The organism is Pseudomonas sp. PB105, assembly GCF_009764655.1.
GTDB classification, from domain to species: Bacteria; Pseudomonadota; Gammaproteobacteria; order Pseudomonadales; family Pseudomonadaceae; genus Aquipseudomonas; species Aquipseudomonas cyclaminis.
In genome coordinates this window covers 1-188,025 of sequence record NZ_RWIO01000044.1, presented here as the reverse complement: position 1 = coordinate 188,025, position 188,025 = coordinate 1, and the positions used below count along the sequence as shown (strand labels likewise).

Annotated in this window: 188 protein-coding genes, 1 tRNA gene and 4 pseudogenes; 97 read left to right on the top strand and 96 right to left on the bottom strand. The window is 61.0% G+C overall.

Translation table 11 applies throughout. The features are described from left to right. The 4 genes and pseudogenes from EJD88_RS12395 to EJD88_RS12380 form a co-directional block, all read left to right on the top strand. Positions 1-1,601: pseudogene (locus tag EJD88_RS12395) on the top strand (hypothetical protein); the annotation flags it as partial. Positions 1,602-1,612: 11 nt separating this feature from the next. Further along, on the top strand, positions 1,613-2,548 hold the full coding sequence (locus EJD88_RS12390; protein WP_158878079.1) for a hypothetical protein: 936 nt from the start codon (positions 1,613-1,615) through the stop codon (positions 2,546-2,548). Between the two features lie 229 nt (positions 2,549-2,777). Further along, complete coding sequence (locus EJD88_RS12385) at positions 2,778-4,142, top strand: MFS transporter (RefSeq protein ID WP_112195914.1); 1,365 nt, start codon at positions 2,778-2,780, stop codon at positions 4,140-4,142. Positions 4,143-4,212: 70 nt separating this feature from the next. Continuing rightward, positions 4,213-5,334, top strand: a complete 1,122-nt coding sequence (locus tag EJD88_RS12380) for an MFS transporter (protein ID WP_158878078.1) — start codon at positions 4,213-4,215, stop codon at positions 5,332-5,334. A 1-nt stretch (position 5,335) separates the two neighbouring features. Here the strand turns inward: EJD88_RS12380 and EJD88_RS12375 are convergent, their stop codons facing one another. Beyond that, on the bottom strand, positions 5,336-5,857 hold the full coding sequence (locus EJD88_RS12375; RefSeq protein WP_158878077.1) for a DUF3087 domain-containing protein: 522 nt from the start codon (positions 5,855-5,857) through the stop codon (positions 5,336-5,338). A 133-nt stretch (positions 5,858-5,990) separates the two neighbouring features. Between EJD88_RS12375 and EJD88_RS12370 the strand changes: the two genes are divergently transcribed. Both EJD88_RS12370 and EJD88_RS12365 read left to right on the top strand, forming a co-directional pair. Then, the gene (locus tag EJD88_RS12370; RefSeq protein WP_032889724.1) at positions 5,991-6,170 is read left to right on the top strand and encodes a hypothetical protein; all 180 of its coding nucleotides are present in this window, start codon (positions 5,991-5,993) and stop codon (positions 6,168-6,170) included. Positions 6,171-6,182: 12 nt separating this feature from the next. After that, positions 6,183-6,383, top strand: coding sequence for a DUF6021 family protein (locus EJD88_RS12365; protein ID WP_099587026.1), 201 nt, complete (start codon positions 6,183-6,185; stop codon positions 6,381-6,383). Between the two features lie 45 nt (positions 6,384-6,428). Here the strand turns inward: EJD88_RS12365 and EJD88_RS12360 are convergent, their stop codons facing one another. Continuing rightward, positions 6,429-6,665: a DUF6555 family protein gene (locus EJD88_RS12360; protein ID WP_099587025.1), complete on the bottom strand. Its 237-nt coding sequence runs from the start codon at positions 6,663-6,665 to the stop codon at positions 6,429-6,431. Positions 6,666-6,785: 120 nt separating this feature from the next. Between EJD88_RS12360 and EJD88_RS12355 the strand changes: the two genes are divergently transcribed. Continuing rightward, positions 6,786-7,625 carry an arylamine N-acetyltransferase gene (locus EJD88_RS12355; protein ID WP_158878076.1) on the top strand — a complete coding sequence of 280 codons (840 nt, stop codon included), beginning with the start codon at positions 6,786-6,788 and terminating at the stop codon, positions 7,623-7,625. Between the two features lie 123 nt (positions 7,626-7,748). Next, positions 7,749-8,501: an outer membrane beta-barrel protein gene (locus tag EJD88_RS12350; RefSeq protein ID WP_158878075.1), complete on the top strand. Its 753-nt coding sequence runs from the start codon at positions 7,749-7,751 to the stop codon at positions 8,499-8,501. A 64-nt stretch (positions 8,502-8,565) separates the two neighbouring features. Here EJD88_RS12350 and EJD88_RS12345 read toward each other — a convergent pair whose 3' ends face one another. The 23 genes from EJD88_RS12345 to EJD88_RS12235 all read right to left on the bottom strand — a co-directional run bounded on the left by EJD88_RS12345 (position 8,566) and on the right by EJD88_RS12235 (position 33,192). Next, positions 8,566-8,880, bottom strand: coding sequence for a DNA-binding transcriptional regulator (locus EJD88_RS12345; protein ID WP_099587022.1), 315 nt, complete (start codon positions 8,878-8,880; stop codon positions 8,566-8,568). Next, on the bottom strand, positions 8,870-9,220 hold the full coding sequence (locus EJD88_RS12340) for a toxin (RefSeq protein ID WP_112196970.1): 351 nt from the start codon (positions 9,218-9,220) through the stop codon (positions 8,870-8,872). The genes EJD88_RS12345 and EJD88_RS12340 overlap by 11 nt, the downstream gene beginning before the upstream one ends. A 238-nt stretch (positions 9,221-9,458) precedes the next feature. After that, complete coding sequence (gene nuoN / locus EJD88_RS12335; RefSeq protein ID WP_099587021.1) at positions 9,459-10,922, bottom strand: NADH-quinone oxidoreductase subunit NuoN; 1,464 nt, start codon at positions 10,920-10,922, stop codon at positions 9,459-9,461. Between the two features lie 7 nt (positions 10,923-10,929). After that, a complete protein-coding gene (gene nuoM / locus EJD88_RS12330) occupies positions 10,930-12,462 on the bottom strand; it encodes an NADH-quinone oxidoreductase subunit M (RefSeq protein ID WP_003232072.1) in 1,533 nt (510 codons plus the stop codon). Between the two features lie 64 nt (positions 12,463-12,526). Continuing rightward, on the bottom strand, positions 12,527-14,380 hold the full coding sequence (nuoL, locus tag EJD88_RS12325) for an NADH-quinone oxidoreductase subunit L (RefSeq protein ID WP_158878074.1): 1,854 nt from the start codon (positions 14,378-14,380) through the stop codon (positions 12,527-12,529). Next, positions 14,377-14,685, bottom strand: a complete 309-nt coding sequence (nuoK, locus tag EJD88_RS12320; protein WP_003174727.1) for an NADH-quinone oxidoreductase subunit NuoK — start codon at positions 14,683-14,685, stop codon at positions 14,377-14,379. Before nuoK ends, nuoL begins: the two co-directional genes overlap by 4 nt. A gap of 2 nt (positions 14,686-14,687) precedes the next feature. Then, a complete protein-coding gene (nuoJ, locus tag EJD88_RS12315) occupies positions 14,688-15,191 on the bottom strand; it encodes an NADH-quinone oxidoreductase subunit J (protein WP_003174726.1) in 504 nt (167 codons plus the stop codon). Between the two features lie 9 nt (positions 15,192-15,200). After that, a complete protein-coding gene (gene nuoI, locus EJD88_RS12310; RefSeq protein ID WP_003174725.1) occupies positions 15,201-15,749 on the bottom strand; it encodes an NADH-quinone oxidoreductase subunit NuoI in 549 nt (182 codons plus the stop codon). A gap of 11 nt (positions 15,750-15,760) precedes the next feature. Continuing rightward, on the bottom strand, positions 15,761-16,768 hold the full coding sequence (nuoH, locus tag EJD88_RS12305; protein ID WP_017137518.1) for an NADH-quinone oxidoreductase subunit NuoH: 1,008 nt from the start codon (positions 16,766-16,768) through the stop codon (positions 15,761-15,763). Then, positions 16,765-19,479, bottom strand: a complete 2,715-nt coding sequence (gene nuoG, locus EJD88_RS12300) for an NADH-quinone oxidoreductase subunit NuoG (RefSeq protein WP_158878073.1) — start codon at positions 19,477-19,479, stop codon at positions 16,765-16,767. Before nuoG ends, nuoH begins: the two co-directional genes overlap by 4 nt. Before the next feature lie 135 nt (positions 19,480-19,614). Next, positions 19,615-20,970 (bottom strand): NADH-quinone oxidoreductase subunit NuoF, encoded by a 1,356-nt coding sequence (nuoF, locus tag EJD88_RS12295; protein WP_003174722.1) that lies wholly within the window; start codon positions 20,968-20,970, stop codon positions 19,615-19,617. After that, positions 20,967-21,464 (bottom strand): NADH-quinone oxidoreductase subunit NuoE, encoded by a 498-nt coding sequence (gene nuoE / locus EJD88_RS12290; protein WP_099587017.1) that lies wholly within the window; start codon positions 21,462-21,464, stop codon positions 20,967-20,969. The genes nuoF and nuoE overlap by 4 nt, the downstream gene beginning before the upstream one ends. A 2-nt stretch (positions 21,465-21,466) precedes the next feature. Beyond that, positions 21,467-23,251, bottom strand: coding sequence for an NADH-quinone oxidoreductase subunit C/D (gene nuoC / locus EJD88_RS12285; protein WP_099587016.1), 1,785 nt, complete (start codon positions 23,249-23,251; stop codon positions 21,467-21,469). A 71-nt stretch (positions 23,252-23,322) separates the two neighbouring features. Beyond that, positions 23,323-23,997, bottom strand: a complete 675-nt coding sequence (locus EJD88_RS12280; protein ID WP_012724951.1) for an NADH-quinone oxidoreductase subunit B family protein — start codon at positions 23,995-23,997, stop codon at positions 23,323-23,325. 10 nt (positions 23,998-24,007) lie between these two features. Beyond that, positions 24,008-24,421 carry an NADH-quinone oxidoreductase subunit A gene (locus EJD88_RS12275; protein WP_015372409.1) on the bottom strand — a complete coding sequence of 138 codons (414 nt, stop codon included), beginning with the start codon at positions 24,419-24,421 and terminating at the stop codon, positions 24,008-24,010. A gap of 576 nt (positions 24,422-24,997) precedes the next feature. Next, the gene (aceA, locus tag EJD88_RS12270; RefSeq protein ID WP_010458877.1) at positions 24,998-26,323 is read right to left on the bottom strand and encodes an isocitrate lyase; all 1,326 of its coding nucleotides are present in this window, start codon (positions 26,321-26,323) and stop codon (positions 24,998-25,000) included. Between the two features lie 486 nt (positions 26,324-26,809). Further along, entirely contained in the window at positions 26,810-27,547 is a 738-nt protein-coding gene (locus EJD88_RS12265) for a secretin N-terminal domain-containing protein (RefSeq protein WP_158878072.1), read from the bottom strand. A 233-nt stretch (positions 27,548-27,780) separates the two neighbouring features. Further along, positions 27,781-28,203 carry a GNAT family N-acetyltransferase gene (locus tag EJD88_RS12260; protein WP_158878071.1) on the bottom strand — a complete coding sequence of 141 codons (423 nt, stop codon included), beginning with the start codon at positions 28,201-28,203 and terminating at the stop codon, positions 27,781-27,783. Then, positions 28,196-29,362, bottom strand: a complete 1,167-nt coding sequence (locus EJD88_RS12255) for a cupin domain-containing protein (protein ID WP_112195900.1) — start codon at positions 29,360-29,362, stop codon at positions 28,196-28,198. Before EJD88_RS12255 ends, EJD88_RS12260 begins: the two co-directional genes overlap by 8 nt. 83 nt (positions 29,363-29,445) lie before the next feature. After that, positions 29,446-30,816, bottom strand: a complete 1,371-nt coding sequence (gene purB / locus EJD88_RS12250) for an adenylosuccinate lyase (protein ID WP_099587012.1) — start codon at positions 30,814-30,816, stop codon at positions 29,446-29,448. Between the two features lie 125 nt (positions 30,817-30,941). Continuing rightward, on the bottom strand, positions 30,942-31,565 hold the full coding sequence (gene hflD, locus EJD88_RS12245; protein ID WP_099587011.1) for a high frequency lysogenization protein HflD: 624 nt from the start codon (positions 31,563-31,565) through the stop codon (positions 30,942-30,944). After that, the gene (gene mnmA, locus EJD88_RS12240; RefSeq protein WP_099587010.1) at positions 31,562-32,686 is read right to left on the bottom strand and encodes a tRNA 2-thiouridine(34) synthase MnmA; all 1,125 of its coding nucleotides are present in this window, start codon (positions 32,684-32,686) and stop codon (positions 31,562-31,564) included. The genes hflD and mnmA overlap by 4 nt, the downstream gene beginning before the upstream one ends. 59 nt (positions 32,687-32,745) lie before the next feature. Next, positions 32,746-33,192, bottom strand: a complete 447-nt coding sequence (locus EJD88_RS12235) for an NUDIX hydrolase (RefSeq protein ID WP_158878070.1) — start codon at positions 33,190-33,192, stop codon at positions 32,746-32,748. A gap of 161 nt (positions 33,193-33,353) precedes the next feature. Here EJD88_RS12235 and EJD88_RS12230 point away from each other — a divergent pair, with 161 nt between their 5' ends. Together EJD88_RS12230 and EJD88_RS12225 are read left to right on the top strand one after the other, a co-directional pair. Then, positions 33,354-34,250, top strand: a complete 897-nt coding sequence (locus EJD88_RS12230; protein ID WP_158878069.1) for a DMT family transporter — start codon at positions 33,354-33,356, stop codon at positions 34,248-34,250. A gap of 72 nt (positions 34,251-34,322) precedes the next feature. Next, on the top strand, positions 34,323-35,195 hold the full coding sequence (locus tag EJD88_RS12225) for a LysR family transcriptional regulator (protein ID WP_158878068.1): 873 nt from the start codon (positions 34,323-34,325) through the stop codon (positions 35,193-35,195). Between the two features lie 57 nt (positions 35,196-35,252). Here EJD88_RS12225 and EJD88_RS12220 read toward each other — a convergent pair whose 3' ends face one another. Further along, the gene (locus EJD88_RS12220; protein WP_158878067.1) at positions 35,253-37,478 is read right to left on the bottom strand and encodes an NADP-dependent isocitrate dehydrogenase; all 2,226 of its coding nucleotides are present in this window, start codon (positions 37,476-37,478) and stop codon (positions 35,253-35,255) included. A gap of 494 nt (positions 37,479-37,972) precedes the next feature. Between EJD88_RS12220 and icd the strand changes: the two genes are divergently transcribed. Beyond that, positions 37,973-39,229, top strand: a complete 1,257-nt coding sequence (gene icd, locus EJD88_RS12215) for an NADP-dependent isocitrate dehydrogenase (protein ID WP_099587006.1) — start codon at positions 37,973-37,975, stop codon at positions 39,227-39,229. An 83-nt stretch (positions 39,230-39,312) separates the two neighbouring features. Here icd and cspD read toward each other — a convergent pair whose 3' ends face one another. Continuing rightward, positions 39,313-39,576, bottom strand: a complete 264-nt coding sequence (gene cspD, locus EJD88_RS12210; protein ID WP_099587039.1) for a cold shock domain-containing protein CspD — start codon at positions 39,574-39,576, stop codon at positions 39,313-39,315. Positions 39,577-39,801: 225 nt separating this feature from the next. Between cspD and clpS the strand changes: the two genes are divergently transcribed. Both clpS and clpA read left to right on the top strand, forming a co-directional pair. Next, the gene (clpS, locus tag EJD88_RS12205; protein ID WP_010567912.1) at positions 39,802-40,170 is read left to right on the top strand and encodes an ATP-dependent Clp protease adapter ClpS; all 369 of its coding nucleotides are present in this window, start codon (positions 39,802-39,804) and stop codon (positions 40,168-40,170) included. Between the two features lie 29 nt (positions 40,171-40,199). Next, complete coding sequence (gene clpA / locus EJD88_RS12200; RefSeq protein WP_078743290.1) at positions 40,200-42,470, top strand: ATP-dependent Clp protease ATP-binding subunit ClpA; 2,271 nt, start codon at positions 40,200-40,202, stop codon at positions 42,468-42,470. A gap of 183 nt (positions 42,471-42,653) precedes the next feature. Here the strand turns inward: clpA and infA are convergent, their stop codons facing one another. From infA to aat, 3 genes are all read right to left on the bottom strand, one after another. Beyond that, a complete protein-coding gene (infA, locus tag EJD88_RS12195) occupies positions 42,654-42,872 on the bottom strand; it encodes a translation initiation factor IF-1 (protein WP_002553999.1) in 219 nt (72 codons plus the stop codon). Positions 42,873-42,972: 100 nt separating this feature from the next. Continuing rightward, on the bottom strand, positions 42,973-43,680 hold the full coding sequence (locus tag EJD88_RS12190) for an arginyltransferase (protein ID WP_099587005.1): 708 nt from the start codon (positions 43,678-43,680) through the stop codon (positions 42,973-42,975). A 56-nt stretch (positions 43,681-43,736) separates the two neighbouring features. Continuing rightward, positions 43,737-44,417 carry a leucyl/phenylalanyl-tRNA--protein transferase gene (gene aat, locus EJD88_RS12185; protein ID WP_158878066.1) on the bottom strand — a complete coding sequence of 227 codons (681 nt, stop codon included), beginning with the start codon at positions 44,415-44,417 and terminating at the stop codon, positions 43,737-43,739. Between the two features lie 497 nt (positions 44,418-44,914). On the opposite strand from aat, the gene EJD88_RS12180 reads away from it, so the two are divergent. The 6 genes from EJD88_RS12180 to cysG are packed head-to-tail and all read left to right on the top strand — an operon-like array spanning position 44,915 to position 52,413. Then, a complete protein-coding gene (locus tag EJD88_RS12180) occupies positions 44,915-47,323 on the top strand; it encodes a DNA translocase FtsK (RefSeq protein WP_099587003.1) in 2,409 nt (802 codons plus the stop codon). 54 nt (positions 47,324-47,377) lie between these two features. Then, positions 47,378-48,001 carry an outer membrane lipoprotein chaperone LolA gene (gene lolA, locus EJD88_RS12175; RefSeq protein WP_112195892.1) on the top strand — a complete coding sequence of 208 codons (624 nt, stop codon included), beginning with the start codon at positions 47,378-47,380 and terminating at the stop codon, positions 47,999-48,001. 23 nt (positions 48,002-48,024) lie between these two features. Continuing rightward, positions 48,025-49,350, top strand: a complete 1,326-nt coding sequence (locus EJD88_RS12170; protein WP_099587001.1) for a replication-associated recombination protein A — start codon at positions 48,025-48,027, stop codon at positions 49,348-49,350. Beyond that, positions 49,347-49,721 carry a fluoride efflux transporter CrcB gene (gene crcB, locus EJD88_RS12165; protein ID WP_112195888.1) on the top strand — a complete coding sequence of 125 codons (375 nt, stop codon included), beginning with the start codon at positions 49,347-49,349 and terminating at the stop codon, positions 49,719-49,721. The genes EJD88_RS12170 and crcB overlap by 4 nt, the downstream gene beginning before the upstream one ends. Positions 49,722-49,737: 16 nt before the next feature. Continuing rightward, entirely contained in the window at positions 49,738-51,018 is a 1,281-nt protein-coding gene (serS, locus tag EJD88_RS12160; protein ID WP_122306968.1) for a serine--tRNA ligase, read from the top strand. After that, positions 51,019-52,413 (top strand): siroheme synthase CysG, encoded by a 1,395-nt coding sequence (cysG, locus tag EJD88_RS12155; RefSeq protein ID WP_112195886.1) that lies wholly within the window; start codon positions 51,019-51,021, stop codon positions 52,411-52,413. It begins immediately after the preceding gene. A 105-nt stretch (positions 52,414-52,518) separates the two neighbouring features. On the opposite strand, the gene EJD88_RS12150 is transcribed toward cysG, so the two are convergent. The 6 genes from EJD88_RS12150 to tusD all read right to left on the bottom strand — a co-directional run bounded on the left by EJD88_RS12150 (position 52,519) and on the right by tusD (position 55,955). Continuing rightward, positions 52,519-53,514: a glutathione S-transferase family protein gene (locus EJD88_RS12150; protein ID WP_158878065.1), complete on the bottom strand. Its 996-nt coding sequence runs from the start codon at positions 53,512-53,514 to the stop codon at positions 52,519-52,521. Positions 53,515-53,602: 88 nt separating this feature from the next. Next, the gene (locus tag EJD88_RS12145) at positions 53,603-54,604 is read right to left on the bottom strand and encodes a glycosyl transferase family protein (RefSeq protein WP_158878064.1); all 1,002 of its coding nucleotides are present in this window, start codon (positions 54,602-54,604) and stop codon (positions 53,603-53,605) included. Next, positions 54,601-54,936, bottom strand: a complete 336-nt coding sequence (locus EJD88_RS12140) for a TusE/DsrC/DsvC family sulfur relay protein (RefSeq protein ID WP_099586995.1) — start codon at positions 54,934-54,936, stop codon at positions 54,601-54,603. Before EJD88_RS12140 ends, EJD88_RS12145 begins: the two co-directional genes overlap by 4 nt. Continuing rightward, entirely contained in the window at positions 54,933-55,211 is a 279-nt protein-coding gene (tusB, locus tag EJD88_RS12135) for a sulfurtransferase complex subunit TusB (protein WP_158878063.1), read from the bottom strand. The genes EJD88_RS12140 and tusB overlap by 4 nt, the downstream gene beginning before the upstream one ends. Continuing rightward, entirely contained in the window at positions 55,211-55,561 is a 351-nt protein-coding gene (gene tusC / locus EJD88_RS12130; RefSeq protein ID WP_112195878.1) for a sulfurtransferase complex subunit TusC, read from the bottom strand. Before tusC ends, tusB begins: the two co-directional genes overlap by 1 nt. A 1-nt stretch (position 55,562) precedes the next feature. Continuing rightward, on the bottom strand, positions 55,563-55,955 hold the full coding sequence (gene tusD / locus EJD88_RS12125; protein WP_158878062.1) for a sulfurtransferase complex subunit TusD: 393 nt from the start codon (positions 55,953-55,955) through the stop codon (positions 55,563-55,565). A gap of 159 nt (positions 55,956-56,114) precedes the next feature. On the opposite strand from tusD, the gene EJD88_RS12120 reads away from it, so the two are divergent. Further along, positions 56,115-57,278: a CaiB/BaiF CoA-transferase family protein gene (locus EJD88_RS12120; protein ID WP_158878061.1), complete on the top strand. Its 1,164-nt coding sequence runs from the start codon at positions 56,115-56,117 to the stop codon at positions 57,276-57,278. An 84-nt stretch (positions 57,279-57,362) separates the two neighbouring features. Here the strand turns inward: EJD88_RS12120 and EJD88_RS12115 are convergent, their stop codons facing one another. Further along, positions 57,363-57,857 (bottom strand): SprT family zinc-dependent metalloprotease, encoded by a 495-nt coding sequence (locus tag EJD88_RS12115; RefSeq protein WP_032890037.1) that lies wholly within the window; start codon positions 57,855-57,857, stop codon positions 57,363-57,365. A gap of 128 nt (positions 57,858-57,985) precedes the next feature. Continuing rightward, the gene (locus EJD88_RS12110) at positions 57,986-58,588 is read right to left on the bottom strand and encodes a Yip1 family protein (RefSeq protein WP_032889661.1); all 603 of its coding nucleotides are present in this window, start codon (positions 58,586-58,588) and stop codon (positions 57,986-57,988) included. A 264-nt stretch (positions 58,589-58,852) separates the two neighbouring features. Here EJD88_RS12110 and ttcA point away from each other — a divergent pair, with 264 nt between their 5' ends. Together ttcA and EJD88_RS12100 are read left to right on the top strand one after the other, a co-directional pair. Beyond that, positions 58,853-59,677: a tRNA 2-thiocytidine(32) synthetase TtcA gene (gene ttcA, locus EJD88_RS12105; protein ID WP_099586991.1), complete on the top strand. Its 825-nt coding sequence runs from the start codon at positions 58,853-58,855 to the stop codon at positions 59,675-59,677. Between the two features lie 68 nt (positions 59,678-59,745). Continuing rightward, entirely contained in the window at positions 59,746-60,417 is a 672-nt protein-coding gene (locus tag EJD88_RS12100; protein ID WP_099586990.1) for a DNA-3-methyladenine glycosylase I, read from the top strand. A gap of 38 nt (positions 60,418-60,455) precedes the next feature. On the opposite strand, the gene EJD88_RS12095 is transcribed toward EJD88_RS12100, so the two are convergent. Genes EJD88_RS12095 through arsC form a run of 3 tightly spaced genes read right to left on the bottom strand, consistent with a single transcriptional unit; the run spans position 60,456 to position 61,817 of the window. Then, on the bottom strand, positions 60,456-60,869 hold the full coding sequence (locus tag EJD88_RS12095; RefSeq protein ID WP_158878060.1) for a DUF2069 domain-containing protein: 414 nt from the start codon (positions 60,867-60,869) through the stop codon (positions 60,456-60,458). Continuing rightward, entirely contained in the window at positions 60,853-61,467 is a 615-nt protein-coding gene (gene wrbA, locus EJD88_RS12090; RefSeq protein ID WP_099586989.1) for an NAD(P)H:quinone oxidoreductase, read from the bottom strand. The genes EJD88_RS12095 and wrbA overlap by 17 nt, the downstream gene beginning before the upstream one ends. Continuing rightward, on the bottom strand, positions 61,464-61,817 hold the full coding sequence (arsC, locus tag EJD88_RS12085) for an arsenate reductase (glutaredoxin) (RefSeq protein ID WP_099586988.1): 354 nt from the start codon (positions 61,815-61,817) through the stop codon (positions 61,464-61,466). The genes wrbA and arsC overlap by 4 nt, the downstream gene beginning before the upstream one ends. A gap of 115 nt (positions 61,818-61,932) precedes the next feature. Between arsC and EJD88_RS12080 the strand changes: the two genes are divergently transcribed. Further along, on the top strand, positions 61,933-62,394 hold the full coding sequence (locus EJD88_RS12080; protein WP_158878059.1) for a TlpA disulfide reductase family protein: 462 nt from the start codon (positions 61,933-61,935) through the stop codon (positions 62,392-62,394). A gap of 77 nt (positions 62,395-62,471) precedes the next feature. Here the strand turns inward: EJD88_RS12080 and EJD88_RS12075 are convergent, their stop codons facing one another. From EJD88_RS12075 to EJD88_RS12060, 4 genes are all read right to left on the bottom strand, one after another. Then, positions 62,472-62,876: an META domain-containing protein gene (locus EJD88_RS12075; protein ID WP_158878058.1), complete on the bottom strand. Its 405-nt coding sequence runs from the start codon at positions 62,874-62,876 to the stop codon at positions 62,472-62,474. Beyond that, positions 62,873-63,313, bottom strand: coding sequence for a hypothetical protein (locus EJD88_RS12070; protein ID WP_158878057.1), 441 nt, complete (start codon positions 63,311-63,313; stop codon positions 62,873-62,875). Before EJD88_RS12070 ends, EJD88_RS12075 begins: the two co-directional genes overlap by 4 nt. Before the next feature lie 71 nt (positions 63,314-63,384). Continuing rightward, a complete protein-coding gene (locus EJD88_RS12065; RefSeq protein WP_158878056.1) occupies positions 63,385-64,374 on the bottom strand; it encodes a 2-hydroxyacid dehydrogenase in 990 nt (329 codons plus the stop codon). Between the two features lie 49 nt (positions 64,375-64,423). Beyond that, positions 64,424-67,177 carry a response regulator gene (locus EJD88_RS12060; protein WP_158878055.1) on the bottom strand — a complete coding sequence of 918 codons (2,754 nt, stop codon included), beginning with the start codon at positions 67,175-67,177 and terminating at the stop codon, positions 64,424-64,426. 205 nt (positions 67,178-67,382) lie between these two features. Here EJD88_RS12060 and EJD88_RS12055 point away from each other — a divergent pair, with 205 nt between their 5' ends. Further along, entirely contained in the window at positions 67,383-68,111 is a 729-nt protein-coding gene (locus EJD88_RS12055) for a response regulator transcription factor (RefSeq protein ID WP_099586982.1), read from the top strand. Next, positions 68,095-69,468 carry a sensor histidine kinase gene (locus tag EJD88_RS12050; protein WP_099586981.1) on the top strand — a complete coding sequence of 458 codons (1,374 nt, stop codon included), beginning with the start codon at positions 68,095-68,097 and terminating at the stop codon, positions 69,466-69,468. The genes EJD88_RS12055 and EJD88_RS12050 overlap by 17 nt, the downstream gene beginning before the upstream one ends. Here the strand turns inward: EJD88_RS12050 and EJD88_RS12045 are convergent. Next, positions 69,465-69,986, bottom strand: a complete 522-nt coding sequence (locus EJD88_RS12045; RefSeq protein WP_112195857.1) for a DUF2062 domain-containing protein — start codon at positions 69,984-69,986, stop codon at positions 69,465-69,467. The two genes, EJD88_RS12050 and EJD88_RS12045, sit on opposite strands and share 4 nt — an antisense overlap. Before the next feature lie 135 nt (positions 69,987-70,121). Between EJD88_RS12045 and EJD88_RS12040 the strand changes: the two genes are divergently transcribed. From EJD88_RS12040 to murB, 8 genes are read left to right on the top strand one after another with little or no spacing between them, the layout of a single operon-like run. After that, positions 70,122-72,386 (top strand): DNA internalization-related competence protein ComEC/Rec2, encoded by a 2,265-nt coding sequence (locus EJD88_RS12040; RefSeq protein ID WP_256673644.1) that lies wholly within the window; start codon positions 70,122-70,124, stop codon positions 72,384-72,386. 44 nt (positions 72,387-72,430) lie between these two features. Beyond that, positions 72,431-73,066, top strand: a complete 636-nt coding sequence (locus EJD88_RS12035; RefSeq protein ID WP_099586978.1) for a MotA/TolQ/ExbB proton channel family protein — start codon at positions 72,431-72,433, stop codon at positions 73,064-73,066. Next, positions 73,063-73,491, top strand: a complete 429-nt coding sequence (locus EJD88_RS12030; protein ID WP_099586977.1) for a biopolymer transporter ExbD — start codon at positions 73,063-73,065, stop codon at positions 73,489-73,491. The genes EJD88_RS12035 and EJD88_RS12030 overlap by 4 nt, the downstream gene beginning before the upstream one ends. Further along, positions 73,491-74,501, top strand: a complete 1,011-nt coding sequence (lpxK, locus tag EJD88_RS12025) for a tetraacyldisaccharide 4'-kinase (protein ID WP_158878054.1) — start codon at positions 73,491-73,493, stop codon at positions 74,499-74,501. Before EJD88_RS12030 ends, lpxK begins: the two co-directional genes overlap by 1 nt. Before the next feature lie 24 nt (positions 74,502-74,525). Next, complete coding sequence (locus EJD88_RS12020) at positions 74,526-74,711, top strand: Trm112 family protein (RefSeq protein ID WP_003174668.1); 186 nt, start codon at positions 74,526-74,528, stop codon at positions 74,709-74,711. Then, positions 74,708-75,472 (top strand): 3-deoxy-manno-octulosonate cytidylyltransferase, encoded by a 765-nt coding sequence (kdsB, locus tag EJD88_RS12015; RefSeq protein WP_099586975.1) that lies wholly within the window; start codon positions 74,708-74,710, stop codon positions 75,470-75,472. The genes EJD88_RS12020 and kdsB overlap by 4 nt, the downstream gene beginning before the upstream one ends. After that, the gene (locus tag EJD88_RS12010; protein ID WP_099586974.1) at positions 75,472-75,936 is read left to right on the top strand and encodes a low molecular weight protein-tyrosine-phosphatase; all 465 of its coding nucleotides are present in this window, start codon (positions 75,472-75,474) and stop codon (positions 75,934-75,936) included. Before kdsB ends, EJD88_RS12010 begins: the two co-directional genes overlap by 1 nt. Next, positions 75,933-76,952, top strand: a complete 1,020-nt coding sequence (gene murB, locus EJD88_RS12005) for a UDP-N-acetylmuramate dehydrogenase (RefSeq protein WP_158878053.1) — start codon at positions 75,933-75,935, stop codon at positions 76,950-76,952. The genes EJD88_RS12010 and murB overlap by 4 nt, the downstream gene beginning before the upstream one ends. 62 nt (positions 76,953-77,014) lie before the next feature. Here murB and EJD88_RS12000 read toward each other — a convergent pair whose 3' ends face one another. Then, a complete protein-coding gene (locus EJD88_RS12000) occupies positions 77,015-77,686 on the bottom strand; it encodes a Bax inhibitor-1/YccA family protein (RefSeq protein WP_078048997.1) in 672 nt (223 codons plus the stop codon). Between the two features lie 152 nt (positions 77,687-77,838). On the opposite strand from EJD88_RS12000, the gene EJD88_RS11995 reads away from it, so the two are divergent. Then, positions 77,839-77,929 (top strand) — tRNA-Ser (locus tag EJD88_RS11995). Positions 77,930-78,027: 98 nt separating this feature from the next. Here the strand turns inward: EJD88_RS11995 and EJD88_RS11990 are convergent. Then, entirely contained in the window at positions 78,028-78,291 is a 264-nt protein-coding gene (locus tag EJD88_RS11990; RefSeq protein WP_158878052.1) for a hypothetical protein, read from the bottom strand. Between the two features lie 115 nt (positions 78,292-78,406). On the opposite strand from EJD88_RS11990, the gene EJD88_RS11985 reads away from it, so the two are divergent. The 7 genes from EJD88_RS11985 (at position 78,407) to EJD88_RS11955 (ending at position 85,386) form a co-directional block, all read left to right on the top strand. Beyond that, positions 78,407-79,156, top strand: a complete 750-nt coding sequence (locus tag EJD88_RS11985; RefSeq protein ID WP_099586972.1) for a hypothetical protein — start codon at positions 78,407-78,409, stop codon at positions 79,154-79,156. Between the two features lie 123 nt (positions 79,157-79,279). Beyond that, positions 79,280-79,549: a hypothetical protein gene (locus tag EJD88_RS11980; protein ID WP_158878051.1), complete on the top strand. Its 270-nt coding sequence runs from the start codon at positions 79,280-79,282 to the stop codon at positions 79,547-79,549. A gap of 112 nt (positions 79,550-79,661) precedes the next feature. Beyond that, a complete protein-coding gene (locus EJD88_RS11975) occupies positions 79,662-80,975 on the top strand; it encodes a methyl-accepting chemotaxis protein (protein WP_099586970.1) in 1,314 nt (437 codons plus the stop codon). Between the two features lie 48 nt (positions 80,976-81,023). Beyond that, complete coding sequence (locus EJD88_RS11970) at positions 81,024-81,500, top strand: GAF domain-containing protein (protein ID WP_250924956.1); 477 nt, start codon at positions 81,024-81,026, stop codon at positions 81,498-81,500. Between the two features lie 181 nt (positions 81,501-81,681). After that, entirely contained in the window at positions 81,682-83,799 is a 2,118-nt protein-coding gene (locus EJD88_RS11965) for a TonB-dependent receptor domain-containing protein (RefSeq protein ID WP_158878050.1), read from the top strand. A 115-nt stretch (positions 83,800-83,914) separates the two neighbouring features. Then, positions 83,915-84,457, top strand: a complete 543-nt coding sequence (locus tag EJD88_RS11960; RefSeq protein ID WP_112195847.1) for a sigma-70 family RNA polymerase sigma factor — start codon at positions 83,915-83,917, stop codon at positions 84,455-84,457. Beyond that, complete coding sequence (locus EJD88_RS11955; RefSeq protein ID WP_158878049.1) at positions 84,454-85,386, top strand: FecR family protein; 933 nt, start codon at positions 84,454-84,456, stop codon at positions 85,384-85,386. Before EJD88_RS11960 ends, EJD88_RS11955 begins: the two co-directional genes overlap by 4 nt. Positions 85,387-85,430: 44 nt before the next feature. Here EJD88_RS11955 and EJD88_RS11950 read toward each other — a convergent pair whose 3' ends face one another. After that, positions 85,431-87,257, bottom strand: coding sequence for a sigma-54-dependent Fis family transcriptional regulator (locus EJD88_RS11950; RefSeq protein WP_158878048.1), 1,827 nt, complete (start codon positions 87,255-87,257; stop codon positions 85,431-85,433). 237 nt (positions 87,258-87,494) lie between these two features. On the opposite strand from EJD88_RS11950, the gene EJD88_RS11945 reads away from it, so the two are divergent. The 10 genes from EJD88_RS11945 to EJD88_RS11900 all read left to right on the top strand — a co-directional run bounded on the left by EJD88_RS11945 (position 87,495) and on the right by EJD88_RS11900 (position 98,474). Further along, the gene (locus EJD88_RS11945) at positions 87,495-88,589 is read left to right on the top strand and encodes an ABC transporter ATP-binding protein (RefSeq protein ID WP_099587036.1); all 1,095 of its coding nucleotides are present in this window, start codon (positions 87,495-87,497) and stop codon (positions 88,587-88,589) included. After that, positions 88,589-89,686 carry an ABC transporter ATP-binding protein gene (locus tag EJD88_RS11940; RefSeq protein ID WP_099586964.1) on the top strand — a complete coding sequence of 366 codons (1,098 nt, stop codon included), beginning with the start codon at positions 88,589-88,591 and terminating at the stop codon, positions 89,684-89,686. Before EJD88_RS11945 ends, EJD88_RS11940 begins: the two co-directional genes overlap by 1 nt. After that, entirely contained in the window at positions 89,683-90,549 is an 867-nt protein-coding gene (locus EJD88_RS11935) for a carbohydrate ABC transporter permease (RefSeq protein ID WP_099586963.1), read from the top strand. Before EJD88_RS11940 ends, EJD88_RS11935 begins: the two co-directional genes overlap by 4 nt. Positions 90,550-90,559: 10 nt before the next feature. Continuing rightward, a complete protein-coding gene (locus EJD88_RS11930; RefSeq protein ID WP_003232361.1) occupies positions 90,560-91,360 on the top strand; it encodes a carbohydrate ABC transporter permease in 801 nt (266 codons plus the stop codon). 10 nt (positions 91,361-91,370) lie between these two features. Further along, complete coding sequence (locus EJD88_RS11925) at positions 91,371-91,643, top strand: DUF2160 domain-containing protein (RefSeq protein WP_014718862.1); 273 nt, start codon at positions 91,371-91,373, stop codon at positions 91,641-91,643. A 32-nt stretch (positions 91,644-91,675) separates the two neighbouring features. Beyond that, positions 91,676-93,418, top strand: a complete 1,743-nt coding sequence (locus tag EJD88_RS11920; protein WP_112195839.1) for an ABC transporter substrate-binding protein — start codon at positions 91,676-91,678, stop codon at positions 93,416-93,418. Between the two features lie 265 nt (positions 93,419-93,683). Continuing rightward, positions 93,684-95,063, top strand: coding sequence for an iron-containing redox enzyme family protein (locus EJD88_RS11915; RefSeq protein WP_158878047.1), 1,380 nt, complete (start codon positions 93,684-93,686; stop codon positions 95,061-95,063). Positions 95,064-95,074: 11 nt separating this feature from the next. After that, on the top strand, positions 95,075-96,022 hold the full coding sequence (locus tag EJD88_RS11910; protein ID WP_158878046.1) for a class I SAM-dependent methyltransferase: 948 nt from the start codon (positions 95,075-95,077) through the stop codon (positions 96,020-96,022). A gap of 5 nt (positions 96,023-96,027) precedes the next feature. Beyond that, positions 96,028-97,146, top strand: coding sequence for a carboxylate-amine ligase (locus EJD88_RS11905; RefSeq protein ID WP_099586959.1), 1,119 nt, complete (start codon positions 96,028-96,030; stop codon positions 97,144-97,146). An 83-nt stretch (positions 97,147-97,229) separates the two neighbouring features. After that, positions 97,230-98,474, top strand: coding sequence for a zinc-dependent alcohol dehydrogenase (locus tag EJD88_RS11900; RefSeq protein WP_158878045.1), 1,245 nt, complete (start codon positions 97,230-97,232; stop codon positions 98,472-98,474). A gap of 8 nt (positions 98,475-98,482) precedes the next feature. Here the strand turns inward: EJD88_RS11900 and EJD88_RS11895 are convergent, their stop codons facing one another. Then, the gene (locus EJD88_RS11895; RefSeq protein WP_158878044.1) at positions 98,483-98,914 is read right to left on the bottom strand and encodes a hypothetical protein; all 432 of its coding nucleotides are present in this window, start codon (positions 98,912-98,914) and stop codon (positions 98,483-98,485) included. A gap of 124 nt (positions 98,915-99,038) precedes the next feature. Beyond that, positions 99,039-99,827 (bottom strand): helix-turn-helix domain-containing protein, encoded by a 789-nt coding sequence (locus tag EJD88_RS11890; protein ID WP_158878043.1) that lies wholly within the window; start codon positions 99,825-99,827, stop codon positions 99,039-99,041. A gap of 85 nt (positions 99,828-99,912) precedes the next feature. Here EJD88_RS11890 and EJD88_RS11885 point away from each other — a divergent pair, with 85 nt between their 5' ends. From EJD88_RS11885 to EJD88_RS11875, 3 genes are all read left to right on the top strand, one after another. Continuing rightward, the gene (locus EJD88_RS11885) at positions 99,913-100,911 is read left to right on the top strand and encodes a bile acid:sodium symporter family protein (protein ID WP_158878042.1); all 999 of its coding nucleotides are present in this window, start codon (positions 99,913-99,915) and stop codon (positions 100,909-100,911) included. 81 nt (positions 100,912-100,992) lie between these two features. Beyond that, positions 100,993-101,121 carry a hypothetical protein gene (locus EJD88_RS27215; protein ID WP_371926555.1) on the top strand — a complete coding sequence of 43 codons (129 nt, stop codon included), beginning with the start codon at positions 100,993-100,995 and terminating at the stop codon, positions 101,119-101,121. A gap of 123 nt (positions 101,122-101,244) precedes the next feature. Continuing rightward, positions 101,245-102,429 (top strand): sugar transporter, encoded by a 1,185-nt coding sequence (locus EJD88_RS11875; protein ID WP_158878041.1) that lies wholly within the window; start codon positions 101,245-101,247, stop codon positions 102,427-102,429. A 38-nt stretch (positions 102,430-102,467) separates the two neighbouring features. Here the strand turns inward: EJD88_RS11875 and tal are convergent, their stop codons facing one another. From tal to EJD88_RS11840, 7 genes are all read right to left on the bottom strand, one after another. Beyond that, entirely contained in the window at positions 102,468-103,391 is a 924-nt protein-coding gene (gene tal, locus EJD88_RS11870; RefSeq protein ID WP_158878040.1) for a transaldolase, read from the bottom strand. Positions 103,392-103,414: 23 nt separating this feature from the next. Next, on the bottom strand, positions 103,415-104,368 hold the full coding sequence (locus tag EJD88_RS11865; protein WP_032889554.1) for a sugar-binding transcriptional regulator: 954 nt from the start codon (positions 104,366-104,368) through the stop codon (positions 103,415-103,417). Positions 104,369-104,413: 45 nt separating this feature from the next. Beyond that, positions 104,414-105,214, bottom strand: a complete 801-nt coding sequence (locus tag EJD88_RS11860) for an SDR family oxidoreductase (protein WP_099586946.1) — start codon at positions 105,212-105,214, stop codon at positions 104,414-104,416. Positions 105,215-105,223: 9 nt separating this feature from the next. Next, positions 105,224-105,988: an SDR family oxidoreductase gene (locus EJD88_RS11855; protein WP_158878039.1), complete on the bottom strand. Its 765-nt coding sequence runs from the start codon at positions 105,986-105,988 to the stop codon at positions 105,224-105,226. A 146-nt stretch (positions 105,989-106,134) separates the two neighbouring features. Further along, the gene (locus EJD88_RS11850; RefSeq protein WP_158878038.1) at positions 106,135-107,643 is read right to left on the bottom strand and encodes a sugar ABC transporter ATP-binding protein; all 1,509 of its coding nucleotides are present in this window, start codon (positions 107,641-107,643) and stop codon (positions 106,135-106,137) included. A 15-nt stretch (positions 107,644-107,658) separates the two neighbouring features. Next, positions 107,659-108,591, bottom strand: coding sequence for a sugar ABC transporter substrate-binding protein (locus EJD88_RS11845; protein ID WP_112195817.1), 933 nt, complete (start codon positions 108,589-108,591; stop codon positions 107,659-107,661). Positions 108,592-108,641: 50 nt separating this feature from the next. Then, positions 108,642-109,649 carry an ABC transporter permease gene (locus tag EJD88_RS11840; protein WP_158878037.1) on the bottom strand — a complete coding sequence of 336 codons (1,008 nt, stop codon included), beginning with the start codon at positions 109,647-109,649 and terminating at the stop codon, positions 108,642-108,644. Between the two features lie 360 nt (positions 109,650-110,009). Here EJD88_RS11840 and EJD88_RS11835 point away from each other — a divergent pair, with 360 nt between their 5' ends. From EJD88_RS11835 to EJD88_RS11825, 3 genes are read left to right on the top strand one after another with little or no spacing between them, the layout of a single operon-like run. Further along, the gene (locus EJD88_RS11835; protein ID WP_158878036.1) at positions 110,010-110,846 is read left to right on the top strand and encodes a transketolase; all 837 of its coding nucleotides are present in this window, start codon (positions 110,010-110,012) and stop codon (positions 110,844-110,846) included. Continuing rightward, positions 110,836-111,768, top strand: coding sequence for a transketolase family protein (locus tag EJD88_RS11830; RefSeq protein ID WP_099586940.1), 933 nt, complete (start codon positions 110,836-110,838; stop codon positions 111,766-111,768). The genes EJD88_RS11835 and EJD88_RS11830 overlap by 11 nt, the downstream gene beginning before the upstream one ends. Positions 111,769-111,772: 4 nt before the next feature. Then, positions 111,773-113,248, top strand: coding sequence for a glycerol kinase GlpK (locus tag EJD88_RS11825; protein ID WP_158878035.1), 1,476 nt, complete (start codon positions 111,773-111,775; stop codon positions 113,246-113,248). A gap of 96 nt (positions 113,249-113,344) precedes the next feature. On the opposite strand, the pseudogene EJD88_RS11820 reads toward EJD88_RS11825, so the two are convergent. Next, a pseudogene (locus EJD88_RS11820) lies at positions 113,345-113,470 on the bottom strand (ABC transporter substrate-binding protein); the annotation flags it as partial. Beyond that, positions 113,458-114,318, bottom strand: a complete 861-nt coding sequence (locus tag EJD88_RS11815; RefSeq protein WP_158878034.1) for a helix-turn-helix domain-containing protein — start codon at positions 114,316-114,318, stop codon at positions 113,458-113,460. The pseudogene EJD88_RS11820 and the gene EJD88_RS11815, both read right to left, overlap by 13 nt. 110 nt (positions 114,319-114,428) lie before the next feature. Between EJD88_RS11815 and EJD88_RS11810 the strand changes: the two genes are divergently transcribed. The 6 genes from EJD88_RS11810 (at position 114,429) to EJD88_RS11785 (ending at position 117,518) form a co-directional block, all read left to right on the top strand. Next, the gene (locus EJD88_RS11810) at positions 114,429-114,839 is read left to right on the top strand and encodes a hypothetical protein (RefSeq protein WP_099586937.1); all 411 of its coding nucleotides are present in this window, start codon (positions 114,429-114,431) and stop codon (positions 114,837-114,839) included. Beyond that, positions 114,823-114,975 (top strand): hypothetical protein, encoded by a 153-nt coding sequence (locus EJD88_RS11805; RefSeq protein ID WP_158878033.1) that lies wholly within the window; start codon positions 114,823-114,825, stop codon positions 114,973-114,975. Before EJD88_RS11810 ends, EJD88_RS11805 begins: the two co-directional genes overlap by 17 nt. Positions 114,976-115,030: 55 nt before the next feature. Then, complete coding sequence (gene glsB, locus EJD88_RS11800; RefSeq protein WP_158878083.1) at positions 115,031-115,939, top strand: glutaminase B; 909 nt, start codon at positions 115,031-115,033, stop codon at positions 115,937-115,939. Positions 115,940-116,082: 143 nt separating this feature from the next. Beyond that, the gene (locus EJD88_RS11795; RefSeq protein ID WP_150762284.1) at positions 116,083-116,373 is read left to right on the top strand and encodes a hypothetical protein; all 291 of its coding nucleotides are present in this window, start codon (positions 116,083-116,085) and stop codon (positions 116,371-116,373) included. After that, complete coding sequence (locus EJD88_RS11790) at positions 116,370-117,113, top strand: zeta toxin family protein (protein ID WP_244643481.1); 744 nt, start codon at positions 116,370-116,372, stop codon at positions 117,111-117,113. Before EJD88_RS11795 ends, EJD88_RS11790 begins: the two co-directional genes overlap by 4 nt. Positions 117,114-117,197: 84 nt before the next feature. After that, positions 117,198-117,518 carry a hypothetical protein gene (locus tag EJD88_RS11785; protein WP_244643479.1) on the top strand — a complete coding sequence of 107 codons (321 nt, stop codon included), beginning with the start codon at positions 117,198-117,200 and terminating at the stop codon, positions 117,516-117,518. Between the two features lie 5 nt (positions 117,519-117,523). On the opposite strand, the pseudogene EJD88_RS11780 reads toward EJD88_RS11785, so the two are convergent. The 4 genes and pseudogenes from EJD88_RS11780 to EJD88_RS11765 all read right to left on the bottom strand — a co-directional run. After that, a pseudogene (locus EJD88_RS11780) lies at positions 117,524-117,688 on the bottom strand (signal peptidase II); the annotation flags it as partial. 386 nt (positions 117,689-118,074) lie between these two features. Then, positions 118,075-119,319, bottom strand: a complete 1,245-nt coding sequence (locus tag EJD88_RS11775; RefSeq protein WP_099586929.1) for a saccharopine dehydrogenase family protein — start codon at positions 119,317-119,319, stop codon at positions 118,075-118,077. A 28-nt stretch (positions 119,320-119,347) separates the two neighbouring features. After that, on the bottom strand, positions 119,348-120,445 hold the full coding sequence (locus EJD88_RS11770) for a carboxynorspermidine decarboxylase (protein WP_158878031.1): 1,098 nt from the start codon (positions 120,443-120,445) through the stop codon (positions 119,348-119,350). Positions 120,446-120,634: 189 nt separating this feature from the next. Beyond that, a complete protein-coding gene (locus EJD88_RS11765; RefSeq protein ID WP_158878030.1) occupies positions 120,635-122,278 on the bottom strand; it encodes a sensor domain-containing diguanylate cyclase in 1,644 nt (547 codons plus the stop codon). Positions 122,279-122,460: 182 nt separating this feature from the next. Between EJD88_RS11765 and metE the strand changes: the two genes are divergently transcribed. Then, positions 122,461-124,749 (top strand): 5-methyltetrahydropteroyltriglutamate--homocysteine S-methyltransferase, encoded by a 2,289-nt coding sequence (metE, locus tag EJD88_RS11760; RefSeq protein WP_158878029.1) that lies wholly within the window; start codon positions 122,461-122,463, stop codon positions 124,747-124,749. A 55-nt stretch (positions 124,750-124,804) separates the two neighbouring features. Here metE and EJD88_RS11755 read toward each other — a convergent pair whose 3' ends face one another. Further along, positions 124,805-125,959 (bottom strand): DUF1624 domain-containing protein, encoded by a 1,155-nt coding sequence (locus EJD88_RS11755; RefSeq protein ID WP_158878028.1) that lies wholly within the window; start codon positions 125,957-125,959, stop codon positions 124,805-124,807. Positions 125,960-126,092: 133 nt separating this feature from the next. On the opposite strand from EJD88_RS11755, the gene EJD88_RS11750 reads away from it, so the two are divergent. Both EJD88_RS11750 and yfcF read left to right on the top strand, forming a co-directional pair. Further along, the gene (locus tag EJD88_RS11750) at positions 126,093-126,629 is read left to right on the top strand and encodes a DUF924 family protein (RefSeq protein WP_158878027.1); all 537 of its coding nucleotides are present in this window, start codon (positions 126,093-126,095) and stop codon (positions 126,627-126,629) included. Between the two features lie 96 nt (positions 126,630-126,725). Further along, on the top strand, positions 126,726-127,358 hold the full coding sequence (gene yfcF, locus EJD88_RS11745; RefSeq protein WP_158878026.1) for a glutathione transferase: 633 nt from the start codon (positions 126,726-126,728) through the stop codon (positions 127,356-127,358). Here yfcF and EJD88_RS11740 read toward each other — a convergent pair. Continuing rightward, entirely contained in the window at positions 127,333-127,605 is a 273-nt protein-coding gene (locus EJD88_RS11740) for a hypothetical protein (RefSeq protein ID WP_099586922.1), read from the bottom strand. The genes yfcF and EJD88_RS11740 overlap by 26 nt on opposite strands. A gap of 130 nt (positions 127,606-127,735) precedes the next feature. On the opposite strand from EJD88_RS11740, the gene EJD88_RS11735 reads away from it, so the two are divergent. Then, positions 127,736-128,380 carry an ATPase gene (locus EJD88_RS11735; protein ID WP_112195796.1) on the top strand — a complete coding sequence of 215 codons (645 nt, stop codon included), beginning with the start codon at positions 127,736-127,738 and terminating at the stop codon, positions 128,378-128,380. A gap of 33 nt (positions 128,381-128,413) precedes the next feature. Further along, positions 128,414-128,746 carry a hypothetical protein gene (locus EJD88_RS11730; RefSeq protein WP_158878025.1) on the top strand — a complete coding sequence of 111 codons (333 nt, stop codon included), beginning with the start codon at positions 128,414-128,416 and terminating at the stop codon, positions 128,744-128,746. A 76-nt stretch (positions 128,747-128,822) separates the two neighbouring features. Here the strand turns inward: EJD88_RS11730 and EJD88_RS11725 are convergent, their stop codons facing one another. Next, the gene (locus EJD88_RS11725; protein WP_158878024.1) at positions 128,823-129,569 is read right to left on the bottom strand and encodes a creatininase family protein; all 747 of its coding nucleotides are present in this window, start codon (positions 129,567-129,569) and stop codon (positions 128,823-128,825) included. A 30-nt stretch (positions 129,570-129,599) separates the two neighbouring features. Further along, positions 129,600-130,310, bottom strand: a complete 711-nt coding sequence (locus EJD88_RS11720) for a murein L,D-transpeptidase catalytic domain family protein (RefSeq protein ID WP_099586918.1) — start codon at positions 130,308-130,310, stop codon at positions 129,600-129,602. A 40-nt stretch (positions 130,311-130,350) separates the two neighbouring features. Between EJD88_RS11720 and EJD88_RS11715 the strand changes: the two genes are divergently transcribed. Beyond that, a complete protein-coding gene (locus EJD88_RS11715) occupies positions 130,351-131,952 on the top strand; it encodes a murein L,D-transpeptidase (RefSeq protein ID WP_158878023.1) in 1,602 nt (533 codons plus the stop codon). A 294-nt stretch (positions 131,953-132,246) separates the two neighbouring features. Here EJD88_RS11715 and EJD88_RS11710 read toward each other — a convergent pair whose 3' ends face one another. From EJD88_RS11710 to EJD88_RS11700, 3 genes are all read right to left on the bottom strand, one after another. Then, positions 132,247-132,510: a hypothetical protein gene (locus tag EJD88_RS11710; RefSeq protein ID WP_158878022.1), complete on the bottom strand. Its 264-nt coding sequence runs from the start codon at positions 132,508-132,510 to the stop codon at positions 132,247-132,249. Between the two features lie 60 nt (positions 132,511-132,570). Further along, entirely contained in the window at positions 132,571-133,332 is a 762-nt protein-coding gene (locus EJD88_RS11705; protein ID WP_218573959.1) for an HNH endonuclease, read from the bottom strand. Positions 133,333-133,429: 97 nt separating this feature from the next. Beyond that, on the bottom strand, positions 133,430-133,969 hold the full coding sequence (locus tag EJD88_RS11700) for an AAA family ATPase (protein ID WP_158878021.1): 540 nt from the start codon (positions 133,967-133,969) through the stop codon (positions 133,430-133,432). Positions 133,970-134,048: 79 nt separating this feature from the next. Between EJD88_RS11700 and dapF the strand changes: the two genes are divergently transcribed. Then, positions 134,049-134,852: a diaminopimelate epimerase gene (gene dapF, locus EJD88_RS11695; protein ID WP_158878020.1), complete on the top strand. Its 804-nt coding sequence runs from the start codon at positions 134,049-134,051 to the stop codon at positions 134,850-134,852. Between the two features lie 4 nt (positions 134,853-134,856). Here dapF and EJD88_RS11690 read toward each other — a convergent pair whose 3' ends face one another. Further along, on the bottom strand, positions 134,857-135,987 hold the full coding sequence (locus EJD88_RS11690) for a PAS domain-containing sensor histidine kinase (protein WP_158878019.1): 1,131 nt from the start codon (positions 135,985-135,987) through the stop codon (positions 134,857-134,859). Next, entirely contained in the window at positions 135,977-136,792 is an 816-nt protein-coding gene (locus EJD88_RS11685) for an alpha/beta fold hydrolase (RefSeq protein WP_099586909.1), read from the bottom strand. Before EJD88_RS11685 ends, EJD88_RS11690 begins: the two co-directional genes overlap by 11 nt. 128 nt (positions 136,793-136,920) lie before the next feature. Here EJD88_RS11685 and EJD88_RS11680 point away from each other — a divergent pair, with 128 nt between their 5' ends. After that, positions 136,921-138,120: a YgcG family protein gene (locus EJD88_RS11680; protein WP_158878018.1), complete on the top strand. Its 1,200-nt coding sequence runs from the start codon at positions 136,921-136,923 to the stop codon at positions 138,118-138,120. A gap of 46 nt (positions 138,121-138,166) precedes the next feature. Here EJD88_RS11680 and EJD88_RS11675 read toward each other — a convergent pair whose 3' ends face one another. Together EJD88_RS11675 and EJD88_RS11670 are read right to left on the bottom strand one after the other, a co-directional pair. After that, the gene (locus EJD88_RS11675; protein WP_158878017.1) at positions 138,167-138,592 is read right to left on the bottom strand and encodes an N-acetyltransferase; all 426 of its coding nucleotides are present in this window, start codon (positions 138,590-138,592) and stop codon (positions 138,167-138,169) included. A gap of 17 nt (positions 138,593-138,609) precedes the next feature. Further along, a complete protein-coding gene (locus tag EJD88_RS11670; RefSeq protein WP_158878016.1) occupies positions 138,610-139,101 on the bottom strand; it encodes a GNAT family N-acetyltransferase in 492 nt (163 codons plus the stop codon). 188 nt (positions 139,102-139,289) lie between these two features. Here EJD88_RS11670 and EJD88_RS11665 point away from each other — a divergent pair, with 188 nt between their 5' ends. Then, positions 139,290-139,757, top strand: coding sequence for a GNAT family N-acetyltransferase (locus EJD88_RS11665; RefSeq protein WP_158878015.1), 468 nt, complete (start codon positions 139,290-139,292; stop codon positions 139,755-139,757). 81 nt (positions 139,758-139,838) lie between these two features. Here EJD88_RS11665 and EJD88_RS11660 read toward each other — a convergent pair whose 3' ends face one another. Beyond that, a complete protein-coding gene (locus EJD88_RS11660; protein WP_158878014.1) occupies positions 139,839-140,327 on the bottom strand; it encodes an HIT family protein in 489 nt (162 codons plus the stop codon). A gap of 140 nt (positions 140,328-140,467) precedes the next feature. Here EJD88_RS11660 and EJD88_RS11655 point away from each other — a divergent pair, with 140 nt between their 5' ends. Then, positions 140,468-140,797, top strand: a complete 330-nt coding sequence (locus EJD88_RS11655; protein ID WP_099586901.1) for a DHCW motif cupin fold protein — start codon at positions 140,468-140,470, stop codon at positions 140,795-140,797. A gap of 65 nt (positions 140,798-140,862) precedes the next feature. Here EJD88_RS11655 and EJD88_RS11650 read toward each other — a convergent pair whose 3' ends face one another. After that, positions 140,863-141,330: a copper chaperone PCu(A)C gene (locus EJD88_RS11650; RefSeq protein ID WP_112195773.1), complete on the bottom strand. Its 468-nt coding sequence runs from the start codon at positions 141,328-141,330 to the stop codon at positions 140,863-140,865. After that, a complete protein-coding gene (locus tag EJD88_RS11645; protein ID WP_032889449.1) occupies positions 141,330-141,935 on the bottom strand; it encodes an SCO family protein in 606 nt (201 codons plus the stop codon). Before EJD88_RS11645 ends, EJD88_RS11650 begins: the two co-directional genes overlap by 1 nt. Before the next feature lie 180 nt (positions 141,936-142,115). Here EJD88_RS11645 and EJD88_RS11640 point away from each other — a divergent pair, with 180 nt between their 5' ends. From EJD88_RS11640 to EJD88_RS11630, 3 genes are all read left to right on the top strand, one after another. After that, the gene (locus EJD88_RS11640) at positions 142,116-142,499 is read left to right on the top strand and encodes a DUF2946 domain-containing protein (protein WP_099586899.1); all 384 of its coding nucleotides are present in this window, start codon (positions 142,116-142,118) and stop codon (positions 142,497-142,499) included. A gap of 62 nt (positions 142,500-142,561) precedes the next feature. Then, positions 142,562-143,107, top strand: coding sequence for a putative natural product biosynthesis protein (locus tag EJD88_RS11635; protein ID WP_158878013.1), 546 nt, complete (start codon positions 142,562-142,564; stop codon positions 143,105-143,107). Between the two features lie 163 nt (positions 143,108-143,270). Then, a complete protein-coding gene (locus EJD88_RS11630) occupies positions 143,271-144,890 on the top strand; it encodes a methyl-accepting chemotaxis protein (protein WP_158878012.1) in 1,620 nt (539 codons plus the stop codon). A 128-nt stretch (positions 144,891-145,018) separates the two neighbouring features. Here the strand turns inward: EJD88_RS11630 and EJD88_RS11625 are convergent, their stop codons facing one another. Together EJD88_RS11625 and EJD88_RS11620 are read right to left on the bottom strand one after the other, a co-directional pair. Continuing rightward, the gene (locus EJD88_RS11625; RefSeq protein WP_158878011.1) at positions 145,019-145,285 is read right to left on the bottom strand and encodes a hypothetical protein; all 267 of its coding nucleotides are present in this window, start codon (positions 145,283-145,285) and stop codon (positions 145,019-145,021) included. Positions 145,286-145,346: 61 nt separating this feature from the next. After that, complete coding sequence (locus EJD88_RS11620) at positions 145,347-145,823, bottom strand: hemerythrin domain-containing protein (protein ID WP_112195767.1); 477 nt, start codon at positions 145,821-145,823, stop codon at positions 145,347-145,349. Positions 145,824-146,148: 325 nt separating this feature from the next. On the opposite strand from EJD88_RS11620, the gene EJD88_RS11615 reads away from it, so the two are divergent. Next, complete coding sequence (locus tag EJD88_RS11615) at positions 146,149-146,355, top strand: PLD nuclease N-terminal domain-containing protein (protein ID WP_099586894.1); 207 nt, start codon at positions 146,149-146,151, stop codon at positions 146,353-146,355. Positions 146,356-146,418: 63 nt separating this feature from the next. Here the strand turns inward: EJD88_RS11615 and EJD88_RS11610 are convergent, their stop codons facing one another. Beyond that, positions 146,419-146,979, bottom strand: a complete 561-nt coding sequence (locus tag EJD88_RS11610) for a type 1 glutamine amidotransferase domain-containing protein (protein ID WP_158878010.1) — start codon at positions 146,977-146,979, stop codon at positions 146,419-146,421. 316 nt (positions 146,980-147,295) lie between these two features. Here EJD88_RS11610 and EJD88_RS11605 point away from each other — a divergent pair, with 316 nt between their 5' ends. After that, the gene (locus EJD88_RS11605; protein WP_158878009.1) at positions 147,296-147,727 is read left to right on the top strand and encodes a DNA methylase; all 432 of its coding nucleotides are present in this window, start codon (positions 147,296-147,298) and stop codon (positions 147,725-147,727) included. After that, complete coding sequence (locus EJD88_RS11600; RefSeq protein ID WP_158878008.1) at positions 147,724-148,461, top strand: DUF72 domain-containing protein; 738 nt, start codon at positions 147,724-147,726, stop codon at positions 148,459-148,461. Before EJD88_RS11605 ends, EJD88_RS11600 begins: the two co-directional genes overlap by 4 nt. Here EJD88_RS11600 and EJD88_RS11595 read toward each other — a convergent pair. Continuing rightward, the gene (locus EJD88_RS11595) at positions 148,426-149,211 is read right to left on the bottom strand and encodes a DeoR/GlpR family DNA-binding transcription regulator (RefSeq protein WP_158878007.1); all 786 of its coding nucleotides are present in this window, start codon (positions 149,209-149,211) and stop codon (positions 148,426-148,428) included. The genes EJD88_RS11600 and EJD88_RS11595 overlap by 36 nt on opposite strands. Positions 149,212-149,270: 59 nt before the next feature. Here EJD88_RS11595 and EJD88_RS27210 point away from each other — a divergent pair. Then, a pseudogene (locus EJD88_RS27210) lies at positions 149,271-149,396 on the top strand (L-lactate dehydrogenase); the annotation flags it as partial. Positions 149,397-149,588: 192 nt separating this feature from the next. Here the strand turns inward: EJD88_RS27210 and EJD88_RS11590 are convergent. Beyond that, a complete protein-coding gene (locus tag EJD88_RS11590; RefSeq protein ID WP_158878006.1) occupies positions 149,589-150,515 on the bottom strand; it encodes an alpha/beta hydrolase in 927 nt (308 codons plus the stop codon). A gap of 143 nt (positions 150,516-150,658) precedes the next feature. On the opposite strand from EJD88_RS11590, the gene EJD88_RS11585 reads away from it, so the two are divergent. From EJD88_RS11585 to EJD88_RS11565, 5 genes are all read left to right on the top strand, one after another. Next, positions 150,659-151,246 (top strand): NUDIX domain-containing protein, encoded by a 588-nt coding sequence (locus tag EJD88_RS11585; protein WP_158878005.1) that lies wholly within the window; start codon positions 150,659-150,661, stop codon positions 151,244-151,246. A gap of 87 nt (positions 151,247-151,333) precedes the next feature. Further along, positions 151,334-151,924 (top strand): antibiotic biosynthesis monooxygenase, encoded by a 591-nt coding sequence (locus EJD88_RS11580; protein ID WP_158878004.1) that lies wholly within the window; start codon positions 151,334-151,336, stop codon positions 151,922-151,924. Beyond that, positions 151,921-153,759, top strand: coding sequence for an amidohydrolase (locus EJD88_RS11575; protein ID WP_158878003.1), 1,839 nt, complete (start codon positions 151,921-151,923; stop codon positions 153,757-153,759). Before EJD88_RS11580 ends, EJD88_RS11575 begins: the two co-directional genes overlap by 4 nt. Positions 153,760-153,780: 21 nt before the next feature. Then, on the top strand, positions 153,781-154,398 hold the full coding sequence (gene ycaC, locus EJD88_RS11570) for an isochorismate family cysteine hydrolase YcaC (RefSeq protein WP_095015792.1): 618 nt from the start codon (positions 153,781-153,783) through the stop codon (positions 154,396-154,398). Between the two features lie 180 nt (positions 154,399-154,578). After that, positions 154,579-155,460 (top strand): LysR family transcriptional regulator, encoded by an 882-nt coding sequence (locus EJD88_RS11565; protein WP_099586886.1) that lies wholly within the window; start codon positions 154,579-154,581, stop codon positions 155,458-155,460. On the opposite strand, the gene EJD88_RS11560 is transcribed toward EJD88_RS11565, so the two are convergent. Continuing rightward, the gene (locus EJD88_RS11560) at positions 155,447-156,484 is read right to left on the bottom strand and encodes an AraC family transcriptional regulator (RefSeq protein WP_099586885.1); all 1,038 of its coding nucleotides are present in this window, start codon (positions 156,482-156,484) and stop codon (positions 155,447-155,449) included. The two genes, EJD88_RS11565 and EJD88_RS11560, sit on opposite strands and share 14 nt — an antisense overlap. Position 156,485: 1 nt before the next feature. After that, positions 156,486-157,400 carry a GGDEF domain-containing protein gene (locus EJD88_RS11555; protein WP_112195758.1) on the bottom strand — a complete coding sequence of 305 codons (915 nt, stop codon included), beginning with the start codon at positions 157,398-157,400 and terminating at the stop codon, positions 156,486-156,488. A 416-nt stretch (positions 157,401-157,816) separates the two neighbouring features. On the opposite strand from EJD88_RS11555, the gene EJD88_RS11550 reads away from it, so the two are divergent. From EJD88_RS11550 to EJD88_RS11530, 5 genes are all read left to right on the top strand, one after another. Continuing rightward, a complete protein-coding gene (locus EJD88_RS11550) occupies positions 157,817-160,330 on the top strand; it encodes a TonB-dependent receptor (RefSeq protein WP_158878002.1) in 2,514 nt (837 codons plus the stop codon). Between the two features lie 158 nt (positions 160,331-160,488). Further along, positions 160,489-162,354, top strand: coding sequence for a phytase (locus tag EJD88_RS11545; RefSeq protein WP_158878001.1), 1,866 nt, complete (start codon positions 160,489-160,491; stop codon positions 162,352-162,354). 46 nt (positions 162,355-162,400) lie between these two features. Further along, the gene (gene tolQ / locus EJD88_RS11540; RefSeq protein WP_099586881.1) at positions 162,401-163,093 is read left to right on the top strand and encodes a protein TolQ; all 693 of its coding nucleotides are present in this window, start codon (positions 162,401-162,403) and stop codon (positions 163,091-163,093) included. 14 nt (positions 163,094-163,107) lie between these two features. Then, a complete protein-coding gene (gene tolR, locus EJD88_RS11535; RefSeq protein ID WP_158878000.1) occupies positions 163,108-163,554 on the top strand; it encodes a protein TolR in 447 nt (148 codons plus the stop codon). After that, on the top strand, positions 163,551-164,312 hold the full coding sequence (locus EJD88_RS11530; protein WP_158877999.1) for an energy transducer TonB: 762 nt from the start codon (positions 163,551-163,553) through the stop codon (positions 164,310-164,312). Before tolR ends, EJD88_RS11530 begins: the two co-directional genes overlap by 4 nt. 21 nt (positions 164,313-164,333) lie before the next feature. Here EJD88_RS11530 and EJD88_RS11525 read toward each other — a convergent pair whose 3' ends face one another. From EJD88_RS11525 to EJD88_RS11510, 4 genes are read right to left on the bottom strand one after another with little or no spacing between them, the layout of a single operon-like run. After that, a complete protein-coding gene (locus EJD88_RS11525; RefSeq protein WP_158877998.1) occupies positions 164,334-165,281 on the bottom strand; it encodes a D-isomer specific 2-hydroxyacid dehydrogenase family protein in 948 nt (315 codons plus the stop codon). After that, positions 165,278-166,456, bottom strand: coding sequence for an acyl-CoA dehydrogenase family protein (locus EJD88_RS11520; protein WP_158877997.1), 1,179 nt, complete (start codon positions 166,454-166,456; stop codon positions 165,278-165,280). Before EJD88_RS11520 ends, EJD88_RS11525 begins: the two co-directional genes overlap by 4 nt. Next, positions 166,453-167,796 (bottom strand): LLM class flavin-dependent oxidoreductase, encoded by a 1,344-nt coding sequence (locus tag EJD88_RS11515; RefSeq protein ID WP_158877996.1) that lies wholly within the window; start codon positions 167,794-167,796, stop codon positions 166,453-166,455. The genes EJD88_RS11520 and EJD88_RS11515 overlap by 4 nt, the downstream gene beginning before the upstream one ends. Before the next feature lie 11 nt (positions 167,797-167,807). Continuing rightward, positions 167,808-168,782, bottom strand: a complete 975-nt coding sequence (locus EJD88_RS11510) for an ABC transporter substrate-binding protein (RefSeq protein WP_099586875.1) — start codon at positions 168,780-168,782, stop codon at positions 167,808-167,810. A gap of 285 nt (positions 168,783-169,067) precedes the next feature. Here EJD88_RS11510 and EJD88_RS11505 point away from each other — a divergent pair, with 285 nt between their 5' ends. Both EJD88_RS11505 and EJD88_RS11500 read left to right on the top strand, forming a co-directional pair. Beyond that, a complete protein-coding gene (locus tag EJD88_RS11505) occupies positions 169,068-173,372 on the top strand; it encodes an RHS repeat-associated core domain-containing protein (RefSeq protein WP_158878080.1) in 4,305 nt (1,434 codons plus the stop codon). 3 nt (positions 173,373-173,375) lie between these two features. Further along, positions 173,376-173,663 carry a hypothetical protein gene (locus EJD88_RS11500; RefSeq protein ID WP_099586873.1) on the top strand — a complete coding sequence of 96 codons (288 nt, stop codon included), beginning with the start codon at positions 173,376-173,378 and terminating at the stop codon, positions 173,661-173,663. A 142-nt stretch (positions 173,664-173,805) separates the two neighbouring features. Here the strand turns inward: EJD88_RS11500 and EJD88_RS11495 are convergent, their stop codons facing one another. Together EJD88_RS11495 and EJD88_RS11490 are read right to left on the bottom strand one after the other, a co-directional pair. Then, positions 173,806-175,389: a rhodanese homology domain-containing protein gene (locus tag EJD88_RS11495; RefSeq protein ID WP_158877995.1), complete on the bottom strand. Its 1,584-nt coding sequence runs from the start codon at positions 175,387-175,389 to the stop codon at positions 173,806-173,808. Then, entirely contained in the window at positions 175,386-175,997 is a 612-nt protein-coding gene (locus EJD88_RS11490) for a cysteine dioxygenase (protein ID WP_158877994.1), read from the bottom strand. Before EJD88_RS11490 ends, EJD88_RS11495 begins: the two co-directional genes overlap by 4 nt. 213 nt (positions 175,998-176,210) lie before the next feature. On the opposite strand from EJD88_RS11490, the gene EJD88_RS11485 reads away from it, so the two are divergent. Then, positions 176,211-177,116 carry a LysR family transcriptional regulator gene (locus tag EJD88_RS11485; protein WP_099586870.1) on the top strand — a complete coding sequence of 302 codons (906 nt, stop codon included), beginning with the start codon at positions 176,211-176,213 and terminating at the stop codon, positions 177,114-177,116. A gap of 107 nt (positions 177,117-177,223) precedes the next feature. Next, on the top strand, positions 177,224-178,018 hold the full coding sequence (locus tag EJD88_RS11480) for a class II aldolase/adducin family protein (protein WP_099586869.1): 795 nt from the start codon (positions 177,224-177,226) through the stop codon (positions 178,016-178,018). Positions 178,019-178,086: 68 nt separating this feature from the next. Here EJD88_RS11480 and EJD88_RS11475 read toward each other — a convergent pair whose 3' ends face one another. From EJD88_RS11475 to EJD88_RS11465, 3 genes are all read right to left on the bottom strand, one after another. Beyond that, positions 178,087-179,169 carry an LLM class flavin-dependent oxidoreductase gene (locus EJD88_RS11475; protein WP_099586868.1) on the bottom strand — a complete coding sequence of 361 codons (1,083 nt, stop codon included), beginning with the start codon at positions 179,167-179,169 and terminating at the stop codon, positions 178,087-178,089. 278 nt (positions 179,170-179,447) lie between these two features. Continuing rightward, a complete protein-coding gene (locus tag EJD88_RS11470) occupies positions 179,448-179,912 on the bottom strand; it encodes a phage infection protein (RefSeq protein ID WP_158877993.1) in 465 nt (154 codons plus the stop codon). Positions 179,913-180,058: 146 nt separating this feature from the next. Then, positions 180,059-180,781, bottom strand: a complete 723-nt coding sequence (locus EJD88_RS11465) for a pirin family protein (protein ID WP_158877992.1) — start codon at positions 180,779-180,781, stop codon at positions 180,059-180,061. A 181-nt stretch (positions 180,782-180,962) separates the two neighbouring features. On the opposite strand from EJD88_RS11465, the gene EJD88_RS11460 reads away from it, so the two are divergent. Both EJD88_RS11460 and EJD88_RS11455 read left to right on the top strand, forming a co-directional pair. Continuing rightward, positions 180,963-181,913 carry a GlxA family transcriptional regulator gene (locus EJD88_RS11460; protein ID WP_112195733.1) on the top strand — a complete coding sequence of 317 codons (951 nt, stop codon included), beginning with the start codon at positions 180,963-180,965 and terminating at the stop codon, positions 181,911-181,913. Positions 181,914-182,063: 150 nt separating this feature from the next. Further along, positions 182,064-183,533 carry a winged helix-turn-helix domain-containing protein gene (locus tag EJD88_RS11455; RefSeq protein ID WP_158877991.1) on the top strand — a complete coding sequence of 490 codons (1,470 nt, stop codon included), beginning with the start codon at positions 182,064-182,066 and terminating at the stop codon, positions 183,531-183,533. Here the strand turns inward: EJD88_RS11455 and EJD88_RS11450 are convergent. Together EJD88_RS11450 and EJD88_RS11445 are read right to left on the bottom strand one after the other, a co-directional pair. Continuing rightward, positions 183,480-186,242: a winged helix-turn-helix domain-containing protein gene (locus EJD88_RS11450; protein ID WP_158877990.1), complete on the bottom strand. Its 2,763-nt coding sequence runs from the start codon at positions 186,240-186,242 to the stop codon at positions 183,480-183,482. The genes EJD88_RS11455 and EJD88_RS11450 overlap by 54 nt on opposite strands. A 58-nt stretch (positions 186,243-186,300) precedes the next feature. Continuing rightward, positions 186,301-186,699 carry a helix-turn-helix domain-containing protein gene (locus EJD88_RS11445; RefSeq protein WP_099586840.1) on the bottom strand — a complete coding sequence of 133 codons (399 nt, stop codon included), beginning with the start codon at positions 186,697-186,699 and terminating at the stop codon, positions 186,301-186,303. Between the two features lie 204 nt (positions 186,700-186,903). Between EJD88_RS11445 and EJD88_RS11440 the strand changes: the two genes are divergently transcribed. Further along, positions 186,904-187,815: a LysR family transcriptional regulator gene (locus EJD88_RS11440; protein WP_099586839.1), complete on the top strand. Its 912-nt coding sequence runs from the start codon at positions 186,904-186,906 to the stop codon at positions 187,813-187,815. Positions 187,816-188,025: the final 210 nt, after the last annotated feature.

The following is a 188,025-nucleotide window of genomic DNA, read 5'->3' as shown; positions in this document are numbered from 1 at the left end:
TCAGCGCTGCCAGCATACCCAGTGATGCTGATCTGCTGGTGCCCAAGAGCCTGATTGACGGCTTGCCGCCAGACAAAAAAATCGTCGTCAGCGCAACGCCAGACCGAAGCGCCTGCAACTGGTATCGACTTGATGGACTATTCCACGACGCAAACGGTGCATTACTCGATGGTTGGGTGCGTGAAGAAGTGGGTGTCACGCCGTGGTTCAGTCCGTGGTCATGGGAGGGTTACGACGTCGTCTTCAACTATGACTCGCCTCGGCAAACCCTGGCATCCTTTTTTCGAGCGGTGGGTCGTTTCAGTCAGCAGCAACTCGAACGCTACAGTAACTTGGCCGATAAGTCGGATAACGGGCGTATGAAAAATCGCCTTTACGACATCATCGATCGAGACCGTGATGGAGTGGTGACGGCTGAAGAGTTACAGGCAGCGATTGCTCTACCGGCGCACGCGCAGTCGCTGTCGCAACTGATCATCCACTACGAAAGCGAGTGGCGCCACGAACCCCATAAGTGGGACGCACTGGACGATGTAGTGGGGCATAGCGGCTCGACTCCACTTTTAAACTGGGTGGCGGAAAAGGAGCGGATCAGGGAGATCAGTTGGTGGAATGAGGTGGCGCAGGGAGTTGGATTGCCGGTGGATGGGCAGGTTTATCACTTGCATCCGGTGGGGTTGGTGGGACAGTTTCTCACGAGGAATGGGTGCGCTTGTGGCTGTTGCTTAGAGATTAAGTTTTCTAGATACAGGTGGGTTAGAAAGAGGAGAGGATATCCTGATGAGACGTATTATGGGCCCGTATACCATGGAACCAAGAAATTAAATAAATTTGCAGGTTGGGAGGACTTGATCAGTAAGGGAAAAGCAACGGCGGATGAAAAGGCCATTGTAATTGCGATGTCATCGAATGAAGGGGCTATGGATGCAATTCAAGCTTGGGATTGGCAAACATTTAGTGCTGGTGCGATGCAGAAAACTGTCACTCCTGAAGGTTACGGAGAGTTACCCAAGCAGATAAGTGAATTTCAAGCAGGTAACCCGGATTTATTTGAAGAGATCTTTGCACGGTGTGGTTGGTCCATCAGGCAAGAGGCTAATGGGAAAAGAATTTATTACTCGTCCAGAGACACGGGGAATGAATATATAACTGGAAAGGCATTGTACGACTTTATAAAAAAAGACTTTGGTCAAAATGACTCTGAGTTCCCAAAAACGTCAGAAGCTCTGGCTTCGATTGCGAGTGCGATGCTTCATGACGAGTTCCAGAAGAAACAAGTGGTTGATTTTATTGCTCGAATGAGGGTGGCTCTCTCGAAGTTACCTCTTGATTACGTTAATCCCGCAAGTGACTTCTTCCAGTCAAGACTCGGACGTGCTCTGGTTCTTGATCACGATGTGAACGCGCCCGGCAACGTGCCGCGTAGCCTCAAAAGTGCGATTGACATATTGCTTAGTCGCCACCCTGGGTTGAGCTCAGACCCTAGTCAGTGGGGAGAGAATAGCCAGCAATACGAAAAAGAGTTAATAGAGATTTATGGCCCCTCTCGTAGCATGAATTCGCCAAGCGAGCGCTACGTGCATCTTCGAAGTTTGTTATGAGGGGTGCTGTGATGAGAAGTTATATTTTGTTTGCTTTGGCTGCTTTAACTTCCTCAGGGTTAATGGCAAAAGATCTTCAGGGTGTATTCGGCTCGCTGGTTTATTCGGATGATGGGTTGGGGTCTTTAGTGTATAAGTCGAGCGCAGGAGATGTTTTTGAAATATTTGATGAGGGGTTGAGTTTTAATTACGATGGCCGATATGGCTCTGGAGATCTATCGCCTGATAAATCCTTTTCAATAGTTAATTTTTCTGAAGTGGGTGTAGGTGAGGATGGTTTCAGTAAGAAGTATCTTTGTGCGTTTGTAAGAATGTCTGATGGTTGTGTTGTTGATGTGTCTGTCGGCGAGCAGTGTGGAGGAAGTTGGGGTGGCGCTAGTCAATGGAATAGTTCACTAAGTAATGGATATGATTTACTTAAGGATGCGCCAACGATCGATAAGGTCTACAACGACTATGCTTCCGGACGGAAAGATCTGATACAGGTTTCCTCGCCTAGAGTCCTTGCATATTTTTTAGAGGGGACAGCTTTTGACAATATTCTGGCTTGTGATCCACCCCATGATATAAATAAAGAGACATATCTTGATATGTTGGAGCTATTGGCGCGTGACGGCGATACCATCAATTTTTCCAAGTTGAAAACTGCGATGAATAAAGCAGGTATGCTGCCTAAAAATACAGCATTATCTACTAGGGTGGATATAAGCGGTTGGACTCAAAAGTCAATTGTTTCAGAAAGGGCTTACTTGTACGTGTCACCTTCTTCGCTAGGGGTTACCAAGGCTTATCTGATTCGTGGTGATGTAGTTGCTATTTATTTAAAGTCGATAAATTCTTTTGTTGAAGTTCGCTATCAGCAAAAAGGAGGACGCCTGATCGAGAAGTGGATGCGATGTCAGGATGTTGATTTTTGTGAGCCGAAAGAGAACTTAGAAGTGCAATAGCTTCCATAAAGGAAAGGGGTTAATTCAGCTCGCATGGAAAAATAGTTATGCAGCCTATGCCGATTATAGGAGGTTTGGTGGTCAGGCCACCACGACTGCGACCTAGAGCGTGATCGGCAGGTTCATCGGCCCCCTTTTATGAAAATTTCGACAGCCACGCAATTCCCCACTGAAAAAAAAACCATCAACCCGTAATCTAAACGCCTTCACCATCCTGTCCGGATCGTTAATGTCTTCTGCCGCCGATGGCCTGCCCCTCAATAAACGCCTGCCGGCCGTAATCGCGATCTCCTTGGGGATCGGCATGGCGACCCTGGACACGGCCATCGTCAACACGGCATTGCCTACCCTGGCCGAGGGGATCGGCACCGATTCGGCCTCGGTGATCTGGGTGGTCAATGCCTACCAGTTGGCGATTATTGCGACGGTGCTGCCGTTTGCGTCGCTGAGCGACGTGCTTGGGCATCGCCGCGTGTACCTGGGCGGGTTGCTGCTGTTTATCGTCTCGTCGCTGTTTTGCGGGTTGGCCGGTTCGTTGGAAACCCTCACCGCGGCGCGGGTGGTGCAAGGGTTGGGGGCAGCGGCGATCATGAGCGTGAACACGGCGTTGCTGCGGCACATCTACCCGTCGAAAATGCTCGGGCGCGGCCTCGGTTACAACTCGTTGGTGGTGGGGTTGGCGTTTACCTTGGGGCCGACTGCCGCGTCGGCGATCCTGTCGGTGGCGACGTGGCATTGGCTGTACTTGATCAATGTGCCGCTGGGGTTGTTGGCCCTGGCACTTGGCGTGCGTTCATTGCCGACGCTGCCCATGACCGGGCACGCGTTCGACCGACTGGCGGCCGTGTTATGTGCAGGTTTGTTCGCTTTGTTGGTGTTGGGCCTGGGCACGGCGGTGCACGGTGCTCAAGCCGCACTGACCTTGGGCTTGATTGCCGTGGCGCTGCTGTGCGGCGGGTTATTGCTGCGTCGCCAGGCCGGTCATCCGGCGCCGATGCTGGCCCTGGATCTGTTCAAGCGGCCGGTGTTTGCCTTGTCTTCTGTCACCGCGATCTGCGCCTTCAGTGCCCAGGGCCTGGCCTTTGTGTCGCTGCCGTTTCTGCTGCAGGCAGTACTCGGCCATAGCCAGGTGGAAACCGGTTTCCTGATGACGCCGTGGCCGGCCGTGGTGGCGGTAATGGCGCTGGTTGCCGGGCGCCTCGCCGACCGTGTGTCCCTGGGCCTGCTGTGCGGCATCGGCCTGTTGATGTTGAGCTTGGGGATGGCCGCGTTGGCGACCTTGGGCAGCGGCGCGTCGGCCTTCGATATCGGTTGGCGCATGGCGTTATGCGGTGCCGGGTTTGGCTTTTTCCAATCGCCCAATCTCAAGGCCTTGATGACCAGTGCGCCGCTGGCGCGCAGTGGCGGGGCCAGCGGCATCGTGGCTATTTCACGCTTGCTGGGGCAGACGCTGGGCGCGTCGCTGGTGGCGTTGTGTTTCCATCTGTCACAGGCCGGCGGTCCGCACGCGGCGTTGTGGCTGGGCTGTGCCTTTGCGCTGGTAGGCAGCGTGGCCAGTGGTTTGCGTTTGCTGCCTTATGGGAAAAAGACGTAACGGGGCGTTGTAAAACGCGGTTCACAGAGGCTACCTTGGCGAGCTGAATATTTCGGGATGTTTCAGGTTTATGTCCAGCCAGGCTCAACGCACCGCCGACACCACCTCCCGCCGCGCCGCGTTGACCCTGGCGTTGTGCCTGCCCAGCGACGTGTTGCTCTACCTGTTGCTGCCCATGGAATCCCAGGCCTTCGGCATCACCCTGGCCCAAGCCGGCGTGTTGCTGGCGGCCAACCGTCTGGTGCGGATTTTCGGCTACCGGCATGTGCTGAATTTCTATGCGCGCAACGGTGATCGCCTGACCTGCATGATCGCCGCCGGTGCCGCTACGCTGTGTGCCTTGGGCAACTCGGTGCTGTCCGGCTTCGCTGCGTTGCTCGGACTGCGGTTGGTGTGGGGCTTGTGTTTTGCCGCGTTGAACCTGTCGACCCAAGTATTGGCCACCGCTGAGCCGGAGGGCGCCGCACGTCGCGCCGGGCGTTCGAGGGCCTTGATCGCCTGGGGGCCAATGCTGGCGTTGCCGCTCGGTGGGTGGCTGACGCTGTGGGCCGGGCCGCGCCCGATCTTTGTGATACTCGCCGGTTGCTGCCTGGCAGGCCTGTGGATGGCGCGTGGTTTGCCCAGCGCCGGGCATGATTTGCACAGCACACCGGGACGGCGCTTCAAGTGGCCGGACAGTGTGGCGCTGTGGTCGTTTATCGAGGGCGTGGCGCTGGATGGGCTGTTTATCTTTGGCCTGTCGATCCAGGCCCAGAAAATCCTCGGCGGTGACGCGGTGTTGATTGCTGGCGGCTTGCTGGCCCTGCGCTATGTCTCGGAGATGCTTCTGAGCCCCCTGGGCGGTCGTGCGGCGCAGCGGTTCGGCGCCACCTCGATGTTGCTGCTGTTTTCGTTTCTGAGTGCCTTGGCCTTGAGCGCTTTCGGCAGTTACTGGGTGATTATCGGTGCGGCGGCGGTGCTGGTGCTGCGTGCGTTGCAACTGCCCTTGGTGACCACCTTGGTCGCCGAGCGCAACCCCGGTTCGATGCGGGTCTCGGCGCTGGCGTCGAATGCGGTCTGGCGCGACATCGGTGCGGGCCTGGGGCCGCTGCTGGCGGGTTTGCTTTTGCCGGTGGCCTCGGCGCCGCTGGTATTTGGCGTGGCCGGGGCGGCGATTGCGGTGAGTGCGCTGTTCTGCTGGCGAGGTAGATGACTCAAGTGTTTTTGAAACCGTCCAGCCACGCCGGGTCGAAACGGGTCTGTTCGGTGTCGATTCCCAGCGCTCGCATCTTGGCTTGATGTGCATCCATTTCGCCGACCAGTTGCGCCTGGGCGCTCGAGTTGGCGTCCAGGGTATGCATCTGCGTCAGCCCCAGGTGGTAGAAACGCAGCACTTTCATGGCCGTCGGATCATTGGCCTGCACGTGTTCGGTCACCTTGTGCATTGCATTGGTCACGCGCATCAGGTTGCGCTTGAGCTGCCAGCCATACACCGCCGCAGCCAACCAGGACTGGGTCCAGAACGGGCCACGCACCAGGGCGACGGTGATCAGCACGCCAGCGAACACACCGCCGACATTGAAGCGAAAGTTATCGCCGCCGGCCTCGCCGAACAGCATCACTGCCAGGCTCGACAGCACCATGGCCAGGGTCAGGAACACCGCGGCCACAATCAGCGTGCTGCGGCGGGTCTGTTGGCGGTAGACAGCGGGGTCGCAGGGTTTGAGCTCGAACATCCGGGTCAGGTCTCCAGGGCGGGAAGGGTGGGGCATCTTCTCATGGTCAGCGGTCAGCGGTGGGGCAATCAAGTTGAACCATGATCTGTGGCAGTTTCTCTAAATCGGTGAAGTCCCTCTGAGGTGAACGACCATGCCCGAATACAAGCAACCACCGCCCGGTACACCCGACCCTGACCGCACACCCGGTGAAGAAGAGCGCGACAACGATGCCTTGCGCCCCAATGATCCGAAAGAGCGTGACGATCATGATGATGTGGAGCGCGTCGAAGAAGACCTGGAAAACCTCCACGACAAAGCTCGCCCGCTATAACAGGAGACCATGATGAACAAGCACTCGGATGGGCCCCCCTCCAACGAACACGCCAGCGGTAAGGATGAGCTGGGATTTGATCCAGACTCGCCGGATGTGGCTGACCCGCAGGTCGATCCGGTAGGTCCGGCCATCGCCCCGCTGGATAAAAAGGACAAGGACGAAGCGAAAAAAAAGCCGCCCTACGATCCGTTGGGCGACTTGAAGAAATAACAGCGTTATCGGTAATCAGGCCCCGCCATCGAGCGGGGCCTTCGTTTATTTGGGTGGTGTCCAGCTGACATCAGTGATGCCGTACTTTTCAGCCCAGGGCCGGGTGGTTTTTTTCACCTGCTCGTGGCCAACGCGGCCGATACGGCTGACATGGGCAATGTCAGCATCGACCGCAGCCCAGTGCCAGGCTTCGGCGTTGTTCATCACCCCGGCGCGTACGACAAAGGACTTCGCTTGACCGTGCAGTTGGTAGTGGATGGTGTAGATTTTTGCGGTACTCATGTTGCCTCCCTGTCTTGTTATAAATGGAGGCTGAAGCGTTCAGAAAGGTTCATTCAAAATGACAACCTGCACACCGGCGCGGCATAGTGGCGCACTCTTCGTGTGCCCAAGGACTGTGCCATGCTCCGCCTGAACCATAGCCATCTGTACCTGCAACGCCTGGGTTACGATTCGCCGCCGCCGCCCACCCTGCAAACCCTGCAGGATCTGCAACTGCGCCATGTGTGCACCTTCGCGTTTGAAAGCCTGTCGACCCTGCTGCACTTGCCGGTGCCGATAGACTTGCCGAGTGTCGAGCACAAAGTCCTGTTCGATGGGCGCGGCGGGTATTGCTATGAACTGAACCAGATGTTCCTGGCGCTGTTGCAGGAACTGGGCTTTGACGCGCGCGGCATTACCGGGCGGGTGGTTATGGGCGGGCCGCCGCAGGCGCGCACCGCACGCACCCACCGCCTGAGCCTGGTCACCCTGGACGGCGTGCGCTACATCACCGACGTCGGCTTTGGCGGCATGGTGCCCAGCAGCCCGTTGCTGTTGGACACGCAAGCCGTGCAGGCCACGGCCCATGAGCCGTATCGCCTGACACTCAATGAGCAGGAGGGCAGCTACACCTTATGGGCCCAGGTTGCAGGGGAGTGGCGTGGCTTGTATGTGTTCGACCTGCAAGTGCAGGCGGTCATCGATTACGAAATCGGCAACTGGTACGTCTCGACCCATCCGGGTTCGCCGTTCCTGGGCCAATTGAAAGTCGCACGGCTGGCAGCGGGCGAACGCCACACCTTGAACAACGCCCACTATGCGATTCACTACCTGGATCGACCGAGTGCCAAGCGCGTGATCCGCAGCAGCGAGGAGCTCCTGGACGTGCTGGGCACTGCCTTCGGGATTCGCGTGCCGGTTCACCCTCAGCTTGATTCAACCCTTGATGGCTTGGTAACGGCTGCACGCCAGGAGTCTTGACCTAGAGCCATCGCTGAACCGTTTTACCTCCAGGTGGGGGCAAATTTTTTCGAACCTTTTCTGCCAATTCGGGCTCAAAGCGCTGCCTGAATAATTTGCCCACCAGACAAGGAGATGTAAACGATGTCCAAACTATTCGGAAACTTCCTCAAAAATTCCTCACTGCTGGCGCTGGTCGCCGCTCCAGCCGTGGCGTTCGCCGCACCGTCCACTGACCCGATTTCCACCTTCGGGCTCCTGGGTAGCTACAACGACTTCAAGCTTGAGGGCGGTAGCCAAAGTGATAAAGACCACATGCCGGAAGCGGGCCTGTTCTACAACTTCGGCAACAAGCTCACGGCCGAATCGGGCTTTATTTACCAGGCCGGTATCGAAGCCAAGTACGGCAAGAAGAGCGACAACAAACTCAAGGAAGGCCAGGCTGACCTCGACCTCGGCTGGCGTGCCGCGCTGGATGCACGCAACTTTGTCGACGTGATCGTGGGCGGCGGCTACAGCTGGACCCGTTACGAGTTGGACTCCAACGACAACGACCTGGAGCTCACCAACAAATCGCCATTCGCCAAGGCCGCCCTGGGTTACAACCATCAGTTCGACGACATGACCCTGCGCGTCGAAGCCGGTGCCCGCCGGACCCTCGATGGCCGCACCCGGATCAAGGTCGACGGCTTTGGCAGCGACACTGTGGACCTCAAGGACCGCACCAACCCGTATGCCGAAGTCAGCCTGCTGATGAACCAGAAGGGCGATCTGCCAGTGATGGCCGGGCTGTATTACACGCGCACCGAGTACAAGCTGGATGCCGACTCGGAAGTTGCCGATAATACCCGGCTCAAGCGTGATGAGTATGGCGTCAAGGTAGGTATTGCGTTCTAAGGTAGTGCGTTTGAAAAAAAACGCCCCGATGTGATTCGGGGCGTTTTTTTTTGCCTAGGCGGTATCAGCTCAAGGCCGCCAGTTGCGCTACGGTTTCCGGGAAGCGCGCTACCAGGCGGATCAAGGTGGTGGCCTGGGCGTTGGGCTTGGCCCGCCCTTGTTCCCAGTTTTCCAGCGTACGGGTATTGGTGCGCAGGTACAGGGCGAACACCGACCGTGAAAGGTTCAGTTGCTGGCGCACGGCGATGACTTCTTCGGCGGTCAGCGGCGCCAGTTTGTTGAGATGGACCTTGTGGGTACGCAGGGTGACTTTGCCCTGGCGTTCGTCCGCAAGCGCGTCGAAGCCTTCGACCAGTTCGGAAAAGATTTCACGTTTCATGATGTGTTCTCGCTTTGATTTCCCTGTCCAGCATCTGTTTTAGGGCTTTCTTGTGTTGTGGTGTCAGGTCGTCCTGTTCGTGTTTGCCGTACAGCGTGAATAACCAGAACTGCGTACCTCCCGACCACCAGTAGTAGATGACCCGCAGGCCACCGCGCCTGCCTTTGTTTCGCCGCTCATCAACGAAGCGGACCTTTCGCAGCCCACCTGTTCCTTCAATCACGTCGCCCGCTTGTGGATTCTTCATTAACTCCTGTTGAAAACCGTGGAAAAGCTCGTCGCTTAGATAGTCCTTGCGATGACGCTCGAAGGCTGGCAGTTCGATAAATAGAGCATCCATGTTCTGTACGTAGCCTGCGTATAGTTTGGTAGCCCACTCGCTATGGGTCAAGTGACCCTGTTGTGGGAGTTTTCCTAAAACGCGACCACCATACGATTGCTTTTTATGGAGGGATGCCAGACGAGGAACTGGATAAGGAAGGAAATTTCTGTGAGTGGAGGAGGGTAAAGAACGCGTTTCCCGGAATGCAAAAACGGCGCCCGAAGGCGCCGTTTTGTTTACTGCATCAGCTATTCGATCAAACACCCAGTACCGCGTGCTGCACCAGGGTGAGCAGCGGTTGTGGGTACACGCCCAGGAAGAACGCGAGCAGGGCGATGGCCAGCAGCATCACGCCGCCTGCCTTCTGTTCCCAATGCAACTCGGCATCCACACGACGCAGGTTGGGCTCGATCAGGTAGAGAGTGACCATCACGCGCAGGTAGTAGAACACGCCGATGGCGCTACCCAGGACCAGGGATGCAACCAACCACCACTCGTGGGCTTCAACACCGGTGGCGACGATGTAGAACTTGCCGATAAAGCCCGCAGTCAGCGGGATCCCGGCCAGGGACAGCATCATCACGGTCAGTACGGCGGTCAGGTACGGACGGCGCCAGAACAGGCCGCGGTATTCGTACAGGGCGTCCGCGTCCCGGCCTTTGTAGGGCGACGACATCAAGGTGATAACGCCGAATGCACCGAGGCTGGTGATCACGTAGGTGACCAGGTACACGCCGATGGCTTCCACGGCCAGGCCTTTGCTCGCCACCAGGGCGATCAGCAGGTAGCCGAAGTGGGCGATGGACGAGTAACCCAGCAGACGCTTGAGGTTGTTCTGGGTCAGGGCCAGCAGGTTACCGAACAGGATCGACGCAATGGCGATCACGGTCAGCACGTTGCTCAGCACGCCGGTGTTGGCGGCAGGCGAGATCTGGAACAGACGCACCATCACCGCAAACACAGCGACCTTGGACGCCGTGGCCAGGAACGCAGCCACCGGCGCCGGGGCGCCTTCGTACACGTCCGGGGTCCACAGGTGGAACGGCACCAGGGAGAGCTTGAACGCCAGGCCGATCAGCATCATCGCCAGGCCCAATTGGGCAATCGGCGCAGGGCTGTTGGTGGCGGCCAGGGCGTGGCCGATCCCGGTGAAGCTCAGGCTACCGGCTTCGGCGTAGAGCAACGCCATACCGAACAACAGGAACGCGGAACCGGCGGCCGACAGCACCATGTACTTGATGCCGGCTTCCAGGGAACGCTTGTTGAAGAAGGCGTAGGCCACCAGACCGTAGGTCGGGATCGACAGCAGTTCCAGGCCGATGAACAGGCCCGCCAGGTGCTGTGCGCTGACCAGCACGATACCGCCGGCCGCAGCCAGCAGGATCAGCAGGTACAGCTCTTCGCGGTTGCCAGGGTAGCCGGTGCCGCCTTCGCCGAGATAGGCGTGGGCGAGGGTGACGCAGGCCAGGGTCGCGACCAGGATCAGCGCGATGTACAGCAGTGCGAAGTCATCGACCATCATCAATGGCGTGACCGCCAGTGGCGCGACCTTGAGGGCCGGGATGATCGACAGCAGGGCCAGGTTCAACCCGGCGCAGGACAGCAGGAACGTTTGCGAATGATTGCGGCGCCAGGCGATTGCCAGCATCACCGCCACAACGGTGAGGCTGGTAATCAGCAGCGGCGCAAGCGCGATAAAGTGTTGGATCGTGAATTCCATAGCGCTCTTACCGGGCCGAAGCGAGTTGAGAGAAGGCGGTGCCGAACCACTGCTGCACGCCATGCATCGTTGCGGCAGAAGTGTCCAGGAACGGTTGCGGGTACACGCCGATGTAGATCAGCAGTACCGCCAGGCCGAGCACCATGATCAGTTCGCGCGCATCCATCCCTTGCAGGACAGTGTCGGACTTGGCCGGGCCGAAGTAGGCGCGGTGGATCATGATCAGCGAGTAGACCGAACCGAATACCAGGCCGGAGGTGGCAATCGCACTGATCCACGGCGTTTGCACGAAGGCACCCATCAGGATCAGGAACTCGCCGATGAAGTTACCGGTACCCGGCAAGCCCAGGGACGCGGCGGCGAAGAACAGGCTGATCGCTGGCAGGTACGCAATGCGCGACCACACGCCACCCATTTCACGCATGTCACGGGTGTGCAGGCGCTCGTACAGCTGACCACTCAGGATAAAGAGTGCAGCGGCCGAAACACCGTGGGCCAGCATCTGGATCACCGCGCCTTGCAGCGCCAGTTGGCTGCCGGAGTAGATGCCGATCAGTACGAAACCCATGTGGGAAACGGACGAGAAGGCAATCAGACGCTTGATGTCGGTTTGCGCGAAGGCCAGGAACGCACCGTAGAATATCCCGATCAGACCCAGGGTCATGGCAATCGGCGCGAATTCGGCCGAGGCATTCGGGAACAACGGCAAGGCGAAACGCAGCAGGCCGTAGGCAGCAGTTTTCAGCAGGATACCGGCCAGGTCCACGGAGCCGGCAGTTGGCGCCTGGGCGTGGGCGTCAGGCAGCCAGGAGTGGAACGGCACCACCGGCAGCTTCACCGCGAACGCGATGAAGAAGCCCAGCATCAGGATGTACTCGGTGGTCAGGGACATCTTGGTTTTCAACAGGTCGGCGTAGTTGAAGGTAATCACGCCCGTGCTGTTGAAGTTGACCAGTACCAGACCCAGGATCGCCACCAACATGATCAGGCCGGAAGCCTGGGTGAAGATGAAGAACTTGGTCGCCGCGTAAATCCGGGTTTTCTTGCCGTCCGAAGAACTGTGACCCCAGAGCGCGATGAGGAAGTACATCGGCACCAGCATCATTTCCCAGAAGAAGAAGAACATGAACAGGTCCAGCGCCAGGAACACGCCGACAACGCCGCCCAGGATCCACATCAGGTTCAGGTGGAAGAAGCCCACGTGACGCTGGATCTCTTTCCAGGAGCAGAGTACCGAGAGGATACCCAGCAGGCCGGTCAGCAGGATCATCAACAGCGACAGGCCGTCGAGGGCCAGGTGCACGTTGATGCCGAAGCGCTGGATCCACACGTGCTTGAATTCAAGCGCGAAAGTTGGATCGACACCCGGTGCCGGAGCAAATGAATAGTCACCGTGGGCCCACAGCCAGAGGCCGAGCGCGAGTTCCAGGGACATGGTCAGCAACGCGATCCAGCGGGGGAGGGTGGCGCCGAAGCGTTCACCCATCCAGCAGAGCAGGCCGCCGATAAAGGGGATCAGGATTAGCCAGGGCAGAATCATGACAGGCTCGTTTCCTTTCGCAGGTTTGCAAAGTTCGCAATGTACGCAATGTGCATGGACATAGTCAGACCGCCACGACAACGATGGCGCCGATCACCAGCACGGCACCGACCGCCATGGACGCGGCGTACCAGCGCAGTTGGCCGGTCTCGCTGCGGCTCAGGGCGGTGTGGCCGGCCTTGGCGGCGCGCGGGATCAGACCGATAGTCTGGTCGAGCGGGTCTTTGCGCAGTACATGGCTGATGGCCAGGTAAGGCTTGACGAACAGTTTGTCGTAGATCCAGTCGAAGCCCCAGGCAGCGAACCACCAGGCCGACAGGAAGCGGCCGATGCCGCTGTTGGCCACGGCGGTCACGAAGCGACGCTTGCCGAGGAACAACAGGGCGGCCAGCAGGATACCCGCGATGGCGATGGCACCCGAGGCGATTTCCAGGCTGTGCTTGGCGGCGCCACCGGCATGGCCGGCGCTTTCCGGCAGTACACCGGCCAATGGCGGCGCGATCAGGGCGCCGATGAAGGTCGACAGCACGATCAGTACCGACAGTGGCAACCAGTGGGAGATGCCGTGGCCTGCGTGCGCTTCGGTCTTGGCTTCACCGTGGAACGTGATGAAGATCAGGCGGAACGTGTACAGCGAGGTCATGAACGCACCCACCAGGCCTGCGTACAGCAGGTTCTGGTTACCGCTGGCAAAGGCTTCCCAGAGGATTTCGTCCTTCGAATAGAAACCGGCGGTCACAAGCGGCAGGGCGGCCAGGGCGGCACCACCGACGATGAAGCTGGCGTAGGCCAACGGCAGTTTCTTCCACAGGCCGCCCATCTTGAAGATGTTCTGCTCGTGGTGGCAGGCCACGATGACCGCACCGGAGGCCAGGAACAGCAGGGCCTTGAAGAAGGCGTGGGTCATCAGGTGGAAGATCGCCGCGTCCCAGGCGCCGACGCCCAGGGCCAGGAACATGTAGCCGATCTGGCTCATGGTCGAGTAGGCGAGGATACGCTTGATGTCGGTCTGCACCAGCGCGGCAAAGCCGGCCAGTACCAGGGTCACGCCGCCGACTACGCCCACCAGGTGCAGGATGTCCGGCGCCAGGGTGAACAGGCCGTGGGTACGGGCGATCAGGTAGACACCGGCGGTTACCATGGTTGCCGCGTGGATCAGTGCGGAAACAGGGGTAGGACCGGCCATCGCATCCGCCAGCCAGGTTTGCAGTGGCAGTTGCGCGGATTTGCCGACAGCGCCGCCCAGCAGCATCAGGGTCGCCAGGGTGATCCAGAAGTCGCCGACCTGGAATTTCTGCGGCGCCAGCACCAGCAGTTCCTGGATGTTCAGCGTGCCCACCTGTTGGAACAGGATGAACAGGCCGATGGCCATGAACACGTCGCCGATCCGGGTAACGATGAATGCCTTGAGTGCCGCGTTACCGTTGTTGCGGTTGCTGTAGTAGAAACCGATCAACAGGTAGGAGCACAGGCCCACGCCTTCCCAGCCGAAGTACAGGAACAACAGGTTATCGCCGAGCACCAGGAACAGCATGCTGGCGATAAACAGGTTGGTGTACGAGAAGAAGCGCGAGTAGCCCGCTTCGCCGCGCATGTACCAGGACGCGAACAGGTGGATCAGGAAGCCGACACCCACCACCACGCCGAGCATGGTGATCGACAGTCCGTCGACGTAGAGGGCGAAATTGGGCTTGAAGCCCTCCACCGACATCCACTGCCAAAGCACCAGGGTGTAATGACCGCCTTCCGGTGGCGCGACGTTGAATTGCCAGATCACGTAGGCGGTCACGATGGCCGACAGGCCAATGGAACCCACGCCGATCAAGGCCGAGAGGTTTTCCGACCAGCGTCCACGGGAGAACGACAGCAGCAGGAAACCGATCAGGGGAAATACGAAAGTCAGAAAGATCATGTTCATCCGCGCATCTCACTGGCAGCGTCGATATCAAGCGTGTGGAAGCGACGATACAGTTGCAGCAGGATCGCGAGGCCAATACTGGCTTCGGCGGCTGCCAGGCTGATCACCAGGATGAACATGACTTGTCCATCCGGCTGGCCCCAACGTGCGCCCGCCACGATAAATGCCAGTGCAGCGGCGTTCATCATGATTTCCAGGCTCATCAACACGAACAGAATGTTACGGCGAACCATCAGGCCGACCAGGCCAAGGCAGAACAGGATGCCGGCGACCGCCAGACCATGCTCCAAAGGGATAGCAGGCATCGTCATTGCTCCTTGGCTTCGTTGCGGCCCAAGTGGAAGGCGGTGATGGCTGCCGCGAGCAGCAGCATCGAAGCCAGTTCGACCACCAGCAGGTACGGGCCGAACAGGCTGATGCCCACGGCTTTCGCGTCTACGGTGGTGTGGCCGATGGCCTGGCCGCTCTGGTGCGCGAACAGCACATACAGCAGTTCACCCAGCAGCAGGGCTGCGAGGACAACCGGGCCGAGCCAGATGCCGGGCTTGAGCCAGACACGTTCCTGGGCGACCGAAGCCGGCCCCAGGTTGAGCATCATCACCACAAACACGAACAGCACCATGATGGCGCCGGCGTAGGCGATCACTTCCAGGACACCGGCGAACGGTGCGCCGAGGCTGAAGAAGGTCATGGCCACGGCGATCAGCGAAATGATCAGGTAGAGCAGGGCGTGCACGGGGTTGGTGTTGGTGATCACGCGAAGCGTGGACACCACTGCAATACCCGACGCGAAATAGAAAGCGAATTCCATCTTTCTTCCTTAAGGCAGCAAGCTCTTCACGTTGATCGGCTCGGCTTCGTTTTGTGCGGCGCCTTTCGGCTTCCCGGCAACGGCCATACCTGCAACACGATAGAAGTTGTAATCAGGGTTTTTACCGGGACCAGAGATCAGCAGATCTTCTTTCTCGTACACCAGGTCCTGACGTTTGAACTCGGCCATCTCGAAATCCGGGGTCAGCTGGATCGCGGTGGTCGGGCAAGCTTCCTCGCAGAGGCCGCAGAAAATGCAGCGCGAGAAGTTGATGCGGAAGAAGTCCGGGTACCAGCGACCGTCTTCGGTTTCAGCTTTCTGCAGGGAGATGCAACCCACCGGGCACGCCACGGCGCACAGGTTGCAGGCTACGCAACGCTCTTCGCCGTCGGGGTCGCGGGTCAGTACGATGCGGCCGCGATAGCGCGGCGGCAGGTACACCGCTTCTTCGGGGTATTGCAGGGTGTCGCGTTTGCGAAAGCCGTGACCGAACACCATCACCAGGCTTCGCAACTGGGTACCGGTACCCTTAACGATGTCGCCAATATATTTGAACATGGGTCAAATCCTCACTGAACCGCGCCGGCGGGCGTGTTCAACAACACGACGGCAGCCGTCACCAGCAAATTGATCAGGGTCAGCGGCAGGCAGAATCTCCAGCTGAAATCCATCACCTGGTCATAGCGCGGGCGCGGAATCGAGGCGCGCAGCAGGATGAACAGCATGATGAAGAACGCGGTCTTCAGGAAGAACCAGAAGAAGGCCAACTGCGGCAGGATGCCAAACGGACCGTGCCAGCCGCCGAAGAACAGCGTGACCAGCAGGGCCGAGATCAAGATGATGCCGATGTACTCACCAACGAAGAACATGCCCCATTTCATACCGGCATATTCAATGTGGTAACCGTCGGCCAGTTCCTGTTCCGCTTCCGGCTGGTCGAACGGGTGACGGTGAGTCACGGCCACGCCAGCGATGAAGAAGGTGCAGAAGCCGAAGAACTGCGGAATGATGAACCACAGGTTCTGCGCCTGGTACTCGACGATGTCGCGCATGTTGAACGAGCCAACCTGCACCACGATGCCCATCAGTGCCAACCCCATGAACACTTCATAGGATACGGTTTGCGCCGAAGCACGCAAGCTGCCCAGCAGGGCGAACTTGTTGTTGCTCGACCAACCGGCGAACAGCACCGCGTAGACCGACAGGCCGGCCATGGCGAAGAAGAACAGCAAGCCGATGTTCAGGTCCGCCACGCCCCAGGTCGGGGTGATCGGGATGATCGCGAAGGCGATCAGCAAGGCGCTCATGGCCACGACCGGTGCCAGGGTGAAGATCACCTTGTCGGCAAACGGCGGGGTCCAGTCTTCCTTGAAGAACATTTTCAGCATGTCGGCGGCAATCTGGAACATGCCGAATGGGCCAACGCGGTTCGGACCGTAACGGTCCTGCCACCAGCCCAGCAGGCGACGTTCGACGAAGCTGAGCAGGGCGCCCGCCACGACCACGGCCAACAGGATCACGATGGCCTTGACCACCGAAATGATCACGTCAATTACTTCCGGCGTGAACCAAGTCATTGCGCTGCCTCCTGCAGACCGTCAACGGTTTTGCCGAAGATCGCAGGCGGAATGCCGGCGAGGCCTTTAGGCAGTGCAACCAGGCCAGCCCCCAACTCCTCATTGATGCGCAGCGGCAGACGCAGGGTCTGGCCGGCCACGGTCACGCTGAGCAGGGCGCCGTCGTTGACGCCGAGGCGGTCGGCTTCGGACTTGGCCACCGAGACGTAGGCTTGCGGGATGCGGCTTTGCACCGGCGCGGCCTTGGAAGAGTTCTCTTCGCTGCCGAACAGGTGGAAGAACGGCACAACCTGCCAGGTGCCCTGGGCCGGGTTGAACGGACGCGGTACGCCAGCGAACCAATTCAGCGAATCACCGGTGCTTTCGATCAGGCGGGTGCCCGGGTCGCCAGCGCGGATGTGACCACCGACTTCGTCCTGGAACTTGTTCCAGGCTTGCGGCGAGTTCCAGCCCGGCGACCAGGCGAACGGCACCTGTTGACGGGGCTCGACCGAACCCGAGTAACCTTCCATGGAGAAGGCGAACGCGGTGTCGTTGTCTTGCGGCGTACGCGGTTCGTGCACGCTGATGTCGGCGCGCATGGCGGTACGACCGGAATAACGCAGCGGTTCACGAGCGAGTTTCATGCCCTTGATGCGGAACGCGGCGGACGGCGCAGCGTCGACAATCCGTGCCAACTGCGGTGCGCTGGAAGCGACGGCGGCGGTCACGTGGTCGAGCTGGGTCCAGTCGATCGGCTGGTTCAGCAGGGTCGCGCGAAGGGCATGCAGCCAGCGCCAGCCTTCGTGAACCAGGATGCTGGCGTCCATGTATTTCGGATCGAACACCTGGAAGAAGCGCTGGGCACGGCCTTCCTGGCTGACCAGGGTGCCGTCGCCTTCGGCGAAGCTCGCCGCTGGCAGTACCAACTGAGCGCGGTCGCTGGTGGCGGTCTTCTGGTGGTCGGCCACGATCAGCACTTTGGCGGCGTTCAGCGCAGCGTCAACCTTGGCGGCATCGGTGCGGGTATACAGGTCGTTTTCCAGCACCACGATCGCATCGGCAGTGCCGTCGATCACGGCTTGCAGGCCGGCGTCCAGGGACTCACCACCGAGCATGGCCAGGCCGAGGCTGTTGGCTTCCGGCACCACCAGGCTGATGGAACCGTTCTTGTCGCGCAGCTTCAAGGCCTTGGCGATGTTGGCAGCGGCTTCGATCAGCGCCTTGGAACCCAACGAGGTGCCGGCAATGATCAACGGGCGCTTGGCGGCGAGCAGGGCGTCGGCGATGCGCTGGGCCAGTTCAACGGCTTCAGCGTCCAGTCCTTCGACGGCAGGCGCGCTGGCGTCGAGGGCGTGGGCGACGGCGAAGCCGATACGGGCCAGGTCGTCGGGCGCTGCGTGGACGCATTCTTCGGCGATGTCGTCGAGCTTGGTTTCAGCGATGCTGGCGATAAACAGCGGGTTCAGCGCGTGCTGGCCGATGTTTTTCACGGCGGCGTCGAGCCACGGCTGTACGCGCATGGCGTCGGCCATCTCTTCGGCCTTGCCCTTGACCGACTGACGCAGGGACAGGGCCACGCGGGCGGCGGTCTGGGTCAGGTCTTCACCGAGCACGAAGATCGCATCGTGGTCTTCGATGTCACGCATGTTTGGCACAGGCAGCGGGCTGTCGTTCAGCACTTGCAGGACCAGGCGGATGCGTTCCAGCTCACCGGCTTCGATGCCGCTGTAGAAGTGCTCGGCACCCACCAGTTCGCGCAACGCGTAGTTGCTTTCGAGGCTGGCGCGGGGCGAACCGATACCGACGATATTGCGGCCGCGCAGCAGGTCGGCGGCTTTATCCAGCGCCTCGTCCAGGCTCAGCTTGGCGCCATCGGCCAGCAGCGGTTGGCGCGGGCGATCCTTGCGGTTGACGTAGCCATAGCCGAAACGGCCACGGTCGCACAGGAAGTACTGGTTGACCGAACCGTTGAAGCGGTTTTCGATGCGACGCAGTTCACCGTAACGCTCGCCGGGCGAGATGTTGCAACCGCTGGAGCAGCCATGGCAGATGCTCGGCGCGAATTGCATGTCCCACTTGCGGTTGTAGCGCTCGGAGTGGGTCTTGTCGGTGAACACACCGGTCGGGCAGACCTCGGTGAGGTTGCCGGAGAACTCGCTTTCGAGCACGCCGTCTTCAACGCGACCGAAGTACACGTTGTCGTGGGCGCCGAAGACGCCCAGGTCGGTGCCGCCTGCGTAGTCTTTATAGAAACGCACGCAGCGGTAGCAGGCGATGCAGCGGTTCATTTCGTGGGAAATGAACGGGCCGAGGTCCTGGTTCTGGTGGGTACGCTTGGTGAAGCGATAACGGCGCTCGTTGTGGCCGGTCATCACCGTCATGTCTTGCAGGTGGCAGTGACCGCCTTCCTCACAGACTGGGCAGTCGTGGGGGTGGTTGGTCATCAGCCACTCGACGACACTGGCGCGGAACGCCTTGGATTCTTCATCTTCGATGGAGATCCAGGTGTTGTCGGTGGCTGGGGTCATGCAGGACATGACGATGCGACCACGGGTGTCGTTCTCGTCGGTGTATTGCTTGACCGCACACTGGCGACAGGCACCGACGCTACCAAGCGCGGGGTGCCAGCAGAAATACGGGATGTCGAGGCCTAGTGAGAGACATGCCTGTAACAGGTTGTCTGCCCCATCGACTTCGAGCGCTTTGCCGTCTACGTGGATAGTGGCCATGGTTCAAAGTTCTTCGTTGGCCCGTTGTCAGCGGGCGTGGCTAATGGAATCTTGTTATTCATATGCATCTACACAGCCTTCAAGGCGTCAGCACATGAGAAGGCGAAGGGCACGGACCCTTCGCCTTTTAAAGCGTTACGCGCCGACTACGATCGGCCTTGCCAGAGGTGGGACGGCGGCGCTGGTAGGCGCGATGCCGGCTTCGAACTCCGAGCGGAAGTACTTGATTGCGCTGCCCAATGGCTCCACGGCGCCCGGTGCGTGAGCACAGAAGGTCTTGCCTGGGCCGAGGAAACCGACCAGGCCCAGCAGGGTTTCGATGTCACCCTCGCGGCCTTCGCCATTTTCCAACGCCATCAGCAATTTCACGCTCCACGGCAGACCGTCGCGGCACGGGGTGCAGAAGCCGCAGGATTCACGGGCAAAGAACTGCTCCATGTTGCGCAGCAGCGAGACCATGTTCACGGTGTTGTCCACCGCCATCGCCAGGCCAGTACCCATCCGGGTGCCGACCTTGCCGATGCCGCCGGCATACATCTGTGCGTCGAGGTGCTCAGGGAGCAGGAAACCGGTACCGGCGCCGCCTGGCTGCCAGGCTTTCAGGGTATAGCCGTCGCGCATGCCGCCGGCGTAGTCCTCGAACAGCTCGCGTGCGGTCACGCCGAACGGCAGCTCCCACAGGCCAGGGTTCTTGACCTTGCCAGAGAAGCCCATGAGCTTGGTGCCCATGTCTTCGCTGCCTTCACGGGCCAACGATTTGTACCAGTCCACGCCGTCGGCGATGATCGCCGGCACGTTGCACAGGGTCTCGACGTTGTTCACGCAGGTCGGCTTGCCCCACACGCCCACGGCGGCAGGGAAGGGCGGCTTGGAGCGCGGGTTGGCGCGGCGGCCTTCGAGGGAGTTGATCAGCGCGGTCTCTTCACCGCAGATATAACGTCCGGCGCCGGTGTGCACGAACAGTTCGAAGTCAAAACCGGAACCGAGGATGTTCTTGCCCAACAGGCCGGCAGCCTTGGCTTCTTCCACGGCACGGTTGAGGTGCTTGGCGGCGGTGGTGTATTCGCCACGCAGGAAGATATAGCCCCGGTAAGTCTTGAGTGCACGGGCGCTGATCAGCATGCCTTCGATCAGCAGGTGGGGCAGTTGCTCCATCAGCATGCGGTCTTTCCAGGTGTTCGGCTCCATTTCATCCGCGTTGCACAGCAGGTAGCGGATGTTGATGGATTCGTCCTTGGGCATCAGGCCCCACTTCACGCCCGTGGGGAAGCCTGCACCGCCGCGGCCCTTGAGGCCGGCGTCTTTCACGGTCTGGACGATGTCGTCCTGGGCCATGTCGGCGAAGGCTTTGCGCGCGGCGGCGTAACCGTTCTTGGCTTGGTACTCGTCGAGCCAGACGGGCTCGGCGTCGTCACGCAGGCGCCAGGTCAGCGGATGGGTCTCGGGCGAACGCTTGATCAGGTTGGCCGGGCCGAAAGATGTAAGGGTCATGGGTAGCCCTCCAGCAATTGGGTCACGCCGGATGCTTGCACGTCACCGAATGTGTCGTCGTCGATCATCAACGCCGGCGCCTTGTCGCAGTTGCCCAGGCAGCACACCGGCAGCAGCGTGAAGCGGCCGTCGGCGGTGGTCTGGCCGAGGCCGATGCCCAGCTTGCCCTGGATCGCGTCGACCACCGATTCGTGGCCGCCGATGTAGCACACCATGCTGTCGCATACGCGAATGATGTGGCGGCCCACCGGCTGACGGAAGATCTGGCTGTAGAACGTTGCCACCCCTTCAACGTCGCTGGCGGGGATGCCGAGGATCTCGCCGATGGCGTAGAGGGCGCCGTCCGGCACCCAGCCACGTTCCTTCTGAACGATCTTCAAGGCTTCGATCGACGCCGCGCGCGGGTCTTCGTAGTGATGCAGCTCGTGCTCGATGGCCGAGCGCTCGGTTTCACTCAAGGTGAAACGGTCTGTCTGGATAAGCGTGCTATTCATGCTTAGCGGTCCACGTCGGCCATAACGAAATCGATACTACCCAGGTACGCAATCAAGTCCGCGACCATCTCGCCTTTGATCACCGAAGGGATCTGCTGCAAGTGCGGGAAGCTTGGCGTACGAATCCGGGTGCGGTAGCTCATGGTGCCGCCATCGCTCGTCAGGTAATAACTGTTGATACCCTTGGTCGCTTCGATCATCTGGAAGGATTCGTTGGCCGGCATCACCGGGCCCCACGAAACCTGCAGGAAGTGCGTGATCAGGGTTTCGATGTGTTGCAGCGTGCGCTCTTTCGGCGGCGGCGTGGTCAGCGGGTGATCCGCCTTGTACGGGCCGGCCGGCATGTTGCGCATGCACTGCTCGATGATCTTCAGGCTCTGGCGCATTTCTTCGACGCGCACGATGCAACGGTCGTAGGCATCGCCATTGGCCGCCAGCGGGACTTCGAACTCGAAGTTCTCGTAGCCCGAGTACGGGCGGGCTTTACGCAGGTCGAAATCGCAGCCGGTCGAGCGCAGGCCCGCACCGGTGACGCCCCATTCCAGGGCCTCTTTGGTGTTGTAGGCGGCGACGCCGATGGTACGGCCCTTGAGGATGCTGTTGTCGAGCGCGGCTTTCTGGTACTCGTCCAGACGCTTGGGCATCCAGTCGATGAATTCCTTGACCAGGCGCTCCCAGCCGTTCGGCAGGTCATGCGCAACACCGCCGATGCGGTACCAGGCCGGGTGCAGGCGGAAACCGGTGATGGCTTCGATGACCTTGTAGGCGCGCTGACGGTCGGTGAAGGTGAAGAACACCGGGGTCATGGCGCCGACGTCCTGGATATAGGTACCCAGGAACAGCAGGTGGCTGGTGATCCGGAAGAACTCGGCCATCATGATGCGGATGGTGTCGACGCGGTCTGGCACTTTGATGCCGGCGAGCTTCTCGACCGAGAGCACGTACGGCAGGTTGTTCATCACGCCGCCGAGGTAGTCGATACGGTCGGTGTACGGGATGAAACTGTGCCACGACTGGCGCTCGGCCATCTTCTCGGCACCACGGTGGTGGTAGCCGATGTCCGGTACACAGTCGACGATTTCTTCGCCGTCCAGTTGCAGGATGATACGGAAGGCACCGTGAGCCGAAGGGTGGTTCGGGCCCAGGTTGAGGAACATGTAGTCCTCGTTGGTGCCGGAGCGCTTCATGCCCCAGTCTTCCGGACGGAAGCGCGCCGCTTCTTCTTCAAGCTGTTGCTTGGCGAGGTTGAGGCTGAACGGGTCGAATTCGGTGGCGCGGGCAGGGAAGTCCTTGCGCAGCGGGTGACCTTCCCAGGTCGGCGGCATCATGATGCGCGTCAGGTGCGGGTGACCCGGGAAGTCGATACCGAACATGTCCCAGACTTCACGCTCGTACCAGCTGGCGTTCGGCCAGATGCCGGTCACGGTCGGGACGCTCAGGTCGCTCTCGGAGAGGGCAACCTTGATCATCACGTCGCTGTTACGTTCCAGCGACATCAGGTGGTAGAACACGGTGAAATCGGCACCGCTCGGCAGCCCTTGACGCTTGGTGCGCAGACGCTCGTCCACGCCATGCAGGTCATAGAGCATGACGTACGGCTTGGGCAGGTTACGCAGGAAGGTCAGGACTTCGACGAGCTTGGCGCGCGCCACCCACAGCACCGGCATACCGGTGCGTGTGGCCTGGGCGGTGAAGGCGTCAGGGCCAAAACGGTTATTGAGTTCGACGACCACATCCTGGTCGTCTGCCTTATAAGGCGGGATATACAGAGCACTGCCTGTAGTCATGGTTTTTTATCGCTTTCGGTCAACGTAAAGAATGAGGCCAGGTTTTCGTTCTATAAAAGAAGCGGGCTGGGTCAGACTTCGTCGGGGCTGCGCAGGTTGGTGACTGCGATTCGCTGTTCGCGGCGCTGTTCCTTTTGCGAAGGCATCTCGGCGCGGTATACGCCTTGATCGCCGACGACCCAGGAAAGCGGGCGACGCTCCTTGCCAATCGATTCCTGCAACAGCATCAAGCCTTGCAGGAATGCTTCAGGGCGAGGCGGGCAGCCAGGCACGTAGACGTCCACGGGCAGGAACTTGTCCACCCCCTGAACCACGGAGTAGATGTCGTACATGCCACCGGAGTTGGCGCACGAACCCATGGAGATAACCCACTTAGGTTCGAGCATTTGCTCGTAGAGACGCTGAATGATCGGCGCCATCTTGATGAAGCAGGTTCCGGCAATAACCATGAAATCCGCCTGGCGCGGTGATGCCCGGATAACTTCGGCGCCAAAGCGTGCGATGTCGTGGGGCGCCGTGAAGGCGGTGGTCATTTCCACGTAGCAGCACGAAAGGCCGAAGTTGTACGGCCACAGGGAGTTTTTACGTCCCCAGTTGACCGCGCCACTCAGCACGTCTTCCAGCTTGCCCATGTAGATGTTTTTGTGGACTTGGTCTTCTAACGGATCGGAGACGGTTTCCCGTTCGCCGATGGGGTACTGATCGTTAGGAGCATCCGGGTCGATCCTGGTGAGATTGTATTGCATCGCCAAAGCCTCATTGTTTCAGCTTCGCTTGCCGCTTACGACGAGCTTCCGGAGCCCAATCAAGGGCGCCCACTCGAAATAGGTAGACAAGGCCTGCCAACAGAATTGCTATGAAAACGAGAGCTTCGACGAATCCGGTCCAGCCGCTTTCGCGGACGGACACAGACCAGGCAAAGAGAAAAAGGGCTTCGATATCGAAGATCACGAACAGCATCGCGACCAGATAGAATTTGGCTGAGAGCCGCAGGCGGGCGCCACCTGTAGGTAGCATGCCCGACTCGAACGGTTCGTTTTTGCTGCGGCCCCAGGCTTTTGACCCGAGGAGGCTGGAGACGCCGAGCATGAAGGCGCAAAGGCCTACAACACCGAGGAGGAAAATGGCAAAGCCCCAGTTGTGGGCTATGAGTCCTGTCGCTTCGGTCATGCTGGAAATCCTTAACAGAGAGCAAAGGTCTCTGAGCTCGAAAAAGTAATGATGCAGTGACGATATGTCGCAGCGCAGTCAATCGCGGTGATTTTATGGCTAAACACCGGGCAAGTAAAATTCCTATGGCGAAATTATTCGATGGAATAAGGACATAGTGCACCTTTGTGGGGCTGTGGCCCTTGCGGGGCGGGCATTAGCGGGCATTTGTAGAATTAAGTTTTGTTTGTTGGGTAACGAAGTTTTTATCGTCCAAATGATAATGAATATTGTTTGCGTGAGGTTTAAGCGAATGTTTCTCGTGTGGCGGGGGAAGTTGGTGTTACTTGCTTGATTGCCGCTTAGTTGCGGGTGTGCATCTTTTAACCGCTTTTGCGGATTTGCATACCGCTCTGGATCAATGTTTTGCGCAAAATCTTCAGGCAGACCACATTGCCCCCTCCCACATTTTGAGTTTTGTCGTGTCAGACGGTTTTTCCGTAGGCAAAAAAAAGCCCCGAACCAGTCGGGGCGTGATTGCTGTGCGGCACTGCGGTTAGGTCTTCCTTGGGGCCGCCGTGGCCGTGTACGCGGTGCTTAGTGGAACTGCTCTTCTTCGGTCGAGCCGGTCAGCGCGGTCACGGACGAGGTGCCGCCCTGGATCACGGTGGTCATGTCGTCGAAGTAGCCGGTGCCGACTTCCTGCTGGTGCGCCACAAAGGTATAGCCCTTGGAGGCGTCAGCAAATTCCTGCTCCTGCAGTTTCACGTAGGCGGTCATGTCGTTGCGGGCGTAGTCGTGCGCCAGGTTGAACATGCTGTGCCACATGTTGTGAATGCCAGCCAGGGTGATGAACTGGTGCTTGTAGCCCATGGCGGACAGTTCGCGCTGGAACTTGGCGATGGTCGCGTCGTCCAGGTTCTTCTTCCAGTTGAAGGAAGGCGAGCAGTTGTAGGACAGCAGTTGGTCCGGGTATTCCTTTTTGATCGCTTCGGCAAAGCGACGGGCTTCGTCCAGGTCCGGCTTGGCGGTTTCGCACCAGATCAGGTCGGCATACGGCGCATAGGCCAGGCCGCGGGCGATGGCTTGGTCGAGGCCGGCGCGTACTTTATAGAAGCCTTCCTGGGTGCGCTCGCCGGTCACGAACGGCTGATCGTACGGGTCGCAGTCCGAGGTCAGCAAGTCAGCGGCGTTGGCGTCGGTACGGGCCAGGATGATGGTCGGCGTGCCGGCAACGTCAGCGGCCAAACGGGCAGCGGTCAGCTTCTGTACGGCTTCCTGGGTCGGAACCAGTACCTTGCCGCCCATGTGGCCACATTTCTTCACAGAGGCCAGTTGGTCTTCGAAGTGAACACCAGCGGCGCCGGCTTCGATCATGCTCTTCATCAGCTCGTAAGCGTTCAGTACGCCGCCGAAACCGGCTTCGGCGTCAGCCACGATTGGCGCGAAGTAGTCGATGTAGCCTTCGTCGCCCGGACCTTTGCCGGCTTTCCACTGGATCTGGTCGGCACGACGGAACGAGTTGTTGATGCGCTTGACCACGGTCGGTACGGAGTCAACTGGATACAGCGATTGGTCGGGGTACATGGATTCAGCGGAGTTGTTGTCCGCTGCCACTTGCCAGCCGGACAGGTAGATCGCCTGGATGCCGGCTTTTACCTGTTGGACTGCCTGGCCGCCAGTAAGGGCGCCCATGCAGTTGACGAAATCTTTGTCGGGACGGAAGGAAGGCTTGGCACCTTGGGTGACCAGGTTCCACAGCTTCTCGGCGCCGAGTTTTGCAAAGGTGTGCTCAGGTTGAACCGAGCCACGCAGGCGGACGACGTCAGCAGCGGAATAAGCGCGGGTCACGCCTTTCCAGCGTGGGTTTTCAGCCCAATCTTTTTCAAGGGCTGCAATTTGCTGTTCGCGTGTCAGTGCCATGGGGAAAAACCTCGTCGCATAGGTCTAGGTGGAAAGATCCATTTGCCAGCCGCGCAATCGTTGCGGGGTATGGCTGCTCGCTGACCAGAAGCATAGGCGGTCAAGTCAGGTCTGACGGGGCAGGCGACGGGATGAACGATGATCGAGAGGGGGGCAGGTAAAGGCTGGCCGAGAACAGTCTTCGGGCGTCGTGGGCCCTTGGGCATTCTGCAGCGTGTTGCCGGGTTACCTGGTTAGCTTCCGTCCCTCGGGACAACTTCGTTCCAGTCGCAACCTCGTCAAACACGCCTTGTGGGCGGTACAGACACGAATCGGCTCAGGTGGGTAACTTGGAGCGACGATCCGAAGGCCCTTGCCAGGGCCCCTGATTAGCGGGAGCGAGGCCATCATGCCCATGCTTTTTTGGATCGTCAAATGTTTTGTAGTGCGTTTTTCAGAGCACTACATCTTTAGTCTTATACGACTCATCAGTCAGTTTTTGGTGCTTCAGTTCAGGGTGTCGACCTTGACCAGCAAAGTCAGGTCATCGCGGCCCTGAGTAGAGTAGCTGCGGGTTGTAGAGGAATTGCCTGCCTGGGTCTGGCGGTTGATCCCCGCCAGGGGAATCCACTCACCCAGCCGGCCACTGATGGTTGTGTCGGTGCTTTGCACGTTCACTACATCGGGACGTTCCTGGCTCATGCGGTCACGGTTGGTACTGATCGCCAGGTGAACGGTCTCGCCGGTGACGCTGGCGGTCACATAGAAGCCCTGGGTCACGTTGCGGTATTGGGTCTGGTTTTGCGGGCGGCCATAAGCATCAGGTTGTGTGGTGGTCAGTGGCACGCTTTGGCCAACCTGAATCAGAGCGGGCACGCCTTCGCTGGCCTGGATCTGCTGGATGCCACCATCACGGCTGGCGGTGCCATAGCTGATGATGCGGGTCTGGTTGCTAGCGGTGTTTTGCTGGTTGCTTTCGTTGGTGTCCACAGTAATCAGCAGGCGTTTGGCAGGCGTGTCGAGCTGGGCGAGCAGGGCGCGCAGAGCTTCGATCTTGCCGGGGGCGGCGTTGACAATAAGCTGGTTGCCGTAGGCGCTGACAGTGCCGTCCTTGCCGATGAAGTTCTGCGCCACCGGCAGCAGGTCGGCGCTGGTGCGGTTGCTCAGGTTGACGACTTCGGTGTCGGCCATGGCTGAGACGCTGGCGGTCAGGAGGAGGGCGGTGAGCAGGGTGCGTAGGGACATGTCCGTTATCTCTGCGAGGCGTTTAGGCTTGGATAGTGCCAGTTTGTCGGCCTGGCGGGGCGCAAGTTGAATCGTAGACGGCAAAATGCCCTGGCATGGCAGGGCATCTTGGGGTGTTGCTGAGATAGTCATCGGGGGCAAGCCCCTCCCACATTTTGACCGAGTACTTCCTTGGGAATGCGGTCAAGTGTGGGAGGGGGCTTGCCCCCCGATGGCGGCGACTCGATTATGGATCAGCCCCCGCGCACCATATCGACATGCGGAATCCCGACTTCGAGGAATTCATCGCTGACGATCTTGAAGCCAAGCCGCTCATAGAACGGCGCTGCGTACACCTGGGCACTCAGGAATTGCTTGGTCTGCCCGCGTTGCTCGGCCACGCCGATCACCGCTTCCATCAGCTTGTCGCCGACCTTCAGCCCGCGCCAATCCTTGAGCACCGACACACGCCCAATTTCGCCACTGGGCAGCAGGCGAGCGGTGCCAATCGGAAAGTCGCCTTCAAACGCCAGGAAATGCACCGCATCAGCGTCGTCCGCGTCCCACTCCAGCTCGGGCGGAACCGATTGTTCAGCGATAAATACCGCTTCACGAATGCGCCGAATCTCAGCGATATCCTTATGCCAGTCCGCGACACTTACGTGAATCTTATTCATCGGCAAATCCCAGGCTGCCCTGCTTGACCAGTTCGCACAGCAGGTCGCGACCGTCTTCGTCGGCGAGCCACTCGCCCAGGTTTTCGCTGTGCAGCGCATCGGCGGAGCACACCAGTTTCAGCAGCTCGCGCAGTTTGCCGGGCAGGTAACGGCTCTGGCCGCTGGCGAATAGCAGCACGTCATCGTCCACTTCGGACCACGCCATGCGTGCGCTTGGGTTGCGTACCAGGATGGCGCCGTCTTGCAGGGTGCTGATGAAGTCGTCTTCACCCAGCTCTTCGCCTGCAACCAGTTCCGGGTAGCGCGGTTCGGTCATGAACTGGCCGAACCAGGTCAGCAGCATGCGCTCGTCACTCATGTGCTCGGCCAGCAGGCTCTTGAGGCGGTCGAGGGCGTCGCTCTGGATCTGATGCGGGTCGCTGACCGGCTGGGCGTCTGCGTCGGTGTAGCGCTCTTCGTCGGTCAGGTACTGGGCGAGGAAGTCGGTGAAGTGGGTCAGCACTTCAGCGGCGCTCGGAGCACGGAAGCCGACCGAGTAGGTCATGCAGTCATCTTCGGCGATGCCGAAGTGCGCCAGGCGAGGCGGCAGGTAGAGCATGTCGCCCGGTTCCAGCACCCATTCGGCGGTTTCTTCGAATTCAGCGAGGATACGCAGGTCGGCGTGTTGCAGCAGCGGGCTTTCGGAGCTGCACATCTGGCCGATCTTCCAGTTGCGCTTGCCCTGGGCTTGCAGCAGGAACACGTCGTAGTTGTCGAAGTGCGGACCAACGCTGCCGCCCGGTGCGGCGAAGCTGATCATCACGTCGTCGATGCGCCAGCTCGGCAGGAAGCGGAACTGCTCCAGCAGCTCGGCCACTTCAGGCACGAACTGGTCGACCGCCTGCACCAGCAGGGTCCACTCGCGCTCAGGCAGGCTGGCGAAGGCGTCTTCGGCGAACGGGCCGCGACGCAGTTCCCATGGGCGCTCGCCGTGTTCGATCACCAGGCGCGATTCGACTTCTTCTTCCAGGGCCAGGCCGGCGAGTTCGTCGGCGTCGATCGGGCTTTCGAAATCAGGGATGGCCTGGCGGATCAACAGCGGTTTTTTCTGCCAGTAATCGCGCAGGAATTCACGTGCCGTGATGCCGCCCAGAAGTTGAAGAGGGATGTCAGGATTCATGTGTAACCTATTGAAAAAAAGCACTTTTAAGGCGGGAATAAAAACGCCCGGCGCGGCCGGGCGTCTCAAGGGTCTTGCGATGATCAGATGCGCTTGGCTTGCTCTACAGCGTTGCCGATGTAGTTGGCCGGGGTGAGCAGTTTCAGCTCGGCCTTGGCGGCGGCTGGCATGTCCAGGCCGTCGATGAAAGTTTGCAGTGCGTCGGAGGTGATGCCCTTGCCGCGGGTCAACTCTTTCAGCTTCTCGTACGGGTTTTCGATGTTGTAACGACGCATCACGGTCTGGATCGGCTCGGCCAGGACTTCCCAGCAGGCGTCCAGGTCAGCGGCGATTTTCTGCGCGTTGAGCTCCAGCTTGCTGATGCCTTTGAGGCTGGCTTCGTATGCGATCACGCTGTGAGCAAAGCCCACGCCGAGGTTGCGCAGTACGGTGGAGTCGGTCAGGTCGCGCTGCCAGCGGGAGATCGGCAACTTGCTGGCCAGGTGCTGGAACAGGGCGTTGGCGATGCCGAGGTTGCCTTCGGAGTTTTCGAAGTCGATCGGGTTGACCTTGTGCGGCATGGTCGATGAACCGATTTCACCGGCGATGGTGCGCTGCTTGAAGTAGCCCAGGGAAATGTAGCCCCAGATATCGCGATCGAAGTCGATCAGGATGGTGTTGAAGCGCGCAATCGCGTCGAACAGCTCGGCGATGTAGTCGTGCGGTTCGATCTGTGTGGTGTACGGGTTGAAGCCCAGGCCCAGCTCGTCTTCGATGAAGGCGCGGGCGTTGGCTTCCCAGTCGATCTCAGGGTAGGCCGACAGGTGGGCGTTGTAGTTGCCCACGGCGCCGTTGATCTTGCCCAGCAGCGGTACGGCGGCTACTTGAGCGATCTGGCGCTCCAGACGATACACCACGTTGGCCAGTTCTTTGCCCAAGGTGGTCGGCGATGCCGGTTGACCGTGGGTGCGCGACAGCATCGGCACGTCGGCGAAACGGATAGCCAGTTCGCGGATGGCTTCGGCGGTCTGGCGCATCAGCGGCAGCATCACGTCATCGCGGCCTTCACGCAGCATCAGAGCGTGGGACAGGTTGTTGATGTCCTCGCTGGTGCAGGCAAAGTGGATGAACTCGCTGACCTGGGCCAGTTCCGGCAGCTTCGCCGCCTGCTCTTTGAGCAGGTATTCGATGGCTTTTACGTCGTGGTTGGTGGTGCGCTCGATCTCTTTCACACGCTCGGCGTGCTCCAGGGAGAAGTTTTCCGCCAGGGTGTTGAGTACAGCGTTGGCCTCGGCGGAAAACGCCGGCACTTCGCTGATGGCGGGGTGAGCGGCCAGGCGCTGGAGCCAGCGCACTTCAACCAGTACACGAGCACGGATCAGGCCGTATTCGCTGAAAATAGGGCGCAGGGCCTGGGTTTTGCCGGCGTAGCGGCCGTCAACAGGGGAAACCGCAGTGAGCGAAGAGAGCTGCATGGGGTGTTCTCGGACAGTCGGGCAACGAAATGGGGCGCGTATCATACATGAAAAAATCCGCCGGTCCGTCGCCAACTGACCGGCGTATTACGCGTAACGGCTTGAAAATAGTCTGTTGCTGCGACTTATTCGTTGCGCATCAACGGGTAAAGCTCTTTGAGCAATTTGCGCCGGCTGATCACCAGCTGCCAGCGATGACCGCCCAACTGGCGCCACAACCGCGCCGAACGAATACCGGCCAGGAGCAGGGCGCGGATTTTCGAGGCGTTGTTCGGTTGCTGCAGGTTGCGCATGTCGCCATGGACCTGGATCCGCTGGCGCAAGGTGCTCAAGGTGTCCTGGTACAAAGCGCCGCAGGCGGCGATCACGTTTTCGTGGGCTGGGCCGAAGTGTTCTACCTGGGACTGGATCTGTGGCAGGCGCTTGCCGATGATTTCCAGCATGTCGTCGCGCTTGGCCAGTTGACGCTCCAGGCCGAGCATCGACAGGGCGTAGCGCAGCGGTTCGCGCTGCAAGGTGCTCGGGTCGCGCTCCAGGGCGCCGATCAGCGCGCGGTAACCTTCGCGCAGCGCCAGGTCGTCGCCGCCGTAGACTTCCAGGGTGTCCTTGGGGTCGCGGATCAGCAGGCTGCCGAGCATGCAGGTCAGGCCGGCTTCGGTGACCTGGCCGGTCTTGGCGATCTTGTCCACCAGCACGGCGGAGAGAAATACCCCGCCGAGTGCCGTCAATTGCTCCTGGGTCGGGCTCATGCCGGGTTGCTCCAGGCTTGCGCGACTTCAATCACGCCACCGCCCAGGCAGACTTCGCCGTCATAGAACACCACGGACTGGCCAGGGGTGACCGCACGTTGCGGGTCATCAAAGGTCGCACGGTAACCGGTAGTGGTTTTTTCCAGGGTGCACGGTTGGTCGCTCTGGCGGTAACGCACTTTGGCGGTCAGGCGGCGCGGCGTGCTCAGGTCGATCGGGTTGACCCAATAGATCTCAGAAGCCAGCAGCGCGCCAGAGAACAGCAGTGGGTGTTCGTTGCCCTGGCCGACGATCAGCACGTTGTTTTCCAGGTCCTTGACCAGCACGTACCACGGCTCTTCACCGGCGTCTTTCAAACCGCCGATGCCCAGGCCCTGGCGTTGGCCGATGGTGTGGTACATCAGGCCGTGGTGGCGACCGATCACTTCGCCTTCGGTGGTTTTGATTTCGCCTGGTTGTGCCGGCAGGTATTGCTTGAGGAAGTCGCTGAAACGGCGTTCGCCGATAAAGCAGATCCCGGTGGAATCTTTCTTCTTGGCGGTTGCCAGGCCGTGTTTTTCGGCGATCTTGCGCACTTCGGGCTTTTCCAGCTCGCCGACCGGGAACAGGGTCTTGGCGATCTGTTCGCCGCCGACAGCGTGCAGGAAGTAGCTCTGGTCCTTGTTCGGGTCCAGGCCCTTGAGCAGTTCGGTGCGCCCATCGATATCGCGACGACGCACGTAGTGGCCGGTTGCAATGAGGTCTGCGCCGAGGATCATGGCGTAATCAAGGAACGCCTTGAACTTGATTTCGCGATTGCACAGGATGTCCGGGTTCGGCGTGCGCCCAGCCTTGTATTCGGCCAGGAAGTGCTCGAACACGTTGTCCCAGTACTCGGCGGCGAAGTTGGCGGTGTGCAGCTTGATACCGATCTTGTCGCACACGGCCTGGGCGTCCGCCAGGTCGTCCATGGCGGTGCAATACTCCGTTCCATCGTCTTCTTCCCAGTTCTTCATGAACAGGCCTTCCACCTCATAACCCTGCTCCATGAGCAGAACGGCGGAAACGGAAGAATCCACGCCGCCGGACATGCCGACGATGACGCGCTTCTTTTGTGTGTCAGAAGGGGCTGGATCACGCATAGGGTTTCAACGGGTGTCTTGAAAAAGGACGCGATTCTAGCAGGCCTGGGCCCGCAAGGCTAAAGAGAAGGGCGGATCAATTCCAGGCTGTGGCGCTGACCGGCCAGATAATCATCGATACAACGGATGATCAGCTCGCTGCGCCAGTCCTCGCGCACGGCCATCAGCTCCTCCCGTGTCAGCCAGCGGGCGCGGAGGATGCCTTCGTCGAGTTGATAGTCCGGGTGGTGTTTCAGGGCTTTGGCGATAAAGCAGACTCTTTGATAGGTCACGCCATTGCTGGGGGCGGTGTACAGGTAGATGCCGACGATGCCCGTGGCTTCCACGTCCCAGCCGGTTTCTTCGAGGGTTTCGCGCACGGCGGCCTCGGTCAGGGTCTCGTCCGGATCGAGGTGCCCGGCGGGCTGGTTGAGCACCGCGCGGCCGCCCTTGAGTTCTTCGACCATCAGGAAGCGGCCGTTGTCTTCGACGATGGTGGCGACGGTGATGTGGGGTTGCCAGGTCATGGGATGTCTCTCGATTTCGAATGCCGTGCAGTCTTCGGGCAGGATTGCAGTCAATGTGGGGGCATAAGCAATCTGCATGATGCACCTGACATTTTATGATTTTACCGATTTCAGCCCAAGGCGCAGCTTATCTCTTCAGAACCATCAGTGCGGAGAGTGTCATGAACCCGATTGCCCACAAAAGCTACGAAGTGCGCCTGACTTCACCACTACCCATTGCTTTCATCCTGCTATGGAGTTCCGGCTACATCGGCGGTGCTTTTGGCGTGCGTTATGGTGAGCCTTTCACTATGACATTCTACCGGTTTGCCCTGGCGGCCCTGGTGTTCCTGGGCGTGGCGATCGCCATCAAGGCCGAGTGGCCCAGGCGGCTTACACCTTACCTTCATGCGGCAGTCGTGGGCTTGCTCTTGCAGGCTCTGCAATTTGGCGGCCTCTACACCGGCATTAGCCAGGGCGTCCCGGCCGGGCAAGCGGCGCTGATAGTCGGGCTGATGCCCGTGTTCGTGGTGATCGGCGCCTACTTCTGTTTGGGCGAGCAACTGAGCTGGCGCGATCTGCCAGGCTCGATCCTTGGCGTCGGCGGCGTCGCTATTGTTGTGGGTAATAGTTTTTTGGGTACCGCGTCGTCAATCAGTGGTTATGGCGCGGTAGGTCTGGCGTTACTGGGTATCACCCTTGGCACGCTCTATCAGAAGCGCTTTCTCGGTGGGGTCGATCTGTGGGTGGGTTGCTTTATTCAGATGGCCACCGCATCGCTTGTTATGTTGGCGCTGGCTTGCGCCACGGAAACCATGCAGGTGACCGAGTGGATGCCCTTCGCAGCTTCGGTGGCTTGGATCACGTTGATGAATTCGGTGGGTGCGTTGACGTTGCTGTATCTGATGATTCGGCGGGGGGACGCGAGTAAGGCGACGAACTTGTTTCATGTCATTCCGGCTGTCACGCAGATCATGGCGTCCATGGTGCTGGGAGAGATGCCAAGTGGGGTGGCGATTCTTGGCTTCGTTGTGTCGGGCGCAGGGGTTTATTGGATGAATCATGGGCGAACCAGGTAGGCGGTCTTGACAGAGATGCTCCGTGCCTTGCACTAATGCCCTGCGTGTTTATTCACTCACTTGGGCGATGCCATGAGAGTCAATCTTGATATTCAATCGCTGCGCAGCTTTCTCAAGGTGGCGGAGTTGGGCAGTTTTACTCGGGCCGCGCAGGCGTTGAGCCTGACCCAGCCGGCGATCAGTCAGCAGATCCGGCGAATGGAGGATCTGCTGGGTGTCGAACTCTTCGCGCGTGACAATCGTCAAGTGTTGCTCACTTTGGAAGGCGAGCGCCTGACCGGCTACGCCCAGCAAATAGTGAGCGTTAACGACAAAGTGGGCAGTCTCTTTGATGCAAGTCGCTCCCAGGAGTCGGTGACGCTGGGCATACCCGAGTATTTCAGCGAAGAGATTGTGCAGCGCGTTATTCCTGCTGTGGCTCTTGAGATGCCGTCCGTACGAATCGTGGTCAAGGTTGCACGCTCGATGTTGCTTTCTCAGGCGTTCAGCGAGGGTGACATTGATATTGGCCTGATGATCGACGAGTTGCCAAAAGTCGCCGGGGAGCCACTGCATGCGCTTTCGTTGCGGTGGTTGGGTGGTGAACATGCGGTGCCGCCGGTAGAGGGGCAGGAGGTTTTGCTGGCGTTGTTCAAGGCGCCATGTGTGTTCAGGAGTCTAGCGGTTCGCCGTCTGGAGGAGAGCGGCATCCCGTGGCGCTGTGTGTATGAGTCCGAGGATCTGATGTCGTTGCGTTCCGCAGTTCAAGCAGGGGTCGGTGTAACGCTTTTACCCTGGTTTGCACAGGTGCAGGGCCTGAAAAACCTTGAGGTATTTGATCATCTGCCGGCGCTGCCGGGGTTTGGTGTCGAACTCAAGCAAAGGGCGGGCTGGGAACCATGGTACAAGCCGCAGTTGCTGGCGATCATCGAAGCGGCCTGGCGTGCGGAATACGGCGCTTTATAAGCGCAGAAAACACAAACCCCGGCACATGGCCGGGGTTTGTGATGTCACCTTACAACCTTACTTCAACTTGGCAATCGCCGCATTGAGGGTGTTGCTTGGGCGCATGGCCTTGCTGGTCAGCTCTGGGTTCGGCGCGTAGTAGCCACCGATGTCCACTGGCTTGCCCTGTACGGCGTTGAGCTCGGCAACGATGGTTGCTTCGTTGTCAGCCAGGGTTTTTGCCAGTTCGCCGAACTGCGCTTGCAGTGCAGTGTCTTCGGTCTGGGCGGCCAGGGCTTGAGCCCAGTACAGCGCCAGGTAGAAGTGGCTGCCGCGGTTGTCGATGTTGCCGACTTTGCGCGATGGCGACTTGTTGTTGTCGAGGAACTGGCCGGTGGCCTGGTCCAGGGTCTTTGACAGTACCAGGGCTTTCGGGTTGTTGTAGGTGACACCCAAATGCTCAAGGGACGCGGCCAGGGCCAGGAACTCGCCCAGGGAATCCCAGCGCAGGAAGTTCTCTTCAACCAGTTGCTGCACGTGCTTTGGCGCCGAACCGCCGGCGCCGGTTTCGAACAGGCCACCGCCGTTCATCAGCGGCACGATCGACAGCATCTTGGCGCTGGTGCCCAGTTCCATGATCGGGAACAGGTCGGTCAGGTAGTCGCGCAGTACGTTACCGGTTACCGAGATGGTGTCCAGGCCCTTGCGGGTACGCTCCAGGGTGAACTTCATCGCGTCGACCGGCGCCATGATGCGGATGTCCAGGCCTTCGGTGTTGTGGTCTTTCAGGTAAGCCTGAACTTTCTCGACCACGACGCCGTCATGCGCACGCTTGGGGTCCAGCCAGAAAACGGCCGGGGTATCGCTGGCGCGGGCACGGTTGACGGCCAGCTTGACCCAGTCCTGGATCGGCGCGTCTTTGGTCTGGCACATGCGGAAGATGTCGCCGGCTTCGACGGTCTGTTCCATCAGCAGGTTGCCCTTGCTGTCGGTGATGCGGACTACGCCATCAGCCTTGATCTGGAAGGTCTTGTCGTGGGAGCCGTACTCTTCGGCTTTCTTGGCCATCAGGCCAACGTTTGGCACGCTGCCCATGGTGGTCGGATCGAAAGCGCCATTGGCCTTGCAGTCTTCGATGACGGCTTGGTAGATGGTGGCGTAGCAGCGATCCGGGATCACGGCCTTGGTGTCATGCAGCTGGCCGTCGGTGCCCCACATCTTGCCGGAGTCACGGATCATGGCCGGCATCGAGGCGTCGACGATGACGTCGCTTGGCACGTGCAGGTTGGTAATGCCTTTGTCGGAGTTGACCATCGCCAGGGAAGGGCGAGCGGCATAGACCGCCTGGATATCAGCTTCGATCTGTGCCTGCTGGTCAGCCGGCAGGGCCTTGATGCGGGCGTACAGGTCGCCGATGCCGTTGTTCAGGTTGAAGCCGATCTGCTCCAGCACGGTGGCGTGCTTGGCCAGGGCATCTTTATAGAACTCGGCAACGATCTGGCCGAACATGATCGGGTCGGAGACCTTCATCATGGTGGCTTTGAGGTGAACCGACAGCAGTACGCCTTGTTTCTTGGCGTCTTCGATTTCGGCGGCGATGAACGTGCGCAGTGCGTTCTTGCTCAGCACGGCGCTGTCGAGGATTTCGCCAGCCTGTGCGGTGGTCTTTTCTTTCAGGACGGTGGTGGTGCCGTCCTTGCCGACCAGCTCAATTTTGACAGCATCGGCGGCTTCGATCTGTACGGCTTTTTCGCTGCCGTAGAAGTCGCCGTTGCTCATGTGGGCGATGTGCGATTTCGAGTCCGCAGCCCAGGCGCCCATTTTGTGCGGGTGCTTGCGTGCATAGTTCTTGACCGACAGCGGTGCGCGGCGGTCGGAGTTGCCTTCGCGCAGTACCGGGTTCACGGCGCTGCCCTTGACCTTGTCGTAACGTGCACGGGTTTCTTTTTCCGCGTCGGTGGTTACGGTTTCCGGGTAGTCCGGCAGGGCGTAGCCCTGGGCCTGCAGTTCCTTGATCGCCGCTTGCAGCTGCGGGGTCGAGGCGCTGATGTTGGGCAGCTTGATGATGTTGGCTTCAGGGGTCACGGCCAGGTCGCCCAGTTCGGCGAGGTGGTCCGGTACGGCCTTGGTGCCCAGTTGCTCGGGGAAGCTTGCCAGGATGCGCGCGGCGAGGGAGATGTCGCGGGTTTCCACGGCAATATCAGCGGAAGCGGTGAAGGCCTCTACGATAGGCAGCAGTGAATAGGTGGCGAGGGCAGGGGCTTCGTCGGTGAAGGTGTAGATGATCTTCGAGCGGGTGGGCATATTCGGATTAACTCTCTTCTTTGCTGAAAGCGTGCGCAGAAACTCGAGATGCGCCGGGTGGAGCGCGTTCGTTCAAAGTCATCCATGAGCGAAATGTCGAGGTTTCTTCGCGGTGATGTTGGGTTGCATCAGTCGAGCGTCAAGCGGGTGGACTATTGTAATAGTCCGGCTTTGTAGCTGAAGGCACCTATTCTAGAGCGGTCAGCCGTCGTGACTCTTGGGTCAGCGGCGGCATTATACATAGGTCGCTATGCTTACGCCGAGCCTTCATACAAAAGGTGAGTCGTCCATTGGTCTAAAGGTCGCAGGTACCGGGGTGCGCCTAAAGTCGCACGATGTGCTCAAGATTGGCGCTTTTCCCTTTGCTTTCAGGCTTGTAGGCGACAATTTATGCTGTTTTCGATGCAAATGAGCATGGCGCGAGGTTTCAGTCGCCATTTATCTGGAGTAGGCTCGAACGCAGCCAGATGTTCAATCCATAGATGGAGTTCAGCATGGGATACAAGAAGATTCAGGTTCCGGCAGTCGGCGACAAAATCACCGTCAATGCAGACCATTCTCTCAATGTTCCTGACCAACCGATCATCCCTTACATCGAAGGTGACGGTATTGGCGTCGACATCAGCCCGGTGATGATCAAGGTAGTCGACGCAGCTGTTGAAAAGGCCTACGGCGGCAAGCGCAAGATCTCGTGGATGGAGGTGTACGCCGGCGAAAAGGCGACTCAAGTCTACGACCAGGACACCTGGCTGCCCCAGGAAACCCTGGATGCGGTCAAGGATTATGTGGTGTCCATCAAGGGGCCGCTGACCACGCCGGTCGGGGGGGGCATCCGTTCGCTGAACGTGGCCCTGCGTCAGCAACTCGACCTTTATGTTTGCCTGCGCCCGGTGCGCTGGTTCGAAGGTGTGCCGAGCCCGGTCAAGAAGCCTGGCGACGTGGACATGACGATCTTCCGCGAAAACTCCGAAGACATTTACGCTGGCATCGAGTGGAAAGCCGGTTCGCCGGAAGCCATCAAGGTGATCAAGTTCCTCAAGGAGGAAATGGGTGTCACCAAGATCCGTTTCGACCAGGATTGCGGGATTGGCGTCAAGCCGGTATCCAAGGAAGGCACCAAGCGCCTGGCACGCAAGGCCTTGCAGTATGTAGTGGATAACGACCGCGAATCGCTGACCATCGTGCACAAAGGCAACATCATGAAGTTCACCGAAGGGGCCTTCAAGGAGTGGGCCTACGAAGTGGCGGCCGAAGAGTTCGGTGCGACGCTGCTCGACGGTGGGCCTTGGATGCAATTCAAGAACCCGAAGACCGGCAGGAATGTGGTGGTCAAGGACGCCATTGCCGACGCCATGCTGCAACAGATCCTGCTGCGCCCCGCCGAGTACGACGTGATCGCCACTCTTAACCTGAACGGTGACTACCTGTCCGACGCCCTGGCGGCGGAAGTGGGCGGTATCGGCATTGCGCCGGGGGCTAACCTGTCTGACACCGTTGCCATGTTCGAGGCGACCCATGGTACGGCGCCCAAGTATGCAGGCAAGGATCAGGTCAACCCTGGCTCGTTGATTCTGTCGGCAGAAATGATGCTGCGCCATATGGGTTGGACCGAGGCGGCTGACCTGATCATCAAGGGCACCAACGGCGCGATTGCGGCCAAGACCGTGACCTATGACTTCGAACGTTTGATGGAGGGGGCGAAGCTGGTTTCGTCGTCGGGCTTTGGTGATGCGTTGATTTCGCATATGTAAAAGCAGGTGCATAAAAACGGCCACCCCAAGCGTGATTGGGGTGGCCGTTTTTTATCGCAAGCTGCACATTTTGTTGGCGGATATCAGGCCAGTTGTTTCTTCTCGTGAGCATGCGCTGGTGCGGTTTTTTCCGGTGTTACAGTTATATTGACAGCATGCAACCCTTTCGGTCCTTGAATGATTTCAAAGGTTACCGGTTGGCCCGCCTTCAGCGTTTTGTACCCGTCCATGCTGATCGCTGAAAAATGAGCAAAAAGGTCCTCGGTTTTCCCTTCCTCATTCACAAAGCCATATCCTTTGGCATTGTTGAACCACTTGACCTTGCCACTGATCTTGACGCCAGACATACCCATTTCCCTCTGCACCAGACTCCATCACTGGAGTATCATCCAGTTTATCCGTCCTAACCCGAATAAATTAAGGTTGACTGCGCGGACCTTTTTTACCCACTGTGGGTTCTATTGGTTGTAACACCGATTTGCCGATAGTCAAGGCGACCAGTCGGTCAGAGTTGAAATTCTGACAGCTCGCCCCCACCACTGTATTTGAACCACTGACGAACCTTTCTTTCCATGCATGCAATCAGCCAGATTCGACTAACATTCAATCAGGATCGACCGGATCACGAACACGATGACGACGGTTCTGCAGGCATTGCTGTTCAGGAGGCCAAGCCTGCTTTACAGGCGCCGCCGATGTACAAGGTGGTTTTGTTCAATGATGACTACACACCGATGGATTTCGTGGTCGAAGTACTCGAGGTGTTTTTTAACCTGAACCGCGAGTTGGCGACCAAGGTAATGCTGGCCGTTCACACAGAAGGACGGGCAGTATGTGGAGTGTTTACCCGTGACATCGCCGAGACAAAGGCCATGCAGGTCAACCAGTACGCCAGGGAAAGCCAGCATCCGCTACTCTGTGAAATCGAGAAGGACGGTTAACGCCGACCACTTGGGTATGAGGTGAAGCTATGTTAAACCGCGAGCTCGAAGTCACCCTCAATCTTGCCTTCAAGGAGGCTCGTTCGAAGCGTCATGAATTCATGACTGTCGAACACCTTTTGCTGGCACTTTTGGATAACGAAGCTGCCGCCACCGTTTTGCGTGCGTGCGGCGCCAACCTCGATAAACTCAAGCATGACCTGCAGGAGTTTATCGACTCCACCACGCCACTGATCCCCGTGCATGACGAGGACCGCGAAACCCAGCCAACCCTGGGCTTCCAGCGGGTATTGCAGCGTGCTGTTTTCCACGTACAGAGCTCCGGTAAGCGTGAAGTCACAGGCGCCAATGTGCTTGTGGCGATCTTCAGCGAACAGGAAAGCCAGGCAGTGTTCCTGCTCAAGCAGCAGAGCGTTGCCCGTATTGATGTCGTCAACTACATCGCCCACGGTATCTCCAAGGTGCCTGGGCACGGCGATCATTCCGAGGGTGAGCAGGACATGCAGGACGACGAGGGCGGTGAGTCTTCTTCTTCAAGCAACCCGCTGGATGCCTATGCCAGCAACCTCAACGAGTTGGCGCGCCAGGGGCGGATCGATCCGCTGGTGGGGCGTGAGCTTGAGGTCGAGCGTGTAGCGCAGATCCTCGCGCGTCGTCGCAAGAACAACCCGCTGCTGGTAGGCGAGGCGGGCGTGGGCAAGACCGCGATTGCCGAAGGCCTGGCCAAGCGCATCGTGGACAACCAGGTGCCGGACCTGTTGGCCAACAGTGTCGTCTACTCCCTTGATCTGGGCGCGTTGCTCGCAGGTACCAAGTACCGTGGCGATTTCGAGAAGCGCTTCAAGGCGCTGCTCGGCGAGCTGAAAAAACGCCCGCAGGCGATCCTGTTCATCGACGAGATCCACACCATCATTGGTGCGGGTGCGGCTTCCGGTGGGGTGATGGATGCGTCCAACCTGCTCAAGCCGTTACTGTCGTCGGGTGACATCCGCTGCATCGGTTCGACCACCTTCCAGGAGTTCCGTGGCATCTTCGAAAAGGACCGCGCCCTGGCGCGTCGCTTCCAGAAGGTCGACGTCTCCGAGCCGTCGGTTGAAGACACCATCAGCATCCTGCGCGGGCTCAAGGGGCGTTTTGAAGCGCACCATGGTATCGAGTACACCGATGAGGCGCTGCGCGCAGCTGCGGAGCTGGCATCACGCTACATCAATGATCGGCACATGCCGGACAAAGCCATCGACGTGATCGACGAGGCGGGGGCCTATCAGCGCCTGCAACCGGTCGAGAAACGTGTGAAGCGCATCGACGTGCCTCAGGTCGAGGACATCGTGGCGAAGATTGCGCGGATTCCGCCAAAACACGTCAACAGCTCCGACAAGGAGCTGCTGCGTAATCTGGAGCGCGACCTCAAGCTCACGGTGTTCGGCCAGGATGCAGCCATCGACGCGCTGTCCACCGCGATCAAGCTGTCGCGTGCGGGCCTCAAGTCGCCGGACAAGCCAGTCGGCTCGTTCCTGTTTGCCGGGCCTACCGGTGTCGGCAAGACCGAAGCGGCGCGGCAGTTGGCCAAGGCCATGGGTATCGAGCTGGTGCGGTTCGACATGTCCGAGTACATGGAGCGTCACACCGTGTCGCGCCTGATCGGCGCGCCTCCGGGCTATGTTGGCTTCGATCAGGGCGGTCTGTTGACCGAAGCAATCACCAAGCAGCCACATTGCGTATTGCTGCTCGATGAAATCGAGAAGGCCCACCCGGAAGTCTTCAACCTGCTGTTGCAGGTGATGGATCACGGGACCCTGACCGACAACAACGGACGCAAGGCGGACTTCCGCAACGTGATCGTGATCATGACCACCAACGCCGGTGCTGAAACGGCCGCGCGGGCTTCGATCGGCTTCACGCATCAGGATCACTCTTCTGACGCGATGGAAGTGATCAAGAAAAGCTTCACGCCGGAGTTCCGCAACCGCCTGGACACCATTATCCAGTTTGGTCGCCTTAGTCATGAGGTTATCAAGAGTGTGGTGGACAAGTTCCTCACCGAGCTACAGGCGCAGTTGGAAGACAAGCGCGTGCAGCTGGATGTCACGGAAGCGGCGCGCAGTTGGATCGCCGAGGGTGGCTACGACGCAGCAATGGGCGCTCGCCCTATGGCGCGTCTGATCCAGGACAAGATCAAGCGGCCGCTGGCTGAAGAGATCCTGTTTGGCGAACTCTCCGACCATGGTGGCGTGGTGCATATTGACCTGAAGGACGGCGAGCTGACCTTCGAGTTTGAAACCACGGCAGAAATGGCCTGATCGATAACCGCAGGCGCCAATGTGGGAGGGGGCTTGCCCCCGATAGCAGTGCTTCAGTCGCTACACGAGTGACTGGTACGCCGCTATCGGGGGCAAGCCCCCTCCCACATTGTTTTGTGGTGCTAGATAAATGGCGCGCACACAAAAACGCCCGGCATAACCGGGCGTTTTGTATTGACTTGCTTAGCGAGCGCGGTAAGTGATGCGCCCTTTGCTCAAGTCATAGGGCGTCAGCTCGACGCGCACTTTGTCACCGGTAAGAATACGAATGTAGTTCTTGCGCATCTTGCCGGAGATATGCGCGGTTACGACGTGCCCATTTTCCAACTCCACACGAAACATGGTGTTGGGCAGGGTGTCGACGACAGTGCCTTCCATTTCGAAGCTGTCTTCTTTCGACATGCAGTAAAGCCCTCGGTATCCAGTGAATGGCCCGGTGCAACTGCGCCAGGCAAAAGCGGCGTGCATTGTGCCCGAAAAAGGGTGTTTAAGCCAAGGGGTTCTAGTTAAGCGTGACCCATCTTTGATTAATCAGCAGTTCTATGGGCCGATATTGGGTCTTGTAGCTCATCTTTTTGCAGTTCTTGATCCAGTATCCGAGGTAAACCGCCTCCAGTTCCAGGCGCAGGGCTTCGCCGATTTGCCAGAGGATCGCAAAGCGCCCCAGGCTGCGGCGCTCTTCGGTCGGCTCGTAGAAGGTGTAGACCGCCGACAGGCCGTTAGGCAGCAAATCCGTCACGGCGACGGCCAGCAGGCGACCGTCCGCACGAAATTCATAGAAGCGTGAAAAAGGCAGGTCGCGCACCAGGAACGTGGAGAACTGGTCGCGGCTTGGTGGGAACATATCGCCATCGGCGTGGCGTTGCTCGATATAGCGCTGGTAAAGGTCGAAGTATTCTTCGGTAAACCGAGGCTTGCTCGATGTCACCACCAAGTCGACATTGCGCTTGAGGATGCGCTTTTGGTTGCGGTCCGGCAGAAACTGCGCCACAGGGAGGCGCGCCGGTACGCAGGCATTGCAGTTCTGGCAATGGGGTCGGTACAGATGGTCGCCGCTACGCCGAAAGCCCATTTCCGAAAGATCCGCATACACATGCACGTCCATCGGTTGGCTGGGGTCGAGGAACAGCGTGGTGGCCTGCTCGTCTGGCAGATAGCTGCAAGAGTGGGCTTGAGTGGCATAGAACTTCAAACGCGCCAACTCGGTCATGATCAACCCTCGGGATAAGCTTTGAAATAAGTGTAAGCCAGGTGCGCGGATGTCGCCTAAGAAACCCACGGCCCGGTGTTGGGTTGGTCCAAGTGGTCGCGTAGAAAACCGGCGAACTCACTGCGAGGAATGGCGCGGGCACCCAGGCTGTGCAGGTGATCGTTGGGCATCTGGCAGTCGATCAGCACAAAGCCCCAGGCCTGTAATTGTCGCGTCAGTGTAGCGAAGCCAAATTTAGAGGCATTGTCGGCTCGGCTGAACATGGATTCGCCAAAAAACAGCTGGCCCATCGCCAGGCCATACAGGCCGCCCACCAGTACGCCTGCATCCCATACCTCTACCGAGTGCGCATGGCCGCGCTTGTGCAGCTCCAGGTAGGCGTTCTGGATGCCTTCGGTGATCCAGGTGCCATCGGCGTAGGCGCGCGGCGCAGCGCAGGCCCGGATGACGGCGGCGAAGTCCTGGTCGAATGTCACGGTGTAGCGCTGCTGGCGTAACAGCTTGCCCAGGCTGCGGGATACGTGGAGTTCATCAGGGAAGATCACCGTGCGCGGGTCTGGCGACCACCAAAGGATCGGTTGACCTTCCGAAAACCAAGGGAAGCAGCCGTGGCGGTAGGCCTTGACCAGTCGCTCCGCCGATAGATCGCCGCCGGCGGCGAGCAGGCCATTGGGTTCGCGCATGGCTTTGGCCAGCGGTGGAAAGGTCAGGGTGTCGCGTTGCAACCAGGTCAGCATGGCATCCAGGCTTATGGAAGGGGAGGGGAGTGGCAGGTATGACACCCGCCTCGGCAGTGCTGATTATTGTCGACGCAGCGCCATCGGGCCAGCTTGAATCCGCCATTGCTGCGTATTAGCGTGAGCGGGTGTTTCTGCAACTCTATGCCGGGGGTGTGGTCGTATTCGGGGCCGGCCCATGCAGGCCAATTGCCAAGCTTGCCTGGATTGGTAAAAACAGCTCATAAGCCTTTGTCAGCAAAGACAATGCATGCTCAAATTGCACATGTTGTGACACACAATTGGCTATGCTGGCTGAAGAAAGCCAAGTGGCGTGGCATCAGGCACACAAACCCGTACAATGCGGCCATTGTGGCGTTATCGTCATTTCATTGCGCAATCGCCCGACCTTAAACGTAGATTCAACGACGTTCGTTTATTTTTCAGCTGCTCGGATTGGGCAGTAGTTGCAGTCATTCAACAGATGGACGCGCTAAAGGCGCAGGAAAAGACCCGTTTTGAAGAAATCCGCCGCAACACCTAAAGCAGCAGTCGTGCCGGCTTGGCGCCAGCACCTGCACTATCGACTCAAGGAAGGTGCGCTGATCGCTATCGGCGCGCTGTGTCTGTTCCTGATGATGGCCTTGCTCACCTATGGCAAGGACGATCCGGGCTGGAGCCACAACAGCAAGATCGACGACGTGCAGAACTTCGGTGGCCCGGTGGGTTCCTACAGCGCCGATATCCTGTTCATGGTGCTGGGTTACTTCGCTTACATCTTCCCGTTGCTGCTGGCGATCAAGACCTGGCAGATCTTCCGCCAGCGTCACGAGCCGTGGCAATGGAGTGGCTGGCTGTTCTCCTGGCGCCTGATCGGCCTGGTGTTCCTGGTGCTCTCCGGCGCGGCGCTGGCCCATATTCATTTCCACGCGCCTACCGGTTTGCCGGCGGGCGCGGGCGGGGCGCTGGGCGAAAGCCTTGGCGACCTGGCACGCAAGACCCTGAATATCCAGGGCAGCACTCTGATGTTCATTGCGCTGTTCCTGTTCGGCCTCACGGTATTCACCGACCTCTCGTGGTTCAAGGTGATGGATGTGACGGGCAAGATCACCCTCGACCTGCTCGAATTGTTCCAAGGCGCCGCCAACCGTTGGTGGTCCGCCCGTGTCGATCGCAAGCGCATGGTGGCCCAGTTGCGCGAGGTGGATACCCGCATCAATGAGGTCGTGGCCCCGAGCACACCGGACCGCCGCGAACAGGCCAAGGTCAAGGAGCGCCTTATCGAGCGCGAACAGGCCCTGAGCAAGCACATGTCCGACCGCGAGAAGCAGGTGCCACCGGTGATTGCGCCGGCGCCGCCCAAGGCTCCCGAGCCAAGCCATCGCGTGCAGAAAGAGAAACAGGCGCCGTTGTTCATCGACAGCGCCGTGGAAGGCACCTTGCCGCCGATCTCGATTCTCGACCCGGCCGAAAAGAAACAACTCAACTATTCACCGGAATCCCTGGCGGCCGTCGGCCACCTGCTGGAAATCAAGCTCAAGGAATTCGGTGTCGAAGTCTCGGTGGACTCGATCCACCCAGGCCCGGTAATTACCCGTTACGAAATCCAGCCGGCCGCCGGTGTAAAAGTCAGCCGCATTTCCAACCTGGCCAAGGACTTGGCCCGCTCCCTGGCCGTGACCAGCGTGCGCGTGGTGGAGGTGATCCCCGGCAAGACCACCGTGGGTATCGAGATTCCCAACGAAGACCGCCAGATCGTGCGTTTCTCCGAAGTGCTGTCGACGCCGGAATACGACAATTTCAAATCGCCGGTCACCCTGGCCCTGGGCCATGACATCGGCGGCAAGCCGGTCATCACTGACCTGGCGAAAATGCCTCACCTGCTGGTGGCCGGTACCACCGGTTCCGGTAAGTCGGTGGGGGTGAACGCGATGATCCTGTCGATCCTGTTCAAGTCCGGCCCGGAAGACGCCAAGCTGATCATGATCGACCCGAAGATGCTCGAACTGTCGATCTACGAAGGCATTCCGCACCTGCTGTGCCCGGTGGTCACCGACATGAAGGACGCCGCCAACGCCCTGCGCTGGAGCGTTGCCGAGATGGAGCGCCGCTACAAGCTGATGGCGAAGATGGGCGTGCGTAACCTGTCGGGCTTCAACGCGAAGGTCAAGGAAGCCCAGGACGCCGGCACGCCGCTGACCGATCCGCTGTACAAGCGCGAAAGCATCCACGACGAAGCACCGCTGCTGAGCAAGCTGCCGACCATCGTGGTGGTGGTCGACGAATTTGCCGACATGATGATGATCGTCGGCAAGAAGGTTGAAGAGCTGATCGCCCGTATCGCCCAGAAAGCGCGAGCGGCCGGTATCCATTTGATCCTTGCTACCCAGCGGCCGTCGGTGGACGTGATCACCGGCCTGATCAAGGCCAACATCCCGACGCGCATGGCGTTCCAGGTGTCGAGCAAGATCGACTCGCGGACCATCATCGACCAGGGCGGCGCCGAACAACTGTTGGGCCACGGTGACATGCTCTACATGCCGCCGGGCACCAGCCTGCCGATCCGTGTGCACGGCGCTTTCGTGTCCGACGATGAAGTGCACCGCGTGGTGGAAGCCTGGAAGCTGCGCGGCGCGCCTGAATACAACGATGACATCCTTGCCGGCGTTGAAGAAGCTGGCAGCGGTTTCGACGGTGGCAGCAGCGGTGGCGACGATGATGCCGAGACCGACGCGCTGTACGACGAAGCCGTGGCATTTGTGCTGGAAAGCCGCCGGGCCTCGATTTCTGCGGTACAGCGCAAGCTGAAGATCGGCTACAACCGCGCCGCCCGCATGATCGAAGCCATGGAAAACGCCGGCGTCGTCACCGCAATGAACACCAACGGCTCGCGTGAAATCATTGCCCCTGGGCAGATGCGCGACTGACTCCGTGCCGCGTGGCAGCACGCGGCGCGCCCTGACTACTCAATGAGGACTCCCATGCGCTTTATCCGCATGCTGTTGTTGCCGGCACTGGCCCTGACCGCTGTTTCGGCTCACGCTGACCCGGCCTCCGTCGCCAGCCTGAAGAACCTGTTGGACAAATCCCAGACCCTGACCGCACGCTTTTCCCAGCTGACCCTGGATGCCGGCGGTACTCGCTTGCAGGAAACGGCAGGGGAAATGGCCGTGCAGCGCCCAGGGCTGTTCTACTGGCACACCGAAGGCAAGGCCGAGCAGACCATCGTCTCGGACGGCCAGAAAGTTACGCTGTGGGACCCGGACCTGGAGCAGGCGACCATCAAGAAGCTCGACCCACGCCTGAACCAGACGCCGGCGCTGTTGCTGTCGGGCGACGTGTCGAAGATCAACGACAGCTTCGATATCACCTCCAAGCAAACCAGCAACGTGATCGAATTCACCCTCAAGCCCAAATCCAAGGACACGCTGTTTGACACGCTGTCCCTGTCGTTCGGCAATGGCGTGATCAACAACATGCGCCTGATCGACAGCGTCGGCCAGCGCACCGATATCCTGTTCTCCGGGGTCAAGGCCAACCAGCCGGTGCCGGCTTCCAAGTTCAAGTTCGACATCCCCAAGGGTGCCGACGTAATCCAGGAATAAACCAGAGGTTTCAAACGCTGCCCATGGACCTGTTTCGAAGTGACCCGATTGCCCAACCCTTGGCCGCACGCTTGCGTTCGACCAACCTGGATGAGTACGTCGGTCAGGAACACCTGCTCGCTCGCGGCAAGCCATTGCGCGAAGCCCTGGAGCAGGGCGCGCTGCACTCGATGATTTTCTGGGGGCCACCGGGCGTGGGTAAAACCACCCTGGCGCGGCTGCTGGCGAAAGTCTCGGATGCACACTTCGAAACGGTGTCTGCGGTGCTGGCCGGGGTCAAGGAAATCCGCCAGGCGGTGGACGTTGCCAAGCAGCAGGCCGGGCAATACGGCAAGCGCACCATCCTGTTTGTCGACGAAGTGCATCGCTTCAACAAGTCGCAGCAGGATGCCTTCCTGCCCTACGTCGAAGACGGCACGCTGATCTTTATTGGCGCCACCACCGAAAACCCCTCGTTCGAACTGAACAACGCGTTGCTGTCGCGGGCTCGCGTGTATGTGCTCAAGAGCCTCGACGAGGCGGCGATGCAAAAGCTGCTGCACCGCGCCTTGAGTGAAGACAAGGGCCTGGGCAAGCGCCAGCTGAGTGTCAGCGAAGAAGGCTTCAAGATTCTGCTCACCGCTGCCGATGGCGACGGTCGCCGTTTTCTCAACCTGCTGGAGAACGCATCCGACCTAGCCGAAGACGGCAGCGAGATTGGCGTCGACCTGCTGCAAAGCCTGCTCGGCGACACGCGCCGGCGCTTCGACAAGGGCGGCGAAGCTTTCTACGACCAGATCTCGGCGCTGCACAAATCCGTGCGCGGCTCCAATCCGGACGGCGCGTTGTACTGGTTTGCGCGCATGATCGACGGCGGTTGCGATCCGTTGTACCTGGCGCGCCGCGTGGTACGCATGGCCAGCGAGGACATCGGTAACGCCGATCCCCGTGCCCTGAGCCTGTGTCTGGCCGCGTGGGACGTGCAGGAGCGCCTCGGCAGCCCGGAAGGCGAGTTGGCGGTGGCCCAGGCCATCACCTACCTGGCCTGCGCGCCGAAAAGCAACGCGGTGTACATGGGCTTCAAGTCGGCGCTGCGTGCCGCGGCCGAATACGGCTCCCTCGAAGTGCCGTTGCACTTGCGCAATGCGCCGACCAAATTGATGAAACAGCTCGGCTACGGCGACGAATATCGCTATGCCCACGATGAGCCGGATGCCTATGCCGCCGGTGAAGACTACTTCCCCGATGAGCTTGAGCCGTTGCCGCTCTACCAGCCGGTGCCCCGTGGCCTTGAGCTGAAGATCGGCGAGAAGCTCAATCATCTGGCCGCACTCGATCGTTTAAGTCCCAGACAGCGGAGAAAATCATGATTCCCTTGGTGGTCGCCGTCTCGGCGGGTGGTATCGCGGGTACACTGCTGCGCTTTGCGACGGCTAATTGGATCAGCGCGAATTGGCCCAAGCACTTCTATACCGCGACGCTGGCCGTTAATATCGTGGGCTGCCTGTTGATCGGCGTTTTATACGGCCTGTTCCTGGTGCGTCCCGAAGTACCGATTGAGGTGCGCGCCGGGCTGATGGTTGGCTTTCTTGGCGGCCTGACGACCTTTTCATCCTTTTCACTGGATACCGTACGCCTGCTGGAAAGCGGGCAAATGCCGCTGGCGATTGGCTACGCTGCCATCAGTGTATTCGGCGGGCTGCTCGCGACCTGGGCTGGCCTGTCCTTGACCAAACTTTGATAAACGAGAGACCGACATGCTCGATTCCAAACTGTTACGTAGCAACCTTCAGGACGTAGCGGACCGCCTGGCATCCCGTGGCTTTGCCTTGGATGTTGCGCGCATCGAAGCGCTGGAAGAACAGCGCAAGACCGTCCAGACCCGCACCGAAGCACTGCAGGCTGAGCGTAATGCGCGTTCCAAATCCATCGGTCAGGCCAAGCAGCGCGGCGAAGACATCGCGCCGCTGATGGCGGACGTCGAGCGCATGGGCACCGAGCTGTCCGACGGCAAGGTCGAGCTGGAGGGCATTCAGTCCGAGCTGGATTCGATCCTGCTGGGCATCCCCAACATTCCGCATGAATCTGTGCCAGTGGGTGAAGACGAAGACGGCAACGTCGAAGTCCGCCGCTGGGGCACGCCCAAAGCCTTTGACTTCGAGATCAAGGACCACGTTGCCCTGGGCGAATTGACCGGTGGCCTGGATTTCGAAACCGCCGCCAAGATGTCCGGCGCGCGCTTTGCGTTGCTGCGCGGACCGATCGCGCGCATGCACCGTGCCCTGGCGCAGTTCATGATCAACCTGCACACCGGCGAGCACGGCTACGAAGAGGCCTACACCCCTTATCTGGTGCAAGGTCCGGCGCTGATGGGTACCAGCCAGTTGCCGAAGTTCGAAGAAGACCTGTTCAAGATCAGCCGCGAGGGTGAGGCCGACCTGTACCTGATCCCGACCGCCGAAGTGTCGCTGACCAATATCGTCGCTGGCGAGATCCTCGACGCCAAGCAACTGCCACTCAAGTTCGTGGCCCACAGCCCGTGCTTTCGCAGTGAAGCCGGCGCATCGGGGCGTGACACCCGTGGCATGATCCGCCAGCACCAGTTCGACAAGGTCGAGATGGTGCAAGTGGTCGAGCCGTCGACCTCCATGGAAGCCCTGGAAGGCCTGACCGCCAACGCCGAGCGCGTGCTGCAACTGCTGGAGCTGCCGTACCGCGTGCTGGCTCTGTGCACGGGCGACATGGGGTTCAGCGCCGTGAAGACCTACGATCTGGAAGTGTGGGTGCCGAGCCAGGACAAGTACCGCGAGATTTCGTCGTGCTCCAACTGCGGTGATTTCCAGGCCCGTCGTATGCAGGCGCGTTTCCGTAACCCGGAAACCGGCAAGCCGGAACTGGTGCACACCCTCAATGGTTCGGGCCTGGCCGTAGGCCGTACCCTGGTGGCGGTGTTGGAAAACTACCAGCAGGCTGACGGTTCGATCCGTGTACCTGAAGTGCTCAAGCCGTACATGGCCGGCGTTGAGGTCATCGGCTAAATGGAATTTCTGCCGCTGTTTCATAACCTGCGCGGCAGCCGTGTATTGGTCGTTGGTGGCGGGGAAATTGCCTTGCGCAAGTCCCGGCTGCTGGCCGACGCCGGCGCAGTGCTGCGGGTGGTTGCTCCTCAGATCGAAGACCAGTTGCGTGAATTGGTGCTGGGCAGTGGCGGGGAACTGAACGTGCGTGGTTATCAGGAGCCCGACCTTGATGGTTGCACCCTGATCATCGCCGCGACGGACGACGAGCCACTCAATGCGCAAGTATCCAGTGATGCCAAGCGTCGCTGTGTACCGGTCAACGTGGTGGACGCGCCGGCCTTGTGCAGCGTGATCTTCCCGGCGATTGTCGACCGCTCGCCGTTGGTGATTGCGGTGTCCAGCGGCGGCGATGCGCCGGTGCTGGCACGCTTGATCCGCGCCAAGCTGGAAACCTGGATTCCATCGACTTATGGTCAATTGGCCGGGTTGGCGGCGCGTTTTCGTGCCCAGGTCAAAGGTTTGTACCCGGATGTGCAGCAACGTCGGGCGTTCTGGGAAGAAGTGTTCCAGGGCCCGATTGCCGACCGTCAGTTGGCCGGGCAGGGCGATGAGGCTGAGCGTTTATTGATTGAAAAGGTCAACGGTGCACCGCCGTACGCGCCGGGTGAGGTTTACCTGGTGGGCGCAGGCCCAGGCGATCCTGACCTGTTGACCTTCCGTGCGCTGCGTCTGATGCAGCAAGCCGATGTGGTGCTGTACGACCGCCTGGTCGCCCCGGCGATTCTTGAGCTGTGCCGTCGTGATGCCGAGCGGGTGTATGTCGGTAAGCGTCGCGCCGACCATGCCGTGCCGCAGGACCAGATCAACCAGCAATTGGTGGATCTGGCCAAGCAAGGCAAGCGCGTGCTGCGCCTCAAGGGTGGCGATCCGTTCATCTTTGGGCGTGGTGGCGAAGAAATCGAGGAATTGGCGGCCCATGGCATCCCGTTCCAGGTGGTGCCAGGGATTACAGCGGCCAGTGGCTGCGCGGCGTATGCCGGGATTCCGCTGACCCATCGCGATTACGCGCAATCGGTGCGCTTTATCACCGGGCACCTGAAAAACGGTACGTCGGATCTGCCCTGGCAGGATCTGGTGGGGCCGTCGCAGACGCTGGTGTTCTACATGGGCCTGATTGGCTTGCCGATCATCTGCGAGCAACTGATCAAGCACGGTCGCGCCGCTGATACACCGGCAGCGTTGATCCAGCAGGGCACCACCTCGAACCAGCGTGTGTTCACCGGTACCCTGGCCGACTTGCCACGCATGGTGGCGGAGCATGAAGTGCATGCGCCGACGCTGGTGATCGTCGGTGAGGTGGTGGTATTGCGCGAGAAGCTGAAGTGGTTTGAAGGCGCCCAGTCTCAGGTGTGAGCCCTGAAAGCATCGGGGGCAAGTCCCCTCCCACATTAAAATGCATTCCAAATGTGGGAGGGGGCTTGCCCCCGATGAGTCCCTCAGACACAACCATCTCGTGGATCAGCTCAAAACCCCTGAACCATTCAAGCGCCGACGATCATGCTCGGCATCAAACCTCTGCAACGGCCCTTTCGGCACAATCCCCGTCGGATTGATCGTCCGATGGCTCGCATAGTAGTGCCCCTTGATGTGCTCGAAATCCACCGTCTCGGCCACCCCCGGCCACTGATAGAACTCCCGCAGCCAGTTCGACAGGTTTGGATAATCCGCAATCCGCCGCAGATTGCATTTGAAGTGGCTGTAGTACACCGCATCAAAACGAATCAGCGTGGTAAACAGCCGCACGTCTGCCTCGGTCAGGTATTCACCGGCCAGGTAGCGATGGTCGCTCAGGTGCTGCTCCAGGTCATCCAGTTCGGCAAACACATCATCAAACGCGCTTGCATACGCCTGCTGCGACGTGGCAAAGCCTGCGCGGTACACGCCGTTGTTCACGGCCGGGTAAATGCGTTCGTTCAGCGCGTCGATGGTTGTGCGCAGTGACTCGGGATAGAAGTCCAGGGTGTTGCCCGTCAACCCGTTGAACGCGCTGTTGAACATGCGGATGATCTCCGCCGACTCATTGCTGACGATGCGTTGGAGCTGCTTGTCCCACAACACCGGCACGGTGACGCGGCCGGTGTAGTCGGCCGTATCGGCGGTGTAGCGCTGGTGCATGAATTCAAAATTATCCAGCGCGTCGCCAGTGGAGCCGTGGGCCTTATCGAAGGTCCAGCCGTTTTCCAGCATCAGCCAGCTGACCACGGACACATCGATGAGGCTTTCGAGGCCTTTGAGCTTGCGCAGGATAAGGGTGCGGTGAGCCCATGGGCAGGCCAGGGACACATAGAGGTGATACCGACCGGCCTCGGCCTTGAAGCCGCCATCGCCGCTCGGGCCAGGCTGGCCGTCGGCGGTCACCCAGTGACGGCGCTGCGCCTGTTCGCGTTGGAAAGCGCCGTCTGCGCTACTTTCGTACCACTGGTCTTTCCAGTGTCCTTCGATCAGCAAACCCATGATTGGCTCCTTGGCTAATAAGCGTTGGAGCCCAGTCTAAAGGGATGAGTTCGAACTAAAAGCGCAAAGACTGCGGGTGAATGATCGATTAAATCGATTTATCCCGCGCAGCCCAGTACTGCCGGGCCAATTCGAACGCCTGCTCCCGTGGGTGGCCCAGGCCGCGCAAGGCCAGGGCCATGGTGGCGATCAGCGCCAGTTGTGGGTAGCTGTCCTCCACATCACCGCGCCATAGCGCTTTCAAATGCTCTGTCTCCAGCGTTGCCGGTTTGACATGGCGCTGGGCGGAGAGGGCGGGCCATTCTTCATCCCAGCTCTCGCCGCCGGTAGTGCCGTACAGGTGGCTGATCGTGTCGGGGTTGATCTCGATCTCGCCGCCGTCGCCTTTCACCACAATCACGTTATCGCCAAGCAGGCCGCTGGCGTCGCGGTGTACGCCCTGATAGCCCGGATGGAAAATGCTTTGCAGGCCGCAACGGGCGTTCAACGGGTTGAGCAGCCGCGCCAGGGAGTGGATCGGCGAGCGCAGGCCCAGGGTGTTGCGCAAATCGATCATGCGTTGCAACTGCGGTGCCCAGTCGCCCAGCGGGATGAACGCCAGATTGCCCTGGTCAAACGCCGCGCCGACCTGTTGCCAGTTGCGGCACAGGGGAATTTGCAGGGTTTGCAGCAATTGTTCGGTGTACAACCGGCCCGCCGTATGGGCGCCGCCACCGTGCATCAGGATGCGCACGCCGTTCTCTGCCAGGCATTTGGCTGCCAGCAGAAACCACGGCAGGTGGCGTTTCTTGCCGGCGTAGGTGGGCCAGTCGACATCCACGTTCAGTGCCGGGGCATCCAGGCGTTCGCGCACGGCTTCGGTGAAGCCAGCAAGTTCTTCCGCGCTTTCTTCCTTGTGCCGCAGCAGCATCAGGAAGGCGCCCAGTTGGGTGTCTTCGACTTTTTCGTCGAGCAGCATGCCCATGGCTTCACGGGCTTCTTCGCGGGTGAGGTTACGCGCGCCGCGCTTGCCTTTGCCCAGGATGCGCACGAATGGTGCAAACGGGTGCTCGGCAGGGGTTTCCAAGGTCAGCGGGATAAAGTCGGTCATAAGCAATTCGTCGGCCTGGGCAGGCCCGCCAGCTTGGCGGCGAGTTTGGCGGGAGTGCCGTTGAACAGTTGGTTGAGGTGCAGGCTGTTGCCCTTCTCCGGGCCAAGTTTCAGGGCGGTGTATTTGATCAGCGGGCGCGTGGCCGGGGACAGCTGGAATTCGGCATAAAACCCGCGCAACAGTTCGAGGATTTCCCAGTGGGCCGGCGTCAGCTCCAGGTTGTCGGCGGCGGCCAGGGCATTGGCGACTTCGGTGGACCAGTCGTCCAGATCGACCAGGTAGCCGTCCTTGTCCAGTTCGAGGCGGCGCTCGCCTACGGTCAGGGTGTTCATAGCCAGGTGTTGACCTTGTCGTAGTCGATCGACAGTTGCACGAAACCGGGATAGTCCACGCTGTCAGCCCAGTCCGGTAGTGGCAGATTGCGCGCCTGCATGTCTTCGGCCAGCACAAACACCTTCACGCCTTTGGTTTGCAGGGCGGGCGTGTGCAGGCCGTAGGCGCCGTCACCACACAGCAGGATTGCGTCCCCGGCGCCACAGATGCGCAGGCAGCTGTCGAGGCGGCTGTCGGTAAACGGGGAATGAGACACCACATGTAGAGTCGACATCAGAGGGTAATCACCTGGTCGTAACGGTCAATCAGTTGGGAAATGGCTTGGCTGTCCAGCGACTGCGCGTTGGCGGGTGGTGGGAGCCCGCGTGCGGACAGGCTGTGGTCGCAGGCGAACACGTCATCAATGCCGAACAGGCCCAGGGCCTGCAGATTGGCACTCAGGTCTTTCTGTTGCACGGCTTTGGCGGCTTGGCACGGCGCCAGTTGGAACACACCGTCATCCATGAACAGCAAGCCGATGGGCAGATCAAACGCGCCGCCGGCCAGCACGATATCCAGCGCTTCCCGCGCGCTCGGCCCGGACCACGGCGCCTGGCGACTGATCACCAATAGGGATCTGGACATTTCACGGCCCTCCAAAACAGATCAGGCGGTCGGCACCCTGGATCGCATCATGCAATTGCCCAAGGCCTGACAGCGCCCACGGTGCATCCAGGTTGACCGCGCTGCGTTGATAGCGCGTGGCTTCTTCGCTGTTGAGCACGCCACGGCGCAGGGCAGCGGCGATGCACACCACGCCGTCCAGCTGATGAGTGCTGACAAACTCACGCCATTGGCGGGCGATGTCTTGCTCATCCTGGGGCGCGACAACGTTATTGGACGCGCTGTACACGCCATCCTGATAAAAAAACAACCGCACAATCTCATGCCCGCCGGCCAGCGCGGCCTGTGCGAACAGCAGGGCGCGGCGCGAGGAGGGCGCATGGGCGGCGGAATACAGGGCAATCGCGAACTTCATGGAACACTCGGCAAGCAAACGTGGGCCAATGATAAAGCCGCCGCCGCGAAAAAGCCCGCCGTGATCAAAACGGTCACTGTCGGTGATTGTTCTGACGATTGCCGGTAGGCGTAAGGCTGCCTAGTCTGTGAGCATTCGAAGCGAAAGTGGAGCCCCCAAATGTCAGGTCCCTTGGCGTCCCTCAAAGTGCTGGATTTTTCCACCTTGCTACCTGGCCCGTTTGCTTCGTTGATGCTGGCGGACATGGGGGCCGAGGTGCTGCGTATCGAATCGCCCACGCGCATGGACCTGCTGCGCGTGCTGCCGCCCCATGACCAAGGCACCTCGGCGAGCCACGCCTACCTCAATCGCAATAAACGCAGCCTGGCTCTGGACCTCAAGCAGGCCGAGGCCCTGGACATCGTAAGGGCGCTGGTCAAGAACTACGACATCGTGCTCGAACAGTTTCGCCCCGGCGTGATGGAGCGCCTGGGCCTGGGGTATGAGGCCTTGAAAGCGCTCAACCCCCGGCTGATTTATGTGTCGATCACCGGGTATGGCCAGACCGGCCCGTATAAGGATCGCGCCGGCCACGATATCAACTACCTGGCACTGGCGGGCGTGGCCAGCTACACCGGGCGCCAGGACAGCGGGCCGCTGCCGTTGGGCGTGCAGTTGGCGGATGTGGGCGGCGGCTCGTTGCATGCCGTGGTGGGTTTGCTCGCAGCGGTCATCGCTCGCCAGCAGACGGGTGTCGGTCAATACTTGGATGTGAGCATGACCGACTGCTCATTCAGCCTGAACGCGATGGCTGGCGCCGGTTACCTGGCCTGCGGCGTGCAGCCGGAAAGGGAAACCCATGTGCTCAATGGCGGCAGTTTCTATGACTATTACCGCTCGCGTGATGGGCGCTGGATGTCGGTGGGCAGCCTGGAGCCGGCGTTTATGCAGCGACTCTGCGCGGCGTTCGGGCGGCCGGAGCTGGCGGCACTGGGCCTCGATCCTGCGCTCAAGCGGGCGCTGCAAGTGGAATTCGAAAAGCGCAGCTTTGATGAACTGTGCGAGTTATTTGCCGGTGTGGATGCGTGTGTAGAGCCAGTGTTGAGCCTGAGCGAGGCCGTTGAACACCCGCAGTTGAAGGCGCGGGCGTTGGTCAGCCAGGTGCCGAGGGGCGATGGTTCGACCCAGGCGCAACTGGCTTGCCCGCTGAAGTTTTCCGAGGGGTTGCCGGCGCCGAGACATATTGGTGTGGCGGTGGGGGTGCACAGTGATGAGGTGTTGGCGGAGTTGGGCCTCAGCGCTCAGCGAATAGCGGAACTGCGGCGGGCCAAGGTGGTTGGGTGACTGACCCGGCGCTATCGGGGGCGGCCCCCTCCCACATTAAAATGCATTCCAAATGTGGGAGGGGGCTTGCCCCCGATTTGGCCCTCACTCCACGCGGGTTTCCCCGGTAAACACCAGGGTCTGCCGACACCGCCGACACAAATACCGCCGTCCCTGAGCCACCATGCCATGACGCTGCGACGAAAACGGGAAGTCGCTATCGGCACACGGGCAGCGGTAGATATAGCGGGTTACCTGGCGACGCTGCACGGCATAGGTGTGGCAGCGGTCTGGCGGCAGTTCGTAGACCCCGCGCATGATTAACTGCCATTCCTCGCCATGGGGCTGGATGCGCTCACCGAACAATTGATGGGCGATCAGGTGCGCCACTTCATGGGCCACGGTCTGCTTGAGGAAATGTTGACTGTTTTCTCGGTACAACTGTGGGTTGAAGCGCAGCAGGTTCTCGTGCAAATGCGCGACACCGGCTTTCTGGCCCCGCAGCTTGAGGCTGACCTGGGGGCGCTTGAAGCTTCGTTTGAAAAAGGATTCGGCTTGCAGGAAACAATCTTCGACGCGGGTATTGAGTTGCTCGGGCATGCTGTACCTATCTCCAGAGAGGCCCAGTATGCCGCAAAGCCGGGTGTTTCCGAATCTGTCAGGTGCCGAATGGTCATGCATAACGCACAAAGCCACCTTGCGGTGGCCTTGCCTGAGGGGTTGTGAGGTCAGTTGGTGTAGATCGGGCCAACACCCAGGCCCCAGACGATAACGGTAAACGCCATGATCGCCACCAGGACCACCAGGCCTACAGCCAGTACCGAGCTGGAAAACAGGAAGCCCTCGTCCGGGTCGATGTTCATGAACGTCGGCAGGCCTACATACAGCAAGTACACCGTGTAGCAGATTGCCGCCGTGCCCACGACCATGCCCAGCCACATATGTGGGTAAAGCGCCGCCAGCCCGCCGATAAACAGGGGTGTGGCGGTGTAGGTCGCAAAAGCCACGCAGCGCGCCATGCTGGGGTTGGCGTCGTAGGTACGGGCCATCCAGTGAATGAACGCGCCCATCACCGCCACGCCGCCGAGCATGGCGGCATAGGACATGATGGTCATCCACAACGCACTTTCCTGGGTCAGCATCACCGGCGCCCGGTTACCGATGACCCAGCCCACCTGGGTGGTGCCGATAAACGCTGATATCGCAGGGATCGCCGCGAGAATCAGGGTGTGAGTGAGGTACATGTGGCCGATGCTTTCTTCTTTATCGCCACGGATTTCCCGCCATTCCTGGTCGGGATGGGTAAAAAGCCCCACGACGTGATGGATCATGCCAGTCACTCCTGTCGTTATTGCCATCGCCCCCCATCGGAGCGCCCACGGGCCAATTGGCCTGAAAGGTCTGGATATAGATGTGCGACCTCACGTCGCAGTATAGGAAGGGATGACCTGAATAACTGTAGGGGCTTTAGAGCAAATCGCACTCTAAACGGTGGGCCTAATCGCAGATTGGAATGCTGGCCCACATTGAATGTGGGGACTCGACATCGGTAAGATACCCGGCTTTTCGTCACACCAGCAGCGGATCCAAGCGCCATGGGCACTCTTACGGTCAACCAGAACAAACTGCAAAAACGCCTGCGTCGCCTGGCCGGTGAAGCGGTCGCCGATTTCAACATGATCGAGGACGGCGACAAGGTCATGGTCTGTCTCTCCGGCGGCAAAGACAGTTACACCCTGCTTGACGTGCTGCTGCACCTGCAAAAGGTCGCGCCAATCAAGTTCGAGATCGTCGCCGTCAACATGGACCAGAAACAACCAGGCTTCCCGGAGCACGTGCTGCCGGCCTACCTGAAAGCCCTGGGCGTCGAGTACCACATCGTCGAAAAAGACACCTACTCGGTGGTCAAGGAGTTGATTCCGGAAGGCAAGACCACCTGCTCGCTGTGCTCGCGCCTGCGCCGTGGCACGCTCTACACCTTTGCCGATGAAATCGGTGCGACCAAGATGGCCCTGGGGCACCACCGCGACGACATCGTCGAAACCTTCTTTCTCAACATGTTTTTCAATGGCTCCCTCAAGGCCATGCCGCCCAAGCTGCGCGCCGATGACGGGCGCAACGTAGTCATCCGCCCGCTGGCGTATTGCAACGAGAAGGACATCCAGGCCTACTCCGACTTCAAGCAATTCCCGATCATCCCGTGCAACCTGTGCGGCTCCCAGGAAAACCTGCAGCGCCAGGTGGTCAAGGAGATGCTGGTGGAGTGGGAACGCAAGACGCCGGGGCGCACCGAAAGTATTTTCCGCAGCTTGCAGAACGTACAGCCATCACAATTGGCCGACCGCAACCTGTTTGACTTCACCAGCCTGAAAATCGACGAGACGGCCGCCTCGCGCTTCGTCAACGTAGTGAACCTCTGACGCAACTCAACGCTCTGAAAGACGGCGCTTACGGGCGCCGTTTTCATTTTCAATCCCCAGGAGAGGGCATGCGCGATTACAAGTGGCTGCACGAATATTGTCTGAACCGCTTTGGTTCAGCGGCTCAACTGGAAGCCCACCTGCCGGTGCCCAAGACGCCGGCGCAATTGCGCAAGATCAGTGATGACCGTTATCTGTCGACCCTGGCGCTGCGAGTGTTTCGCGCCGGTTTAAAGCACAGCGTGGTGGACGCCAAATGGCCGGCGTTCGAACAGGTGTTCTTCGGCTTCGACCCGGAAAAAGTCGTACTGATGGGCGCCGAGCACCTGGAACGCCTGATGCAGGACACGCGGATCATCCGTCACCTGGGCAAGCTCAAGAGCGTGCCGCGCAACGCGCAGATGATGCTGGACATCGAGCTAGAAAAAGGCAGCTTCGGCGCGTTTATCGCCGACTGGCCGGTCACCGACATCGTCGGGCTCTGGAAGTACCTGAGCAAGCACGGCCACCAGTTGGGCGGGCTGTCGGCGCCGCGCTTCTTGCGGATGGTGGGTAAGGATACGTTTGTGCCGAGTGATGACGTGGTGGCAGCATTGAATGCGCAGAAAATCGTCGACAAGGCGCCGACCAGCCTGCGCGATCTGGCGACGGTGCAGGGCGCGTTCAACCAGTGGCATGCCGAAAGTGGGCGACCTATGTGCCAGTTGTCGATGATGCTGGCCTACACCGTCAACCACTGAGCCGACGCCATAAGTAACCCCCCCGTAGCGCTCGACAGCTACGGGTGATTGGCTGCCAACCGCCGATCCAACTGATGCCGCCACCGCACATACAACAGCGCCGTGCAAAACACCGCCAGACTCGTCAGCATCTCCAGCACACCGAACCACTGGCGGTTCGGGTCGTACGCCGCCAGCGCGCCCTTGATGAAATACAGGTTCACCGCAAAGCACATCCACGAATGCCCCCGCGCACTGCCGCTGATCATGCCCGGCGCCAGCAACAGCAGCGGCGCCAGCTCGATCAGCAGGATCACCCACGGGCGTGCGCCGTGCAGGTCGGCGATGAACAGGTAATACCCGCACAGCAAGCCCACCAGGGCAAAAAATGCCAGCAGGCTCAATGCGCGTGCCGCCTTTACACGCGGCTCCAGCCACGCCTGGGGCGGCAGGACTTTAGGCTTTTTGGCCACGGCCATTCTCCAGCAGCGTGGCGGTGGTAGCCAGGCGCAAGCCCAATGCCCGGCACAGGGCGATTTCGTGTTGATCGAGCATGCGCTTGCCGTCCGGCCCGGCATGGTGGCTGGCGCCATACGGCGTGCCGCCGCCCTGGGTGTCGAGCAATGCCTGTTCGCTGTAGGGCAGGCCGGTGATCAACATGCCGTGGTGCAACAGCGGCAGCAGCATCGACATCAGCGTGGTTTCCTGGCCGCCGTGCAGGCTGGCGGTGGAGGTGAACACGCCAGCAGGCTTGCCGACCAGAGCGCCGGTGAGCCACAGGTTGCTAGTCCCATCAATAAAATACTTGAGCGGCGCGGCCATGTTGCCGAAGCGCGTCGGGCTGCCCAGGGCCAGGCCTGAGCAGTTTTTCAAATCATCGAGGCTGGCGTACAACGCACCTTCGTCCGGAATGCTCGGCGCCACGGCTTCGCATTCGGTGGAGATTGCCGGCACGGTGCGCAAACGCGCTTCCATACCGCCTTGCTCGATACCCCGGGCAATTTGCCGGGCCATTTCGCTGACCGAGCCGTTGCGGCTGTAATACAGCACCAGCACATACGGTGTGGTCACGGCAGAATCTCCAGTACGTTTTCTGGTGGGCGGCCAATGATGGCTTTGTCGGCGGTTTCCAGGATCGGGCGTTCCATCAGCTTGGGGTGTTCGGCGATGGCCGCGATCAGTTGGGTTTCGCTGAGGGTGGCGTCGGCCAGGTTGAGACTTTTGTATTCGTCTTCGCCGGTGCGCAGCAACTGACGGGCGCTGAGGCCCAGTTTGGCCAGCAAGGCCTTGATTTGCGCCGCGTCCAGCGGGGTTTCCAGGTAGCGCACCACGGTTGGGGCAAGGCCGCGGGCTTCAAGCAGTTCGAGCGCACCGCGGGATTTCGAGCAGCGCGGGTTGTGATAAAGCGTCAGATCGGTCATGTGCGGGTCGCATCTTGCGTAAGGTGGCGGGTATTCTACCCGCGCTGCGGCCCGTCCTTAAACCGTAAGAGGCGATAGGTCGCAGCCAACGTTCATTTTTGCGAAGGATTACCCCATGACACGTCGACTGATCGGTGCATTGGCGATCATTACAACCTTGCTGCTCAGCGGCTGCGGCAATGACTATGGTGTTGACCAGTATGGCCAGAAAGTCGCGGCCGAGCGCCTCGACAAGCAATGGCTGGTGGTCAACTACTGGGCAGAATGGTGTGGCCCTTGCCGCACGGAAATCCCTGAGCTCAATGCCTTGGCCGAGCAGCTCAAAGCACAGAACGTCGGGGTGTTCGGGGTCAATTTCGATAACGTGCAGGGGGAGGAACTGAAAGCCGCCAGCGACAAGCTGGGCATCAAGTTCACCGTGCTGGCACAGAATCCGGACGGGATCTTCGACATTCCGCGCAGCGAGGCCCTGCCGGTGACTTACATCATCGATGACAAGGGCAAGGTGCGTGAGCAGTTGATGGGCGAGCAGACCGCGGAAGGCGTACTGGCCAAACTCAAGTCCTTGCGCGGTTAAAGCAGCAACTCCAAACAAATGTGGGATCGGGCTTGCCCCGCCCACATTTGGAACGCTGCCAAGTCACAGAGTCGGGATCAGCCCTCTTCGGGCCACAGGCGAATAGGCTTGCCCTTGGCCGGCCAGAAGCGCGTCTGCTCGATCGGCGAGATATCCCAGCGCTGTACGCCTTGCAGAGCCTGGAAGAAGCGGTGTTCCTGCTCCATCAGGGCCTCGGCGCAGAGCTTGCGGGTGCTGCCGAGCTTGCCGAAGCTGAGCTTGTCGCCCTCGACGGTGTATGGCGCAAACCAGTGGTTGCAACCGCCATTGCCGTAGGCGCGACCATCGGCGCCGAGGGTGACGGTCAGGTGGGCGTAGTCCATCAACGGCCGCTCACCAATCCACTCCACCACGTAACTGTGATCCTGCTTGAGCTTGACCGCATCACCGGCACAGCCGCTCAGTGCCGCGCCGACGGCGGCGAGCAGAAGCAGGCCTTTCATTGCGCAGCCTTCTGGCATTTCGGGCAGCGGTGCTTGTCGCCTTCGCTGGCCCAGCCCAGTTCCTTGATGCGCGCGTTGGCGGCAGGCTGCAGCGGCTCCTTGCTCAGCTTGGTTTCCACCGCGAATTCAAACTCCAGCACGGTGTCGCAGCTGTCGCAGTTGACCTTCCAGGTGTGAATCTCCAGCTCGCCGAATTTAGGCCCTTGGGCCATGGCGACCCATTGGCCCGCCGGGCGGATGGAGTAGCGCGCATCGCCTTCGACGGTCAGGCGCATCGACAGGGTTTTACTGCCGCGCAGGGTGACGATCAGCACGTCGCCGTGCTTGATCGAACCACCGTTGCCGGTGACCTGGTAACGGCCCCGCACCAGGGCGCGGCATTCGATCAGGGTGTGTTGCGGGCTCAGCAAGCTGAAGCGGAAATCGTGTTCGGCCATGGATCCTCCAAATAGGCGCGGCATCCTATCACGGGTGCCTGCTCATCATGAGCCTGGTATGTGACCGCTGATCAACCTTCGACAAGGTTCTGCGCCCGGCCATCAGCCCATGCAGCAATGTTGGCCAGGGTGGTGCCGGCAATGGCCGCCAGGGCTTCGCGGGTGAGGAACGCCTGGTGCGCGGTGATGATCACGTTGGGGAAGGTCAGCAGGCGCGCAAGCACGTCGTCTTGCAGAGGCATATCCGAACGGTCCTCGAAAAACAGCTGGGCTTCTTCTTCGTAGACATCCAGCCCCAGATAACCGAGTTGGCCGTCCTTGAGCGCTTCGATCAATGCCGGCGTATCCACCAGACCGCCGCGACCGGTATTGATCAGCATCGCGCCGGGCTGCATCTGTGCCAGGGAACGGGCGTTGATCAAGTGTTTGCTGTCGGTGGTCAGCGGGCAGTGCAGGCTGATGATCTGCGCTTGCGCGAGCAACTCGGGCAGGCTCACGTACTGCGCGCCCAAGGCCTGGACCTGCGGATTGGGGAAGGGGTCGTAGGCGAGCAGCGTACATCCGAACCCGGCCATGATTCTGGCAAATGTCGCGCCGATCTGCCCGGTACCAACCACACCGACCGTCTTGCCCGCCAGGTCGAAACCGGTGAGGCCGTGCAAGCTGAAGTCACCATCGCGGGTGCGGTTGTAGGCGCGATGCAAGCGGCGGTTGAGGGCGAGGATCAGCGCGACAGCGTGCTCCGCGACCGCATGGGGCGAGTAGGCTGGCACGCGCACGATGCTCAGGCCCAGGCGCCTGGCGACGGCGAGGTCGACATGGTTGTATCCCGCCGAACGCAGGGCAATCAGCCGGGTACCGCCTTTGGCCAAGTGTTCCAGCACCGGGGCGCTGAGGTCGTCGTTGATAAAGGCGCAGACCACCTCGTGGTGTTCGGCTAGGGCCACGGTGTCGAGATTGAGCCGGGCAGGCTGGAATTGCAGCGCCAGGCCCGGTGGCAGCGGCTCGCCGAGGAAGCTGTCGCGGTCGTAGGTCTGGCTGCTGAAAAGAATCACGCGCATTGAAAATGCTCCCTGCTATTTATCAGTTGATCAGCGCCTTGAAATAGGGTCAGACGCTGACCCGCGCTTCACTGGCCAGCCGGGCGATGGCCATGTCCAGTTCGTCCAGGGCCGTCATGGCCTTGGCGTCGTCCTGCTTGAGCAGGGTTTCGGCACGTTGGCAGGCAGCGCGCAGTTGCGGCACGCCACAGTAGCGGGTGGCGCCGTGCAGGCGGTGGACGCGCTCGATCAGCGCCAGATTGTCCTTGGCATCGCGGGCAACGTGAATGGCCTGACGGTCTGCCTCCAGCGAGGCCAGCAGCATGGCGAGCATGTCGGCGGCCAGATCGGTTTTACCCGCAGCCAGGCGCAGGCCTTCCTCATGGTCGAGCACCGGCAGCTGCACGCCCGGGCCCAGCCCTTCGGTGACGCGCTCCGGCACTTGGTTACGCAAGGCGAGGCCGGTCCATTTCAACACCACCTGGGCCAATTGCCGTTCGCTGATGGGTTTGGTCAGGTAATCGTCCATGCCGCTTTGCAGCAAGGCGCGTTTTTCGTTGGCCATGGCGTGGGCGGTGAGGGCGACCACCGGCAAGGGCGTGCCATGGCCCTCGCTTTCCCATTGGCGTATCGCCTCGGTACTCTGGCGCCCATCCATGCCGGGCATTTGCACGTCCATCAGCACCAGATCGAAGGTGTCCTGTTTTACGGCGTCGACTGCGGCATAACCGCTTTCTACTGCACGCACCTGGGCGCCCATGTCTTCCAGCAAGGTTTGCACCAACAGCAGGTTCGCCGGGTTGTCGTCGACACACAGCACACGGGGCGCACGGCTGGACAGCGGCTCGCCCGGCTCGCTGCGCGACGGGCGCGGGCTGATCAGGTCGGACAGGGCGCGGCGCAGCTTGCGGGTGCACGCCGGCTTGGCCTGCAACTGGCTGTTGGGGTTGGGCACGGACTGGTTGAACAGCATCTGTTCGGTGGTAGGGCACAGCACCAGCACTTTGCAGCCGAGGCGTTCGAGATCCCAAAGGTGCTGGTTGAGACGCTCGGGCGGAATGTCGTTGGCGGTTACGCCGAGCACCGCCAAGTCAATGGCCTGCTCGGTCTGATGGGCGCTGGTGATGCCGTTGGTCAGGCTTTCCAGGCTATTGAACGGCGTGACTTCCAGGCCGCAGTCTTCCAGTTGATGTTGCAGGGCCTGGCGCGCCAGTTCGTGGTTTTCCAGTACCGCCACGCGGTGGCCCAGCAGTGGCGCGCAGGGCAGGTCTTCAATGTCGCCGCGGGTTTTGGGCAGGTTCAGGCTGATCCAGAACTCCGAGCCTTCACCCGGCGTGCTGTCTACACCGATTTCACCGCCCATCTGCTCGATCAGGCGCTTGGAAATCACCAGGCCCAGCCCGGTGCCGCCCGGCTGGCGTGACAGCGAATTATCGGCCTGGCTGAACGCCTGGAACAGCGCGCGCACGTCCTGGCTGGACAGGCCAATGCCGGTGTCCTGCACGCTGATGCGCAGTTGCACGCTGTCTTCCTGTTCTTCCTCAATCATCGCCCGGGCCACGATAGTGCCCTCGCGGGTGAACTTGATCGCGTTGCTGATCAGGTTGGTGAGGATCTGCTTGAGCCGCAGCGGGTCGCCCACCAGCGCCAGCGGTGTGTCGCGGTAGACCAGGCTGACCAGTTCCAACTGCTTGGCATGGGCGGCGGGAGCGAGGATGGTCAGGGTGTCTTGCAGCAAGTCCCGAAGGTTGAACGGGATGCTGTCGAGTACCAGTTTGCCGGCCTCGATCTTCGAGAAGTCGAGGATCTCATTGATGATGCCCAGCAGGTTGTCGGCGGATTTTTCGATAGTGCCCAGGTAGTCCAACTGGCGCGGCGTGAGCTCGCTTTTTTGCAGCAGGTGGGTGAAGCCGAGGATGCCGTTGAGCGGCGTGCGGATTTCATGGCTCATATTGGCCAGGAACTCGGACTTGATACGGCTGGCCTCCAGCGCCTCTTTGCGCGCCAGGTCCAGCTCGATGTTTTGGATTTCGATGGTTTCCAGGTTCTGGCGCACGTCTTCGGTGGCTTGGTCGATGCTGTGCTGCAATTCTTCCTGGGCGTTTTGCAGGGTTTCGGCCATGCGGTTGACGCCTGAGGCGAGCTGGTCGAGTTCCTGGCTGCCCAAAGCCGGCAAGCGGGTTTCCAGGTTGCCGTCCTTGAGTTGGGCCACGGCTTGCTTGATCAGGCCAATCGGCCCGTTGATCGTACGGCTGATGCGCAGCGCCAGGGCTGCGGTGCAGATCAGGCCGATGGCAATCAACAGCAGGCTGGCGAACAGGCTGCGATAGCCGCGCAGCAACATACCGTTGTGGGACAGTTCTACCTCGACCCACCCCAGCAGGCGGTCGGCTTCATCGGGGATCAGGTCGCCCGCCAGGTTGCGATGGCGGCCAAACACCGGCAGCAGGTAGCGCGTGGCGTCGTTCTCGGTGCGTTGCAGCAGGTGCGAACTGTTGCCGACCGGCGGCTGGTTGAGCATGGTCGGGCCGGCGTGGGCGAGGGGCGTGCGGTCCGGTGCGAGGAACGCCACGGTGCGCACGTCCAGTTGCTCCAGAGACTGAGTGGCAATGCGTTCCAGCAGGTCGGTGTTCTTGCTGCTCAACGCGGGAGCCACCAGCGGGGCCAGTTGCTCGGTGATCATTTCGCCGCGTTGCAGCAATTGGGCCTGCAATTCCGAGAGCTGCATCCAGGTAAAGTAGCCGCCCAACAACAAGGCCATCAGGCTGGTCGGTAATAAGCTCAGCAACAGTACGCGGCCTTTTATCCCCATTCTTCTAAGCACGCCACTCTCCTGCTACCACACTGATATCAATCTTCCGCGCCGGCGTCCGGCCCGCGCCACCTGCGCAGTGTAGCCATTTGCGCGGCCTGGAATCTTGCAAATTAATGACAGGGCGCAATCTTCGGCCTGTTTGGCGTCGTGTGGCGATTGCCTGCGCCGGGGTTATCTTGAATAATCAGTGATTGAGAATGACTTGCAGACGCTAATGAATCCCGCAGCAGTTGGCCTACCCAGTATCCTGACCATTGAAGATGACCCCGTGCTGGGCGCCTATGTCCACGAGCATCTGGGGCGCTGTGGCTTCCAGGTCACGTGGTGCCAGAACGGCCAGCAAGGGTTGGAGATGGCCCGCGAACAGGCGTTCGACGTGGTGTTGATGGATATCCTGCTGCCGGGGCTGGACGGCTTGTCGATTCTGACCCATCTGCGCCAGAGCCATTCGATCCCGGTGATCCTGATGTCAGCATTGGGCGCCGAGGCCGATCGCGTCAGCGGTTTTCGCCTGGGGGCCGATGACTATTTGCCTAAACCCTTCAGCATGGTCGAGTTGCGCGTGCGGATCGAAGCCATCCTGCGCAGGGTGGCCCTGGATCGGCGCCCGCTGGCGACACTTGCGCCGGAGCGTGGGGACGCCCGCACGCTGCGGTTCGACGACGAGCTGTGCGATGTGTTTCATCTGGAACACTCGGCTGGCCTGACCCGCAGCGAATATCGCCTGCTGGAAACCCTGCACCGCAACACTGAAGAAGTCCTCAGCAAAGCGTTCCTCTACCAGCATGTATTGCAACGTGGCTATGCGCCCCATGACCGCAGCCTCGACATGCACATCAGCCAGATCCGTCGCAAGCTCAAGGCCATCGGCTACAACGAGCGCGAAGTGCGCACGGTGTGGGGCAAGGGCTATGTGTTGAGTGGTCATGACGATGGGCTTTGACGGTGCGCTGAAACGGCTGCCGGGCAAGCATTCTTTGTTCTGGAAGCTCGCCTGCCTGTTGATTGCCTTCTGCCTGCTGATGATCTGGCTCAGTTGGTCCTGGGGCCGCTACATGGAGCAAAAGAACGCGTACCTGTCCGACGAGGCGAGGGTTACGTTGAGTGGTTATGCGGTCAGCGCCGAGCAGGCCTGGAACCGAGGCGGTCATGCGGGTGTTGATGCATGGCTGCAGGCCATGGGCAAACAGGAACGTACCTGGATCGGTGTGATCGGCAATGACTTGCAGTCGTTGAGCAGCTACCCGCTGACCGATACAGAGAGCCAGCGCCTGACCTTCCTGCGTGGCCTGGATTGGCCGGTGAGCCGCCACGTCAAGGGCTTGCCGTGGCTCAAGATCCCGTTTGCGGTTGATCCGGGCGCCGGTTCGCTGGTCATCGAACTGCCGCAGCGTTTTATGCCGGGGCGCTATCAAGTGTTCTGGCGGGTGGTGACCAACGGGGTGATCCCCGGTTTGTTTACCTTGTTGCTGTGCGTTGGCCTGTATCGGCTGTTGATCATGCCCCTCAATCAACTGCGCGAGCAGGCCAATGCCTGGCGAGCTGATCAGTTGAATACGCGGATGTCCCACGACGCCACCAGTCGTCAGGATGAACTGGGCGAGTTGGGGCGCGCGTTTGATCATATGTCCGAGCGGTTGCAGGGCACGGTGGTGTTGCAGCAGCAACTGCTGCGGGACATGTCCCATGAACTGCGTACACCGTTGAGCCGCTTGCGCGTGGCCTGTGACAGTGAGCAAGACCTAGCGCAGTTGCGCGAGCGGTTAGGCCGAGAGATCGATGCCATGCAGCGCCTGGTGGAAGACAGCCTGCAATTGGCCTGGCTGGACACGGAGCGGGCGCCGCTGCCCAAGGAAGATCTTCAGGTGCAGGCACTGTGGGACATGCTGCGGGAGAATGCATGCTTTGAAAGCGATTGGCCCGTATCGCGATTGCCTTGCCTGCTGGGGGCTGACTGTTGGGTGCGGGGCAATCTGAACGCCCTGGCCCAGGCCCTGGAAAATATCCTGCGCAACGCCATACGTCATTCGCCGGTGGATGGAGTTGTGTGCCTGGACGGGCGGCGCGATGGCGAGTACTGGCACCTGTGGCTGGAGGATCAGGGCGGGGGGATTGACGAGGGGGATCTGGAGCGCATCTTCGCGCCGTTTACACGCCTGGACGGCTCACGGCCCGGCGATGGTGGCTTCGGCCTGGGCCTGAGCATCGCGCGCAATGCCGTGCAACGCCAGGACGGCAGCCTGTGGGCAGAAAACACCGGCCAGGGCTTACGTGTGCACCTGCGTTTGCTGGCGCGTTAGGCGTTTGCCCTGCGCTGCTTGCGTTTCTTCCATTGATGCGCAACCCACCAGCGCCAGTAGCCCATGGTCAGGCAATAGGCCAATGCGCCGAGCACCATGCCCAATACTACCGAGCCCAGCAAGAAGGGTTGCCACAGCGTACTCAACTGACCGCTGATCCATTCCCAGGTCAAGTCATCGGGCAGGCTGCGCGGTGGTACGTTCATCAACCAGGCACCGGTCATGTAGGTGCAGATAAATACCACCGGCATGGTAATCGGGTTGGTCAGCCAAACCAGGCTGATGGCGATGGGCATATTGCCGCGCACGGTAATTGCCAGCACTGCGGCCAACAGCATCTGCAACGGAATCGGGATAAATGCCGCGAACAGGCCCACCGCCATCGCACGGGCCACTGAGTGCCGATTCAGGTGCCAAAGGTTCGGGTCATGCAGCAGCGTGCCAAGAAACTGTAATGACTTGTGTTCCCTGATACTGGTGGGGTCGGGCATGTACCGTTTGAATAAGCGCCGTGGCATAAGGGGTCCAGGTCAGTTCGAGGGGCAAGTATGCGCGCATTCTATAAACAGAAAATTCAGACTTTGTGACAAAACATCATAGGCCGTTCCCGACACCCAGCTAAGACTGAGTGGATCACTTGAAAAGGATGATTCATGAAGACAGGGATGTTCGCACTCGCGCTGGGGTTGCTTGCCCTGCGTTTTCTACCGGCATTGCCGACGACTGGTTGGCTGATAGCCATGCTGCTGCTGGCATTGATGCTGCTGCCATTTCGCACGTCGCCCCTGGCGTTTTTCCTGCTGGGTTTGAGCTGGGCGTGCATCAGCGCGCAGGGGGCGCTGGATGATCGTCTGCGACCGGCGCTCGATGGCCAGACGCGATGGCTGGAGGGCCGCGTCGTTGGGCTGCCGCAGCAGACCGGCACCGGAGTGCGTTTTGAACTGGCCGACAGTCGGTCGCGCAACGCCCGCTTGCCCCAGCGTATCCGCGTGTCCTGGCACGGTGGGCCCGAGGTGCGCAGCGGGGAGCGTTGGCGCCTGGCTGTCACGCTTAAACGGCCTTCCGGGCTGCTCAATTTTCACGGTTTTGATCAGGAGGCCTGGCTGCTGGCCCAGCGGATTGGCGCGACTGGCTCAGTGAAGGACGGTGAGCGCCTGTCGCCGGCCCGGCATGCCTGGCGCGACACGGTGCGCCAACGGTTGATCGCCGTTGACGCTCAAGGTCGCGAGGCGGGCCTGGCCGCCTTGGTACTGGGAGATGGTTCCGGGCTGTCAGCCGAGGATTGGCAGGTCTTGCAGGACACGGGCACGGTGCATCTGCTGGTGATTTCCGGCCAGCATATCGGCTTGCTGGCGGGCTTGATCTACGGGTTGGTCGCGTTATTGGCACGCTACGGTTTCTGGCCCCGCACCTGGCCGTGGCTGCCGTGGGCGTGTGGTCTGGCGTTCGCTGCCGCGCTGGCATACGGCTTGTTGGCGGGGTTCGGTGTGCCGGTTCAGCGGGCCTGTGTGATGGTAGGCCTGGTACTGCTGTGGCGTTTACGCTTCCGTCATTTGGGGTTCTGGTGGCCATTGCTGCTGGCGCTTAATGGCGTACTGATTCTTGAGCCATTGGCCAGCCTGCAACCGGGGTTTTGGCTGTCTTTTGCGGCTGTTGCCGTATTGATTCTGGCATTCGGTGGGCGCTTGGGGTCGTGGAGTGCCTGGCAGGCCTGGACGCGCCCTCAATGGTTGATTGCCATTGGTCTGTTTCCCGTGTTGTTGGTGCTTGGATTGCCCATCAGCGTCAGTGCGCCGCTGGCCAATCTGGTGGCCGTACCGTGGATCAGTCTCGTGGTGTTGCCAGTGGCGTTGCTGGGGACCCTGATGCTGCCGCTGCCTTATCTGGGGGAGGGCTTGCTGTGGCTGGCGGGTGGGGCGCTGGATGGGTTGTTCCGGGGCCTGGCGTGGCTTGCGGGGCACGTGCCCGCGTGGGTACCTGCCGAGGTGCCGGTGGGGTATTGGCTGGTCAGCCTGATGGGCGCGGTGGTGCTATTGCTGCCCAAAGGCGTGCCGTTTCGGCTGCTGGGCTGGCCCATGCTGCTGTTGGCAGTCTTTCCACCGCGCGCGCCGGTGCCCCATGGCCGGGTGGAGGTGGTGCAGTTGGATGTGGGGCAGGGGCAGTCCCTGGTGCTGCGCACGCGCCATCACACGTTGCTCTACGATGCCGGCCCGCGTTCGGGGGCTGTTGACCTGGGGGCTCGCGTGGTGCTGCCCGCGTTGAAAAAGCTCGGCGTCGGGTCGCTGGATCTGATGTTGCTCAGCCATGCTGACGCCGATCATGCCGGTGGGGCGGCGGCTGTTGCCCGTGGGTTGCCCATCAGGCGGGTCGTAGGCGGTGAAACCGAGGGGTTGCCCACGTTTCTCGGCACCCAGCCGTGTGTCAGCGGTGAGCAGTGGGAATGGGATGGTGTGTTATTCGAGCTGTGGCAGTGGCCTGACGCTTCAGAGGGCAACCCGAAGTCCTGCGTTCTGCAGGTCCAGGCCAACGGCGAGCGGCTGCTGCTCACCGGGGATATTGATCGGGCCGCCGAGCGGGCATTTCTCGCCTCACCCTTGGCCGTACGCACCGATTGGCTGCAAGCCCCTCACCACGGCAGCCGCAGTTCGTCGTCCGGGGCGTTTCTAAAGCGCCTGGCGCCCACATCGGTGCTGATTTCCCGAGGGCGCGGCAATGCGTTCGGTCATCCCCATCCGCAGGTCATTGCGCGGTACCAGGCGTTGGGCAGCCGGGTGTACGACAGCGCGGAACAGGGTGCCGTGCGCCTGCAACTGGGCGCCTTCATGCCACCCGTTGTTGCGCGCAGTCAACGGCGTTTCTGGCGTGAACGGTTACCCGGGTCCGGCGTCGGCAGCATTGCCGACAAACCCCGCCGCTGAACCTATATGGTAAAGTGGCGCACTTTTTCGAGGGGACATTCACTGTGTGGGAATTGGTCAAATCCGGCGGCTGGATGATGTTGCCGATTATCATGAGCTCCATCGCCGCACTCGGCATCGTTGCCGAACGCCTGTGGACCCTGCGTGCCAGTCGCGTTACCCCCGAGCATCTACTGGGGCAGGTCTGGGGCTGGATCAAGAACAAACAGCTGGACAAGGAAAAACTCAAGGCACTGCGCGCTGACTCGCCCCTGGGTGAAATCCTCGCCGCGGGCCTGGCCAACTCCAAGCATGGCCGCGAGATCATGAAAGAATGCATCGAAGAGGCCGCCGCTCGGGTTATCCATGAGCTGGAGCGCTATATCAATGCCCTTGGCACCATCGCTGCCATGGCGCCGCTGCTCGGTTTGCTGGGAACGGTGCTGGGCATGATCGACATTTTCAGCTCGTTCATGGGCTCGGGCATGACCACCAATGCGGCCGTGCTCGCCGGGGGTATTTCCAAGGCGTTGATCACTACGGCAGCGGGCCTGATGGTGGGTATTCCTGCGGTGTTCTTCCACCGTTTCCTGCAGCGGCGTATCGATGAGCTGGTGGTCGGTATGGAGCAGGAAGCCATCAAGCTGGTGGAAGTGGTGCAAGGCGATCGTGATGTGGACCTGGTTGGGGGCAAAGCGTGAAATTTCGCCGCAAGCAACGGGAAAATGTCGATATCAACCTCGCGTCGCTGATCGACGTGGTGTTTATCCTGCTGCTGTTCTTTGTCGTCACCACCACCTTCACCCGGCAAACCGAGCTGCGTGTCGACTTGCCGGAAGCGGTGAGTGGGTCGCCGGCCGAGGACCAGCAAGTCAAGCAACTGGACATCGCCATCAGCGCCGACGGGGTGTTTTCGGTGAATAACCAGTTGCTGGAGAAAAACGATCTCGCCAGCCTGATGGTCGCCCTGGAGAAAGAATCCGGCGGCGATACCCAGTTGCCGCTGTCCATCAGTGCCGATGGTAAAACCCAGCATCAGGCCGTGATCACCGCGATGGACGCGGCCGGCAAGCTCGGGTTCAGCCATCTGCGCATGAGCACCGTCGAGGCGGCGAGTCAACCCTGATGGCCATGTCCGATCGTCTGCTCAAGGCCTGGTACGAGGGCCATCCGGCGCTCGCGTTATTGCGGCCGCTGGAGTCTTTGTATCGCCGTGTGGTGCAGCGCAAACGCGCTCGGTTTGTGGCGGGCGAGGGAGGGATCTATCAGTCGCCCGTACCCGTGGTGGTGGTCGGGAACATCACCGTGGGCGGCACCGGCAAAACGCCGTTGATCCTGTGGTTGATCGAACATTGTCGGCGCAGTGGCTTGCGTGTCGGCGTGGTCAGTCGGGGTTACGGCGCCAAGCCTCCTCAACTGCCCTGGCGCGTCGAGGCCAGCCACAGCGCCGCGGTGGCGGGTGACGAACCTTTGCTGATCGTGCAGCGCTGCGGCGTGCCCTTGGTAATCGACCCTGATCGCAGCCGTGCGGTAAAGGCACTGTTGGCCAGCGAGACTCTCGACCTGATCCTTTCCGACGACGGCCTGCAACACTATCGCCTGGCCCGTGACCTGGAGCTGGTGTTGATCGACGCCGCCCGCGGCCTCGGCAACCGCCGTTGCCTGCCTGCCGGGCCGCTGCGTGAGCCGGTCGAGCGCCTGCAGAGTGTTGATGCACTGCTCTACAACGGGGCTGAATCAGATCGCGACGACGGCTTTGCCTTCCGTCTGCAGCCTACGGCACTGGTCAACCTGCATACCGGCGAGCGCCAGTCGGTGGAGTACTTTCAAGCAGGTCAGTCGGTGCACGCGGTCGCCGGTATCGGTAACCCGCAACGTTTCTTCAACACCCTTGAAACGCTACACTGGCAGCCGATTCCCCATGCGTTTGCCGACCACGCGCCCTACAGCGCCGAGGTCTTGAATTTTACACCGTCATTGCCGCTGGTCATGACCGAGAAGGACGCGGTGAAGTGCCGCGCCTTTGCCCAGCCCGACTGGTGGTACCTTGCAGTGGATGCCGTGCCGTCGCCGGCGTTCGTCGTCTGGTTCGACACGCAGCTGATGCGCTTGTTGCCCGCCCGTCTCTTGCCTTAAAACGCTTCTTTCCAGGAAACACTCATGGACACCAAACTGCTCGACATCCTCGCTTGCCCGATCTGCAAAGGCCCGCTCAAGCTCAGCGCCGATAAAACCGAGCTGATCAGCAAAGGCGCCGGCCTGGCGTACCCGATCCGTGATGGCATCCCGGTGATGCTGGAAAGCGAAGCCCGCACCCTGACCACCGATGAGCGCCTGGATAAATGACCACCGCCTTTACCGTCGTTATTCCCTCGCGTTACGCATCGACCCGCCTGCCAGGCAAGCCGCTGCAACTGATCGGCAACAAGCCGATGATCCAACTGGTCTGGGAACAGGCCTGCAAAAGCAGCGCCGATCGGGTGGTCGTGGCCACCGACGACCCGCGCATTATCGAAGCCTGCAAAGGGTTCGGTGCCGAAGCGGTTCTGACCCGCGAAGACCATAATTCCGGCACCGACCGCCTGGCCGAAGTGGCCACGCAGCTTGGCCTGGCGCCTGACGCCATCGTGGTCAATGTGCAAGGCGACGAGCCTTTGATCCCGCCGAGTGTGATCGACCAGGTGGCCGCCAACCTGGCTGCCCATGGTGAGGCGCGGATGGCCACCCTGGCCGAGCCGATTGAGGACATCGACACTTTGTTCAATCCGAACGTGGTGAAGGTCGTCAGCGATGTGAATGGCCTGGCACTGACCTTCAGCCGTTCGACCTTGCCCTGGGCGCGTGACGCCTTCGCCAGCAATCCCGATGTGTTGCCAGAGGGCGTGCCGTACCGCCGCCATATCGGCATCTATGCCTACCGCGCCGGTTTCCTGCACGACTTTGTCAGTTGGGGGCCGTGCTGGCTGGAAAATACCGAATCCCTGGAGCAACTGCGGGCCCTGTGGCACGGCGTGCGTATCCATGTGGGCGATGCCCTTGAAGCGCCGCCTGCCGGTGTCGATACCCAGGAAGACCTTGAGCGCGTCCGTCGCCTGCTGGGGGCCTGATGGAGGTTCTGTTTGTCTGCCTGGGCAATATCTGTCGCTCGCCCACCGCTGAAGGTGTTCTGCGCCATAAATTGCGCGAGGCCGGGCTGGCCGGGCAGGTCGAGGTCGCATCTGCCGGCACTGGCGACTGGCACGTCGGCAACCCGCCGGACCAGCGCAGCCAACGTGCGGCGATGGTGCGCGGTTACGATTTGTCGGCTCAGCGCGCCCAGCAGGTCTCCCGCGCCGACTTTGCGCGTTATGACCTGATCCTCGCGATGGATGGCAGCAACCTGCGCAACCTCAAGGCGCTGCAGTCGGGGCAGGGTAAGGCCGAACTGGATTTGTTCCTGCGCCGCTACGACTCGCAAGTGGACGACGTGCCAGACCCGTATTACGAAGGCGAGCAAGGCTTCGAGCGGGTGCTGGACCTGATCGAACGGGCCTGTGATTTATTGGTGATCGAATTGAAGGGGCGGTTATGACCTTGGACGTGCTGGCGCAGGTTTCCCTCAAGCCATTCAACAGCTTTGGCATCGACGTGCGCGCCCAGCTGTATGCCGAAGCCCGAAGCGATGCCGATGTGCGAGAGGCTCTGGCTTATGCTTCGGCGCAAGCGTTGCCGTTGCTGGTGATTGGCGGTGGTAGCAATCTGCTGCTAACCCAGGATATCGCTGCGTTGGTACTGCGTATGGCCAGCCAGGGCATTCACGTGCTGCACGATGATGGCGTGCACGTAGTGGTCGAAGCCGAAGCGGGCGAGGCCTGGCACCCGTTTGTGCTCTGGACATTGGCACAGGGTTTTTGCGGCCTGGAAAACCTCAGCCTGATCCCGGGTACCGTCGGCGCTGCCCCGATGCAGAACATTGGCGCCTACGGCGTGGAGATCAAGGATGTATTCGCCGGTCTCACCGCGTTGGATCGCCACACCGGCGAACTGCGGGACTTCAGCCTGCAAGAATGCAAGTTTGCCTACCGTGACAGCCTGTTCAAGCACGAAACCGGTCGCTGGCTGATCCTGCGGGTCCGCTTTGCCCTGAGCCGCGCCAGTCACCTCAAGCTCGATTACGGCCCGGTGCAACAGCGCTTGGCCGGGCAGGGCATCACCGACGCGACGCCTAGCGACGTCAGCCGCGCAATTTGCAGCATCCGCAGCGAAAAACTGCCGGACCCGGCAGTCCTGGGCAATGCCGGCAGCTTCTTCAAGAACCCGCTGGTGACCAAGGCCTTGGCCGAAGAGCTACAAGCGCTGTATCCGGACCTGGTGGCCTACCCCCAGGCGGATGGGCACATGAAGCTTGCCGCCGGTTGGCTGATCGACAAGGCCGGCTGGAAGGGCTTCCGTGAAGGGGATGCGGGCGTGCACAAACTGCAGGCGCTGGTGCTGGTCAACTATGGCAGCGCCACAGGGCACGACATCGCGAAGCTGGCCCAGCGTATCCAAACGGATATCGCCGAGCGTTTCAAGGTCCAGCTGGAAATGGAACCCAACCAGTACTGATGCCCTGAAAACAAAAATGCCCCGCATCTTTCGATGCGGGGCATTTTTTATGCCGCTAACAATCAGTCATCGCGGCTCATGATGCCGAAGATCTGCAACAGGCTGACAAACAGGTTGTAGATCGACACATACAGGCTGACGGTAGCCATGATGTAGTTGCGCTCACCGCCGTGGATGATGGCGCTGGTCTGGAACAGGATGCATACCGAGGAGAACAGCACAAAACCCGCGCTGATCGCCAGTTGCAGCCCGCTGATCTGGAAGAACATGCCTGCAACCACTGCCGCCAGCAACACAAAGAAACCTGCGGTGATGAAGCCGCCCAGGAAGCTCATGTCCTTGCGGGTGATCAGCACGTAGGCCGACAGGCCACCAAACACCAGGGCCGTCATGGCAAACGCCGAGCTGACCACTTCCGCACCACCGGCCATGCCGAGGTAACGGTTGAGGATCGGGCCGAGGATAAAGCCCATGAAACCGGTCAAGGCAAACGCCGACACCAGGCCCCAGGCCGAGTCACGCAGCTTGTTGGTCAGGAAAAACAGGCCATAGAAGCCGATCAGTACAACAAAGATATTCGGATAGCCGACGCGCATCTGCTGCGCCACGAACGCCATCACGCCGCTGAATGCGAGGGTAAGGGCGAGCAGGCCATAGGTGTTGCGCAACACGCGGCTGACTTCAAGCTGCTCAGCCTGCGCGTTACCATTCACTGCGTAATTCTGTTCGCGCATGGCGACACTCCTTCGGTTTTGAAACGTTCAGTCGCAAAGATCATAACAGACGCTCTGTAACAAGCGATGGCGAGAGTTTGACAGTGTGTTTCATTCGGGTATTATGGCGCCCGCTGAGACAGGATGGCCTACTATAATCCTGTGATGCACAAGGGAAATTGGCAGAGTGGTTGAATGCACCGGTCTTGAAAACCGGCGAACGTTAATAGCGTTCCCAGGGTTCGAATCCCTGGTTTCCCGCCAAGATTCAAACAAAAGCCCCGCGATTGCGGGGCTTTTGTGTTTCTGGGGTTTGGCAGTCCGATGGGCAATACTTCGCCGTGCCACTCCCGTAGCCAATCTTAAAGGCCGTTTCTCATCTCAATCAGCAAAAAAGCTGAGCCACCGAAAGCAGGCAGATCACTTGGGCAAACATTTGTGCTCGAATTGGATGTTTCATCGCCGTCACCTCGTTTGCAGTTGCCGGTGGTAGTGCCGTAGGCGATGTGCATACACGCGCCAGGCCGCTCGAAGGTTGAAATGCCACCCTGGCTCGCCAACAACACACGCAACTGCTCCAGAAAGTATAGACCCTGAAACGAATTCGTCACGAAACGCGCTGGCATGCGGGTCTCATGACAATTTGCCGATGCCTGTCGCACTTTTTTTGATTTCTCTGCTCTATCTTTGTCCCAGCCCCGCCGATTCCCCGCGAGGGCAGAAGAACAAGATCGGGTGCCGATGGATCGCACGTTTCCTCTTTCAAACATTCGTCGCATACGCCGGCTGCTGCTGTTGGCTGCGATCTTCATATTCGGCGCGACAGGTTGCACCCAGCAACAGGGGCAGGACATTGCCAAGCAGTTCACCAATGGCAAGCCCGATGAGTTCTTTCAGACCAGTGTCGATCGCATGGCCACCCTGGGCATGCGCGACAATCTGCAAAGCCTGTATCTGCTGATGAGCAAGCTATACCTGCGTAACCCCAGCCAGTGGCGGCAATCGGGTTATCCGGATGCGGTGAGTGCCGAGCGGGAAATTCGCCAGGCAATCGAGCAGCGTCGACCGCTGCCTGCCCTGGGTGAGCGTCGCGACCTGGCCGCGTTGAGTTACTCCTTGAGTCCGGAGTTTCAGGGCGACCGGGTGGGCGCCTTTATATACGCGATCGGCAGTATGTTGGTGACCGCCCACGGCGGGCGCACTGAGTTCTACATGACCGATTCGATCAACCCGCAGTTCGTCAGCAATGCCGCGCGCAATATCGAGAAGGCTACTTGGCTGCTGAGCAAGCGTCAGGATGCGAATGGCGTGTTGCTGCTGTTTTCCAATGAGATCTCGGAGGAAGGCAGCAACCTCAGTTTTGCCGTGGAGTTCGGCAAGATTGTGGCGCGGCTTGACCTGCTGACCCAGATGCTGGATGAGCGATATCGGCGTATCGGTCTCAACTATGCGCAAAGTTTGTTGCTGATGAATTTCCTGCCGGTGCAGTGAACGGATGGCGCGTACGGCTTTTCTCTTTTCAATGTAGGAAGTGGCCTATGTTGCGCCCCCATGCTTGAAACGCCCCGACGTCGGCAATAGCCTCGGACTTTTCCGAAAAAGTGAGGCCCTACCTTGGGTAAGCGAAAAACGGTGTGGCCGACGGACCGCGAGATACGCCTGCGCTTTATCCTCTTTGCCGTTATCGACGCCGCAAGTGTCGAGGGGGTTCCTGCCGAGTTGTTATTACCGGCGCACAAATTGCTGCGTGATTCACCCTCCGAGGCGCAGTTTGTCGAGGCCCTCAGGGCAATACTGGCGGCCGACCAGATGCACGGCTTCAGGTTTCCGGTGGGCTCGGAGGCGGACGATCTGATGCAGACACTGGATAGGCCTGCCGGTTAGATCTATTTCTGTTGCGCGAGACAACTGAGTGAGCAACTAACTGTTCATCGGCCTATGCTCAAGCCGCAGGCCGCATGGCCGATGCAGTGATAACTACCTCAGGGACGCCGCCATGTTCAATCGCCGCTTGAAGAAGGATCTGCAGGACCGGGACGACGAGCTTTTCCAATTGCGACAGCTCGTTACGCAGTATGACCGCGGCATGCTCTCAATATGCCTGGATGCCGACATGCGGCTCATTGCCGTCAACGAGGATTTTGCCCGGACCCTGGGCTACTCCTGCGAGCAATTGCAGGGCCGTCTCTTGAGTGAAATTGTTCCGCCTTACGTCAGGGATTTACCTTGTTTCCGTGATTTCAATGCAGCAGTCGCCCGCTCCGAGCCGGTGAGCGACGATTACCGCTTCCTGCGCAGTGACGGCAGCCTGGCCTGGATCAACCTCACCTGGTGCCCGATCAACGCGCGCGACGGCCAGCTGTCGCAGATCCAGGGCTACGGCATCGAGGTCAGTCGCGCCATTGAGCAAGCCAAGGAAAACGAAGCGTTTATCAACGCGTTGATCCGCTCGACGGCCGTCATTCAGTTCAGATTGGATGGGACGGTGGTCACCGCCAATACCCAGTTTCTCGACGCCATGGGCTATACGCTCGATCAGATCGTCGGCAAAAAGCACAGTCTGTTTTGCACCGCGCAGGAGGCCGCTTCGAGCGGATACGCCGCGTTCTGGCAAACCCTCAATCGCGGCGAATTTGTTGCCAGCCGCTTCAAGCGTGTGGACAGCCGCGGCAACGAGGTCTGGCTCGAAGCCACCTACAACCCGGTGCACGACGCCGAGGGCAAGCTGTGCAAAGTGGTCAAGTTTGCCAGTGTGGTCACCGACCAGGTCTTGCGCGAGTCCGAGGTCAAGGCCGCCGCCGGCGTGGCCTACGAGGTTTCTTTACAAACCGACGTCACGGCCGAACGCGGCGCGGCGGTTGTGCAAGATACCGTGCAGACCATGCAAAACATTGCCCTGCAGATGCAATCCGCCACCGGCAGCATTGAGGCGCTGGGCAAACAGTCGCTGCTGATCAGCGCGATTGTGCAGACCATCGGCGGCATCGCCGCGCAAACCAATCTGCTTGCACTCAATGCCGCCATTGAGGCTGCTCGTGCAGGTGAACAGGGCCGTGGATTCGCGGTGGTAGCGGATGAAGTAAGGCAATTGGCCAGCCGTACCAGCACGGCAACCGAAGAGATCGTCAGCGTGGTCCAACAGAACCAGCGCCTCGCCGACGAAGCCATTACCGAGATGTTCAGCAGTCGCGAGCAGGCTGAGCAAGGCTTGACACTGGCCAACCAGGCTGGCGCCGTCATCACGGAGATCCAGGGTGGCGCCAAGCAGGTGGTGAACGCAGTGGGGCGTTTTGCGAACGAACTGCAATAGCCCAGGCATAGGGCTGCTTGGTTTTGATTTGAGAATCAGGAGAGTGCTATCAAACCTTTAACCCCTGAAGAACTGGCGGTCATCGCCGAGATAGAAACAGCGTCCAATATCCTGCGCCTGACCACGCGCTTGACGGATATGCGCTTCTCGGCGATCTCAAAGATGACCGACACCCACTGGGTGGCCTGCGCGGTGTACGACGAGCTGCATTTTGGCGTGGAGGTCGGGCATGAACTGCAGCTTGAAGCCACGCTGTGCAACGGTCTGCGGGCCAATCCCAAGCCCATCATTATCGAACACGCCAGCAAGGATCCGGTGTTCTGGCAAAATCCTTTGCCCAGTAAACATGGCTTCGAAAGCTACATCTCCCTGCCGATTGTCTTCTCCGACGGCAGCGTCTTCGGCACCTTGTGCGCCTTGGACGTGTTGCCGAAAAAGCTCGAGAACCCGCAAATGGTCGAGATACTCACGATTTTCACCCGGCTGATCAGCACCACTCTGGAATTGCAGTACAGCAGGGCCTGACTTCGGGCTATCTGAGTCAGCGTTAGATCGTTCATTTCCTTGTAAGTAAAATCGGTCCGACACTGTTGTGGGAAGGGGCTGGTCCGTTAATAAGGCGTGACTTGCCGGGCATCGTTGGCTTCCCATCACTGTTCGCGTGATGGCCCTGCCGTTCACGCCCCCGAATTCCAAGGACCCACCCATGCTGCTGCGCCAACCTCCATTCCTGTTTGCTGCCTTGACCTTAAGCTCGCTGGTGCACGCCGAAGACCTGCAATTGGCACCGGTCGAAGTCACCACGGCTGAAGCGAGTGCGGGCGAAGTGGCTCAGGCGCAGCTCAAGAGCGTGCCCGGCGCCACCAATTACATCGACATGGGCAGCGTGCAGCAGGGGCGGGTGAGCACCAACGAAGATGTGTTCAAGTACCAGCCGGGGGTGTACGCCAAGGCGGCGAACAACGAAGGGGTGAAACTGTCGATTCGCGGGTCGGGCCTCAACCGCAGCCCTGGCTCCCATGCGTCGGGGCTTTACGAGATGTTCGATGGCCTGCCGCTGACCGGCCCCGGCGGCACCCCTTATGAGCTCAAGGACCCGCTGTGGCAAAGCCGAGTCGAGGTGTTGCGCGGCGCCAACGGTTTTGATCAGGGCGCGTTGGCCCTCGGTGGTGCGGTCAACTACGTCACGCGAACGGGCTACGACGCTCCCAAGCTGCAAGTGCGCTATGAGGCGGGCAGCCGTGGCTATGCCCAGCGCGAGATCAGTTCGGGCCAGGTGCTGGGCGACGCCGACTACTACATCAGCCTCACCGACTCGCAATCCGACGGCTACCAGCGCCAGAGCGCGGCCACAGGCAAGGGCGTGGCCGCCAACTTCGGCTACCGCTTCAACCCCAACCTGGAAACCCGCTTCTATTTCCGTTATCGCGAAACCACCAACGACACCCCCGGCAAACTCACTCGCAGCCAGATCAGCCACCATCCACGCGCCGCCAACAGCCTCAACGCTGCGCGCGACTCCAAGCGCCTGCAACCTGGCTCCACCTGGATCGCCAACAAAACCACCCTGCAACTGGACGACAATTCCCGCCTTGAAGTGGGCCTGGCGTACCACGATTACCCAATGGACCTGCGCGAGGGCACTATCCGTCTGAAGGTCGCCTACACCGACGTCAGCGGCACCCTCAACTACATCCGCCAGGACACGGTGTTCGGCCACGACAGCAAAACCACCCTCGGCCTGCGCACCACCCAGGCGATGCCCAACAATGGCGGCGCCGAATACGTGCGCATTCCCGCCGGTAACACGGCCATTTATGCCCCCGGCACCAAGACCCGCGATTACAGCTACCTGGGCTCCGACACCGTGCTGCACATCGGCAACGACCTGGAACTGGTGCCGGACCTGTGGCTGACCACCGGCCTGGCCGCCATCTACACCCGCCGCGAAACCGAGGTCACCTATCCCGAAGGCCAGGCACCGCTTAGCCAGCACGATTGGGACTACGCGCCGCGCATCGGCCTGCGTTATGACTTCAACCCGCAATTGCAGGTGTACGGCAACCTCAGTCGCTCCGTCGAGCCGCCGCATGCGTGGTCGATGATCTGGGGTTCCAACAAGTACTTCCCGGAGAAGAGCGGACCGGCCGCCGGCATGGCGCGTGAAGGCGTCAGCCTGAAAAACCAGACCGCCACCACCCTGGAAGTCGGCGGTCGCGGTGAGGCCTGGCTCGGCCTGTGGGACCTGGCGCTGTACCGCTCCGAAGTGCGCCACGAATTGCTCACCGTGGAAACCCAGGCCCAGACCGCAACCAGCAATGCCATCGTCGCCGAATCCAACGCCAGCCCCACCGTGCACCAGGGCGTGGAACTGGGCCTGCTCAACCCATTGTGGGACGGCGGCCGCAACGGCAAACTCGACCTGCGCCAGGCCTACACCTTCAGCGACTTCCACTACCGCGACGACGACCGTTTCGGTGGCAACACCTTGCCGGGCATCCCCAAACACTACTACCAGGCGCAACTGCGCTACAGCCACCCGACCGGTTTCTACACCAGCTTTAACACCGAGCACTCATCAAAAGTGGCGGTGGACTACGCCAACTCCTACTACGCCGCGGCCTATACGATTGTTGGCGCAACGTTCGGCTACGACGCGCCCAAGCAGGACTGGCAAGCCTGGGTCGATCTGCGCAACCTCGCCAACCGCCGTTACGCCAACACTGTCACGCCGGGTTACGACGACAAAGGCCTGGATGTTGCGCGCTCTACACCGGCAGATGGGCGTGGTATCTACACCGGCGTTTCATGGAGCTGGCGCTAAGAGGACACACCGATGGGAGGGCGCTTTTACAGGATGTGAGCCCCTTGCCCCGACATCGTTTTACTGGCATTGTTTGCGCAATTGGTAACATTTCCCATTTGAGAAATTTTTGCGCATGCATGACATTCCGGCCGCGCTGGGCAACTCAGCGCGTCAGCAGATCCTTACGGCGATGTACCGCGAGCACCACGGGTGGTTGCATGGCTGGCTGCGCAGGAAACTCGGTTGCTCCCAGCACGCCGCCGACCTGGCCCACGACGCCTTCATCCGTGTATTGATGCTGGCCGAACCGCAAGCGATCAAGGAACCCCGTGCCTTCCTGGCCACCACGGCGGGACGCTTGCTCATCGACGGTGCCCGTCGTCGCCGTATCGAAAAAGCCTACATGCAGGCGCTGGTCATCCAGTGCGAAGACGCCGGCATGCCCGACCCGGCGGCGATCCACGTTGCCCTGCAAGCGCTGGAACGCATTGCTGAAATGCTCGCCGGCTTACCGCCCAAGGCCCGCGAGGCGTTCTTGTTGAGTCGCCTCGACGGCCTGACCTACAGCGAAATCGCCGTGCGTCTGGAAGTGTCCCCCAGCACCGTCAAAAACTACATCTCCAGCGCCCTGGTGCATTGCTATCACAGCCTGCACGCGGCCGACCCACTGTCATGAACACCGAACAGATCATCCAGCAAGCAGCGAATTGGCTGACACGCCTGCACGACGAGGACGTCACAGACGCCGACCGTCAGGCCTTCAACACCTGGTGCGAGGCCGACCCGCGCCACGCCGTGGCCATCGAGCGCATGCGTGCGTTATGGGGCAGCCTCGACAGCGTGCCCGCACAACCGGCGCGCCGCGCCCTGAATCGCGCATTTGCCCCGCAACGGGCGCGCAGCGCACAGGTGCTGGGTGTGCTCGGTATCGCGCTGTGCGGTTGGCTGAGCCTGGAGCACCTGCCGGTGTGGATGGCCGACCAGCGTACTGGCGTCGGTGAACGTCGCCAGATCGCTCTCGAAGACGGCAGCCAGTTGCAGCTCAACAGCAACTCGGCGGTGGACGTGAAATTCGACGGCCACCGACGGGTGATCGAACTGCTGCAAGGCGAACTGTGGGTAAACGTGGCCAAAGATGCGCAGCGGCCGTTCGTGGTGCGCACCGACCAAGGCACGGCGACCGCACTGGGTACGCGTTACCTGGTCAAGCGTGCGCCGGACGGCACGACAGTGGTAACGGTGATCGAGTCCAGCGTGGCGGTCAAAGGTGAGGCAGAGGAGGGCGTCAAAGTCAGCGCCGGCCAGCGTTCCGTCCTCGACCATGGGCGCGCAACGCCCGCGCAAACCGTCGGCAATGCCGATCCGGACGCCTGGACGCGTGGCCTGCTCACCGTCAACGACCAGCCCCTGAGTGAAGTGCTGCAAACCCTGGCCAGCTACCGCCATGGCATGGTCCGCTTCGACCCACAGGCCCTGCGCGGCCTGCGTGTGTCCGGCGTATTCAAGCTGGACGACACGGCAGCGGCCTTGTCGACCCTGGCGGACAACCTACCGATCCAGGTGGAGTACTTCACCGACTTGCTGGTAGTGGTCAAGCCGCGCTGAGCCTGCCGTAGCTGACGTATTGACGCCCTGCGATCTGTGGGCCTCTACGGGGGGCATTCATTGCCTTGGCGCAGGCGTTTGTACAAAGTGTTGCGGCTTACCCCCAACTCCCGTGCCAAGTGGGAGATATTGCCGCCTACCGCCTTCAAGCGCTGGGTCAGGTCAATGCTGTCGTCCAGGTACTCACTGGTCGGCAGCGGCGCAGGCACGTTCAAGTCCACAAAAAAATCATCCGGCAGATGCTCCGGCCTTATCGGCTGCTCCTCGGCCATCGCCAACGCCACCTGCAACACGCTGCTCACCTGGCGCAAATTCCCCGGCCACGGGTGCTGCTCGAACAGCGCCAGTACCTCGGCGCTCAAACCGGCCCATTGGGTGGGCTCGCGGTGTTGTTGCCACAGTTGCTGGAACAGCGCCTGCTTGTCGGTCCGCTCGCGCAAGGGCGGCAATTCCAGGGTCAGGCCGCCGATGCGGTAGTACAAATCCTCACGAAAACGCCCGGCCTGCACCTGTTCGCGCAGTGCGCGGTTGGTCGCCGAGATAATGCGCAAATCCACCGGGAACAACTCGCTGCTGCCCACCGGTTGCACGCAACGCTCCTGCAACACACGCAGCAGGCGCGCCTGGGTCGGTAGCGGCATATCGCCGATCTCATCGAGAAACAGCGTGCCCTTGTCGGCCTTGCGGATCAGGCCGATGCTGCCTTTCTGATTGGCGCCGGTGAACGCGCCTTTCTCGTAACCGAACAGCTCCGATTCCACCAGCTCAGCGGGAATCGCCGCACAGTTCACCGCGATAAATGCCTTCTGGCTGCGGGAACTGGCCTGGTGCAGGGCTTTGACGAACACCTCTTTGCCCACGCCGGTTTCACCATGAATCAGCAGCGGGATGTCTTTTTCCAGCAACCGCTCGGCCTGGCGCACGGCTTTCTCCACGCGCATATCGCCAAAATGCAGGGTCTTGAGGCCAATGGCTGCCGGCTTCGACATAACCGGCTCGCTGAACACACGCGCCTGCACCGGCATCTGTTTGGGGCGCTTCAACAGGCACTGAAACCGATTGCGCCCGGCCGCCTGCAACGAAAACGGCAAGCCCTCCGGCTGGTTGAGCAGTTCCAGCAGCGACACTTTGAACAAACTGTCGATCATCATCCGCGACAGGCTGATGCCCAGCAGGTTGTCGGCGCGACGGTTGGCCGACAGCACCTGGCCGCTGTCATCAAAGATCAGCAGGCCCGCCCACTGGCTGTCCAGGTTGCTCAGGCCGGTGTTGAAGGTCAGTTGGAAATGCTCGCCGCGAAACAGGTTGAGGATCAGCCGGTTCTCCACGGTCTGACTCATCATCTTGACCATGCCCAAGGTGTGAGAGGGCGGCAGGTAGCTGTCGCTGGACACATCCAGCACCGCGATGATTTCGCGCTGGGCATCGAAGATCGGCGCTGCCGAACCCGTCATGAAACGGTTGGCCTTGAGGAAGTGTTCGTCGTGTTCGATATGCACCGCCTGGGCACAAGCCAGCGCGGTGCCGATGGCATTGGTACCGCTGGAGCGTTCCTTCCAACTGGCACCGGCGCTGAACCCACGGGCCAGCTTGGGCTCGATAAACCGCTGGGTACCCCACGAGGTCAGCACCTGGCCCTGGTTGTCGGCCAGCATGATCAGGCAATTGGAATTACTGAGGATGTTCTCGTAGTAGGGCAGGACTTCCTGGTGGGTGGTCTGCACCAGGGAATGCTGGCTTTCCAGTAGTTGGCTGATGCCCTCGGCAGGCAGTTGATCGAAGCTGGGCGTGCTCTGGTGGTCCAGGCCAAAGGCGCGGCAACGGCGCCAGGAGTCCTGGATGATGGTGTCGTGAGCCAAGGGTTCGGCCATCGGGCGACCTTCTGTTTTTATTGTTTTTATGGGGCCCCGCAGGCGCGGGGGCCCCATTAGTGTTGTTCAGAACTGTTCATTGTCAACCCTCGAAGTGTTCAGTTGTTCAGCCCGATTGTTCACTCCCGAACATCCCATATGTCCCATTTCCTTGTGGATCAAGCACCTGCCGGTTTTGGCACGAAACTCGCTCTGACGACTGGCCAGATTCATTCCAATAATAAAAAAGGTCGTGTCATGTCATTGACCCTGGAACATGTCTCCCGCGTCGTCGAAGGCCAAACCTGGATCGACGATGCCACCCTGCGTTTCGAGCCCGGTTCCTTCAACGTGCTGCTCGGTCGCACCCTGTCCGGCAAGACCAGCCTGATGCGCCTGATGGCCGGCCTGGACAAGCCCGACAGCGGTCGCATCCTGATGAATGGCGTCGACGTCACCCACAAGCCGGTGCGCCTGCGCAACGTGTCGATGGTGTATCAGCAGTTCATCAACTATCCGACCATGACCGTGTTCGAGAACATCGCCTCGCCGTTGCGCCAGGCCGGTGTGTCCAACGAGGTGATCCAGAGCAAGGTGCTGGAAACCGCTCGGATGCTGCGCATCGAGAAGTTCCTGAAGCGTCACCCGCTGGAGCTGTCCGGTGGCCAGCAGCAGCGCACGGCCATGGCCCGCGCCCTGGTCAAGGATGCCGAACTGATCCTGTTCGACGAGCCGCTGGTGAACCTGGACTACAAACTGCGCGAAGAGCTGCGTCAGGAAATGCGCGAGCTGTTCCAGGCCCGCCACACCATTGCGATCTACGCCACTACCGAACCCAACGAAGCCCTGGCCCTCGGCGGCACTACTACCATCCTTCACGAAGGCCGGGTGATCCAGAGTGGCAAGGCTGCCGAGGTTTACCACCAGCCACACACCGTGCTCGCGGCCGAGCTGTTTTCCGAGCCACCGATCAACCTGATGCCGGGGCGTATCAGCGGCAATGAAGTGAGCTTCGCCAATTTCGTACATTTCCCACTCAATGTTGACCTGCGTCCCATCGGCGAAGGCGATTTTCGCTTCGGTGTGCGCCCCAGCCATATCAGCCTGGTGCCGAGCAACGACGACGACCTTGAGCTGGCGGTGACCGTAGAAGTCGCCGAAATCAGTGGCTCGGAAACCTTCCTGCACGTGCGCAGCGAACACTTCCTGCTGGTGCTGCATTTGCCGGGGGTGCATGAGTACGACGTTGACGCGCCGATCCGCGTGTATATCCCCACCCATAAACTGTTTGTGTTCGATGGTCAGGGCCGTTTGGTCCAGGCTCCCGGACGCCGTGTCGCGAGGGTTGCGTGATGGCCGAGATCCATTTGCAGAACCTGGCGCACAGCTATAACCCTACGCCGACCGGACCGGAAGACTACGCGATCCGGGAAATGAACCACGTGTGGGAGCAGGGCGGTGCCTACGCCTTGCTTGGTCCGTCAGGCTGCGGCAAGTCGACCCTGCTCAATATCATCTCCGGTTTGCTCAGCCCGTCTGAAGGCCAGGTGCTGTTCGACACCCAAGTGGTCAACGACCTCACGCCAGAAAAACGCAACATCGCCCAGGTGTTCCAGTTCCCGGTGGTGTACGACACCATGACGGTGTTCGACAACCTGGCGTTCCCGCTACGAAATCAGGGCATGGCCGAGGCGAAAATTCACAGCAAGGTGCAGGAAATTGCCGAAGTCCTCGACCTGCAAACCCTGCTGAGCAAGAAAGCGCGCAACCTCACCGCCGACGAAAAGCAGAAAGTCTCCATGGGCCGTGGCCTGGTGCGCGACGACGTCTCGGCGATCCTCTTCGACGAGCCGCTGACGGTGATCGACCCGCACCTCAAATGGAAACTGCGGCGCAAGCTCAAGCAGATCCACGAGCAGTTCAACATCACCATGGTCTACGTCACCCACGACCAGTTGGAGGCTTCCACCTTCGCCGACAAAATCGCGGTGATGTACGGCGGGCAGATCGTGCAGTTCGGCACGCCACGGGAGCTGTTCGAGCGGCCGAGCCACACGTTTGTCGGCTACTTCATCGGCAGCCCAGGGATGAATCTGATCGAAGTGCAGGCCGAGGCGGGCGGGGTGCGGTTTGCCGGCACCCACTTGCCATTGCCCGATGCGTTGCAACAACGCATTGCCAGCACCGACTACAAGAAGTTGCAGGTGGGTATCCGCCCGGAATTTATCCATGTGTGGGACGAGTACAACCCCGACGCCCTGCAGGCCGGCGTCACACATCTGGAAGACCTTGGCACCTACAAGATCATGACCCTCAACCTCGATGGCGCCACCTTGAAAGTGCGTTTGGCCGAAGACAAACCGGTGCCTGAAGGCACGGCGTCCATCAGCTTTCCCGCGCAATGGCTGATGCTCTACGCCGACGATTACCTGCTGGAGGTGCAGCCATGAACAAGGTGCAGAACAACAAGGCCTGGTGGCTGGTGCTGCCGGTGTTCCTACTGGTGGCGTTCAGTGCGGTTATCCCGATGATGACGGTGGTCAATTACTCGGTGCAGGACATCTTCGACCAGTCCAGCCGCTACTTTGTCGGCGCCGACTGGTACAAGCAGGTATTGCTCGACCCGCGGCTGCACGACTCGCTGCTGCGCCAGTTCATCTATTCAGCCTGTGTGCTGTTGATCGAAATTCCCCTGGGCATCGCCATCGCCCTGACCATGCCGACCAAGGGTCGCTGGTCGTCGCTGGTGTTGATCGTGCTGGCGATTCCGTTGCTGATTCCGTGGAACGTGGTGGGCACGATCTGGCAGATCTTTGGCCGCGCCGATATCGGCCTGCTGGGGTACAGCCTCAACGCGGTAGGCATCAGCTACAACTACGCGGCCAACACGGCGGATGCCTGGGTCACTGTGCTGGTGATGGACGTGTGGCACTGGACTTCACTGGTGGCGTTGCTGTGCTATTCGGGGTTGCGGGCGATTCCGGACGTGTACTACCAGGCCGCTCGGATTGATCGTGCATCGGCCTGGGCAGTTTTCCGACATATCCAACTGCCCAAGATGAAGAGCGTGCTGCTGATCGCGGTCATGCTGCGGTTTATGGACAGCTTCATGATCTACACCGAGCCCTTCGTCCTGACGGGCGGCGGACCGGGTAACGCCACCACTTTCCTCAGTCAGACCTTGACCCAGATGGCCGTAGGCCAATTCGACCTGGGCCCGGCGGCAGCGTTTTCGCTGGTGTACTTCCTGATCATCCTGTTGGTGTCCTGGCTGTTCTACACCGCCATGACCCACTCCGACGCCAACCGCTGAGGCCGCCAACATGAGCAAACGCAAGCTGATCCCGTTGCTGATCTACATCCTGTTCCTGCTGGTGCCGATCTACTGGCTGCTGAACATGTCCTTCAAGAGCAACACCGAAATCCTCGGCGGGCTGACGTTGTTTCCGCAGGATTTCACCCTGGCCAACTACAAGGTGATCTTCACCGACCCGAGTTGGTACACCGGCTATCTCAACTCGCTGTACTACGTGAGCCTGAACACGGTGATTTCCCTGAGCGTGGCGCTGCCGGCAGCCTATGCTTTCTCGCGCTATCGTTTCCTGGGCGACAAGCACCTGTTTTTCTGGCTGCTGACCAACCGCATGGCGCCGCCGGCGGTGTTTTTGCTGCCGTTTTTCCAGCTGTATTCGTCCATCGGCCTGTTCGATACGCATATCGCTGTAGCCCTGGCTCACTGCCTGTTCAACGTGCCGTTGGCGGTGTGGATCCTAGAGGGGTTTATGTCCGGCGTGCCCAAGGAGATCGACGAAACTGCCTACATTGACGGCTACTCGTTTCCGAAGTTTTTCGTGAAAATTTTCATCCCGTTGATCGGCTCCGGCATCGGTGTCACCGCGTTTTTCTGCTTCATGTTTTCCTGGGTCGAGCTGCTGCTGGCGCGCACCCTGACCTCGGTCAACGCCAAGCCTATCGCGGCGGTGATGACGCGTACGGTGTCGGCGTCTGGCATCGATTGGGGCGTGCTGGCAGCGGCGGGGGTGTTGACCATCCTGCCGGGCATGCTGGTGATCTGGTTTGTTCGCAACCACGTGGCCAAGGGCTTTGCCCTGGGCCGGGTCTGAGGAGTCGATGATGGAATGGATGGCCTGGACTACCCCCACTGCACTGTTCTTCGGCGGCATCGCCCTCATCCTGGCGGGCATGACCACCTGGGAACTGCGCTCGCCGAGCATCCCCCGGCGGGGTTTGTTACCGATCAGCACCACCCGTGGTGATCGCTTGTTTATCGGTCTTCTCGGCAGCGCCTACCTGCATTTGCTGGTGATCGGCGTTACCGACTGGAGCATCTGGGTGGCGTCCGCGCTCTCCCTGGTATGGCTGTTGAGTGTGATGCGTTGGGGCTAGTGCCCTTATGAATAAACAACCAGGAGGTCTCTATGTTGAATAAGAACAATAAGCTGCGACATAGCATTTCATTGGCCGCCGTACTGGCCCTGAGCGGTTTGAGCGCTTCGGCCTGGGCCGATGCGTACGAAGATGCCGCGAAGAAATGGATCGGCAGCGAGTTCAAACCGTCCACCCTCACCGAAGCCCAGCAGCTCGAAGAGTTGAAATGGTTTATCAAGGCGTCGGAACCGTTCCGTGGGATGAAGATCAACGTGGTGTCGGAAACCCTCACCACCCATGAATACGAGTCCAAGGTGCTGGCCAAGGCCTTCAGTGAAATCACCGGCATCAAGCTGACCCACGACCTGCTGCAGGAAGGCGACGTGGTGGAGAAGCTGCAAACCCAGATGCAGTCCGACAAGAACATCTATGACGGCTGGGTCAACGATTCCGACTTGATCGGTACGCACTTTCGCTATGGCAAGACCGAATCGATCACCGACCTGATGGCCAACGAAGGCAAGGACTTCACCTCGCCGACCCTCGACCTCAAGGACTTTATCGGCCTGTCCTTCACCACCGCGCCGGACGGCAAGATCTATCAACTGCCCGACCAGCAATTCGCCAACCTCTATTGGTTCCGCGCCGACTGGTTCGAGCGTCCGGAACTGAAAGCCAAGTTCAAGGAAAAATACGGCTACGACCTCGGCGTACCGGTGAACTGGTCGGCCTATGAAGACATCGCCAAGTTCTTCAGCGAAGACGTCAAGGAAATCGACGGCAAGCGCATTTATGGGCACATGGACTACGGCAAGAAAGACCCGTCCCTGGGCTGGCGCTTCACCGATGCCTGGTTCTCCATGGCCGGTGGCGGCGACAAAGGCCTGCCCAACGGCTTGCCGGTGGACGAGTGGGGCATTCGCGTGGAGGACTGCCATCCGGTGGGCTCCAGCGTGACCCGTGGCGGCGATACCAACGGCCCGGCCGCTGTGTTCGCCACGCAGAAATACGTGGACTGGATGAAGGCCTACGCGCCACCGGAAGCGGCGGGCATGACTTTCTCCGAATCCGGCCCGGTACCTTCCCAAGGCAACATCGCCCAGCAGATCTTCTGGTACACCGCGTTTACCGCCGACATGGTCAAGCCTGGCCTGCCGGTGGTGAATGCCGACGGCACGCCGAAATGGCGCATGGCGCCGTCGCCTGTCGGACCTTACTGGGAAAAGGGCATGAAGAAGGGCTATCAGGACGTAGGCTCCTGGACCTTCCTCAAGTCCACGCCCGAGAAGCAGAAACTCGCGGCCTGGCTCTACGCTCAGTTCGTGACGTCCAAAACCGTCTCGCTGAAGAAAACCATCGTCGGTTTGACGCCGATTCGTGAGTCCGACATCAACTCGCAAGCCATGACCGACATGGCCCCCAAACTCGGCGGCCTGGTGGAGTTCTACCGCAGCCCGGCGCGCACCGAGTGGTCACCAACCGGTACCAACGTGCCGGACTATCCGCGCCTGGCGCAGCTGTGGTGGAGCAACATCGCCTCGGCCGCCAGCGGCGAGAAAACCCCGCAACAGGCGCTGGACAACCTGGCCAAGGAACAGGACGCGATCATGACGCGCCTGGAACGCTCCAAAGTGCAACCGGTGTGCGGTCCGAAAATGAACCCCGAGCGTGACGCGCAATACTGGTTCGACCAACCGGGCGCGCCAAAACCGAAACTGGCGAACGAGAAGCCGAAAGGCGAGACCGTTAGCTACAACGACCTGCTCAAGTCGTGGGAGGCGGCGCGCAAGTAAAAATCTAGGGTTGGGCAGAACGGCACTCAGGTGCCGTTTTGTTTTTCTGCTACTCCGCAATCCGCGGCGTGGACTGCCGAGGGTGTGTTCATGGCGGCACATGAGGCGTACGGCGAACGGGCGCCACTGATCAGGCATGTTCGAATCCCGATTGAATTTTCCGCCAGGCCCGATGCTCTTTCCTTCAGAAGCGCGTGATTTTGAGCGCTCTTGCGGGGCCTCTTGTTGAAGGGGCGTTGTCTCGGACTTTGCGGGAACTGCCATTATGACGCTATTAACGGCGCTGTCGGGCCAACTGGCCTCTATGCATCACTCGGGCTACGGAGAGTATCAGCGGGTTTATCAACACCTGTATGGCGAAGCGCCGAACGCCGAGAGCGTGGCGCGCGAGTTCCTGCAAACCCAATTGGCCCGGGTACAGGATGCCACCAACGAGCTGCCCGCTGAGCCGGAACAGCTCTTGGCCTGGGTTGAGCAGCGTTGTGCTGCGGTCGCTCAGGACTACGCCGATTACCTTGAGCAGCGCCAGCAAGGCCGGCCTCGCCGTTACTTCCAGAACAAAGCCCATGCACTGTACGTATTGCAACGTGTGGCCCCGACCAAACAGGTCGACGGGGCGTGGTTGTATGGACTGCTGCATTACTGGCAAGACCAGCGTTTTGACGGCCTGCTCAGCACCTATCTTGAAGAGTTGGGGGACGGCGAAGCCGCGCAGAACCATGTGGTGATCTACCGCAAGTTGCTCAGTGATCACGACGCCGACAGCGACGCGGGCGTCGAAGACGAACACTACCTGCAGGGCGCGCTGCAACTGGCCCTGGGCCTGTGTGCCGAGGAATTCCTGCCGCAGGTCATCGGCTACAACCTGGGTTACGAGCAGTTGCCGCTGCACTTGTTGATCACTTCGTATGAGCTGAGCGAGCTGGGCATCGACCCGTATTACTTCACCCTGCACGTCACCATCGACAACGCCAGCAGCGGCCACGCGTGCAAGGCGGCGCAGTCGGTGTTGAACCTGCTGCCGCTGGGCGAGGGCAGGGCGGACTTCTACCGCCGCGTGGCCGAGGGTTATCGCCTTAATGACCTTGGCCCGGGCACCACGGCCGTTATCGAGCAGTTCGACCTGCACGCTGAAGTGGTGGCGATGCTCGAACGCAAACGCACCTTCGGCCAGCACATGCATTCGGACTATTGCCGCTTCGAAGGCAAGACCGTCAACCAGTGGCTGGCGCAGCCGGGGCAGGTCGGCGCGTTCCTCCAGGCGTTGCAGGACAAGGGGTGGATCAAGCGCAATCAGGACCCGGCCGAGAGTCGCTTCTGGCAACTCATCGAGGGCGCGGGCGCGGCGATGTTCGGCGTGTTCAGCGGCTATGAAAAACAGGTGTTACATGACTGGATTGCTGGCGAGTGGATCAGCGACCAGCGCGTGGCGCCGGTGAGGCGTGGGCGCTCCAGCCGGTTTTCCCAGGAACAGCACCGCCCGGCCGACCCTGACACCCAGGCGCTCGTGGACTCGCTGTGGAAACTGCCCGACGAACAGCAGCTCAACGCGCTGATTCCGTGGCTGTCGGCGCGGCGCCATTGCACGCCCGCCGGGTTGTACGCCACTCGCCGGTTTATCCAATTGCGCGCGCGCCTGCGCTAAGGAATTCGCCCATGTCTGCACAACAACTCGCTGATCGCGCACTGCTCAACCTGGGCCGGGGCTTGAAGGAGAGCGGCTACCGCTTTATCACGCCGACGCCCATGACCCATGAACGGGTCTTCCAGCGCCTGGCGACGCCGCTGGCAATGGACCTGCGCGACGTGTTCGGTTGGTCGATGCCGTTTGACGGCGCGCTATTGGCCGAGGCGTTCTGCGAAGAATTGCAGCAGGCCGACGTGATCGAAAAGCACGATTCGCTGTGGCGCAGCGCCGTGCGCTGGTCGAGCCTGGATGACCTGTTGTTCGTTCACTCGGCGTACCCCACGACCCAGTCGGATGCGGTGTTTTTCGGGCCCGACAGTTACCGCTTCGCGCGCCTGATTGAAGCGCATCTGCAACAGCGTTTCGAGCCGATCAAGCGCGCGGTGGACATCGGCTGCGGCGCGGGCGTGGGCGCACTGGTGGTGGCTCGGGCACGGCACGACGCCGAGGTGTTGGCGGTGGACATCAACCCGCGCGCGTTGCGCCTGACCGCAGTGAATGCCGAGTTGGCAGGGCTGGCCAATGTGGTCGCGTACCACAGCGATGTATTGGGCAGCGTCGAAGGCGAGTTCGACCTTATCGTCGCCAACCCGCCCTATATGAATGACGACCGCCAGCGTGCATATCGGCATGGCGGCGGCGCACTGGGCGAGCAATTGTCGGTGCGCATTGTCGGCGAATCCATGGGGCGCCTGGCGCTGGGCGGTAGCCTGGTGTTGTACACCGGCGTGGCGATCGTTGCTGGTGGCGAGGACCCGTTCCTGGCGGCCGTCAAACCATTGCTCGGCAGCCATGCCTATGGCTGGACCTACCGCGAGCTTGACCCCGATGTGTTTGGCGAAGAGCTGGACAAGCCGGGCTACGAGCGTGTCGAGCGGATTGCCGTGGTCGCGCTCACCGTTACGCGCCTGCGTTGACGTCGATGCTCACCTTCGGCATCGAGGAGGAGTATTTCATCACCGACCTGCACACCCGGCGCATGCTGGCCGAGCCTTCGGCGGCGGTCTTGGCCGCCTGCCGGAAGGCTATTGGCGCAGGCTTTGCGGATGAAATGTTCCAAGGGCAGATCGAGGTGGCGTCGCCGGTGTTCCACACCAGCCATGAGGCGGCGGAGTACCTGGCGACGGTGCGGCATGACCTTGCCCGATCTCTCGGCGAATTCGGCCTGGGTGTGGTGTGTGCCGGCAGCCATCCGTTGGCTGACTGGCGGGAGCAGGCGCCCACGGAGCGCGCGCATTTCCGGCAATTGTTCGACGCTATCCAGCATGTCGCGCGGCGCAGCGTGCTGTGCGGCTTGCATGTGCATGTCGCGGTGCCGACGGATGTGGACCGTATTGCGGTAATGAATCAGGTTTCGTCCTGGTTGCCATTGTTGTTGCTGCTCAGTTGCTCGTCGCCGTTCTGGGACGGTGCGCCCACAGGGTTCATGAGCTACCGCCAGGCCGTTTGTGATGAATGGCCGCGCATGGGCGTGCCGGAACACTTTGCCGATTGGGCCGCGTATCAGCGGTACCTGGCACTGCTGCAACGCATCGGCGCGATCAAGGCCGATGGCAACGGCTGGTGGGGCATTCGCCCGGCGGCGCGCTACCCGACCCTGGAACTGCGCATGACCGATGCTTGCCCCAGGATGGCCGACGCCCTGGCCCTGGCCACGTTTTACCGCGTGATGGTCACCCATGCCTGTGGCCTGCCATCGCCCGGTGTGGCCTTCACCGCCGAAAGCCGCTGGCTGCTCCAGGAAAACCGATGGCAGGCCAAGCGCTACGGCGCTGCCGGCACCTTTGCGCTGGACGATCACGGCGCAACGGGCACTGCCGAGCAGTGGTTGCAACAGGCCGAACGCACCTTCGCGGCCACCGCTGACGCCCTGGGGGAGCCGCAGCTGTTTGACACCTTGCACAGGTTGCTGGACGGCGGTAACAGCGCTGTCGAGCAACTGCACTGCCACGCCGCCGCCCAGGCTTCGGGCGCCGAAGCGTTTGCGTGCCTGCAACAGGTGGTCGACCGTCTGCTGGCCCAGAGCCGCGCTGACCATTGATCGGGTGCTGGCCCAGGCCAAGTGAACACTCGCTGTCTGTGTGGCCCTTAATAATAAATCCCTCAAGAGCAGGAGCGCAGAGCATGCGAGCGATGACTTTCCAGGGCGCGCACAAGGTGCAGGTGGACACGGTGCCCGATCCGATCATTGAGCAACCCGACGACATTATTCTGCGAGTCACGGCCACGGCGATCTGTGGCTCGGACCTGCACCTGTACCGGGGCAAGATCCCCACGGTCGAACACGGTGATATTTTCGGCCATGAATTCATGGGCATTGTCGAAGAGACCGGCCCGGCGGTGACGGCAGTGCAGCGTGGCGACCGGGTGGTGATCCCGTTTGTGATCGCCTGTGGCGATTGTTTCTTCTGCCAACTCCAGCAGTTTGCCGCCTGCGAAACCACCAACGATGGGCGCGGTGCGATCCTGAATAAAAAGGCGATCCCACCGGGCGCGGCACTGTTTGGCTACAGTCGTCTCTACGGCGGCATTCCCGGTGGCCAGGCCGAACTGGTGCGCGTGCCCAAGGCCAATACCGGGCCGTTCAAAGTGCCTGGCTTGCTGGCGGATGAAAAGGTGCTGTTCCTCTCCGACATCCTGCCCACGGCCTGGCAGGCGGTGACCAACGCCGAGATCGGGCAGGGCTCAAGCGTGGCGATTTATGGCGCGGGGCCGGTGGGTCTGCTCAGCGCCGCGTGCGCACAGATGCTGGGCGCCGAGCAGATTTTCATGGTCGATGACCACCCGTACCGCCTGGCCTACGCGCAGAAAATGTATGGCGTGATCCCGATCAACTTCGAGCAGGACGATGACCCCGCCGACACCATCATCCGCCAGACCGCCGGCATGCGCGGCGTCGATGGGGTGGTCGACGCGGTCGGCTTCGAGGCCAAGGGCAGTACTACCGAAACCATCCTGACCACGCTCAAGATCGAAGGCAGCAGCGGCAAGGCCTTGCGCCAGTGCATCGCCGCCGTGCGCCGCGGCGGGGTGGTCAGCGTGGCGGGGGTGTACGCCGGGTTTATCCACGGGTTCATGTTTGGCGACGCGTTCGACAAGGGCCTGACGTTCAAGATGGGCCAGACCCACGTGCAGCGTTTTCTGCCGGAGTTACTGGAGCATATTGAGTTGGGGCACCTGAACCCAGAGGCGATCGTCACGCATCGCCTGTCACTGGAGCAGGCGGCGCGAGGTTATGAGCTGTTCGACAAGGGCGAAGAGGATTGCCGCAAGGTCATCCTGCTGCCGGGGATCGACGAGCGGCCAGTGGCTGAGCCGCTGGACACGCTGACCCCAGGGTTCAACGTGGGCGCTGCCCGCCCGGCCTAGCTGGCCTGTCAGGCGGCGGCTTGTGGTTGCAGGTGCAGCTCAGTGTCCACCGCCTTGACCAACCCGCTGGCCAGAAACAGCGGTGCCAGGCGTTTGTGCAACTGCGGTTCGACAAACTCTTTCACCGTTTCCAGGGTCAGCACGCCGCTCAGCGGCAACTCGGCCTTGGTGTAAGACAACCAGGCCCTCTTCAACGCCATCAACACATCACTGCCCGCCGTGGAGGCGAAGCGACGGTGGGTGGGTTTGCCGTCGAAGGTGAACGTGTGCTGGAACGCATAGCCGCTTTCGTCGCCGCCACTGGCGGTGCAGCGGATGCAGGTGCACGGGCCTTCGCCAAAGGCGCTGCGCAGGTAGGTGTTGAAGTCCACCACGGGTTTGAGTGACAGGCGCTTATCGACCTCGAACAGGTCCCCGGTCATTTTTTCGTCAGTGTTCAACGTGCATTTCCTCGCAGGTCGGTGGCCATTTTTCAAAGCGCGGCACAATAGCAGCCGGGCGAAGTGTGGAACAGCATTTCCACGCAGAGCGGGAGGGTGTCGGGGGTATTCAGGGTGTGAGGGCTCACCGAAAGAACTCACCCGGTGTGGCATCAAACTGCTGCCGAAACGCATTGATAAACGCCGACGTCGACTCATACCCGCACCCCAGCGCCACATCCGTCACCCGCTCGCCTTGCTCCAGGGCGGGCAGGGCGCTCAATAGTCGCAAGCGCTGGCGCCAGGCGCGGAAGGTCAGGCCCGTGTCCTTCAAGAACAAGCGGCTGAGGGTCTTTTCGCTGACCCCCAGTTTTTCGCTCCAATGCCCCAAGGTGGTCTGTTGCTCCGGGCGCAGGTTGAGGCTGCGGTAGATGTGGCGCAAACGCGGGTCGAGGGGCAGGGGCAGCATCAAGTCCACGTGGGGCGCGGCGGCGAGTTGGTCCAGGACTACTTGGGCCAGACGCCCATCTGGACCGTCCTCGGCATACTCCACCGGCACTTCACTGAAGCTGCGGATCAATTCGCGCAACAGGCTGCTCACTTCCAGCACATGGCAAAGCTGCGAGGCCCAGGCGGTCACGCTGCAATCCAGATACAAGCTGCGCATTTCAGTGTGGGGCGAGCTGTACACCCGGTGCGGCATGCCCGCCGGGATCCACACCGCCCGCTGCGGCGGCGCGACAAAACGGCCGGCGCTGGTCTGGATCTCCAGCACCCCGGAAATCGCGTAAGACAATTGCACCCACGGGTGACTGTGACGCCGGGTCAACGCGCGATTGGGCAAGGATTCAGTTCGCCCATACACCGGCCGTGGCAGGCTGGACAGCCCGGGGATACTGCGGCGCACGGTCTTGTCATGTCCTTTAGGCGGCATTTACTGGCTCATTGGCGTTAGTCGGTAACAGGCCGTTACGTTAGAGTCGCGGTGACGCTCTTGGCAACCCCTGGAAGATCTGCTTATGACACGCCCCCGTTTTCTGCCCGACAACTTCACCCTGACCCTGATCGCCACGGTGATCCTCGCGTCCTTGCTGCCCGCCAGCGGCCAGACCGCCGTGGCTTTCGGCTGGGTTACCAACCTGGCCATCGCGCTGCTGTTCTTCCTGCACGGCGCCAAGCTATCGCGCCAGGCCATCGTCGCCGGTGCCGGCCATTGGCGCCTGCACCTGCTGGTGTTCAGCCTGACCTTCGTGCTGTTCCCCTTATTGGGCCTGGCGCTCAAGCCGGTGCTGTCGCCGCTGATCGGCAAAGACCTTTACATGGGCATGCTTTACCTCTGTGCCTTGCCGGCCACCGTGCAATCGGCAATTGCCTTCACCTCATTGGCGCGAGGCAATATCCCCGCGGCGATTTGCAGCGCGGCGGCGTCGAGCCTGTTCGGTATCTTCCTGACGCCGTTGCTGGTGACGTTGTTGCTCAATGTGCACGGTGAAGGCAGCTCCACCGTCGACGCAATCCTGAAAATCAGCGTGCAGTTGCTGCTGCCATTTATCGCAGGGCAAATCGCGCGCCGCTGGATCGGCGAATGGGTCGGCCGCAACAAAGCCTGGCTGAAATTTGTCGATCAGGGCTCGATCCTGCTGGTGGTCTACGGCGCGTTCAGCGAGGCAGTCAATGAAGGCATCTGGCACCAGATCCCGCTGTGGGAACTGGGTGGTCTGGTGGTCGCCTGCTGTGTGCTGCTGGTCTTGGTGCTGGTGGCTTCCAGCGTGCTGGGCAAGGCGTTCGGCTTCAGTCAGGAGGACCGCATCACCATTTTGTTCTGCGGCTCGAAGAAGAGTCTCGCGACCGGCGTACCCATGGCCCAGGTGCTGTTTGCCGGGGCGAGCATGGGCGTGCTGATCTTGCCATTGATGCTGTTTCACCAGATTCAATTGATGGTCTGTGCGGCGCTGGCGCAGCGGTACGCAAACCGGCCGGAGAGCATTCCCGAGTTGATGGGGCGGGTGGAACCTTAATAGTCGGGCCTGTCTATCAGTTGTTCCTTAAAGCGACAAGGCAGTCAGTTCGACGTACGGCCGGTCACCACGGTCAACGCCGTGGGCAACGTGAGGCTGGTGGCCGACAGCGGCAGCGGGCGATATTACGACCAGCGGTATCGGGTGGTAGACAGCACCGGTAAGCCCGTTCAGTCCGGGAACTATGTGGTCACCGTGACCGCACCGTGACAAAACTGAAGGTATTTTGAGGGGGATGAGCGTCAACAGCCGGCCGAGAAACCTATAGAATGTCGGGCGGCGGCGCTTGTCCTGGGTGGCCGCTCGATCATCGCCAGAGTACCTCGCCCTTCAATGAGCATTTCAGCCGCAACCCCCCAAGCCAACTGGCAACCGGTCATCGCCCTTGCGCTGGCCGCGTTTGTGTTCAATACCACCGAATTCGTGCCGGTCGGCCTGCTCAGCGCCATCGGTGCGAGCTTCGACATGCCCGTGTCCAGCGTCGGCCTGATGCTCACCATCTACGCCTGGATCGTGTCCCTGACTTCGCTGCCGGTGATGCTGCTGACGCGCAACGTCGAGCGGCGCAAATTGCTGATCGTGCTGTTCGGCATGTTTATCGTCAGCCATATCCTCTCCAGCGTCGCCAACAGTTTTGGCTTGCTGATGGTCAGCCGCGTCGGCATTGCCTTGTCCCATGCGTTGTTCTGGTCGATCACTGCGTCCCTGGCGGTGCGCCTGGCGCCGGAAGGCAAACAGGTGCAAGCCCTGGGGTTGCTGGCGACCGGTACGTCATTGGCGATGGTGTTGGGAATTCCACTGGGTCGCCTGCTCGGCGAGGCCATGGGCTGGCGCACCACCTTCCTGGTCATCGGTGTTTTCGCGGCCGGGCTGGTGTTCTGGCTGGCGCGCACCTTGCCGCCGCTGCCGAGCCAGAACTCCGGCTCCCTGCGCAGCCTGCCGCTGCTGTTCAAGCGCCCGGCGCTGGTGGCGCTGTACGTGCTGACCGCGCTCACGGTGACTGCGCAATTCACCGCCTACAGCTATATCGAACCCTTCGTCGAAGGCGTGGCCGGCATGGATGGCGGCGCCGTGACCCTGATCCTGCTGGTCTTCGGCGGCGCGGGCATCATCGGCTCGTTGCTGTTCAGCCTGGTGCACCGCTTCAACCCGCACCTGTTTGTGGTCGGCGCGGTGTTTATCTTGGCCGCGTGCCTGACGCTGATGCTGCCCCTGAGCGGTGCCGAGTCGTACCTGGTGATCCTGAGCATTTTCTGGGGCATGGCGATCATGGGCTTCGGCCTGGCCATGCAATCCAAGGTGCTGGTACTGGCGCCGGACGCCACGGATGTGGCCATGGCGATGTTCTCCGGCATCTACAACATCGGCATCGGCGGCGGCGCCCTGATGGGCAGTTGGGTCGGCAGCCACTTCGGCTTCGCCTGGATCGGCGTGGCGGGCGGGTTGCTGGCGGCGGTGGCGTTGGCGGGGTATTGCCTGGCGATTCGCAGGTTTGGGACGGGGGTGGCGCCACACTGATGTAGGAGCGAGCAAGCTCGCACCTGACGAGGGCGGTGTTACAGCGCCGCCAACACCTTCTCCAACTTCTCCTGATCCCGCGCAAACTGTCGAATGCCTTCCGCCAGCTTCTCGGTGGCCATCGCATCTTCATTCGACGCCCAACGGAACTGCGCTTCGTTCAACGGCTGACGCGCTTCGCCCGCCGCACCCGGTTGCAGTTTGCGCTCCAGCGGGGCGCTATCTTCGGCGAGCTTTTGCAGCAGGTCCGGGCTGATGGTCAGGCGGTCGCAGCCGGCCAGTTGTTCGATCTGGCTGAGGGTGCGGAAGCTGGCGCCCATCACCACCGTCGGGATGGCGTTGGCTTTGTAGTAGTTGTAGATGCGCGTCACTGACTGCACGCCCGGGTCTTCGGCGCCGGTGTAGTCCAGGCCGGTGCTCTTGCGGTACCAGTCGTAGATGCGGCCCACGAACGGCGAGATCAAAAACACCCCGGCATCGGCGCAGGCCTGGGCCTGGGCGAAGGAGAACAGCAGGGTGAGGTTGGTCTGGATGCCGGCTTTTTCCAGGCGCTCGGCGGTGCGGATACCTTCCCAGGTGGACGCCAGTTTGATCAGCACACGGTCGCGGCCGACACCGGCCTGGTCGTACAGGTCAATCAATTGGTTGGCCTTGGCCCACAGCGCGTCTTGGTCGAAGGACAGGCGTGCGTCGACTTCGGTGGAGATACGCCCCGGAATCACCTTGAGAATGCCGCAACCCACCGACACCGCGAAACGGTCACAGGCCAGGTCGACATCGCCTTTGGACACGCTCACCGCGTTACGCAGCAACTCGGCGTATTCCGGGATGGCGGCGGCCTTGAGCAGCAGCGACGGGTTGGTGGTGGCGTCCACCGGGCGCAGGCGGCTGATGGCTTCCAGGTCGCCGGTGTCGCAGACCACGGTGGTGAATTGCTTGAGTTGTTCGAGCTTGGACGTCATGAGCGGCTGTCTCCAAAAAAAGGTTATTGGTTGAGGGCCTGTGCGGTATCCAGGTCGGTGATCAGGATGTCCAGGTAGCCGCCCTTGAGCGCGCCGCGAATCGCCTGGACCTTGTTCAGCCCGCCGGCCAGGCCGAGCACGCGGTGGATGCTGCGCAGTTTGGGCAGCGCCACCGACACCACGAATTCTTCATCTTCTTCCAGCACCGGTTTGCCCTGGGCATCGAAGTAACGCAGGCAGATATCACCCACCGCGCCGCGCTCGGCCAGCAGGCGCAGCATGTCTTCGGTGTAGTAGTTGCCGCTGTTGCGCAGCAATTGCGAGGGCTCCAGGTCGCCGATGCCGACAATCGCCAGGGTGATGCTGTCAAAGCGTTGCAGCACTTCCTTGACCTCTTCCATCTGCACGATGCGCTGCTTGCTCTGCACCGACTGTTCGATGCTTTGGGACGGCAGCAAATACGCCGGGCAGTTGAGCAGGGTGGCCAGGCGTTGGGTCAGCAGCGTGGCTTCGAACGCGCCTTTGTTGCCGACGCCGCCCAGCAGTTGCACCACTTCCTCGGCGCCTTGCTTGCCCGACTGCGCATGCAGGTGGCCGACCATGGCGCGGATGGTGCTGCTCCACGACGAAATACCGATATGGTCCTGGGGCGACAGGCTGGTTTCCAGGTAGTGGGCGGCGGCCGAGCCGATGGCTTGCTTGATGCTTTCGTCATTGCCGGGCTCGGTGGCTTCCACCACGATCACCCGGCGCACGCCGTAGCGGCGTTGCAGTTGGGTTTCCAGCTCCAGGTGCAGGCCTTGCAGGCGCATCACGCTGATCTTCACGACGCCTTCCTGCAGCGCCCGGCGCAGGGCGCGGCTGATAAAGGACTGGGACAGGTCCAGTTGCGTGGAGATTTCGGACTGCTTGAGCCCTTCTTCGTAATAGAGGCTCGCGATCTTGGTGATCAGGCGCTGTTCTTCGATCTGGCTCATGAAGGCCTCAGTGAGTGAAACAATGTCGGTGAGGATACCAAACCCTTAAGACATGATCAGGCCGCCGTCGATATTGATCGCCTGACCGGTCAGGTACGCCGCGTCATCCGAGGCCAGGAACGCGACCAGGCCCGCCACATCCGAGGGCTTGCCGGCACGGCGCAGGGGGATGTTCTTGACCCATTCGGCCATCAACTCGCCCTTGCCGTAGCGCTTTTCGTCGGTGCTGAGGATCTCGCCCCACACGCGGTCGTTGTAGTCCCACATCTCGCTTTCGATGATGCCGGGGCAAAACGCATTGACCGTGATGTTATGCGGCGCCAGCTCCAGCGAAAGGCTCTGGGTGATGCCGATCACGCCCATCTTGCTGGCGGCGTAGTGAGGCGTGTAGATAAAGCCCTGGCGACCCTGGCCGGACGAGGTATTGATCAACCGACCGCTGCCTTGCTTGACCATGTACTTGGCCGCTTCCCGGCAACCCAGCCACACGCCGGTGGTGTTGACTTGCAGCACCTTGTCGAAGTCTGCGCGGGGCATTTTGTCGTAGTGGTCGATGGTGATGATGCCGGCGTTCTGCACCGACACGTCAATGCTGCCGAAGCGTGCGTGGCCTTCGCGGTAGAGCTTTTCGATATCGCTTTCGTCGGTGACATCGATGCCGAGGGCGAGGGCGTTCACGCCGTATTCCCCGGCCAGTTGCTCGGCGGTGAAGGTCACGCGCTCCAGGTCGTTGGAGGCCAGCACCAGGTTGGCGCCTTCCTGGGCGAAACGCTCGGCAATCCCGGCGCCGATGCCACGGCATGCGCCGGTGATCACTACAGTTTTACCGCTGAATCGTTGCGACATGATCAACTCCTACCAGCACACAAAACCGCCATCGACCAACAGGTCGACGCCGGTGCAGAAAGACGAGGCCTGGCTGACCAGAAAGATCGCCGGGCCGACCATTTCGTCCACGCTGGCCATGCGGCCCATGGGCGTGGTCTGTTCAAAGATCTTCACCTGGTCGGCCACTTCCGGGCGCGAGTTCATCGGCGTGGCGGTGTAGCCGGGGCTGATGCAATTCACGCGCAGGCCCTTGTCGGCCCATTCCATCGCCAGGCTTTTGCTCAGGTGAATCACCCCGGCCTTGGAGGTGTTGTAGTGCGCCTGCAGCAGGCCACGGTTGACGATGCTGCCGGACATGGACGCGATATTGACGATGGCGCCTTTGCCGCGCGGCAACATCACGGCGGCCTGGGCCTGGCAACTCAGGAAGATGCCCGTGAGGTTGATGTCCAGGGTGGTCTGCCAGCGTTGCAGTTCCAGGTCCTCGGCGGCCTGGGCGTTGGCGATGCCGGCGCAGTTGACGGCCACGCTGAGTTCGCCGAGTTCATGCTCGGTTCGCGCGACCGCTGCATCCAGCGCGGCGCGCTCGGTGACGGTGCCGCTCAGGGGCAGGGCGCGACGGCCCAGGGCCTGGATGCGCTCGACGGTGCTGGCGATGCCGGGGCTGCCGGGCAGGTCAAAACACGCCACGTCGGCACCGGCTTCGGCTAGACCAACGGCAATCGCTTGGCCGATGCCGCTGCCGGCACCGGTGACAAAGGCCACTTGGCCCTGAAGACTAAAAAGCTGCATGAATTACTCCAATCTTGAAATCACAGTGGAACCCCTGTGGGAGGGGGCTTGCCCCCGATGAGGGAGTGTCAGTTGATGCATCTGTAACTGAACCACTGTCATCGGGGGCAAGCCCCTCCCACATTTGAATCTCTGTAGGACTTTAGTTACGCGGTGGCCATTTCCATGACTGAAACCGGTGTGGCCTCGCCGCGCTCCAGGATTCCCATCTGCCGGCCTCGGCTCATCACCATCACCCGATGTGAAAGCCCCAGCACCTCATCCAGGTCGGAACTCACCACAATCACCGCCATGCCCTTGGCCGCCAGATCCGCAATCACTTCATAGATCGCCGCCCGCGCACCCACGTCGATGCCCCGTGTCGGCTCATCCAGAATGAACACCTTGGGATTGCGCGCCAGCCACTTGGCAATGATCACTTTCTGCTGGTTACCGCCGGACAAGCTGGAAATCCGCGACTGCGGCGCGCCTTTCACGCCGAGCCGCGCCACCGCCGTGCGGGCAAATTCACGCAGCGGGGCAGGGAGCACCCAGCCGCGTTTGTCCAGCAGGTCGGTGTTGCCGTAGACCAGGTTGTCTTCGATGCGATGTTCCACCACCACACCTTGCTGCTTGCGGTCTTCGGGCACCAGCACCACGCCGGCCTGGATTGCTTCAAACGGGCTGCGCAGCTGCCGGACTTCGCCGTCCAGCACCATGTGGCCCTGGATATCCAGGGCCGCACCGGCAATGGTGCGCACCAGCTCTGTACGTCCGGCGCCGACCACCCCGGCAATGCCGAACACTTCGCCGGCCCGCACGCTGAAGTCGATGCCGTGCAGGGCGAATTCGCGGCAGGTCAGGTCTTTGACCTGCAACATCACCTGCTCCTGCGGCGCCTGCAAGGCGGGGAAAATCCGCTCCAGGCTGCGCCCGACCATCTGTTCCACCAGCTCGCGCACCGGCACTTGTGCGGTGGCGTGCAGGGCGATCTGGCGCCCGTCGCGCAGCACCAGCACGCGGTCGGCGATACGCGCGATTTCTTCCAGGCGATGGCTGATATAGATAAACGACACGCCTTCGGCTTTCAGCCGTTCGACCTGCTTGAACAGCAGCTCGGTCTCTTCGGCGCCCAGCGCAGCGGTCGGTTCATCGAGAATCAGCAGGCTGGCCTTCAACGTCAGCGCCTTGGCGATTTCCACCAATTGCTGGGCCGCCACGCTTAGGCCTTCGACCTTGCGTGACGCCGGCACGTTGAGCCCCAGGCGTTCCAATTGGATCTGCGCCTGGGCCTCGATGTAATCGCGGTCGACCCGCCCATGACGCATGGGCAGGCGACCGACAAAGATGTTCTCGGCGATCGACAATTGCGGCAGCAGACGGATTTCCTGGTGGATCAGGCCGATACCCGCGCCCAGCGCCGCGCCCGGCGAGGCGGGTGCATAAGGCGCGCCGAGCCAGGTCATGCTGCCCCCGGCTTCGGGTTGCACGAGGCCGGCGATGATCGACGACAAGGTCGACTTGCCGGCACCGTTCTCGCCGAGCAGGGCCAGCACTTCACCGGGACGAATATCCACATTGACCTGGGACAACACCTGCACCGGGCCGTAGGCCTTGCTGATATTGCGCAGGCACAGCACCGCATCGGTGCTGCTCTCCAGAGCGGCTGCTTGCATGACGACCTCCAAGGCTTACGGGTGCTGTTGCAGGAACGGCGCGACGTTTTCTTTGGTGGTCAGCACGGTGGGCAGCAGTTGTTCCTTGGGTACGGCTTTGCCGGCCTTCAGGTCAATTGCCGAGGCCACGGCCAGGCGCCCCATTTTCTGGGTCTGCTGGGTCATGGTGGCGTTGAGCACGCCGCTTTCGACCGCCTTGAGCCCGGCCACGTCGCCGTCAAACCCGACCACTACGACCTTGTGATCGAGGTTGCCGACCTTCACTGCCTGGGCAGCACCCAGGGCCATGGCATCGGCGCGGCCGAAGAATACGGTGATATTCGGGTCACGCTGGAGCAGGTCCTGGGCCACGGCGAAGCCTTTGTCCTGGGCCCATTCGGCCGGTTGCTGGGCCACGACCTTGAGGTCCGGGAAGGCTTTGAGGCCTTCTTCGAAACCCTTGGCGCGATCATTCTCCGGAGTGGTGCCGAGCTGGCCCTGCAGGATCGCGATGCGGCCCTTGCCGTCGGTGATCTTGCCCACGTATTCGGCGAGGGTCTTGGCGCCGGCCACGCTGTCGCTGGCGATAAAGGTATCGCCGGGTGCGTCGGGGGCGTTGCGGTCCACGGCGATCACCGGAATGTTGGCGGCCTTGGCGGCTTTGACCGGCACACCCGCCGCGGTGGCACCGGCCGGGATGTAGATCAGCACATCGATCTGGCGGGTGATCAGGTCTTCAATCTGGCTGACCTGGGTGGAGGAGTTGCCCTGGGCGTCCACGGTGATCACCTTGATCCCCTTGGCCTTGCCCTCGGCTTCCACCGATTGCTTGATCTGGTTGAAGAAGTCGGCCTGAAGGTTCGCCACGGCCAGGCCGATGGTCAGGTCCTTGGCCCAGGTGGTACCGGTGGCGGTGAGGGTCGCGGCCGCCAGAGCAGTGGCGATAAGCAGTTTCTTGGGGCTGAACATGTCGGTGACTCCTGGTTTTATTGTTGGAGGGTGTCAACTGTCGAACAGGGTTAACGGGCAGTGCTGGAACGGCGTCGCAGGGTGTCGATGGTCACGGCGAGGGCGATGACCACGCCGATCACCACTTGCTGGATAAACGGGGAAACGCCGAGCAGGTTGAGACCATTGCGCAACACGCCAATGATCAGCACGCCCACCAGGGTGCCGCCGATGCTGCCGACGCCGCCGCTGAGGCTGGCGCCGCCAATCACCACGGCGGCGATGGCGTCCAGTTCCAGGCTCAGGCCGGCACTGGGTTGCGAGGAGTCCAGGCGCGCCGCCAAGGTCACGGCGGCGATCCCGGCGAGGGCACCGCTGATGGCGTACACCCACAAGGTAATCGCCCGTACCTTGATGCCGGACAGCCGCGCCACTTCCGGGCTGCCGCCCATGGCATAGAGATTGCGACCACCGGCACGAAAGCGCAGGAACACCCACGCCACCAGCAACATCACCAGGAACAGCCCGACGGTGGCCGAGAGAAAACCGAAATGCCGCACCGTGGCCAGGCTGGTGAACCACTCCGGGTAACCGACGATCTGCCGGCCTTCGGTGAGGATATTCGCCAGGCCACGCGCCACCGACATCATGGTCAGCGTGGCGATAAACGGCGGCAACTTGGCGTAGGTAATCAAGCCCCCGGACACCAGCCCGGCGAGAATGCCGGTGGCGATCGAGATCGGAATCGCAAAGCCCAGCGGCACCGCCTGGTCCTGATAAAGCCAGCCGAGCATCATCATCGAGAAGGCCAGTACCGAGCCTACCGACAGGTCGATGCCGCCGATGACGATCACCGCCGTCATGCCAATCGCCAGGATGCCCAGCACCGTGACCTGATCAAGGATGTTCAGGCCATTGCGCAACGAGAAGAAGAATTCGGAACTGAAGGAGAAGACCAGCACCAGCAGCACAAGGCCGATCAGCGGGCCGCCGATATTGCTGGGGAGCAGTTTCACCAACCGTGGGCGGGGTGGCGGCTTGAGTTCGGCCGGGTGCTGGACAATAGCTTTGGCGTCCACAGTGTTCTCCTGATTTATTTTTTTTGGAGTGCTTTCAGGCGCCTTGAATATTTATGCGTGCCTGACTGTTAATTCAGATTCCAGTGACACCGTGGCAAAGTCAAGCGCTTAATTTTTCAGGTATGCCTCTAAACCGGCGCTTTCACCCCGGCCAAAGCCACGGGGTAGACCCGCCGGTGTGGGATTTTGCCCGTTTGTCCGAGGGATGTTTCTTAGATTTATTTGATTTTCCGTGGATCGCTCACTTGACCGCACAGACGATCAGCGTCTAAATAGAAATATATTGTCACTGCTGAATAAATATTCAAAACAGCTTTGGACGCTTTTACCTCACGTGGTCAGCCCCACAGGAGCCGCTGCATGAATGCCTTCCAGTACGACGCCCACCAGATCAAGGAACAGGCCCGCCTGATCCGCCGTCATGTGATCCGCCTCAACGCCGACTCACCGGCCGGCGGCCACACCGGGGCGGACCTGTCGGAAACCGACATCCTCGCCACCCTGTACTTCCGCATCCTCAATACCGGCCCGGAACGCACCGAAGACCCTGAGCGCGATATCTATATCCAGAGCAAGGGCCATGGTGTGGGCGGTTTGTACTGCTGCCTGGCGCAGGCGGGCTATATCCCCACCGAATGGTTGCCCACCTACCAGCACTTCAACTCCCACTTGCCGGGCCATCCGGTGCGCCAGAAAACCCCCGGTATCGAACTCAACACCGGCGCCCTCGGCCACGGCTTGCCGGTGGCGGTGGGGCTGGCGTTGGCGGCGAAGATGTCCGGCAGTAAAAAGCGCATCTATGTGCTGACCGGCGATGGCGAACTCGCCGAAGGCTCCAACTGGGAAGCCGCCATGGCGGCCGCCAAATACGGGCTGGATAACCTGTTTGTGATCGTCGACAAGAACAAACTGCAACTGGCCGGCCTGACCGCCGAGATCATGCCGCTCGACCCGCTGGATGTGAAATGGGCCGCCTTCGGCTTCACCGTCAGCGAGTGCGATGGCAACGACGTGGGCCAGTTGATCGACACTCTGGAACGCATGCAGACCCGAACCGGCGCGCCCCAGGTGCTGATCGCCCACACCGTCAAAGGCAAGGGCGTGTCCTTTATCGAAGCCCGTCCCGAATGGCACCACCGCGTGCCCAAGGGCGATGAAATCAATGCGGCACTGGAGGAGTTGAACCATGGCGAGTGAACATTTGGCGAGCGTCATGGTGCAGGCCTTTATTGACGCAGTCGACGCCGGGCTGGATGTGGTGCCAGTGGTCAGCGACTCCACGTCCACGGCCAAGATCGGCCCGTTTGTGCAGCGCTTCCCGGAGCGCTTGATCAACGTCGGGATTGCCGAGCAGTCCTTGGTCAGCGTCGCGGCGGGGTTGGCCCTGGGTGGCAAGATTGCGGCCACCTGCAACGCGGCACCGTTTTTGATTTCCCGCGCCAATGAGCAGATCAAGGTGGACGTCTGCTACAACCAGGCCAATGTGAAAATGTTCGGCCTGAACGCCGGTACCAGCTACGGCCCGTTGGCCAGCACCCACCACAGCCTCGACGATATTTCGGTGATGCGCGGCTTTGGCAATGTGCAGATCTTCGCGCCGGCCGATGCCATCGAGTGTCGGCAGATTGTCGATTACGCGCTGCGTTACCACGGCCCGGTGTATATCCGTCTCGACGGTAAAGCCTTGCCGGACGTACACGCTGGCGACTACCACTTCCAACCCGGTCAGGTGGATATCCTGCGCCAGGGCGCGGATGTGAGCATCGTCGCGTTGGGCTCGGTGGTGCATGAAGCCGTGGACGCCGCAGCCTTGCTGGCGGAGCAGGGCATCCAGGCGCAGGTGATCAACCTGTCATCGATCCGGCCGTTGCAGCGCGAGGTACTGCTCAGCGCCTTGAGCGGCACCCGCGCGGTGATCAGCGTGGAAGAACACAATATCAACGGTGGCGTCGGCAGCCTGGTCGCCGAAGTGCTGGCCGAAGCCGGGTTGGGCATTGCCCTGATCCGCCTGGGCATCGGCGATGGCGAATACGCCGCTGCCGGCGCCCGTGAACCGACCCGCGCCTTGCATAACATCGACGCGGCTGGGATTGTGGCGGCTGCCACTCGGTTGCGGTGAACCCATGACTAACAACACTCCGCTGATCCTGGCGATAGACGAAGGCACCAGCAACGCCAAGGCGGTGCTGGTCAATGAACTGGGGCAGGTGATTGCTCGCGGTTCGCGGCCACTGAGCGTCAGCCATCCCCAGGCCGGGTTCTCCGAACAGGACCCGCTGTTTATCTGGCACAGCACCCTGGCCGCGATGGAGGAATGCCTCGCCCAGGTGGATCGGCCCATCACCGCCGTGGCGATCAGCAACCAGCGTGAATCCGTGGTGGCCTGGGACCGGCGAACCGGCGAGCCGTTGTCACCGTGCATCAGTTGGCAATGCCGCCGCTCCATGGCGTTGTGTACCCAATTACATGAGCAGGGGCATGAGGCGCTGATCCTCGAAAAAACCGGCTTGGCCCTCGACCCGATGTTTTCGGCGGGCAAATTCCGCTGGATTCTCGACAACCTGGACAACGGCCACGCCCGCGCCGCAGCGGGTGAGATTTGCCTGGGCACCGTCGACAGTTGGCTGCTGTGGAAACTCAGTGGCGGCCGGGTGTTTGCCACCGACTATTCCAACGCGGCGCGCACGCAGCTGTTCAACCTGCACACCTGCGCCTGGGATCCCGAGTTGCTGGACCTGTTTGCCATTCCGTTGGCGGCGCTGGCACCGATCCAGCCCAGCGCCGGTTTCTTCGCCGAAACCGTCGCGTTGGGCGGCTTGCCTGCGGGCATCCCGGTGATGTCGATGATCGGCGACTCCCACGCCGCGCTGTACGGGCAGGGCGGTTTTGCACCGGGGCTGGTCAAGGCCACCCTCGGCACCGGCTCATCCTTGATGACGCCCATGAGCGGCCCGATTGCGTCCAACCATGGACTGTCGACCACCCTGGCCTGGCATGACGGCGGCAGGCCGACCTTCGGCATGGAAGGCAATATCGTCCACACCGGCGCCGCCGTGCAGTGGGCCTCGCGGCTGGTGGCCGGCGAATCCCTGGATGCCCTGACCGAGCAAGCGGCGCAACTGCCGGACAATGGCGGCGTGTACTTCGTGCCGGCCCTGTCGGGTCTGGGCGCACCGCATTGGAAAGCCGATGCACGTGGATTGATCTGCGGGCTGACGGAAGCCACCTCGGGCGCGCATATCCTGCGGGCGTCGCTGGAGTCCATCGGTTATCAGATTCGTGATGTGTTTGAAGCGATGCAGCAGGACATCGGCAGCCCGTTGAAGGAACTGTGGGTGGACGGCGGCGCCACGCGCAACCGTTGGCTGATGCAGTTCCTGGCCAACCTGCTGCAACGCCCGGTGGTGCGCAGCCTGTCGCCGGAAGTGTCGGCGTTGGGCGCAGCGCATCTGGCGGGCAGGGCGTTGGGGATTTGGGCGAGTGATCAAGCGTTGGGGCAGTTGGAGCGCCAGCGCGAGCGGTTCGAGCCGCAGGATGATCCGGCGATGGCAGCCCGTTACGCAGAGTGGAAAAAGGCCTTGGCCCGCACCCTTCTCTAAAGACCCGTGGAGATCAACTGTGGGAGGGGCGGTGCGACGATTCGACTTGCCCCCGATAGCGTTTTATCAGTCAGCTCATCTGTAACTGTCACCCACCGTCACCGGTTGCACCTGATAGCTGCGGCGCGCGTTTGCCGCTTCAACCGTGGCCACATCCAGGTTACCCCACAGCGGTCCCAGCACTTTCGCCGCGTCCTGCGGATGGTTTTTCACCCATTGTCCGGCGCTTCGAGCAGCGGCAGGCCGCTGGGGAATTCGTGCCAGCTCATCGCGGCCCGATCCGCCAGATAGCGAGCCGGCGGCTGGCCTACGGTCTTGCGGAACATGGTGATAAAGCCGCTGGCGTTTTCATAACCCAGGTCCAGAGCCACCCGCTGCACACTGTCGCCCGTGGCCAGGCGTTGCAACGACAGGATCACATGCAACTGCCGACGCCAGCGGCCGAAACTCAGGCCCAGTTCCTCCAGCAACAGGCGCGTCATGCTGCGTTCACTCATGCCGATACGCATGGCCCATTGGCCGAGGGTGGCTTTGTCGGCCGGGTCGGCCAGCAGGCTATTGGCCAGGCGGCGCAAGCGTGAGTCCTGGGGCATCGGCAGGTGCAGGGCTTCCAGTGGGGCTTGGGCGAGTTCATCCAACAGCGTGTTGATCAACCGTCCCTGGGCGCCGTCGACCTCGTACAGTTGTGGGAAGCTGATCGCCTTGCTGATCAACTCATGCAACAGACCCGACACGCCCAACGTGCAGCATTGCGCGGGCAGGGCGCCTGCGGCATCGGGGTCGATCAGCAGGCAATACACATGGGCTTCGCCATTGCCCCGCGCCGAATGCGACACGCCACCGGGAATCCATAGCGCGCATTGCGGCGGAACGATCCATATCCCGGCCTCGATTTCACAGTGGATCACCCCGCGCAGGGTGTACATCAACTGGCCCTTGCGATGGGTGTGCGGGGTGTGCTCCCAGGTGTCCGACGCGCTGCTGGCGCCCACGGCCACCACGGCGCGCTGAACCACATCGGCATCCTTGGCCAGCAGCGGGTCGTGCAGATCAAGGCGCAGGTGTTTCATGGCAGGTCTCGAAAGTTGGCCGAATTGCGAAATAGTCTGGCTATTCTGTGCAATGCCGTCCAGCGCGGGCTTTCTTATAGTGAGATTCACTCTCATTAAGGAGCTTTGCCATGCGACTCGACAGTACAACGTTCCCTGTAGTCAAAATCGTCTTCGATGCCCCGAACCAAGGCGGGCCGGAGGACGCCTTCCGGGTCTTTGAAGACCTGTTGGCACGGCAGCAATCCTTCCTGCTGCTGCACGAAAAAGCCGTGGACGAAAACGACTACGAACACTCCCATGAACAGCGCAAGCAAGCCTCGATCTGGATGAAGAAGCACCGACAGGCGCTGCACACGTTCGTCAAAGGCATGATCCAGGTAGAACCCAGCGCCGCCAAACGCCTGGCACTCAAACCGTTTGCGCTGATGTTCGGCAAGGCCTGGGGCTATCCGTTGCTGGTGGTGGAGTCCAAGGACCAGGCCTGGGCGCTGGCGCGGGATGTGCTGGATGAGCGGGTGTCGGATGTGGCGCATTTTTGAAGGCGCGCGACACGGCCCTGTGGCGGGGTTGGCCCAGCTGCGTTATCACCTGGCCGTGCAACTGTTGCTGATCCTGGTTTATCGGGTGGTGGCCGAGCGGATGGTGGAGATTGTGTGGGGCTTCCGCGCGCATTGAAGTATCCTGCGCGCCCCGCCAACCACTGATCCAAACCAAGATGACCGGACAAGACATGCAGGCGCTGCTGGAGTCGATCCTCGACGAAGTGCGCCCACTGATCGGCCTCGGCAAAGTTGCCGATTACATTCCCGCGCTGGCCGATGTACCGGCCAACCAACTGGGCATCGCCGTATACGGCAACGACGGCTCGGCCTACCGCGCCGGTGATGCCGATACGCTGTTCTCGGTGCAGAGCATTTCCAAGGTGTTCAGCCTGGTGCAGGCCATCGACCATGGCGGCGAAAGCATCTGGGAACGCCTGGGCCACGAGCCGTCCGGGCAGCCGTTCAACTCCCTGGTACAGCTGGAATTCGAACGCGGCCGGCCACGCAATCCCTTCATCAACGCTGGCGCACTGGTGATCTGCGACATCAACCAATCGCGCTTCGCCGTGCCGATTCTGTCGATGCGCGACTTCGTGCGGCGCCTGTCGGGCAACCCGCATATCCTGGTCAACAAAGTTGTCGCCGACTCCGAAGCCCAGCACGGCGCACGCAACGCGGCCATGGCCTACCTGATGAAGTCCTTCGGCAACTTCCATAACGACGTGGACGCGGTGCTGCACAGCTACTTCAACTACTGCGCCTTGCAGATGAGCTGCCTGGACCTGGCCAAGGCCTTCAGCTTCCTGGCCAACGAGGGCACCAGCGCCCACAGCGGCGAGCAGATCCTCACGGCGCGCCAGACCAAGCAAGTCAACTCGATCATGGCCACCAGCGGGCTGTATGACGAGGCGGGCAATTTTGCCTATCGCGTGGGGTTGCCCGGTAAGAGCGGGGTCGGCGGCGGGATTGTCGCAGTGGTGCCGGGGCAGTTCACGGTGTGCGTGTGGTCGCCGGAGTTGAACGCGGCGGGTAACTCGCTGGCGGGGATCAGGGCGTTGGAATTGTTGAGTGAGCGGATTGGGTGGTCGGTGTTTTGAGTGCGAAGCCGCTTAGAGGGTGTTGGGCAGCCCACAGCAGGACATGGGACACACATTGAGGTAAAGTCGAGCCAGCGTTCGACGCCTGAGGTGATCTATGCTCATTGCCATTGATCAGCCCTTGTCCTGAGCCGGAGACCAGCATGTCACGTAAAAAAGTTAAGCCCCAAATTACCGAAGCACAGATCCTTGCCCAGGAATCGAGCATTCCCTCCATTGCGGCCAAAGCATTCAGGGATGCCTACGAGGTTGCCCTTTCCAAGGGTGAGTCCGTGCTTGTGGTTCGCGCTGGTCAGTTGGTTAAAGTTTCCAATACGGAGACTTTGGTTATCCGCCCTGTGGAAACCTACGGCACTCTCAAGGCAGGCACTCGCTTGAAAACCAAAAAATCCTTGTTGGACCGTCGGTCTGCCCAGGCGCAGATTCAGGCTTGAGTACCACCCCCCGTGTCCGTATGTTCGCCGGCCCGAACGGGAGTGGAAAGAGCACATTCAACTCGAAAGTCCCGGCGCACTTGCTGGTCAACTACATCAATCCTGACGCGATTGAGTTGGGCATTCGTGAAACGGGTATTTTTGACTTTGCCGTCTTCGGGTTATACCGCTACGCCGAGCGTGCCATCACGTTTTTGCGCAGTCATTCACTGCTTTCAAAATTTCCCGATTCCCTCGCCAAACTGGATGATCTGGTCGCCAAGGGTGAGCGGATCATTTTTGCTTCACGCAACATCGACTCTTATATAGCTTCTGCTCTTTCTGACTTTATTCGGGTGTCTCTGATTGAAGAACGCGTGAGTTTTACATTCGAGACAGTCATGTCGGACGGCAGCAAGATTGAGTTGTTAAGGCAGGCTAAAGCTGCCGGCTATCGGGTATACGTTTATTACGTTGCTACCGCAGATGCTGATATTAACGTTGCCCGGGTTGCCTACCGGGCCTCTATAGGTGGTCATGATGTACCACCGGAAAAGATTCGATCTCGTTATAAGCGCTCTTTGGAAAACTTGTCAGAGGCGATTCTCTTGTCCAATCGGGCCTATATTTTTGACAATTCGCAAGACGGCGAGCCCAGCTTTGCGCAACTTGCCGAGATTACAGAAGGCGAGGATATCGATATTGTGGCGGACACTCAGCCTGCGTGGTTTCAGCAGTATGTCATTGATAAGTTGACGTAGACATCGAAGGGCAAAACGCTAAAGGAAGTATTAGGCTGCCTTAGCAGTTCAAGAATCTTTCCCTTTTTTCTGATGGATATTTTTATGGCCTATGAACTCCACATCGCCCGTGCCGAAAGCAATGCAATAGAACCTGAAGAGTGGCGCGCCTTGTGTGCCAGTGACCCAACCATCGTGCTGCAGGACGAAGTGACTGCCATTAATCCCACGACAGGAGCGACGATCTCCATCAGCGGTAACCAAACGGCTTACTGGACCTCTCCCACCACGCAGCAGGAATACTATTTCGATTATCGCAGTGGCCAAATTTCATTTGTATACAGCGACGAGAGTATCGTTAAGGCCAAGGCGATCGCCCAGGCCCTCGCCGCTGAAATTCGAGGCGATGAGGGGGAGCAATACTGATACACCTAGGCTTTACGCGGCTTCATGAACAGGTCGATCAGCAGGTACAACGCACCGACGGTAATCGCGATATCCGCAATATTGAACACTCCGGTATGCGCTGGCCCGACGTTCAGGACCATGTAATCAACCACATGGCCGTCGCGAAACACCCGGTCGATCAGGTTGGCGGTGCGGTGCCGGCGAGGAGGGCGAAGGGTCGGCTTCGCAGCAGGGGGGAGGTGCTCAAGCGGTAACTTCCTGTTCCGGGTCTGTCGAGAGGAGCGCCCGAAGATAGCTCAGGCGCCTGGTGCCGTCTACGTTCAGGCCGCGTTCCGAGCGACAACCTGAAACAGTCTTGGGAAAACTCTGAGAATCTGGGGCGAAGTGCTATCCCTGTGGGAGGGGGCTTGCCCCCGATAGCAGTGTGTCAGCCAAAGATGCATCAACTGAAACGGCCTCATCGGGACAAGCCCCCTCCCACATTTGGATCTTCATCGGTCTTGGAATCGCTACCCACCCCAAACAAAAAATGCGCCCCTGCGGGCGCATTTTTTTGTTCGGTCAGCTATGCCTATCAGGCAATCGCATCCCAGGCCCGATCACCTTTCTCGTCCTTGATCCGAGTCGGCAAGCCCATCACGTCCAGCGCCTTGAGGAACGGCTCAGCCGGCAGTTCCTCGACGTTGGCCATATGTTTCACATCCCACTCGCCACGGGCGACCAGCAGCGCGGCGGCTACCGGTGGGACGCCTGCGGTGTACGAGATGCCCTGGCTGTCGGTTTCGGCGAAGGCTTCTTCGTGGCAGGCCACGTTGTAGATGAATAGCTCACGCGGCTGGCCGTCCTTGGTGCCTTTGACCAGGTCGCCGATGCAGGTCTTGCCGGTGTAGCCAGGGGCGAGCGAAGACGGGTCGGGCAGTACGGCCTTGACCACTTTCAACGGCACCACTTCCAGGCCTTCGGCAGTCTTGACCGGCTTCTCGGAGAGCAGGCCGAGGTTTTTCAGTACGGTGAACACGTTGATGTAGTGTTCGCCGAAGCTCATCCAGAACCGCACGTTGGGCACGTCGAGGTTTTTCGACAGCGAGTGCACTTCATCGTGACCGGTGAGGTAGAGGTTCTGCGAACCCACGACCGGCAGGTCGTCGGTGCGTTTGACTTCGAACATGGTGTTGCTGGTCCACTGGCTGTCCTGCCAGCTCCACACCTGTCCGGTGAACTCGCGGAAGTTGATTTCCGGGTCGAAGTTGGTGGCAAAGTATTTGCCATGGCTGCCGGCATTGACGTCGAGAATGTCGATCGAATCAATGCGGTCGAAATGCTGTTGCTGCGCCAGCGCGGCATACGCGTTGACGACGCCTGGGTCGAAGCCCACGCCAAGAATGGCGGTGATGTTCTTGTCTTTGCACTCTTGCAGGTGGTTCCACTCGTAGTTGCCGTACCACGGCGGGGTCTCGCAGACCTTGCCTGGCTCTTCGTGGATAGCGGTGTCGAGGTACGCAACGCCCGTGTCGATGCAGGCACGCAGGACCGACATGTTCAGGAACGACGAACCGACGTTGATGACGATCTGCGATTCGGTCTCGCGGATCAGGGCCTTGGTCGCTTCCACGTCCATGGCGTTCAGCGCGAAGGCTTGGATATCGGCGGGAACCTTGAGGCTACCCTTGGCCTTGACGCTGTCGATGATGGCCTGGCATTTGGAGATGTTGCGCGACGCGATAGCAATACGACCGAGTTCGTCGTTGTGCTGCGCGCACTTGTGGGCCACCACCTTGGCGACACCTCCTGCACCAATGATAAGAACGTTCTTTTTCAATTGCTTTCTTTCTCCTATATCCGCCAGCTTACGAAAGGCTGGACAGGTAGTCGTCGTAACCAAATTCACGAACCACTTCGACTGTACCGTCGAGTTGTTTCACTACGATGGACGGCATTTTCAGGCCGTTGAACCAATTTTTCTTGACCATGGTGTAGCCAGCAGTGTCGATGAACGACAGCCGATCGCCGATGGCCAGCGGACGATCAAATTGATACTCGCCGAAGATGTCCCCGGCCAGGCAGGATTTGCCGCACACCATGTAGGTATGTTCACCGTCGCTTGGCGCCAGCTTGGCGTTGAGGCGGTAGATCAGCAGGTCCAGCAGGTGAGCTTCGATGGAGCTGTCGACGACGGCGAGGTTTTTGCCGTTGTACAGGGTGTCGAGCACGGTGACTTCCAGGGAGGCGCTGTTGGTGATCGCCGCTTCGCCGGGTTCCAGGTAGACCTGCACGTCGTACTTCTGCGAGAACGCCTTGAGACGCTGGCAGAAGGCGTCGATGGCATAGCCTTCACCGGTGAAATGGATGCCGCCGCCGAGGCTGACCCACTTGACCTTGTGCAGCAGTGCGCCGAAGCGTTCTTCGATGGTGCCGAGCATCTTGTCGAACAGGCTGAAATCGCCGTTCTCGCAGTTGTTGTGGAACATGAAGCCGGAGATCTGCTCGATCACGCCTTCGATCTTCACCGCGTCCCATTCGCCCAGGCGGCTGAATGGGCGCGCCGGGTCGGCCAGCAGGTAGTCGGAGCTGCTTACCTGCGGGTTGACACGCAGGCCACGGGTCTTGCCCTCGGAACGCTCGGCAAAGCGCTGCAACTGGCTGATCGAGTTGAAGATGATCTTGTCGCAGTTATCCAGCATCTCTTCGATTTCATCGTCGGCCCAGGCCACGCTGTAGGCGTGCGCCTCGCCTTCGAACTTCTGGCGACCGAGCTTCAACTCATACAGCGACGACGAGGTGGTGCCGTCCATGTATTCCTGCATCAGGTCGAACACCGACCAGGTGGCAAAGCACTTGAGCGCCAGCAGAGCCTTGGCGCCGGACTGCTCGCGCACGTAAGCAATCTTCTGCATGTTGACCAGAAGCTTCTGTTTATCGATGAGGTAGTACGGCGTTTTGATCATTTTTGAGAGCCTGCGGCGGTGCCTGCCAAAAAAGGACACGCATTGTGCCCGCACTTGGTCAGGATCGAAAGGTTAGTGAGCGGATTTAGCTGCGCCGCGATTATTCTGCCCTGCCAAGATGACAACCCTGCCTTGTGATCAGCCTTTCACCACAACAGGCCCGCTCTCCACAAAGCTAGCTCCCGGGCCTCACGCCACCCGATTACGCCCGCCAGCCTTGGCCTCATACAACTGCTGATCCGCCCGATTCAGCAGCGCCCGTGTGTCGCGGTCCGACGGTGCGGCAATGCCCACGCCGATACTCACCGTGACAGGCCCCACCTGTTCAAACTGCGCGCCGGCAATCGCGGCACGGATCTTCTCGGCCACCACATCCGGGCTGTCCGGTGCTTCGACCTCTGGTAGCAGCACGGCAAACTCTTCGCCGCCGTAGCGGGCGACAAAGTCGGTGACGCGGGTGGTGCTTTGGATCAGTTGGGCGAGTTGGCGCAGCACGTCATCGCCGACAGCGTGGCCGTGGGTGTCATTGATGCGTTTGAAGTAGTCGGCGTCGATCAGCAGCAGGGCAAAAGTGCGGCCGGTGCGTTGGAACAGCAGGCTGTTTTCCGCGAGTTTTTCGTCGAAGCGGCGACGGTTGTAGACGCCGGTCAGTGCGTCGTGGGTCGCAAGGTTGAGCAGCTCGGTATTGGCCTGGGTGAGGTCGGCGGTGCGTTGGGCGACGGTGGCTTCCAGGGAGGCGTTGGCGTCCTGCAACTGGCGCTCCTTGGCCAGCAGGGATTGGGTCATGCCGGTCAGCGAGCGGCCCAGCTGGGCGATTTCCAGCACTGAGTGCGCCTGGGGAAACACCGCGCCGGGCTGATGCTCCTGGACTTGCTTGGCGGACTTGGCCAGCCGTTCGATAGGCCGGCTGAGGGAGGAGGCCAGGCAATACGCCGCGACCACAAACGCCACGGCGGCGAGTACGCCGAGTATCAGGAGTTTGTAGAGCAGCGTGCGTGCCGGTTGCAGGGCCACCTCCAAGGGCTGGCGCACCATGATGTACCAGTTCATTTTCGCGCTGGCGGGGCTTGGCACGGCGACCGAAGCGGTCACAAAACCGTTGGCTGTGCTCCAGCCGGAAGACGTGACCAGCCTGTCTTTGGGCATCTGCTCACCGGCCAACACTTCGGGATAAAGCACCTTGCCATCGAAGTCGACAATCAGTGCCTCGATGTCAGGGATCGCGTCCTTCTGCATCACCGCCGAATCGACGATTTGCGTGACCCAACGCCAGTGCGCATGGGCTCCGAGTACGCCGATGGTCTCGCCTTTGGCGTTACGGATCGGCGCGGCGAAATCGATAAACCGCAACGGCTCGCCATTCGCCGCGCCCGGCAGCAACTTGGCCAGCAGCACCGCTTCATGGGGATCGCCGGTGTACTCGCCGTGCAGGCCCGCCTGGAACCAAGGGCGCTGGCTGACGGATTGATTCACCAGCAGGCCATTCACCGCCTGGCGCACACGGCCATCGACATCGGCGACGCCCATCCAGGCGTATTCGGCGCGAGACTGTGTGCGCAGTTCCATCAGCGTGAGGATGTCCGGCTCGTTCAAGTCACCTTTGCGAAACAGCGGCGCTTTGCTGAGCAGGGAAACCTCCAGCTGGCGCTCGTGCAGTTGCACAGCCAGCAGCGCAGCCGTGGATCGTGCCGTGCTCAACAAGGCATTGCCGCTGGCCTGCTTCATTTGCCCGGTGGCGATGTGCCCCACATAAAAACCTACGCTCAGTAACGTGAGCAAGGACAAAGCAGCAAACCATAGGGTCAAGTGAGTGCGCAGGCTGGCTTTGATCATGGGTGCTCATTTGGATGTGTTGTTCGCGAGCATAGTACCCGCAATGAATGGGTGCCGTGTCTGCTAAAGGCAGGTCTTAACATGAGCGAAACTTGTGATGGTCTAAAATATAATGAGTTTGTCTCACTATGATCTAATCCCGACAATGACTGCCATACATAACGACATTGGAGTTGTAAGTCATGGCAGTCGCTCATTCCCTTGGATTTCCGCGCATTGGACGCGATCGTGAATTGAAAAAAGCGCAGGAAGCGTTCTGGAAGGGTGAGCTCGACGAAGCCGGCCTGCGCGCCGTTGGCCGTGACTTACGCAAAACCCACTGGGATTTGCAAAAACAGGCCGGCATCGAGTTGCTGCCCGCCGGGGATTTCGCCTGGTACGACCAGGTGCTGACCCATTCGCTGATGTTCGGCGTGATTCCCGAGCGCTTTCGCCCGGCGGATGGCAAGGCCACGCTGCACACCCTGTTCGGCATGGCGCGTGGTGTCAGCGACAGTTGCTGCGGCGGTGCTCACGCCCAGGAAATGACCAAGTGGTTCGATACCAACTACCACTACCTGGTGCCGGAATTCAGTGTCGACCAGCAGTTCTACCTGGGCTGGGACCAACTGTTCGAGGAAGTCCAGGAAGCCCGCGAGCTGGGCCACAACGTCAAGCCTGTCGTGATCGGTCCACTCACCTACCTGTGGCTGGGCAAGGCCAAGGGCGGTGACTTCGACAAACTCGACCTGCTGGACCGCCTGCTGCCGTTGTATGGCCAGATCTTCCAGGGCCTGGCGGAACTGGGCGTGGAATGGGTGCAGATCGACGAGCCGATCCTGGTGCTCGACCTGCCGCAGGAATGGAAAAACGCGTTTGAACGCGCGTACAACCTGATCCAGCGTGACCCGCTGAAAAAACTGGTCGCCACTTACTTTGGCGGTTTGGAGGAAAACCTGGGCCTGGCCGCCAACCTGCCGGTCGACGGCCTGCACATCGACCTGGTACGCGCACCGGAACAGTACCCGACCATCCTCGATCGCCTGCCGGCGTATAAGGTGCTGTCCCTGGGAGTGGTCAACGGCCGCAACGTCTGGCGCTGCGACCTGGAAAACGCCCTGGCGACCTTGCAGCATGCCCATGAAAAACTCGGTGATCGCCTGTGGGTGGCGCCGTCCTGCTCATTGCTGCACAGCCCGGTGGACCTGGGCCGTGAAGACCAGCTTGATGCGGAGTTAAAAAGCTGGCTGGCCTTTGCCGTGCAGAAGTGCGCCGAGGTGGCGGTGCTGGCCCAGGCAGTCAACCAGCCTGAAGCGCCCAATGTGCTCGCTGCTTTGACGCACAGCCGCGCCGTGCAGGCCGCCCGTGCCGCTTCGCCGCGTATCCACAAACCGGCGGTCCAGGCACGCGTTGCCGCCATTACCGCCAAGGACAGTCAGCGCCGCTCGCTGTTTGCCCAGCGTATCGCGCAGCAGCGTGCAGGCCTCAACCTGCCGCTGTTCCCGACCACCACCATCGGTTCGTTCCCGCAAACCGCCTCGATCCGCCTGGCGCGCCAGTCGTACAAGGCCGGCAAGTTGAGCGAAGCCGAATACGTCGCAGCAATGCACAGCGAGATCAAGCACGCCGTCGAAGTACAGGAAAATCTCGGCCTGGATGTGCTGGTGCATGGCGAAGCCGAGCGTAACGACATGGTCGAATACTTCGCCGAGCAATTGGACGGCTACGTGTTCACGCGCTTTGGCTGGGTGCAGAGCTATGGTTCGCGCTGCGTGAAACCGGCGGTGATCTTTGGCGACCTGAGCCGCCCGAAGGCCATGACGGTGGAGTGGATCCGCTATGCCCAAGGCCTGACCAACAAGGTCATGAAAGGCATGCTGACCGGTCCGGTGACGATGCTGATGTGGTCGTTCCCCCGCGAAGACGTGAGCCGCGAAGTACAGGCCCGCCAATTGGCCCTGGCCATTCGTGATGAAGTGCTGGACCTGGAAGCGGCCGGCATCAAGATCGTGCAGATCGACGAAGCCGCCTTCCGTGAAGGCCTGCCATTGCGCCAGGCGCAGTGGCAGCCCTACCTGGACTGGGCCACCGAAGTGTTCCGCCTGTGCGCCTCCGGCGTACGGGACGACACCCAGATCCATACGCACATGTGCTACAGCGAATTCAATGATGTAATCGAGTCCATCGCGGCGATGGATGCCGATGTGATCACCATCGAAACGTCACGCTCGGATATGGAGTTGCTGGACGCGTTTGAAGCCTTCGCGTACCCGAATGACATCGGTCCGGGCGTCTACGATATTCACTCGCCACGGGTGCCGGAGGCGTCGGAAATGGCCAACCTGCTGCGCAAGGCGGCCAAGCGGATTCCGGCCGAGCGGCTGTGGGTGAACCCGGATTGCGGGTTGAAGACGCGGTGCTGGCCGGAGACTGAGGCGGCGTTGATTCATATGGTGACTGCGGCTCGCCAGCTTCGAGCTGAATTGGCATAGCACGGTCAAAAAGTGTGGGGGGCAAGCCCCCTCCCACATTTGAATCTAAGTCAGCTCAGAGATATTTGAGCCACGCCAGATCCCGTCGACGCGCCTTCAACCCGGCAAACCAACGCACCGGCAAGTACAACGCCAGCGGCAGTAACAGCGCCGCCATCCAGACTGCGCCGATGCTGTCGAACCCGAAGTAGTTGCCCTGGTTAAGCCCGAACAGCGCCACACACGCCACATACAGCACCTTCAGTACATACAGGTGCAACAGGTAAAAAAACATCGGCGCGGCACCAAACACGGCCAATACCCCGATCCAGCGCTTGTGCCCCGCGCGTTCAAACGCCAACAGCAGCAACAGCCCAATCCCCAGCGTCAACGCCAGGAACAACAACGAAGGTGGGTACTTGGTTACGTTGAAAAAGCTCATCGCCGTCTGCACACCACTATCGTACGTCTGCCAAGGCTTCTCGCCATAGCCATTGAGCACACGCAACACCACAAACCCCACCAACGCACCCGCGCCGGCCAGCAACAGATAGCGCTGGCGCACCGCAGGCAAGGTGGCATTGGCAAACCACGGACCGATGCCGTAGCCCAGGGCAATCACGCCGATCCACGGCAGTACCGGATACGTGGTGCGCAGGCGCAGGTCTGCGGAGACCTCGATCCAGCTGCGTTCATGCAGGATGGCCCACACGTCTTGCAGCGCCGAACCAGGAGTGAAGTGCACGCCATCGAGCAGGTTGTGCCCGCCGATGATCACCAGCGCGAGCGCGATCAGCAGCGGTCGCGGCAACCACACCAAGGCGGCGAGGGCGATCATGCTGAGGCCGATCGCCCAGATCACTTGCATGTAGATCACGCTGGGCGGCAGTTGAAAGGTCCAGGCGAAGTTGACCAGGGTGAACTCCAGCACCACCAGGAACAACCCGCGCTTGAACAGGAACGCCGACACATTGCGGCGGCCCTGGTATTTCTGGCCGTACAAAAACGCGGACAGCCCGGTGAGCAACACAAACACTGGGGCACACAGGTGGGCGAGGGTGCGGCTGATAAACAGCGCGGGTTCGGTGCTGTCGATGCTCATCGGGTCGCCGACCTGGCGGTGCAGCAGGAACGTTTCCCGCACGTGGTCGAGCAGCATGAACAGGATCACCAGGCCGCGCAGGGCGTCGATGGAGAGCAGGCGTTGACGTAGGGGAGCAGCATCAGTCATGGGCGGGATCGCAGGGCAGGGTGGAAATTGGACGTTATCCTATAACATTAACGTGCCCGTTGCCCTCAATTGCTCTCTGATCGGGCTGACGGTTCTGATACCGTCATTGAAAGCGCTATCGGAGCCCCTCGCCATGATCACCCCACAATCCGTCATCGACTTCTGGCAACACGCCGGTCCCAAACGCTGGTTCGCCAAGGACGACGCCTTCGACGCACTGTTTCGCGACACCTTCTTCACCACCCACCTGCAAGCCGCCCGGCGCGAGCTGGAAAACTGGCTGGACTCAGCCGAAGGCGCATTGGCCCTGCTGATCCTCCTGGACCAATACCCGCGCAATGCCTTTCGCGGCAGCGCGCACATGTTCGCCACCGACCCGCTCGCGCGCCTGTACGCCCAGCGCATGGTGGACGCCGGGCTCGACCAGCAGGTTGAGCCGTCATTGCGTGCGTTCTGTTATTTGCCGTTCGAGCACTCGGAAGACCCAAAGGACCAGCAACGCTCCCTGACCCTCAACCAGCAGTTGGATGCCAACACCTACCGCTGGGCCAAGGAGCACGCCGAGATCATTCAGCGCTTCGGGCGTTTCCCGCATCGTAATGCGGTGCTGGCCAGGGTCACCACCGATGAAGAGCGCGTTTTTCTGGACAAGGGCGGGTTTGCCGGCTAACCCGGTATTCCTCCCAGGAATGCCTCCATAAAAACCCTGCATTGTCTTTATCCGCGCACATCTCGTAGCGTGAAGGCTCATTCAAGGAGATTGCCCATGAGCCAGAGCCCGTTGCGCCTTTACGTTGATTCGCTGTTCACCAGCCCGTACGCGATGTCGGTGTTCGTTACCCTGCGGGAAAAAGGCCTGCCCTTCGATCTGGTTACCCTGGATCTGGATGCGGCGCAAAACCAGACCGCCGATTTTGCCCGGTTATCTGTGACCCAGCGTGTACCGACCTTGGTAGAAGGAGACTTTGCGCTGTCCGAATCTTCGGCGATCACCGAGTACCTGGAAGACGCCTACCCTGACACAGCGGCGTACCCGGCAGATTTCAAGCTCCGGGCGAGGGCGCGTCAGGTGCAGGCGTGGTTGCGCAGTGATTTGCTGCCGATCCGTCAGGAGCGCTCCACGCTGGTGGTGTTCTACGGACAGCAGATGCCACCGTTATCACCCGTGGCCAAAGCGGCCGCCAGCCGGTTGATCACTGGGGCGCAGGCGTTGTTGGCGGGTAATCCGACGCACCTGTTCGGTGAGTGGTCGATTGCCGATGTGGACTTGGCGATCATGCTCAACCGCCTGATCCTCAACGGTGACAGCGTGCCGGCCGAGCTGGTGGCTTATGCCCAGCGCCAGTGGCAACGGCCGTCGGTGCAGGGATGGGTCAATCAGCAACGTCCTGTGCTGTAGCGTTGGCCGTCATTTGTTGCACGCGCCGGTCCAGGTCTTCCCAATCCGCCATGCCCAGCACCCGCGTGGTGTTCAAGCCGCGCAGGTAGCCGCGCAATTGTTGGGCGCTGGCGCAGGCTTGGTCGGCGTCGGCGTTGATGTCCTGCAGCACGGTTTCATAGTCGACCAGGTAATCGGCAATCCGCTCGCGAAACTCCGGCAGGACGGCTTCACGGATACGGTCGAAGGTTTTCTGGTGGGGCTTCATGGCGGCTCCTTATCGGTTTTATCGTGACACTATCGCTTCAGATAATAGTCACCATCACGCATCGCAAGTTCTGTTTTTACAGGGAAAGCGCAAAATCCTTTCATCGAGACGCTGTTCAAGGAAATGCGCGATGAGGACGATGATTCAGCTGGGTTTAATGATTCTGATGCTGGCCACGGTGGCAGTGAACAACGCGGCCATTGCCGGTGAACTGCGTACAGGCCATTTGCTACCCATCGTCGGTAGCGTAAACTCCCTGCAGCACGCGCAGTCAGTGGGTGTGTTGTTGAGCGACAACACCCGCGACAACCTCAGCTACCTCGAACGCTACCACGACATGGCCTTGAATGGCGCCAAGGATGCCCTCGACGGGCGTATCCGCCAGGCGTTCGTCAATAGTTCCGACCCGGAACTGGCCATTGACTGGTTGATGAGTTCGCTGCAAGGCACCTTTTTGTCGGTCACCGTCTACGACAATCTGGATGCCCTGGTGCAGGCTCACCCCGATGTGGTGGTGATGCTCGACACTCATAACCAACTGCTGACCCAGCGTAACGATCAGGTCGAGGCGCGTTTTATTGCGCGGTTCTATGACGCCGACCTGCAATACATCGCCAAGGCTGAAGGCGCGGTGCACAGGCAGGTGCCGTCGGTGTGGGTCCGCAACAAGGCCGCGCCGGAAATTGCCGCGCAGATCGAACAGCAGCGCGATGTACAGCTCGATGCCTTGAAGCAGTTTGATGCGTCGCTCAAGGCGCTGGTGCGCGCCAGTTAACGTGAACTTTTACTTTTACCGTCAGGATTCTTAATGCGCTCTTTTCTCTTACCGGTCGCAGCCTTGTTGCTGGCCGGCTGTGTGTCCGTCCCCAACACGCCGACCTTGACCCTGCAAACCAGCAAAGGCCCCGAAGCCTATCTGCAATGCGTCCTGCCCAAGCTGGAAAAACACGGGATCACCTCGACCGTGACCCAGAACTCGCGCCACGCCCGCGCCGTGTTGACCAGCAAGATCGCCGCCGACGATGTGCTTGAAGCCTACAAGTCAGGAGAGGGCGGCAAGGTGTTCTTGTATGAGCGCAAGCCGCTGGCGTCGGCTCTAACGCCGTCGCGGCTGGAATTGGCTGCCAAGGAATGCCAATAACTTCAGGCAACCTGTAGTGAGCAGGCTTGCGCTGGGCTGCGAAGCAGCCCTTCCTACCGGTTGATGTGTACTCGGCCTAGGCTTTGGCTTCGTTGCTGAAGCTGTTGACGGTCTTGACCAACCCTTGAGCCGCCAACGCCACCAACTCACCGCCTTTCTCCACCGTCGCCAGCGCCGGGTCTGAGCCCATGCGTCCATCGGGGAAGCGCGCACGAAAGTCCAGGGCTTCACGGATCGGGCCGGTGTTGGCGATCTGTGGCGCATAGTCTGCTGTCTTGATCGAGCCCGGGTACGCCCATTGCGTCACCGCAATCTCCGACGGCGTGGCATGGCTGCCGTGGCCTACGGGGAATTGGCGGTGGGCCAGGTCGCTGACGCCTTCCAGGTCCCACCAGTTCACCAGCTTCAAGGCGAAGCCGGCTGGGCGGCTGGCGAAACTGGCTTCGGCGTACAACTCGGAAAACGCCGCTTCAATGGTCGCGATATTGCCGCCATGGCCATTGAGGAACAGGATCTTGTCGAAACCATGCCCGGCCAGCGAGCGCACCCAGTCGCCAATCGCGGCGATAAAGGTGGAAGGGCGCAGCGAAATGGTGCCGGGAAAACCCAGGTGATGCTGGGCCATGCCGATATTGAAGGTCGGGCCGATCAGGATGTCGGCGTTCTTTTGTGCCTCGACGGCGATGATTTCCGGGCACATCCAGTCGGTGCCCAACAGGCCGGTCGGGCCGTGTTGCTCGTTGGAGCCGATGGGGATCACCACCGTGCGACTGCGCTCCAGAAACTGCCCGATCTCGATCCAGGTCGATTGATGTAGAAGCATGCGAAGCTCTCTTTTATCTGTGGGGACAGGCTAACCGCCACGGATTGTACGACTACTCGCCACCTGTTGGGGTTTGCAATTGAGGTACGTCGAGGACTTCAACCAGCGCTGGTCCGGGTACCACGAAAACATGAACTGCCCATCCTTGAGCTTGTCCACCACCTGGCGCGCCACCTGCGGGCGTACGGCCGGGCAACCCTGGCTGCGGCCGATACGGCCTTCGCGTTTGCTCCACAGCGGGCTCACATAGTCGGCGGCGTGAATCACGATGGCGCGATCACGGGCCTGGTCATTGAACCCCGGCTCCAGGCCGTCCATGCGCAGTGAATAACCGTGGGTGCCCAAGTAACTTTCCTGGGTGCGGAACAGGCCCAGGCTGGATTGATGGCTGCCTTCGGTATTGGAAAACTGGGTGGCGAAGTTTTCCCCGGACTTGGCGCCGTGGGCCACCAGGTCGCGCAGCACCAGGGTTTTCTTGCGCAGGTCGAAAATCCACAAGCGACGGGCGGTCGACGGTTGGGAATAGTCAATCACGGCCAGGCGCTCGGAGCGTTCCTCGCCATTGCTGACCGCGCATTGCATCGCGCTCAGGGCGCTTTTCAGTACAGTGGGGTTGAGTTCTGGAGCCGAGCGCGCCAGGCTGCTATACAAGGTAGGAGGGTTGCCGTTGGCGGCGAGCGCAGCATTGCTCAATACAGCCAGACTGACGGCGATCCCCAGGCGGTACATAAAAGTCAGCATCTACAGTACATCTCCCCCACTGTGGATTGGAGCCAAGTCATTGTTCAAAAAACACGCATGTTACTTGAGCATTTGCTTGCTCGTTGCACCATTGGTCGCCACAGCCGACGCGCTGCCGGTGGAGCCGTTGCCGGTCACGACTCCCGCGCCGGTGGACCTGGCCCCGGTGCAACAAGCCCTGGCGCAACTGCCCAGCGTCTGCCCCGGCCTGGCGACGCAGATCGACGCGCCCGCCCTGGCGCGCCTGCAAGCCTTTTATCAGCAACAAGGCGATGCCCCGTTATGGTCGGACGAGACGCGCCGCCAAGCACTCCAGACCCAGCTGCTGATGCTCGCCGACGATGGCCTGGACCCCACTCACTATAGTCTGGCCGTGCCACACGCCACGCAGAACGTGCTGTGCAGCGATATCGACAGCAGCCAGCACTACCTGCAAGCCCTGCAGGATCTGCACTTCGGCCGCTTGCAGCAATCGCGTTTCGAACCGCTGTGGCATTCCCAGCCACCCGCCCGCGACCCCGACACCGAGGTGTTGGCCTTTGCCGCCACCGGCCTGCACGACATGGCGCAAGCGTTCGACCAGGCCCGTCCCAGCGCGGATTTGTACCGCAGCCTGCGCAATGCCTATTCCACCGTGCGCCAGCAGCCGTTGCCCCAATGGGATGCGGTTGGCAGCGGCCCGCTGTTGCGTCCTGGCATGGACGATCCACGTGTTCCGGAACTCGCGCGTCGGCTGCACAGCGGAGGCTACCTGCCGATCGAACCCACGGGTGCCAGCAAGCAATACCGCCCCGAACTGGTCGCGGCGGTCAAAGCCTTCCAGGTCAGCCACTCCCTGCAATCGGACGGTGTGATCGGCGCTGGCACCGTGGCGGAACTCAATATCAGCCCGGCCATGCGCCGCGAGCAGCTGCGCATCAACCTCGAACGCTTCCGCTGGCTGGCCCAGGACCTGGAGCCCGAGGGCGTGCTGGTCAACGTCGCCGCCGCGCAATTGAGCGTGTACCAGAGCGGCATTCCCGTGTGGCAAACCCGCCTGCAAGTAGGCCGCGCCGAGCGCCAGACGCCGCTGCTCAAGTCAAGCATCACCCGGCTGACGCTCAACCCCACCTGGACCATCCCGCCGACCATCATGCGCGAGGACAAACTCCCGGCCATCCGCCTCAACCCCGAATACCTGCGCCAGCAAAACCTGCAAGTGCTCGACGCCGAAGGCCATCCGCTGGCGCCCGAGCAGATCGATTGGGCGCGCCCCGGCAATATCCTGCTGCGCCAGGAAGCCGGGCCGCGCAACCCGCTGGGCAAGATCGTAATGCGCTTCCCCAACCCGTATTCGGTGTACCTGCACGACACCCCGAGCCAGCCGCTGTTCACCAAAGGCCCGCGTGCGTTCAGCTCGGGTTGCGTGCGGGTAGAGCAACCGTTGCTGCTGCGCGACCTGCTGGTGAGCCCGGCCGAGCGCGCGCGCACCGATGAACTGCTGGCCACCGGTGTGACCCATGAATTCAGGCTGGCCACGCCGGTGCCGGTGCTGCTCGGCTACTGGACGGTCGAGGTCGACCGCCAGGGTGGGTTGGTGTACGCGCCGGACATTTATGCACGGGACCTGGTGTTGATGAAGGCGATGGGGAGTGTGCTGTGAGCATCACTGGCGGGGAGTACCGATCACTCGCCTGTGGTCTTAATGAAGCACCTGCGTGATGCGTCTACGAGCTTTCCAAGGCTAGTGTTTTCAAGGGAAATGTCGTCTCTGGGGGTGGAAAACGCAAACGAAATGCCACCAAAAAATATGACTTGGGTGAATAGTTGATCATCGTCCAGGGCAGTCATGAATAAGTGATGGTTCGTACTCATTGGCGGGTCAAATTTATAGTGGTCTGCCGGCAGGTTTCTTAAGAATAGCCCAGTCTCCTCTAATGCTTTGTTGGTGCTGGCTTCAATGGCGGCTCTGAAGATACGACCGCGTTTTTATCTCGGTTATCATGCCGAGGGATTTTACCAGCGGGTCATTGGTGACGGGCGCGTCGACCAGTGTGTCCAGACGATCATTCTCGGAAAGTGAAGCCTCTACGGAGAATAATTCCGGGGCACCCAATGCAACGGGAAATACATGTTCTTTGTTGGTCGGGTGGATGGACGTTAAAGGTTTGGCAAGATAGGGGCAGAGCGTATTGGTATGGCCATTTTCAATTATGTTCATACGGCTCCATTGGGATATTTTTGAGCATGGTGGATTTACCTGTCGTGCGGGTTTTGCTGGTTAGCGACGCAAGGCATTTACAAAGTCTATTTCGCTTTTCAATTCGTCGATGCTGATATTTCCGCCTCGATGCAGCATGGCGTGACAGTTGGGACATACCGGGCGTAAATCGGTTACGGGGTTCAATTCGTATTCGCCGCCGATTTCACTCAGGGGTATGAGGTGGTGCACGTGGATGAAGCTTTTGCCACGCCCCCCATAAACGCGTTCAAAGTCAAAGTTGCACACCGAGCACTTTACGCCGTGCGCCTTGATACAAGCATCACGCGCTGCTGAGCTGCGCTCATAAGCATTGACCGTGATGCTCTTTCTTGCGCCTTCGATCACCGTATCCGGAATTTCTTCAGGCAGTGGGAAGATATCTGCGAGGGTTATGCCGCACCGTTCAAGTTCGGCCCCCCAGTTTATTTCACATGCGCGCCTGATCTGGTCTCGTTGCCAGATGTAATCGAGGTCCTCGCGGTCGTGAAACGTGAAGTAGGTCGGCGACGGCATTCCTCGGCGTTCCGGCTCGGGGGAGTCGAGTTTGTTAATGATGACCCCCGTTATCGCCGGTAGCCGGTTGTCAAATAGCCATTTTGCCAATCCCCCCATAGCATGAACGTTCAAGCTGTCCCCGAGCGTGCGTCCGTCATGCGGTAGACCCAGTTCAGCGTGAACCTGCGAGTAGGGAAGGTGCGTTCGCGGATCGTTTGCGTTGATTTTTCCTGCTCTGAAATGCGATATCAGATAACTCAGCAGCTTGATTTCATTCTCTGTCACGGGCGTTCTCGGTAGGGGACGTTATCTAAGTGAATTGCCTCGACGTCGATTAACGATACGGCAAATACTTTTTGATTGATGGCTATTCGCCATTATTTTAGTCGAGGGATAAGCAAACTGAGTCACGGGCCACTGGAAAAGAGTAGGTTGACGAGAGAAAGTCGGTGATCGCCAGCACCGCAGCAGTTGCAGACATTAATGACGTATCGATACTGAATGGCTTACTGCTCCACGCTTCATAGTCGTGTTTCAGCACCGACGGCCAAGAGGGTGGAGTCAGTCCTGAAATATCCCCCTCACGGGTTTCGACCCGGCGTTGGTGTTCCCGCGCATCAGAGCAAACTACCTGGATATTGGCCAAAGCCACGCCTGCCGTTGCGGCGGTTTCTTGCCACGCTGCGCGGCTTTCCTGCACCGGGTTCACGCAGTCGGCGACCACCGTGCGCCCCAATTGCAGGTTGCTCAGCGCCAGGGCATTCGCCACGCCGTAGCCGCTGGCGCCCGGCGCCACGCCCGCATCGCGAAGGGTTTGCTCGATCACATCGATGCGCAGGTAAACCGCAGCGATCCGGCCTGCCAGTTCACGGGCAATCGTGGTTTTGCCGGTGCCGGGCAAGCCGCTGAAGACGATAAGCATGGTTCGGTCCTTCGATAGGTCAGTGGGGCGGGTTCAGGGTATCCTCCAGTTCCCCCACAGGTCGACCCCAGGACGCTCCATGCCCTTGCAGTTCGTAAAAATGCACGCCCATGGCGACGACTTCATCATCGTCGACCGCCGTGGCCTGGATGACCCGATCACCGCGCAGGTCGCCCGGCGCCTGGGCAATCGCCACACCGGCATTGGCTTCAATCAACTGGCCGTGGTGCTGGATTGCGAAGACGCCGTGGCGCGTATCAAGTTCTGGAACCCCAACGGCACGCCGCTGCAAACCTGCGGCAGCGCCACCCGCGGTGTGGCCGACCGTTTGATGCATGAAACCGGCAGCGATTCGGTGGTGCTGCGCACGGACCGTGGCCTGCTGACCTGCGTGCGCGAGGCGGGGCGGCGGGTGTCGGTGAACATGGGCGAGCCGTCGCTGGACTGGGCCGCTGTACCGCTGGCCGAGGCCATGGACACCTGCACCTTGCCGATCGAGGGGAGCCCGGCGGCGTGCAGCATGGGCAATCCCCATTGCACGTTTTTTATCGACGACATCAACGCCGTTGAAGTGGCCGCAGTGGGCCCTGCGCTGGAAATTCATCCGCTGTTCCCGGCCGGGACCAATGTGCATTTTGTGCAGGTGCTCGACCGTGGACATATCCGCCTGCGCATCTGGGAGCGTGGCGGTGGCGTGCCGCTGGGGTCTGGTTCGTGCTGTTGCGGGGCGGTGGTCAATGGCATCCGGCGGGGCTTGCTGGATGCTACGGTGCAGGTGCAGTGCGATGGCGGCACGGTCACCGTGCACTGGACGGGCGAGGGTGGCGTGGTGTTGACCGGTAGCGTGGAGCCGGTGATGCAGGGCAGTGTCTATCTGTCTTGAACGGCTACCTGTTCTGAAACTTCACCGTAAACGTGGTGCCGCCGGTGGCGCACGAACTCACCGCCACATCGCCGCCATGCACCTTGGCCAACTCGCGCACGATATACAGGCCCAGGCCCACGCTGCGCACGTCGCTGCCACGGGTCATGGGCTCGAACAGCACCGCCAGCAAGGCCTCGGGAATGACCGCGCCGTGGTTATGCACGGCCACTTCGCATGCGCCGTTATCCAATTGCGAGGTGATGGTGATCGGTCGTTGCAGGTCGCCATAGGCCACGCTGTTGGCCACCAGGTTGCCGATGATCTGCTGCACGCGGTCGGCGTCCAGGCAGGCGTCGCCAGTGCCTTTGGCGGTATGTTCCAACGTCGCCTTGGGGAACGCCACACGCAGCTCGTCCACCGTGCGATGAATCACCTCATGCAGGTCCAGTGGCGCCGCCTTGATGGTGATGCCTTGGCCGACCCGGGCCTGGGTGAAGTCCAACAGGTCGGCGATCATGCGCTGGGCACGTTCGGATGATTGGCCGATATGCCCGAGCAGCTGGCGTTCCTTGGCGGTGCGCTCGCCACGGCGGAGAAAGTCCGACGCCATGCGGATCGCCGTGAGCGGGTTTTTCAGGTCATGACTGACAATCGCGACCATCTGCTCGGCAAACAGCGCACGGCGCTGGGCAATCGCGTAGGCCTCGCTCAATTCAGCCTGGGCCCGTTGCAGCGCCAGTTCGGTGGCGCTCTTTTCCTGCAACAGCGCTTCGGCCAGGTTGCGTGCGTTGAGCAGCTCGCGTTCGTACTTGTCACGGTCGGTGGTGCCGAACAGCGCCAGGTCGTGCACTACCGCGCCGGCCTGTTCGCGTTTGTTGGCGTTGAGCAGCACGGTCACCTTGTGGCCGTCGTGGTGCAGCATGTCCAGCTTCACTTCGGTGACACTGCCGTGCATGCGCAGCATTGGCGCCAGATGAGTCTGGTGGAAGATCCGCCCGCCGATGGTCAGCAGGTCCTGGAAGCGTTGGCCGCACAGCTCGGCGTTGCTGAACCCCAGCCAGTCACTGAAGCGCGCGTTGGCTTGCAGGATCGTGCCGTCTTGCGTGGTGACGGCCAGGGCGCAGGCGGCGCTGTCGAACAGCTCAGTGGGCACGGGCCACCGCCCACGGCGTGAGGAACGTGTCCATGGCCGCGGCGCAGGCTTGCGGCGCGCTCATGTGCGGGCAGTGGCCGACGTTGTCCACCAGGCAATAGGTGCTGTTGGGCAACACGCTGTGCAGGTATTCGCCCACGGCCACCGGGGCGATCAGGTCGTCGCTCGATTGCAGGATCAACACCGGGGTGGTCAGGCCAGTCACGTCCTGGCGGTTGTCGGACGTGAAAGTCACCCGCGCAAATTGCTTGGCGATGTCCGGCTCGGTGCGGCAGAAACTCTCGGCCAGCTCCTCACTCAGCGCAGGTTGCTCTGGCGCTCCCATGATCACCGGGGCCATGGCGCTGGACCAGCCGAGGTAGTTGCTGTCGAGGGTATCGAGCAGGTCGTCGATATCACTGCGCTTGAAACCGCCGACGTAGCCATCGGTATCGATATAGCGCGGTGAGGGGCCGATCATCACATGGGCGGCGATCCGTCCCGGCACCAGGCGATCGGCGAGGGTGCCGATCATGGCGCTGACCGAATGCCCCACCAGAATCACCGGCCCTTCGGCGTAGGCGTCGATGATTTCATTGAGATCGTGGGCGTAGCCTTCCAGCGTGTTGTATTTGGTCTTGTCGAAGGCGTCCAGGTCGGAGAGCCCGGCGCCTACCAAGTCATACATCACCACACGAAAGCGCTCTTTGAATTGCGGCGCGAGGTAGTTCCACATGGCCTGGTTGCAGCCGAACCCATGGGAAAACACCAGGGTCGAAGTCCCGCAGCCCATCACAGTGACGTTGTTGCGGTGGCGTAGGTCCATGAGGGTCTCAAAGTTATGGCGTATTGCTATGTGTGCGGCAGTTTAAATAGTCACCGCTGTGAGGTCACGTGTTATAGCGCTGATAAGGTAAAGTCGGCGCCTTCAGGAAGAAACTTCAGGTAACAAACATGATGCGGTGGTTGCGGCACTCTCTCTCGGTTCTGCTGGTACTGGTGCTCGCCAGCCTGTCAATCATCGCCCAGGCTGACACTTCGCCGATTGGCGTCGCCCTTGACCAGCGGGTCATCGACCTCACCAACACCCTCGACGCCAGCACCACCACTCGTCTGAAAGAGCAGCTTGCCGCCCTCGAACAGCGCAAGGGCGCCCAGGTGGCCGTGTTGCTGGTGCCCTCCATTGGCGCGGCAAGCATCGAGGATTACGCCAACCAACTGTTCCGCGCCTGGAAACTGGGGCGCAAGGACGTCGACGACGGCATCCTGTTGCTGGTGGCCAAGGATGATCGCAAGGTGCGCATCGAAGTGGGCTATGGCCTGGAAGGCACCGTCACCGACCTGTTGGCCCACCGCATCATCGAGGAGCACATCACGCCTGCGTTTCGTCAGGGCGATTACGCGGCGGGTATCAGCCAGGGGGTGAATGATTTGGTCGTGCTGGTGGACGGCGGCGAGCTGCCCGCCGTGGCAGGGCCTGGCGTCAACCCCCAGGCGATGGCGGTGCTGCTGGCGTTTATCTTCGGTGCGATTGGCGGTGTGCTGGTCGCCTCCCGCCAACTGGGTTGGCGCCGAGCATTGATCGCTGCGCTGGCGGTCACCGTACTGCTGACGACTTTCAGCGGTGGCCGCGAATGGCCGATGTTCCTGTTCGTATTGCCGCTGACGATATTGATCGGCGGCGCCACCTTCGGTGCGTTGTGGCTGGCGCGCACGGCGTTCTACTGCGTGATGGCCGTGCTGGTCTATGTGGTCGGGGTCGTGGTGGCGGACCGGTTTGTAGCGGTCAGCTTTGTCCACTGGCTGCTGTGGCCGTTCGGCGGGGCGTTGATCCTCGGGCTCTACGTGGGGTTGTTTTTTGTCATCAGGGAATCGTGGAAAACCCGTCCGCGTTTCTTCTTCGTGCGGGCGCTGGCGGCGGCGGCGATCTACGTGGCGGCGGGCGTGCTGCTGGGGCACGGTTACCAGGGCTGGATCATCGCGATCCCGGTGGCTTCTTTCGCAGCGTTTCTGCTGTTTGTGCAGAGTGTCTCGGGGGGCGGTTCGGGTGGTGGTTCAGGTTCAAGCTCCAGCAGCTCCAGCTCCAGTTCCAGCAGCAGTTCGTCGGGCGGCGGTGGGTCCAGTGGCGGCGGCGGGGCGTCGGGGAGCTGGTAAGGGCGAATGTTCTTGCCACTGGCGGAGGACTTTCTGTTCGTGAAAGTTACAGCTGCTTGGTCAGAAATACGCGGCTGATGCCTTCCGGCGCGCAGGGTATTTCCCCAAACCGCACCCACCCATTTTTCTCGTAAAAGCCTGGCGCCTGAAAGCTGATGGTGTACAGCACGGCATTCAGGCAACCCCGGCGCCGGGCTTCGTCTTCGAAGGCTCGCAGTAGCTGGCTGCCCAGGCCTGTGCTGCGTAGCGCGTCGGGTAAGTGGAACAGGTCGAGGAAGGCCATGCCAAAGGACGTTCTGCCGGTAATGCCTCCCAGAATTTCCTCGGTGTGCGGGTCTCTGACGAGTGCCGTCAGAGGCCGCCGGTCGTGGTAGCCCGTGGCGTATTCGTTGAACGCGGCCAGACCGCTGCCAAGAATGCGCTCGGCGTCAGGGTTGGGTTGGTCACTGATTTCAATAAGCGCTGCGGTCATCACAAAACCTCGATTTGTCAGAGCGACACCACCATGTCATGCCACGCCATCCCACCATGATCCGAGGGCGAAGGTCGAACGTAGGTGTAGCCCATGCGCTCGTACAACGCTACATGCCGGTCCTTGCACATCAGGTGAATCGTCTGCTTGCCCAGCGCCTTCATGCGCCGCACAAACTCTTTCATCAATACCGTGGAATAGCCGTTGCCTTGATGCGCCGGATCGACCACGACGGACATGATCACCACATTCGGCGCCCCGGGCGCATGCCCCACCAACTCCTTGAATGCCTCGTCCGACATCACCACGTCATGGGCGCAGCCACAGTTGATAAACCCCACCACGTGGTCATCGGCTTCAAGGATCAAAAAGCCTTGCGGGTACTGTGCAATGCGCGTGGCGATCTTCTCCAGGGTCGCGGCTTCGTCGCCTTCGTAGGCAGTGATTTCGATTTCATAGCAACGTGCCGCGTCGGCGGGCAGGGCGTTGCGGAAGGTGTGGGCGGGCATGCGGGTTCCTGGGTATTGGGTGAAGGGCCACATGATAGATACAAACTCCCCGAGTGACACGGGCTCTTGTGGCGAGTGGGCGTGCCCCAGCATCCAGCCTCCGGATCGCGTTAATATAAACTCCCACGCGCTGCCCCAAGGCGCCGACCAGGCCGCGAGGTAACCCGCCCGCATAAAGGAAGGACCCAATGCTGGAAATAAAACGCGCCACCCGCGAAGACGCCAACGCCGCTTTTGACATCCGCCGCGAAGCCATCCGCAGCCAATGCATCGGCGCCTACACCGCAGAACAAATGGCACTCTGGACCCGCGGCAGTGCCGACGATGGTTACAACAGGTTAATGGACAAACCGTTTTACCTTGGCTGGGTAAACGATAAACCGGTCGCCACCGGCATGCTCGACCTCGACAACAATGAAGTGGGCGCACTGTTTGTACTGCCCCAGTTCACTGGGCGAGGGTACGGCAAGGCACTGCTGGATCATCTTGAGGCGCTGGCGCGGGAACTGGCGTTAGGCGAAGTAGTGCTGGATGCCACGCTGAATGCAGCGAGTTTCTATCGGGCGTGCGGGTATGAGGGCGAGCAGCAGGCAATCTACCATTCGCCGTCGGGGCTGGAGTTGGCGTGTATCCCGATGAAGAAGCGGATTGAATAAACACCGCTGCTCGATGTGGGAGCGGGCTTGCTCGCGATAGCGCTGGTGCAGGCAAAAGACGCTCGACATTGTCCTTGCCCCTCATCGGCTAAAGAACGCCGCACGCAGCCGCTCGATAACCACGCCAACCGAATCCCCCTGAACCGCCGGAGGCCTCTGGCTCTCTCCAAATTCGCGCCACACAAACAGCGTCAGCTCGGCGCCGTCAGTCTGCGCCTGCGCAATGCCTGGCGCGGCGAAGTCTTGCAGCACGCGGTACCGCTCGTCCCGCCAGAACGCCTCTTCCACCCAGTCATACACCGGGATGAAATGAAAGTGCAGCGGGAACCCTGGCATATGCCCATAACGGCTGATGTACAGCCACTTGGGTTTGAGTTGCGCTTCCATGACTCGCTGGGTCATGGCGAGCAGCCCGCCGAGTTCGGCCAGTGCGGCTTGCGGCATGTCCGCCAGGGAATGGATAGGCGCTTTGGCGCCCAGCATCAGGTACCCCGGCAGTTTGGAAGCCAGGTGATGGTTGAGCCGCCAGTGCTCGGTTTCAAGCAGGAGGTAAGCAGGGTCGATCTGCATCAGCGCGCATCCAGGAAGACAAGGCTGGCAGGATAACAAGCGCCGTCAGCTGTATCTCGCAAAACCATGGGATCTGTGTCTATCGCCCACCTCTGTTGGCCGATAGCCTCGCACCACGACCACTCACGAACGGGCTTCCCATGGACCTTACTGCTGTCCCCTTTGGCACCACCGACTGGGCCACGCTCGAACCCGTCGTCTATCCCGGCGTTACCGGCAATGCGCTGTGGCGCACCTGCCATTTCGGCACCACCCGCGTGCGCATGGTGCAATACACCCCCGGCTACCTCGCCGATCACTGGTGCAAGCGCGGGCACGTGCTGTTGTGTTTGGAAGGCGAGTTGCACACGGAGTTGGAAGACGGCCGTCAGTTCACGCTGACGGCCGGGATGAGTTACCAGGTGGGCAATGACATGGAAGCGCATCGCTCATCGACGAGCGTCGGGGCGAAGCTGTTTATTGTGGATTGATCGGGTGACCTTTGTGGCAAGCTCCCTTGCCACAGGCACAGGAACAATCGCACAAATTCAGTGCATCAATGCATCTTGCTATGGTCCATGCCATCCAGCCCACGGGCCTTGGCCTCGACCTCAACGGTGCGCTTCTCGCCCTTGGCGTCCTGCACCGTCAGGGTCAGCGGCACCTGGTCGCCTTCCTTGATCTGCCCGGTCAGGCCCATCAGCATCACGTGGTAACCGTTCGGATCAAGCTTGACGGCCACGCCTGCGGGCAAGGCTACGGCGTCCACCGGGCCCATGCGCATGACGTCGTCTTTCATGCTCATTTCATGGATCTGTACGTCCTTGGCCACCGGCGATGCGACGCGCAGCAACTTGCTGTCGGTGTCGGCGGTGATGGTCATGAACGCGCCGCTGGAAGGCTGGCCCGGCACCGAGGCGCGCACCCAGGCGTCGGTTACTTGCACCTGGGCGCTGGCGTGGGCGGCGAAACCCAGCAGGGCGAGGCCGAAGGTGAAGCGCTTGAGGTGTTGAACGGCAGTCATTAGCAGACCTCCATGACGGTGAGCAGGTCTTCTGCGCACTCTTTTGCGGTAAGGGATGCCTGCAGGCCCAGGCGCAGGTTGCCGCGCGTGTCGAAGACAAAACTGGTGGCCGTGTGGGACAGGGTGTAGGTGTCGCCGGCGGGGATCTTTTCATAAAAGATCCCGAATTCCTTGGCGGCCACGGCGATTTCTTCCGGGGTGCCGTACAGCGCTTCGAAACTCGGGTCGAAGGCCTTGACGTACTTGTCGAGAATCTCTGGCGTGTCGCGTTCCGGATCGAGGGTGATAAAGATCACCTGCATGATCTCGCCGTCGCGGCCCATCAGCTTCTTGGCCTGGGCGGCACGGGCGAGGGTGGTCGGGCACACGGCCGGGCATTGGGTAAAGCCAAAGAACACCACTGGCATCAGGCCGCGGTAGGAACTGAGGGTGACAGTGTCGCCCTCGGTGTTCTTGAGCTTGAAGGTGCGGCCCATGATCTTGTCGCTCAAGTCCTTGCCGTACTTGAAGTTCAACCTGGGGCTGTTGTCACAACCGGTCAGCAGGCCCAGACCCAACAGGCCCATGCCGGTCAGGACCTTGCGGCGGGTGAATAACGTACTCATCAACTGTGCATCCTGTGAAACGCCTGCATTGCTCTGGATCTACACATCAGGCTTTGAAAAGGAGTAAACGAGGAGGGCGCCAAGTCTACCAACCCTGGCGATGGCACGTAATCTGCGACGTTCTGCCACAGGGGCCGCGGTATTTCATCCCTTTGCGCCTTCGGTGTTAGAGTCGCCGCCATGAAATCGAGCCACTCCGACCGTTCGCTGATCGTCTGGACCCTGTACTTCTGCGTGCTGATGAACCTGTTCGCGTGCGGTTTGGGCCATGGCCAGATGATGGGCCAACAGCTCAACGGGATCGGCGGCGCGTTCTGTTCGTTGGACGGCAAGCAGGCGCCACTTTCCGACAAAGGGTTGGACAGCCCGGCTTCCAGCAACATCTCGAACTACTTTGCCTGCCCAGTGTGCGCCGCGTTGACCGTCGCCCTGGTGTTCCTGATCGGTCTGGCCTGGCTGCTGGGGCTCGGGCAACCGCCGCGCCCGGCCCACGAACGGCGCAACAAGGCGCCGCCGCGCCATGCCTGGCCCTCGGCCAACCCCCGCGCTTCCCCCGCATTCTGACGTGTGCCTTGGGCTTCCTGTGACCAGGAGGCGTTCGATCGTCACGACTGTGAGTGCGTTTCATGAACCATCAATTGCCTGCAGGCGCCAGTCGCCTGGTCAGCAAGGCGTCCCGTCGCCTGCGCGCGGAACCGGCGCGGGCTGAATACCCGAGCAACTCCCGCTGTTTCGTGCACCTGGATGCACGCCTTTTGCCCTACTGGCACACCCTGTTCGATATCTGCCCGGCGCTGCTCAAACTCGACCCGCCCGAGGGTCTGAACCTGTTCCGCAGCTTCATGACCTGGGCCTATCGCAACCAACCTGCGCAGGATTGGACCTACCACCTGAATGTGTGTCGCTGGTTGCTCGGCTCGCCGTATCGCACGCAAATCGACGATGAACCCATCGAAGCGTTCATGGCAGCGGCCGCAGCGTGTTGGGTCAACACTGACATCAGCCAGGCCCAGGGCGTGGTCGTGGCCTGGCAAGCCATGACGGTGTTCGATTGCAAGCGCGCGGTGCCCTTTGAAGCTGTACAGCCAGCCTTGCCACCCGCGCCGTGGGATTTCGCCTGGTGCCCAATGACCACCGAAGCAGGCTTCAGCGCTTGGTTGCCCGTGCCTTGATCGCCATCAAGGCGCGGTCTCATCGCGCTGGCATCTAATCCGTCGCTGGCCCAACGTTTGCAAGCCAGCGCAGTGAGACGCTGCGCCGTGGGTGGCCAGCGTCCGCCACAGGATTTTTCAGATGCTGCCCATGGTGGGCAGGTGTTCATCAGGGACTCTCAGAATGAAGCAATTAACCACGGCACAACGCATTGTCATCGGGTTCGCGATTGCGCCGCTGGCCCTGGTCGGCTTGGTGTTTTACGCCCTGCATGATCTGGCAACGCTCAAGCAGCAATCCGAACAGATCGTGCAGGAGGATTGGCCGAAAATCGCGCCGATCATGGTGATCGCCACCGGCGTGCGGGATAACGGACGCAACACCCGCGACTTGCTGATCGACCAGGATAATCAGCAGGCCCAGGACGCCATTGGCAGCACCCGGCAACGCATCACCGAGGCGTTCGCCACGCTTGAACCGCTGCTCGATACGTCTGAAGGCAGAGCGGCATATGCCGCGTTGAAAACCCATCGAGAAGCCTATGTGGCCGCCTTTACCCAGGTGCAGGCGCTGATCAGGCAAGGCGCCCGCGACGAGGGCCTGGCGCAGCTCAAGCAACAGGTCATGCCGGCTGAACTTAACGTGTACAAGAGCCTGGACGCCTTGATGGCCATGCAGGGCCGTGTATTTGCCGACCGCCAGCACGCGGCGCAAACCCTGTACGACGACGCCCGACGCACCATGATCGGGCTATTCCTGCTGTGCCTGGCGTTGGTGGTGGCCGCCGCAGTGATGGTGACCCGCAGCGTGATCCGCCCCCTGGGCGGCGAACCGGATGAGGCCGCACGAGTGCTGAGTCATATCGCCCAAGGCGACCTGACCATCGTGGTGCCCGTTGGCAACAGCGCTGAAGGCAGCGTGATGCGCAACCTGCACCAGATGCAGCAAAACCTGAACCAGATGGTGCGGCACATCGCAGCGTCGGTGGACGGGGTGGCCAGCTCTTCGGAGGAGTTGAGCGCGGTCAGCAGCCAGACCAGCAGCAGCCTGCAACTGCAAGGCCAGGAGATTGAGCAGGCGGCAACCGCCGTGAATCAAATGACCGCTGCCGTGGACGAAGTGGCGCGCAATGCGGTGAGTACCAGCGAGGCCTCGCGCCTGTCGGAACAGACCGCTCAGCGCGGCCAGGCCCAGGTGCAGGAAACCGTGGCGTCGATCATCACCCTGGCCACGGGCGTGGTTGAAACCTCGGAGCGTATTCAGCAACTGGCCGGGCGTGTGCAGGACATCAGCAGTGTGCTGGAGGTGATCCGCAGCATCGCCGACCAGACCAACTTGCTGGCGTTGAACGCGGCAATCGAAGCGGCCCGGGCCGGTGATGCCGGACGCGGGTTTGCCGTGGTCGCCGATGAGGTGCGCGCGCTGGCCCATCGTACGCAGGTCTCGACCCAAGAGATCGAGCAGATGATCGGCAACATTCGCCAGGACACCGAGCACGCCGTCGCGGCCATGCACAACAGTAGCGAGCGGGTCCAGGCAACCTTGGGCGTCGCGCAGCGCTCGGGGCAGGCGCTGGAAGAAATCACGCGGTCTATCTCGCAGATCAATGAACGCAACATGATGATCGCCAGTGCTACCGAAGAACAGGCATTGGTCGCGCGTGAGGTGGATCGCAATCTGGTGGGGATTCGCACCTTGTCTCAGCAGGTGTTGCAGGGCGCGTTGCATACCGAGACGGCGGGTCACGATCTCGCGGGGATGGCGGGGGCGTTGCACCAGACAGTCGCACGCTTCAAGGTCTAGAGGCTGAGGGCCAGGGTGCCGGCCCTGCCTGAAATCCAGGCAGAAGCCGCACCATCCAGGGGCGTCATCGTGACGGGCGCGGGCTGAAACAGCGCACGCTCGCCGTGCTGCCGATTACTGATGAGCTATCAACTGCCGGTACGTGGTTTTTCCTGGCGACCTTTGTCTTTATCTTCCTCATCAGGCTTGGGGGTCTTGTCCGGTTGCTTGACGGCTTTGCCACTGTCGGCCGGGCTGCTCGGGTAAGTGCCGGGCGGCAGTGCAGACCCCGCAGCGCCGTCGTTTGCAACAGCCGTGGCGGCCGGTGTCGGGTTGTCGCCGAATGCGGCCGTTACGGGCTGGCCTGACAGGGCTGCCAGGCAGAGTGCAAGCACGATCCCTTGTCTATTCGTCATGATTCAATCCTCTTGATTCATCGAACACAGCCGTGGACGTGCCCACGGGCCGACCGGTGCATTACGCAGCCATTGGCTTGCCTGCCGTCGCCTTCTTGTGCGCGGCCTTCATGGCTTGCATTTGTGCACCCAGTTCTTCCAGCAGGGCCTTGCCCAGCAGTTTTTTCGCCTGAGGAAACATCTCGGTTTCCTCTTCTTCGATGTGATGTTCCAGCAGTTCCTTGACCACCTTCACCCGACCGGAAAACTCGGTGGTGGACGGCTCCGTCTGCTTCAAGTCAGGCAGCACCAGGGAGTCGACGGTGCGATGCTCTTCCTTGGCTTCGTGGTACATGATGTCCTGCTCCTTGCCGCCGGCTTTACGGAAGGCCGGGTACAGAATCTCTTCCTCAAGTCGGGTGTGCAGGCTGATTTCCATTTCGAGTTTAGCCAACAGCTCGGTACGTTTTTTAACCCCGCGTTCGGTGGACTCACTCAGTTGGGTCAACAGCGCTTTGACACGTTCATGGTCGGCTTTAAGCAGGTCGATGGCATTCATGATGAAACCTCACAGACAGGGTTCGGGCGCGTCGAAGTGCGCGCTTCGTCTGGTAGGAAATTGCATAACTCAGACCATCCTCGACGATAGGTAAAAAGTCATTTGAATCAATAGGTTGAGATCGACTTTGAAAAGCCTCTGTCGTGCAGCTTGCATGGTCGGCCGCTAACCGGATTGCATTAAACCCGCCTCCCTCGCACGCGACGGACAGATGCTGACGACTCGGCATGTGCCGCAATTACTGGGCGAGAGCGCACTGGTGTAATTCCGATGGAACCCTTGGCGCGAATGCTTGACCTAACCCATAGACCTCAGGAGGTGAATCATGGAAATGCATTATGTCTGGATCGGTTTGGCGGTGATTCTGCTGCTCTTGGAACTGTGGGCGATCAATGTCGTATTACGCAGCACCAGTGGCTGGGAGACCAAGGGGTTGTGGCTGGTCATTCTGATCTTTGTGCCGTTGTTGGGCCTGATTGCGTGGGCGATGTTCGGACCCAAGCGCGAGATGCCGGAACACCGCAAGAGCTGATGCTTTAAGCGATCAGCAAACAGGCGCCCCGCGGGGCGCCTGTTTACGTTCAGACGACGATTATCAGCCGGCCAATGCCGTGGCAATTGCTTCATTGAACGCCGGCAGATCGTCCGGGGTCCGGGAGGTGATCAAGGTCCAGCCATTGGCGTTGCATTGCTTGACCTCGGCGTCGACCCAACCGGCGGCGCCGGCGTTTTCCAGGTCGATGCGTACGCTTTTATAGGAGGTCAGGGTCTTGCCTGTGATCACGCCCGCGTCGATCAGCGTCCAGGGCCCGTGACAGATGGCCGCAATGGTCTTGCCGGCGTCGGCGAAGCTCTTGATCAAGCGCAGCGCCGCTGCGTCCTGGCGCAGGGTGTCGGCGTTGACGGTGCCGCCAGGGATCACCAGCGCATCAAAATCACTGCTCTGGACATCCGACAGTTGCACGTCGGATTCCACGGTCCTGTCCTTTTCGGTATCGCCGACAAACGTCTGGGTGGTGCCACCCTTGCTGGATGCATGGGTCACCGTCGCGCCAAAACCGCGCAGCGCATCCAGCGGCTTGAGCAACTCGTCGCGCTCGATGCCGGTGTTGGAGGTGATGATGAGGATTTTCTTGCCGTTGAGTTGCGCGCTCATGGTCGATTGTCTCCTGAGTAGAAGGGTTGTGGCCGGTGGATTCCTGGCCCTTTCAACGTTGCAGATACCTGACTGTTGAGGGCGCGCCTGGGCGAAAGGTTTAAATTTTTTTGCGTCGATTTCTGCGCGGCAATTTCCTTGAACTATCAAAACACCCAGGGCTCTGCTTCACAAAGGAGGCGACTTTTCGTACTCCCACCATTGCCTGGAGAGATACCGTGGCCGCTCGTAAAACTCTCGACCGTCTCAGTTCGCAAGATGTCCGCACATGCGCAGACCCAGCCGTCAAGGCTGAGCGCAAACCGGGTCAATAATCATGGCACGCGCCATTACCGCCTCTGAATTGGGGATCGAACTCAAGCCTGACGACGACAGCGGCTTGTTCAAGTGGTTTATCGCCAGTTTCCTGATGGGCAAGCGCATCCAGGCACCCATCGCGGCACAGGCCTACAGGGAGATTGTGCAAGAGCAGGGGCGCGACACCGCGCGCAAGTTGCAGCACTGTACGTCGCGGGAGTTGGTGGCAATGCTGGGGCGTGCCCATTACGTTCGCTACGACGAATCCACTGCGCAGCGCCTGCTGGACCTCAGCGCGAAACTGAACGCCGAGTATGCCGGCAAGATCACCCACATCCGCCGCGCCAGCGCCGACCGTCAGGCGTTTGAAAAACGCTTGGCCGAGTTCGATGGCGTAGGCCCCAAGACTATCGAGATTTTCATGCGCGACGCGGCGGCGGTGCTGTTTTGACGGCATCGTTGTACGTCGGTTGTGCCGGTTGGAGCTTACCGCGTGAGCACTGGCCGGCGTTCAGTGATGAGGGCACGCATCTGCAGCGTTACGCCTCACGCTTTAACGCGGTGGAGATCAACAGCTCGTTCTATCGCCCGCACCTGCCGAAAACCTATGCACGTTGGGGCGAGTCCGTGCCGCCCGGGTTTCGTTTTTCGCTGAAGATGCCCAAGCGCATTACCCACGAGTTGCGCCTGCGCCAGTGTGAAACGGCGCTTGAGGAATTTCTCGAACAATGCGCGCCATTGGGGGAGCGCCTCGGCTGCCTGCTGGTGCAACTGCCTCCCTCATTGAGCTATGAGCCCTCCAGTGCCAGCGCATTTTTCATGGCTGTTCGCCGATGTTTTGCCGGCAATGTGGTGCTTGAACCGCGCCACGCCAGTTGGCTGGCGGCCGAGGCGATGTTGCAGGATTTGCACATCGGGCGAGTGGCCGCCGATCCACCTGTGATCGACGCCACGCCGACCTGCGCGGGCTGGCAAGGCGTGCGCTATTGGCGACTGCATGGGTCACCGCGCATTTATCACAGTGCCTATGGCCCGGAGCGTTTACGCGAGTTCGCGCGACACCTTGACCGGTCGGTCGCGGACGGCATCCCAACCTGGTGCATTTTCGATAACACCGCCAGCGGTCATGCCGTCGCCGACGCCCTGTACCTACTCGACCTCAACCCGCAACACCTCCAGCCCTAACTGCTCATACGCCTCCATATTTGGCACGTGCCATTCGGTAATCAGCGTGTGAATCCGACTGCAGGGCGCCACTACGAACGGCTCCACCGCACCGAGTTTGTCCGCCATGGTCACGGCGACAACCTGGGAAGCGCTGTCGAGCAAGGCTTGCTTGACCACCACTTCATCAAAATGCACCGAACTGATGCCCGCCTGCGGATGCAGCGCGCATACGCCGGTGAACAACAGGTCGGCCTTGATGCTCTGGATCAGGCGCACGGCCTCGTGCCCACCGGTGGACAGCGTGGCCGGGTTGAGTTGGCCGCCGGCCAGAATCACTTTTACATGGGGATGATCGGCCAAGGCGATGGCGATCATCGGTGACGCCGTGACCACCGTCAGGTGGATCGCCCGCGGCAATGACTGGGCGATCTGTAGCGTGGTCGAGCCGGAGTCGAACAGCACAATCTGGCCGTCTTCCACTCGGCCAGCCGCCCATTGCGCGAGTTGGCGTTTGGCATCATTGGTCTCGCCGACCCGCGTGAAAAAATCTTTGCCTGTGTCTTTGGGCCGGGGCAGGGCGCCGCCGTGCACGCGCTGCAGCAGGCCGGCGGCAGCCAGTTCGCCGAGGTCGCGGCGGATGGTGTCCTGGGACACGGCAAAGTGCTCCACCAGTTCCGAGGCGGTGACTTTGCCGTCACGTTCCAGCAGCAACAGGATTTTCTGCTTGCGCAGGGAGGGCAAGTCGATGGGGTGATGGGTGTCGTGCATGTTTGTGCGCTTTTATGCGGGTTTATGCGAGATTAATCGCCCGCCCCTATAAACGCAATACCAAGGCACTTGACATCATTGCCCGTGAATTGGACGTGTCGATGGCGCTGTGTGGCTATAACGATATACGCGATGTGAACCGTGGGATTTTGCTGGCGGGGACCTTTCCAGAACTCATTGCCTGAGCAAATAAATCGTAAAAATACGAAAAGAGTTGTCCACGAAAACCGTGGGTATCTCTGTGGATAACTTTGCAAGACCCCAGCGGGTATGGCGATTTGGCCCACGGTCAATATTTGATCAACTTTCAGCGAGGCCCAGTATGGGCAGGGTTGGCGCTTGACAGCCAAGCGCCAACCCAGTGCCGAAAAGCGCTTTTATGAGTCGCCGTCGCGCCCTGTGGAGTGCGTGACAACCTGGGGTGGCATCCTGGCCTGCATCAGGTTGTCGAGTGCCTGGCGATAACTGCGACCGGCCAGGCTCATGCTGTTGTTATGGCTGGCGCCCGGCACCAACAACAGCCGCTTGGGCTCCTGGGCGGCTTCAAACAGTTGCTGGCTGAAGCGCGGCGGCACGTAGCGGTCGTCCAGGCCATGCACCACCAGCAATGGCATATGGATGTCGGCGATCTTGTCGATGGAATCAAATTTCTGCGACAGCAACCAGCGCACCGGCAATGACGTGTTGGCCACCGCCGTGGCGACGTCCGCGAGGGAGGTGAAGGTGGACTCGATCACCAGGCCGCGCACCGGCAGCGGCGTTTGCTTGCCCAGCTCGGCGGCCAGGTCGATGGCGACCGCGCCCCCGAGGGAATGCCCGTAGATCAGGCGCTTGCTCGGGTCAGGTTGCAGCAGCTGGAAGCGCTCCCAGGCGATGCGCGCGTCTTGGTACACCGTGGTTTCCGACGGCAGCTCGCCGTGGCTTTGGCCAAAGCCGCGATAGTCGATGGCCAGCACTGAATAACCGAGTGCATGTAATTGCTCGATGCGAAACAACTGCCCGGTGAGGTTCCAGCGCACGCCGTGCAGGTAGAGGATCGCGGGCGCGTCCTTCTTGTCCGCCGGGTACCACCAGCCATGAATGTTTTGCCCGGACTTGAAGCTGGCGGGCTTGAGTTCGAATTCCTGCACCGCCTTGGGCAAGCCGCTGTACCAACTGGCGGTGCCCGGCTCGATGCGAAACACCAGCTCGCGCTCCTTGTGTTGCAGCACGCTGCAGCCCACCGGCAGGCCAATGATCAACAGCGCCATGCACAGCATGGGCAACCAGCGCAGGCTCAGGCGCGACATAAAACGAGAGGGCATGAAGGTTCCAGGGCAAAGGTGAAGCAGCGTTTTTAACAGATGGCCTGCACAAGCAGGCATTAATTCGACGGCCGCGCATAGCGATTGCTTGCAAAGTGTTACAGCGCTGACAATGGCTTCCTTCTTTGAGCCAAGGACCGACCATGGACAACAGCCCCGTGCGCATCACCGCCGAAGAGACTCTCTCGGACAACTGGTACCTGCTGAAAAAATACAGCTTCGACCTGCGCCGCCGCGACGGCAGTTGGCAAGCCCAGACCCGCGAGGTCTACGACCGTGGCAATGGCGCGACCATCCTGCTGTACAACCGCGTGCAACGTAGCGTGTTGCTGATTCGCCAATTCCGCATGCCCACCTTCGTCAATGACTACCACGGTTACCTGATCGAAGCGGCGGCAGGGCTGCTGGACAATGCCAGCCCCGAAGAGCGCATTCGCCTGGAAGCCGAGGAAGAGACCGGCTACCGCGTCGGGCAGGTGGAGAAGGTCTATGCGGCGTTCATGAGCCCTGGCTCGGTCACCGAGCGGATTCATTTTTTCATCGGCGAATACCAGCCAGGAGATCGTGTGAGTGGCGGCGGTGGCCTGGAAGAGGAGGGCGAGGACATCGAGGTGCTGGAACTGGGCTTCGAACGGGCCCTGGCAATGGTGCAGAGCGGCGAGATAGCCGACGGCAAGACCATCATGCTGTTGCAGCACCTGGAGTTGCGCATGTTGAAACAAGGCTGGTGACCTAAACAGCACGTACATCCAATTTTCCGTCCCCTGTCCCCGGCACACTCCCCTCATCGCTGACATTTCAAGGCAGAGGGGCACACCATGGACCCAGCACCACAGACGGGGCCCGACGAAGTCGTCACCCTGGTCGTCAAACACCTGATCAAGCAAGGCCAGGAAGCCGATTACGAAGCCTGGCTGCGCCGCATCGTGCGCATCGCTGGCGAGCGCCCGGGGCACTTGGGTGTCGACGTGGTACGCAGCAAACAGAACAACCTGGCGCTGTTCACCTGCGTTTTGCGCTACCGCTCCACCGATGACCTGGAAACCTGGCTAGACTCCCCCGAGCGCAAGGCCCTGATCGCCGAAGCCGCGCCGATGCTGGCCGACGGCGACAAGACCGAGATCGGTGCGGTCAACGAATTCTGGTTCGCGCCCCTGGCCGACAGCGCCGCCAAGCCGCCGCGCTGGAAACAGGCAGTGGTCACCCTGTTTGTGATTCTGCCGCTGACCCTGCTGGTACCCATCGTGTGGGGCCCGATCCTGCGCCTGCACCCGTTCCTCTCCAACTATGTGGTCGCCACGTTCCTGGTCACCCTGACCATCGTGCTGCTGGTGGTGTACCTGCTGATGCCGGCGGCCACCCGCCTGTTCGCCCCCTGGCTTGAAGCCTCTGTAAAGGAAACCCTATGAACGCCGATCTGATTCTGTTCAATGGCCAGTTCCACACCGTGGACCGGGAAAACCCACGCGCAACCGCCGTCGCCATCCATCAGGGCCGTTTCGTCGCCGTTGGCACCGACGGTGAAGCCATGGCCCTGCGTGGCAGCGGTACCCAGGTCATCGACCTCAAGGGCCGCACCGTGATTCCCGGCCTTAACGACTCGCACCTGCACCTGATCCGTGGCGGGCTGAACTACAACCTCGAACTGCGCTGGGAAGGCGTGCCGTCCCTGGCCGATGCCCTGCGCATGCTCAAGGACCAGGCCGACCGCACGCCGACGCCGCAATGGGTGCGCGTGGTGGGTGGCTGGAACGAATTCCAGTTCGCCGAAAAACGCATGCCAACCCTGGAAGAGCTCAACCAGGCTGCGCCGGACACCCCGGTGTTTGTACTGCACCTGTACGACCGCGCCTTGCTTAACCGCGCCGCCCTGCGCGTGGCCGGCTACACCAAGGACACGCCGAACCCGCCGGGCGGCGAGATCGTACGCGACAGCCACGGCAACCCCACCGGCATGCTGGTGGCGCGGCCCAACGCGATGATTCTGTATTCGACCCTGGCCAAAGGCCCGAAACTGCCGTTGGAATACCAGGTCAACTCCACGCGCCAGTTCATGCGTGAACTCAATCGCCTCGGTCTCACCAGCGCGATCGACGCCGGCGGTGGCTTCCAGAACTATCCCGATGACTATGCGGTGATCGAGCAACTGGCCAAGGATGAACAGCTGACGGTGCGCATCGCCTACAACCTGTTCACCCAAAAGCCCAAGGAAGAACTCAGCGACTTCAAGCATTGGACCGGCAGCGTCACCCTGCACCAGGGCGACGACTACCTGCGCCACAACGGCGCGGGCGAGATGCTGGTGTTCTCGGCGGCGGATTTCGAAGACTTCCTGGAGCCGCGTCCGGACCTGCCGCTGACCATGGAGCAGGAGCTTGAGCCGGTGGTGCGCCACTTGGTGGAGCAGCGCTGGCCGTTCCGCCTGCATGCCACCTACGACGAGTCGATCTCGCGCATGCTCGACGTGTTCGAAAAGGTCAACCGCGACATCCCATTCAATGGCCTGCCGTGGTTCTTCGACCACGCCGAAACCATCACCCCGAAAAACATCGAGCGTGTGCGCGCCCTGGGCGGCGGCATTGCGATCCAGGACCGCATGGCGTTCCAGGGTGAGTATTTTGTCGAGCGCTACGGCGCCAAGGCCGCCGAAGCCACGCCACCGATCAAGCGCATGCTTGCCGAAGGCGTGCCGGTAGGGGCGGGCACTGACGCCACGCGGGTGTCCAGCTATAACCCGTGGACTTCGTTGTACTGGATGGTCAGCGGCCGCACCGTCGGTGGTCTGGAGCTGCACGCCGAAGGCCTGCCGCGTCTCACTGCCCTGGAACTGTTCACCCACGGCAGCGCCTGGTTCTCGTCCGAGCAGGGCAAGAAAGGCCAGATCAAGATCGGCCAATTGGCGGACGTCGCCGCGCTGTCGGCGGATTTTTTCAGTGTCGATGAAGAAGCCATCAAGTGGATCGAGTCGGTGCTCACCGTAGTCGGCGGCAAGGTGGTGTACGGCGCCGGCGACTTCGAAGATTTCGCCCCGCCGCGTGTGCCGGTGCTGCCGGACTGGTCGCCGGTGGTCAAGGTGCCGGGTCACTGGCGTCCGACTTCACCGCTCCAGGCCCAGGTTCACCAATGCAGCGGTCCTTGCGGCGTGCATTCCCACAGCCATGAAAAAGCCCGTCTTTCCAGTGTGCCGGTCAGCGACTTCCAGGGTTTCTGGGGTGCGTTTGGCTGCTCGTGTTTTGCCTTTTAAAACCCCCGAAGGAGTTAACCCATGACTTACAAACGCTTGAACAAAGATGATGCCGTTGTCCTGTTGGTCGATCACCAGACGGGCCTGATCTCCCTGGTCCAGGATTTCTCCCCCAACGAATTCAAGAACAACGTGCTGGCCCTGGCCGACGTGGCCAAGTTCTTCAACCTGCCGACCATCCTCACCACCAGCTTTGAAAGCGGCCCCAACGGTCCGCTGGTACCTGAGTTGAAAGAACTGTTCCCGGACGCGCCGTACATCCCGCGTCCAGGCCAGATCAACGCCTGGGACAACGAAGACTTCGTCAAAGCCGTCAAGGCCACCGGCCGCAAGCAGATCATCATTGCCGGTGTGGTGACGGACGTGTGCGTAGCGTTCCCGACCTTGTGCGCCCTTGATGAAGGCTTCGAGGTATTCGTGGTCACCGATGCTTCCGGCACCTTCAACGAAACCGTGCAACAGGCCGCTTGGGCACGCATGACTGCCGCCGGTGCGCAGCTGGTGAACTGGTTCTCCGTGGCCTGCGAGCTGCAAGTGGACTGGCGCAACGACATGGAAGGCCTGGCCAACCTGCTGTCGCCGCGTATCCCCAACTATCGCAACCTGATGAACAGCTACTCGGCATTCACTACCAAGTAACCTGCTCTCAAGCCTGTAGATAATCCCTTGTGGGAGGGGGCTTGCCCCCGATTGCGGTGTGTCAGTCTGAATATTTTTGACTGATCCACTGCTATCGGGGGCAAGCCCCCTCCCACATTTGATTTGTGGTGTTGCGACCATCCAGTTATAAATCAGCTCATCGTCCACCGAGAAGCGACAATGAACCCCTTCGAAGACATGCGCCTGTTCTGTCAGGTCATGGAATCCGGCAGCTTCACCGCCGCCGCCGAACAACTGGGCCTGTCCAAGCAGTTCGTCAGCCGCCGCCTGATCCAGCTGGAAGATCGCCTCGGCGTGCGTCTGCTCAACCGCTCCACGCGCCGGCTGGATGTCACGCCGCTCGGCCAGAGCTACTACGAATCCGCTTTGCGCCTGCTCGGTGAAGTCGAGCAAGTGGAGCAGGGCATCGCCGGCCAGAACAGCGAGCCGCGGGGCACCATTCGCCTCAGCGCGCCGTTGTCATTTGCCATGGCTCACCTGGGTTGCCTGTTGCCGTTGTTCTTGCAGCGCCATCCCCAAGTGTCGGTGGAAGTCGACCTCAGCGACCGCCCCGTGGACCTGATCGGTGAAGGCTACGACCTGGTGCTGCGGATCGGCACCCTGGAAGATTCCACTCTGATCGCCCGCCGTATCGCCAGCATCCAGCGGGTGTATTGCGCCAGCCCCGACTACCTGGCCCTGCGCGGCACTCCCGTGCAACCCGACGACCTGGCTCAACACGACTGCCTGCCTTACGGCCACGGCCGCCAGGTGCAATGGCGTTTCAAGGGCAAAGTGCAGGCGCTGAACGTCAGCGGCCGCATGCGGGTCAACAACGGTGAACTGTTACGCGACACGGCCATTGCCGGCCTGGGCGTCACCTACTTGCCGACTTTTATCGTCGGCGGCGCCTTGAAGGACGGTAGCCTGGTCACGATTCTCGACGACTTTGCCCCCGAAGCCCTGACCCTGTCGGCGGTGTATCCCCAGCATCGACAAAGCTCACGGCCGGTGCAGGCGCTGGTGGAGTTCCTGCGCGAGCGCCTGGCTAGCGGCTGTTGAACAATTGGCGGATCAGGCTCGGCGTACTGCCGGTCCAGCGCTTGAATGAGCGCCGAAAGTTCGCCGCATCATTGAAGTTCAGGTACGCCGCCACTTCATCATTGCTGTAGCCCTTGACCTGGTACAGGTGCAGCGCCACCTGCTTGCGCACCCGGTCCACTTGCTGCTGAAAGCCAGTGTCGTGTTTGTGCAGCTTGCGCTTGAGGGTCGCCGGGCTCATGGCAAAGGCCTGGGCCGCCTGTTCCAGGCTCGGCGGCTGACGCACCTGCTCGCGCAGGTAGTCGTAGAGGCAATCGAGAAAACTGCCGGCAAATCCCAGTTGTTCGATCTGTTCCCGGGCCTGTCGGCGCGCAACCTGGCCGGCGGTGGCCGAAGCCCCCGGCCAGGCGCGTGTGAGGTGCTCGCGGGGGATGCACATCATGTCCAGTGGGCGCTCGAAGCGCGTGTCTTCGCCCAGGTGCACCCAATACTGTTCGACGTACCGCGGTTCGGCATGGCTGAAGCTGCACACCCACGGCAAGCGCTCGCCGCTGAGCCATTGGCTCATGGCAACCAGCGACGTCATGCTCGCCTCCAGCAAAAACCGCCACTGCTCGCCGGCCCCGCAACTGTCCAGCCAATACAGGTAGGCGTGGTGCTCATCCAGCTCCAGTTGCAGGGTGACCAAGGGGCTGAGCAGCACCTGTTGCTGAATCAGGATCTCCAGCGCCTGATGCAGATTCTGGGCATGGCCCAAGGCATGGCTGGCCGCACCGTAATAGCCGGGCAGCAAGCGTTGGCCGAACAGAAAGCTGCTGTCATCGGCATCCAGTAGCTTGCGACTGTTACCGATCAGCGCCAGGAATTGTTGCGGGCTCAAGCGCGCCGTGCCGGCGAGGATATCCTCGTGGAACAGCCCGGTGCCGCGCAGCAATCGGTGGCTGTCGATGTCACGGGACAGGGCCAGGTCGATCAGCGTGGCGGGTTGGTTGTGTCCTGGGATGAAGCGGCTGTCGGCCTCATACCAGTTGGTTTTTACCGCCATCTCAGGCGCTTTTCGCGAGAGGCTGCTTGGCCCTGGCCAGCGCCAGGTTCAGGCGCTTGAGCAGGTCCTGGGGCGGCTCGTCGAGGGCCATCACCACCGCCGTCGTCGCGCACAATTGCAGGCGTTCGCCCTGTTGCCGGGTCTTGTGGGCGAGGCCACGCACGGCGTGCTGCAACTCCAGGGCAAGTTCCTTGGCCTGGCGTTCGCCGGTATTGGGCAGCAGCACCACAAAGCGGTCGCCGGCCAGTCGACACAGCAAATCCTGACGACGCAGGTTGAGCAACAACAGATGGCTGAGGGCCTGGAGCACCGCGTCGCCCTCGGCATGCCCATAGGCCTGGTTGATGGCGGCGAAGTGATCCAGGTCCAACGCCAGCAACGACAGCGGTTGCTGCTGTTCGCGGCTGTCCTGCAGGCTGTCGGCGAGTTGGCGCTTGAGGTAATCGGCACCGGCCAGGGGCGTGAGCTTGTCGAACAGGCGATGTTCGCGGAACAGCCGTTCGCGTTTTTCCATCTGCGCGCTGATTGCCAGTTGTTCGCGGTGCCAATGGTAGATGCCGATGGTCAGCAGGATCATGCCCACCGGCATCGGCCCGGATTCGAGCCAGTGGTCCCAGGTGATGCTGTCGGGCAGGCGGATGAACTCGTCAAGGCTGTCGATCCACCACGAGAAAAAGATGCACGACAGCCCCAACGCCAGGTAATTGGTGACGCGCCCGGCGGGCCGGCTTTTGAGCACCAGGCCCAGCCACACCAGGGCGAGCAGGGCGGAACCGCCTTCGCCGATGATGTCCAGCCAAACCCACTCGCTGACGCTTTTCAATTCGCCACAGGCCAGGTGCAGGATCAGCCCGAGGTTGGCGGCGATCAGCAGCAAGGCGAGTTTCCAGCGGTGGGGTTTGAGCACGGAAAACATGGCCGCGAGTCCTTGGGGAAATAAGCGATGGGCGCCAGCACAGCAGATGGATGTGACCGTTGGATGACGGTGGAGGAGGGTCGAATCAGCTCATCTCACCTACGCCGCAAATTGAAAAATGTGGGAGGGGGCTTGCTGTGATGAGGGGGCTTGCCCCCCGACGGGTTCACTGAGGATCCTCTGGGTCTGCTTCGCAGACCAGCGCGGGGCAAGCCCGCTCACCACAGCAAGCCCCCTCCCACATTTGAACTCCACAGGTCATTTCAGCTCATTCCAAGTCGAGAGCCCGGTGAAACCCCCGGTTTACGGGCCCCGCCGCCAACCCCTGTCACAGAACCGTCATCCCCCACCCCTAGCTTGCCCTCCCAGTTGCCGGGCCACTTGCCTGGCGCCAACGGATTCTTGGGGAGGATTTCATGTACAAGCGCACCGGGCTCGTCAGCTTCACGCTCACCGCCTTGGCCCTGGCGATTGCCAGCGAACGGTTGAATGCGGCCGAGGCCACCACCACCGAGCACGTTGAAGTGGTCGGCCAGGCCGCCGCCATTGATCAGGCGCTCAAAGAGCAGCGCAGCTCTGACAGCATCAAGAGCGTGGTGCATGCCGATGGCGTGGCCCAGTTGCCGGATGAAAACGTCGCCGAAGCGGTACAGCGTTTGCCCGGTATCAGCGTCGAGCGCGACCAGGGCGAAGGCCGTTTTGTCAGCGTGCGTGGCCTTGGCCCGGACCTCAACAGCGTAACCATCAACGGCACCCTGGTGCCCGCCCCGGAAAGCGCACGCCGCGCCGTGGCCCTCGATGTATTGCCGTCGGAACTGGTGCAATCGCTGTCGGTGATCAAGACCCTCACCCCGGACATGGACGCCAACTCCCTCGGCGGCACCGTCGATGTGCAAAGCCTGTCGGCCTTCGACCACAAAGGCCTGTTCTACACCGGCAGTACCGAAGCCAGCTACGACAAGAATACGAGCCAGACCAGCCCCAAATTTTCCGGTGCCGCGAGCAATCGCTTCAGCCTCGGCGACGGCATCGACAACTTCGGCGTCGCTGCGGCCCTGAGCTGGCAGAAGCGCGACTTCGGCTCGGACAACGTCGAAACCGGCGGCGCCTGGGACTTCACCGACGGCGCCAAACTCAACGAGTTTGAACAGCGCGACTACGACATCAGTCGCGAACGCGCCGGCGGTGGCCTGAACTTTGACTACAAGCCCGATGATCTGAGCAGCTACTACCTGCGCACCCTCTACAGCCGCTACAAGGACACCGAGACCCGCAACTCCACCAGCCTCGAATTTGCCGACCCCCAGGCCGCCGGTGAACTGGGTGATGCCGAAGCCAAGCGCAAGCTCAAGAACCGCGAGGAAACCCAGGAAATCCAGTCCTATGTGTTCGGCGGCGAGCGCATGCTCGGCCTGTGGACCCTCAGCGGCCAGACCGGCTACAGCCAGTCCAGCGAGGACAGCCCAGCGCATATCGCCGGGGCCACGTTCGACGGCGGCGACTTTGCCAACAGCGGGTTCTACGACAAGGACAAGCCACGCCCGATCATCGGTGCGGGCTTCTATGACCCCAGCAACTTCACTCTCGACAAGGTCGACTGGGAAAAACAGAACACCAAGGACACCGAGAAAAACCTGCGCCTGGACCTGGCCCGCGACTACGACCTGAGCGGCTACGCCTCCCAGGTCAAATTCGGCGGCAAGGTCAGCCGCCGTAACAAGGACAACGACCTGGAGGCCTGGGTCTACAAGGACTTCGACACCCTCGGCTACACCGCCGACCAGCTCAACCTGACCCAGTTCCAGAAGGGCAGCGTCGACTATCGCCTCGGTAACTACGGCCCCGGCATCAGCGCCAGGAGCATCAAGCAGTTGATCGGCAGCCTCAACGCGGCGGACTTCTATGACGAGACCGAATCCAGGGTCAACGACTTCACCATTCGTGAAGACATCAACGCCGGCTACCTGATGAACACCATCGATATCGACGACTGGCGCTTTATCGCCGGGCTGCGCTACGAGGGTACCGAGTTCGAAGCCAAGGGCACCGGCGCCACCGATGGCGTGTTCACTGCCACCGAGACCAAGCGCCAGTACCACCACTGGTTGCCGGGCCTGCATGCGCGCTACCAGATCGACAAGAACACCCAGGTGCGTGCGGCGTGGACCAAATCCGTGGTGCGCCCGACCTTCGGCCAGCTGGCGCCGGGCTTTGTGATCGACGATGACGAAGCCACCTTCGGCAACCCGGACCTCAAGCCCCTGGAGTCGAGCAACCTGGACCTGGGCATCGAGCACTTCATGGGCCGCGCCGGCACCGTGTCGGCGTTCGTGTTCTACAAAGACATCAAGAACTTCGTCTACAACACCGACGTGGCCGGCACCGGCGCCTGGGCCAACTTCTCCGAGGCCCACACCTATGCCAACGGCGACAGCGCCAAGCTCTACGGCCTGGAACTGGCCTATTCGCAGAAATTCGACTGGCTGCCCGCGCCGTGGAACGGTCTGCTGATCGGTGCCAACAGCACCTTCAGCCGTTCCAGTGCGGATATCGAAGGCTTCGACGCCGCCAGCGGCACGAATCGCAAACGCAACATCAGCCTGCCCAATCAGTCGGACACCGTCGGCAACCTGATGCTCGGCTGGGAAGACGACAAACTCAGCCTGCGCCTGTCGGCCAACTACAAGTCGGCCTACCTCTATGAATTGGCCTCGATCAACGACAAAGCCCACGACCTGCATGTGGATGCGCAGACCTTCGTCGATTTCAGTGCGCGTTACTCGCTGACCAAGAACCTGCAAGTCAGCTTCGAGGCCCAGAACCTCACGGACGAGTCGTACTTCGTCTACACCGGCCACCGCAGCTACAACGGCCAGTACGAAGAGTACGGCCCGACCTACAAAGTGGGCCTGACCTTTACCCACTTTTGAATCCAACCACTTTCCAAATGTGGGAGGGGGCTTGCCCCCGATAGCGGTGGATCAGTGAAAGATTGATCAACTGACACACCCTCATCGGGGGCAAGTCGAATCGTCGCACCGCCCCTCCCACATTGGATCTCCACTGTTTTCGAAGGATTTGCTTGTTCATGAGAATTTCCAAGCTGTACTTGCTGATCGCCCTGATCACCAGCGGCACTGCATTCGCCACCGATCTGGCCTTGAGTCCGTGGGCGCCGTTCTTGAACGCCGAAGCCGTGGCCTTCCTGCCCACTGGCGCCGAACGCCTGGCCGCCAGCACCCGCGACGGCCTGCAACTGCTCGACGCCAAAGGCGCTGAACTGACCCGCGTCACAGGCAACTTCAGCAGCCTCGATACCCGCGCTGGCGGTGCCCAAATCCTGGTCGCCAGTCTCGACAATGATCGGCAACAAGCGCTGCTGATCAACCTCGATCCCGCCAGCAAGACCTGGGGCAAGCCGCTGTACCTGCCGCCCCGCGATTACCCGGTGAACGGCCTGTGCCTGTACCGCGATTCGGCGGCCAACCTGTTTGTGTTTCTGGTCGGCGAAGAGGGCAAGGGCGAGCAATGGCTGGTGGGCAATGGCTCGACACTGCTGACCGAACCCCAGCGCGTGCGCGGGATCCCGTTGCCGCCGTCGGCGCAGTTCTGCCAGGTCGATGACGCTTCCAATCAGTTGGTGGTGAATGAAGAAAATGTCGGCTGGTGGGCCTACCCCGCGCACCCGGAAGCAGACGTGAAACGCATGCCGGTGGCCGTGTTCGACGATCCGAAGCGTGAAGCCGGCGCCATCGCACTAGTACCGGGCGGCCTGGTTGCGTTGGACCCGAAAACCGCACAGCTGCATCTGTTCCAACAGACCGGCGAACATTGGGTCGAGCAATCGAGCCTGCGCCTGCCAGGTTTGAAAGAACCGGAGCAATTGAGCGTCAACGGCCAGCAACTGCTGGTACGCGACGACGACAGCGGCAAGCTCTACCAGGGCAAACTCAACTGGCAGGCCAAACCGGTAGCAGCCGAGCCGGCGCTGCCGCAAGTGGCCGCCGTGCGTCAAACCGACCCGGTCGGCCGCCAGGGCGATGCGGCGGATGACCCGGCGATCTGGATTCACCCCCAGACCCCGGCCAAAAGCCGCGTACTGGGTACCAACAAAAAGCAGGGCCTGCTGGCCTACGACCTCGATGGCAAGCTGCTGCAGGAACTGGCAGTCGGGCGCCTGAACAACGTCGATGTACGCCCCAACTTCAAGCTGGGTGCGCAGACTGTGGACCTCGCCGTCGCCAGCAATCGTGATCACAACAGCCTCAGCCTGTTCAGCATCGACCGCCAGAGCGGCGAGTTGCGCGAGGCCGGTGAAGTGCCCACGCCGCTCAAGGACATCTACGGCATCTGCCTGTACCAGCCCGCCAGCGGCGAGATCTATGCCATCGCCAACGGAAAGGACGGCACCTTTCTGCAATACCTTCTCAGCGCCCCGGACGGCCGCGTGCAGGGTGAGTTGGTGCGCCAGTTCAAGGTCGACAGCCAACCCGAAGGCTGTGTGGCCGACGATCAGCGCCAGCGCCTGTTTATTGGTGAGGAGGACGTGGGCGTCTGGGCGGTGGACGCCCGCGCTGATCAACCGGCCATGCTCACCAGCGTGATCAAGGTCGGCCCGCAACTGCATGCGGATGTCGAAGGCCTCGCGCTGTACCAGAGCGATAAACGCGACTATTTGGTGATCTCCAGCCAAGGCAACGACAGCTACCTAGTGGTGGATGCCGAGCCGCCATTCGCCATTCACGGCGGGTTTCGTGTCGGTCTGAATGCCGCCGCCGGTATTGACGGCGCCTCGGAAACCGATGGCCTGGAAGTCACCGCGATCAACCTTGGCGGGCCGTGGAGCCAAGGCATGCTGGTGGTGCAGGACGGGCGCAAGCGCATGCCCGAGCAAACCCAGAACTTCAAATTCGTGCCGTGGGCCGACGTGACCCGCGCGCTGAAGTTGCCGTGAACCGTCATCACCCGGTCATCACTTTTTAATCGAATAGGACATCACCATGCACGCGACGATGGAACATATGACGATCTGGGGCCTTATCAGTGACGCCAGCCTGTTGGTCAAGGCGGTCATGATCACTTTACTGCTGGCGTCGCTGCTCAGTTGGTACCTGATCATCCAGCGCGGCAGCGTCCTGCGCCGCCTGGAGCGCCAGTTGAACGGCTTTGTGCAGCGCTTTCGCGCGGCCCCCGACTTACAACCGCTGTACCGCGAAACCGTGCAGGCAGGCGAGGGCGGGATTGCGCCGATCTTTATCGCCGGCGTCCAGGAATACCAGCACCTGCACAGCCATGACCCGGCGGTGCTCGAAGGGGTTGAGCGTGCCTTGCAGGTGGCGATCACCGAGCAGGAAATCGAGTTGGAAAAGGGCCTGCAGTTTCTCGCGACCGTGGGTTCGGTCAGCCCGTATATCGGTTTGTTTGGCACAGTGTGGGGGATCATGAATTCCTTTATCGGCTTGTCCCAGGTGCAACAGGCCACGCTGTCGACGGTGGCGCCGGGTATTGCCGAAGCGCTGATCGCCACGGCCATCGGCCTGTTTGCAGCCATCCCGGCGGTGATCGCCTACAACCGCTTCGCCGCACGCGGCCAGACCTTGCTTACTCGCTACTACGCCTTCGGCAACGAACTGCAAGTGCGCCTGCACCGTACCCTGCGCGGCGCGCCGATCAACCTGGCCGTAGCGGCCTGAACAGGAGCATCCCCATGTTAGTCAGGCCGCAGCGCAAACACGGGCCCAAGGCCGAAATGAACGTGGTGCCGTACATCGACGTGATGCTGGTGCTGCTGGTGATCTTCATGGTGACCGCGCCGATGCTGACCCAGGGCGTGAAGATCGACCTGCCCAAGGTCGCCGCCGAGGCGCTGACCACCGATACCCGCCAGCAGATCCTGACGCTGTCGGTAAAAGCCGACGGCGGCTACTACTGGAACCTCGGCGGCGAGCTCGACACCCGCCACCAGACCGACAGCGCCGTGAGCCTGGACGAAATGGGCGCCAAGGTCATGCAGGTGGTAGCGGCGCGCAGTGACACCCAGGTGTATATCCGCGCCGACGACAATGCCGGCTACGGCAGTGTGGTCGCTGCCATGGCGGTGTTGCAAAAAGGCGGTGTGAGCAACCTGGGGCTGGTGACCGAGGCCCCGCAATGACGGCGATGATCATGCACAGTCCACAGCTTGCGATGGAACCCAGGGATACGTCCGGCGTGTGGCGCAACAGCTTCGCCGCCAGCCTGGCGGTGGCGCTGCACGCGGGCGTGCTGGCGGCGTTGATGGTGGGTTGGTCGACGCAAAAGCCGCTGGTGGAGGCGCCTCGGGTGATGCACACCCAGTTGGTCATGCTGCCGCCTGCGCCGGAGCCAGAACCGGTGGCCGTTGCACCCGCGCCGCCAGAGCCGGTAGTGGTCCCGGCGCCGGTCAAGCCTGCGGTGGACCCACAAATCCAGGCAAAAAAGCTGGAGAAAGCCGCCTTGGCGCGTAAACGTGTCGAAGAAAAGAAGGTCGAGCAACAACAGGAACGCCTGGCGAGCGAGCAACGCAACCGCGAGCTGGAACAGCAACGCGTGGCCCAGGAGCGCCAGGCCGCCGAAAAAGCCCGCGTCGCAACACCCACCCCAGCAGCGGCACCGGCTTTTGACAGCCGCCAATACCAGCCTCTGAGCAAGGAAGCACCGGACTACCCCGAGCGCGCCCTGGACAAGAACATCGAAGGCGATTGCACCCTGGAGTACAGCGTCAACACCGAGGGCCGCGTGGAAAATCCCAGGGTGCTGGACGGCTGCCATCCGTTGTTCATGCGGCCGTCACTGACGGCGGCGAACACCTTCCGCTATCAGCCAAGAATCGTTGATGGCAAGGCTGTTGCGGTGCCGGCGGTGCGCAACACGTTCCACTACCGCATCAAATAACACCAACATTTTTAAACTGCGTCAGGCGTTAACGAGATTTGCCAGTTCGGTACCCGAAATGTAGCGCTCCAGATTCGCCAAAAACGTATCGGCAATTTCATTGCGGCTATTGGTCGAAATCGCCGACGTATGCGGCGACAACCTCACCCTTGGATGGCTGTACAACGGGTGCCCATCCGGCAACGGTTCCGGCTCGGTCACGTCCAGCGATGCCAGGCCGATCTGCCCGTTGTCCAGTGCTTCCAGCAGCGCCTCCTGATCAAGCAGGCCACCCCGCGCAATGTTGATTAAATGCAGCCCCGGCTTGGCGCTGCCCAACACGTCGCGGTCGACGATGTTGCGCGTCGCATCGGTCAGCGGCGCCGCCAGCACCAGGTGGTCGGCGCGGGCGAACAGGTCGTGGATGTCCCTTGCCGCTTCAACCCCGTCGACCCCGAACGGCGTCGGGCTCTGGCGCAGCGCCACCACGTTGATCCCCAACGCGTGGGCCTTCTGCGCCAGGCTTTCACCAATCGCACCAAAGCCGAGGATGCCCAAAGTGGTGCCCTTGAGTGGACGCAGCGCGGTGAAATTCCACTGTGAGTCTTTCACCCAGATGTCCGGCAAGTGCTTGGACGCGGCAAAGATCGCCGCCAGGGCGAACTCGGCGAGGTTGTCGGCGGCGCTGCCACGGGAGGTCGTCACCGGCGGGCCATTGAACAGCCACTGCGGGTAGAAATCGATCCCCGACGACACCAGGTGCACCCATTTCGCGGCGTACGGCCAGCCTGGGGGCGGGATGTCCGGGGCGGTGTAGCCGCGCACATTGATCGGGCGCAGCAGCAGGATGTTCGCGTGGGGCGGCAGGTCGCTGGGGACGCCGATGGGGACGTCGATCACCTGGGCGTCGGGGTGCAGCGGCGCCAGGCGTTCGCGGATCACTTGATTGAAATCTTCGCCCAGTTGGCTGGCGATAATCACCTGAGTCATGTGCGTTCCTTCTGGCGTTGGGCGAACACGGCCTTGCCGACACCTTGCAGCACGGCGTCGTTCTGCGGGGTGTGGACGCGGCTGCACAGCACGTCGCGGTAGTGCCGTTGCAGGGGGCTGTGGCGTGACAGGCCGGGGTTGCCCGAGGCTTCGATGGCCAGCTCTACCGCACGGATGGCGTTGTTGGTGACCAGGTACTTCAACTGTGCGGCATTGGCCGCCGGGGTGTGGCCGTCGGCGGCGGCGTCGAGCAGGCTGCGGTTGGCAAACAGCAGGGTGTCGATATGCCCGACGGTTTCCTGGAAGCGCGGCAAGGTCGACAACGCGGCGCCGAGGTTGGAGGGCTGGCGCGCTTGCAGCCAGTTCACCAGCCAGTCCCGCGCGGCCTGGGCCACGGCGTCGTACACCGACGACAGCAACACCGCCATCCACAGGAATCCGTCGGCGTCCAGCTCCGGCTGCGGTGCGCTCCAGGGGCTGACACTGACGGCGTGGTCCAGCGGCACCAGCACGTTGTCGAGTACCACTTCGTGACTGCAGGTGGCACGCATGCCCAGGTGATCCCAGGTGTCGATAATGGTCACGCCGGGGCTGTCCTTGGGCACCAGCCACGCGCCCACCAGCGGGTCGGCGTCATCACTGCGCGCCCACACGCTGAACCAGCTCAGGCCGTGGCTGCCGGTGGAGTAGAGCTTGCGCCCGCTGATGCGCCAGCCTTCGGCGGTGCGCACGGCGGTGGTCGCCGGCAGGCCGCCACGGGCCGGGGTACCGAGGTCGGGCTCGACGCGCAGGGCGTTGATCAGCGCGCCGTTGCGCACCGCGTCTTCGGCGACTTTCACACGCAGATGCGGGGGCCAGGTTTTGCTGTCTTGCAGGCGTGTGTGTTGCAGGTAGTGCATCACCAGGATCAGCGCAGTGGACGGCTCGCCCTTGGCAATCGCACTGATCGCCTTGCGCGCCTGGGCCAGGCTGGCACCGCCGCCGCCCAGCGCCTTGGGCACGGTGAGGGCGACCAGGCCGTGTTCCTGCAATCGTTGGAAGTTGGCGTGGGGGAAGGCGCCGCTGTCGTCGTACTGCGGCGCAGTACTGGCCAGCTCGGTGGTGAGGCGTTCGAGCAGGGCTTCGAAGTTGGCGACTTCCACGGAGCGTAGGCGACCGTTGAGGGATTCGCTCATGCCAGCGCCTCTTGCGGTTCTTCCACCTCGACGCTGTAACGGTTGGCCGGCACGCCCAGGCCCAGGTTATCGCGCAGGGTGTGGCCGCTGTACTCGGTGCGGAACAGCCCGCGCTGTTGCAGCACCGGTACCACCAGCTCGGTGAAGAACTGCAAGCCATCCGGCAGCACCGAGTTGACGATGAAACCATCGCTGGCGCCGGTCTCGAACCAGGTCTGGATCGCATCGGCGACCTGCTCCGGGGTGCCGACAAAATCCCGCTTGGGCCGCGAGAAGCGCAGGGCCACTTCGCGCAGGGTCAAGCCCTCGTCGCGGGCCAGTTGCTTGATGCGGTCGGACCCGCCTTTTTGGCTGTTGGAGCCCAGGTCGCCGAGTTCCGGGAAGGGCTCGTCCAGCGGGTATTGACTGAAATCGTGGTCGTTGAACGGACGACCGAGGGCGACGATGGCGTCTTCCACGGTGACCAGGTCCACGGCTTGCTGGTAGCGGCTTTCCACTTCGGCGGCATCGCGCCCGACAATCGGGCGGATGCCCGGCAGGATCGACAGGCTGTCGGTATCGCGGCCAAAGCCTTTGGCCCGGCGCTTGAGGTCCTGGGAGTAGGCCAGGCCTTCTTCGATGCTTTCCACATGCACAAAGATCGCATCGGAATGTTCGGCGGCGAAGTTACGCCCGTCTTCCGAGGTGCCGGCCTGGAAAATCGCCGGCTGGCCCTGGCGTGAACGTGCAATGTTGAGCGGCCCCTTGACCGAGAAAAACTCACCCTTGTGGTTCAGCGCATGCAGCTTGTCCGGGGTGAAAAACTCGCCGCTTTGCTTGTTGTAGGCAAAGGCATCGTCCTCCCAGGAATCCCACAGGCCCTTGACCACGTTCAGGTGTTCCTTGGCGATGCGGTAACGCACGGCATGCGGCGGATGCTCGGCCTTGCCGAAGTTGTCGGCGGTGCCGCTCAGCCACGAGGTGACCACGTTCCAGCCGGCGCGACCGCCGCTGATATGGTCCAGGGACGCGAACTGACGCGCCACTTGGTAGGGCTCGGTGTAGCTGACGGTCACGGTGGCGACCAGGCCGATATGGGTGGTCAGGGCCGCGAGGGCTGAAAGGATCGTCAGCGGCTCGAAACGGTTGAGGTAATGGGGGCTGGATTTGGCGTGGATATGCAGGCTGTCGGCGATGAACACGAAGTCGAATCTGGCGGCTTCGGCCAGTTCAGTCTGCTGCTTGTAGAAGCCGAAATCGGTACTGGCATTCGGTAGGGCCTGCGGGTGGCGCCATTCGCCCCAGCCGTGACCGACACCGTGGACCATTGCTCCCAATTTCAAATGACGTGGCTTGCTCATGTTCTGCTCCTTCAGCGCGAGGCTTGGTTGTTGGGGGCACGCTTGGCGTTAAAGCTCTTGTCGAAGCCCTGGGACACGTCGATGTGTTTGGTCAGCAGGCCTTCTTTTTGATAGGTGTCGGCGGTGGCTTGCAGGCCACTGATCACGCTGTCATCGATCAACACCGGGCTCAGGCGGGTTTCCTTGGCCACGGCCACATGCACCGCCAGTGGCAGGCCGGTGATTCTGGTCTGGGCGGCGGCGTATTCGTCGGGGTGCGTATTGGCCCAGGCGTAGGCGCGGTCGACACGGGCGACAAAGTCGTCGAGTTGTGTGCGTTTGTCGGCGATGGCCTGGCTGGTCGCCGCGAGATACAGGTGGTTGCTCAGCAGCGTGTTGCCGCTGGCGATGATTCGCGCCTGGCTTTGGGAGGTGACCACCGTGGTGTAAGGGTCCCAGGTCGCCCAGGCGTCAGCGGTGCCGTTGTCCAGCACCAGGCGCGATTCGGCAGGCAGCAGGAAGATGAACTGCACATCCTGGCTGGTCAGACCGGCAGTCGCCAATGCCTTGATCGCCAGGTAATGCCCGATGGAACCGCGGCCGGTGACGATTTTCTTGCCCTTGAGGTCGGCTGCCGTCTTGATTGGCGAGTCCTTGGGCACCAGCAGTGCGGTGGTATTGCGCCCTTCGGCGTGGATGATGCTGACCACTTTGAGCGACGCCCCGGCACCCAGCGCGAACACATAGGGCGCGTCGCCCAAGGCCCCGATATCCACCGCGCCGGCATTCAGGGCTTCGCCGAGGGGCGAGGCGGACGGGAACTCCGACCACTGGATGGTGTAGGGCACGTCTTTGGTTTCGCCGGAGGCTTCGAGCAGGGCCTTGATCGTCGATTTTTGATTGGCCACCCGCAGTGGTTGCAGGTCGGCGGCGTGGGCGGTGGTGGCGAGGCCAAGGGCCAGGGCGGTGCTCAGGAGCAGGTGTTTGAAGGGGGTGGGAAAGACCATGGGATGCAGGCTCCAGGCAGATCGTGAAAGGGTTCGGTTACCTCCGCCTGGAGAAGGGGTCGGTGAGGACTTCACGTTATTCCCATAAGAACTTGCTGTGAAGTTCTTTTTGGTTATAAGTTAATTATCAAATATATTAATTATATTTATTGTTATTATTCGGTTATTGCATTTATCAGGTGCCGTGCCCCAGAGCTTTCCTACGAGCGACTCGGAAAGTCTCACCTGAGCAATAACGCCACTGCGTGATTTGATCTCGGTCTTTTCGGACAGGGATCGTTGCACATGACTGATACGCCGTGGGCGGCCCGCGAGGGTGATGCGCTGTTGCACAGCTCAATGCTCGCCGACGTGCTGGGTGGGGTGCTTGAGATTGCGGCCAACGTGGCCGTGACCGCCCTGGCAACAGCGGCCGTGGTGGTGGCGACGGGGATAACCGTGGCGACGGGCGGCCTCGGTTGCGTCATATTGGGCGCGGTCGTGGGGGTGGTCGTCGGCGTCGGGATGAGCAAGGCCGGGGCGGATAAGGGGCTTTCGCGATTATGTGAATCGGTCGCCGATGCTCTGTTCCCGCCGGTAGTCGATGCCTTTATCCGCAGTGGCTCGCCCGATGTGTTCATCAATGGCAAACCAGCTGCGCGTGCGGCCGGAAAAGTTTTGCCTGTGGTGGCCGAGGCTGGCGTTGAGCCGACCTATCTGGATATCGCCGCAGGCTTCTTTACTCAATTGTGGCGTCCGACCGTGGCTGCTCCGGCCACGGGTGCGGTGCCTTGTCCTGCCGATACGGTCGACTGCAATAAACACCCGCCCATGCCGGAGCAGTACCTGGCCGAAGGTTCCAGCAAAGTATTCATCAACGGCCAGCCCGCTGTGCGCAGCGGGGACAGAAGCAGCTGCGAAGCCAAGGTCGGAAACGTCCAGGTTTCATCGAATGTGATCGTCGGCGGCGCGCCGGTGGTGGTCCGCGAGATTCACAGCGGCAAGACGCCGGGCGTCGGCTTGGCCGTGACGGCGCTGCTGGCATTGCGAGGCGGTGGCGCGAAGTTCTTCAGCCAGTTGCCGTGCATGGCGGTGGGTGGGCTGGTGTCGTGGGGTAGCAGCCAGGTGGACCGAGCGCTGACCGCTGCGGTCGCGGGGTCGCCCAACCCAGTGCACAGCGCCACGGGTGCGAAGATCCTTGATGGAAACGATGATCTGGATTTCGCGTTGCCAGGCCTGTTGCCGATTGTGTGGCAACGCTACTACAGCAGCCAGGACGAACGCCGCGAGGGCTTATTTGGCTGCGGTTGGAGTGTGAGCTACGAGGTTAGCGTCGAGATTGGCGCGCATCCCGAAGGCGGCGAGCAACTGATCTACACCGATGAGCAAGCGCGTCGGATCGACATGGGCGCGATTGCATTGGGCGGCGCGGTGTTCAGCGCGGGCGAAGGCTTGAGTGTAAGACGCCATCGTGACGGCCACCTGCTGATTGAAAGTGTCGACGGCCGTTATCGGCTATTCGAGCCCACGCCTGGTAATCCCTTGCACTTGCGGCTGAACCAGTTGGGAGATCGCAATGACAATCGCGTCGTCCTCGACTATGACGATCAAGGCCGCCTGAGTCAGTTGCGCGACCCCCTAAGCGATGTGCGAATCGAACTGGGCTACAGCCTGCAATGGCCCGGCCGCGTGGAGCGTATTGAGCGCCTGTACCTGGATCACAGCCGAGAAACCCTCGCCAGCTACGGCTACGACGCACATGGCGACCTGGCCGAAGTGCGCGATGTTGATGGGCATGTGCAGCGCCGCTTTGCGTACGACAGTGGCCAGCGCATGGTCGAACACCAACTCCCCACTGGTCTGCGGTGTTTTTATCAATGGGCCTGCGTGGATGATTACGAATGGAAGGTGATCAGGCACTGGACCGATGAAGGCGACGCGTACCACTTCGATTACGACCTGTCACGAGGCGTCACGCGGATCAGCGACGGCCTGAAACGCGTCAGCACGCGCCGTTGGAATGCCCAGTACCAGATCACCGTGTATACCGATAATCTCGGCCAAACCTGGCAATTTGAATGGAATGACGAGCGTCAGTTGCTCGGTGCCACCGATCCTCAGGGCGGGCAGTGGGCGTTCGGCTACGACGCCTCCGGCAACCTGTCCAACATCCGAGATCCTTTGGGCCGTATCGATTCCACCGCGTGGCTGGAGCACTGGTCGCTACCGTTGGTAGAGACCGATGCCACCGGACACCACTGGCAGTATTGCTACGATCAGCGCGGCAACTGCACCAGCGAAACCGATCCACTCGGCCACGTCACGCGGTACCGTCATGATGCGTTTGGCCAGGTGATAGAAATCATCGACGCCACGGGCAAAGGCAGCACCTTACGCTGGAATGGAATCGGACAGTTGATCGAGCAGATCGACTGCTCGGGTTACCCCACGCGATTCGAGTACGATCGGCGTGGCCACCTGCAAGTCGTGATCGATGCGTGGGGGGAACGGCAGCGCTATCAACATGACCACCAAGGGCGAATGCTGCAAACCGAAAGGCCCTACGGGCACATCGAACAGTATCTTCGCGACCCCAGCGGCCAGTTGATCGGCTATACCGATGCAGCGGGCCATATCACCCGCTATCAATACGATCGGCGCGGGCAGATGCGCCAGCGGGTCGATGCTCATGGCCGACAGATCGAGTTCTGCTACGACGCCTACGGCCGACTCCAAACCCTGACCAACGAAAACGGCGAAAAATACCGTTTTACCTGGGACCAGGGCGACCGTATTACCCAGCAACAAGACCTCGGCGGTAGCTCGCGGCGTTATACGTACGACGCGCTGCATAACCTTGCCGCCGTCGAATATGTGCCATCGAATGCCGACGCTTCTATCGTCCATTACCTGGAACGCAACGCTGTCGGTCGTCTGTTGGCCAAAGAGACGGAGGATGGGCGAACCGAATACGCCTACGATTTAGTCGACCAACTCACCGCCGTCACTTTCACCGCGAACGATAAGACCACTCAGGCTCTAGCCTTCACCTACGACCCACTGGGCCAACTGCTCACCGAACACAGTGCCGCCGGCAGCCTGAGCCACCGCTACGACGAACTTGGCAACCTGATCCAGACGCAACTGCCCGACGGCCGCTGGCTCAATCGCCTGCACTACGGCAGCGGCCACCTGCACCAGCTTAACCTTGACGGCCACGTTATCAGCGACTTCGAACGCGACCGCCTGCACCGTGAAGTCCTGCGCACCCAAGGCCAGCTCATCACCCGTAGCGAGTACGACCGTTGCGGCCGATTGCGTTCACGTAAATGCAGCCCTACAGGCCAGCCCCGGCAGTTGCCGCCAACCCAACAGAAAACGTTTGAGTACGACCCGGCGGACAACCTGATCGGCCGCCTGGACGGGCACCGACGCCAATTGCTGCATTACGACGCGACCGGCCGGATTATCGCCAGCCAGGACAACGTTCAAGGTCAGCAGCAAACCTTCGCCTACGACGCGGCCGCCAACCTGCTGGACGGCCCGCAAGGGCAGGGTGGGCTGGTCAGGCACGACAAGCTCCTGACCTATCAGGATAAGCGTTACCGTTACGACGGTTTTGGTCGAATGATCGAAAAGCGCAGTACCGTGCGAGGTCTGCAACGCTTCGCGTACGACGCTCAACACCGGCTGATCGAAGTCTGCAGACAGATAAATGGGCGGGAGCAGGTCGTGAAAATGACCTACGACCCGCTCGGCCGGCGAATAGCCAAGACCGAGCATGACAGCCACGGATTTACGCTGGCAGAGACCCGCTTTGATTGGGACGGCTTGCGCTTGTTGCAGGAGCACAAACATACCCAGACAAGCCTCTACATCTATGAAGATGAAGGCTACGAACCCTTGGCGCGAGTCGATGGGATCGGCCCCCAGCAAAAAATCCGTTACTACCACAACGACCTGAACGGTTTGCCTGAGCAACTGACCGAAACCGAAGGGGAAACCGTGTGGCATGCGCGATACCGTGTGTGGGGAAACACGCTCGAAGAGGTGCGCAAGCCGTACTTTATCGAAGAACAGAACCTGCGCTTTCAGGGGCAGTACCTGGACCGGGAGACCGGGCTGCACTACAACACGTTTAGGTTTTATGATCCGGATGTGGGGCGGTTTACGACGCCGGATCCGATTGGGTTGATGGGGGGCGTGAATACTTACGCCTACTCGCCTAATCCCTTTACGTGGTTGGATCCCTTGGGTCTGGCAGCCTGTCCAAAGAAAGTGGACGCCTTACGTAACGGGCCTCAAAAAACAGTCGTGAGGGTTAAGGACAAAAGCGAGGCTAACGAGTTGTTGGACGCAGCATTTCCTGATATCCAGAAAGTCAGGGGTATAGGCTCGCAAGATGCTGGTGGTATAAGAAAGAAACATAAGATGGACCAGTTTAAGAAAAGAGATGGAAAAGCTCGTTATAGAAAAGATTATCCAATTAATAAGGATACCGGGCGTGTTTACGGTCATGACGACCCGAAAGGCACTGGCCATGGTGAACTACCACACGTCAACATTAAGCGCGCTGACGGAACAATGGTTCGTATTGATATCGCGGGTTAAAAAATGAACAAGCTCATTGAGGCGCTAAATGCGGGTAAGCGCAGAGGCTACGAAGAACGTCGCACGATCTGTGGTGAGGAGCTTTTTTTTCAATACGCTATAAAAAAACAAGATGATGTTTACTGTACGTACTTTTTTGCGGTTGAGGTATCGCGCATGGATCTGATTGAGGATGACGAGAATGAAGAGGTAAAAATATTTATAAGCTTGGACGCTGCACTGGAGTATTTGGCCGTTAAAGGAGCTCTTATAGAGAAGTTTTCAGTGATAAGCAGCACATTGCCTTTTTAGTTTAGGGGCAGGCTGCCGTATAGGTTAGAAAGATGCGCGGACGAATTATAATATGTGACATACACCGCGCTCCGTACGAGTGCATTGCATTTTTGTAACGCGTGCCGCAACTCATCTTGCGAAGCGTCGCGGCCGGGAGGGGTCAAATCACATAGAACCCATGCGTACCGTCGCGCGCCAATTGCTCGACCAAGCCGAACTCCCAATCCAGATACGCCTGCATGGCTTCCTTGGGGGTGTCGGTGCCTTCATAGGGGCGGCGGTAGCGGTCGATGCGCGGGGAGGCCAGGTGGGTTTCGCCTTCTTCCAGGGGCAGTTGCGCGTTGATCCAGCCCGCGGTGCCGTCTTGCAGCAGGAACACTTGCCTGCCGGTAATGGCTTCGACTTCGGCCACCGCCAGGCGCGCCAGTTGGCTGCTGCCGCAGGTCAGCACATAGCGCTCGGCGGTCGGTACTTTTGCGAGGGCGTCGGGCAGTTGTGCACGCAGGGCCCACCAGGCGCCGGGGATGTGGCGTTTGACGTAGTTGGCGCTGGCGGTGAAGTCCAGCACCAGGGTGTCGCCGTGGGCCAGCCAGTCGGCGAGGGTGTGGGGGCTGATCAGTTCGGCCTGGGGCGGCGTGGGCACCGGGGCGACCCAGGCGCCTTTTTCGCTGAAGTGCGCCGTCTGCAGGTCGTCCAGTACGTGCACCTCCCAGCCCAGTTGGGCAAGCCAGGACGCGGACATATTGGCGCGCACGCCGTCGTCATCGGCCAGCACCAGCCGTGCGCCACGCACGCTGGCCACGTGATCGGTTTCCTGGACCAATTGGCCGCCCGGCGTGGAGCGGGCGCCGGGCAGGTGGCCGGCGTCGAATTCTTCCGGGGTGCGCACATCGAACAGGTAGGTGGTGCGGCTCGGCTCCTGCTGCCAGCGTTGCAGGTCGCCGAGGGTGGCGCGGCCGACGCGGGCCTTGTCGGCGACGCGGCGGGCGTCCTGGGCAGCGATGTGGCGGTGTTCTTCCGGCGTCGGCGCAAAGCGGCGCGACTGGTCATGGGCGAGCTTCTGACCGGCCAGGGTCCAGCCGATGGTGCCGTTGCGCAGCGCCGACACCGGGTTGGCCACGCCCGCGTTGATCAGCGACTGGGTGCCGATGATGCTGCGGGTGCGCCCGGCGCAGTTGACGATGATGCGCGTGGCCGGGTCCGGCGCCAGTTCACGGGCGCGCAGCACCAGTTCGGCACCGGGCACGCTGATGCTGGTGGGGATGCTCATGGTCTGGTATTCGTCGAAACGGCGGGCGTCGAGCACCACCACGTCGGCGTGGCTGTCGAGCAGGGCCTGCACTTCTTCGGCGGCCAGGGACGGCGTGTGCCGCTCACTCTCTACCAACTCGCCAAAGGCCTTGCTCGGCACGTTCACGTCGATAAACAACTCGCCGCCGGCGCTGCGCCAACCGTCGAGGCCGCCGTCGAGCAGGCTGACCTGGGTGTAGCCCAATGCAGCCAGGCGCTCGGCGGCGCGCACGGCCAGCCCTTCACCGTTGTCGTAGACGGTGACCTGGGTATTGCGCCGTGGGATGCGCGCAAACACCTCCAGTTCCAGTTTGGACAGAGGGATATTCGCGGCGAACAACGGGTGGGATTCAGCAAACGGCGCTTCTTCGCGCACGTCGATCAGGGCGACTTCTGCAAGGTCCAACAGGGCCTGGCGAATCTGCGCGAAACTGCGGGTCGGTACGGTGCTCATAGGGCAGGGCTCTTTTCTTTGGACAAATCCCAGATGTTCGGGAGGTAGGCGTTGGAATAACCGGAGATAAACAGTTTCTCGCTGCCGTCAGGCTGGTACACCGCGCGGCGTACCGCGCCGATATTGGCGCCGTACACGTGAATGCTGATGGACACTTTGTCACTGTGGGCGTTGCTCACCTGATGGATATCGCCGACGTTGGGCGACACCGCCTCGACCTGGCCTGGCACCAGCTCAATGGGCTTGCCTTCGGCGACCAGGCTGCCGTCGGGGGCGCGTTCAAAACCTTGGGAAAATTCCGCGCCGCGCAACATGCCGATCAGCCCCCATACCCGGTGGTCATGAATCGGCGTGGTTTGCCCCGGCCCCCATACAAAACTGACAATGCTGAAGCGCTGGCGCGAATCGGCATGCAGCAAGAATTGCTGGTAGCGCTCGGGGTTGGGTTGGGCGAATTCATCGGGGAGCCAGTCATCATGGCTGACCAGTTGCGCGAGCAGCTTGCCGCCACGGTGCAGCAGGTCACCTTCGCGTGGATTGCCGTCGATCAGTTCCGCCAGGGCGCCAATAAAGGCTCTGAGTCTCTCGGGGTGTCGGGCCTGGGTCATGACAATTCCATCAGTCGGTGTTGATGGGTTTATCTAAGCATAATGTTTATAGTTAATATGCTATTTTTTAATGATTAGCTTATAGCTGAAGGTAATTTAGAACCGGTCTGAATAGCGTTAGACGTTATCGATCACAGCCTGGGCTATTCAGATAACGTTCCTGCAACTATGCTTCGCGCACATCTTAATGACTGTTCTCTATGTGCGGCCCAAATGAAAATTGACGATATCGATGCCTTTGTCGAAGTGATTCGTTGCCAGTCCATCAGCCATGCCGCCGAGTCGTTGCAACTGACCCAGCCGGCCATTACCCGCCGCGTGCAGAACTTCGAGCAGGCGCTGGGGGTGGAGCTGTTCGACCGCAACACCAAACCCCTCAAGCCGACGCTGATCGGCACCCGCGTGTATGAACAATGCCGGTTGATCCTGCGCGAGATGGATGCGTTGCGTGAACTGGTCGCCACCGACGCTCCCCCCACTGGCGTACTGCGCCTGGGCGTACCGCAGACCATCGGCGATGTAGTGCTGCTGGACGCGCTGAAGCTGCTGCGCAGCGAGTACCCCGAGCTGCGCGCCCAGGTCGCGACCGGCTGGGGTAGCCAGTTGGTTGGCAAGATCGAACGCGGCGAGCTGGATGCGGCGGCGGCGTTGTTCCCGGCGGGCAAGATATTCCCGGACAACATCGTTGGCGAGTCCATCGGCAAGATGGAACTGGTGGTGGTGTGCGCCAAGGCGCAGTTGCCGAAGAAGCCGTGCAAGCTGGCGGATGTGTACCAGAATGGTTGGATCCTCAATCCGGACGGCTGCGGGTTCCGCGCTGGCCTGCAGCGCACCTTGTCTGACCAGGGCTTGGCGCTGCGGGTCAACCTGGAGACGTTCGGCACCGAGTTGCAATTGGGATTGGTCGCCGATGGGTTGGGCTTGGGCCTGGTGCCGCGCCCGCTGCTGGAACGCAGTGCGCACCGTGAGCAACTGGCGGTGATGCCGCTCAAGGACTTCAAGCCGGTGATGGATTTGTGGCTGATCTATCCGCACTTCCTGGGCAACCTGCAGGGGCCGGTGGATGCGTTTGGCAAGTGGGTGGCTGCGTCGTTGCACAAGATTCGAGACGCCGCTTGATATGAAAAAAAATAATAATTAGCTTAGATTAAAATGTGCTTTTTATTATTTTTGAGCATCCCCTAGGCTTGCCTGGAAGTCTTTAAGGCCATCCAGGAAGTTTTGCCATGAGCAGCGTCACCTCGATTTCCAGCGTTTCCAACAACGTTCGTCAACGCGTCACGCCAGAAGAGTGGGACGTGCGCGTCAAACTGGCCGCCGCCTACCGCCTGGCGGCCTTGTACAAGTGGACTGACCATATCTACACCCACTTCTCCGCCCGTGTACCGGGCCCGGAGGAGCATTTCCTGATCAATGCCTTTGGCCTGTTGTTCGATGAAATCAACGCTTCCAACCTGGTCAAGGTCGACCTTGACGGCACCATCGTCGACGATCCTACCGGCCTCGGTATCAACTACGCCGGTTACGTGATCCACAGCGCCATCCACGGCGCACGCCATGATCTGCAAGCGGTGCTGCACACTCATACCCGCGACGGTATTGCGGTGTCGGCGCAGAAGGACGGCTTGTTGCCGATTTCCCAGCACTCCATCGCCTTTTCCGGGCGTGTGGCGTACCACGGCTACGAAGGCATCGCCCTCGACCTGGACGAGCGCGAGCGGCTGGTGGCGGATTTGGGCGACAAGAGTGTGATGATCCTGCGTAACCATGGGCTGTTGACTGCGGGCATCAGCGTCGAACATGCCTTCCAGCAACTGCAAGGGTTGGAGCGCGCGTGCAATATCCAGATTGCGGCGCAGGCGGCGGGGAATGCGGAGTTGGTCTTTCCGCCACAGGAGGTGGTGGCGAAGGTGGAAGAGCAGGCCAAGGCGCATAGCAGCGGTGAAGGGCCGGGCGTGGCGCGGCATTGGAATGCATTGATTCGGCAGTTGGAGCGTACGGATACCGACTACAAAAACTGATCCCGAGCCAAATGAAGAATGTGGGAGGGGGCAAGCCTCCTCCCACATTGGTTTTGTAGTGTTCCTGCTTACGCGACCTGTTTGGCCTGTTCGCGTTCAGCAATCAGTTGGCGGGTGAGGGGGATCAATTGCTTGCCGTACTCAATCGCATCATTGAGCGGATCAAACCCACGGATCAGGAACGTGGTGATACCCAGGTCGTAATAATCTACCAAGGCTTCCGCCACCTGCTCTGCGGTGCCCACCAACGACGTGGAATTACCCTGCGCGCCCAGCAACCCCGCAATGCCTGTCCACAAACGCTTATCCAACCTTGAGCCTTGCGCCGCTGCCGCGAGCAACCGGCGCGAGCCTTCATTCGGCGGTTCGCGGCGTACAAAACCGTTCTGTTCGGCCAGTGCCGTGGCTTGCTGCAAGATACTGTCAGCACGCGCCCACGCCAGTTCTTCGGTCTCGGCGAGGATCGGTCGCAGCGACAGGCTGAAGCGAATCGTGCGGCCATGTTTGGCCGCTTCGGCCCGAACCTGGGTCACGGTCTCGCGCACTTGCTCGTAGGTTTCGCCCCACAGTGCGTACACGTCGGCATGCTTGCCGGCCACTTCAATCGCGGCCTTGGAAGAACCCCCAAAGTACAGCGGAATATGCGGCTGCTGTGGCGACTTCACGCTGGAGTGCGCGCCTTCGACCTGATAGTAGGTGCCGGCGAAATCGAAGGGCTGTTCGCGGGTCCATTCCTGGCGCACCACGCTCAGGTACTCGTCGGTGCGTGCGTAGCGTTCGTCCTTGCCAATGTGGCTGCCATCGGCGCGCAGTTCGCGGTCGTCGCCACCGGTGATGATATGCACGGCGGTGCGCCCGCCGTTGAACACATCCAGGGTGGCGAACTGGCGCGCTGCGAGGGTGGGCTGGGCGAAACCGGGGCGGTGGGCGATCAGGAATTGCAGCTTTTCAGTGACGCTGGCCGCATGGGAGGCGATCAGCGTGCTGTCCGGGCTGTTGGAATGGAAGGCCACCAGAGCGCGGTCGAAACCGGCCTCTTCGTGGGCGCGGGCCACGGTTTCCACGTAGTCCGGTTGCAGGGTCGGACCGCTGCGTGGGTGGATTTCGGATGCATGGTGGCCGCCGATATAGCCGATGAATTCGATGCTCATGGTCTGTCCTTGTCGAGTAGGGAGTGTGTACCTCCGCCGGGCAGGGGGTCGGTCATGCTCGTCCAAGGTAGGGGGCGCGACAGCCGCTGTAAAATGCCGTTTGGTTCTATCCTAATTATTAAAATTATGAATTATCTATACGTTATATATCAGCAAATAACATTATTCAGGTCCGCAGCCAGGCGCGTCCAAGCGTTTGCTGGTTGAGTGCACAATTGAACAGACGAAAAAAAACCGGCTGATCAGGCCGGTTTGGGGTGCCCCTCGAACAGAGAGGGTTATACGTGGTTTTCCATCAGGCGATCCGAACCGCCTTCGGCAACACGGTTTTCCATCAGGCGATCCGAACCACCTTCAGCCACACGGTTTTCCATCAGGCGATCCGAACCGCCTTCAGCAACACGGTTTTCCATCAGGCGATCCGAACCACCTTCAGCCACACGGTTTTCCATCAGGCGATCCGAACCGCCTTCGGCAACACGGTTTTCCATCAGGCGATCCGAACCACCTTCAGCGACACGGTTTTCCATCAGACGATCCGAACCGCCTTCAGCCACACGGTTTTCCATCAGGCGATCCGAACCGCCTTCGGCAACACGGCGTTCCAACAGACGGTCCGAACCGCCTTCAGCGACACGGTTTTCCATCAAGCGATCCGAACCGCCTTCAGCAACAACAGGGTGGGCAAATGCGTTTGCAGCGAGTACCGAGAAAGCGAGGCTAAGCAAGATTTGGCGTTTCATGAGGGTGTGCTCCGAGTGTTTAAGTTTGGGTGTTGCCTGGTATGGGTTTGATGTTACGCGTTGCATTTTTTTAGAGAACTTCATTGCGCTGATGGTGACTATCGATGCCAGCGATGGTCCGTTTCGAAGGGCCATCGCCAGGCCCGTCAAGGCATCTGCGGCAGTTCCTGGGGGCGCAGGTCGAATACCAGCACTTCGGCATCCTGGCCTTGGCTGACGTGAATATGCTGCTCGTCACGCACTCGGGCACCGTCGCCTTCCTGCAAGCGCTGGCCGTTGATCTCCACGCTGCCCCGGGCCACGTGGATGTACACGTGGCGATCCGGCGGCAGGTCGAGGGTTGCGGCTTCGGTACCGTTGAACAGACCTGCGTAAACCCTGGCGTCCTGGCGCACGGTCAGCGAACCGTCGCTGCCGTCCGGCGAGATGATCAACTGCAGGCGCCCGCGTTTCTGTGCCTCGCTGAAGTGCTCTTGTTGATAGCGCGGTTCGGCGCCGGCCACGGCGGGCACGATCCAGATTTGCAGGAAGTGCACACCACGGCTTTGGCTGTGGTTGAACTCGCTGTGGGCCACGCCGCTGCCGGCACTCATCAGTTGCACGTCGCCAGGGCGGATCACCGAGCCGGTGCCCAGGGTGTCCTTGTGTTCCAGGGCGCCTTCGAGCACATAAGAGAAAATTTCCATGTCGCGGTGTGGGTGCTGGCCGAAACCTTTGCCTGCGGCGACGCGGTCATCGTTGATCACCAACAGGTCGGAAAAACCCTGCTCGTTGGGGTTCCAGTAGTTGGCGAACGAGAAGGTGTGGAACGACTTCAACCAACCGTGATTGGCGGCGCCGCGTTCGGAAGCTTTGCGTAGGGTCAGCATGGTGATGTCCTCAAGTGGGCGCTGGCTGCGAGATGCAGGGCGCTTGCGTTGAGAAGAAGGTTACTGGTTACTGAAATATTCATTAAGAAGCTGAAATCTGAATAACTGTCTCTCTTAGATTGACAGTCAAAGGCATGCCATAATGCCTCCCGCTTTCTTCCCCTCGATGGATCCTTCTTGTATGAAAACCGTGGCCATGGCGCTGTTCCCGGACTTCCTCCTGCTCGACATGGCCGGGCCGCTCGAAGTGTTTTCCATCGCCAACCGCTACCTGCCGGCGGCGGCGCATTATCAGATCCTTACCATCGGCACCGAACCCGGCCCGTTGCGTGCATCCAATGGCGTGGTGGTGCAGACCGACCTGTTGCTGGAGCACGCAAACGGCGCCTATGACCTCTTGCTGGTGCCCGGCGGCCCCGGTGCCTATAACGAATGCCATCCGGCGCTGCTGCCTTGGCTCAAGGCGGCGGCGCCCCGGGCGCGGCGCTTCGGCTCGATCTGCACTGGCGCCTTTGTGCTGGGCCACGCCGGGTTGCTGGACGAGCACCGCGTGACCACCCACTGGCACTACACCGAGCGACTGATCAAAGCGTTCCCCAAGGCCATCGTCGAGACCGACCGCATCTACCTGCAGGACGGGCGGTTGATTACCTCGGGCGGGGTCACCGCCGGTATCGACCTGGCGCTGTCCATCGTTGCCCAGGACCATGGCAAGCAGGTGGCCGTGGAGGTGGCCAAGGTGCTACTGGTGGTGATGAAACGTCAGGGCGGCCAGGCGCAGTTCAGCCCGATGACGGCCGCCGTGGCGCCTCAGGAAACTGCGATCACCCGCGTGCAGAACCACGTGCTTGCACACTTGGAACAGCCGTTCACCATCGAGTCCATGGCCGCGTTGGCCGGCATGAGTGCGCGCCACTTTGCCCGGCTGTTTGCCAAGGACGTGCAGATGACGCCCATGGCCTTCCTGCAAGGGGCGCGCATCGACCGTGCCCGGCAATTGCTGGAAACCACCGACCTGCCGCTCAAGACTGTGGCGTTTCACGCAGGCTTCGGCAGCGTGCGGCACATGCGCTTTTTATTCAGTGAAAAACTCGGCCTTAACCCTACCCAATACCGACAGCAGTTCAGTTAACGACAGGATGTCCGTCTCGCACACCCGATTGTCCGTATCGCTCCCTGTGCCAGCATTGTCCTGTCATGGGTAGCTGGCAAGAATAGCGTCGAGCCCACGGAAAAGGATGCGCGAACGCCCAAGGCCGGGTGTTTCAGCGCGATTGCAGACATGAACGACCCTCAGGCGATGGACGCGGATAGCACGGTGCGCTTCGGTGCCTATGCCTTTCACCGGCAGCAGCGGCTGGTGAGCAAGGCGGGTTGGCCGGTGCCGTTGGGCGGGCGTGCGCTGGATATCCTCGCGGTGCTGCTGGAGGCGCCTGGGCAGTTTGTCAGCAAGGCCATTCTGATCGAACGGGTCTGGCCGCACAGCGTGGTGGAAGAGAACAACCTGCGGGTACACATCGCCGCGCTGCGCCGTGCCCTCGACGGGCAACGCTTCATCCTCAATGACCCCCAGCGCGGCTATTGCTTTGCCGCGCCCGTGCAGGGTGTGGCTGCGGGGGTGCTGCCCCGGCATAACCTGGCTGCGCGGCTCAGCCCGGTGATGGGGCGGGATGAACTGCTGGGGGTGCTGGTGCGGCGTTTGTCCGGACAGCGCCTGATGACCCTCACCGGGTGCGCCGGCGTGGGCAAAAGTACCTTGGCCCTGGCCCTGGCCGAGCGTGTATTGCCGCGCTACCGCGACGGGGTGTGGTGGGTCGACCTGGCCACCGTCGAGTCGCCGTTGATGATGCTGCGCCACCTGGCCACGGCATTGCACCTGGAACCCAGCGGCAGCGCCACTGAGCTGTGCCGCCAACTGGTTTCCCGGCAATTGCTGCTGGTACTCGATGGCGCCGACCTGCTGCTTGGCGCCTGTCGACATCTGCTGCGTGTGCTGCACGAAAACGCGCCCCAGGTCAGCGTGCTGGTCAGCAGTCGTGAAGTTTTGAAGGCCCCCGGCGAATGGGTGCAGCGTGTGCCCCAACTGGGTGCGCCGGCCCCGTCGGCACTGGGCAGTGTCGAGCAGGCAATGGCGTTTCCCGCTGTGCAACTGTTCGTCGCGCGGGCGTGCGCCGGTCAACAGGGCTTTGTATTGCGAGACCCTGACCTGGCTCCGTTGCGGGATATCTGCCGGCGCCTCGACGGTATTCCCCTGGCCCTCGAACTGGCCGCTGCCCAAGTGGATGCCCTCGGTGTGCGCGGTGTGCAGATGCAAGTGTGCCGGGGCTTGCAGGTCCTCACGCGGGGCCGTCGCACGGCGGTGGAGCGCCACCAATCCCTGAGCGCCGCGCTGGACTGGACCTACCAGCGCCTCTGCCTGCCGGAACGCTGGCTGTTTCTGCAAATGAGCCTGTTCAAGATGGCGGTGACCTTACCCACCTTGAGTGAGCTGGTGGCCGGCACAGAACTGGAGCATGCCGACCTGACTTACTTGCTGACGCGGCTGGTCGACACCTCGCTGCTGAACCTTGAACCCGGCCCCGGATACCCGCGCTATCGCCTGATCAACAGTGTGCGCAGTTATGCCTTGGCACTCCTGCGCGACCCGCAGCAGGTGGCGCGTTTGCAACAGGGTTATGGGCATTACCTGGGGCCGTTTTCAGGCCAGCCGTTTGTCTTGCAACTCGTCGAGCAGGCGGCGTACGCGGATTAGATCCTGGGTGGCGAAGCCCTCGGTAAACCGCGCATAGACGCCACCCAGCAGGTCGCGGGCGGCCTGCACACGGCCTTGGGTGCGCCACAGCCGCGCCAGGCTGTCCGCGCACCGCAATTCCCAAGCCAGCGCGCCTTGCTGGTGCGCCAGGCCCAGGGCTTCAAGCAGCAAGGTTTCGGCTGCCTGTGCATCGGCCATGTGCTGGGCGCGCACGCGCAGAATCTCCGGAGTGCACCAGCCGGCCGCACCGCTTCTGGCGCGCTCGAACAGAGTGTCATTCACCGCGATGGCATTGAAGGTCACCAGGATGTCCTCGACCAACCCCAGCCCCTGCACTTCGGCAATTTGCATCGTGCCCTCGTAGCACTGCGCCCAGGCGTGGAACAACGGCACCGAGTGTTTTTGCGCCTGCTGCAACAGCAGGTCCAGCTGATCGCGGGCCACAACGGTGTCGCCGTTGTACTGGGCGATCACCACTCCGGCCAGGGCCAGGGTGTAGCAGATCGACGTGCCGTGGTTGATCTGCAACGCCAGCGCCAGTGCCTGGCTTGCGGTGCGCCATGCCTGTTCGGGAAAACCACGCAGCCACAGGATACGCGCGAGGATGGTCAGCGACGCCACGCTCTGGTCGTACTGCACGCCAAAACCATGGGTAAACCGATTGAGATGGCCGCTCTGGGCCATGCGCTGGATCACCTGCTCGGCATTGTGCTGCGCCAGTGCCTGGTGGCCGGCGAAGTGCTGCGCCAGCACTCTCAGGCGCTGGGCGCTGAGGTCCAGCAGCGGTGCGGCGTGTGGCCCCAATTGATCGAAATGCAGGCTTTGCTTCAAGGCCTCGCGGTAATTGCCGCCGCACAGGCTGACCGCCATTTGCCCTGACACCGCACGCAATTGGCCAGTCAGGTTTTTGTCCGCTTCAGCCAGGCGCCGTGCACAGGCAAAGGCTTCGATCGTCTGCGACGTCCCCCCTTGGGCATGATAGGAAAAACTGCCGAAAGCCAGCTGCAACGCCATGTGCAAGCGCTGGCTCGGCGCACTCGATTGCGCCAGCCGCGCCAGGGCTTTGCCCACGTAAAGGCCATGCTCACGCAGCAGCGACAGCTCCTGCCATAACGGCATGGCGCTGACCGTGAGACGAATGCCCAGCAAGTGCACGCCCTGGTCGCCCAGGCCCCAGTCGAGGGCGGCACGGATGTCTTCGCGCAGCGGGGCATAGCGGTCGATCCACGACTGGGTCGCGATCAGCTCCCAATCGTCCTGCGCCTGGTCCATCAACGCCAGGCAGCGGTTGGCGTGGCGTTCACGGGTGGCGTCGAGCTCGTTGGCGACACTGAGTTTTTCCAGGGCGTAGGTGCGGGTGATATCCAGCAGGCGGTAGACCATCTCTTCATCGCCGGGCTCCACATTGAGCAAGGATTTTGCGACCAGTTGAGTGATCGAACCGAGCACTTCGGCCGGTGCGATCTGCTCCCCGGCAATCACCGCCGCCGCGCTGGCCAGGCTGAAACCGCCCCGGAACACCGCGAGACGGCGCAGGCAGATTTGCTCGCACGCCGTGAGCAGGTCGAAGCTCCAATCCAGGGTCGCGCGCAAGGTTTGATGCCGGGGCAGGGCGCTGCGCCGGCCACGGGTGAGCAGGCGAAAATTGTCCTCCATCTGCACCAGCAACCCCGGCAGGCCGAAGCGCTCGATCTGCGCCGCCACTAATTCAATCGCCAGGGGAATGCCGTCCAGGCGCTGGCAGATATCAATCGCCAGAGGCAGTTCGGCTTCGCTGAGTGCGAAGCTGTCCTGATGGGACATGGCGCGCTCGATCAGCAGTTGCAGGGCCGGATAGCCCAATGCCTGGGCGCGGTTGCCAGTGGCGGGCGGGCAGGCCAGGGGTTGCAGGCGTTGCACCGACTCGCCTTCGGCGCGCAAGGCTTCGCGGCTGGTGGCCAGGATGTGCAGTTTGGGCGCGTGGCGCAGCAGGGTTTCGCTGATCGGCGCGATGTCGTCCAGCAGGTGCTCGCAGTTGTCGATCACCAGCAGCACTTGGTGCTCTTGCAGGCGGCGCGCGAAGGTGGCCAACGGTTCGTGCTCGGTATGGGTCAGATCGAGCAGGGCGGCGAGGTTGGGCAGGATCATCGACGGCGCGCTGAGGGGCGCCAGGTCCAGCAGCCGGATACCGTCGCGGTAATGCCCGATCAACAATTCCGCCACGCGCAACGCCACGGTGGTCTTGCCGATGCCGCCAGCGCCGGTCAGGGTGATAAAACGTTGCTCGGGCAAATGCTGCACCAACGTGTCGATCAGCGCCTGGCGGCCGAGCATGCGGGTGCGGCGCAGCGGCAGGTTATGGCAGGGGCGTTGGGGCGCGCCTTCGGTGGGTAGGCTCATTGGCTCGATGCTCAGTGGCGCGACAAAACTGTAGCCACGCTGGGCCACCGTGACGATATAGCGCTGCCCGGCCTGGCCATCACCCAGCGCCTTGCGCAACGCCGCCATATGCACCCGCAGGTTGCCGTCTTCCACCACGCTTTTGGGCCAGACCCGGGCAATCAGTTCCTGTTTGCTCACCACATTGCCGGCCTGCTCCAACAGGATCAGCAGGATATCCACGGCCCGCCGTCCCAGGCGCAACGGGCGACCGGCCTCCAGCACCAGGCGCTGGCGCGGGTGGATACGGTAGGGCCCGAAGTGCACGGCCTGATCGCGTGGGTCACTCATGGGTGGCCATGCTCTGGAGAAAGTAAGCGGCCAGCATATTCCAGGTGCGTGCAGACCACTAGGCAGCGATCTCTTGAGGCTTGTGACGCAGTTGGTGGTTTCGCCAGGTCATCGGGTTGACGCCTACGCTGCGAGTAAACATGTGGCAGAAATGCGCCTGATCGCAGAACCCGCATTCCAGGCTGATCTGAGTCAGGCTCAGGGACGATTGCGTGATTAATTCCTTGGCCCGCTGGATGCGTTGCAGGCGTATCCATTCCTGGGGCGACAGCCCGGTGGTGCACTTGAATGCACGGGAAAAATGGCTGCGCGACAACGCGCAGGCCTGGGCCAGGTCGGCAATCGCCAGGCTTTCGCCGAGGTTGGCGAGGATCAATTGTTTGGCGATACGCTCGCGCCGGGGGCATAGGCCGCCGGTAGCGGATAAGCGAGGAGCGCAGTGCTCAGTTCGGGCCATGACGAATATCCGCAGTCGATGGGAGCGTTCCCGGTGAATGGGTGCAGTGTAGATGGCGTCAATCTTGTTGCCGGACCGTCTGGCTGACGAGTTAATCGTTGTTAATTTCGTCAGGTGCAGTCACCGAAAAGACAGCACAGGCATGCAATCAAGCCAGTGTTTTGCGTGCTTAGCTGGCAGTCTGCCAACCGTTTGGATATCGCCATGAACCGCAACGACCTGCGCCGCGTCGACATGAACCTGCTGGTGATTTTCGAGGCGCTGATGTTCGAGAAGAACCTGACCCGGGTCGCCGAAAAACTCTTCATGGGCCAACCGGCGGTGAGTGCGGCGTTGGGCCGGTTGCGCGACCTGTTCGACGACCCCTTGCTGCTGCGCAACGGACGAGGCATGGAACCCACGCCACGCGCCCTGGCGATCCTCAAGGAGCTGCAACCGGCTATGGACACCATCTCCGGCGCGGTCAGCCGCGCCAAGGATTTCGACCCTTCCACCAGCTGTGCGGTGTTCCGCATCGGTTTGTCCGACGACGCCGAATTTGGCCTGTTTCCGCCGTTGCTCAGCCAGCTCCGCGAAGAAGCCCCCGGCATCATCGTGGTGGTACGCCGTGCCAATTACCTGCTGATGTCTGCGTTGCTGGCCAGCGGCGAGATTTCCGTGGGAGTGAGCTACACCACCGAACTGCCGGCGAATGCCAAGCGCAAGAAACTGCGGGATATTCCGTGCAAGGTATTGCGTGGGGATGATGGGGTGGCACCGCTGACACTGGATGATTACTGCGAGCGGCCCCATGCGATGGTGTCGTTCTCCGGGGACCTGAGCGGCAACATCGACCTGGACCTGGCCCGCATCGGCCGCGCACGGCGGGTGGTGCTGGCGGTGCCGCAATTCAGCGGGTTGCGCGCGTTGTTGGCGGGGACGCAGATCATTGCGACCGTGCCGGATTATGCGGCGTGTGCGCTGACTGAGGGCACCACGTTACGGGCGGAGGATCCGCCGTTTGCGATTGATGCGGCGGAGTTGTCGATGGTGTGGAGTGGGGTGCATGACAATGATCCGGCGGAGCGGTGGTTGAGGATGAGGATTGCGGAGCATATGGCGGGGGTGGTTGACTGAGTACATATCCGTTGGTTAGGTAACGGCCGCCTATGGTTCCGCCCTTACGGCGGCTCACTTTTGGAAAGACCCAAAAGTAAGCATGGACTTGCTCCCTCAAAACGTACGCCATAAAGCGAGCGTTAAGCAGTTTGCTTCAGTTGCTTTGCGTAGTCATTAGGTGAGCTGTATCCCAGCGCCGAGTGCAGCCGTGTCGGGTTGTAAAAACCA

Excerpts from the sequence above, each read along its gene's own strand:
- EJD88_RS12390 (WP_158878079.1), top strand. The coding sequence starts at position 1,613 with ATGAGAAGTTATATTTTGTTTGCTTTGGCTGCTTTAACTTCCTCAGGG.
- EJD88_RS12385 (WP_112195914.1), top strand. The coding sequence starts at position 2,778 with ATGTCTTCTGCCGCCGATGGCCTGCCCCTCAATAAACGCCTGCCGGCC.
- EJD88_RS12380 (WP_158878078.1), top strand. The coding sequence starts at position 4,213 with ATGTCCAGCCAGGCTCAACGCACCGCCGACACCACCTCCCGCCGCGCC.
- EJD88_RS12375 (WP_158878077.1), bottom strand. The coding sequence starts at position 5,857 with ATGTTCGAGCTCAAACCCTGCGACCCCGCTGTCTACCGCCAACAGACC.
- EJD88_RS12370 (WP_032889724.1), top strand. The coding sequence starts at position 5,991 with ATGCCCGAATACAAGCAACCACCGCCCGGTACACCCGACCCTGACCGC.
- EJD88_RS12365 (WP_099587026.1), top strand. The coding sequence starts at position 6,183 with ATGAACAAGCACTCGGATGGGCCCCCCTCCAACGAACACGCCAGCGGT.
- EJD88_RS12360 (WP_099587025.1), bottom strand. The coding sequence starts at position 6,665 with ATGAGTACCGCAAAAATCTACACCATCCACTACCAACTGCACGGTCAA.
- EJD88_RS12355 (WP_158878076.1), top strand. The coding sequence starts at position 6,786 with ATGCTCCGCCTGAACCATAGCCATCTGTACCTGCAACGCCTGGGTTAC.
- EJD88_RS12350 (WP_158878075.1), top strand. The coding sequence starts at position 7,749 with ATGTCCAAACTATTCGGAAACTTCCTCAAAAATTCCTCACTGCTGGCG.
- EJD88_RS12345 (WP_099587022.1), bottom strand. The coding sequence starts at position 8,880 with ATGAAACGTGAAATCTTTTCCGAACTGGTCGAAGGCTTCGACGCGCTT.
- EJD88_RS12340 (WP_112196970.1), bottom strand. The coding sequence starts at position 9,220 with ATGGATGCTCTATTTATCGAACTGCCAGCCTTCGAGCGTCATCGCAAG.
- nuoN (WP_099587021.1), bottom strand. The coding sequence starts at position 10,922 with ATGGAATTCACGATCCAACACTTTATCGCGCTTGCGCCGCTGCTGATT.
- nuoM (WP_003232072.1), bottom strand. The coding sequence starts at position 12,462 with ATGATTCTGCCCTGGCTAATCCTGATCCCCTTTATCGGCGGCCTGCTC.
- nuoL (WP_158878074.1), bottom strand. The coding sequence starts at position 14,380 with ATGAACATGATCTTTCTGACTTTCGTATTTCCCCTGATCGGTTTCCTG.
- nuoK (WP_003174727.1), bottom strand. The coding sequence starts at position 14,685 with ATGCCTGCTATCCCTTTGGAGCATGGTCTGGCGGTCGCCGGCATCCTG.
- nuoJ (WP_003174726.1), bottom strand. The coding sequence starts at position 15,191 with ATGGAATTCGCTTTCTATTTCGCGTCGGGTATTGCAGTGGTGTCCACG.
- nuoI (WP_003174725.1), bottom strand. The coding sequence starts at position 15,749 with ATGTTCAAATATATTGGCGACATCGTTAAGGGTACCGGTACCCAGTTG.
- nuoH (WP_017137518.1), bottom strand. The coding sequence starts at position 16,768 with ATGACTTGGTTCACGCCGGAAGTAATTGACGTGATCATTTCGGTGGTC.
- nuoG (WP_158878073.1), bottom strand. The coding sequence starts at position 19,479 with ATGGCCACTATCCACGTAGACGGCAAAGCGCTCGAAGTCGATGGGGCA.
- nuoF (WP_003174722.1), bottom strand. The coding sequence starts at position 20,970 with ATGACCCTTACATCTTTCGGCCCGGCCAACCTGATCAAGCGTTCGCCC.
- nuoE (WP_099587017.1), bottom strand. The coding sequence starts at position 21,464 with ATGAATAGCACGCTTATCCAGACAGACCGTTTCACCTTGAGTGAAACC.
- nuoC (WP_099587016.1), bottom strand. The coding sequence starts at position 23,251 with ATGACTACAGGCAGTGCTCTGTATATCCCGCCTTATAAGGCAGACGAC.
- EJD88_RS12280 (WP_012724951.1), bottom strand. The coding sequence starts at position 23,997 with ATGCAATACAATCTCACCAGGATCGACCCGGATGCTCCTAACGATCAG.
- EJD88_RS12275 (WP_015372409.1), bottom strand. The coding sequence starts at position 24,421 with ATGACCGAAGCGACAGGACTCATAGCCCACAACTGGGGCTTTGCCATT.
- aceA (WP_010458877.1), bottom strand. The coding sequence starts at position 26,323 with ATGGCACTGACACGCGAACAGCAAATTGCAGCCCTTGAAAAAGATTGG.
- EJD88_RS12265 (WP_158878072.1), bottom strand. The coding sequence starts at position 27,547 with ATGTCCCTACGCACCCTGCTCACCGCCCTCCTCCTGACCGCCAGCGTC.
- EJD88_RS12260 (WP_158878071.1), bottom strand. The coding sequence starts at position 28,203 with ATGAATAAGATTCACGTAAGTGTCGCGGACTGGCATAAGGATATCGCT.
- EJD88_RS12255 (WP_112195900.1), bottom strand. The coding sequence starts at position 29,362 with ATGAATCCTGACATCCCTCTTCAACTTCTGGGCGGCATCACGGCACGT.
- purB (WP_099587012.1), bottom strand. The coding sequence starts at position 30,816 with ATGCAGCTCTCTTCGCTCACTGCGGTTTCCCCTGTTGACGGCCGCTAC.
- hflD (WP_099587011.1), bottom strand. The coding sequence starts at position 31,565 with ATGAGCCCGACCCAGGAGCAATTGACGGCACTCGGCGGGGTATTTCTC.
- mnmA (WP_099587010.1), bottom strand. The coding sequence starts at position 32,686 with ATGCGTGATCCAGCCCCTTCTGACACACAAAAGAAGCGCGTCATCGTC.
- EJD88_RS12235 (WP_158878070.1), bottom strand. The coding sequence starts at position 33,192 with ATGACCTGGCAACCCCACATCACCGTCGCCACCATCGTCGAAGACAAC.
- EJD88_RS12230 (WP_158878069.1), top strand. The coding sequence starts at position 33,354 with ATGAACCCGATTGCCCACAAAAGCTACGAAGTGCGCCTGACTTCACCA.
- EJD88_RS12225 (WP_158878068.1), top strand. The coding sequence starts at position 34,323 with ATGAGAGTCAATCTTGATATTCAATCGCTGCGCAGCTTTCTCAAGGTG.
- EJD88_RS12220 (WP_158878067.1), bottom strand. The coding sequence starts at position 37,478 with ATGCCCACCCGCTCGAAGATCATCTACACCTTCACCGACGAAGCCCCT.
- icd (WP_099587006.1), top strand. The coding sequence starts at position 37,973 with ATGGGATACAAGAAGATTCAGGTTCCGGCAGTCGGCGACAAAATCACC.
- cspD (WP_099587039.1), bottom strand. The coding sequence starts at position 39,576 with ATGTCTGGCGTCAAGATCAGTGGCAAGGTCAAGTGGTTCAACAATGCC.
- clpS (WP_010567912.1), top strand. The coding sequence starts at position 39,802 with ATGCATGCAATCAGCCAGATTCGACTAACATTCAATCAGGATCGACCG.
- clpA (WP_078743290.1), top strand. The coding sequence starts at position 40,200 with ATGTTAAACCGCGAGCTCGAAGTCACCCTCAATCTTGCCTTCAAGGAG.
- infA (WP_002553999.1), bottom strand. The coding sequence starts at position 42,872 with ATGTCGAAAGAAGACAGCTTCGAAATGGAAGGCACTGTCGTCGACACC.
- EJD88_RS12190 (WP_099587005.1), bottom strand. The coding sequence starts at position 43,680 with ATGACCGAGTTGGCGCGTTTGAAGTTCTATGCCACTCAAGCCCACTCT.
- aat (WP_158878066.1), bottom strand. The coding sequence starts at position 44,417 with ATGCTGACCTGGTTGCAACGCGACACCCTGACCTTTCCACCGCTGGCC.
- lolA (WP_112195892.1), top strand. The coding sequence starts at position 47,378 with ATGCGCTTTATCCGCATGCTGTTGTTGCCGGCACTGGCCCTGACCGCT.
- EJD88_RS12170 (WP_099587001.1), top strand. The coding sequence starts at position 48,025 with ATGGACCTGTTTCGAAGTGACCCGATTGCCCAACCCTTGGCCGCACGC.
- crcB (WP_112195888.1), top strand. The coding sequence starts at position 49,347 with ATGATTCCCTTGGTGGTCGCCGTCTCGGCGGGTGGTATCGCGGGTACA.
- serS (WP_122306968.1), top strand. The coding sequence starts at position 49,738 with ATGCTCGATTCCAAACTGTTACGTAGCAACCTTCAGGACGTAGCGGAC.
- cysG (WP_112195886.1), top strand. The coding sequence starts at position 51,019 with ATGGAATTTCTGCCGCTGTTTCATAACCTGCGCGGCAGCCGTGTATTG.
- EJD88_RS12150 (WP_158878065.1), bottom strand. The coding sequence starts at position 53,514 with ATGGGTTTGCTGATCGAAGGACACTGGAAAGACCAGTGGTACGAAAGT.
- EJD88_RS12145 (WP_158878064.1), bottom strand. The coding sequence starts at position 54,604 with ATGACCGACTTTATCCCGCTGACCTTGGAAACCCCTGCCGAGCACCCG.
- EJD88_RS12140 (WP_099586995.1), bottom strand. The coding sequence starts at position 54,936 with ATGAACACCCTGACCGTAGGCGAGCGCCGCCTCGAACTGGACAAGGAC.
- tusB (WP_158878063.1), bottom strand. The coding sequence starts at position 55,211 with ATGTCGACTCTACATGTGGTGTCTCATTCCCCGTTTACCGACAGCCGC.
- tusC (WP_112195878.1), bottom strand. The coding sequence starts at position 55,561 with ATGTCCAGATCCCTATTGGTGATCAGTCGCCAGGCGCCGTGGTCCGGG.
- tusD (WP_158878062.1), bottom strand. The coding sequence starts at position 55,955 with ATGAAGTTCGCGATTGCCCTGTATTCCGCCGCCCATGCGCCCTCCTCG.
- EJD88_RS12120 (WP_158878061.1), top strand. The coding sequence starts at position 56,115 with ATGTCAGGTCCCTTGGCGTCCCTCAAAGTGCTGGATTTTTCCACCTTG.
- EJD88_RS12115 (WP_032890037.1), bottom strand. The coding sequence starts at position 57,857 with ATGCCCGAGCAACTCAATACCCGCGTCGAAGATTGTTTCCTGCAAGCC.
- EJD88_RS12110 (WP_032889661.1), bottom strand. The coding sequence starts at position 58,588 with ATGATCCATCACGTCGTGGGGCTTTTTACCCATCCCGACCAGGAATGG.
- ttcA (WP_099586991.1), top strand. The coding sequence starts at position 58,853 with ATGGGCACTCTTACGGTCAACCAGAACAAACTGCAAAAACGCCTGCGT.
- EJD88_RS12100 (WP_099586990.1), top strand. The coding sequence starts at position 59,746 with ATGCGCGATTACAAGTGGCTGCACGAATATTGTCTGAACCGCTTTGGT.
- arsC (WP_099586988.1), bottom strand. The coding sequence starts at position 61,817 with ATGACCGATCTGACGCTTTATCACAACCCGCGCTGCTCGAAATCCCGC.
- EJD88_RS12080 (WP_158878059.1), top strand. The coding sequence starts at position 61,933 with ATGACACGTCGACTGATCGGTGCATTGGCGATCATTACAACCTTGCTG.
- EJD88_RS12075 (WP_158878058.1), bottom strand. The coding sequence starts at position 62,876 with ATGAAAGGCCTGCTTCTGCTCGCCGCCGTCGGCGCGGCACTGAGCGGC.
- EJD88_RS12070 (WP_158878057.1), bottom strand. The coding sequence starts at position 63,313 with ATGGCCGAACACGATTTCCGCTTCAGCTTGCTGAGCCCGCAACACACC.
- EJD88_RS12065 (WP_158878056.1), bottom strand. The coding sequence starts at position 64,374 with ATGCGCGTGATTCTTTTCAGCAGCCAGACCTACGACCGCGACAGCTTC.
- EJD88_RS12055 (WP_099586982.1), top strand. The coding sequence starts at position 67,383 with ATGAATCCCGCAGCAGTTGGCCTACCCAGTATCCTGACCATTGAAGAT.
- EJD88_RS12050 (WP_099586981.1), top strand. The coding sequence starts at position 68,095 with ATGACGATGGGCTTTGACGGTGCGCTGAAACGGCTGCCGGGCAAGCAT.
- EJD88_RS12045 (WP_112195857.1), bottom strand. The coding sequence starts at position 69,986 with ATGCCACGGCGCTTATTCAAACGGTACATGCCCGACCCCACCAGTATC.
- EJD88_RS12040 (WP_256673644.1), top strand. The coding sequence starts at position 70,122 with ATGAAGACAGGGATGTTCGCACTCGCGCTGGGGTTGCTTGCCCTGCGT.
- lpxK (WP_158878054.1), top strand. The coding sequence starts at position 73,491 with ATGGCCATGTCCGATCGTCTGCTCAAGGCCTGGTACGAGGGCCATCCG.
- EJD88_RS12020 (WP_003174668.1), top strand. The coding sequence starts at position 74,526 with ATGGACACCAAACTGCTCGACATCCTCGCTTGCCCGATCTGCAAAGGC.
- kdsB (WP_099586975.1), top strand. The coding sequence starts at position 74,708 with ATGACCACCGCCTTTACCGTCGTTATTCCCTCGCGTTACGCATCGACC.
- EJD88_RS12010 (WP_099586974.1), top strand. The coding sequence starts at position 75,472 with ATGGAGGTTCTGTTTGTCTGCCTGGGCAATATCTGTCGCTCGCCCACC.
- murB (WP_158878053.1), top strand. The coding sequence starts at position 75,933 with ATGACCTTGGACGTGCTGGCGCAGGTTTCCCTCAAGCCATTCAACAGC.
- EJD88_RS12000 (WP_078048997.1), bottom strand. The coding sequence starts at position 77,686 with ATGCGCGAACAGAATTACGCAGTGAATGGTAACGCGCAGGCTGAGCAG.
- EJD88_RS11990 (WP_158878052.1), bottom strand. The coding sequence starts at position 78,291 with ATGCCAGCGCGTTTCGTGACGAATTCGTTTCAGGGTCTATACTTTCTG.
- EJD88_RS11985 (WP_099586972.1), top strand. The coding sequence starts at position 78,407 with ATGGATCGCACGTTTCCTCTTTCAAACATTCGTCGCATACGCCGGCTG.
- EJD88_RS11975 (WP_099586970.1), top strand. The coding sequence starts at position 79,662 with ATGTTCAATCGCCGCTTGAAGAAGGATCTGCAGGACCGGGACGACGAG.
- EJD88_RS11965 (WP_158878050.1), top strand. The coding sequence starts at position 81,682 with ATGCTGCTGCGCCAACCTCCATTCCTGTTTGCTGCCTTGACCTTAAGC.
- EJD88_RS11960 (WP_112195847.1), top strand. The coding sequence starts at position 83,915 with ATGCATGACATTCCGGCCGCGCTGGGCAACTCAGCGCGTCAGCAGATC.
- EJD88_RS11955 (WP_158878049.1), top strand. The coding sequence starts at position 84,454 with ATGAACACCGAACAGATCATCCAGCAAGCAGCGAATTGGCTGACACGC.
- EJD88_RS11950 (WP_158878048.1), bottom strand. The coding sequence starts at position 87,257 with ATGGCCGAACCCTTGGCTCACGACACCATCATCCAGGACTCCTGGCGC.
- EJD88_RS11945 (WP_099587036.1), top strand. The coding sequence starts at position 87,495 with ATGTCATTGACCCTGGAACATGTCTCCCGCGTCGTCGAAGGCCAAACC.
- EJD88_RS11940 (WP_099586964.1), top strand. The coding sequence starts at position 88,589 with ATGGCCGAGATCCATTTGCAGAACCTGGCGCACAGCTATAACCCTACG.
- EJD88_RS11935 (WP_099586963.1), top strand. The coding sequence starts at position 89,683 with ATGAACAAGGTGCAGAACAACAAGGCCTGGTGGCTGGTGCTGCCGGTG.
- EJD88_RS11930 (WP_003232361.1), top strand. The coding sequence starts at position 90,560 with ATGAGCAAACGCAAGCTGATCCCGTTGCTGATCTACATCCTGTTCCTG.
- EJD88_RS11925 (WP_014718862.1), top strand. The coding sequence starts at position 91,371 with ATGGAATGGATGGCCTGGACTACCCCCACTGCACTGTTCTTCGGCGGC.
- EJD88_RS11920 (WP_112195839.1), top strand. The coding sequence starts at position 91,676 with ATGTTGAATAAGAACAATAAGCTGCGACATAGCATTTCATTGGCCGCC.
- EJD88_RS11915 (WP_158878047.1), top strand. The coding sequence starts at position 93,684 with ATGACGCTATTAACGGCGCTGTCGGGCCAACTGGCCTCTATGCATCAC.
- EJD88_RS11910 (WP_158878046.1), top strand. The coding sequence starts at position 95,075 with ATGTCTGCACAACAACTCGCTGATCGCGCACTGCTCAACCTGGGCCGG.
- EJD88_RS11905 (WP_099586959.1), top strand. The coding sequence starts at position 96,028 with ATGCTCACCTTCGGCATCGAGGAGGAGTATTTCATCACCGACCTGCAC.
- EJD88_RS11900 (WP_158878045.1), top strand. The coding sequence starts at position 97,230 with ATGCGAGCGATGACTTTCCAGGGCGCGCACAAGGTGCAGGTGGACACG.
- EJD88_RS11890 (WP_158878043.1), bottom strand. The coding sequence starts at position 99,827 with ATGCCGCCTAAAGGACATGACAAGACCGTGCGCCGCAGTATCCCCGGG.
- EJD88_RS11885 (WP_158878042.1), top strand. The coding sequence starts at position 99,913 with ATGACACGCCCCCGTTTTCTGCCCGACAACTTCACCCTGACCCTGATC.
- EJD88_RS11875 (WP_158878041.1), top strand. The coding sequence starts at position 101,245 with ATGAGCATTTCAGCCGCAACCCCCCAAGCCAACTGGCAACCGGTCATC.
- tal (WP_158878040.1), bottom strand. The coding sequence starts at position 103,391 with ATGACGTCCAAGCTCGAACAACTCAAGCAATTCACCACCGTGGTCTGC.
- EJD88_RS11865 (WP_032889554.1), bottom strand. The coding sequence starts at position 104,368 with ATGAGCCAGATCGAAGAACAGCGCCTGATCACCAAGATCGCGAGCCTC.
- EJD88_RS11860 (WP_099586946.1), bottom strand. The coding sequence starts at position 105,214 with ATGTCGCAACGATTCAGCGGTAAAACTGTAGTGATCACCGGCGCATGC.
- EJD88_RS11855 (WP_158878039.1), bottom strand. The coding sequence starts at position 105,988 with ATGCAGCTTTTTAGTCTTCAGGGCCAAGTGGCCTTTGTCACCGGTGCC.
- EJD88_RS11850 (WP_158878038.1), bottom strand. The coding sequence starts at position 107,643 with ATGCAAGCAGCCGCTCTGGAGAGCAGCACCGATGCGGTGCTGTGCCTG.
- EJD88_RS11845 (WP_112195817.1), bottom strand. The coding sequence starts at position 108,591 with ATGTTCAGCCCCAAGAAACTGCTTATCGCCACTGCTCTGGCGGCCGCG.
- EJD88_RS11835 (WP_158878036.1), top strand. The coding sequence starts at position 110,010 with ATGAATGCCTTCCAGTACGACGCCCACCAGATCAAGGAACAGGCCCGC.
- EJD88_RS11830 (WP_099586940.1), top strand. The coding sequence starts at position 110,836 with ATGGCGAGTGAACATTTGGCGAGCGTCATGGTGCAGGCCTTTATTGAC.
- EJD88_RS11825 (WP_158878035.1), top strand. The coding sequence starts at position 111,773 with ATGACTAACAACACTCCGCTGATCCTGGCGATAGACGAAGGCACCAGC.
- EJD88_RS11815 (WP_158878034.1), bottom strand. The coding sequence starts at position 114,318 with ATGAAACACCTGCGCCTTGATCTGCACGACCCGCTGCTGGCCAAGGAT.
- EJD88_RS11810 (WP_099586937.1), top strand. The coding sequence starts at position 114,429 with ATGCGACTCGACAGTACAACGTTCCCTGTAGTCAAAATCGTCTTCGAT.
- EJD88_RS11805 (WP_158878033.1), top strand. The coding sequence starts at position 114,823 with ATGTGGCGCATTTTTGAAGGCGCGCGACACGGCCCTGTGGCGGGGTTG.
- glsB (WP_158878083.1), top strand. The coding sequence starts at position 115,031 with ATGCAGGCGCTGCTGGAGTCGATCCTCGACGAAGTGCGCCCACTGATC.
- EJD88_RS11795 (WP_150762284.1), top strand. The coding sequence starts at position 116,083 with ATGTCACGTAAAAAAGTTAAGCCCCAAATTACCGAAGCACAGATCCTT.
- EJD88_RS11785 (WP_244643479.1), top strand. The coding sequence starts at position 117,198 with ATGGCCTATGAACTCCACATCGCCCGTGCCGAAAGCAATGCAATAGAA.
- EJD88_RS11770 (WP_158878031.1), bottom strand. The coding sequence starts at position 120,445 with ATGATCAAAACGCCGTACTACCTCATCGATAAACAGAAGCTTCTGGTC.
- EJD88_RS11765 (WP_158878030.1), bottom strand. The coding sequence starts at position 122,278 with ATGATCAAAGCCAGCCTGCGCACTCACTTGACCCTATGGTTTGCTGCT.
- metE (WP_158878029.1), top strand. The coding sequence starts at position 122,461 with ATGGCAGTCGCTCATTCCCTTGGATTTCCGCGCATTGGACGCGATCGT.
- EJD88_RS11755 (WP_158878028.1), bottom strand. The coding sequence starts at position 125,959 with ATGACTGATGCTGCTCCCCTACGTCAACGCCTGCTCTCCATCGACGCC.
- EJD88_RS11750 (WP_158878027.1), top strand. The coding sequence starts at position 126,093 with ATGATCACCCCACAATCCGTCATCGACTTCTGGCAACACGCCGGTCCC.
- yfcF (WP_158878026.1), top strand. The coding sequence starts at position 126,726 with ATGAGCCAGAGCCCGTTGCGCCTTTACGTTGATTCGCTGTTCACCAGC.
- EJD88_RS11740 (WP_099586922.1), bottom strand. The coding sequence starts at position 127,605 with ATGAAGCCCCACCAGAAAACCTTCGACCGTATCCGTGAAGCCGTCCTG.
- EJD88_RS11735 (WP_112195796.1), top strand. The coding sequence starts at position 127,736 with ATGAGGACGATGATTCAGCTGGGTTTAATGATTCTGATGCTGGCCACG.
- EJD88_RS11730 (WP_158878025.1), top strand. The coding sequence starts at position 128,414 with ATGCGCTCTTTTCTCTTACCGGTCGCAGCCTTGTTGCTGGCCGGCTGT.
- EJD88_RS11725 (WP_158878024.1), bottom strand. The coding sequence starts at position 129,569 with ATGCTTCTACATCAATCGACCTGGATCGAGATCGGGCAGTTTCTGGAG.
- EJD88_RS11720 (WP_099586918.1), bottom strand. The coding sequence starts at position 130,310 with ATGCTGACTTTTATGTACCGCCTGGGGATCGCCGTCAGTCTGGCTGTA.
- EJD88_RS11710 (WP_158878022.1), bottom strand. The coding sequence starts at position 132,510 with ATGAACATAATTGAAAATGGCCATACCAATACGCTCTGCCCCTATCTT.
- EJD88_RS11700 (WP_158878021.1), bottom strand. The coding sequence starts at position 133,969 with ATGCTTATCGTCTTCAGCGGCTTGCCCGGCACCGGCAAAACCACGATT.
- dapF (WP_158878020.1), top strand. The coding sequence starts at position 134,049 with ATGCCCTTGCAGTTCGTAAAAATGCACGCCCATGGCGACGACTTCATC.
- EJD88_RS11685 (WP_099586909.1), bottom strand. The coding sequence starts at position 136,792 with ATGGACCTACGCCACCGCAACAACGTCACTGTGATGGGCTGCGGGACT.
- EJD88_RS11680 (WP_158878018.1), top strand. The coding sequence starts at position 136,921 with ATGATGCGGTGGTTGCGGCACTCTCTCTCGGTTCTGCTGGTACTGGTG.
- EJD88_RS11675 (WP_158878017.1), bottom strand. The coding sequence starts at position 138,592 with ATGACCGCAGCGCTTATTGAAATCAGTGACCAACCCAACCCTGACGCC.
- EJD88_RS11670 (WP_158878016.1), bottom strand. The coding sequence starts at position 139,101 with ATGCCCGCCCACACCTTCCGCAACGCCCTGCCCGCCGACGCGGCACGT.
- EJD88_RS11665 (WP_158878015.1), top strand. The coding sequence starts at position 139,290 with ATGCTGGAAATAAAACGCGCCACCCGCGAAGACGCCAACGCCGCTTTT.
- EJD88_RS11660 (WP_158878014.1), bottom strand. The coding sequence starts at position 140,327 with ATGCAGATCGACCCTGCTTACCTCCTGCTTGAAACCGAGCACTGGCGG.
- EJD88_RS11655 (WP_099586901.1), top strand. The coding sequence starts at position 140,468 with ATGGACCTTACTGCTGTCCCCTTTGGCACCACCGACTGGGCCACGCTC.
- EJD88_RS11650 (WP_112195773.1), bottom strand. The coding sequence starts at position 141,330 with ATGACTGCCGTTCAACACCTCAAGCGCTTCACCTTCGGCCTCGCCCTG.
- EJD88_RS11645 (WP_032889449.1), bottom strand. The coding sequence starts at position 141,935 with ATGAGTACGTTATTCACCCGCCGCAAGGTCCTGACCGGCATGGGCCTG.
- EJD88_RS11640 (WP_099586899.1), top strand. The coding sequence starts at position 142,116 with ATGAAATCGAGCCACTCCGACCGTTCGCTGATCGTCTGGACCCTGTAC.
- EJD88_RS11635 (WP_158878013.1), top strand. The coding sequence starts at position 142,562 with ATGAACCATCAATTGCCTGCAGGCGCCAGTCGCCTGGTCAGCAAGGCG.
- EJD88_RS11630 (WP_158878012.1), top strand. The coding sequence starts at position 143,271 with ATGAAGCAATTAACCACGGCACAACGCATTGTCATCGGGTTCGCGATT.
- EJD88_RS11625 (WP_158878011.1), bottom strand. The coding sequence starts at position 145,285 with ATGACGAATAGACAAGGGATCGTGCTTGCACTCTGCCTGGCAGCCCTG.
- EJD88_RS11620 (WP_112195767.1), bottom strand. The coding sequence starts at position 145,823 with ATGAATGCCATCGACCTGCTTAAAGCCGACCATGAACGTGTCAAAGCG.
- EJD88_RS11615 (WP_099586894.1), top strand. The coding sequence starts at position 146,149 with ATGGAAATGCATTATGTCTGGATCGGTTTGGCGGTGATTCTGCTGCTC.
- EJD88_RS11610 (WP_158878010.1), bottom strand. The coding sequence starts at position 146,979 with ATGAGCGCGCAACTCAACGGCAAGAAAATCCTCATCATCACCTCCAAC.
- EJD88_RS11605 (WP_158878009.1), top strand. The coding sequence starts at position 147,296 with ATGGCACGCGCCATTACCGCCTCTGAATTGGGGATCGAACTCAAGCCT.
- EJD88_RS11595 (WP_158878007.1), bottom strand. The coding sequence starts at position 149,211 with ATGCACGACACCCATCACCCCATCGACTTGCCCTCCCTGCGCAAGCAG.
- EJD88_RS11590 (WP_158878006.1), bottom strand. The coding sequence starts at position 150,515 with ATGCCCTCTCGTTTTATGTCGCGCCTGAGCCTGCGCTGGTTGCCCATG.
- EJD88_RS11585 (WP_158878005.1), top strand. The coding sequence starts at position 150,659 with ATGGACAACAGCCCCGTGCGCATCACCGCCGAAGAGACTCTCTCGGAC.
- EJD88_RS11580 (WP_158878004.1), top strand. The coding sequence starts at position 151,334 with ATGGACCCAGCACCACAGACGGGGCCCGACGAAGTCGTCACCCTGGTC.
- EJD88_RS11575 (WP_158878003.1), top strand. The coding sequence starts at position 151,921 with ATGAACGCCGATCTGATTCTGTTCAATGGCCAGTTCCACACCGTGGAC.
- ycaC (WP_095015792.1), top strand. The coding sequence starts at position 153,781 with ATGACTTACAAACGCTTGAACAAAGATGATGCCGTTGTCCTGTTGGTC.
- EJD88_RS11565 (WP_099586886.1), top strand. The coding sequence starts at position 154,579 with ATGAACCCCTTCGAAGACATGCGCCTGTTCTGTCAGGTCATGGAATCC.
- EJD88_RS11560 (WP_099586885.1), bottom strand. The coding sequence starts at position 156,484 with ATGGCGGTAAAAACCAACTGGTATGAGGCCGACAGCCGCTTCATCCCA.
- EJD88_RS11555 (WP_112195758.1), bottom strand. The coding sequence starts at position 157,400 with ATGTTTTCCGTGCTCAAACCCCACCGCTGGAAACTCGCCTTGCTGCTG.
- EJD88_RS11550 (WP_158878002.1), top strand. The coding sequence starts at position 157,817 with ATGTACAAGCGCACCGGGCTCGTCAGCTTCACGCTCACCGCCTTGGCC.
- EJD88_RS11545 (WP_158878001.1), top strand. The coding sequence starts at position 160,489 with ATGAGAATTTCCAAGCTGTACTTGCTGATCGCCCTGATCACCAGCGGC.
- tolQ (WP_099586881.1), top strand. The coding sequence starts at position 162,401 with ATGCACGCGACGATGGAACATATGACGATCTGGGGCCTTATCAGTGAC.
- tolR (WP_158878000.1), top strand. The coding sequence starts at position 163,108 with ATGTTAGTCAGGCCGCAGCGCAAACACGGGCCCAAGGCCGAAATGAAC.
- EJD88_RS11530 (WP_158877999.1), top strand. The coding sequence starts at position 163,551 with ATGACGGCGATGATCATGCACAGTCCACAGCTTGCGATGGAACCCAGG.
- EJD88_RS11525 (WP_158877998.1), bottom strand. The coding sequence starts at position 165,281 with ATGACTCAGGTGATTATCGCCAGCCAACTGGGCGAAGATTTCAATCAA.
- EJD88_RS11520 (WP_158877997.1), bottom strand. The coding sequence starts at position 166,456 with ATGAGCGAATCCCTCAACGGTCGCCTACGCTCCGTGGAAGTCGCCAAC.
- EJD88_RS11515 (WP_158877996.1), bottom strand. The coding sequence starts at position 167,796 with ATGAGCAAGCCACGTCATTTGAAATTGGGAGCAATGGTCCACGGTGTC.
- EJD88_RS11510 (WP_099586875.1), bottom strand. The coding sequence starts at position 168,782 with ATGGTCTTTCCCACCCCCTTCAAACACCTGCTCCTGAGCACCGCCCTG.
- EJD88_RS11505 (WP_158878080.1), top strand. The coding sequence starts at position 169,068 with ATGACTGATACGCCGTGGGCGGCCCGCGAGGGTGATGCGCTGTTGCAC.
- EJD88_RS11500 (WP_099586873.1), top strand. The coding sequence starts at position 173,376 with ATGAACAAGCTCATTGAGGCGCTAAATGCGGGTAAGCGCAGAGGCTAC.
- EJD88_RS11495 (WP_158877995.1), bottom strand. The coding sequence starts at position 175,389 with ATGAGCACCGTACCGACCCGCAGTTTCGCGCAGATTCGCCAGGCCCTG.
- EJD88_RS11490 (WP_158877994.1), bottom strand. The coding sequence starts at position 175,997 with ATGACCCAGGCCCGACACCCCGAGAGACTCAGAGCCTTTATTGGCGCC.
- EJD88_RS11485 (WP_099586870.1), top strand. The coding sequence starts at position 176,211 with ATGAAAATTGACGATATCGATGCCTTTGTCGAAGTGATTCGTTGCCAG.
- EJD88_RS11480 (WP_099586869.1), top strand. The coding sequence starts at position 177,224 with ATGAGCAGCGTCACCTCGATTTCCAGCGTTTCCAACAACGTTCGTCAA.
- EJD88_RS11475 (WP_099586868.1), bottom strand. The coding sequence starts at position 179,169 with ATGAGCATCGAATTCATCGGCTATATCGGCGGCCACCATGCATCCGAA.
- EJD88_RS11470 (WP_158877993.1), bottom strand. The coding sequence starts at position 179,912 with ATGAAACGCCAAATCTTGCTTAGCCTCGCTTTCTCGGTACTCGCTGCA.
- EJD88_RS11465 (WP_158877992.1), bottom strand. The coding sequence starts at position 180,781 with ATGCTGACCCTACGCAAAGCTTCCGAACGCGGCGCCGCCAATCACGGT.
- EJD88_RS11460 (WP_112195733.1), top strand. The coding sequence starts at position 180,963 with ATGAAAACCGTGGCCATGGCGCTGTTCCCGGACTTCCTCCTGCTCGAC.
- EJD88_RS11455 (WP_158877991.1), top strand. The coding sequence starts at position 182,064 with ATGAACGACCCTCAGGCGATGGACGCGGATAGCACGGTGCGCTTCGGT.
- EJD88_RS11450 (WP_158877990.1), bottom strand. The coding sequence starts at position 186,242 with ATGAGTGACCCACGCGATCAGGCCGTGCACTTCGGGCCCTACCGTATC.
- EJD88_RS11445 (WP_099586840.1), bottom strand. The coding sequence starts at position 186,699 with ATGGCCCGAACTGAGCACTGCGCTCCTCGCTTATCCGCTACCGGCGGC.
- EJD88_RS11440 (WP_099586839.1), top strand. The coding sequence starts at position 186,904 with ATGAACCGCAACGACCTGCGCCGCGTCGACATGAACCTGCTGGTGATT.